General features: G+C 70.8%; 152 protein-coding genes, 2 tRNA genes, 2 pseudogenes and 1 riboswitch. Of the genes and pseudogenes, 84 read left to right on the forward strand and 72 right to left on the reverse strand.

Features of this window, described 5'->3' with window-relative positions; all coding sequences use genetic code 11:
• Positions 1 to 296: 296 nt before the first annotated feature.
• A complete protein-coding gene (locus tag ACZ48Z_RS33415; RefSeq protein WP_468739644.1) occupies positions 297 to 584 on the reverse strand; it encodes a hypothetical protein in 288 nt (95 codons plus the stop codon).
• Positions 585 to 604: 20 nt separating this feature from the next.
• Positions 605 to 2302 carry a sodium:solute symporter family protein gene (locus tag ACZ48Z_RS33420; protein WP_468739775.1) on the reverse strand — a complete coding sequence of 566 codons (1698 nt, stop codon included), beginning with the start codon at positions 2300 to 2302 and terminating at the stop codon, positions 605 to 607.
• Between the two features lie 111 nt (positions 2303 to 2413).
• Between ACZ48Z_RS33420 and galT the strand changes: the two genes are divergently transcribed.
• The 4 genes from galT (at position 2414) to ACZ48Z_RS33440 (ending at position 6485) form a co-directional block, all read left to right on the forward strand.
• A complete protein-coding gene (galT, locus tag ACZ48Z_RS33425; protein ID WP_468739645.1) occupies positions 2414 to 3475 on the forward strand; it encodes a galactose-1-phosphate uridylyltransferase in 1062 nt (353 codons plus the stop codon).
• On the forward strand, positions 3472 to 4449 hold the full coding sequence (gene galE / locus ACZ48Z_RS33430) for a UDP-glucose 4-epimerase GalE (protein WP_468739646.1): 978 nt from the start codon (positions 3472 to 3474) through the stop codon (positions 4447 to 4449). Before galT ends, galE begins: the two co-directional genes overlap by 4 nt.
• Complete coding sequence (gene galK / locus ACZ48Z_RS33435; RefSeq protein ID WP_468739647.1) at positions 4450 to 5607, forward strand: galactokinase; 1158 nt, start codon at positions 4450 to 4452, stop codon at positions 5605 to 5607.
• An 89-nt stretch (positions 5608 to 5696) separates the two neighbouring features.
• A complete protein-coding gene (locus ACZ48Z_RS33440; RefSeq protein WP_468739648.1) occupies positions 5697 to 6485 on the forward strand; it encodes a hypothetical protein in 789 nt (262 codons plus the stop codon).
• A gap of 4 nt (positions 6486 to 6489) precedes the next feature.
• Here the strand turns inward: ACZ48Z_RS33440 and ACZ48Z_RS33445 are convergent, their stop codons facing one another.
• Positions 6490 to 6945, reverse strand: coding sequence for a GNAT family N-acetyltransferase (locus ACZ48Z_RS33445; RefSeq protein WP_468739649.1), 456 nt, complete (start codon positions 6943 to 6945; stop codon positions 6490 to 6492).
• A gap of 273 nt (positions 6946 to 7218) precedes the next feature.
• Between ACZ48Z_RS33445 and ACZ48Z_RS33450 the strand changes: the two genes are divergently transcribed.
• A complete protein-coding gene (locus ACZ48Z_RS33450) occupies positions 7219 to 7986 on the forward strand; it encodes a LuxR C-terminal-related transcriptional regulator (RefSeq protein ID WP_468739650.1) in 768 nt (255 codons plus the stop codon).
• A 160-nt stretch (positions 7987 to 8146) separates the two neighbouring features.
• Here ACZ48Z_RS33450 and ACZ48Z_RS33455 read toward each other — a convergent pair whose 3' ends face one another.
• Entirely contained in the window at positions 8147 to 8644 is a 498-nt protein-coding gene (locus ACZ48Z_RS33455; protein ID WP_062044135.1) for a MarR family winged helix-turn-helix transcriptional regulator, read from the reverse strand.
• A 104-nt stretch (positions 8645 to 8748) separates the two neighbouring features.
• On the opposite strand from ACZ48Z_RS33455, the gene ACZ48Z_RS33460 reads away from it, so the two are divergent.
• The 3 genes from ACZ48Z_RS33460 to ACZ48Z_RS33470 all read left to right on the forward strand — a co-directional run bounded on the left by ACZ48Z_RS33460 (position 8749) and on the right by ACZ48Z_RS33470 (position 10140).
• Positions 8749 to 9549, forward strand: coding sequence for a trans-aconitate 2-methyltransferase (locus ACZ48Z_RS33460; RefSeq protein WP_468739651.1), 801 nt, complete (start codon positions 8749 to 8751; stop codon positions 9547 to 9549).
• Positions 9549 to 9902 carry a VOC family protein gene (locus ACZ48Z_RS33465; protein WP_468739652.1) on the forward strand — a complete coding sequence of 118 codons (354 nt, stop codon included), beginning with the start codon at positions 9549 to 9551 and terminating at the stop codon, positions 9900 to 9902. The genes ACZ48Z_RS33460 and ACZ48Z_RS33465 overlap by 1 nt, the downstream gene beginning before the upstream one ends.
• Positions 9903 to 9966: 64 nt before the next feature.
• Positions 9967 to 10140, forward strand: a complete 174-nt coding sequence (locus ACZ48Z_RS33470) for a CsbD family protein (protein WP_468739653.1) — start codon at positions 9967 to 9969, stop codon at positions 10138 to 10140.
• 51 nt (positions 10141 to 10191) lie between these two features.
• Here the strand turns inward: ACZ48Z_RS33470 and ACZ48Z_RS33475 are convergent, their stop codons facing one another.
• The gene (locus tag ACZ48Z_RS33475) at positions 10192 to 10872 is read right to left on the reverse strand and encodes a TetR family transcriptional regulator (RefSeq protein WP_389992794.1); all 681 of its coding nucleotides are present in this window, start codon (positions 10870 to 10872) and stop codon (positions 10192 to 10194) included.
• Entirely contained in the window at positions 10869 to 11879 is a 1011-nt protein-coding gene (locus ACZ48Z_RS33480) for an acyl-CoA desaturase (protein ID WP_468739654.1), read from the reverse strand. The genes ACZ48Z_RS33475 and ACZ48Z_RS33480 overlap by 4 nt, the downstream gene beginning before the upstream one ends.
• Before the next feature lie 309 nt (positions 11880 to 12188).
• On the opposite strand from ACZ48Z_RS33480, the gene ppc reads away from it, so the two are divergent.
• Positions 12189 to 14930 (forward strand): phosphoenolpyruvate carboxylase, encoded by a 2742-nt coding sequence (ppc, locus tag ACZ48Z_RS33485; protein WP_468739655.1) that lies wholly within the window; start codon positions 12189 to 12191, stop codon positions 14928 to 14930.
• A gap of 66 nt (positions 14931 to 14996) precedes the next feature.
• Here the strand turns inward: ppc and ACZ48Z_RS33490 are convergent, their stop codons facing one another.
• The 8 genes from ACZ48Z_RS33490 to ACZ48Z_RS33525 form a co-directional block, all read right to left on the reverse strand.
• The gene (locus ACZ48Z_RS33490) at positions 14997 to 15716 is read right to left on the reverse strand and encodes an LPXTG cell wall anchor domain-containing protein (protein ID WP_468739656.1); all 720 of its coding nucleotides are present in this window, start codon (positions 15714 to 15716) and stop codon (positions 14997 to 14999) included.
• 135 nt (positions 15717 to 15851) lie between these two features.
• Complete coding sequence (locus ACZ48Z_RS33495) at positions 15852 to 16367, reverse strand: hypothetical protein (RefSeq protein ID WP_468739657.1); 516 nt, start codon at positions 16365 to 16367, stop codon at positions 15852 to 15854.
• A 53-nt stretch (positions 16368 to 16420) separates the two neighbouring features.
• Positions 16421 to 17023: an aminoacyl-tRNA hydrolase gene (gene pth / locus ACZ48Z_RS33500; protein WP_468739658.1), complete on the reverse strand. Its 603-nt coding sequence runs from the start codon at positions 17021 to 17023 to the stop codon at positions 16421 to 16423.
• 73 nt (positions 17024 to 17096) lie between these two features.
• Complete coding sequence (locus ACZ48Z_RS33505; RefSeq protein WP_468739659.1) at positions 17097 to 17687, reverse strand: 50S ribosomal protein L25/general stress protein Ctc; 591 nt, start codon at positions 17685 to 17687, stop codon at positions 17097 to 17099.
• A 199-nt stretch (positions 17688 to 17886) separates the two neighbouring features.
• Complete coding sequence (locus tag ACZ48Z_RS33510) at positions 17887 to 18867, reverse strand: ribose-phosphate diphosphokinase (protein WP_389110004.1); 981 nt, start codon at positions 18865 to 18867, stop codon at positions 17887 to 17889.
• A gap of 133 nt (positions 18868 to 19000) precedes the next feature.
• Positions 19001 to 20449, reverse strand: coding sequence for a bifunctional UDP-N-acetylglucosamine diphosphorylase/glucosamine-1-phosphate N-acetyltransferase GlmU (gene glmU / locus ACZ48Z_RS33515; RefSeq protein WP_468739660.1), 1449 nt, complete (start codon positions 20447 to 20449; stop codon positions 19001 to 19003).
• A gap of 110 nt (positions 20450 to 20559) precedes the next feature.
• Positions 20560 to 20631, reverse strand: a tRNA-Gln gene (locus tag ACZ48Z_RS33520).
• Between the two features lie 8 nt (positions 20632 to 20639).
• Positions 20640 to 21521, reverse strand: a complete 882-nt coding sequence (locus ACZ48Z_RS33525; RefSeq protein ID WP_468739661.1) for a hypothetical protein — start codon at positions 21519 to 21521, stop codon at positions 20640 to 20642.
• Between the two features lie 166 nt (positions 21522 to 21687).
• On the opposite strand from ACZ48Z_RS33525, the gene ACZ48Z_RS33530 reads away from it, so the two are divergent.
• A complete protein-coding gene (locus ACZ48Z_RS33530) occupies positions 21688 to 22995 on the forward strand; it encodes a sensor histidine kinase (protein WP_468739662.1) in 1308 nt (435 codons plus the stop codon).
• 11 nt (positions 22996 to 23006) lie between these two features.
• On the opposite strand, the gene ACZ48Z_RS33535 is transcribed toward ACZ48Z_RS33530, so the two are convergent.
• Positions 23007 to 23501 carry an SUKH-3 domain-containing protein gene (locus ACZ48Z_RS33535; RefSeq protein WP_468739663.1) on the reverse strand — a complete coding sequence of 165 codons (495 nt, stop codon included), beginning with the start codon at positions 23499 to 23501 and terminating at the stop codon, positions 23007 to 23009.
• Positions 23502 to 23592: 91 nt separating this feature from the next.
• The gene (locus tag ACZ48Z_RS33540; protein WP_468739664.1) at positions 23593 to 24156 is read right to left on the reverse strand and encodes a YwqJ-related putative deaminase; all 564 of its coding nucleotides are present in this window, start codon (positions 24154 to 24156) and stop codon (positions 23593 to 23595) included.
• Between the two features lie 321 nt (positions 24157 to 24477).
• Here ACZ48Z_RS33540 and ACZ48Z_RS33545 point away from each other — a divergent pair, with 321 nt between their 5' ends.
• The 3 genes from ACZ48Z_RS33545 to ACZ48Z_RS33555 all read left to right on the forward strand — a co-directional run bounded on the left by ACZ48Z_RS33545 (position 24478) and on the right by ACZ48Z_RS33555 (position 29082).
• Entirely contained in the window at positions 24478 to 25461 is a 984-nt protein-coding gene (locus ACZ48Z_RS33545; RefSeq protein ID WP_468739776.1) for an SMI1/KNR4 family protein, read from the forward strand.
• Between the two features lie 8 nt (positions 25462 to 25469).
• Entirely contained in the window at positions 25470 to 27983 is a 2514-nt protein-coding gene (locus ACZ48Z_RS33550) for an SUKH-4 family immunity protein (RefSeq protein WP_468739665.1), read from the forward strand.
• A 208-nt stretch (positions 27984 to 28191) separates the two neighbouring features.
• Complete coding sequence (locus ACZ48Z_RS33555; RefSeq protein WP_468739666.1) at positions 28192 to 29082, forward strand: cellulose-binding protein; 891 nt, start codon at positions 28192 to 28194, stop codon at positions 29080 to 29082.
• Positions 29083 to 29264: 182 nt separating this feature from the next.
• Here the strand turns inward: ACZ48Z_RS33555 and ACZ48Z_RS33560 are convergent, their stop codons facing one another.
• The 4 genes from ACZ48Z_RS33560 to ACZ48Z_RS33575 all read right to left on the reverse strand — a co-directional run bounded on the left by ACZ48Z_RS33560 (position 29265) and on the right by ACZ48Z_RS33575 (position 33654).
• Entirely contained in the window at positions 29265 to 30872 is a 1608-nt protein-coding gene (locus ACZ48Z_RS33560) for a sodium/solute symporter (RefSeq protein WP_468739667.1), read from the reverse strand.
• On the reverse strand, positions 30869 to 31276 hold the full coding sequence (locus ACZ48Z_RS33565; protein ID WP_468739668.1) for a DUF485 domain-containing protein: 408 nt from the start codon (positions 31274 to 31276) through the stop codon (positions 30869 to 30871). The genes ACZ48Z_RS33560 and ACZ48Z_RS33565 overlap by 4 nt, the downstream gene beginning before the upstream one ends.
• Positions 31277 to 31570: 294 nt before the next feature.
• Positions 31571 to 32059 (reverse strand): GNAT family N-acetyltransferase, encoded by a 489-nt coding sequence (locus ACZ48Z_RS33570; RefSeq protein WP_468739669.1) that lies wholly within the window; start codon positions 32057 to 32059, stop codon positions 31571 to 31573.
• 92 nt (positions 32060 to 32151) lie between these two features.
• Entirely contained in the window at positions 32152 to 33654 is a 1503-nt protein-coding gene (locus ACZ48Z_RS33575; RefSeq protein ID WP_468739670.1) for an MFS transporter, read from the reverse strand.
• Positions 33655 to 34066: 412 nt separating this feature from the next.
• Here ACZ48Z_RS33575 and ACZ48Z_RS33580 point away from each other — a divergent pair, with 412 nt between their 5' ends.
• From ACZ48Z_RS33580 to mfd, 3 genes are all read left to right on the forward strand, one after another.
• A complete protein-coding gene (locus ACZ48Z_RS33580) occupies positions 34067 to 34855 on the forward strand; it encodes an ABC transporter ATP-binding protein (protein ID WP_389110037.1) in 789 nt (262 codons plus the stop codon).
• The gene (locus tag ACZ48Z_RS33585) at positions 34852 to 37431 is read left to right on the forward strand and encodes an ABC transporter permease (RefSeq protein ID WP_468739671.1); all 2580 of its coding nucleotides are present in this window, start codon (positions 34852 to 34854) and stop codon (positions 37429 to 37431) included. The genes ACZ48Z_RS33580 and ACZ48Z_RS33585 overlap by 4 nt, the downstream gene beginning before the upstream one ends.
• Positions 37432 to 37963: 532 nt before the next feature.
• Entirely contained in the window at positions 37964 to 41494 is a 3531-nt protein-coding gene (mfd, locus tag ACZ48Z_RS33590) for a transcription-repair coupling factor (RefSeq protein ID WP_468739672.1), read from the forward strand.
• A 592-nt stretch (positions 41495 to 42086) separates the two neighbouring features.
• Here the strand turns inward: mfd and ACZ48Z_RS33595 are convergent.
• Positions 42087 to 42671 (reverse strand): TetR/AcrR family transcriptional regulator, encoded by a 585-nt coding sequence (locus ACZ48Z_RS33595; protein WP_468739673.1) that lies wholly within the window; start codon positions 42669 to 42671, stop codon positions 42087 to 42089.
• Between the two features lie 107 nt (positions 42672 to 42778).
• Between ACZ48Z_RS33595 and ACZ48Z_RS33600 the strand changes: the two genes are divergently transcribed.
• Entirely contained in the window at positions 42779 to 43687 is a 909-nt protein-coding gene (locus ACZ48Z_RS33600; RefSeq protein WP_468739674.1) for an SCO6745 family protein, read from the forward strand.
• Between the two features lie 18 nt (positions 43688 to 43705).
• Positions 43706 to 44302 (forward strand): nucleotidyltransferase family protein, encoded by a 597-nt coding sequence (locus tag ACZ48Z_RS33605; RefSeq protein ID WP_468739675.1) that lies wholly within the window; start codon positions 43706 to 43708, stop codon positions 44300 to 44302.
• A gap of 211 nt (positions 44303 to 44513) precedes the next feature.
• Here the strand turns inward: ACZ48Z_RS33605 and ACZ48Z_RS33610 are convergent, their stop codons facing one another.
• Positions 44514 to 44699, reverse strand: coding sequence for an antitoxin (locus tag ACZ48Z_RS33610; protein WP_468739676.1), 186 nt, complete (start codon positions 44697 to 44699; stop codon positions 44514 to 44516).
• A 190-nt stretch (positions 44700 to 44889) separates the two neighbouring features.
• On the opposite strand from ACZ48Z_RS33610, the gene ACZ48Z_RS33615 reads away from it, so the two are divergent.
• Together ACZ48Z_RS33615 and ACZ48Z_RS33620 are read left to right on the forward strand one after the other, a co-directional pair.
• On the forward strand, positions 44890 to 45603 hold the full coding sequence (locus ACZ48Z_RS33615; RefSeq protein WP_468739777.1) for an HNH endonuclease family protein: 714 nt from the start codon (positions 44890 to 44892) through the stop codon (positions 45601 to 45603).
• Positions 45604 to 45744: 141 nt separating this feature from the next.
• On the forward strand, positions 45745 to 46488 hold the full coding sequence (locus ACZ48Z_RS33620; RefSeq protein ID WP_468739677.1) for an N-acetyltransferase: 744 nt from the start codon (positions 45745 to 45747) through the stop codon (positions 46486 to 46488).
• A gap of 49 nt (positions 46489 to 46537) precedes the next feature.
• Here the strand turns inward: ACZ48Z_RS33620 and ACZ48Z_RS33625 are convergent, their stop codons facing one another.
• Positions 46538 to 47332: a hypothetical protein gene (locus tag ACZ48Z_RS33625; protein WP_468739678.1), complete on the reverse strand. Its 795-nt coding sequence runs from the start codon at positions 47330 to 47332 to the stop codon at positions 46538 to 46540.
• Between the two features lie 315 nt (positions 47333 to 47647).
• On the opposite strand from ACZ48Z_RS33625, the gene ACZ48Z_RS33630 reads away from it, so the two are divergent.
• From ACZ48Z_RS33630 to ACZ48Z_RS33700, 15 genes are all read left to right on the forward strand, one after another.
• A complete protein-coding gene (locus ACZ48Z_RS33630) occupies positions 47648 to 49924 on the forward strand; it encodes an N-6 DNA methylase (protein WP_468739679.1) in 2277 nt (758 codons plus the stop codon).
• Positions 49925 to 50071: 147 nt separating this feature from the next.
• Positions 50072 to 50710: a hypothetical protein gene (locus ACZ48Z_RS33635; RefSeq protein WP_468739680.1), complete on the forward strand. Its 639-nt coding sequence runs from the start codon at positions 50072 to 50074 to the stop codon at positions 50708 to 50710.
• A 38-nt stretch (positions 50711 to 50748) separates the two neighbouring features.
• Positions 50749 to 52242 (forward strand): serine/threonine-protein kinase, encoded by a 1494-nt coding sequence (locus ACZ48Z_RS33640; protein ID WP_468739778.1) that lies wholly within the window; start codon positions 50749 to 50751, stop codon positions 52240 to 52242.
• A 148-nt stretch (positions 52243 to 52390) separates the two neighbouring features.
• Positions 52391 to 53218 carry a glycoside hydrolase domain-containing protein gene (locus ACZ48Z_RS33645; RefSeq protein ID WP_468739681.1) on the forward strand — a complete coding sequence of 276 codons (828 nt, stop codon included), beginning with the start codon at positions 52391 to 52393 and terminating at the stop codon, positions 53216 to 53218.
• Between the two features lie 169 nt (positions 53219 to 53387).
• Positions 53388 to 54029 carry a SurA N-terminal domain-containing protein gene (locus ACZ48Z_RS33650; RefSeq protein ID WP_468739682.1) on the forward strand — a complete coding sequence of 214 codons (642 nt, stop codon included), beginning with the start codon at positions 53388 to 53390 and terminating at the stop codon, positions 54027 to 54029.
• Between the two features lie 173 nt (positions 54030 to 54202).
• Positions 54203 to 55216, forward strand: coding sequence for a nucleoside triphosphate pyrophosphohydrolase (locus tag ACZ48Z_RS33655; RefSeq protein WP_468739683.1), 1014 nt, complete (start codon positions 54203 to 54205; stop codon positions 55214 to 55216).
• A gap of 370 nt (positions 55217 to 55586) precedes the next feature.
• Positions 55587 to 56831, forward strand: a complete 1245-nt coding sequence (locus ACZ48Z_RS33660) for a cytochrome P450 family protein (protein WP_468739684.1) — start codon at positions 55587 to 55589, stop codon at positions 56829 to 56831.
• Between the two features lie 192 nt (positions 56832 to 57023).
• Positions 57024 to 58007, forward strand: coding sequence for a transglycosylase family protein (locus tag ACZ48Z_RS33665; RefSeq protein ID WP_468739685.1), 984 nt, complete (start codon positions 57024 to 57026; stop codon positions 58005 to 58007).
• A gap of 205 nt (positions 58008 to 58212) precedes the next feature.
• Positions 58213 to 58380, forward strand: a riboswitch (cyclic di-AMP (ydaO/yuaA leader).
• Between the two features lie 3 nt (positions 58381 to 58383).
• The gene (locus ACZ48Z_RS33670) at positions 58384 to 59079 is read left to right on the forward strand and encodes a transglycosylase family protein (RefSeq protein WP_468739686.1); all 696 of its coding nucleotides are present in this window, start codon (positions 58384 to 58386) and stop codon (positions 59077 to 59079) included.
• A gap of 301 nt (positions 59080 to 59380) precedes the next feature.
• Positions 59381 to 60676 (forward strand): phosphopyruvate hydratase, encoded by a 1296-nt coding sequence (gene eno / locus ACZ48Z_RS33675; RefSeq protein ID WP_468739687.1) that lies wholly within the window; start codon positions 59381 to 59383, stop codon positions 60674 to 60676.
• Between the two features lie 109 nt (positions 60677 to 60785).
• Complete coding sequence (locus ACZ48Z_RS33680; protein WP_468739688.1) at positions 60786 to 61262, forward strand: FtsB family cell division protein; 477 nt, start codon at positions 60786 to 60788, stop codon at positions 61260 to 61262.
• 42 nt (positions 61263 to 61304) lie between these two features.
• The gene (locus tag ACZ48Z_RS33685; RefSeq protein WP_468739689.1) at positions 61305 to 61910 is read left to right on the forward strand and encodes a DUF501 domain-containing protein; all 606 of its coding nucleotides are present in this window, start codon (positions 61305 to 61307) and stop codon (positions 61908 to 61910) included.
• Positions 61907 to 62848 carry a Ppx/GppA phosphatase family protein gene (locus tag ACZ48Z_RS33690; RefSeq protein WP_468739690.1) on the forward strand — a complete coding sequence of 314 codons (942 nt, stop codon included), beginning with the start codon at positions 61907 to 61909 and terminating at the stop codon, positions 62846 to 62848. Before ACZ48Z_RS33685 ends, ACZ48Z_RS33690 begins: the two co-directional genes overlap by 4 nt.
• Positions 62849 to 63280: 432 nt before the next feature.
• On the forward strand, positions 63281 to 64657 hold the full coding sequence (locus ACZ48Z_RS33695; RefSeq protein WP_468739691.1) for an NAD(P)/FAD-dependent oxidoreductase: 1377 nt from the start codon (positions 63281 to 63283) through the stop codon (positions 64655 to 64657).
• A gap of 190 nt (positions 64658 to 64847) precedes the next feature.
• Positions 64848 to 66146, forward strand: coding sequence for a class I SAM-dependent methyltransferase (locus tag ACZ48Z_RS33700; RefSeq protein ID WP_468739692.1), 1299 nt, complete (start codon positions 64848 to 64850; stop codon positions 66144 to 66146).
• 50 nt (positions 66147 to 66196) lie between these two features.
• Here the strand turns inward: ACZ48Z_RS33700 and ACZ48Z_RS33705 are convergent, their stop codons facing one another.
• Together ACZ48Z_RS33705 and ACZ48Z_RS33710 are read right to left on the reverse strand one after the other, a co-directional pair.
• Entirely contained in the window at positions 66197 to 68725 is a 2529-nt protein-coding gene (locus ACZ48Z_RS33705) for an ABC transporter permease (RefSeq protein WP_468739693.1), read from the reverse strand.
• Positions 68725 to 69495, reverse strand: a complete 771-nt coding sequence (locus tag ACZ48Z_RS33710) for an ABC transporter ATP-binding protein (RefSeq protein ID WP_468739694.1) — start codon at positions 69493 to 69495, stop codon at positions 68725 to 68727. Before ACZ48Z_RS33710 ends, ACZ48Z_RS33705 begins: the two co-directional genes overlap by 1 nt.
• 390 nt (positions 69496 to 69885) lie before the next feature.
• Here ACZ48Z_RS33710 and ACZ48Z_RS33715 point away from each other — a divergent pair.
• A tRNA-Leu gene (locus ACZ48Z_RS33715) sits at positions 69886 to 69969 on the forward strand.
• Positions 69970 to 70007: 38 nt separating this feature from the next.
• On the opposite strand, the gene ACZ48Z_RS33720 is transcribed toward ACZ48Z_RS33715, so the two are convergent.
• Positions 70008 to 70268 (reverse strand): hypothetical protein, encoded by a 261-nt coding sequence (locus ACZ48Z_RS33720; protein ID WP_468739695.1) that lies wholly within the window; start codon positions 70266 to 70268, stop codon positions 70008 to 70010.
• A 593-nt stretch (positions 70269 to 70861) separates the two neighbouring features.
• Positions 70862 to 71266 (reverse strand): helix-turn-helix domain-containing protein, encoded by a 405-nt coding sequence (locus ACZ48Z_RS33725; RefSeq protein WP_468739696.1) that lies wholly within the window; start codon positions 71264 to 71266, stop codon positions 70862 to 70864.
• Between the two features lie 232 nt (positions 71267 to 71498).
• Here ACZ48Z_RS33725 and ACZ48Z_RS33730 point away from each other — a divergent pair, with 232 nt between their 5' ends.
• The 6 genes from ACZ48Z_RS33730 to ACZ48Z_RS33755 all read left to right on the forward strand — a co-directional run bounded on the left by ACZ48Z_RS33730 (position 71499) and on the right by ACZ48Z_RS33755 (position 77789).
• Positions 71499 to 71714 carry a hypothetical protein gene (locus tag ACZ48Z_RS33730; protein WP_468739697.1) on the forward strand — a complete coding sequence of 72 codons (216 nt, stop codon included), beginning with the start codon at positions 71499 to 71501 and terminating at the stop codon, positions 71712 to 71714.
• A 52-nt stretch (positions 71715 to 71766) separates the two neighbouring features.
• Positions 71767 to 71985 (forward strand): hypothetical protein, encoded by a 219-nt coding sequence (locus ACZ48Z_RS33735; protein WP_468739698.1) that lies wholly within the window; start codon positions 71767 to 71769, stop codon positions 71983 to 71985.
• 94 nt (positions 71986 to 72079) lie between these two features.
• Complete coding sequence (locus ACZ48Z_RS33740; protein WP_468739699.1) at positions 72080 to 74014, forward strand: zinc metalloprotease; 1935 nt, start codon at positions 72080 to 72082, stop codon at positions 74012 to 74014.
• A gap of 706 nt (positions 74015 to 74720) precedes the next feature.
• Complete coding sequence (locus ACZ48Z_RS33745) at positions 74721 to 75395, forward strand: hypothetical protein (RefSeq protein ID WP_468739700.1); 675 nt, start codon at positions 74721 to 74723, stop codon at positions 75393 to 75395.
• 195 nt (positions 75396 to 75590) lie between these two features.
• A complete protein-coding gene (locus ACZ48Z_RS33750; protein ID WP_468739701.1) occupies positions 75591 to 76766 on the forward strand; it encodes a 4-hydroxybenzoate 3-monooxygenase in 1176 nt (391 codons plus the stop codon).
• Between the two features lie 150 nt (positions 76767 to 76916).
• The gene (locus ACZ48Z_RS33755) at positions 76917 to 77789 is read left to right on the forward strand and encodes a Bax inhibitor-1/YccA family protein (protein ID WP_468739702.1); all 873 of its coding nucleotides are present in this window, start codon (positions 76917 to 76919) and stop codon (positions 77787 to 77789) included.
• Positions 77790 to 77851: 62 nt separating this feature from the next.
• Here ACZ48Z_RS33755 and ACZ48Z_RS33760 read toward each other — a convergent pair whose 3' ends face one another.
• Positions 77852 to 78082 (reverse strand): DUF4287 domain-containing protein, encoded by a 231-nt coding sequence (locus ACZ48Z_RS33760; RefSeq protein ID WP_389110140.1) that lies wholly within the window; start codon positions 78080 to 78082, stop codon positions 77852 to 77854.
• A gap of 132 nt (positions 78083 to 78214) precedes the next feature.
• Between ACZ48Z_RS33760 and ACZ48Z_RS33765 the strand changes: the two genes are divergently transcribed.
• The gene (locus tag ACZ48Z_RS33765; protein ID WP_468739779.1) at positions 78215 to 78499 is read left to right on the forward strand and encodes a hypothetical protein; all 285 of its coding nucleotides are present in this window, start codon (positions 78215 to 78217) and stop codon (positions 78497 to 78499) included.
• Positions 78500 to 78529: 30 nt separating this feature from the next.
• Here the strand turns inward: ACZ48Z_RS33765 and ACZ48Z_RS33770 are convergent, their stop codons facing one another.
• From ACZ48Z_RS33770 to ACZ48Z_RS33780, 3 genes are all read right to left on the reverse strand, one after another.
• On the reverse strand, positions 78530 to 79321 hold the full coding sequence (locus tag ACZ48Z_RS33770; RefSeq protein WP_468739703.1) for a hypothetical protein: 792 nt from the start codon (positions 79319 to 79321) through the stop codon (positions 78530 to 78532).
• A 289-nt stretch (positions 79322 to 79610) separates the two neighbouring features.
• The gene (locus tag ACZ48Z_RS33775; protein WP_468739704.1) at positions 79611 to 80831 is read right to left on the reverse strand and encodes an acetyl-CoA C-acetyltransferase; all 1221 of its coding nucleotides are present in this window, start codon (positions 80829 to 80831) and stop codon (positions 79611 to 79613) included.
• A 418-nt stretch (positions 80832 to 81249) separates the two neighbouring features.
• On the reverse strand, positions 81250 to 82278 hold the full coding sequence (locus ACZ48Z_RS33780) for an SGNH/GDSL hydrolase family protein (RefSeq protein ID WP_468739705.1): 1029 nt from the start codon (positions 82276 to 82278) through the stop codon (positions 81250 to 81252).
• A 159-nt stretch (positions 82279 to 82437) separates the two neighbouring features.
• On the opposite strand from ACZ48Z_RS33780, the gene ACZ48Z_RS33785 reads away from it, so the two are divergent.
• Positions 82438 to 83826, forward strand: coding sequence for a cystathionine beta-synthase (locus tag ACZ48Z_RS33785; protein ID WP_468739706.1), 1389 nt, complete (start codon positions 82438 to 82440; stop codon positions 83824 to 83826).
• 364 nt (positions 83827 to 84190) lie between these two features.
• Here the strand turns inward: ACZ48Z_RS33785 and ACZ48Z_RS33790 are convergent, their stop codons facing one another.
• Positions 84191 to 85015: a helix-turn-helix transcriptional regulator gene (locus ACZ48Z_RS33790; RefSeq protein WP_468739707.1), complete on the reverse strand. Its 825-nt coding sequence runs from the start codon at positions 85013 to 85015 to the stop codon at positions 84191 to 84193.
• Positions 85016 to 85196: 181 nt separating this feature from the next.
• Between ACZ48Z_RS33790 and ACZ48Z_RS33795 the strand changes: the two genes are divergently transcribed.
• Positions 85197 to 85958, forward strand: coding sequence for an SDR family oxidoreductase (locus ACZ48Z_RS33795; protein ID WP_468739708.1), 762 nt, complete (start codon positions 85197 to 85199; stop codon positions 85956 to 85958).
• 14 nt (positions 85959 to 85972) lie between these two features.
• On the opposite strand, the gene ACZ48Z_RS33800 is transcribed toward ACZ48Z_RS33795, so the two are convergent.
• The 5 genes from ACZ48Z_RS33800 to ACZ48Z_RS33820 all read right to left on the reverse strand — a co-directional run bounded on the left by ACZ48Z_RS33800 (position 85973) and on the right by ACZ48Z_RS33820 (position 89760).
• The gene (locus tag ACZ48Z_RS33800; protein WP_468739780.1) at positions 85973 to 86401 is read right to left on the reverse strand and encodes a hypothetical protein; all 429 of its coding nucleotides are present in this window, start codon (positions 86399 to 86401) and stop codon (positions 85973 to 85975) included.
• A 76-nt stretch (positions 86402 to 86477) separates the two neighbouring features.
• A complete protein-coding gene (locus ACZ48Z_RS33805; protein ID WP_468739709.1) occupies positions 86478 to 87413 on the reverse strand; it encodes an ABC transporter substrate-binding protein in 936 nt (311 codons plus the stop codon).
• 10 nt (positions 87414 to 87423) lie between these two features.
• A complete protein-coding gene (locus tag ACZ48Z_RS33810; RefSeq protein ID WP_468739710.1) occupies positions 87424 to 88086 on the reverse strand; it encodes an ABC transporter permease in 663 nt (220 codons plus the stop codon).
• A 1-nt stretch (position 88087) separates the two neighbouring features.
• Complete coding sequence (locus tag ACZ48Z_RS33815) at positions 88088 to 88729, reverse strand: ABC transporter permease (RefSeq protein WP_468739711.1); 642 nt, start codon at positions 88727 to 88729, stop codon at positions 88088 to 88090.
• Positions 88726 to 89760: an ABC transporter ATP-binding protein gene (locus tag ACZ48Z_RS33820; protein ID WP_468739712.1), complete on the reverse strand. Its 1035-nt coding sequence runs from the start codon at positions 89758 to 89760 to the stop codon at positions 88726 to 88728. The genes ACZ48Z_RS33815 and ACZ48Z_RS33820 overlap by 4 nt, the downstream gene beginning before the upstream one ends.
• Positions 89761 to 89902: 142 nt before the next feature.
• On the opposite strand from ACZ48Z_RS33820, the gene ACZ48Z_RS33825 reads away from it, so the two are divergent.
• From ACZ48Z_RS33825 to ACZ48Z_RS33835, 3 genes are all read left to right on the forward strand, one after another.
• Positions 89903 to 91516: an aromatic amino acid ammonia-lyase gene (locus ACZ48Z_RS33825; RefSeq protein WP_468739713.1), complete on the forward strand. Its 1614-nt coding sequence runs from the start codon at positions 89903 to 89905 to the stop codon at positions 91514 to 91516.
• Between the two features lie 5 nt (positions 91517 to 91521).
• Positions 91522 to 92373, forward strand: a complete 852-nt coding sequence (locus ACZ48Z_RS33830; protein WP_468739781.1) for a MurR/RpiR family transcriptional regulator — start codon at positions 91522 to 91524, stop codon at positions 92371 to 92373.
• An 84-nt stretch (positions 92374 to 92457) separates the two neighbouring features.
• On the forward strand, positions 92458 to 93051 hold the full coding sequence (locus ACZ48Z_RS33835; RefSeq protein WP_468739714.1) for a hypothetical protein: 594 nt from the start codon (positions 92458 to 92460) through the stop codon (positions 93049 to 93051).
• Between the two features lie 7 nt (positions 93052 to 93058).
• Here ACZ48Z_RS33835 and ACZ48Z_RS33840 read toward each other — a convergent pair whose 3' ends face one another.
• The 5 genes from ACZ48Z_RS33840 to ACZ48Z_RS33860 form a co-directional block, all read right to left on the reverse strand.
• Positions 93059 to 93433 carry a hypothetical protein gene (locus ACZ48Z_RS33840; RefSeq protein ID WP_468739715.1) on the reverse strand — a complete coding sequence of 125 codons (375 nt, stop codon included), beginning with the start codon at positions 93431 to 93433 and terminating at the stop codon, positions 93059 to 93061.
• A 21-nt stretch (positions 93434 to 93454) separates the two neighbouring features.
• Positions 93455 to 94015 carry a roadblock/LC7 domain-containing protein gene (locus ACZ48Z_RS33845; RefSeq protein WP_468739716.1) on the reverse strand — a complete coding sequence of 187 codons (561 nt, stop codon included), beginning with the start codon at positions 94013 to 94015 and terminating at the stop codon, positions 93455 to 93457.
• A gap of 34 nt (positions 94016 to 94049) precedes the next feature.
• A complete protein-coding gene (locus ACZ48Z_RS33850) occupies positions 94050 to 95201 on the reverse strand; it encodes a hypothetical protein (protein WP_468739717.1) in 1152 nt (383 codons plus the stop codon).
• On the reverse strand, positions 95198 to 95611 hold the full coding sequence (locus ACZ48Z_RS33855) for a hypothetical protein (protein WP_468739718.1): 414 nt from the start codon (positions 95609 to 95611) through the stop codon (positions 95198 to 95200). Before ACZ48Z_RS33855 ends, ACZ48Z_RS33850 begins: the two co-directional genes overlap by 4 nt.
• A 170-nt stretch (positions 95612 to 95781) precedes the next feature.
• Positions 95782 to 97152 carry a type III PLP-dependent enzyme domain-containing protein gene (locus ACZ48Z_RS33860; RefSeq protein WP_468739782.1) on the reverse strand — a complete coding sequence of 457 codons (1371 nt, stop codon included), beginning with the start codon at positions 97150 to 97152 and terminating at the stop codon, positions 95782 to 95784.
• Positions 97153 to 97321: 169 nt separating this feature from the next.
• On the opposite strand from ACZ48Z_RS33860, the gene hutU reads away from it, so the two are divergent.
• From hutU to hutI, 4 genes are all read left to right on the forward strand, one after another.
• Positions 97322 to 98986 carry a urocanate hydratase gene (hutU, locus tag ACZ48Z_RS33865; protein WP_468739719.1) on the forward strand — a complete coding sequence of 555 codons (1665 nt, stop codon included), beginning with the start codon at positions 97322 to 97324 and terminating at the stop codon, positions 98984 to 98986.
• A gap of 95 nt (positions 98987 to 99081) precedes the next feature.
• The gene (locus ACZ48Z_RS33870) at positions 99082 to 100284 is read left to right on the forward strand and encodes an allantoate amidohydrolase (protein ID WP_468739783.1); all 1203 of its coding nucleotides are present in this window, start codon (positions 99082 to 99084) and stop codon (positions 100282 to 100284) included.
• Complete coding sequence (locus ACZ48Z_RS33875; RefSeq protein WP_468739720.1) at positions 100281 to 101624, forward strand: formimidoylglutamate deiminase; 1344 nt, start codon at positions 100281 to 100283, stop codon at positions 101622 to 101624. Before ACZ48Z_RS33870 ends, ACZ48Z_RS33875 begins: the two co-directional genes overlap by 4 nt.
• A gap of 5 nt (positions 101625 to 101629) precedes the next feature.
• The gene (hutI, locus tag ACZ48Z_RS33880; protein WP_468739721.1) at positions 101630 to 102904 is read left to right on the forward strand and encodes an imidazolonepropionase; all 1275 of its coding nucleotides are present in this window, start codon (positions 101630 to 101632) and stop codon (positions 102902 to 102904) included.
• 21 nt (positions 102905 to 102925) lie between these two features.
• Here hutI and ACZ48Z_RS33885 read toward each other — a convergent pair whose 3' ends face one another.
• Together ACZ48Z_RS33885 and ACZ48Z_RS33890 are read right to left on the reverse strand one after the other, a co-directional pair.
• Positions 102926 to 104467: a ricin-type beta-trefoil lectin domain protein gene (locus ACZ48Z_RS33885; protein WP_468739722.1), complete on the reverse strand. Its 1542-nt coding sequence runs from the start codon at positions 104465 to 104467 to the stop codon at positions 102926 to 102928.
• A 166-nt stretch (positions 104468 to 104633) separates the two neighbouring features.
• The gene (locus ACZ48Z_RS33890; protein WP_468739723.1) at positions 104634 to 105548 is read right to left on the reverse strand and encodes an RNA polymerase sigma factor SigF; all 915 of its coding nucleotides are present in this window, start codon (positions 105546 to 105548) and stop codon (positions 104634 to 104636) included.
• Positions 105549 to 105783: 235 nt separating this feature from the next.
• Between ACZ48Z_RS33890 and ACZ48Z_RS33895 the strand changes: the two genes are divergently transcribed.
• From ACZ48Z_RS33895 to ACZ48Z_RS33915, 5 genes are all read left to right on the forward strand, one after another.
• Positions 105784 to 106164, forward strand: a complete 381-nt coding sequence (locus ACZ48Z_RS33895) for an STAS domain-containing protein (protein ID WP_468739724.1) — start codon at positions 105784 to 105786, stop codon at positions 106162 to 106164.
• Between the two features lie 226 nt (positions 106165 to 106390).
• Positions 106391 to 106885 carry an ATP-binding protein gene (locus ACZ48Z_RS33900; RefSeq protein WP_468739725.1) on the forward strand — a complete coding sequence of 165 codons (495 nt, stop codon included), beginning with the start codon at positions 106391 to 106393 and terminating at the stop codon, positions 106883 to 106885.
• Positions 106886 to 107027: 142 nt separating this feature from the next.
• Positions 107028 to 107723, forward strand: a complete 696-nt coding sequence (locus tag ACZ48Z_RS33905) for an LPXTG cell wall anchor domain-containing protein (protein WP_468739726.1) — start codon at positions 107028 to 107030, stop codon at positions 107721 to 107723.
• Positions 107724 to 107962: 239 nt separating this feature from the next.
• Positions 107963 to 109054 carry a hypothetical protein gene (locus ACZ48Z_RS33910; RefSeq protein WP_468739727.1) on the forward strand — a complete coding sequence of 364 codons (1092 nt, stop codon included), beginning with the start codon at positions 107963 to 107965 and terminating at the stop codon, positions 109052 to 109054.
• Positions 109051 to 110361, forward strand: a complete 1311-nt coding sequence (locus ACZ48Z_RS33915) for a hypothetical protein (protein ID WP_468739728.1) — start codon at positions 109051 to 109053, stop codon at positions 110359 to 110361. The genes ACZ48Z_RS33910 and ACZ48Z_RS33915 overlap by 4 nt, the downstream gene beginning before the upstream one ends.
• A gap of 100 nt (positions 110362 to 110461) precedes the next feature.
• On the opposite strand, the gene ACZ48Z_RS33920 is transcribed toward ACZ48Z_RS33915, so the two are convergent.
• Positions 110462 to 112006 carry a peptide MFS transporter gene (locus tag ACZ48Z_RS33920; RefSeq protein ID WP_468739729.1) on the reverse strand — a complete coding sequence of 515 codons (1545 nt, stop codon included), beginning with the start codon at positions 112004 to 112006 and terminating at the stop codon, positions 110462 to 110464.
• 295 nt (positions 112007 to 112301) lie between these two features.
• Between ACZ48Z_RS33920 and ACZ48Z_RS33925 the strand changes: the two genes are divergently transcribed.
• Positions 112302 to 112979 carry a response regulator transcription factor gene (locus ACZ48Z_RS33925; RefSeq protein WP_007382513.1) on the forward strand — a complete coding sequence of 226 codons (678 nt, stop codon included), beginning with the start codon at positions 112302 to 112304 and terminating at the stop codon, positions 112977 to 112979.
• A 91-nt stretch (positions 112980 to 113070) separates the two neighbouring features.
• Entirely contained in the window at positions 113071 to 114342 is a 1272-nt protein-coding gene (locus tag ACZ48Z_RS33930) for an ATP-binding protein (protein ID WP_468739730.1), read from the forward strand.
• 30 nt (positions 114343 to 114372) lie between these two features.
• Here the strand turns inward: ACZ48Z_RS33930 and ACZ48Z_RS33935 are convergent, their stop codons facing one another.
• Positions 114373 to 114888 (reverse strand): GtrA family protein, encoded by a 516-nt coding sequence (locus ACZ48Z_RS33935; RefSeq protein WP_468739731.1) that lies wholly within the window; start codon positions 114886 to 114888, stop codon positions 114373 to 114375.
• Positions 114889 to 115064: 176 nt separating this feature from the next.
• On the opposite strand from ACZ48Z_RS33935, the gene ACZ48Z_RS33940 reads away from it, so the two are divergent.
• Positions 115065 to 116204 (forward strand): 5-(carboxyamino)imidazole ribonucleotide synthase, encoded by a 1140-nt coding sequence (locus ACZ48Z_RS33940; protein WP_468739732.1) that lies wholly within the window; start codon positions 115065 to 115067, stop codon positions 116202 to 116204.
• 30 nt (positions 116205 to 116234) lie between these two features.
• On the opposite strand, the pseudogene ACZ48Z_RS33945 reads toward ACZ48Z_RS33940, so the two are convergent.
• Positions 116235 to 117432 (reverse strand): annotated as a pseudogene (locus ACZ48Z_RS33945) (RNA-guided endonuclease InsQ/TnpB family protein).
• A gap of 151 nt (positions 117433 to 117583) precedes the next feature.
• Between ACZ48Z_RS33945 and purE the strand changes: the two are divergent.
• Positions 117584 to 118108 carry a 5-(carboxyamino)imidazole ribonucleotide mutase gene (gene purE, locus ACZ48Z_RS33950; RefSeq protein ID WP_468739733.1) on the forward strand — a complete coding sequence of 175 codons (525 nt, stop codon included), beginning with the start codon at positions 117584 to 117586 and terminating at the stop codon, positions 118106 to 118108.
• 34 nt (positions 118109 to 118142) lie between these two features.
• Here the strand turns inward: purE and ACZ48Z_RS33955 are convergent, their stop codons facing one another.
• The gene (locus ACZ48Z_RS33955) at positions 118143 to 119345 is read right to left on the reverse strand and encodes an RNA-guided endonuclease InsQ/TnpB family protein (RefSeq protein WP_468739734.1); all 1203 of its coding nucleotides are present in this window, start codon (positions 119343 to 119345) and stop codon (positions 118143 to 118145) included.
• 209 nt (positions 119346 to 119554) lie between these two features.
• Between ACZ48Z_RS33955 and ACZ48Z_RS33960 the strand changes: the two genes are divergently transcribed.
• Entirely contained in the window at positions 119555 to 120733 is a 1179-nt protein-coding gene (locus ACZ48Z_RS33960; protein WP_468739784.1) for a dipeptidase, read from the forward strand.
• Between the two features lie 202 nt (positions 120734 to 120935).
• Positions 120936 to 122048, forward strand: coding sequence for a dipeptidase (locus ACZ48Z_RS33965; RefSeq protein ID WP_468739735.1), 1113 nt, complete (start codon positions 120936 to 120938; stop codon positions 122046 to 122048).
• A 10-nt stretch (positions 122049 to 122058) separates the two neighbouring features.
• On the opposite strand, the gene ACZ48Z_RS33970 is transcribed toward ACZ48Z_RS33965, so the two are convergent.
• Both ACZ48Z_RS33970 and ACZ48Z_RS33975 read right to left on the reverse strand, forming a co-directional pair.
• Positions 122059 to 122451 carry a VOC family protein gene (locus ACZ48Z_RS33970; protein WP_468739736.1) on the reverse strand — a complete coding sequence of 131 codons (393 nt, stop codon included), beginning with the start codon at positions 122449 to 122451 and terminating at the stop codon, positions 122059 to 122061.
• 15 nt (positions 122452 to 122466) lie between these two features.
• The gene (locus tag ACZ48Z_RS33975; RefSeq protein ID WP_468739737.1) at positions 122467 to 122826 is read right to left on the reverse strand and encodes a VOC family protein; all 360 of its coding nucleotides are present in this window, start codon (positions 122824 to 122826) and stop codon (positions 122467 to 122469) included.
• A 125-nt stretch (positions 122827 to 122951) separates the two neighbouring features.
• On the opposite strand from ACZ48Z_RS33975, the gene ACZ48Z_RS33980 reads away from it, so the two are divergent.
• Positions 122952 to 123455 (forward strand): CGNR zinc finger domain-containing protein, encoded by a 504-nt coding sequence (locus ACZ48Z_RS33980; protein ID WP_468739738.1) that lies wholly within the window; start codon positions 122952 to 122954, stop codon positions 123453 to 123455.
• Positions 123456 to 123487: 32 nt separating this feature from the next.
• Here ACZ48Z_RS33980 and ACZ48Z_RS33985 read toward each other — a convergent pair whose 3' ends face one another.
• The 7 genes from ACZ48Z_RS33985 to ACZ48Z_RS34015 form a co-directional block, all read right to left on the reverse strand.
• Complete coding sequence (locus ACZ48Z_RS33985; RefSeq protein ID WP_468739739.1) at positions 123488 to 124174, reverse strand: cupredoxin domain-containing protein; 687 nt, start codon at positions 124172 to 124174, stop codon at positions 123488 to 123490.
• Positions 124171 to 124629: a hypothetical protein gene (locus ACZ48Z_RS33990; RefSeq protein ID WP_468739740.1), complete on the reverse strand. Its 459-nt coding sequence runs from the start codon at positions 124627 to 124629 to the stop codon at positions 124171 to 124173. The genes ACZ48Z_RS33985 and ACZ48Z_RS33990 overlap by 4 nt, the downstream gene beginning before the upstream one ends.
• Positions 124630 to 124738: 109 nt before the next feature.
• Complete coding sequence (locus ACZ48Z_RS33995) at positions 124739 to 125755, reverse strand: cupredoxin domain-containing protein (RefSeq protein ID WP_468739741.1); 1017 nt, start codon at positions 125753 to 125755, stop codon at positions 124739 to 124741.
• Between the two features lie 49 nt (positions 125756 to 125804).
• On the reverse strand, positions 125805 to 127115 hold the full coding sequence (locus tag ACZ48Z_RS34000) for a copper resistance CopC/CopD family protein (protein ID WP_468739742.1): 1311 nt from the start codon (positions 127113 to 127115) through the stop codon (positions 125805 to 125807).
• A complete protein-coding gene (locus ACZ48Z_RS34005) occupies positions 127112 to 127762 on the reverse strand; it encodes a hypothetical protein (protein WP_468739743.1) in 651 nt (216 codons plus the stop codon). Before ACZ48Z_RS34005 ends, ACZ48Z_RS34000 begins: the two co-directional genes overlap by 4 nt.
• Before the next feature lie 240 nt (positions 127763 to 128002).
• The gene (locus ACZ48Z_RS34010) at positions 128003 to 128326 is read right to left on the reverse strand and encodes a TopoII/MutL transducer domain-containing protein (protein WP_468739744.1); all 324 of its coding nucleotides are present in this window, start codon (positions 128324 to 128326) and stop codon (positions 128003 to 128005) included.
• Positions 128327 to 128407: 81 nt separating this feature from the next.
• Positions 128408 to 129751: a UDP-glucose dehydrogenase family protein gene (locus tag ACZ48Z_RS34015; RefSeq protein WP_468739745.1), complete on the reverse strand. Its 1344-nt coding sequence runs from the start codon at positions 129749 to 129751 to the stop codon at positions 128408 to 128410.
• 187 nt (positions 129752 to 129938) lie between these two features.
• Between ACZ48Z_RS34015 and ACZ48Z_RS34020 the strand changes: the two genes are divergently transcribed.
• The 3 genes from ACZ48Z_RS34020 to ACZ48Z_RS34030 all read left to right on the forward strand — a co-directional run bounded on the left by ACZ48Z_RS34020 (position 129939) and on the right by ACZ48Z_RS34030 (position 132632).
• A complete protein-coding gene (locus ACZ48Z_RS34020; protein ID WP_468739746.1) occupies positions 129939 to 131096 on the forward strand; it encodes an acyl-CoA dehydrogenase family protein in 1158 nt (385 codons plus the stop codon).
• Positions 131097 to 131274: 178 nt separating this feature from the next.
• Positions 131275 to 131637, forward strand: coding sequence for a four-helix bundle copper-binding protein (locus ACZ48Z_RS34025; RefSeq protein ID WP_468739747.1), 363 nt, complete (start codon positions 131275 to 131277; stop codon positions 131635 to 131637).
• A gap of 221 nt (positions 131638 to 131858) precedes the next feature.
• Positions 131859 to 132632: a class I SAM-dependent methyltransferase gene (locus tag ACZ48Z_RS34030; protein WP_468739785.1), complete on the forward strand. Its 774-nt coding sequence runs from the start codon at positions 131859 to 131861 to the stop codon at positions 132630 to 132632.
• A gap of 15 nt (positions 132633 to 132647) precedes the next feature.
• On the opposite strand, the gene ACZ48Z_RS34035 is transcribed toward ACZ48Z_RS34030, so the two are convergent.
• The gene (locus tag ACZ48Z_RS34035) at positions 132648 to 133961 is read right to left on the reverse strand and encodes an LCP family protein (protein WP_468739748.1); all 1314 of its coding nucleotides are present in this window, start codon (positions 133959 to 133961) and stop codon (positions 132648 to 132650) included.
• Between the two features lie 119 nt (positions 133962 to 134080).
• On the opposite strand from ACZ48Z_RS34035, the gene ACZ48Z_RS34040 reads away from it, so the two are divergent.
• Positions 134081 to 134641: an acyl-CoA thioesterase gene (locus tag ACZ48Z_RS34040; protein WP_468739749.1), complete on the forward strand. Its 561-nt coding sequence runs from the start codon at positions 134081 to 134083 to the stop codon at positions 134639 to 134641.
• Between the two features lie 100 nt (positions 134642 to 134741).
• Here the strand turns inward: ACZ48Z_RS34040 and ACZ48Z_RS34045 are convergent, their stop codons facing one another.
• Positions 134742 to 136202 (reverse strand): LCP family protein, encoded by a 1461-nt coding sequence (locus ACZ48Z_RS34045; protein ID WP_468739750.1) that lies wholly within the window; start codon positions 136200 to 136202, stop codon positions 134742 to 134744.
• A 130-nt stretch (positions 136203 to 136332) separates the two neighbouring features.
• On the opposite strand from ACZ48Z_RS34045, the gene ACZ48Z_RS34050 reads away from it, so the two are divergent.
• Complete coding sequence (locus tag ACZ48Z_RS34050; RefSeq protein ID WP_468739751.1) at positions 136333 to 137361, forward strand: glycosyltransferase family 2 protein; 1029 nt, start codon at positions 136333 to 136335, stop codon at positions 137359 to 137361.
• Between the two features lie 55 nt (positions 137362 to 137416).
• Here the strand turns inward: ACZ48Z_RS34050 and ACZ48Z_RS34055 are convergent, their stop codons facing one another.
• The 6 genes from ACZ48Z_RS34055 to ACZ48Z_RS34080 all read right to left on the reverse strand — a co-directional run bounded on the left by ACZ48Z_RS34055 (position 137417) and on the right by ACZ48Z_RS34080 (position 146793).
• Positions 137417 to 138961, reverse strand: coding sequence for an LCP family protein (locus ACZ48Z_RS34055; protein WP_468739786.1), 1545 nt, complete (start codon positions 138959 to 138961; stop codon positions 137417 to 137419).
• Positions 138962 to 139145: 184 nt separating this feature from the next.
• Positions 139146 to 140879, reverse strand: coding sequence for an LCP family protein (locus ACZ48Z_RS34060; RefSeq protein WP_468739752.1), 1734 nt, complete (start codon positions 140877 to 140879; stop codon positions 139146 to 139148).
• Positions 140880 to 141036: 157 nt separating this feature from the next.
• Positions 141037 to 142686 carry an LCP family protein gene (locus tag ACZ48Z_RS34065; RefSeq protein WP_468739753.1) on the reverse strand — a complete coding sequence of 550 codons (1650 nt, stop codon included), beginning with the start codon at positions 142684 to 142686 and terminating at the stop codon, positions 141037 to 141039.
• Positions 142687 to 142783: 97 nt separating this feature from the next.
• Positions 142784 to 144529 (reverse strand): LCP family protein, encoded by a 1746-nt coding sequence (locus tag ACZ48Z_RS34070; protein ID WP_468739754.1) that lies wholly within the window; start codon positions 144527 to 144529, stop codon positions 142784 to 142786.
• Positions 144530 to 144682: 153 nt separating this feature from the next.
• Complete coding sequence (locus ACZ48Z_RS34075; RefSeq protein ID WP_468739755.1) at positions 144683 to 145867, reverse strand: LCP family protein; 1185 nt, start codon at positions 145865 to 145867, stop codon at positions 144683 to 144685.
• 191 nt (positions 145868 to 146058) lie between these two features.
• Entirely contained in the window at positions 146059 to 146793 is a 735-nt protein-coding gene (locus ACZ48Z_RS34080; protein WP_468739756.1) for a TIGR03089 family protein, read from the reverse strand.
• A gap of 129 nt (positions 146794 to 146922) precedes the next feature.
• Here ACZ48Z_RS34080 and ACZ48Z_RS34085 point away from each other — a divergent pair, with 129 nt between their 5' ends.
• Both ACZ48Z_RS34085 and manB read left to right on the forward strand, forming a co-directional pair.
• On the forward strand, positions 146923 to 148350 hold the full coding sequence (locus ACZ48Z_RS34085) for a peptidoglycan recognition protein family protein (protein WP_468739757.1): 1428 nt from the start codon (positions 146923 to 146925) through the stop codon (positions 148348 to 148350).
• 154 nt (positions 148351 to 148504) lie between these two features.
• Positions 148505 to 149587, forward strand: coding sequence for a mannose-1-phosphate guanylyltransferase (gene manB / locus ACZ48Z_RS34090; RefSeq protein ID WP_468739758.1), 1083 nt, complete (start codon positions 148505 to 148507; stop codon positions 149585 to 149587).
• A gap of 160 nt (positions 149588 to 149747) precedes the next feature.
• On the opposite strand, the gene ACZ48Z_RS34095 is transcribed toward manB, so the two are convergent.
• From ACZ48Z_RS34095 to ACZ48Z_RS34110, 4 genes are all read right to left on the reverse strand, one after another.
• The gene (locus ACZ48Z_RS34095; RefSeq protein WP_468739759.1) at positions 149748 to 150755 is read right to left on the reverse strand and encodes a DNA-3-methyladenine glycosylase family protein; all 1008 of its coding nucleotides are present in this window, start codon (positions 150753 to 150755) and stop codon (positions 149748 to 149750) included.
• A gap of 88 nt (positions 150756 to 150843) precedes the next feature.
• On the reverse strand, positions 150844 to 152205 hold the full coding sequence (locus ACZ48Z_RS34100; RefSeq protein ID WP_468739760.1) for a coenzyme F420-0:L-glutamate ligase: 1362 nt from the start codon (positions 152203 to 152205) through the stop codon (positions 150844 to 150846).
• Entirely contained in the window at positions 152202 to 153161 is a 960-nt protein-coding gene (gene cofD / locus ACZ48Z_RS34105; RefSeq protein WP_468739761.1) for a 2-phospho-L-lactate transferase, read from the reverse strand. The genes ACZ48Z_RS34100 and cofD overlap by 4 nt, the downstream gene beginning before the upstream one ends.
• A gap of 34 nt (positions 153162 to 153195) precedes the next feature.
• A complete protein-coding gene (locus ACZ48Z_RS34110; protein ID WP_468739762.1) occupies positions 153196 to 153741 on the reverse strand; it encodes a cysteine dioxygenase in 546 nt (181 codons plus the stop codon).
• Between the two features lie 704 nt (positions 153742 to 154445).
• On the opposite strand from ACZ48Z_RS34110, the gene ACZ48Z_RS34115 reads away from it, so the two are divergent.
• The 3 genes from ACZ48Z_RS34115 (at position 154446) to ACZ48Z_RS34125 (ending at position 160042) form a co-directional block, all read left to right on the forward strand.
• Positions 154446 to 154709 carry a WhiB family transcriptional regulator gene (locus ACZ48Z_RS34115; protein ID WP_020137941.1) on the forward strand — a complete coding sequence of 88 codons (264 nt, stop codon included), beginning with the start codon at positions 154446 to 154448 and terminating at the stop codon, positions 154707 to 154709.
• A 195-nt stretch (positions 154710 to 154904) separates the two neighbouring features.
• The gene (locus tag ACZ48Z_RS34120; protein WP_468739763.1) at positions 154905 to 158564 is read left to right on the forward strand and encodes a glycosyltransferase family 2 protein; all 3660 of its coding nucleotides are present in this window, start codon (positions 154905 to 154907) and stop codon (positions 158562 to 158564) included.
• Complete coding sequence (locus ACZ48Z_RS34125) at positions 158561 to 160042, forward strand: DUF5719 family protein (RefSeq protein WP_468739764.1); 1482 nt, start codon at positions 158561 to 158563, stop codon at positions 160040 to 160042. Before ACZ48Z_RS34120 ends, ACZ48Z_RS34125 begins: the two co-directional genes overlap by 4 nt.
• Before the next feature lie 21 nt (positions 160043 to 160063).
• Here ACZ48Z_RS34125 and ACZ48Z_RS34130 read toward each other — a convergent pair whose 3' ends face one another.
• Positions 160064 to 160513: a metallopeptidase family protein gene (locus tag ACZ48Z_RS34130; RefSeq protein ID WP_468739787.1), complete on the reverse strand. Its 450-nt coding sequence runs from the start codon at positions 160511 to 160513 to the stop codon at positions 160064 to 160066.
• Between the two features lie 305 nt (positions 160514 to 160818).
• On the opposite strand from ACZ48Z_RS34130, the gene ACZ48Z_RS34135 reads away from it, so the two are divergent.
• From ACZ48Z_RS34135 to ACZ48Z_RS34165, 7 genes and pseudogenes are all read left to right on the forward strand, one after another.
• Positions 160819 to 161241: a DUF3499 domain-containing protein gene (locus tag ACZ48Z_RS34135; protein WP_468739788.1), complete on the forward strand. Its 423-nt coding sequence runs from the start codon at positions 160819 to 160821 to the stop codon at positions 161239 to 161241.
• Positions 161242 to 161374: 133 nt separating this feature from the next.
• Positions 161375 to 162680, forward strand: a pseudogene (locus ACZ48Z_RS34140) (L-lactate permease).
• Between the two features lie 113 nt (positions 162681 to 162793).
• On the forward strand, positions 162794 to 164161 hold the full coding sequence (locus ACZ48Z_RS34145) for a phosphomannomutase/phosphoglucomutase (protein WP_468739765.1): 1368 nt from the start codon (positions 162794 to 162796) through the stop codon (positions 164159 to 164161).
• A gap of 326 nt (positions 164162 to 164487) precedes the next feature.
• Positions 164488 to 164658, forward strand: a complete 171-nt coding sequence (locus tag ACZ48Z_RS34150) for a Trm112 family protein (RefSeq protein WP_468739766.1) — start codon at positions 164488 to 164490, stop codon at positions 164656 to 164658.
• A gap of 208 nt (positions 164659 to 164866) precedes the next feature.
• Positions 164867 to 165994, forward strand: coding sequence for an SIS domain-containing protein (locus tag ACZ48Z_RS34155; RefSeq protein ID WP_468739767.1), 1128 nt, complete (start codon positions 164867 to 164869; stop codon positions 165992 to 165994).
• Positions 165995 to 166063: 69 nt separating this feature from the next.
• Entirely contained in the window at positions 166064 to 167215 is a 1152-nt protein-coding gene (gene manA / locus ACZ48Z_RS34160) for a mannose-6-phosphate isomerase, class I (RefSeq protein WP_468739768.1), read from the forward strand.
• Positions 167216 to 167360: 145 nt separating this feature from the next.
• Positions 167361 to 168344, forward strand: coding sequence for a cation diffusion facilitator family transporter (locus ACZ48Z_RS34165; RefSeq protein ID WP_468739769.1), 984 nt, complete (start codon positions 167361 to 167363; stop codon positions 168342 to 168344).
• 73 nt (positions 168345 to 168417) lie between these two features.
• Here the strand turns inward: ACZ48Z_RS34165 and ACZ48Z_RS34170 are convergent, their stop codons facing one another.
• Positions 168418 to 170601 carry a fructose-specific PTS transporter subunit EIIC gene (locus tag ACZ48Z_RS34170; RefSeq protein ID WP_468739770.1) on the reverse strand — a complete coding sequence of 728 codons (2184 nt, stop codon included), beginning with the start codon at positions 170599 to 170601 and terminating at the stop codon, positions 168418 to 168420.
• Between the two features lie 491 nt (positions 170602 to 171092).
• Here ACZ48Z_RS34170 and ahcY point away from each other — a divergent pair, with 491 nt between their 5' ends.
• Entirely contained in the window at positions 171093 to 172550 is a 1458-nt protein-coding gene (ahcY, locus tag ACZ48Z_RS34175) for an adenosylhomocysteinase (protein WP_468739771.1), read from the forward strand.
• 135 nt (positions 172551 to 172685) lie between these two features.
• The gene (locus ACZ48Z_RS34180; RefSeq protein ID WP_468739772.1) at positions 172686 to 173315 is read left to right on the forward strand and encodes a hypothetical protein; all 630 of its coding nucleotides are present in this window, start codon (positions 172686 to 172688) and stop codon (positions 173313 to 173315) included.
• A 26-nt stretch (positions 173316 to 173341) separates the two neighbouring features.
• Here the strand turns inward: ACZ48Z_RS34180 and ACZ48Z_RS34185 are convergent, their stop codons facing one another.
• Positions 173342 to 174364, reverse strand: coding sequence for an RDD family protein (locus ACZ48Z_RS34185; RefSeq protein WP_468739773.1), 1023 nt, complete (start codon positions 174362 to 174364; stop codon positions 173342 to 173344).
• 128 nt (positions 174365 to 174492) lie between these two features.
• On the opposite strand from ACZ48Z_RS34185, the gene ACZ48Z_RS34190 reads away from it, so the two are divergent.
• Positions 174493 to 175500 carry a stage II sporulation protein M gene (locus ACZ48Z_RS34190; RefSeq protein WP_468739774.1) on the forward strand — a complete coding sequence of 336 codons (1008 nt, stop codon included), beginning with the start codon at positions 174493 to 174495 and terminating at the stop codon, positions 175498 to 175500.
• Positions 175501 to 175895: the final 395 nt, after the last annotated feature.

Raw genomic sequence — 175895 nt, forward strand, 5'->3', positions numbered from 1 at the left:
GGGTGTCCGTCCTCGGTCCGGCGGCTCGGCCCCTTGAGCAGTGCTCGGTTCCGGACGCCGGCCGCTGCGGGCGGACACCCCCCACCCCGCCCCCTGGACGCCGTACGCGCCCAAAGGTCCGTCCACCGTCCCCACCCGGGGGTACGGGGGCCGTGCGCGTCCAAAGGTCCGTCCACCGTCCCCACCCGGGGGTACGGGGGCCGTGCGCGTCCAAAGGTCCGTCCACCGTCCCCACCCAGGGGCGCGGGGAACTGCGCGACCGGCCACGACGGGCCCGCAGCCGCCGGACGCGCGTGCTACTCCGGTTCGGTTTCCTCGGGCGCCGGCGCCACCGGCTTCAGCTTCAGCCAGATCAGGAAGAAGATGCCGAGGGCCAGCATCCCCAGCCCGGTCCAGAGGTTGATGTTGACGCCTTCGGCCTTGTCGAGCGTGGCGTCGGACGGGTTGATGCCGGCGATCGTGACGATGACGCCGTAGAGGACGAACAGGCCGCCGATGATGCGGCGCAGGTCGAAGATGCGGGCCGCGGTGGCGGACTTGGCCTGGAGTTCGGTGACTTCCCGCTGGACGTCGTGATCGGACATGGTTTCTCAATCCTCCGGGATCAGAACGAGAACGGGATGTAGCAGGCGGCGGCCAGGACGACCGCGCCCCAGCCCAGCAGGGCCGGTCGGCGGTACCAGGCGTCGTCGCCGGCGGCGGGGGCCTCGGTCATGCCGGGTGAGGTCGTGCCGTAGACCAGGCCCTGGAGTTCCGCGGCGGGCTTGGGGGCCGTGAAGAGGGACACGGCGACCATGACGACCGCACCGGCCACGAAGCCGACGATCGCGGAGACGAAGTTGGCGCCCTGGTCGGAGGGGATGTCGATGATGCCCTGCTTGTAGATCCAGAAGTAGTTCACCATCGCCGAGACCGTGCCGGCGAGCAGGCCCCAGAAACCCGACTTCACGGACGCGCGCTTCCAGAACATGCCGACGACGAAGACGACGAACATCGGCACGTTGAAGAAGGAGAACAGGGTCTGGAGGTAGCTCATGATGTTCGAGAAGGAGGACGCCAGGAAGGCCGTCCCTACCGAGGCCGCCACGCCGATCACCGTGATCAGGCGGCCGAAGCGGACGTAGTAGGCGTCCTCGCGGCCCCGGCGTACGTACCTCCCCCAGATGTCGTTCGTGAACACCGTGTTGAACGACGAGACGTTCGCCGCCATGCCCGCCATGAAGGCCGCCAGCAGGCCGGTGACGGCGATGCCGAGGACGCCGTTGGGCAGGAGCTGTTCCATCAGGTACGGGATGGCGTCGTTGTACTGGTAGCCCGAGTCGGGGGTGCCGAAGCCGGGGATCAGGGCCGCGGCCGTCAGGCCCGGGATCATCACCAGGAAGACGATGAAGATCTTCGGGAACGCCGCGATCAGCGGGGTGCGCTGGGCCGCGCTCAGGTTCTTCGCCGAGAGCGCGCGCTGGACCTCCGCGAAGTTCGTCGTCCAGTAGCCGAAGGACAGCACGAAGCCGAGGCCGAGCACGATCGTCAGCCAGTTCGCGCCCAGCGGGTTCGCGCTGCCGATGCCCGTGCCGCCCCAGGCCGTGGTGAAGTTCGCTCCGTGCTGCGCCGTCAGTCGGTCCGTGAGGCCGCCCCAGCCGCCCACCTTCTTCAGGCCCAGGACCACCAGCGGGATGAGGGCCGCCAGGATCACGAAGAACTGGAGGACCTCGTTGTAGATGGCGGAGGACAGGCCGCCGAGGGTGATGTAGGCGAGGACGAAGGCGCCGGCGACCACGATGGCCACCCATTGCGGCCAGCCGAGGAGGGCTTCGACCACGATCGCCAGGGCGTAGAGGTTCACGCCGGCGATCAGGATGGCGGCGAAGGCGAACAGGGCCGAGCTGAGGAGGTGCGCCCACTTGTCGAAGCGCAGGAGGAGCATCTCGGGGACCGAGCGCACCTTGCTGCCGTAGTAGAAGGGCATCATCACCAGGCCGAGGAAGACCATGGCCGGGATGGCGCCGATCCAGTACCAGTGGACCGTATAGGCCCCGTACTGCGCGCTGTTGGCGGCCATGCCCAGGATCTCGGTGGCGGCCAGGTTGGCGGAGATGAAGGCGAGACCCGTGATCCAGGCCGGCAGCGAGCGGCCGGAGAGGAAGAAGTCCAGGCTCGTCTTCACCGAGCGGCGGGCCGCGAAGCCGATGCCGAGCACGACGACGAAGTAGATGCCGAGGATCATGTAGTCGAGCCAGTTGGTGGGGAGGCGTAGCTCGGCTGCCATATATGTGGTGCTTGCGGCATTTGTGGGGGATTGCATAGTCAGCAATTGAACACCTCGACTGGTGCGCTTTGTTTGATTCCGATGTTGACTTGGGTGGGCGGTTATGGTTACTTGTGTTTAGTTATGTTTGAGTGAAGGAGTCCAGCGGTGAAGAAGACCTCGACCCGGCTGGCCGACGGTCGCGAGCTCATCTACTACGACCTGCGCGACGACACCGTCCGCGACGCCGTGGACCGACGTCCGCTGGAGCGGACCGTCACCACGTCCGAGGTTCGTCGGGATCCGCTGCTCGGCGACTCCGTGGCCATCGCCTCGCACCGGCAGGGGCGCATCTACCACCCGCCCAAGGACGAGTGCCCGCTGTGCCCCTCGCGGGACGGCCGGCTGAGCGAGATCCCGGACTCGTCGTACGACGCCGTGGTCTTCGAGAACCGTTTCCCCTCGCTCGCCGGTGACTCGGGCCGCTGCGAGGTCGTCTGCTTCACCTCCGACCACAACTCCTCCTTCGCCGATCTGACCGAGGAGCAGGCGCGGCTCGTTCTCGACGCCTGGACCGACCGGACCTCGGAGCTGTCGCATCTCCCCTCCGTCGAGCAGGTCTTCTGTTTCGAGAACCGCGGCGCCGAGATCGGTGTAACCCTGGGTCACCCGCACGGCCAGATCTACGCCTACCCGTTCACCACCCCCCGCACCGCGCTGATGCTGCGCTCTCTCGCCGCCCACAAGGAGGCGACCGGAGGGGAGAACCTCTTCGACGCCGTCCTGGAGCGCGAGCTGGCCGAGGAGCGGGTCGTGCTGGAGGGCGAGCACTGGGTGGCCTTCGTGCCCTGGTCGGCGCACTGGCCGTACGAGGTGCACCTCTACCCGAAGCGCCGGGTGCCGGATCTGCTCGCCCTCGACGAGGAGGCGCGCACAGAGTTCCCCAAGGTGTATCTGGAACTCTTGAGGCGCTTCGACCGGATCTTCGGGGAAGGCGAGACTCCCACGCCGTACATCGCCGCCTGGCATCAGGCGCCGTTCGGCGCGCTGGAGGACTTCGAGGGCGTCAACCGCGACGACTTCGCGCTCCACCTGGAGCTTTTCACCATCCGCCGTACGTCCGGCAAGCTGAAGTTCCTCGCGGGTTCCGAGTCCGGCATGAACGTCTTCATCAACGACATCAGCCCGGAGGCCGCGGCACAGCGACTGCGAGAGGTAGCGAGTTCATGAGCAGCGGGAAGTACCTGGTCACGGGTGGCGCGGGGTACGTCGGCAGTGTCGTCGCCCAGCATCTGCTGGAGGCCGGCCACGAGGTCGTCGTCCTCGACAACCTCTCCACCGGCTTCCGCGAGGGAGTCCCGGCCGGGGCCGCCTTCATCGAGGGCGACATCCGTGACGCCGCCAAGTGGCTCGACTCCTCCTTCGACGGCGTGCTGCACTTCGCCGCCTCCTCGCAGGTCGGCGAGTCGGTCGTGAAGCCCGAGAAGTACTGGGACAACAACGTCGGCGGCAGCATGGCCCTGCTCGGTGCCATGCGCGAGGCCGGCGTGCGCCGACTCGTCTTCTCCTCCACGGCCGCCACGTACGGGGAGCCCGAGGAGGTGCCGATCGTCGAGTCGGCACCGACCAGGCCGACCAACCCCTACGGCGCCTCCAAGCTCTCCGTCGACTTCATGATCACCAGTGAGGCGCACGCACACGGGCTGGCCGCCGTCTCCCTGCGCTACTTCAACGTCGCCGGCGCCTACGGCAAGCAGGGCGAGCGGCACGACCCCGAGTCGCACCTCATCCCGCTGATCCTCCAGGTCGCGCAGGGCAGGCGGGAGGCGATCTCCGTCTTCGGCGAGGACTACCCCACGCCGGACGGCACCTGCGTCCGCGACTACATCCACGTCGCCGACCTGGCCGACGCGCACCTGCTGGCGCTGAAGGCCGCCCAGCCGGGCGAGCACCTCATCTGCAACCTCGGCAACGGCGAGGGCTTCTCGGTCCGCCAGGTCATCGAGACCGTTCGCAAGGTCACCGGTCACCCGATCCCCGAGGTCGTGGCCCCGCGCCGGGGCGGCGACCCGGCCACCCTGGTCGCCTCCGCCGCCACCGCCCGCGAGAAGCTGGGCTGGAACCCGTCCCGCGCGGACCTCGCGGGGATCGTCGCGGACGCGTGGGAGTTCGCTCAGACCATCAGCGCAGCAAGGGAGCAGTAAGTGTCGGCACAGCAGGTCCGGGACGGTTTCACCGAGCTCTACGGAACCGAGCCCGAGGGTGTCTGGTCGGCGCCGGGCCGCGTCAACCTCATCGGTGAGCACACCGACTACAACGACGGCTTCGTGATGCCCTTCGCGCTGCCGCACACCGCGGTCGCGGCCGTCTCCCGGCGCGAGGACGGCGTCCTGCGCCTGCACTCGGCGGACGTCGAGGGCGGCGTCGCCGAACTGCGCCTGGACGAGCTCGCCCCCGAGAGCGACCGGAACTGGACCGCCTACCCGGCCGGTGTCGTCTGGGCGCTGCGCGAGGCGGGCCACGCCGTCACCGGCGCGGACATCCACCTCGCCTCCACGGTCCCCTCCGGCGCGGGCCTGTCCTCGTCGGCGGCCCTGGAGGTCGTGGTCGCCCTCGCGCTCAACGACCTGTACGAACTCGGCCTCCAGCGCTGGCAGTTGGCCCGCCTGTGCCAGCGCGCCGAGAACGTCTACGTCGGCGCCCCCACCGGGATCATGGACCAGACCGCGTCCGCCTGCTGCGAGAGCGGCCACGCCCTGTTCCTCGACACCCGGGACCTCGCCCAGAAGCAGATCCCCTTCGACCTCGCCGCCGAGGGCATGGTCCTGCTCGTCGTCGACACCCGCGTCAAGCACTCCCACAGCGAGGGCGAGTACGGCAAGCGCCGCGAGGGCTGCGAGAAGGGCGCCGCGCTGCTCGGCGTCGACGCCCTGCGGGACATCCCCTACGGCGAGCTCGACGCGGCGCTGGCCCGGCTGGGCGACGAGGAGGAGGTCGTACGCCTGGTCCGGCACGTCGTCACCGAGGACGAGCGGGTCGAGAAGGTCGTCGCCCTGCTGGAGTCGGGCGGTGACACCCGTGCGATCGGCCCGGTGCTCGTCGAGGGGCACGCCTCGCTGCGGGACGACTTCCGCATCTCCTGCCCGGAGCTGGACCTGGTCGTCGACACCGCCCTCGCCGCGGGCGCCCTGGGCGCGCGGATGACCGGCGGCGGCTTCGGCGGCTCGGCGATCGTGCTGGCGGAGGCGGCCGACGTGCAGACCATCACCAAGGCGGTCGAAGAGGCGTTCGCCGCAGCGGAGTTCACCGCTCCGCGGGTCTTCGAGGCAGTGCCCTCGGCGGGCGCGCGACGCGTCGGCTGAGGTTCGGGCGGCCACGGTTTTGCCCGGCTTGATCCGAACTTGGGGAAAGCCGGGCCTCTCCCTGACATACGCCCCAGTAGCGTCGGAGCGTGAGTCGAGGGCACCATCGCATCCTGTCGGCGATCGGCATCGGCTGCTACGTGCTGGCCGCGATCGCCGGTCTGTTCCTGCTGGCGGACGACCACGGCACCGGCCTGCTGGTGCCCCTGTGGATCGCGCACGGCGTGCTGCTCGCCGTGCTGCTGACCAAGCTGTGCGCCGACGAGACGGGCGCACCCCTCGCCCTGTTCGTCGTCGGCGCCTCACTCGCGGCGGTGTACTTCGCCGACCTGGCCCGCGACGACCTGACCCTGGAGCGGCGGGGCGAGCGGACCACCGCCACCGTCCTACGCGAGTGGCCCGACCCGGAGCGGGGGCGGCAGACGGACACCTACGACTACGCCCTCGCCCGCCGCGACGGCACCAGGCTCCCGGGCCCCGCCCTCCAGGCCGGGCCGGGACGCTACGCCGTCGGCCAGTCCCTCACCGTGCTCGCCGACCCCGAGGGCGTCCTGCGGCCCCGGGCCCCGGGCGACGCGGACGCCACCGGCACAGTCCTGGGCGTGGGCGCGTTCGCGCTGGTCGCACTCGGCATCGTCGCGGCCACAGCCCGCCGGGGCGCGACCGTCGCACGGCGGCGTGCGGAGCGGGCCAGGCTGGAGGAACAGGAACACACGCTCCGCGAGGCCCTGCGCACCGCCCTGGCCGATGTCAACGGCTTCGTCGAGGTGCACCCCGAGCACTACCCCGACGTCTCGCACCGCCGCGCGGCCGGCATCGCCGGGGAGCTGGGCCTGGAGCCGGCCGACGACCCGGGCTCCTGGCGCTTCCGGGACTGACCGCTCACTCCAGCCGCTTGGTCAGCGTGTACTCGGTGATCCCCGGCGGATAGTCCGGGATCACGCACACCACCTCGTACCCCTGCTTCCGGTAGAACTCCGGCGCCTGGAAGTCCCACGTCTCCAGGCGTACGGCGGTGCAGCCCCGGCCGCGCCGGGCCAGGCGCTCCGCCCGCGAGAGCAACTGCGAACCCAGGCCCACGCCGCGGTGCCGCCCGTCGACCCACAGGTGGGCCACGTGCAGCCAGCTCGTCCACGTGTGGCCGACCAGTCCGCCCACCAGGGCGCCGGAGTCGTCCAACGCCCAGACGTGGAGCGGACGTTCCCGTTCACCAGGGGTTCCGCGCAGCGCGCGCAGGACGGGGGAGGCCGCCGTGTTGGTGGCCAGCAGGCGTGTACGGAGCAGATCTTGCCGGGCTTTGTCGACTTCTGTCTCCAGACGAAACATGCGGCTCACCATAAACGCACCGGACAGCCAGTTCTGCAAATAACCTTCCGCTCCTGCCCCCCGGCCGTACCCTGATGAACAGCACCGGTGGGGGCCGGTGCTGATCAGGGGGCGAGACAGCCGGGTACGGCACCCGAAGTGGGGGTAGCAGTTCCTGCACGGCGGCGGCCGTGCGGCCATCGTGCTTCGGGAGTCGTACCCGCGGCGATGTCGTCTCCCGAGTCGTCCTCAGACGAAGACGATGGGGTATCCCCTGCTCTTCGAGAGCTTGGGGAAGGGGGTTTCGTGGTTCGCATCCGAGTCCTGGTCGTCGACGACCATCGCATCTTCGCCGAGTCGCTCGCCGCCGCGCTGGCGGCCGAGCCCGACGTGGAGGTCTCCGCGGCCGGCAGCGGTCCCGCGGCGCTGCGCAGTCTGGAGCGCGCGGCCGCGGAGGGCCGCCGTTTCGACGTGCTGCTCGTCGACGCGGATCTGGGCGGCAACGTCCAGGGCATCAGGTCCGCCGTGTCCGTGCAGGACGGCAACGAGGACGGGCTGGTCGACGGCATCTCGCTGGTCGTCGGGGTCCGTGCGGGACAGCCGGCCGTACGGATCGTCGTGCTCGCCGAGAAGGACGATCCGCGGCGAGCCGCGCTCGCCCTGCAGGCCGGCGCCTCGGGCTGGGTCGCCAAGGACTGCTCGCTGTCCCGGCTGCTCACCGTCATCCGGGGGGTGCTGCGCGACGAGACCCATCTGCCGCCAGCCCTGCTCACCGGCGTGCTCAGGGAGCTCACCGCTGCCCGCAAGCACCGCACCGAGAGCGAGCAGCTCGTGGAGTCCCTCACCCCGCGCGAGCGGGAGGTGCTGCGCTGCATGGTGGCGGGCCTGGGCCGCAAGGCGGTCGCCGAACGGCTGTTCCTGTCACCGCACACCGTCCGCACCCATATGCAGAACGTCCTCGGCAAACTGGGCGTCCACTCCACCCTGGCCGCCGTCGCACTGGCGCGGCGCGCGGGTGTGGGGCCGGTCGACCTGGCCGGGGATGTCGTCGAACGGGGCGGTCAACTGGCGTAGGGGAGCAACGCCTGATCAACGCCCGTGGGCAGCAACGCCGAAGGGGCGCGGGGCTGTATCGACATGCGGCTCCGCCGCGTGGGCGCGACGAGCCACAACGCCGCCGCAGTCGACGACGACCTGGCGTGGCACTACCCGAACGGCTCTCCCGGCGGAGCGCCTAGCCGGGGATGTTGTCGAACGGGGCGGTCAACTGCCGTAGCAGCCCGGCCAGTTCCCCGCGCTGGGCGCGGGAGAGCTCGGCGAGGATCGCGCGTTCCTGTTCCAGCAGACCGGCGAGGGCCTGGTCCGCGCGGTCCTTGCCGTCCTCGGTGAGCCTGACCAGCACCCCGCGCCGGTCGCTCGGATCGGGCAGCCGCTCCACCAGGTCCTTCTTGGCCAGGCGGTCGATGCGGTTGGTCATGGTGCCCGAGGTGACCAGAGTCTGCGTCAGAAGCTGTCCCGGGGAGAGCTGATACGGCGTCCCCGCACGCCTGAGCGCGGTCAGCACGTCGAACTCCCAGGGCTCCAGGCTGTGCTCGGCGAAGGCCAGTCGGCGTGCCCGGTCCAGGTGCCTGGCCAGTCTGCTCACCCGGCTGAGGACCTCGAGCGGTTCCACGTCGAGGTCAGGGCGCTCCCGGCGCCACGCAGCGACCAGCCGATCGACCTCGTCCTCCATGACGATCAGTGTAGTGGTTGTGTCGACGTGAAGTCTCTTGAAGTGGAGTCTCTTGATGTCGAGTCTCTTGACGTCGAGATAAATGGTGCGGGAAGGTGACAGTCATGACCACTCCTGCCTGGGACCCCGCCCAGTACCTCCGCCACGCGGACCACCGCGCCCGCCCCTTCACCGATCTCCTCGCCCGCGTCCCGGACCTGCCGGCCGACCGGCCCGTCATCGCCGACCTGGGCTGCGGCCCCGGCAACGTGACCGCGCTGCTCGCCGCCCGCTGGCCCACGGCCCACATCACCGGCTACGACACCTCGGCCGACATGCTCGACAAGGCGCGGGCCGAGCACGCGGGCCCCACACCCGGCGGCGGACACCTCGACTTCGCCCACGCGGACGTCCGCACCTGGACGCCCGGACAGCCGTACGACCTCATCGTCAGCAACGCCACCCTGCAGTGGGTGCCGGGGCACGTGGAGCGGTTCGGGGAGTGGGTCGGCGGACTCGCCCCGGGCGGCACCTTCGCCTTCCAGGTCCCCGGCAACTTCGACTCCCCGAGCCACCGGCTGATGCGTGAACTCGCAGAACCGGCGGGGCTCTCGGACACGTTGCGCCACGACGACGCCGTCCTCCCGCCCCAGGCCTATCTGGCGGCTCTGGCCGACCTGGGCTGCGCGGCGGACGTGTGGGAGACGACGTACATCCATCTGCTGCAGGGGCAGGACCCGGTCCTGGACTGGGTGAAGGGGACCGGCCTGCGGCCCGTCCTGACCGCGCTCGCCGACGACCCGAAGGCCCGGGACGCCTTCCTCACCGAGTACCGGGAGGCCCTGCGCGAGGCGTATCCGGCCGGCCCGCACGGCACGGCGTTCCCGTTCCGCCGGATCTTCGCGGTGGCGCGGAAGGAGAGCTGATGCTCGTCGCCCTCGACCATGTGCAGCTCGCCGCCCCACCCGGCTCCGAGGACCTGCTGCGCGCCTACTACGCCGACGTGCTCGGCATGACCGAGATCCCCAAGCCGCCGGTGCTCGCGGCCCGCGGCGGGTGCTGGTTCCGGGCCGGAGCCGTCGAGCTGCACCTGGGAATCGAGGAGGGTTTCCGGCCGTCGGCCAAGGCCCATCCAGGGCTCAGGGTCACGGACATCGCGGCGTGCGCCGCCCGGCTGGAGGCGGCCGGGGCGACGGTCGTGTGGGACGCGGCTCTGCCGGGGCGCCCGCGGTTCCACTCCTGCGACCCCGTGGGCAACCGGCTGGAATTCCTTGTTTGACCGAGCCCGTCGGGGTCACCCGCAGTGAGGACAGCGGAGTCGCTATCACCTGGGAGTGAGAACAGTGGCTGGAGACCAGAAGGCCAAGGGCAAGACGGAACAGGCCAAGGGCAAGGTCAAGGAAACCGTGGGCCGCGCAGTCGGCAACGAGAGCCTGGAGGCCGAGGGCCGCGCCGAGCAGGCCAAGGGCGACGCCCGCCAGGCCAAGGAGAAGACGAAGGACGTCTTCAAGCACTGACGGCACCGCAGAACCGGAAACCCGGCACACGCCGACAGGGCGCCGCGAGCATCAGCTCTTGCGGCGCCCTATCAGGCGTGGCTTGGCCTCCAGTCCGTCCAGGCCGTGCCACGCCAGGTTCACCAGATGCGCCGCCACCTCCGCCTTCTTCGGGCGGCGGACGTCCAGCCACCACTGCCCGGTCAGCGCGACCATGCCGACCAGGGCCTGGGCGTACAGGGGGGCCAGCTTGGGATCGAAACCGCGCCTCTTGAACTCGCGGCCCAGAATGTCCTCGACCTGGGTCGCGATGTCCGAGATGAGCGACGCGAAGGACCCCGTGGACTGCGGGATCGGGGAGTCGCGGACCAGGATGCGGAACCCGTCCGAGTACTCCTCGATGTAGTCCAGGAGCGCGAAGGTCGCCTGCTCGCACAGCTCACGGGGGTGACCTGCGGTCAGGGAACTCGTCACCATGTCCAGCAGGCGCCGCATCTCACGGTCCACCACCACCGCGTACAGGCCCTCTTTGCCGCCGAAGTGCTCGTACACCACCGGCTTCGAGACGCCCGCCTTCGCCGCGATCTCCTCCACCGACGTGGCCTCGAAGCCCTTCGTGGCGAAGAGCGTACGACCGATCTCCAGAAGCTGGGCGCGGCGCTCGGCCCCCGTCATCCGGGTACGCCGCACGCGCCGCGGTTTCGCTTCGTCGCTCGAGGTGCTGCTGGAGTCGGTCGCCACGGCGTCCATCATGCCGCCTCGGCGGCCTCCTTCTCGCGCCCGGAGCCGTCCACGTCCGTGTTCCGGCGGGAATCGATACGCGAGCGTGACGGCCAGCGCACGTCGTAGGCCCACCCCAGCATCTCGAACCAGCGGATGAACCGTGCCGAGGAGTCCAGCTGCCCCCGCATCACCCCGTGCCGCGCCGACGTCTGGTCGGCGTGGTGCAGGTTGTGCCAGGACTCACCGCAGGACAGCACAGCCAGCCACCACACGTTGCCCGAACGGTCCCGCGACTTGAAGGGCCGCTTGCCGACCGCGTGGCAGATCGAGTTGATCGACCACGTCACGTGGTGCAGCAGGCAGACGCGGACCAGCGAGCCCCAGAAGAAGCCCGTGAACGCGCCCCACCAGGACATCGTCACCAGACCGCCGATCACGGCCGGCAGAGCCAGGGAGAGCATGGCCCAGAAGATGAACTGGCGCGAGATCGCCCGCAGCACCGGGTCCTTCACCAGGTCCGGCGCGTACTTCTCCTGCGAGGTCTGCTCCTCGTCGAACATCCAGGCGATGTGAGCCCACCACAGGCCCTTCATCAGCGCCGGCAGCGTCTCCCCGAACCGCCACGGCGAGTGGGGGTCGCCCTCGGCGTCGGAGAACTTGTGATGCCTTCGGTGGTCGGCCACCCAGCGCACCAGCGGCCCCTCGACCGCCATCGACCCCATGACCGCCAGCGCGATCCGCAGGGGCCGCTTGGCCTTGAAGGAGCCGTGCGTGAAGTAGCGGTGGAAACCGATCGTGATGCCGTGGCAGCCGAGGTAGTAGAAGAAGACCAGAAGGCCGAGATCCAGCCAGCTCACTCCCCAGCCCCACGCCAGCGGCACCGCCGCGAGCAGAGCCAGGAACGGAACGATGATGAAGAGGAGCAGCGTGATCTGTTCGAGCGAGCGTTTCTGCTCACCGCCCAGCGTCGCGGAGGGAGGTGGCGAGCCGTCGTTCGCCTCCGGGGCGTCTTCGATCACATCGGGGCTCGTGGTCATGGGCGTCCCCTGTGGGGTTTCGAGGGTTGAGAACAGGTGCCGGGCAGCGGGAATCCTTCCCGGGGTCCGTTACAGCGGAGCCTACGGTTCCGTAACCTACGGCGTCGTAAGTATGGCAGTGGGTAGCCGCCCGGCCGCAAGAGCCCGAAATTCTGCGCGTCCGCATCGACACCTATCCTTGGAGTCGGTCGGACAGCGCGGTCCGTTCTGTTACTTCCCGGATGTCCGGCCCGTATGCGGCGGCTTGCCGCACGACCGCACACCGGGTTCCCTCCCGGACGAGCTTCAACACTGCAAGGAGCCGCACCTGTGAGCAGTGCCGACGACCTGACCACGAGCGCCACGTCGACCAGTAGTGAGCTGCGCGCCGACATCCGCCGGCTGGGTGACCTCCTGGGCGAGACCCTCGTCCGCCAGGAGGGCCCCGAGCTGCTGGAACTCGTCGAGAAGGTGCGCCGCCTCACCCGCGAGGACGGCGAGGCCGCCGCCGAGCTGCTGCGCGGCATCGAACTGGAGACCGCAGCCAAGCTGGTCCGCGCCTTCTCCACCTACTTCCACCTGGCCAACGTCACCGAGCAGGTCCACCGCGGCCGCGAGCTGCGGGCCAAGCGCGCCGCCGAGGGCGGCCTCCTCGCCCGGACGGCCGACCGCCTCAAGGACGCCGACCCCGAGCACCTGCGCCAGACCGTCGCCAACCTCAACGTCCGCCCGGTCTTCACCGCCCACCCGACGGAGGCCGCCCGCCGCTCGGTCCTGAACAAGCTCCGCCGCATCGCCGCCCTCCTGGAGACGCCGGTCATCGAAGCGGACCGCCGCCGCTACGACACCCGTCTGGCCGAGAACATCGACCTGGTCTGGCAGACCGACGAGCTGCGTGTCGTACGCCCCGAGCCCGCCGACGAGGCCCGCAACGCCATCTACTACCTCGACGAACTGCACGCCGGTGCCGTGGGTGACGTACTAGAGGACCTGACGGCCGAGCTGGAGCGCGTCGGAGTCCAGCTCCCCGACGCCACCCGCCCCCTCACCTTCGGCACCTGGATCGGCGGCGACCGCGACGGCAACCCCAATGTCACCCCGCAGGTCACCTGGGACGTCCTGATCCTCCAGCACGAACACGGCATCAACGACGCCCTCGAACTCATCGACGAGCTGCGCGGCTTCCTGTCGAACTCCATCCGCTACACCGGCGCCACCGAGGAACTCCTCCAGTCCCTCGACACCGACCTGGAACGGCTGCCCGAGATCAGCCCCCGCTACAAGCGCCTGAACGCCGAGGAACCGTACCGCCTCAAGGCCACCTGCATCCGGCAGAAGCTGGAGAACACCAAGCAGCGCCTGGCCAAGGGCACCCCGCACGAGGACGGCCGCGACTACCTCGGCACCGGCGAACTCCTGCAGGACCTCACCCTCATCCAGACCTCGCTGCGCGAGCACCGGGGCGGCCTGTTCGCCGACGGCCGGATGAACCGCACCATCCGCACCCTGGCCGCCTTCGGCCTCCAGCTCGCCACCATGGACGTCCGCGAGCACGCCGACGCCCACCACCACGCCCTCGGCCAGCTCTTCGACCGCCTCGGCGAGGAGTCCTGGCGGTACGCGGACATGCCCCGCGAGTACCGCGGCAAGCTGCTCGCCAAGGAACTGCGCTCCCGCCGCCCCCTCGGCCCGACCCCGGCGCCCGTCGACGCGGCCGGCGAGAAGACCCTCGGCGTCTTCCAGACCGTGAAGCGGGCCCTGGAGGTCTTCGGACCCGAGGTCGTCGAGTCGTACATCATCTCGATGTGCCAGGGCGCCGACGACGTCTTCGCGGCGGCGGTGCTGGCCCGCGAGGCCGGACTCCTGGACCTGCACGCCGGCTGGGCGAAGATCGGCATCGTGCCGCTCCTGGAGACCACCGACGAGCTCAAGGCCGCCGACACCATCCTGGAGGACATGCTCTCCGACCCGTCCTACCGGCGCCTGGTCGCGCTCCGGGGCGACGTCCAGGAGGTCATGCTCGGCTACTCCGACTCCTCCAAGTTCGGCGGCATCACCACCAGCCAGTGGGAGATCCACCGCGCCCAGCGCCGACTGCGCGACGTCGCCCACCGCTACGGCGTACGCCTGCGCCTCTTCCACGGCCGCGGCGGCACCGTCGGCCGCGGCGGCGGCCCCTCCCACGACGCGATCCTCGCCCAGCCCTGGGGCACCCTCGAAGGCGAGATCAAGGTCACCGAACAGGGCGAGGTCATCTCCGACAAGTACCTCGTGCCGTCGCTGGCCAGGGAGAACCTGGAGCTCACGGTCGCCGCCACCCTCCAGGCGTCCGCCCTGCACACCTCCCCCCGCCAGTCCGACGAGGCCCTGGCCCGCTGGGACGCCGCGATGGACGTCGTCTCCGACGCCGCGCACGCCGCGTACCGCAGGCTCGTCGAGGACCCGGACCTGCCGACGTACTTCCTCGCCTCGACGCCGGTGGACCAGCTCGCCGACCTGCACCTCGGCTCACGGCCCTCCCGACGCCCCGGCTCGGGCGTCTCCCTCGACGGCCTGCGCGCCATCCCGTGGGTGTTCGGCTGGACCCAGTCCCGGCAGATCGTGCCCGGCTGGTTCGGCGTCGGCTCCGGCCTCAAGGCCCTGCGCGAGTCGGGTCTCGACACGGTCCTGGACGAGATGCACGAACAGTGGCACTTCTTCCGCAACTTCGTCTCCAACGTGGAGATGACCCTCGCCAAGACGGACCTGCGGATCGCCGGCCACTACGTCGACACCCTCGTCCCCGACGAGCTCAAGCACGTCTTCGACACCATCAAGGCCGAGCACGAGCTCACCGTCCGCGAGGTCCTGAAGATCACCGGCGAACAGGAACTCCTCGACGCCACCCCGGTGCTGAAGCAGACCTTCTCCATCCGCGACGCCTACCTGGACCCCATCTCCTACCTCCAGGTGACCCTGCTCAAGCGCCAGCGCGACGCGGCAGCCGCCGGTGAACAGCCCGACCCGCTGCTCTCCCGCGCCCTGCTCCTGACCGTCAACGGCGTGGCCGCGGGCCTGCGCAACACCGGCTGACCCCGCTGCACACAAGGCGGTGCCCCCGAGTCACACGGCTCGGGGGCACCGCCTTTCGCAGCTGTGTCAGGCCCTGCGCCGCCTGACGACGAGGTAACCGCCCGCCGCCGTCAGCGCCGCGGCGGCACCGGCGAGCAGCCCGACCGGAGCGCTGTTACCGGTCTCGGCCAGGCCACCGGAGGAGCCCTGCGCGGAGGCAGAGGCGGAGGCGGAGGCGGCGGGAGCGGCGGACGCGGAGGCAGAGGCGCCGACGGAGGCCGAGGCGGACGCCGACGCCGAAGCCGATGCCGACGGGGTGGCCGAGGACTCGCCGCCCGGCTCCGGGGACGTGGACACGGACGCGGTGGGCGTCGCCGTACCGCTGCTGCTGCCGCCCTCCTCCTCGCAGTCCGTCCAGAACACCTTCTGCTTCGCGGCACCCTTCTCACCGTCGAAGTTCCAGAACAGCTTGTAGTGCCCGTCGGGCAGCGACAGGTCCTCCGTACGGCCGTGACCGTCGCCGTCCAGCGTGATCGCACCGGACTTCACGGTCTCGCCCTTGACGTCGGCCGTCGGGGCCCAGGCCTCGATGTGCCAGTCGACCTCCTGGACGGCGTCGAAACCGAAGGCGTCGAGATAGAAGGCGCAGACGTGCGGCTCGTTCCTGCGGAGTTCTTCGCCGGTACCGGCGTCGTGGATCTTCACGGTGCCGTTGTCGCCGGGAGCTGTGGCATGGGCGGCCGGAGCGACCAGGAAGGCCGCCGTGGCGACGGCGGACAGGACGCCGGCGCGGATGAGGGTTCGCATGGGGCAGTGATCCATCTTCGAGAGGAACGGGAAGATGTGGAGGGGGCGGCTCAGCTTCCGGCCCCGACTGACTCCTGGTCAATCACGAACAGGAAACGAACAGATCGTTCACAGAAGCGGCGCCCCGGAACCCGCTCAGATCACCACGAAAGCCGCCGTCAGCAACGCGACCCCCGACCCCGCCATCACCCACGCCACCCCGGTCCTGCGCAACCCGCCCGCCACCACCACCGACGCGAGCAGCAACGCCCCGCCCATCGGCACCCACGCATACAGCACCCCGGCGGGCCCGGACCGCACGACATCGGCACTGCCGGGCTTCACGATCACCGTGTAGGTCCGCCCCTTCCGCACCGCCACCGTCCTCTCGATGACGGCCCGGTCCCGAGCCTCGGACCCGTGCGACAACGGCGTGTACGGCCCGCTGCACACGTCCTCCGCACACCGCGCCACCTCGATCGTGCCGCGCTCACGCCCCTTGGTCAGCATCACGTACTGCGCGCTGCCCCAGGACGCCCACACCCCCGCGATCAGGATCAGCACCGCGACCGCGCCCATCGACGCGAGCCGCCCGAACCGCAACAGGACAGCCGAGGCCGGGCGGGAAGCTCTGCGGGAATGGGCGGCTGGGGCACGCATGGCCGGGATCATTGGCCATGGGCCCGCACGTGGTCAACTCCGGCCCCGCCCACCGGGCGGACAAGTCAGGAGTTGTACGTGCTTTGCGCCCGCTCCAGCCCCTCGGACACCAGAGCCTCCACCGCGTCCGCCGCCCGGTCCACGAAGAAGTCCAGCTCCTTGCGCTCAGCCGACGAGAAGTCCTTCAGCACGAAGTCCGCGACCTGCATACGCCCCGGAGGACGCCCGATCCCGAACCGCACCCGGTGGTACTCCGCACCGAACGCCTTCGTCATCGACTTCAGCCCGTTGTGGCCGTTGTCCCCGCCACCCAGCTTCAGCCGCAGCACGCCGTAGTCGATGTCCAGCTCGTCATGGATCGCCACGACGCCCGCGACCGGCACCTTGTAGAAGTCCCGGAGCGCGTTCACCGGCCCGCCGGACAGGTTCATGAACGACATCGGCTTCACCAGGACCACCCGCCGGCTCGCAGGACCCGGCGGACCGAACCGCCCCTCCACGACCTGCGCCTGTGCCTTCCCGGCCCGCTTGAACCGGCCCCCGACCCGCGCGGCCAGCAGATCGGCCACCATGAAACCCACGTTGTGCCGGTTGCCCGCGTACTCGGGCCCCGGATTACCCAGACCCACGATCAGCCACGGGGCACCTGCAGGGGTGGTCACGTCCATCTCTCCTCACGTGCAACAGCCGCCGCCCCCCGAAGGGAGCAGCGGCTGGAGCTTATACGGCGACTGCCGGGGCTCAGGCCTCGGCGGCCTCGTCGCCCTCGCCCTCGGCCGAGGCCTCCTCGGCCTGCGCGGCCAGGACCTGCAGGACGACGGTGTCCTCCTCGACGGCCAGCGTGGTGCCCTTCGGCAGGGTGATGTCCTTGGCGAGGATGGAGTCACCGGCGGTCAGGCCCGCGATGGAGACGGTGACCGACTCGGGGATGTGCGTGGCCTCGGCCTGGACCGGAAGCGCGTTCAGGACGTGCTCCAGCAGGTAGGCACCCGGGGCCAGCTCGCCCTCGGTGTGCACGTAGATCTCGACGTTGACCTGCTCGCCACGCTGCACCAGCTGAAGGTCGACGTGCTCCAGGAAGCCCTTGATCGGGTCACGCTGCACGGACTTCGGGATCGCCAGCTCGTTGGACTTGCCGTCGATGTCCAGGGCGATCAGGACGTTCGACGTACGCAGGGCGAGCTGCAGCTCGTGGCCCGGCAGGGTCAGGTGGATCGGGTCGGAACCGCGACCGTACAGAACACCGGGAACCTTGCTGTCACGGCGGATACGGCGGGCAGCACCCTTGCCGAACTCGGAACGGGTCTCGGCGGAGATCTTGACCTCGGACATGTGGATCACTCCTCGTAGATACAGCGACAGACGTGGTCACCCGGCCACGAACGGCCTGCTACGAAGAGCGCGTCGATAACGGACCGCCGTATCCCTTCTTGCGAAGCGGTACGGCCTCCCTCGCCGAGCAACTGGAGCAGTCTACTCGGAGAGGGAGGCCGTACCCAAAAGGATCTTCAGCAGAACCCTTACTGCGCTTCTACTGCTCGTCGAAGAGGCTCGTCACCGAACCGTCCTCGAACACCTCACGCACCGCACTCGCGATCGTCGGCGCGATCGACAGAACCGTGATCTTGTCCAGATCCCGGCCCAGCTCACCCGGCGTCGGCAGGGTGTTCGTGAACACGAACTCACTCACCCGCGAGTTCTTCAACCGGTCCGCGGCTGGACCGGAGAGCACACCGTGCGTGGCCGTGACGATGACGTCCTCGGCGCCGTGCGCGAACAGGGCGTCCGCCGCCGCACAGATCGTGCCACCCGTGTCGATCATGTCGTCCACCAGGACACACACACGACCCTTGACCTCACCCACGACCTCGTGGACGGTCACCTGGTTCGCTACGTCCTTGTCACGCCGCTTGTGCACGATCGCCAGCGGCGCACCCAGCCGGTCGCACCAGCGGTCCGCGACCCGCACCCGGCCCGCGTCCGGAGACACGACCGTCAGCTTGCTCCTGTCGAGCTTCCCCTTCACGTAGTCCGCCAGCAGCGGAAGCGCGAAGAGATGATCCACAGGACCGTCGAAGAAGCCCTGGATCTGGTCCGTGTGCAGATCCACGGTCAGGATCCGGTCCGCACCCGCCGTCTTCATCAGGTCAGCGATCAGCCGCGCCGAGATCGGCTCACGGCCACGGTGCTTCTTGTCCTGCCGCGCATAACCGTAGAACGGCACGATCACGGTGATCGAGCGGGCCGACGCCCGCTTCAGCGCGTCGATCATGATCAACTGCTCCATGATCCACTGATTGATCGGAGCCGTGTGGCTCTGGATCACAAAGCAGTCCGCACCGCGCGCCGACTCCTGATAGCGGACGTAGATCTCACCGTTCGCGAAGTCGAAGGCCTTCGTCGGGACAACCCCGACACCCAACTGCTGGGCGACCTCCTCGGCAAGCTCGGGGTGGGCGCGGCCGGAGAAGAACATCATCTTCTTCTCGCCGGTCGTCTTGAACCCGGTCACAGCACTGTCTCCTCAGAGGTGTCTCAGCCGACTCTCGACAGACCGCGCCGCTGGGCGCGACGGGCCATCTCAGCTGGTGGGGTGCGGGTGTGCACTTATCACGGTACGACGACTTCGGCGCACCTGTTTCCGGTCAGTCCTCACTCACGCCCTCCCGGGAAGCCGCCTCGGCCGCCTTCGCCGCCGCACTCCCCGGACGCTTCCGGGCCACCCAACCCTCGATATTCCGCTGCTGGCCACGGGCCACGGCCAACGAACCGGGCGGCACATCCTTCGTGATCACCGACCCCGCCGCGGTGTACGCACCATCCCCGACCGTGACAGGAGCCACAAACATATTGTCCGAACCGGTCCGGCAATGCGACCCGACCGTCGTGTGGTGCTTGTCCTGCCCGTCGTAATTCACGAACACGCTCGCGGCACCGATGTTCGTGAACTCACCGATCGTCGCATCCCCGACATACGACAGATGCGGGACCTTCGTCCCCTCCCCGATCGTCGCGTTCTTCGTCTCGACGTACGTCCCGATCTTCCCCTTCGCACCCAACCGGGTACCCGGACGCAGATACGCGAACGGCCCCACCGTCGCCGCCTCACCGATGTGAGAGCTCTCGGCGACCGTGTTGTCCACCCGCGCACCCGCCCCCACCTGCGTGTCCCTCAGCCGACTGTTGGGACCCACCTCCGCACCCGCACCGACATGCGTCGAACCGTGCAACTGCGTACCCGGATGCACGACCGCGTCCTGACCGAACGTGACCGTCACATCCACCCACGTCGTCGCCGGATCGATCACCGTGACACCCGAGAGCATCGCGCGGGTCAGCAGCCGGTCGTTGAGGATCCGCCGCGCCTCCGAAAGCTGCACACGGTTGTTGATCCCCGCGATCTCACGATGATCACCAGCGACGCAGGCACCCACCCGATGACCAGCCTCGCGAAGAATGCCGAGAACGTCCGTCAAGTACTCCTCGCCCTGCGAGTTGTCCGTCCGCACCTTGCCCAGCGCATCGGCCAGCAACTGCCCGTCGAACGCGAACACCCCGGAGTTGATCTCCCGGATCGCCCGCTGTTCGGCACTCGCATCCTTGTGCTCGACGATCCCCGTCACCGCACCGGAGACACCGTCCCGCACGATCCGCCCGTAACCCGTCGCATCCGGCACCTCGGCCGTCAACACGGTGACCGCGTTCCCGTCCGACGAGTGCGTCGCGGCAAGCGAGTTGAGCGTCTCACCCGTCAGCAGGGGGGTGTCCCCGCACACCACCACCACGGTCCCCCCGACGCGACCACCGAGCTCCTCCAACGCCATCCGCACGGCGTGCCCGGTGCCGTTCTGCTGCGCCTGCACGGCGGTTCGTACGTCGGCGTCCGTGCCGGCGAGGTGCGCGGTGACCTTCTCCCGGGCGTGCCCGACCACGACGACGAGATTCTCGGGGTCCAACTCACGGGCCGCGGCGAGTACATGGCCCACCAGGGGGCGGCCACAGATCTCGTGCAGGACCTTGGGTGTGGCCGACTTCATACGGGTGCCCTCACCCGCTGCGAGAACGACGACGGCTGCCGGGCGAATGGCGCTCACGGGATGCCCTTCGGCTGTGGAGGGGGTGGGTGACCTCCGCAGGATACCGGGGCGTTTCCTGGGGGACATGAGAGCGGGCCCTGACAGTGCTGTCAGGGCCCGGTCAGCAGCTCCGCCGGCTGGATTCGAACCAGCGTCTCAAGGCTCCAAAGGCCTGCGGGATGCCGCTACCCCACGGCGGATTGCTGCCTCAAACCTTACCGGAGGAGGGGAGGGCATGATCCCGCCTGGCGGAGTCCACCATTCCCTTCCACCACCCTTCGATCTGGCGGTAGAGCTCGGCTGCCTGGGACACCCGGATCACCAGGCAGCCTCGGTAGTTCTCGCCCACGTTCTTGCGGAGGGTCTTGGGGTTGTGCTTCTTGATCGTTGTCTTCTGGAAAGTCGAGACGTCGACGCCGACGAGGTCCGCCCAGTAGCAGTTTGCGTCCTCTACGTCGGCGGTGATGTGGATCATCACGCGGTAGGCCAGGCGCTCGGGCCCGACGCCCAGCAGGTTGAGCCAGGCCAAATAAAGCTGGATCACGTGGGGGTCGCTGTTGACGAAGATGACGGTCTCGCGGCGGTCGTAGGGCTTGTCCTTGGACCCCTCTGCCCAGTAGAGGGCTACCCCCGCCATGAAGAGATCCCGGTCGGACAGTTCGCCGATCTGCGCTGTCGCGGCCACCTTGGTCTTCCGCCGTTGCTCGTCCCGCACCGCCAACTCGTGCTCCCACCGCATTCGGCTGGCCAGCTTCGCCTGCTCCGCGGAGTCCCGTCGCTCTGGCTTGGGCAGATCCCGAACCCACAGTGAGATCGAGCTCTTCGAGCAACCCAGTTCCACCTGGATCTGGTCGTACGTCCAGCCCTGGAGTCGGAGCTCCCTCGCTCTGTCCCGCAGATCGTCCTTCGCGTTCGGGCGCTTGGTCCATTCCGGGGGCGGCTCGCCCTCCAGGAGGCGGTTGAGGATGTCGTTGTTGTCGACGTGCAGTCGGTCGCGGATCTGGCGTCGGCTGAGCCCCTCCTGTCGCAGGGCGACCGCCTGTCCCCGCAGTGCCTCGAAGTCCGCGTACTTGCCAGCTGGATGTGCCATACGCATACCGTCCGGCGGAATTCGATCTTCCGGCCTCGAACGGTGAGCGATTCAGCAGTTCGAGGGATACCGGGTCGTTTCGTGGTCGATCGGTCACTCGATGTGGTGTAGGCCAGTCGTCGAAAGTCACCGGAAATCCGGCGGGCGCCGAACGTAGGCTGGAGGCATGACCACGACGGGGGAAGACACCGCGACGGCTCAGACGGGGCCGTGGTGGTGGGCATGGTGGCGTAGTGCGGCGTTGGACGTGGCGCTGGCGGCGGCGTCCGCGGTGGAGTGTGCGTTCGAGGGGATCCGGTTCGCGCAGGACGCGGGGATCCCGACGGCGGCGGGGATCGTGTTCGGTGTGCTGGCCGGTTCTGTTCTGGTCGTGCGGCGGAAGTGGCCGATCGCTGTCGTGCTGGTCTCGATCGCGATCACGCCCGCCCAGATGGGCTACCTGATGGGCATCGTGGGCCTGTACACGCTCGCCGCGTCCGAGTTGCCGCGCCGGATCATCGGCTCGCTGGCGGGGATGTCGCTGGTCGGGATGCTGATCGTGATGTTCGTGCGGGTGCGGCAGGATCCGGGGCGGCCGAATCTGGATCTGGGGGACTGGTTCGTACCGTTCGTGTCGATCACGACCGCGATCGGGATGACGGCGCCGCCGTTGCTGCTCGGTTTGTACGTGGGGGCCCGGCGCCGGCTCATGGAGAGTCTGCGGGAGCGGGCCGACAGTCTTGAGCGGGAGCTTCAGCTGCTGGCCGAGCGGGCGGAGGAGCGGGCGGAGTGGGCGCGGAACGAGGAGCGGACCCGTATCGCGCGTGAGATGCATGACGTCGTCGCGCACCGGGTGAGTCTGATGGTGGTGCATGCGGCGGCGCTTCAGGCGGTGGCCCGGAAGGATCCGGAGAAGGCGGTGAAGAACGCCGCTCTTGTGGGGGACATGGGGCGGCAGGCGCTGACCGAGTTGCGGGAGATGCTCGGGGTGTTGCGCAGTGGGGACGGGTTCGGGCGCCGGGAGCGGGCGGCGGTGCCGTTGGTGGCGGTGGGGGTGGCGGCTGCCGCGGCGGCGTCGCGGGTGGTGGAGGAGGCCGAGGGGCCTTGTCTGGATGATCTGGATGTGTTGATCGGGCAGTCGGCCGCGGCGGGGATGGCGGTGGATCTGTCGGTGGAGGGTGATGTGCGGTCGTATGCCGCGCAGATCGAGCAGACGGCGTTCCGGGTGGTGCAGGAGGCGTTGACGAACGCGCACAAGCACGCTGCGGGGGCGAAGACGCATGTGCGGCTCGCGCACCGGGTGTCGGAGATCGCGATGCAGGTGGAGAACGAGCCGCCGCCGGATGTGCCGTCGCCGGCGTCGGCGCGGTTGCCGTCGGGGGGCAACGGTCTGGTGGGGATGAAGGAGCGGGTTTCCGCGCTGGGCGGGGTGTTCGTGTCGGGGCCGACGGATGCGGGGGGTTTCCGGGTGTCGGCGGTGATTCCGGCGGCGTAGGGCCTCGGGGTTCAGCCGGCGGTGAGGCGGGCGGGTTCGATGCCGGAGACGAGGCCGGTGAGGGCCTGGTCGATGTCGGGGCCGAGGTACCAGTCGCCGGTGTGGTCGAGGACGTAGACGCGGCCTTCGGTGTCGATGGCGATGAGGGCCTGGGTGTCGGTCTCGGCGCCGAGGGGGCAGACCTCGGTGTCGAGGGCGCGGCCGAGGTCGCCGAGGGTGCGGGCCATGTGGAGTCCGTGCAGGGGGTCGAGGTGGAGGTGGGCGGGGGCGACCTGGCGGCCGGGGCCGGTGGGGGTGAGGTGCAGTCCGCCGAACTCGGCCCAGGCTTCGACGGCGGCGGGGAACACGGCGTGCCGGTGTCCGGCGGGTGAGGTGTGTTCTCGCAGGGTGTCGGCCCAGATCTCGGCCTGTTTTATGTCCCAGCGTCCGGGTTGCCAGCCTGCTGCGCGCAGGGTGGCGTCCACGGGGGCGGGGAAGCGGGTGCTGTTGGTGCGGTCGGGGTGCATCTGCCCTTCGCGTTCGTCGAGGTCATGGGTGGGCGCGGTGGTGCTCGGGGCGCCGTCGTGCGGGTGGTGCCGGTGTGTGGGGGTGGGGGTGTCAGCCGCCGGTGGCCGTCGGGTCGACGATGTGTACGCCGAAGTGGGCGCTGAGGGCGGTGCAGGCGCGGCAGGGTGGGGCGAAGCTGCCGTGGAGGGGGTCGCCGTCCTCGCGGATGCGGCGGGCGGTGAGTTTGGCCTGCTTGAGGGCGCGGCGGGCCTCGCCGTTGGTCATCGGTCTGCGGGCGGCGCGCTTGCTGCGGTCGGCGTCGGCGGCGGTGATGTGCCGGGATATGAGCATGGCTTCGGCGCAGCGGCCGGTGAAGCGGTCGCGTCGGTCGCTGCCGAGGGTGTCGAGGAAGTCCTGGACGAGGGGGTGCAGGGGTGGGGTGAGGTCGCCGCGGGCGGCGGTGGAGGTGAGGGTGGCGCCGCGGACCGAGAGGGCGGCTGCGACGGTGGGCAGTATGCCGTCCCGGCGGTGCCGCAGGGCGGGTGCGTGGGGTCTTTCCGCGCTGCTCCAGCCGATGCGGGGGTCGCCGCCCGGGCCGGTGTGCGGGGTGGCGTCGGTGCCGCTCGGTGTCCCGTTGTGCGGTCCTTGGCGCGGTCCCGTCTGCGTCGTGTTCACGTTGGTCGTCCCCTCCCGTGCATCCCCCGGAGGTCACAGACTGCCAAACGGCGTGGCTGGTGCGGAAGCTGGGGCGGTGCGACACGCCCGGGTTTGGGCTGGCTGTCACGGCAGGGTGACGGCTGGTCACGGAAGCGGAGGGGGGCTGGCCGGTGCCCGGTGACCGGTGTCGTCGTACCGCATAGGCTGTCGGCACCGCGATCCACGTGGTTGCCGCGGTGCGCGCGGTTGACGCGTGGGGACGGACGAGACAGTCGATACGGTGTGCGGCAGCCGAGGGGTGCTGCGGGCCGTACCAGAGTGCCGCAGGGGGCTTCAGCCATGACGACAGGTCGGCTCGGGCAGCAGGCCGCGCCGCCGAACGCGGCCTATGCCGGGCAGGTCGTGCATTTCCCGGATCCGGTCCGGGCCGCGCGTCATCCCAGAGGGGTGCGGGTGGATGAGCATGGCTACCCCGATTTCTCGCCGTACGCGCGTGCCGCCGCGGAGATCGCGGAGCCGCCGGAGGGGTTCGGGGTCGACGAGCTGCGGTTGACGGACTACGTGTCGGCGAACGCGGCGTTGTCGGCGACCGGTCATGCCCTGTGGGACACGGTGCCTGCGGTGGCGACGCCGCACGGCTGGACGTGGCATCACGTGGTGGGGTCGCGGCGGCTGGAGTTGGTTCCGGTCGAGGTGAAGGCGTTGTTGCGGCATCACGGCGGGATCTCGACGACGCGTGTCGATCAGACGAAGCGGGGGACGCGGCCGCTCCAGGAGACGCGGCCGGCGCATTTCGGGTTGCCGAAGTCGTCGGTGGCGGTGACGGAGTCGCAGGTGCTGGGGGTCGAGGAGGATCTCGGGTACCGGCTGCCGGGTGCGTACCGGTCGTTCCTGAAGGCGGCGGGTGGGTCGGCGCCGGTGGGGGCGGCTCTGGACGCGGAGTTGGGGCTGCTGGTGGATCAGCCGTTCTTCACGGTGCGGGACGAGGCGGCGGTCAACGATCTCGTGTACGCCAACAAGTGTCTGCGTGACCATCTGACCAAGGACTACCTGTGTGTCGGGTTCGTCCAGGGTGGTCTGCTGGCGGTGAAGGTGAAGGGCGAGGGGATCGGTTCGGTGTGGTTCTGCGCGTACGACGATGTGCGCGATGTCGATCCTTCGCTGGCGCCGGCCGAGCGGGTGCGGCGGTTGTTGCTGCCGTGCGGTGCGGACTTCGACGTGTTCCTGTCCCGACTGGCCGGTAATCCGCCGGAGTTGGAGACGGTGGCGAACCTGATGGTGGACGGCGGGTTCGCGCGGTCCGTTCCGGTTGCTGGGGAGTGAACTGACCGATGGTGACGTTCGCGCAGGCGCAGGAGCGCGCGGAGGAGTGGATCAACGGGGATGTGCCCGCGTATCAGCATCGTGAGGTGCGGGTGCGGGAGTTCGGCCTGGGGTTCGTGGTGTGGGGCGAGGACCGTGCGGAGGGGCCGCGGTCGGACGGGGGTGCGCAGCGGCTGGTGATCGCCCGGGACAGCGGGGAGGCCACGTTGTGGCCCTCGTTGCCGGTGGGTGAGGTGGTCCGCCGCTACGAGGAGGAGTACGGGCGTGAGGACGGGCCCGAGGACGCGGGGCCGGGGGGTGCGGCGGCTGCCCGTGTCGACCTGAACCAGACGTCGTTTCTGCTGTCGCCGCCGGAGTGGTTGCAGGACGCGGCGGACAAGCTGGGGATCGGCGGTGCGGGGCCGGAGGGCTCTGCCGGTGCCGGCGGTGAGGCGGCCGCGGGTGGCGGGGTGCCGGCCGCGAGGCCGTGGACGGGGACCGACACCAACGGGGGTGAGGACCTCTCCGTGGCGTTGCCGGAGACGGTGTTCTCGGCGCCGCTGAACGAGACGAGCGGTGTGGGGGAGGGTGTGGGCGCTTCGACGGGTTCGGAGGTCTCCGACTCCGGTACCGCACAGGTCTCGGGGGACCGGAGCGACGGGGCTGGGAGCAACGGGGCCGGGGTGCCCGGTGCTGTGTCGGCGCCTGCGGCCGGTGGGTCGTCGTACGGGTTTCCGCAGGGGCCGGGTGTGTCGGGTGGGCCTTCTTCGGGTGGGCCGGGGGTCGGGGCTGCGGCGGGTGGGTCGTCGTACGGGTATCCGCAGGGTGGCGGGGTGTCGGGTGCGGCTTCTTCGGATGGGCCGGGGGCTGGTGCCGTGCCGCCTTCTCCGGCTGCGCCGGGGGCGTCGTCGTACGGGTATCCGCACAGGGTCGGTGGTGGGCCGGGAGTTCCCGGGGGGCACGGCGTTCCGGGGCCGCCGCCCGCGCCGAGCGCCGGGGACATCGCCGATGTCGCGACCAGCAGGCTGGCGCCTCCATCGCGGGGCGGGCAGGCCGGGGGCTCGACCCCGCCGCCCCCGCCCGAGGCCCCGGGGGCGCCCGGGGCGTGGCTGGGGAGCGGCCCGACTCCGCCGCCCGGCGGGGGTGGTTACGTGCCCACGCAGTTCGTGTCGGCGCCGGGAGCCGAGGGGACCGCGAGTCCCGGGGCACCGCGCAATCCGCCGGCTCCGGGGGCCGCGGCTCCCACTCCGCCGCCGCCCGGCGCGCCGCGTCCGCCCGGTCCGCCGGGGTTTCCGGGTGCGCAGGGCGGGTCCGGTGGGCCGCAGTCGTCCGGCGTGGCGGGTGCGCCGCAGGGTGCCGTGCACCACGCGGAGACCATGCTGTCCGCGCCCTCGGTGGGCGGGGCCGGTGTGCCTGCGCCGCCGCAGGCTCCCGGCGCCGCACAGTCGATGCCGCCCGGTGCGATGCCGCCCCCGCCTCCCGGTGCCGTAGCGGCTCCGGGGCCGGTGCCGCCGCCCGGGCAGACGGTGCCCGGGCCGCCCCCGGCCTACGGGTATCCGCCGCAGTCGCAGCCCACCGTCGGTCCCGGCTACCAGGCCGTCCTTCGCTACCGTGCGCAGGACGGGTCGGAGCAGCAGCTGATCCGGCGGTCGGCGCCGGGCACCCCGCACCCGGAGTGGCAGATCTTCCACGAGCTGCGGGGCATGAACGTGCCGCCTGACCAGGTGCTGGAGCTGCACACCGAGTTGGAGTCGTGCGAGCTGCCGGGCGCTTACTGCGCGCGGATGATCCGGGAGCAGTGGCCGCAGGCGCGGCTCGCGAGTATCGCGCCGTACGGGACGGATCACGCGAGCCGGCAGCAGGGCATGCGTCAACTGCTGGTGCATCAGGGCGAGTTGCATCAGGTGGCGGACGGTCCGGCCCGGCCTGCACCGGTGCGGGCGCCGTTGCCGCCGGTGCAGGCGGCGCCGCCGATTCCGCCGGAGGGTGTGGCGCAGGAGCTGGCGGGGGCGTTCGGGCCGGGGATCTTCCGGTTCGAGCAGGCGGCGGTGTCCCGGCAGGGCGTGCCGCCGGTCGTGGCGCACTCGCTGGTGGTGGCGGGGCTGCCGTTGGACATGGGGCCGTTCTTCTGGGCGCAGGCCCAGCCGGGGCGGCCGGTGCCGACGCTGGCGGAGCTGGCGGCCGAGCGCGGGGTGCGGCCGGCGTCGGACGCGGGCTCGTACCTCGTGATGGGCAGCGACTTCGGCAAGGCGGTCTGCGTGCAGTACGGGACGGCGAACATCGTCGCCGTACCCGTGGAGGCGGGGCCGGGGGGTGCGCCCGTACCGCCGCAGTTCGTGAACACGGGGCTGCCCGAGTTCCAGCGCTGCCTGGCGTTGCTGGGCCGGATGTGGCGGCTTCGGTTCGGCCTGAACCAGGAGCAGGCGGGCCGTTGGACCGTCGACTTCCAGGCCCAGCTGGCCTCGCTCGACCCGGCGGCGCTGGGTTCGCCGGAGAGCTGGTGGTCGGTGCTGCTCGAACAGATGTGGGACGGGCTGCTGTGATGCCCCGCCGCTGATCCATACGCGTGTGGAGGGCCGGGCCCGGTCGTCGCGACCGGGCCCGGCCCTTTCGCGTGGTGCCCGTGACCCGTACGCGGAGTGCCGTACGCGGAGTGTCGCGTTATGAACATTTCCGTCCGATACATCAAGATGTGCGCGAAATCATCATTTCGCGTCCGTTCGTGTTGTTTCGGCGGAGAGGGATTCCAGGATGAGCAGCGCATCGGTGTCGCCCCGGGGGTTCGTGGCCGTACGGGGGCGTGGTTACCGCCCCGAACAGGTCGACGCATACGCCGCCGCCCTGTCCCGGGACCGGGACGCGGCCTGGGAACGGGCCGCCCGGCTCACGGTGCTCGCCAGGGAGATGGAGGCGGAGGCGGTCCGGCTGCGGGAGGTCGTGGCGGCGCTGGCCCCGCAGTCGTACGAGTCGCTCGGCGAGCGGGCGCGGCGGCTGTTCGAGCTGGGGCAGGAGGAGGCCGCGGCCGTCCGTGAGGGAGCCCGGCAGGAGGCGCGGCGCCTTGCGGACGAGGCGCGGGCGCACGCGGACGGCGTACGGGACGCCGCACAGGCGCACGCCGACACCGTGCGCGCCGAGGCCGACGAACGCGCCCGCCGGCGGCTGCTCGCCGCACGCGCCGAGGCCGACGAGATCCGAGTCGCCGCCCGGCGTGAGGTGAAGGAAGGGCGCGGAGAGGCCCTCGAAGGGTTGCGCGAGGTGCGGCAGCGCACCATCGGGATGCTCGCCGAACAGACCGAGAAGCACGCGGAGCGCTGGGCCGAGGTGGAGCGGGCCGAGGAGGAGCGGGCGGCCGAGATGGACGCGCGCGGCGCCGAACGGGTGACGCGGGCTCAGGCGGCGCTGGCCGAGGCCGAGCAGGACTTCGAGGAGGCGGAGGCGTCGGTGGAGCGGCGCGAGGAAGAGGCACACGCGCGTGCCGATGAGATCCTCGCTGAGGCACGGGCGCGGGCGGAGCGGATCGCGAGGGAGACGGAGCGGGTGCTGCGCGAGCACGGGGAACGCTGGGACGACGTACAGGCACAGATGGACCACGTACGCAGCAGCCTGACGGCACTGACGGGGCGGGCGGCACCGCTGGAGTAACACGGTGCCGCCGGGGAGCCGGGGCGGCCGACTCCACCCGGGGGTGCTGGGGAGCCGGGGCGGCCGAACCCACCCAGGGGCGCTGGGAAGCCGGGTGACTGAACCCACCCAGGGGCGCGGGGAACTGCGCGACCAGCCCCCACCGGCCCGCGCCCGACACCGGCCCCCGCCCCCCTCTTATGTCACCCCCGCCTCACCGCCCCCGCGAGAATCCACCCCTCCACCGCCTCGTACTGCCTGCGCTGCTCCTCCGCCTTCCGCCGCCCGGAGACCACGGTCCCCAGCCACCCGAAGGCGAACCCCGCCGGGATCGAGATCAGCCCCGTCGTAGTGAACGGCAACCAGTTGAAGTCGGCTTCGGGGAACGCGGACACCGGTGACCCGGAGACGAGGTTGGTGCCCGGCATCAGCAGCAACACCGTGAGCGTGCCGCCGATCAGCGTGCAGAGCAGTCCCGTCCGTGTGTAGCGCCGCCAGAAGAGGCTGTAGACGAGGGCGGGGGCGAGCGCCGAGGCGCCGACGCAGAAGGACAGGATCACCAGCGGCTGCAGGCTCCGGTGCTGGATCAGCGTCGCGAGGAAGATCGTGGGGACGCCGACCGCCAGCGCGGACACCCGGGCCAGCAGGATCTCGCGGCGCGGTGTCATCGACGGGGCCCGCGCCGCGAACACGTCGTGGGCGAGGGAGTTCGCGCAGGCGAGAATCATGCCGGCGACGGAGGCGAGGAGGGTGAGGAAGAGGGCCGTGGTGACCGTGGTGAACAGGAGGGTCTCCCCGGTCGACACCTGTGGCCCGAACGCCGCCCGCGACCCCAGCAGATACGCCGTGTTGCCCTGCGGATCCGCCTGCGCGATCGCCGCGCGCCCGACCAGCGCCGTCGCCCCGACCCCGACGACCGTGATGACCAGGACGAACACGGCCACCGCCGACACCGCCCAGGACATCGAACGCCGCACCTGGCGGGCGCTGGACGCGGTGTACATGCGCATGGTGACGTGCGGCAGACAGGCACCGCCGATGACGACGGCGAGCTGCGAGGTGATCATGTCGAGGCGCGGATACGGTCCGCCCGCGAACTCCAGTCCCGACGTCAGGAAGTCCTGCCCCACCCCGCTCTGCCGGGCCGCCGTGTCGAACAGTGCTCCCGGGTTCCAGGAGAACCGGTGCATGACCAGTACGGCGACCACGGCGCCCGACCCGAGCAGCATGACCATCTTCAGGATCTGGATGAGCGCGGTGCCCTTCATGCCGCCGATGGCCGCGTAGCTGATCATCAGCAGGCCGAGGCCGATGATGAAGCCCGTCTTCAGCGAGTCGCCGGAGAACCCCAGGATGAACGCCAGCAGTTGGCCGGCCCCCGCGAGCTGCACCAGCATCAGCGGCAGCAGCGCGGCGAGGGTGACCAGGCACGCGGCGATCCGCACGGCACGCCCGGGCATCCGGCGCGCGAGTGCGTCCCCCATGGTGAACCGGCCCGCGTTGCGCAGGGGTTCGGCCAGCAGGAACATCAGCAGCATCAGCGACAGGGCGGTGCTGAGGGCCAGGACGACGCCGTCGTAGCCGCAGAGCGCGATGACCCCGCCGGTGCCGAGGACGGTCGCGGCGGAGATGTAGTCGCCCGCGATGGCGAGGCCGTTGCGCACGGGGGAGAGGGAGTTGTAGCCGGTGTAGAACTCGTCGAGGTCGTCGCCGTCCGGGCCGGTCATCACGCACAGCAGGAGGGTGAGGGTGGCGACGGCGGAGAACGCCACCAGGCTCATCGCCTGCGCGGAGTCGCTGAAGCCGGTCATCGCGTTCCCGCCTCTCGCCTCGCGTCGATCTCGGACTGCTTGCGGATGCGGTCCGCGAGCGGGTCGACGTAGCGGCGCGCGGTGTGCTCGTACACGGCGATCGCCAGCCAGGTGACGGGCAGTTGGAGCAGGGCGAGGAGCAGTCCTGTGGGCAGTCCGTCGGTGCCGCCGCTTGCCATGAAGGACGGTGCGTAGGCGGACAGCACCAGGAAGAGCGTGAAGTAGCCGAGCGCGGTGAGGGTGGCGGTGCGCCGTTGCCAGCGGTAGGCGCTGCGCAGGATCCGCAGGTCGCTGTGGTGGCCGAGCGGGGAGCGGTCCCGCGAGCGGTGCGGGGCGGGTCGGGGCGGCGGTTCGGGTGGCTGCCAGGGGTAGGTGGGATACGGCTGTGACGGGTTGTGGGACATCCCGTGTTCCTTGCGTGGCTCGGGCCCGGCGCGGCGGACCGCAGGGAGTTGGGGGGTGGGTGGGGGAGCGGAGCCCCGCACGTTACCCGCCGGTTCGGAGTTGTCCACCCCTTTCACCAAACTGATCGGTCGGTATGCGCTTACTTCGCTGACCTGCGGTGTTACCCCCGTTAACTCAGACTTTTGGTCCCGTCGGAGCGTGTGCGGGCGCCTACTTCGGGTGCATGGACGGTCGGGGGCATGGGCATGGGCATGGGCTGGGCGTGGGTGGCCGGACGGACGCTTCCCGCCGTGTCAGTGACCGAGGTGCACGCGCGCGTAGTGGACGGCGGGGCGGTCGTTGAGGGTGAGCGTGCCGGTGACGGTGAAGCCGTTGCGTTCGAGGACGGTTCGGGACGCCACGTTGTCGAGCGTCGTGCGCGCGGTCATCCCGGTGAGGCCGTACGCCGTCGCGGACAGGCGGCACAGCTCCCGTACCGCGGCCGTCGCCACACCGCGCCCCGAGGCCGACTCGGCCACCCGGTAACCGAGTTCGGCGGTGCCGCCTTCCGCGTCCATCAGGTTCATCCGGCCGATCAGCTCGCCGTCCTCGTCCAGCACGACGTGGAAGTGGCAGACACCGGCGTCCTGTTCGGCGAGAAGCGCATCGAGGCGTACGGCGAACTCGGTGAAGTACGCGTCGCCGCGGTCCGGGATGGAGCGGGCGAAGTAGGCGCGGTTCGTCAGCTCGAAGGCCAGCAGGGCATCGACGTGATCGGCCCGCAGGCGCTCCAGTTCGACCATGCGGACCAGAGTAGGTGTGTCCCGGTTCCCGAACACCCGGATAAACCCCCGCCCCCGGCATGGTCTGCCGCGGCAGGTTCCCGCCCTGCGGCTCACTGTTCCTTGAGCACAGGGAAGCGCCGCGGCGCCATTACCAGCAGCACCACGAACGCCAGTGCCGCCGCGCCCGCAGCCCCCAGGTACACCGCGTGCACCGCGTCCGCGATGGCCGCGCGGGTCGCCTCAGGGGCCGTACCGGCGTCCAACGCGCGCGTGACGGAGTCGAGGTCGCCGGCGCCGCCCAGGCGGGAGGCGAGGACGCCGTTGGCCACCGCGCCGAAGACGGCCGCGCCGACCGTCTGGCCGGTCTGGCGGCAGAAGAGGACGGACGCGGTCGTGGTGCCGCGTTCCGCCCAGCCCACCGTCGACTGGACCCCGACGATCAACGGGAGCTGGAACAGGCCGAGCGCGGCGCCCAGGAGCAGCATCAGCAGGGTCGGCTGCCACGCTTCGCCCGGGTAGGGCAGGAAGGGGAAGGCGAACAGGATCAGGGCAGCCGTGCCGATGCCCAGCATCGCCGTGTTGCGGAAGCCGATGCGCCGGTACACGTGCTGGCTCAGCGCCGCCGACACCGGCCAGCTCAACGTCCATACGGACAGCACGAATCCGGCGGCGACCGGGGTGAGGCCGAGCACCGACTGGGCGTACGTCGGCAGGAAGACCGTGGGGGCGACCATGAGGAGGCCCAGGGCGCCGAGTGCGAGGTTCACCGCGGCGATCGTGCGGCGGCGCCACACCCAGCCGGGGATGATCGGCTCGGCAGCCCGGCGCTCCACCAGGACCACGACGGCCACCAGGGCGAGTCCCGCACCGAACAACGCCAGTGACGGCCCGGAGAACCAGGCCCACGCCACCCCGCCCTGCACGAGCGCCGTCAGCAGCACGCCCCCGCACGCGAACACCGCCAGCGCCCCCGCCCAGTCGACACGCGCGCGCGTGGTCGTCGCCTCGGCGCGCTGCGGCTCATGGAGGTAGCGGACGATCAGCCACAACGCCACCGCCCCGACCGGCAGATTGACCAGGAAGATCCACCGCCAGTCCGCGTACGCCGCCAGCACCCCGCCGACCTCCGGCCCCGCGACCGCCGCCACCGCCCACACCGTGGACAGCTTGGCCTGGATCTTCGGGCGCTCCTTGAGGGGGTACAGGTCGGCGGCGAGTGTCTGGACCGTGCCCTGCAGTGCCCCGCCGCCCAGGCCCTGCACGATCCGGAAGGCGATCAGCGCGCCCATGTTCCACGCCGACGCGCACAGGAGCGAGCCCAGCAGGAACAGTGCCGCCCCGGCGACCAGGACGGGCTTGCGCCCGAAGGTGTCGGACAGCTTGCCGTACAACGGCAGGGTCACCGTCACGGCCAGCAGATAGCCGGAGAACAGCCAGGAGAAGACCGAGAAGCCGCCCAGGTCGCCGACGATCTGCGGGACCGCCGTGGAGACGATGGTGGCGTCGAGGGCCGCCAGCGCCATCGCGAGCATCAGGGCGGCCACGACGGCTCCGCGCCGGTTCGTCGACAGGCGTTCCACGGACTCGCCTGTCGCCGGCTTCGTGTCGTCCACGCCGATTCCTTCCCCCTGCACCTATCTGCCGCACGACAGCTTCCCACTTGCTCCTCACGCGACGGCAGGGTGGAGCCTCGGGGGGCCGAAGGGTGGAGCCGACCCCTAGATCGCCTCCACCCGGGGGTGGACTGCCCCTAGGGGGACCTCCGTACCAGGGCTGGGGGTGGGTTCGTACTGCCGGAGGAGGAGACGGGCCCCGGTCCGTCCTTAACCTGGCTTTACGCCGCTGGGGACCGGTGGGAGGGGAAGGACCGGAGCCGCGGGGGTGGGGTTTTCCCCCGTAGAAGAGGGTGCCGAGCACCAGCGCGCCGGCCGTCCCGCGGCACCAGACTGAACGCCGTAACCAGGCAACGAACCGATCGCCCTGCTGATCGGCTGTATATCCGCTGACCGATATAGGAGACATACCGTGACATCGGCTGTGACCATCACCAGGCACGGGGGCACTGGAGGGCGTACGGCCGTTGCCGCGCGAGCGCGACAGGTCGTCAAGGCATACGGGTCCGGTGAGACCCGTGTCGTCGCCCTCGACCATGTGGACGTGGACATCGCTCGCGGTCAGTTCACCGCGATCATGGGCCCCTCGGGGTCCGGCAAGTCCACCCTCATGCACTGCCTCGCCGGGCTCGACACCGTGACGAGCGGTCAGATCCATCTCGACGACACCGAGATCACCGGCCTGAAGGACAAGAAGCTCACGCGACTGCGCCGGGACCGGGTCGGCTTCATCTTCCAGGCGTTCAACCTGCTTCCGACGCTCAACGCCCTCGAGAACATCACGCTGCCCATGGACATCGCCGGGCGCAAGCCCGACAAGCAGTGGCTCGCACGCGTGGTGGACACGGTCGGACTCTCGGACCGGCTCAAGCACCGGCCCACCCAGCTCTCCGGCGGCCAGCAGCAGCGCGTCGCCGTGGCCCGCGCCCTGGCCGCCCGGCCCGAGATCATCTTCGGCGACGAGCCGACCGGAAACCTCGACTCGCGCGCGGGTGCCGAAGTACTGGGCTTCCTGCGCCGCTCCGTCGACGAGCTCGGGCAGACCATCGTGATCGTCACGCACGACCCGGTGGCCGCCTCGTACGCGGACCGGGTGCTGTACCTCGCCGACGGCCGGATCGTCGACGAGATGTACAAGCCGACCGCCGAGGCCGTCCTGGACCGCATGAAGGACTTCGACGCCCGGGGGCGTACGTCATGACCGTCATGAAGACCTCCAGGCGCAACTTCTTCGCCCACAAGGGACGCATGGCCCTGTCGGCCGTGGCCGTCCTGCTGTCGGTGGCCTTCGTCTGCGGGACGCTGGTGTTCACGGACACCATGTCCACCACCTTCGACAAGCTCTTCGCGGCCACCTCCTCGGACGTCACGGTGAGCGCCAAGGGCGCCTCCGACAGCGGCGAGACGACCTCCGACAACGGCAAGCCGCCGGTCATGCCGGCCGCCGTGGTCGACGAGGTACGCAAGGCACAGGGCGTGAAGACGGCGGAGGGGACCGTCTTCTCGACCTCGGTGACCGTCGTGGACGCCGACAAGGACAGCCTTTCGCCGTCCGGCGGCGGCCCGACCATCGTCGGCAGCTGGAACGGCAACGACGCCCGCACCATGAAGGTGACCTCCGGTGCGGTGCCGACGAACCCCGGCCAGGTCATGGTCGACAAGGACACCGTCGACAAGCACCACCTGAAGCTCGGTGACGAGATCGGCGTGATCAGCGCGGTCGGCACGCACACCGCGAAGATCTCCGGCGTCGCCGCCTTCCAGGTCACCAACCCCGGTGCCGCGATCTTCTACCTGGACAGCAAGACGGCCCAGGAGACGCTGGTCGGCAGGACGGGCGTGTTCACGAACGTCAACGTCACGGCCGCTTCCGGGGTCACCGACGACCAGCTGAAGAAGAACGTCGCGGCCGAGATCGGTGGCGGCTACAAGGTGCAGACCGCCAAGGAGACCGCCGACGCCAACCAGAAGGACGTCGAGGGTTTCATGAACGTCATGAAGTACGCGATGCTCGGCTTCGCCGGGATCGCCTTCCTCGTCGGCATCTTCCTGATCATCAACACCTTCTCGATGCTGGTCGCACAGCGCACCCGTGAGATCGGCCTGATGCGGGCCATCGGTTCCTCGCGCAAGCAGGTCAACGGCTCCGTACTCGTCGAGGCGCTCCTGCTGGGCGTGTTCGGGTCGGTCCTCGGGGTGGGCGCCGGTGTCGGGCTCGCGGTCGGGCTGATGAAGCTCATGGGCTCCATGGGCATGCACCTGTCGACCAGTGACCTCACGATCGCCTGGACGACCCCGGTCGTCGGTCTGGTCCTCGGCGTGGTCGTCACCGTCCTGGCCGCCTGGCTGCCGGCCCGCCGCGCGGGCAAGGTCTCGCCCATGGCAGCGCTGCGGGACGCGGGCGCCCCGGCCGATGCCAGGGCCGGCCGGGTCCGCGCCCTGGTGGGGACGCTCCTGACCGGTGGCGGCGCCGCCGCGCTCTACCTGGCCGCTAACGCCGACAAGGCCAAGGAGGGCTCGCTGTGGCTCCTCCTCGGCGTGGTGTTCTCCCTGATCGGCTTCGTCGTGATCGGCCCGCTCCTCGCGGGTGTCGCGGTGCGTGTCCTGGGCGCGGTCGTCCTGCGGGTGTTCGGCCCCGTCGGCCGCATGGCCGAGCGCAACGCCCTGCGCAACCCGCGCCGGACGGGAGCCACGGGCGCCGCCCTGATGATCGGCCTCGCGCTGGTCGCCTGTCTGTCGGTCGTCGGCTCGTCGATGGTCGCCTCGGCCACGGACGAGCTCGACAAGACGGTCGGCACGGACTTCATCATCCAGTCCGACAGCGGGCAGATGGTCACACCGGCGGCCGTGAAGGCCGTGCGGGACACGCCGGGTCTTGAGAAGGTCACCGAGTACAGGACGACGGAGGCCGACTACACGGCCCCCGACGGCAAGACGCTCAAGAACACCGACATCACGGCGGCCGACCCGACGTACGCGACCGTTCTGCGGACCGAGACGGTCGCCGGGAACCTCGCCGACGCCTACAAGCCCGACTCGATGTCCGTGCACGACAAGTTCGCCAAGGCGCACGGCATCCACCTCGGGTCGAAGATCAAGATCGCGTTCAAGGACGGCGCGACCGCGAACCTGACGGTGCGGGCCATCACGAGCAGCGAGGGAATCATCGACGCGGGCTCGAAGTACATCTCCACCGCCACCCTCGCCAGGTACGTGCCGGCCGAAAAGATGCCGCTCGACCAACTGGTCTTCGCCAACGCCAAGGACGGGCAGACGGACGCCGCGTACACGGCCCTGAAGTCGGCGCTGCACGACTACCCGCAGTACACCGTGCGCGACCAGACCGACTACAAGCAGGCGTTCAAGGACCAGATCGGCCAGCTCCTGAACATGATCTACGGCCTGCTGGCCCTCGCGATCATCGTCGCGATCCTGGGTGTCGTGAACACCCTGGCGCTCTCGGTGGTGGAGCGGACCCGGGAGATCGGCCTCATGCGGGCCATCGGCCTCTCGCGGCGCCAGCTGCGGCGGATGATCCGCCTGGAGTCGGTGGTGATCGCACTCTTCGGCGCACTGCTGGGGCTGGGCCTCGGCATGGGCTGGGGCGCGACCGCCCAGAAGCTCCTCGCCCTGCAGGGTCTGAAGGTCCTGGAGATCCCCTGGCCGACGATCATCGCGGTCTTCGTCGGCTCGGCCTTCGTGGGCCTGTTCGCCGCCCTGATCCCGGCGTTCCGGGCGGGCCGGATGAACGTGCTGAACGCGATCGCGACCGAATAGCCACCCGAGCCACCCTGGAACGGGGGAACGCCCGGCGCCGAGAAGTCACGGGGGACTTCTCGGCGCCGGGTTCGTGCATGTCAGCCCGTCCGGCGATTGAGGACGAGGCCCTTCGGGCCGATGGGGGTCCGGGGGCGGTGCCCCTGGGGGCGGGGTCGAAGGGGCGGTGCCCCTGGGGACGGGTCGGGGCGGTGCCCTTGGGGATGGGCAGGGGGGAGCGCTCTTGGCACGGGCAGCGTTCTTGGGGGACGGGCCGGGGCAGAGTTCCTCGGCAGGGGCAGCGTTCTTGGGGATGGGACGGGTAGGCGCGGCAGGGGCGAGAAAACCGCGAGGCCCGCCCGCCCCCGCACCCACCCTGTGGAAAACGGACCCTGCGGATAACCGGCGTTATCCACAGCCCCCGCACCGGCCGCCACCGCGTCGTAGGCTGGAGACCCCCCGGCCGGTCACCGCGTCGGGTCCTTCGCGTTGCCCGCCCCCTGACAGCCCCCAGTCGACCCCCGGTCGGCCCCCCGGACGAAAGCCGCCCAGAATGAGCCTGCACGGTCTGCTCGACGCCGTCGTCAAGGACCCCGCCCTCGCGGAAGCGATCACGGCGGCCCAGGACGGCAACCGCATGCACGTCGACCTGGTCGGCCCCCCGGCGGCGCGCCCCTTCGCGATCGCCGCCCTCGCGCGTGAGGCGGGCCGGCCGGTGCTCGCGGTGACGGCGACAGGCCGCGAGGCCGAGGACCTGGCCGCGGCCCTGCGCTCCCTGCTCCCGCCGGAGGAGGTCGTGGAGTACCCGTCCTGGGAGACCCTCCCGCACGAGCGCCTCAGCCCCCGCAGCGACACCGTCGGCCGCCGCCTGGCCGTCCTGCGCCGCCTCGCCCACCCCCGTCCCGACGACCCCGAGACCGGCCCGGTCTCCGTGGTCGTCGCGCCCGTACGGTCCGTGCTCCAGCCGCAGGTCAAGGGCCTCGGCGACCTGGAGCCGGTCGCCCTGCGAACCGGGCAGACCGCCGACCTGAACGCGATCGTGGAGGCCCTCGCCGCCGCCGCGTACGCGCGCGTGGAGCTCGTCGAGAAGCGCGGGGAGTTCGCCGTACGAGGCGGCATCCTCGACGTCTTCCCGCCCACCGAGGAACACCCCCTGCGCGTCGAGTTCTGGGGCGACGACGTCGAGGAGATCCGCTACTTCAAGGTCGCCGACCAGCGGTCCCTGGAGGTCGCCGACCACGGACTGTGGGCCCCGCCCTGCCGCGAACTGCTCCTGACGGACGACGTACGCACACGCGCGCGTGCCCTCGCCGAGCAGCACCCCGAACTGGGCGAACTGCTCGGCAAGATCGGCGAGGGGATCGCCGTGGAGGGCATGGAGTCCCTGGCTCCCGTCCTCGTCGACGACATGGAACTCCTGGTCGACGTCCTGCCCAAGGGCGCCATGGCCGTCGTGTGCGACCCGGAGCGGGTACGCACGCGTGCGTCCGATCTCGTCGCGACCTCGCAGGAGTTCCTGCACGCCTCCTGGGCGGCCACCGCGGGCGGCGGCGAGGCGCCCATCGACGTCGGCGCGGCCTCCCTGTGGTCCATCGCGGACGTCCGGGACCGCGCGCGCGAGCTGGACATGATGTGGTGGTCGGTGTCGCCGTTCGCGGCGGACCTGGAGTTCGAGGCGGACACGCTCCAACTCGGCATGCACGCGCCCGAGACCTACCGCGGCGACACCGCCAAGGCGCTCGCCGACACCAAGGGCTGGCTGGCCGAGGGCTGGCGCACAGTCTTCGTGACCGAGGCCCACGGCCCCGCGGCCCGTACGGTCGAGGTGCTGGGCGGCGAGGGCGTCGCGGCCCGCCTGGAGGCCGACCTGGTGGCGGTCTCCCCGTCCGTCGTGCACGTGGCGTGCGGCTCGATCGAGTACGGCTTCATCGACCCGGCACTGCGGCTCGCGGTCCTGACCGAGACCGACCTGACCGGGCAGAAGGCGGCCGGCAAGGACGGCGCCCGCATGCCGGCGCGCCGCCGCAAGACCATCGACCCGCTCACCCTGGAGACGGGCGACTACATCGTCCACGAACAGCACGGCGTCGGCCGCTACATCGAGATGGTCCAGCGGACCGTGCAGGGCGCCACGCGCGAGTACCTCGTCGTCGAGTACGCCCCCGCCAAGCGCGGCCAGCCGGGCGACCGGCTGTACATCCCCACCGACCAGCTGGAACAGATCACCAAGTACGTCGGCGGCGAGGCCCCCACGCTGCACCGGCTCGGCGGCGCCGACTGGACGAAGACCAAGGCGCGCGCGAAGAAGGCCGTCAAGGAGATCGCCGCCGACCTGATCAAGCTGTACAGCGCGCGGATGGCGGCCCCCGGGCACGCGTTCGGCTCGGACACGCCCTGGCAGCGTGAACTGGAGGACGCCTTCCCGTACGCGGAGACGCCCGACCAGCTCACCACCATCTCCGAGGTCAAGGAGGACATGGAGAAGTCGATCCCCATGGACCGCCTGGTCTGCGGCGACGTCGGCTACGGCAAGACCGAGATCGCGGTCCGGGCCGCCTTCAAGGCCGTCCAGGACGGCAAGCAGGTCGCGGTGCTGGTGCCGACCACACTGCTGGTGCAGCAGCACTTCGGGACGTTCAGCGAGCGGTACTCGCAGTTCCCGGTGGTCGTGAAGGCGCTCAGCCGTTTTCAGACCGACACCGAGGCGAAGGCCACCCTGGAGGGCCTGCGCGAGGGCTCGGTGGACGTCGTCATCGGCACCCACCGCCTGTTCTCCTCGGAGACCAAGTTCAAGGACCTCGGCCTGGTCATCGTCGACGAGGAACAGCGCTTCGGCGTCGAGCACAAGGAGCAGCTGAAGAAGCTCCGCGCGAACGTCGACGTACTGACCATGTCCGCGACCCCGATCCCGCGCACCCTGGAGATGGCGGTCACCGGCATCCGCGAGATGTCGACGATCACCACGCCCCCGGAGGAGCGCCACCCGGTGCTCACCTTCGTCGGGCCGTACGAGGAGAGGCAGATCGGCGCGGCCATCCGCCGTGAACTGCTGCGCGAGGGCCAGGTCTTCTACATCCACAACCGTGTCGAGTCGATCGACCGGGCGGCCGCGCGCCTGCGCGAGATCGTCCCCGAGGCACGCATCGCGACCGCGCACGGCCAGATGTCCGAGCAGTCGCTGGAGCAGGTCGTCGTCGACTTCTGGGAGAAGAAGTTCGACGTGCTCGTGTCGACCACGATCGTCGAGTCCGGCATCGACATCTCCAACGCGAACACGCTGATCGTGGAGCGCGGCGACAACTTCGGCCTCTCCCAGCTGCACCAGCTGCGCGGCCGGGTGGGCCGTGGCCGCGAGCGGGGCTACGCGTACTTCCTGTACCCCCCGGAGAAGCCGCTCACGGAGACGGCCCACGAGCGCCTGGCGACGATCGCCCAGCACACCGAGATGGGCGCGGGCATGTACGTCGCGATGAAGGACCTGGAGATCCGCGGCGCGGGCAATCTCCTCGGCGGCGAACAGTCCGGGCACATCGCGGGCGTCGGCTTCGACCTCTACGTCCGCATGGTCGGCGAGGCCGTCGCGGACTACCGGGCCGCCCTGGAGGGCGGAGTGGAGGAGGAGCCGCCCCTGGAGGTCAAGATCGAGCTCCCGGTCGACGCGCACGTCCCGCACGACTACGCGCCGGGTGAGCGGCTCAGGCTGCAGGCGTACCGGGCGATCGCCTCGGTCAACACCGAGGAGGACGTCAAGGCCGTACGCGAGGAACTCGTCGACCGCTACGGCAAGTTGCCCGAGCCCGTCGAGAACCTGCTGCTCGTGGCGGGGCTGCGGATGCTCGCACGCGCGTGTGGCGTCGGTGACGTCGTCCTCCAGGGCACCAACATCCGCTTCGCACCGGTGGAGTTGCGCGAGTCCCAGGAACTGCGGGTCAAGCGGCTGTACCCGGGCACCGTCATCAAGCCGTCCGCGCACCAGGTGCTGGTACCGCGCCCGAAGACGGCGAAGGTGGGCGGAAAGCCGCTGATGGGGCGGGAGTTGCTCGGCTGGGTGGGCGAGTTCCTGACATCGATCCTGGGCTCATGACGGTGTGCCCTGCGGTCGGCCCCCGGGCTTGACCGGGGGTCCGGGGTGGGGCCGGGGGGCGTCGCTCGTGGTCGGGCCGCGGGTGTGGCGCTGTGCCGTGCCGCGCCGTCGGGCGATGCGCGTGACCGGGGGCCGAGGTGAGGTGGCCGCGGGCGTGAAGGTGTGGCCCGCGGCGCGGGGTTCGCGGCGGCCGCGCGGTCGGGTCCGACGGCGCGGGGTTCGCGGCGGCCGTGTGGTCGGGTCTGACGGCTCGGGGATTCCCCGCGTGGTGGGGGCGCACGGCTTCGGGTGTCCGTGTGTGGTTGGGACGGGCGGCTTCGGGTGTCCCGGTGTGGTCGGGGCATGTGGCTCGGGGCGGTGCGCACGGTCGGAGCGCGCGGCTAGGGGATGACCCGTGTGGTTGGGTCCCGCAGGTTGTGAGTGGCTCGTTCGGTCGGGTCCCGCGGCTTCGGGTGTCCGTGTGTGGTCGGGGCATGCGGCTCGGGGCGGTGCGCACCACGGTCCGGGCCTGCGGCCGGAGTCTTCGTCTGCGGGCAGGTCCCGTAGCTCGGGGTTCAATGGGGCAGGTCCCGTAGCTCGGGGTTCAGTGGGGTCAGGGCGTGCGGAACAGCGTGGTCGCCAGTGCCCGGAACATCTCCTCGGGGTCCTTGTCGCCGACCGGGCCGTCCAGGCTGTGGCTGAGGAGCAGCGTGGCGAAGCCGTGGGCGAGGGACCAGGCGGCGACCCCCGCGAGGCGGCTGTCGATGCCGAAGTCCTCCGCCTGTACGGCCGAGACCGAGGTGCGCAGGGCGTCGGCGGCCAGGGCCCGGGCCGTGGTGAGTTCGAGGTCGTCCGCGCGCAGCAGTTCCGGCGTGAACATCACCTGGAAGTGGGCGGGGTGCTCGCGGGCGAAGCGTACGTAGTGCACGCCCGCGTCCTTGAGGTCCGAGGCCTCCTTGAGGGTGGCCGCGAGCAGCCCGAAGCCCTCTGCCGCGATCGCCGTGAGGAGCCCGGTGCGGTCCCTGAAGTGATGGGCCGGGGCCGCGTGCGAGACGCCGGCGCGGCGGGCCAGATCGCGCAGGCTCAGCCCGGCGGGGCCGTCGGCGGCGATGACATCGAGCGCGGCGGTGAGGATCGCGTGGCGGAGGTCGCCGTGGTGGTAGGGGCGGTTCGGCTGCTTCGTTTCCGCGGGTGCCATGAGCAGCAGCGTACGCGGAATCTTTCCATTGACAAGTTCGGGCGGGTGAGGCAATCTAGTCAGTGTCAAGTTGCGTCAGGTTGTGGATGCGATGGAGGGGGTACGCCATGTCGGAGTACGACGATGAAGCTGTGACCGGTGCGGTCGGCGGCGCTGTGGAACCGGCCCGGGTGCGTCAGCTCTGGCACCTCCTGGAACCCCTGCACGCGGTGCTCTACTACGCGCCGGAGGTCTTCGAGGAGGCGGCGGCGCTCGGGTACGACACGAAGGAGCGCTGGCCGAGCTACTTCCCCCTGCGTGCAGCGCCGTTGGGTCCGGTGGGCGCCGAGCGAGTGGCCTCCGCCTTCTACAGCTTCAGCCCGCGCATGGTCGCCGAGCACATCGACCCGGCGTGGGCGACGGCCGACCCCGGTGCGGTACTCGCGGCGAGACTGCGAGGCATCGACCGGGCCTACCGGGCGATCCTCGGCGACCGCGTCGACGGTCCCGAGCTGGCGGAGGCCGCCGCCCTCGCCCGCAGAGCCGCCGAGTCGGTGAACACGGCGGGTCGCCCGCTCGCCGCGGCCAACGCGGAACTGGAGTGGCCCGAGGCCCCGCACCTCCAGCTGTGGCAGGCGGCGACGATCCTGCGTGAGCATCGGGGCGACGGCCACCTGGCGGCCCTGCTGGTGGCCGGTCTCGACCCAATTGAGTCGCTGGTCTCCTTCGCCGCGATCGGCGCCGCGTCCGTGCAGCGCTTCGAGAGCCGGGGCTGGAGCCCCGGCGAATGGGAGTCCGCACGGGCACGCCTGACGGCTCGTGGCCTGGTCGACGAGCAGGGCGGCGCCACGGACGCCGGCCGCGACCTCCGGCACCGAGTGGAACACCATACCGACCAACTCGCCTCCGCCCCGTGGCAGTTGCTCGGCGTGACGGCCACGGCCCGTCTCGCGGACCTGCTCGGAGACTTCTGGGTCGCGGTGCTGTCCTCAGGGTTGCTCCCGTCGGAGACGACCCTGGGCATAGGGAAGGTCTGATCGTGATACGCAGGGCGGATGCTTGGGCGACTATCTCTCGTGGAGCAGTTGGACGGGTTCCGTTCCGCACTCGGCCGGAACGAGATCCTGACCGAGGTGATCGCCGGAACGGCGACGCTTGACCTGCCCGGCTGGTACGTGACGGCGGGCTGTCTGTACCAGACCGTGTGGAACGAGATGACCGGCAGACCTCCGGCCCACGGCATCAAGGACTACGACGTCTTCTACTTCGACGACACCGATCTCTCCTGGGAGGCCGAAGATGCCGTGATCAAGGCTGGACGGGAGGTGTTCGACGGACTGCCGGCCGAGGTGGAGATCCGCAACGAGGCCCGCGTGCATCTCTGGTACGAGCAGAAGTTCGGAGTGCCCTGCCCGCCCCACGACTCCACCGAGTCCGCCATCGACCGCTTCGCCGCGACGACTTGCTGTCTGGGCGTGCGGCTTGACCCCGGCGGCGACTGGCGCGTGTACGCACCCCACGGACTGTCCGACGTGTTCAACCTCGTGGTCCGGCCCAACCCGGTGCTCGCGCCGAGAGAGGTCTACGAGGCCAAGGCCGCACGCTGGAAAGAGGTGTGGCCGGAGCTCACGGTGCTGCCGTGGCCGGCCTGACCTCGGCGGACCTCGGCGGACCTCGGCGGACCTCTGCGGACCTTTGCGGACGCAGAAGCCGCCCGCCGGAGACGGAACTCCGCGGACGGCCTCTGGGTCGGAGGAGGTTGGGGAGCCCGCTCGGGCTGTGCTCGGCGGGTCGGGTGTCCTCCGTGGGCCTTCGGGCCTCGGGCCTTCGGGTCTTGTCTTGCGGGCTCTCGGGCCTTCGGCCTTACGGCTGTTCGGGCCTGTCGCGATCCATGCCGAGCGACCCTTCGATCTTCTGCTGCGCGTCGTCGACCTGGCCCTCGTACTTGTTGCCCGTCTTGTCGTTGGCCTTTCGTTCCGCCATGTCGGACATGCCCTTGGCCTTGTCCTGCATCTGGCGGTTGCTCTTGAACCTGTCGAAGATGCCCATCCAGAGCTCCTTCCGGAGGCGACTCAGAAACGACGATACGGCCGTTATGTCCGTGATGCCCACTCGAAGGGTGTGGCCCGGACCTCCTGAATGCCGCGGTGCGCCCGCTGGCTACGGTGTGCGCGGCGCCCTTCAAGGGAAGGCGCTCCCTGCGGGGGCGGACCGGGTTGCAAGGGGAGGGGCGCACGTGATGCGTCTGAGGGGCGGGGCTGCGGCCGCCGTCGTGCTGGTGTTCGCCGTGGCCGGGTGCAAGGCGGAGACGACCGCAGGGTCCGGCGGGCCGGAGGAGGCCGGGGGCTCGGGTGCGGCCCTCACTGCCGCGGAGTCGCTCACCGTGAAGGGGCGGGCGCCCAAGACGGGGTACGACCGCGACAGGTTCGGCACCGCGTGGGCGGACACGGACTCGAACGAGTGCGACACCCGCGACGACATACTGAAACGCGACCTGGAGGACGTGAAGTTCACTCGCGGGGACTGCAAGGTGTCCTACGGCGTGCTGGAGTCGGACCCGTACTCGGGCAAGGAGGTGACCTACCGGCGCGGACGCAGCCAGGTCGACATCGACCATGTGGTCGCGCTCTCCGACGCCTGGCAGAAGGGCGCCAAGTACTGGGTCGCCAGCAAACGCATAGCCCTCGCCAACGACCCCCTCAACCTTCTCGCCGTGGACGCGAGCACCAACCGCTCCAAGGGCGACGGTGACACGGCGACGTGGCTGCCGCCCAACAAGGCGTACCGGTGCACCTACGTGGCCGCGCAGGTCGCCGTGAAGAAGAAGTACGACCTGTGGGTCACGGCCGCCGAGAAGTCCGCGATGAAGAAGGTCCTTTCGGGCTGCGCCGGCCAGAAACTGCCGACCGGCGGCAACCCGACGGCCGCACCGCCGAGGTTCCACGCGGACTGAGAGGCCTTGCGGGCCCGGGGGTTCGGGGCCCGGGAGTTGCTTCGCCCTGAGGCCGTTGCGGGCTCAGGGCCGGGCGGCCGGGTGCCGGGGCGGGCGGGAAATGCGGTTTCCCGTGCCCGGTGCCACGCCTACGGTGACCGCATGGAGCTGAAGGTGTCGACTCTGGCCGAGCGTCCCGAGATGCGGGAGCGCGTCCTCGGCATGGCGAACAGCTGGCCCGAGTTCGTGACTGAGGATCCCGTGGGCAACGCCCACTACGGACGGATCTCCGCCGAACTCCCCGAGTACGTGCTGTTCGCCGAGGACGAGCGGGGTGAGATCGTCGCGCACGCCCACAGCGTGCCCTTCGCCCTACACGCGGAAGGACGCGGTGAACTGCCCGCCCGGGGCTGGGATCAAGTGCTCGTGTGGGCGTTCGACGACCTGCGTCGCGGCGTTCGGCCCGACACGGTCAGCGCGATCTCGGTCGTCGTCGAGCCGCGTCTCCAGGGCCACGGCCTGTCCGCCCGGATGCTCTCGGCGATGCGCGACAGTGCCCGCGCCCTCGGCTTCAGCGAGGTCGTCGCCCCCGTCCGCCCCAGCGCCAAGCATCTTGAGCCCCGCACCCCCATCCAGGAGTACGCCCACCGCATACGCCCCGACGGACTGCCGCACGACCCCTGGCTGCGCGTCCACGCCCGGTCCGGAGCCGTTGTCCACGCGGTGGCACCGGCCTCCATGACGGTGTCCGGCTCACTGGAGCAGTGGCGTCGCTGGACCGGGCTGCCCTTCGACACCCGGGGCGACATCGACGTGCCCGGGGCGCTGGTGCCGGTGCGGTGCGAACCGGAGCGCGGTTACGCGGTGTACGTCGAGCCCAACGTGTGGATGCGGCACGCCCTTTGAGCGTGCCGCAGTCCGTTGCGGCGTCTTGGGGGCGGGTCGGTTCCGTGGTTCAGCCGCCCAGGGCGTCGAGGTCCAGGATCTTGCCGGCGGGCTTCTGCGTCGGGACCGGCTTGTCGAAGTCGCTGAAGAAGACGGACCCCTGGTCCGCTCCGGCCGTGCTGTCGATCCGCAGCAGGTACGGCTTGCCCTCGGTGGCGACGTACAGGGTGTAGCGGTCCTTGCCGTCCTTCTCGTGCAGCGTGATCGCCGGTGTCCCCTCGACAGCGGTCGTCTTCCCGCGGCTCGCGTCGGAGTTGGTGTCCTCGGCACCGTCGAGCACCGCGCCCAGGTCGCAGAAGCTCTCGAACTCCTTGGCGTCCGAGCCCGTCGCCTTCGTCTTGGTCCACTTGCCGGCCAGCATGGCCACGGCAGCCTCGGTGTCCGACTTGGGCTCGCCCTCGCTCTGCTCGCGCAGCAACGCCTCGTCGAACTTCATGTACACGGTGTCGCCGGTCTTGATCAGGTCCGCCTTGCCCTTGCCGCCCATGCCGATGGTGCCGGCGCACTCGCCCTTCTTGTTCAGGGTGACGTCGAGGCTGATGATGCCGCCGCTCTCGTCGTCGGGGATGTCGCCCTTCATGCGCAGCGAGGAGGCGCCGGTCGTCGCCTTCGTGGCCCGGTCGGCTATCTCGCCGCCGGTCAGCCCGGCGAACGCCTCCTTCTTCGCGGCCGGCTTGCCCGGCGTGGCGGACGCGCTGGACGTGCCCGTGCCGGTGTCCGCCGTGTCCTGGCCCGGCTGGCAGCCGGTGAGTCCTGCGGTGGCCGCGGCGGCGATGCAGAGAGCGGCAAGTGCGGTACGACGCATGGCGATTCCTCGGTGGGGTTGCGGTGAGGTGATGGCGTGAGGTGCTGAGGTGGGGCGCGTTGCGCTGCGGCCGGTCGCGCCCTGAGCGGCGGCGAGCACGCCCATGGCTGTGTCCCGCCCTCCTGACGTGGTGACCACCGTCTTCGGTAGTCACTCGTTCGCTGGGTCAATAAGAGCAGAGCCTGTGAACCGAGTCAGCCGTGTTCACGCGGAATCGCGTGTACACGCCCGTGAACGGGTAGATCTTGCGTACGTCGGTATGCTCGGCGCACAGGCGGGGCGCAGGGACGGCCCGTACGACGAGGGGAGCGTGCGGTGCAGGGCAACGCGACTGAGGTGACCGCCGCCGGGATCGCGCGGCTGGCCGGCGTCGGCCGCGCGGCCGTCAGCAACTGGCGCCGTCGGCACGCCGACTTCCCGCGACCTGTCGGCGGCACCGAGACCAGCCCGTCCTTCGCGCTGGCGGAAGTCGAGTCCTGGCTCCGCAAGCAGGGGAAACTCGCCGAAGTGCCCCTGCGGGAGCGCGTCTGGCAGCAGCTCTCGGGCCACCCCGAGGGCCCGGTCACCGCACTCACCCACGCGGGCTGTGTCCTGTTGCTGATCCACGACCGCTCGCCGGTCTGGCTGGACGTGAGCGCCGGTTCCGACGAGCGCCTCGCGGACATGCTGCCGGGGGCGCTGCGGGAGGTGCTGACGCCGCGATTCGGATCCCCGTCGGCCGTGAACACGCCTTCCGCCGGGAATGCGCCTCCCGCCGTGAACCCGTCTCGGGCTGTGAACACCCCGGCCGCCGTGAACACCCCGGGCTCGGTTCACGCATCCGACGCGGCCCGACCCGCAGCAGTGAACACCGCGAGCGCCGCGAACACCGTGAACACCATCACCTCCGCGAGCGCCGAGCACACCGCGGCCGACCCGAGGAACGGCGTGCCCACCCCGCCGACCGGCGCTCCCGTGGACACCCACCCGGCCGTCCATGCCCCCACCACCCCCGAACTCCGCCACTCCGCCCCCCTCCTGCGCGGAGTCGCCGAGCTGGCCGCTGAGTTGGGCGCCCGTCAGACGTTCGAGTTCCTGCTCGGCCGGTACCTCGACGCCAACCCGCGTCAGTACACGCTCACCCCCACCGACCTGGCCGCCCTCATGGCCGACCTCGTCGGTCCCGCCCGCACCGTCCTCGATCCGGCCTGCGGCACCGGGGCCCTCCTGCGGGCCGCCGCCACCCGCCCCGACCAGGAGTTCTACGCCCAGGACAGCGCCCCCGAACTCGCCGCGCTCACCACGCTCCGGCTCGCCCTGCACACCTGGTCCACCATCCACGGCGCCACCGGGGACACCCTGCGCGCCGACGCCCACCCCCGGCTGCACGCCGACGCCGTCCTGTGCCACCCGCCGTTCAACGAACGCAACTGGGGCCATGACGAACTCGCCTACGACCCCCGCTGGGAGTACGGCTTCCCGGCCCGCACCGAGTCCGAGCTGGCCTGGGTGCAGCACGCGCTCGCCCGCCTCAAGGACGGCGGCGCCGCCGTCCTGCTCATGCCTCCCGCCGCCGCCTCCCGCCGCTCCGGCCGCCGTATCCGCGCCGACCTGCTGCGCCGCGGTGCCCTGCGTGCCGTGATCGCCCTGCCGGTCGGGGCGGCACCGCCGTACAACATCCCGCTGCACCTGTGGGTGCTGCGCCGGCCCGAGAAGGCGCCCGCGCAGCCCGAGGTGCTGCTCGTCGACACGGGGCAGTTCGCGGGGGAGGGACGCGGCGGACCGGACTGGCGGGCCGTGCGCGAGGCCGTGCTCGACGCCTGGCAGACCTTCGGCCGGGCCGGCCGTTTCGCCGAACGGCCCGGGCTGGCCCGCGCGCTGCCCGTCATCGAACTCCTCGACGACGACGTGGACCTCGCCCCCGCCCGCCACCTGCCCCCCGCCACGATGGCCGACGGCGCCGAACAGCTCACGGCCGTGCGCGAGCGCCTGAACGAGACGCTCCGCCTGACCGTCGACCTGACCCCGCCGCGCGCCGACGCCGCGCACCCCGCACGCTGGCCGCTGACCACCATCGGCGAACTCGCGCGCGGAGGCGCCCTGTTGCTGCGCACGGGCGGAAACGGCGGCCACGCGCGTGTGCCCGTCCTCACCGACCACGACGTCCTCTCCGGGGCCGACCCCTCCGGGACGCTTCCCGAGAGCGAGGAGGAGGCCGTGCTGACCGAGCCGGGCGACGTCGTCGTACCGGTGCTCGGCGGGGGCTCGGTGGCGCGCGTGATCGACGAGGCGACCGGGGGTGCCGCCCTGGGGCGCAACCTCGTGCTGCTGCGCCCCGATCCCGCCGCGCTCGACCCCTGGTTCCTCGCCGGTTTCCTGCGCGGCACCGCGAACAACCGCCAGGCCAGCAGCTACGCCTCCACCGCGACACGCCTGGACGTGCGCCGGCTCCACCTGCCCCGGCTCCCGCTCGACGAGCAACGGCGTTACGGCGAACGCTTCCGCGCGCTGGACGAGTTCGAGCGGGCCCTTCGACGCGCGGGCCGGCTCGGGGAGCAGCTCGTACGCGGGATGTACGACGGACTGACGGACGGGACGGTCGCACCCGACTGAGGCGGAAGCCGTAACTCCGCGCGACCTGCGCGGCCGTGGGAAGTGATCAGCTCGACAACGGTTCGGTACAACCCGGGAACGCATGTCCGTGTCGGCCTATACGCTCGAACTCCGTCCCCATCGGCTTCACCCGGTCCAGGAGCAGTCATGTACGGCCACGGCGCGGTGCCGCCCGCCCGCAGCGCAGGCACCGTCATCACCCTGCGCGTGCTGTTCACCGCCGCCGGTTTCCTCTCGTGCGGTCTGTTCGCCTGCGCACCGCTGTTCCGGGTCGCCTTCCTGCGTGGACGGGGGATCGACTGGGTGCTGGCCTGGGCGAGCCTTCCGTTTTCCATCGCGTGTCTCGCGGTGGTCGGCTCGCTGCCGGAGAGCGACCCCAGGACCGACGTCGCCATGGGGCTGGTCCTGCTCCTGGGCCTGTTCAGCAGCGTGCACTTCCTGGTGATGGACATCCGGGTCCAGCAGCAGCTGCGATTCGCCGGTTACCCGCCGCCCCAGGGCCCGACCGTCCACTCCGGCTACGGCTATCCGCAGCCGGTGCCGCAGCCCGCCCCGCCGTACATCTCCAACGGCCAGCCGCATCCGCACCCGCAGCCCCAACCCCAGCCGCCGCCCGTGCCTCCGGTCCCGGGCCCGGGTGTCGTACCGGCCCCGCCCCAGCGTCCCGCGCCCGTCCGCATCGACCAGGTGCGCGCCGAACTCGACGAACTCAGCGACTACCTGCGCAAGCACGACGGCAACCACGACGGCGATCACGGCGGCACCCATGAGAGCGGCGGCTGGTGACCGTGGCGGCAGGACGTGTCGTCGCCGACCGCTATGAACTGTCCACGCTCATCGGACAGGGCGGCATGGGACAGGTGTGGACGGCGTACGACGGGCGGCTCGACCGGCGCGTGGCGGTGAAACTGCTGCGCCCCGACAAGGTGGCCGGACAGGAGGCGGACGAACTGCGCCGCCGGTTCGTGCGCGAGTGCCGGGTGACCGCACAGGTCGACCACCCAGGCCTCGTCACCGTGCACGACGCGGGCAGCGAGGGCGAGGAGCTGTTCCTCGTCATGCAGTACGTCGACGGCGCGGACCTCTCCGACCATCTCGCCGAACACGACCCGTACCCCTGGCAGTGGGCGGTCGCGGTCGCCGCGCAACTGTGCGCCGTGCTGAGCGCCGTGCACGCCGTGCCGATCATCCACCGCGACCTCAAGCCGCGCAATGTGATGGTGAAGCAGGACGGCACGATCACGGTCCTCGACCTCGGTGTCGCCTCGGTCATGGACACCGACACCACCCGCCTCACCCACACCGGCTCGCCGATCGGCTCACCCGCCTACATGGCGCCCGAGCAGGCGATGGGCGGCGCGGTCGGCCCCTACACCGACCTGTACGCACTCGGGGTCCTGCTGCACGAACTGCTCAGCGGCGACGTCCCGTTCGCCGGTTCCACGGCGCTCGGCGTGCTGCACCGGCACCTGTACGAGCCCCCGCTGCCCGTGCGCCGTACCCGCCCCGAGGTCCCCGAGGCGCTGGAGGCACTCGTCCTGCGCCTGCTCGCCAAGGACCCGCAGCACCGCCCCGCTTCCGCGCAGGACGTCTACGAGGACCTGTCACTGCTCCTGCCCGCGCGCGGGACGCCCACCGGAGCGCCCCTCGACCCCACGCGCCCCTTCCTGCGTCCGCACGCTCCCTGGCCGGACCGCGCGCGCACGCCCGCCCCCCAGCCCGCCCCGGCCACGCCCGTTCCGGGGAAGGCCGAGAAGCCCGACGTCGCGCGTGCGGTCGACGAGGTCAAGCGGCTCCTCGGCGAGGGCCGCATCACCCAGGCCGTCGACATCCTCGGCGCGATCCTGCCCGCGGCCGCCGAACAGCACGGCGTGCACTCCCCGGTCGTACGCACCCTGCGCAAGCAGTACGCCGCCACCCTCATGGACGACGGTCAGTACCGGCGCGCGCTGCCCGAACTGCGCCGTCTCGCCGACGAACGCGCCTCCGAGGCGGGCCAGGCCGACCCGCAGTCCCTGCGCTTCCGCTACGACGCCGCCCAGTGCCTGGAACAACTCGGCGAACCGGCGGCGGCACTGGCCGAATACCGTGCGCTGCTGCCGTACTACGAGAACCAGTACGTCGCCGGCGGTCCCGAACTCGCCCACGACGTCCGCCGCCGCGTCGGCCACCTCCTGCTCGCCCTCGGTGACCGCGCCGCCGCCCACGACACCCTCGCGCGACTGCTGCACGACGTGGAACGGCTCCAGGGTCCCGGACACCCGCTCGCGGTGGAGATCCGCCGGACGCTGCAATGGCTGAGCCAGGTGCGCGGCTAGATTTTCCCGCCCCCTGGGAGAAACTTGTGAACCACAGGGGCTTATGTTTCCGAAAGACATGGCCGGCGCCGGATAGCTTTACGCGTCGTTCCGGCCATGCAAGCCATGTCCAGCACAATCACCAGCACAACCAGGGGTGGGGTCGTCCATGTCCAGCCATAGGCAGTCGAAGAAGCGCAGATACGCCACGTGGGGTGTGGCCGGCGCCGCCGTCGTCGCCGGAGCGGGACTCGCCGCGCAGAGTTCGATGGCCGCGACCACCTGGCCCGCCCAGAAGACGTACACCGGCCGCGCGTTCGACACCTGCGCCGCCCCCTCCCTGTCCGCCATGAAGGCCTGGCACGGCGGCCTCTACGGCGCCGCCGCCGTCTACATCGGCGGCAAGAACCGCGGCTGCGCCCAGCCCAACCTGACCGCCTCCTGGGTCAAGTCGGTCAGCACGGTCGGCTGGAAGCTCATCCCCCTGTACGTCGGCGCGCAGCCGTCCTGCCAGACGGGCTCCAGCCCGGAGAAGCTCACCGCCTCCACCGCCGCGTCCCTGGGCGCGAAGGACGGCACGGACGCGGTCGCCAAGGCCGCCGCGCTCGGCATGAAGGTGGGCAGCCCGATCTACCTGGACATGGAGTCGTACGACATCACGAACAAGGCGTGCAACGACGCCGTGCTCACCTATGTGCGCGCGTTCGACAAGACCCTGCGTGCCAAGACGTACCGCGCGGGCTTCTACGGCTTCACCAGTTCCAGCGCCAAGGCCATCGCCAACGCGACCGACAAGACCGATCTGCCGGGCAACCTCTGGTACGCGCTGTGGGACAAGCAGAACACCACCACCGCGGACTGGCCCTTCGGCGCCAAGCAGTACACGGATCACAGCCGTGGCCACCAGTACCTGGTGAACAGCAAGGAGAGCCGCGGCGGCTACACGATCACCGTGGACCGGGACGCCTGGGACGGGCCGGTGGCGATCACCGGCTGAGAGCCGCACACGCGTGTGCGGAAGCGACGGCGCGGTGCGGGGCCGCGCGGCGGTGCCCGAAGTCCCGGTGAATCGTTGGTCGAATGGCTTGGCCCCAGCCCAGCCACTGCCTACCATCGATCACCGCAAGACCTTGTGCACCGTCGCACAATCTCCTCGGGAGGCTTCCTTGCACCGCCGTCGTCGCACCGCGCTAGTCCTCTCCGCCGCCCTCGTCGCCGCGGCACCACTTCTCACCGCCTGCGGAAGCGACGCGCATCCCGGCGCGGCGGCCGTCGTCGGCAACCAGCGGATCACCGTCGCCCAGCTGGAGAACCGGGTGACCGAGGTGCGGGACGCACAGCGGACGGTCGGCACGGACCAGACCGGGCAGACAGTCGCCGCGAAGGGCACGCTCGCCCGGGACGTCCTGCACACCATGGTCCTCGACCGGGTGCTGCACCGGGCGGCCGAGAACGCGGGCGTGACCGTGACCCGCAAGGAGGTCCAGAAGCTGAGGTCCGCCCTGGAGGAGCAGGCCGGCAGCGCCAAGGCCCTGGAGACGGCCTGGTTCGACCAGTACGGCATCCCGCCCGAGCGACTCGACGACAACCTCCACCTTCGGCTGGAGGCCCAGAAGCTCGCCACCGGGCTCGGCACCGAAACCGGCACCCCCGCCTTCTGGAGCGCCCTGAGCAAGGCCTCCAAGGAGCTCGACGTGGACCTCAACCCGCGCTACGGCACCTGGGACGCCAAGACGAGCACCCGCGTCGACGTGAAGACCCCGTGGGTACGGGACGTCACGGCGACGGGGAGCGAGCAGACCACGTAGCGGGGCCGCGGGGCCGAGCGGCCACGGGGTCGCCAGGACCGGCCACCCGTCGGGGCATGTGGTGCCGTGATGTGACGACACCTGCACAGACGGAAGATCATATGATCCCCCCGCGACCCCTGGCCTGTGGACAACCTGATCTCCCCGTCGGTGCCGTGCGTTAGCTTCGAATCGTGAACGCAACCGGCTTCGAGCCCGCCCCCGACCAGGACCCCGACACGGCGTCCGCCCACGGCCGCATCGTCCTGCTCACCACCAGCCACCGGGTCGCCCCGGGCCTGCTGTCCTGGCCCGCCTGGCAGGCGCTGCACGCCGCCGACCGTGTTCTCTGCGCGGACGGGGCCCACACCCAGCTGCCGTATCTGCGCGAGGCGGGCATACGGGTCGAGGAGACGTCCCCGACCGCCGAGGAACTGGTCGGCGCCTGCGTGGGCGGGCACATGGTGGTCGTCGTGGCCACGGGCGAGGGCGAGCCGGCCCTCACGGACGGTCTGGCCCGCCTCGCCGGTTCCGGACGCACGCAGATGCCCGAGCTGGAACTGCTCCCCGCCTCCTACGACCTGCCGGGCGCCCGGCTCCTCGACCTCGTCCAGGTCATGGACCGCATCCGCGCCGAGTGCCCCTGGTCCTCCCAGCAGACCCACAAGGGCCTGGCGAAGTACGGCATCGAGGAGGCGTACGAACTCGTCGAGGCCATCGAGGAGGGCGACCGCGACGAACTCCGCGAGGAGCTCGGGGACGTCCTGCTCCAGGTCGTCTTCCACGCTCGCATCGCCGAGGACGACCCGGACGCCCCGTTCTCCGTCGACGACGTCGCAGGCGGCATCGTCGCCAAGCTCATCCACCGTCACCCGCATGTCTTCGGCGACGAGACGGCGACGACACCGGAGGAGGTCAAGGCGCACTGGCTGCGCACCAAGGCGACGGAGAAGCAGCGCACCTCCGTGACCGACGGCGTCCCCCTCGGCCAGCCGGGCCTGGCCCTCGCCGCCAAGCTCACCTCCCGTGTCCGCACGGCCGGCCTGGAGGTCCCCCTCCCGAACACCGGCGGCATCGGCTACGAACTCCTCGCCCTGGCCGCCCGCGCCGAGACGGAGGGCATCGACCCGGAGGCCGCCCTGCGCGCGGCGGCACGGGCGTACCGGGACGCGATCCGGGAGGCAGAGGCACCACACCACACCGCATGACCCCGCCGGATAACGTCAAGGAGTGACCGACCAGCCCGCCACCACCCCCGTGACTCCGCCCCCCGCCGGCCCAGCCTCCGCGACTCCCACTCCAGTGGCCCCCGCCCCGGCGATTTCCGACTCGGCGATTGCCGCCCCCGGGGCTGCCGCTTCCGCCTCCGGGGCTGCCGCCCCTGGGGCTCCCGCCTCCGGGGCTGCCACCCCCGGGACCCCCGTCCCCGCGAGCCCTGCCCCCGGGACCCCCGTCCCCGGGGCTGCCGTCCCCGGGGCTGCCGTCCCCGGGGCTGCCGCCCCCGCGAGCCCCGCCCCCGGGGCTGCCACCCCCACGACCCCTGCCCCCGGAACCCCCGTCCCCGCGACTCCCACTCCCGTGGCCCCCGAGCTGTTCTCCTGGGAGTTCGCCACCGACCCCTATCCCGCCTATGCCTGGCTCCGTGAGCACGCGCCCGTTCATCGGACGCGTCTTCCCAGCGGGGTGGAGGCCTGGCTCGTCACCCGGTATGCCGATGCCAAGCAGGCGCTCGCCGACCAGCGGCTCAGCAAGAACCCGGCGCACCACGACGAGCCCGAGCACGCCAAGGGCAAGACCGGTATCCCGGGGGAGCGCAAGGCGGAGCTGATGACGCATCTGCTGAACATCGACCCGCCGGACCACACCCGCCTGCGACGGCTCGTCAGCAAGGCGTTCACACCCAGAAGGGTCGCCGAGTTCGAGTCGCGGGTGCAGGAGTTGACGGACCGTCTCATCGACGGGTTCGCGGAGAAGGGGTGCGCCGACCTCATCCACGAGTTCGCCTTCCCGCTCCCCATCTACGCGATCTGCGACCTGCTCGGCGTCCCCCGCGAGGACCAGGACGACTTCCGGGACTGGGCGGGCATGATGATCCGCCACGGGGGAGGCCCACGGGGCGGGGTCGCGCGGTCCGTGAAGAAGATGCGCGGCTATCTCGCCGAACTCATCCACCGCAAGCGGGAAGCGCTGCCCGCCGAACCCACCCCCGGCGAGGACCTCATCTCAGGGCTCATCCGCGCCTCCGACCACGGCGAGCACCTGACCGAGAACGAGGCCGCCGCCATGGCCTTCATCCTCCTGTTCGCAGGTTTCGAGACCACCGTGAACCTCATCGGCAACGGGGTCTACGCCCTTCTCACCCACCCCGAACAGCGAGACCGGCTTCAGGCGTCTCTGGTCGAGCAGGAGAGAGGACTCCTGGAGACGGGCGTGGAGGAGCTCCTCCGGTACGACGGCCCGGTCGAGCTGGCCACTTGGCGGTTCGCCACCCAGGCGCTGCGGATCGGCGGGCAGGACATCGCGGCCGGTGACCCCGTACTCGTCGTGCTCGCCGCTGCGGACCGGGATCCGGAGCGGTTCGCCGACCCCGACGTCCTCGACCTCTCCCGCCGTGACAATCAGCACCTCGGTTACGGCCACGGCATCCACTACTGCCTGGGCGCCCCGCTCGCCCGTCTGGAAGGACAGACCGCGCTCGCCACGCTCCTCACCCGTCTCCCCGACCTGCAACTCGCGGTGGATTCGGCTGATTTGCGCTGGCGCGGTGGGCTCATCATGCGCGGACTACGCACTTTGCCCGTGGAGTTCACGCCCGTGCGGTAATCGACCGAGACGTCCGGCCTGGCCCGGTGAAGGCCCGCTTAAACATGACACGACCTCAAGTCTGTGATCTTCACGTGATCTACGCGGCATTAACTTGTGACAAGTGATCGAACCCCTATACGTTCACGGACCAGCGCGGTGCCTCTCGTAGAGCTCCGCGCGCGTTTCTGCTCCCTCGGGAAAGGTCCCTCCATGCTCTCCGGGAACGGTCGTCACCGTCGCCCCCGTCAGGCTCCGGCTCTCCTCGTGGCGGCCGGTGTGACGGGATCCGCCATCGCGATCCCACTGCTCGGAGCGACCGGGGCGAGCGCAGCGACCGGCACCACCTGGGACCACGTCGCGGAGTGCGAGAGCGGCGGCTCCTGGAGCGCGAACGACGGCAACGGCTACTACGGCGGTCTGCAGATGTCCCAGGAGAACTGGGAGAAGTACGGCGGCCTCGCGTACGCCGAGACCGCGGACCAGGCCAGCCGCAACCAGCAGATAGCCGTGGCCGAGAAGCTCCTCGACGACCAGGGCATCGCCGCGTGGCCGACCTGCGGTCTGCTCGCCGGGCTCAGCAAGGACGCGAGCTCGGCCGGCGTGGACACGGGTGTGGGGAGCGGGACGCCCTCGGCCTCCGCGTCGGGTTCATCGGAATCGTCCGGTACATCCGGTTCGTCTGGTTCCAACTCGTCGGGCTCCGAGGAGTCTTCCGGTCTGCTCGACGCACTGGACGGATCGACCGCGACGCCCTCGTCGCCGGCCACTGCGCCCAGCGCTGACGACGATTCCGGCAAGTCGGGCAAATCAAGCCCTTCCGCATCCAAGGGATCCGCCGCGGAGAACGCGCAGCCTCCCAGCGGCTCGCCCGTTGTGAGCCCAGAAGAGGATGAAGCGGACAAGTCGTGGCAGGAGGGCAGCTCTTCGGCCCTTGTCGACGTCGGCGCGCTCGGCTCCGGCAAGCACCGCGGCGACAGCGCCGGCGAGGTCGCGACGAAGAGCGCGCCCGCCACCGCGGGCCGCCATGCCGCCCGGACCTACACCGTCCAGGAAGGCGACTCCCTCGTCTCCATCGCCGACTCCCTTGGCCTCGACGGCGGATGGCGTGCCCTCTACGCCGAGAACAAGGACCGCATCGGCACCGACCCGAGCAACATCGTCGCCGGTCAGACGCTCGACACAGGGGCTGAATAGGGCTGAAAAGCCCAGAAAAACAGCGGGAGTTACCGTCACACTTCGCACTGAATGTCCAGTTTGGTGAAAGTGTGGGATGAGTCTCAGAAGCCCTGATCGTCTTTGAAATTCCGCCGAGCGCGTGTCTACGGTCGTGACCGCTCGGCAACCCGAGCCCCGTCTGTCGCAACGCCGAATCCTGCCAGCGGCCGAACGGGAACAGTCGTCGCGTCAAGCGCCGTAGGCAGGAGCGGGGGACCCAAGGTAAGTGCCGGGCCCAGCAGTTCACGCTGGACCGGCTTGGGGTTAAGTCGTGCACCGGGAGGTGCGCGGCCGGGCAACTCAACCGGCCCGAACCCGACAGCTCACCTCGCAGGCGTCGGTGAGGGGATCCACCATGCTGTTTTCCGGACAGGGCAAGCACCGTCGTCCTTCCAAGGCCACCCGCGTCGCCGCACTCGCCGGTGTCACCGGTGTCGCCATAGCCGCCCCGCTGATGGCGGCCGGCAGCGCCTCCGCCGCCACCGCCTCCGAGTGGGACGCCGTCGCCCAGTGCGAGTCCGGCGGCAACTGGTCCATCAACACCGGCAACGGCTACTACGGCGGCCTGCAGTTCTCGGCCTCCACCTGGGCCGCGTACGGCGGCACGGCGTACGCCTCCACCGCCAACCAGGCCAGCAAGTCGCAGCAGATCGCCGTCGCCGAGAAGGTCCTCGCCTCTCAGGGCAAGGGTGCCTGGCCGAGCTGTGGTGTGGGCCTGTCCGGCGCCTCCTACAGCGGCGGCAGCAGCTCGTCCTCCTCCGGCAACTCCTCTTCGAGCTCCTCGAACACGAGCACCCGCTCGTCCGACGAGCAGAGCGCCTCGCGTTCGTCCGAGCGTCCGGCCGCCAAGAAGAAGACCGTCACCACCCCGACCGGCAAGAAGGTCAAGAAGGGTGACGGCGAGTACAAGGTCGTCAAGGGCGACACCCTCAGCTCGATCGCCGAGAAGCACAAGGTCAAGGGCGGCTGGCAGAAGGTGTTCAAGCTGAACAAGGACATCGTCACCGACGCCGACTTCATCTACCCGGGTCAGCAGCTGCACCTCAAGTAAATGAGGAGTGCTCCCAGCTGAACCACAGCGCCCTCACAACCGTGTCCTTCAGGATGAAGGCCTCGTGAGGGCCCCCCGTCCCCACGGGCTCCCCGCTCCGGTGCGTGTTCCCCCGTACGCACCGGGGCGGGGTTTTTTTCTGCCCGGTTTCCGGGAGTGTCTTTGTTCAGTTCAGAAACAATTTACTCTCGGTTCTGTCCAGGGGGCGGTCCACGCGGTGGCTGATCCCCCGGAGCCGGTTAGGCTCGGTCTCGCAGAACCCACCGCGGTCCCGGCGGACCGTGTCACATCCAAGAAGGAGATGCTCGTGCCGTCCATCGACGTCGTCGTAGCCCGGGAAATCCTCGACTCGCGAGGGAACCCCACCGTCGAGGTCGAGGTCGGCCTCGACGACGGCAGCACGGGTCGTGCCGCCGTTCCGTCCGGCGCCTCCACGGGTGCCTTCGAGGCCATCGAGCTGCGTGACGGTGACCCCAACCGCTACTTCGGCAAGGGCGTCGAGAAGGCCGTCCTCGCGGTCATCGAGCAGATCGGCCCGGAGCTCGTCGGCTACGACGCCACCGAGCAGCGCCTGATCGACCAGGCGATGTTCGACCTGGACGCCACCGACAACAAGGGCTCGCTCGGCGCCAACGCCATCCTCGGCGTCTCCCTCGCCGTCGCCCACGCCGCCTCCGAGGCCAGCGACCTTCCGCTCTTCCGCTACCTGGGCGGCCCGAACGCGCACCTGCTGCCGGTGCCGATGATGAACATCCTGAACGGCGGCTCGCACGCCGACTCCAACGTGGACATCCAGGAGTTCATGATCGCCCCGATCGGCGCGGAGTCCTTCTCCGAGGCGCTGCGCTGGGGCGCCGAGGTCTACCACACCCTCAAGAAGGTGCTGAAGACCAAGGGCCTGTCGACCGGCCTGGGCGACGAGGGCGGCTTCGCCCCGAACCTGGAGTCCAACCGCGCCGCGCTCGACCTCATCGTCGAGGCCATCAAGCAGGCCGGTTACATCCCCGGCGAGCAGATCGCGCTCGCGCTCGACGTCGCCGCGTCCGAGTTCTACAAGGACGGCAAGTACGAGTTCGAGGGCAAGTCCCGCTCGGCCGCCGAGATGACCGAGTACTACGAGGAGCTCGTCTCCGCGTACCCGCTGGTCTCCATCGAGGACCCGCTGTACGAGGACGACTGGGCCGGCTGGAACGTCATCACCCAGAAGCTGGGCGACAAGGTCCAGATCGTCGGCGACGACCTCTTCGTCACCAACCCCGAGCGTCTCGCCCGCGGCATCGAGGAGGGCTCCGCCAACGCCCTGCTCGTCAAGGTCAACCAGATCGGCTCGCTGACCGAGACCCTGGACGCCGTCGAGATGGCCCAGCGCAACGGCTTCAAGTGCATGATGTCCCACCGCTCCGGCGAGACCGAGGACGTCACCATCGCCGACCTCGCCGTCGCCGTGAACTGCGGTCAGATCAAGACCGGCGCCCCGGCCCGCTCGGACCGCGTCGCCAAGTACAACCAGCTCCTGCGCATCGAGGAGATCCTCGACGACGCGGCGGTCTACGCCGGCCGCTCCGCCTTCCCGCGGTTCCGCTCCGCGAACCAGTAGGCACCGCGAGGGCTGATCCTCGGCCCCGTAGTAGGCGTCGTACGTACGTCCCCGTACCCGGTCCCGTACCGTGTGCGGGGACGTACGCACGTAGAAGGGGAGGCGGGACATGGCCGTGAAGGACCGGGACCGGTTCTCCACCACGACCAGGATCAAGCTGCTCGGCGAACAGACGGCGGCCCGCGTCTACCGCTCCCAGACCAAACGGCAGGCCCGCCGTTCCCGGCTGACCGGCCGGGCCGCGCTGCTCGCCCTCGTGCTGTGCACGCTGGTGGTGGCGCTGGCGTACCCGATAAGGCAGTACGTCTCCCAGCGCGCCGAGATCGCCGACCTCCAGCGGGAGCAGGCGCAGGCCGCCGCGCGGGTCGAGAAGCTGCGCGACCTCAAGGCACGCTGGCAGGACGACGCGTACGCGGAGCAGCAGATCCGGCAGCGGCTGCACTATGTGATGCCGGGGGAGACGGGCTTCATCGTCGTCGACCCGGACGCGGCCAGGCAGTCCCGCACCGACCTCGGCGCGGCCGACCGCCCCTGGTACGCGAACGTCTGGGACGGCGTCGACAAGTCCGACGCCTCCGACCGGTGAACCGACAGACCCACAGCCCCACAGACCCGTAGAAAGACAGGCATGGAAACGCCCCCGCCCTCCACCCCCCGCACCGAGCCGACCGACGCGGATGTCGAGGCCTTCAAGCAGCAGCTCGGACGGCCCCCGCGCGGACTGCGGGCGATCGCGCACCGCTGCCCCTGCGGACAGCCGGACGTGGTGGAGACGGCCCCGCGCCTCCCCGACGGCACGCCCTTCCCGACGACGTACTACCTGACGTGCCCGCGCGCCGCCTCGGCGATCGGGACGCTGGAGGCGAACGGCGTCATGAAGGAGATGACGGAGCGGCTGCAGACCGACCCGGAGCTCGCGGCGGCCTACCGGGCCGCGCACGAGGACTACATCGCGCGCCGTGACGCCATCGAGGTCCTCGACGGCTTCCCCAGCGCGGGCGGCATGCCGGACCGGGTGAAGTGCCTGCACGTCCTGGTGGGCCACTCGCTGGCCGCGGGCCCGGGCGTCAACCCGCTGGGCGACGAGGCGATCGCGATGCTGCCGGAGTGGTGGCGCAAGGGCGCGTGCGTGAAGCCCTTCGGGCCCCCGACCGGTGAGGGGTGGCAGGTGGACGTCTCCGAGGACGGCAAGGGCCACTTCGCCTTCAAGCCGGCCGAGGACGGTGACCGATGACCCGCGTCGCCGCAGTCGACTGCGGTACGAACTCGATCCGGCTCCTCGTCGCGGACTGCGACCCGCAGACGGGTGAACTCGTCGACCTGGACCGGCGGATGACCATCGTGCGGCTCGGCCAGGGCGTCGACCGGACCGGGCGGCTGGCCCCCGAGGCCCTGGAGCGGACCTTCGCCGCGTGCCGGGAGTACGCGGCGGTCATCAAGGAGCTCGGGGCCGAGCGGCTGCGGTTCGTCGCCACCTCCGCCTCCCGGGACGCCGAGAACCGGGACGAGTTCGTCCGCGGGGTCATCGACATCCTCGGGGTCGAGCCCGAGGTCATCTCCGGCGACCAGGAGGCCGAGTTCTCCTTCACCGGGGCGACCAAGGAACTCACCGGCAGCGACAACCTCGCCAGGCCGTACCTCGTCGTGGACATCGGCGGCGGTTCCACGGAGTTCGTCGTGGGCGACGACCGCGTGCGCGCCGCGCGCTCCGTGGACGTGGGCTGTGTGCGGATGACCGAGCGGCACCTCGTGCAGGACGGGACGGTCAGCGACCCGCCCACCGCCGCGCAGATCACCGCCATGCGCGCCGACATCGAGGCCGCTCTCGACCTGGCCGAGGAGTCCGTCCCGCTGCGCGAGGCGCGCACGCTGGTGGGGCTCGCCGGGTCCGTCACCACCGTGGCGGCGATCGCCCTGGAGCTGCCCGCGTACGACTCGGAGGCCATCCACCACTCCCGGGTCTCCCTCGACCGCGTCCGCGAGATCACCGACCGGCTGCTGCGCTCCACGCACGCCGAGCGGGCGGCCGTCCCCTCCATGCACCCGGGCCGCGTGGACGTCATCGGCGCCGGGGCTCTCGTCCTGCTGTCGATCATGGAGCGGATCGGCGCCGAGGAGGTCGTCGTGAGCGAGCACGACATCCTCGACGGCATCGCGTGGTCGGTCGCCTGACCCTCGCCGGTGCCCTCCCCTGAGCAGGGAGAACAACGTATGAGCGCGTCCGGGGGGCCCTTCGGGGCCCCTCGTTCTCGTGCCGCCGAGAAAGTTCGTGAAGTTCTTCACAAGGAATTGGGTCCCGTCGGACGAGGAATGTGGTCCGGTTGACCCTTCCGGGGGCTCAACACCCCTGTGAACACGTTCAAAACGGTGGGATGCGGACCTCGCGCGAGGGGTGCGCGAGGGGGCTGCGAGGGTGCCTCACGGGAGGGTCTTCGGCACGGAGGGGCAGCTCACGCGGCATTGACAACGGTGATCCCTACACCGTGGTTCCCACCTCGTGCCATGACCTGGATCACGCGAGTCGCGGAGGATAACACACCCTCTGCAAGAGCTTGTGAAGGGGCGCACGAGCGACCCCCCTGGGGCGGGTGGATACTCGATGGCATGAGCACCACGGAGCGTCCCAGGATCCTCGTAGTAGGCGGTGGGTACGTAGGCCTGTACGCAGCTCGGCGCATTCTCAAGAAGATGCGCTACGGCGAGGCGACCGTCACGGTCGTCGACCCCCGGTCGTACATGACCTACCAGCCCTTCCTCCCCGAAACCGCCGCCGGCAACATCTCCCCGCGCCACGTCGTCGTCCCGTTGCGACGCGTGCTGCCCAAGGCGGAGGTCCTCACCGGCCGGGTCACCACCATCGACCAGGACCGCAAGGTCGCCACGATCGCCCCGCTGGTCGGCGAGGCGTACGAGCTGCCCTTCGACTACCTGGTGATCGCGCTCGGCGCGGTCTCCCGCACCTTCCCGATCCCCGGCCTCGCCGAGCAGGGCATCGGCATGAAGGGTGTCGAGGAGGCCATCGGCCTGCGCAACCACGTCCTCGAGCAGCTCGACAAGGCCGACTCCACGAAGGACGAGGAGATCCGCCGCAAGGCGCTCACCTTCGTCTTCGTCGGCGGTGGCTTCGCGGGCGCGGAGACCATCGGCGAGGTCGAGGACATGGCCCGCGACGCGGCCAAGTACTACACCAACGTCGCGCGTGAGGACATGCGGTTCATCCTCGTCGACGCCGCCGACAAGATCCTGCCGGAGGTCGGCCCCAAGCTTGGCCAGTACGGCAAGGAGCACCTGGAGAGCCGCGGCGTGGAGATCTACCTCTCCACCTCGATGGACTCCTGCGTCGACGGCCACGTGGTGCTCAAGAACGGCCTGGAGGTCGACTCCAGCACCATCGTGTGGACCGCCGGCGTCAAGCCGAACCCGGTCCTGTCCCGCTACGGCCTCCCGCTGGGCCCGCGCGGCCACGTGGACACCCAGGCCACGCTCCAGGTGCAGGGCACCGACTACATCTGGGCCGCCGGCGACAACGCCCAGGTCCCGGACCTCGTCGGCCGCAAGGCCGGCAACGAGAACGCCTGGTGCCCGCCGAACGCGCAGCACGCGCTGCGTCAGGCCCGCGTCCTCGGTGACAACGTGATCTCCGGTCTGCGGGGCTTCCCGCAGAAGGAGTACAGCCACGGCAACAAGGGCGCCGTCGCGGGTCTCGGCCTGCACAAGGGCGTCGCGATGATCGTCATGGGCAAGGTGAAGATCGCGCTCAAGGGCCGCCTCGCCTGGTACATGCACCGCGGCTACCACGGTCTGGCCATGCCGACCTGGAACCGCAAGGTCCGCGTCTTCGCCGACTGGACCCTCGGTATGTTCCTCAAGCGCGAGGTCGTCTCCCTCGGCGCGATGGAGCACCCGCGCGAGGAGTTCTACGAGGCCGCGAGGCCCGTACCGGCGGCCGAGCCGAAGAAGACCGAGGCGAAGGCCTCCTGACCTGCTCCGGTCACTGATCCACCCCGAAGGACCTCCCGCCATCCGTGGTGCGGGAGGTCCTTCGGCGTTCAGGAAGCCTGGCTGCTACATCCGTTTTGCCCAGCCGTGACCAGGCACCGGGACTGCACGCCGCCACATCGATGTTTACCAGGTGGACAATTCCGGGATCCTCGTCACGGAGGTGTGCGCCATGCCAGACGCCGCGCTGCGGCTCAGAGCCCTCTTCGAACAGTTGCTGGAAGTGCCGCTACCGGTGCGGATCCGCGCCTGGGACGGATCGGAGTCCGGGCCGCCGGACGCACCCGTGCTGGTCGTGCGCAACCGGCGGGCCGTGCGCCGGATGCTGTGGAAGCCGGGGGAGCTGGGGCTCGCGCGGGCGTGGGTGGCAGGGGACCTGGGCATCGAAGGGGACCTCTACACCGCCCTCGGACTGATCTCAGGACTGGTCTGGGAGCGCGACGAGGACACCCGCGGTCTCGGCCGGGCGCTGCGCGACCCCGAGGTCAGGGCCGCCGTACGCGGACTCGTGGCCCTCGCAGGACCGCCGCTGCCGCCCGCACCGCCTCCCGAGGAGATCCGCAGACCGCGCCGGCATCTGCACACCAAGCGCTCCGACAAGCGGGCCATCAGCCACCACTACGACGTCGGCAACGACTTCTACGAGCTCGTCCTCGGTCCTTCGATGGTGTACTCCTGCGCCTACTGGGAGGCCCCCGAGCCCGACGGCACCCTGGAGCGCGCCCAGCGCGACAAGCTCGACCTGGTCTGCCGCAAGCTCGGACTGAAGCCCGGACAGAGGCTCCTCGACGTCGGCTGCGGCTGGGGCTCGATGGCCGTCCACGCCGCCCGCGAGTACGGCGTGAGGGTCGTCGGCGTCACCCTCTCCCAGGAGCAGGCGGCCTACGCCCGCAAGCGCGTCGCCGAGGAAGGGCTCACCGACCGCATCGAGATCCGGGTGCAGGACTACCGGGACGTCACCGACGGGCCGTACGACGCGATCTCCTCCATCGGCATGGCCGAACACGTCGGCGCCGAACGGTACCTGGAGTACGCCGAGGACCTGCTGAAGCTGCTCCGGCCGGGCGGGCGGCTGCTCAACCACCAGATCGCCCGGCGCCCGCACCGCGACGAATCGGCGTACACCCTCGACGGGTTCATCGACGCCTACGTCTTCCCCGACGGCGAACTCGCCCCCCTCGGCACCACCGTCACCCAGCTGGAGCGCGCCGGGTTCGAGGTGCGGGACGTCGAGTCGATCCGTGAGCACTACGCCCTCACCCTGCGCCGCTGGGTCACCAACCTGGAGGGCGAGTGGACGCGTGCGGTGCGGCTCGCCGGGGCCGGCCGGGCCCGGGTCTGGCTGCTCTACATGGCCGCCTGCGCCCTCGCCTTCGAACGCAACCGCATCGGCGTCAACCAGGTCCTCGCCGTCAGGGCTCCCGAATCCGGCGCCTCCGGGCTGCCGTTGCGCACCCGCACCTGGAACTGAGCAGCAAGAAGGGGCCCGTTGCCGGGCAACGGGCCCCGACCGCCGTACGGCTACTCCGCCTTGATGGCGGCCAGCATGTTCATGCGGGCCGCCCTGCGGGCCGGCCACAGCGCGGCGAGGATGCCCACCGTCGCCGCCAGGAGGAGGAAGACCGCCATCCTGGCCCACGGCACGACGAGTTCGTACGTCGGCATCTTCGTGCCGAGGAGCTCACCGGCGGCCCAGCCGAAGAACACGCCCAGGCCGATGCCGAGCACCCCGCCGAAGAGCGAGATGACCAGGGACTCCAGGCGCACCATCCGCTTGATGCCCTTGCGGTCCAGGCCGATCGCGCGGAGCATGCCGATCTCCTGGGAGCGCTCGAAGACCGACATCGCCAGGGTGTTGACGACCCCGAGGACGGCGACGATCACCGCCATGGCGAGCAGGCCGTAGAGCATGTTCAGCATCAGCGTGAACATCTGTGCGATGGAGTCGGAGAGGTCCTTCTTGTCCTGGACCTTGATGGCCGGGTTGGAGCCGAGCGCCTTCTCCAGCTTGTCCTTCGTGGCGTCGGAGGCGCCGTCGGACGTCTTCAGCATGACCTGCATGTCGGTCACGTCGTTCAGGTGCGGGGAGACCGTCGCGGTGTCGAGCATGATGCCGCTGATCAGGTCGTTGCCCTCGTACACCCCGGAGACCGTGAGCTTCTGCGCCTTGCCGTCCTCGTAGTGCGCGGTGAAGCCCGAACCCGCCTTCCAGCCGTACGACTTGGCGGTGTCCGCGTCCACGACCACCCGGGCGCCGCCGACCTCGAACGCACCGTTGTCGACCTTCAGGTCGGTCAGCTTGCCGATGGCGGAGCCGTTCACACCGGTCAGGTACTCGGTCCGGCCGTCGATGCGGGCGACCGCGTTGCGCAGCGGGCTGACGGCGGTGACGTCGCCGACGTTCCGCAGCTTCTTCTCGACGTCCGGCGAGAGATCGTGGCCGTTCGCCATGGAGACGACGTAGTCCGCCCTGATCGCCGCCGTCGCCATCTTGTCGATCGACTTCTGGAGGCTGCCCGCCATCACCGTCATCCCGGTGATCAGGGTGAGACCGATCATCAGCGCGGAGGCGGTGGCGGCCGTACGGCGCGGGTTGCGCACCGAGTTCTGGCGGGCCAGCTTCCCCGAGATGCCGAACACGCGCATCGCCGGGGCCGCCGCCGCGATCAGCGGGCGGGAGAGGAGGGGGGTGAGGATGAAGACACCGATGATCAGCAGGACCGCGCCCATGCCCATGGGGGCCTGACCGTCGGAGCCGTCCATCGTCGTCGCCGCGAGGACGACGGCGACACCCGCGCCGCTGAACAGCGCGCCCAGCGTGTTGCGCAGCACCAGCGACTTGGTGGTCGCCTTCGCGTGCAGGCTGCTCATCGCCGCGACCGGCGGGATCTTCGCCGCCCTGCGGCCCGGCAGCCAGGCCGCCAGCATGGTGATCAGGACGCCGACGGCGAGAGCCGCGCCGACCGTGCCCGGCGTGATGACGAGCGGCCCGTCCGGGACGGTCGCGCCGAGCGAGCCCATCAGCGAGCGCAGTCCGGCCCCGATGCCGATACCGGCGATCAGACCCGTCACGGCGGCCACCAGACCGACCACGAACGCCTCGACCAGCACCGACCGCGTGACCTGCCTGCGGGACGCGCCGACCGCCCGCAGCAGCGCCAGCTCCCTGGTGCGCTGGGCGACCAGCATGGTGAAGGTGTTGGCGATGATGAAGGTGCCGACGAACAGCGCGATACCCGCGAAGACCAGCAGGCCCTGCTTCAGACCGCTCGTCTGCGAGGAGATCAACCGGGCCTGGGAGTCGGCGAGTTCCTTGCCGGTCGTGGTCTCCACCCGGTCGGCGGGCAGCACCTTCTCCAGAGCCGCCTGCAACGCGGTCTGGGAGGTGCCGGCGGCCGCCTTCACGTCGATCTCGTCGTACGTTCCCGGCTTGCCGAACAGCTTCTGGGCGGTGGCCGTGTCGAACAGCGCGAGGCTGCCGCCGGCCGTGACGTTGCCGTCGTCGGTGGTGAAGATGCCGGTGACGGTGGGCTTCAGAACCGGGCCGTCGATCGAGAGGCGCACGGTGTCGCCCACCTTGTAACCGGTCCGCTTCGCCGTCTCCGAGTCGATGGCGACCTGGTTCGCGCCGTGCGGCGCCGAGCCCTCGGCCAGCGGGTACCGGGGGTCCCTGGTGCCCGAGTAGTTGCCGCCCTGCGACTGGAAACCGCCGCCGACGAGCTTGCCGTCCTTGCCGGCGATCGCGGTGAAGCCGTTGACCACGCCGATCGCCCGGGCGGCGCCCGGCACCTCGGTGCTCCGGTCCAGCAGAGCCTGCGTCAGCTCGTGGCTCTTGCCGATCGTGTTGCCCTTGTCCTCCTCGGACTTGGCGGTGACGGCCACGTCGACCTGGTCGAAGCCCTTGGCCGAACTCTTCTGGTAGGCCTCGGAGATGGTGTTGGTGAAGACCAGCGTGCCGGACACGAACGCCACGCCGAGCATCACGGCGAGCACGGTCATCAGCAGTCTGGCCTTGTGCGCGAACACGTTGCGCAGGGCGGTGCGGAACATCAGGAGGTACGGCCCTTCGCGTCGAACCGCTTCAGGAAGTCGAGCACGTTGTCGGCGGTGGGCTTGTACATCTCGTCGACGATGCGGCCGTCCGCGAGGAAGACCACCCGGTCCGCGTAGGCCGCGGCCACCGGGTCGTGGGTCACCATGACCACGGTCTGCCCCAACTCCCGTACGGAGTTGCGCAGGAAGCCCAGGATCTCGGCACCGGCGCGCGAGTCGAGGTTCCCGGTCGGCTCGTCACCGAAGATGATCTCGGGCTTGGAGGCCAGTGCCCGGGCCACGGCGACGCGCTGCTGCTGGCCGCCGGAGAGCTGCGAGGGGCGGTGTCCGAGACGGTCCCGCAGGCCGACCATCCGGATGACCGAATCCAACCACTCCTTGTCCGGCTTGCGGCCCGCGATGTCCATCGGGAGCGTGATGTTCTCCAGGGCCGTCAACGTCGGCAGCAGGTTGAACGCCTGGAAGATGAAACCGATCTTGTCCCGCCGCAGCTTGGTCAGCTGCCTGTCCTTCAGCGAGCCCAGCTCGGTCTCGCCGATCCGGACCGAACCGGAGGAGAAGGTGTCCAGTCCGGCCACGCAGTGCATCAGCGTGGACTTGCCGGAGCCGGAGGGGCCCATGATCGCGGTGAACTCGGCCTGCCGGAACTCGAAGGTGACCCGGTCCAGGGCGACCACCTGGGTCTCGCCCTGTCCGTAGATCTTCGACAGATCCGTGGCGCGTGCGGCCACGGTGGTGGCCCGGCCGGCGACGGGTGTGGTGGTCACAGGATGGAACTCCTAGCGGGACGACATCGTGGAGGACGTCTTCCATCGTGCTGGCCGGAGCCCGCCGTGTAGTCAGCCGCAGTCCTGGTTCCGGGGGCAGACTTCGGACGGACCGCGCGGCTCGCCGTCATACCTGGGGATGACGGCGGCCCCTGATCGGGGCCCGTGCAGAGAACAGGTGGAGCGTCCTCGTTCGGACGGTGAAATTCCGTCATTCCGCATGCGCGGCCGGGGGTCCCGCGCAAGGCTATTGGCAAGTGCGGATGGCCTGTTCCATGGTCTGATGCACCCTCAGACATCAATAAAATAAGACAACATCGGTCCGCCCGCCCGCTGTTGGAAGGATGCGTCCCGATAGGCTCGGAACTTCAAACGCGGAGCCCATGACCTGCCCGGATGGTGGAATGCAGACACGGCGAGCTTAAACCTCGCTGCCCCTTCGCGGGCGTGCCGGTTCAAGTCCGGCTCCGGGCACTTTCGCGCCCACGTGGTGGTTCTCCACCCGTGGGTCGTCACCCCTCGTACACGGTCAGTACCGCACCGTCGATCTCGATCCGGCGGCCCGCGCGCAAGCCGTCGCGGCACAGTGTTCTCAGGCAGGTGTGGAAGAGGGGCAGCTCGTCCGCGTCAAGGACGGCAGCGGCCAGTTCCATGAGCTCGGTCACTGACTCGTCGGTCAGTACGTCGGGCAGTTCGCCGGAGAGCAGAACGACCGATTCACCGGCCGGTCCACGGACCACGACCGTGGCCGGACCGCCATGCACGAACAACACATTCCCCCCTGGGAGCCCGGGGTCGTGCGGCTCTCGCTCCTCGGGCAGGACGAGAGACTAGCGGGCGGCACCGGCACTTTCGGGTGCAGTCGAATTCTTTTTCCGACTTCACGGAAGAGTGAACATCCGCGATCGCGGAGCGCCGGGACCTGCTTCCGGACGGTCACTTCCTTGGCCAGGGGTGGGGTCTTGGGTGGGGGTCCCGCCGGGTGGGGGCGTGGACGTTCGTTTCTCGGCCCGGGGCGGTTGCCGGGCACGGAGTGCCGGCCGCACTCCGTGTGGAGCGGGCGGACCGCGGACGCGCATGACCGGTCCGGTCCGGGCGGGGTTGCCGGCGAGGGGGAGCAGGGTGCGGCGGGGCGCTGCGGCGCGGTCCGTCCCCCGGGCGGGGGTCCGAGCGGGGTTGTTGGCGGCGGTGGCTCGGGGTGCCCGCGGCCCGTTCCGGGGGCGGGCCCCGGTGGGGTCGTCGGCGAGGGCCGGCGGGGTGTTCCGGAGCGGTTCGTCCCCCGGGTGCGGGGTGGGGTGGCGGTGGCCCCGGTGCCCGCGGACCGGGTGTTTCGGTGGGGCCGGGTCTCCGCTCCGCGGGCCGGGTGTTACTTCTTCGGTGCCGGGGGTGTGGAGCGGTCCAGGAGGGACTCCACGAGGGCGGCGACGTGGCGGCGGTCGTCGGCCGAGAGTTGCTGGACGCTGGCGATCAGCAGGTCCACCTCGGGGTCGGCCGGGCGGGCGGCGCCCTCGGAGTCCTGGCCGGCCGGAGTGCCGTACACGTGGATGCCGCAGGCCTCGGCGGCGGAGCGGCGCACGGTGTCCAACGACAGTTCCAGCCCCTTGGACAAGCCCTCCAGGGTGGTCGACTGGGGCATGCGGACGACGCGTTCGGCGGTCGCCAGGTGGTGGACGGTGGAGCGCGGGATGCCACCGCGGCGCGCCACATCGCCGTAGGACCAGCCCTTGCGGTCCAGGCGCTCACGGATCAACTGCTGGAGTGCGTTGGCCACGGGTGGGTCACTTCCTGCTCGCCGCTCGGCGGAACCGTCCATGTCGGGGCCGATTCTACGGGCGGCCCCACCCCGCACCGAAAGAGTGATTCCCCGAACGGGTTGCGCGACGGCCCCGCGAGGCCCTAGTGTCCAATCTCGTTGGACAGCACGTCCGACCAAGTTGGACAGAGTGCGGGGGGAACCTGACTCGGTCCGACCGGAAATGCCCATCCCTGAGGGGGACCTGATCATGATGGACGCACACGAGCTCGAGGCCGAGTCCGCGGAGCTGCTGCCGGGCCGTGAGGCCCTGGGCAAGCTGAAGTTCAGCTTCAACCGGACGACCAACGTGACCAAGCACGTCGCGAACGTGGAGGCGCACAACTCGTCCCTGGCCCTCAACGACCACTCCGTGTCGTCCGTGGCCAGCTCCGGCGCCTCGCAGACCATCAGCATCAACCAGTAGCTCCCGCGCACCACCTCCACAGCCGTCGTCACCACCTGAAAGGACATCCATCATGAGCATGGACATGCACGAGCTCGACACCGAGTCCGCGGAGCTGCTGCCGGGCCGTGAGGCCCTGGGCAAGCTGAAGTTCAGCTTCAACCGGACGACCAACGTCACCAAGCACATCGCCAACGTCCAGGCCGACAACCAGTCCGCGGCCGTCAACGACCACTCCGCGTGGTCGGCCGCCGAGTCGCAGGCCTCGCAGTCGATCTCCGTCAAGCAGTGACCCTGCGCTGACGACGTCCGCCGGGGCGGACCGCGCACAGGTGCGGTCCGCCCCGGCGGTCATGAGGGGGGCAGGACATGGGGGGAGACCACGTATGACAGTGCTCGGAGGCGGGACCCCGACGCTGTACGACTCCGGGCCGGTGCCCGGGCCCGGCGGCTGGCCGGTGACCTACGAGCAGGTGGCGACGGGCAGCCTGCCGGTCGTCGAACAGCGGTTGGTGCCCCGGCTGAGCGCGGGACTGCGGCTGCACGGCGAGTACCAGGGGTCGGGATTCACCGAGCCCAAGTACATCGCCCGTCGGGGGGACGGGCAGGTCGTGCAGCTGTCGCGGCTGCTGCACCTCGTGGCGTCGTCGGTCGACGGCCTGCGCGACATCGAGTCGATCGCCCACCGCGTGAGCGCGCGATTCGGCCGAGAGGTCAGCTCCGACAACATCCGCTACCTGGTGGAGAAGAAACTCGAACCGCTCGGGGTGACCGTCCCCGAGGGCCAGGAGAGCGACGAGGTCGACGCACCCCGCTCCGACCTGCTGCTCGCGCTCAAGGGGCACCGGGTCATCTTCAACGAGCGGCGCACGGACCGGATCGCGCGGACGCTCGGCTGGCTGCACAGGCCGGCCGTGGTCGCGGCGATGCTGCTCGCGGCCGTGTCCATGGATGTGTGGCTGTTCGGCTTCTTCGGGGCGATCGAGCCCGTCCTGGAGGTCCTCGACCAGCCGGTGCTGATCCTGCTCGTCTTCGGACTGACCGTGGCCTCGCTCGTCTTCCACGAGTTCGGCCACGCCTCCGCGTGCAGATACGGCGGCGCCCGGCCCGGCTGCATCGGGTGCGGGATCTTCCTCATCTGGCCGTCGATGTACACCGACGTCACCGACGTCTACCGGATCGGACGCGGCGGTCGGATCAGGACCGACCTGGGCGGGGTCTACTTCAACGTCGTCTTCATGCTGGGCATGGCCGGGCTGTACTTCGCCACGGGGGAGCAGTTCTTCCTGGCGGCGGTCTACCTCGGGCACTTCGAGATCCTCGAACAGCTGATGCCGGCCGTGCGGCTGGACGGCTACTACATCCTGGGTGACCTCGCCGGCGTCCCCGATCTCTACGGCAAGATCAGGCCGATCCTGCTCAGTCTGGTGCCGGGGCGGAAGGGACGTGCCGCGCGCAAGGAGGTCGCCGGGCTGAAGAAGTCGGCGCGGACCATCGTGGCCGTGTGGGTGCTGACCATGGTGCCGCTGATCATCGGCGAGATGGGCTACGCGCTGTGGAACCTGCCCAGGATCCTCGCCACGATGACCCGGTCCACGGTCGAGCAGTTCTCCGGCACCGGGGCGGCCCTCGCGGACGGCAAGGTCGTCGACGGGCTCGTCGGGGTGCTGGGCTGTCTGATGCTGCTGATCCCGATGGGCGGGGTCGTCTACCTCTCCGTGAAGATCGGCGGACGGATCCTCCGTGCGGCGAAGCGGTCCACGGCGGAGCGGCCCCTGTTGAGGGTGACGCTGTGCGCGGTGATCCTCGCCGGGCTGACGGGTCTCAGCTACGCCTGGACGTCGGGTCTGACACCCCAGCCGCTCCCGAAGAAACCCCCGATCGCGCCGATCCTCCAGCCCGGGGTCTCGACGGAGGAACCGGAGCCCCGGCAGGCCGCGACTCCCGACGGCGACGCCTCGACTTCGGGCGGCAACGCCGTGGACGACCCGGCGGGCACCGGTTCCGGCGCGGCCGCACCGTCGGCGGCGGGCCGTCCCCCGGGCTCCGACGCCCCGTCACCCGGTGGCTCCGCCGCCGCATCGGCGTCCGCCTCACCGGCGGCGTCGGCGTCGGCACCGGGCGCGTCGACGGGGGGTACCTCCCGCGGTCCGGCGTCCCCGGCCCAGGGCACCTCGACGGCCCCGGAACCGTCGTCACCGGGCACGGGCGAGGGCCCGTCCAGCCCCGCCGCGTCACCGGTCCCGTCGGAAAGCGCCCAGCCCTCACCCGCCGACTCCCCGTCCTCCCCACCGTCCGGCGGACCACCGGGGACACCCTGAACGACCCGACTCCGGGGCGGGGCGCGGCCGGTCCGGAACCGGGTCGGGACCGGCCCTGGGACGAGGGCGCGGCCGGTCCCAAGCCGGAGCTGCGGCCGGGCAGGCTCCCAGCCGGTCTGCACCGGGGCTGTGACTGGTCCCGATTCAGGACCGGCCGGTGTCTCGGCCCGGTCCGTGACCGGTCCGACGCCAGGGTTGTGCCCCGTCCCGATCCAGGGGCGCGGCATCCCGGGCAGGGGTCGTACCCGGTCCCAAGCCGGGGCGCAACAGGCCTCGGCCTCGGAGCCGGGTCGTGACTGGCCCCCGATTCGAGACCGGCCGGTCTCGATCCGGGGGCGCGGCCAAGCCCGGGACGGGGCCGCGACCGGTCCCGACGCGGGGCGCTGCCGACCCCGCGGCCAGGGCATGGCCGGTCCACGTCGGGGGCTGTGGCAGGCCCCCGGCTGGGGTTGCCGCCGGTCCCCGAGCCAGGGGAGTGGCCACCCCGAAGGCGGGGCGTGGCCGCACCCCACCCGGGACCGTGGCAGAACCCCGAGCCGGGGCCCTCGCAGGTCCGAACCGGGGCCCTCGCAGGGGGTCCGGACGGGGCATCGCAGGTCCGTCCGGATCAGGGCCGTCGTGAGCCTCCGGCCGGAACCGAGGTCGGTCCCGAGTCGGGGTCGGCGCCCCCCACATCCGCACTGATCCATGAACCTGAGGAGATCCCTTGAGCAGTCATCGAAAACCCCGTTCCGCCTCTCCGCTCACCCGGCGTGCCGTCCGCGTGGGGCTGTTCGCCGCCGGGGTCGCCGGGGTGGCGAGTGCCGTGCCGGCGCAGGCCGCCACCGGGGGGCCGTCGCGGCCCGCCGTCGCGTCGGACCATGTCTTCAGTCACGCCGACCGGCTGGACCACACGGAGACGAAGGACTCGTTCACCATCCGGCAGTACGGGAAGGTGAACGCCGCCGCCGTGCGCAACCAGGCCAACGCGGTCTCGGCGGGCTGCTCCGCCGACGACGCCTGCCGTTCGGTCGCGCTGTCCTTCCAGATCGTCACGTTCGCCGGCGACCAGACCCGTCTGAACGCCGTGAACCTCAGCGACGCCGCCAACAAGAACTGCACCGGCTGCCAGACCCTGGCCGGCGCCTACCAGTTCGTGGTGTCCACGCCCACCCCGCTCACCCTCGACCCCGCCCACCGCCGCCAACTCGCCGACATCCACCGCCGACTGGACGCGCTGACCCGTTCCAGGGTCCCCGCGGCCGATCTGCGTACCCAGGCCGACGGCCTCGCCGCCGAGGTCAACGCCGTCCTCAAGGACGCCGTGGCCGACGCCCCGAAGGGTGACGCACAGGACGACGTCACCATGCACCGCCACCTGGACGGCTGGCCCGGCCGCTGACCTGTCGGCCATCCGGCCCGCGGCAGCCTTCCGCGGGCCGGACGGCCGTGCAGACCGTTGACATCGGCAGACCCTGAGCGCAAACTCGGGACACTCAAGTGAAATAAACTTCACCTCGCGAACAGTGTGAACAGCGCGAGCAATGAAACAGCCACTGGCGTCAGCCGAGAACCAAGGTCTCCGAAGGGAACCCCGATGCGCACCACCGTCGGCATCATCGGAGCCGGCCCCGCCGGTCTCCTCCTCGCCCGGCTCCTGCACGGCGCCGGCATCGACTCGGTCGTCCTGGAGAGCCGGGACCGCGCCTACGTCGAGCACCGCCAGCGCGCCGGGATCCTGGAACAGGGCACGGTCGACGTGCTGCGCGAGGCGGGCGCCGGTGAGCGCATGGACCGCGAGGGGCTCCCGCACGACGGCATCGAGCTGCGCTTCGACAGGAAGCGCCACCGCGTCGACTTCCCCGCCCTCACCGGCGGCCGGTCCGTGATGGTCTACGCACAGACGGAGGTCTGCAAGGACCTCATCGCCCTCCAGCTCAAGGACGGCGGCCCGCTGCTGTTCGAGGCGGAGGCCCTGGCCGTCGAGGGGGCGGACGGGGACAGCCCACGGATCCGCTTCCGGCACGAGGGCCGCGAGGACGTCCTGGAGTGCGAGTACGTCGTCGGCTGCGACGGCTTCTGGGGCGTGGCGAGGAAGGCGATCCCCGCCGAACTGACCCAGGTGTTCGAGCGGACGTACCCCTTCGCCTGGCTCGGCATCCTCGCCGACGTCCCGCCCTCCCACGACGAACTCGTCTACGCCCGCCACGACCGCGGCTTCGCCCTCCTGTCCATGCGCTCCCCGTCCGTGTCCCGCCTCTACCTCCAGGTCCCGGAGGGCACGGACGCCGAGAGCTGGGGCGACGAGGAGATCTGGGACGAACTGGAGCGCCGCTTCGAGACCGACGACGACTGGACGCTCGACCGGGGACCCATCACCCAGAAGTCCGTCACCCCGATGCGCTCCTACGTCCACGAGCCCATGCGGCACGGCCGTCTCTTCCTCGCCGGCGACGCGGCGCACATCGTGCCGCCCACCGGCGCCAAGGGCCTGAACCTCGCAGTAGGGGACGTCGTGACCTTCGCGAGGGCGCTGGCGTACAAGAAGGAGACCGGTTCGACGGAACGCCTCGACGCCTACTCCGAGACCTGCCTGCGCCGGGTGTGGCAGGCCGAACGGTTCTCGTACGACATGACGGGCCTCCTGCACCGGTCGCCCGACGCCACCGCCTTCGAGGACCGGATGCAGCGGGCCCGGCTTGAGCGGATCGCCGGGTCGAGGGCGGCCGAGACCGACCTCGCCGAGGGCTACACCGGCTTCCCCTTCGAGTGAGCGGCCCCTCCGGTCCCGGGAATCACGCGTACGCGTAGCGTGTTGGCCAGCACATCGAGGGAAGATCCTCCTCAAGCACTAGGGTCATTCCTTTGCCTACCTATTACTCTTGAGGGCAAGGCCCACACACGGTGGCCACGGAGGAGTGAAATGAGGAGCAGCAACCCGGTCTTCTCGCGACGGGGCTTCAGCCGCGACAACGGCTACGCGGGCTTCAACACCGCGCCGCAGGCCGGGGGCGCAGCCGTAGGCGCGCAGGGCACCAACCCGTACGCGAGCAACCCCTACGCCCAGCAGGACCTTCAGCAGGGGGCGCCGCCGCAGGCCCCGGTGACCACCGGCCGGATGACGATGGACGACGTCGTCATGCGCACCGGCACCACGCTCGGCATCCTGATCGTCACGGCAGCGCTCGCCTGGGTGCTGCTGCCGGTCGACGACGCCAACATCGGCCGCTCGTACGGCATCGGTATCGGCGCCGCGCTGATCGGCATGGTCCTGGCGCTCGTCCAGTCCTTCAAGCGCAAGGCCTCGCCCGCGCTGATCGTGTCGTACGCCGCGTTCGAGGGCGTGTTCCTCGGCGTCGTCTCCAGCGTCGTCGACAACCGCATCGCGTCCGGTGCGGCCATGCAGGCCGTGATCGGCACCCTGGCGGTCTTCACCGCCGTGCTGGTGGCGTACCGGGCCGGCTGGATCCGCGTCAACCGGCGGTTCTACGGCTTCGTCATGGCGGCCGCGCTCGGCTTCGTCCTGCTGATGACGGTCAACATGCTGTTCGCCGTCTTCGGCGGCGGTGACGGCCTCGGCTTCCGCAGCGGCGGCCTCGGCATCATGTTCGGCATCATCGGCGTCCTGCTCGGCGCGTGCTTCCTGGCGCTGGACTTCAAGCAGGTCGAGGACGGCATCGCCTACGGTGCGCCGAAGGAGGAGGCCTGGCTGGCGGCGTTCGGTCTGACGCTGACGCTGGTGTGGATCTACATGGAGTTCCTGCGGCTCATCGCGATCCTCAACAGCAGCGACTAGTACACACGCGGCATGTGAAAGGGCCCCGGGTTCCCACCCGGGGCCCTTTCCCGTGTGCGCGGCTAGGAGTACCTGCGCGCGGCCCTCCTCAGGTCGTACTCGTGGATGAGAGCTTTCGCGTGGCCGTACGCGAGGTTGTGTTCGTGGCGGAGCCAGCTGACCTTCTCCTCGAAGCGGAAGAGAGCCGGGCCGTCGTCGACGGTGCGGAGCCAGTCGGATACTTCACGACCGGTGCAGTGAGGGATGCGGGCGAGCATGTTGCGGTGGGTCTCCTCGGAGAAAACTTGGGACATCGGCGCCTCCGTGCGCATGGGCTGTAAGCCGGTCCTTCAGGTCACCGTGCCTGAGCGTTCGCGTGTTGGCAACAGTCCCGGTGGGACGCGTACGGTTGCCGGGTGGCTGATACCGAGCGTCTGACCCAGGCCGTGGACCACTTCGCCGACCGGTTGCGCGCCGCGCCGCAGTCCCGCTTGCAGCGGGGCGCCGCCGCTGAGGCGCTGGGGCTGGCCCGGGAGTTCGCCCGTCGGGCGCAGCTTCTGGAGGAGCCGGGTACGTCGTCGCTTCGCGAGATGCCGGATGCGGGGATGTTCGCCGCGGCCGACCAAATCACCGTCGCCGTGCATGACTTGGCCCTCGTGCTCGACGACGAGGGCCAGGTTTCCGAGGCTGTGCGGTTGGTGGAGGAAGCCCAGAAGCGGGCCGGGGTCTGAGGTTCGGCGGGGGCGACCAGCCCCGCGCCGTCAAAGGCTCGCTATGACCCGGTCCGCCAGGATGTAGACGTTCTCCTCGCCGCACGCGAACGTCAGCGTGTACGCGCCCGAGATGCCCGAACCGCCCAGCAGGACCGGGGTCTGGCCCGCGCGCAGCGCCGCCGAGAGGCGTTCCGCCGTCTCCCGGTGGCCCGGGGTCATGCAGAGGGTCGTGCCGTCGGCGAAGACGTAGACGTCGAGGGTGCCGAGCGGGCCCGGGCGGACGTCGGCCAGTTCGGTGCCGGAGGCGGCCAGTTCCTCCAGGGTCGCCACCGTGCGTTCGTGGTCGCCCACGGCGGGTGAACCGACCGGCACGAAGTCCGGGTGGGAGGGGTGGCGGCGGCGGGCGGCGGCCAGTTCGGGGCTGTCCCCGGCGAACTCGTCCGCGTCCGTGGTCGGCTCCGTCACCGACTCCAGCGGCTCCAGGCCCACGAAGTCGGCCTGCCGGGGCAGGAACAGCTCGCTGTCGGGCAGGCCGAGCAGCGAGGGCGCCTCGGAGGCGTCACGGGACTCCTGGGCGGCCCAGAAGGCACGCGCCTCGGCGAGTTCGCGCTCGCGTTCCTCGGCGAGGGCCTCGGCCACGGCGGCGCGTATCTCGTCGACGTCAGCGGCCGGGCGGGCGGCCGGTACGAGACCCCGCAGCGGCACGGTGTTGTTCTTGGCGATCTCGGTGTGCAGGGCGGCGACCTGTCGGCGCAGCACCATGAGGGTGCGCAGGACGGCGACGCCCACGGCGCCGGTGGCGGCCGTGGTGACCAGCAATGCGATCGGCATGGCGCTCACTGACGTACTCCCGGTTCAAAGTCGACCCCCGACTTCCTACATCAGCTTGAAGGGCGGACTATCCAGCTGTCAGTGCGTAACGTCACGAAACGGACAGGACTTTGGGCCCGGGGTTTGGGGGTGAAACTGCTCTGACCTGCGTAAATCCCTTACGGAAGGGAGATAGGTCACATCCTGGGGGAGATTGGATCACAAATGGGCCCAGAACCCAGGAGTTTCCCGGGTTCTGGGCCAAAGGGTGGCGCTGTGTTCCCGCGCGGCTACTTTCCGTACGGATATGGGGTGTTGGTCAGCTCAGGCGCTCGATGACCATCGCCATGCCCTGGCCGCCGCCCACGCACATGGTCTCCAGACCGAACTGCTTGTCGTGGAACTGGAGGGAGTTGATGAGCGTGCCCGTGATGCGGGCGCCGGTCATGCCGAAGGGGTGGCCGACGGCGATCGCGCCGCCGTTGACGTTCAGCTTCTCCAGCGGGATGCCCAGGTCGCGGTAGGAGGGGATCACCTGGGCGGCGAACGCCTCGTTGATCTCGACCAGGTCGATGTCGTCGATGGTGAGGCCGGCCCGGCGCAGGGCCTGGTTGCTGGCGTCCACCGGGCCGAGGCCCATGATCTCGGGGGAGAGGCCGGAGACACCGGTCGACACGATGCGGGCGAGCGGGGTGAGGCCGAGCTCGCGGGCCTTGGTGTCGGACATGATCACGACCGCGGCGGCACCGTCGTTGAGGGGGCAGCAGTTGGCCGCCGTGACGAGGCCGTCGGGGCGGAAGACCGGCTTCAGGCCCTGGACGCCGTCGAGGGTGACGCCGGCGCGCGGGCCGTCGTCCTTGGAGACGACCGTGCCGTCGGGAAGCGTGACCGGGGTGATCTCGCGCTCCCAGAAACCGTTCTTGATGGCTTCCTCGGCGAGGTTCTGCGAGCGGACGCCGAACTCGTCCATGTCCTGGCGGGTGACGCCCTTGGTGCGGGCCAGGTTCTCCGCGGTCTGTCCCATCGCGATGTACGGGTCGGGGAGCAGGCCGTCCTCGCGCGGGTCGTGCCAGCTCGTGCCCTCCTGGGTGGCGGTGGCGGCGGTGCGGGCCTGGGCCTCGGCGAAGAGCGGGTTGGTGGTGTCCGGGAGGCCGTCGGAGCTGCCCTTGGCGTAGCGGGAGACCATCTCGACACCGGCCGAGATGAAGACGTCGCCCTCGCCTGCCTTGATGGCGTGCAGGGCCATGCGGCTCGTCTGCAGCGAGGAGGAACAGTAACGGGTGATCGTGCAGCCCGGCAGGTGGTCCATGCCCATCTGTACGGCGACGATCCGGCCCAGGTTGTAGCCCTGCTCGCCGCCGGGGAGGCCGCAGCCGAGCATCAGGTCGTCGATGTCGTGCGGGTCCAGCTCGGGGACCTTGGCGAGGGCGGCCTGGATGATCGTGGCGGTGAGGTCGTCGGGGCGCAGGTCCTTGAGCGAGCCCTTGACGGCGCGGCCGATGGGGGAGCGGGCGGTCGAGACGATCACGGCTTCGGGCATCACGGCTCCATTGGCATGCGGGGGTGGTCTTCCGGGCGTGGCTGATTGCGAAGTTACCCGGACGTATGGCTCAGGTCACGGGAGTGGCGGTGTGACCTATGTCTAAGCGCTTGCTTTTCGCCCCCGCCGCCCCTACCCGTCCCGTCCTTCAGGGGGCTCCGCCCCCTGAACCCCCGCTCCTCAAACGCCGGAGGGGCTGAAAACAGACATGGCGCCGGAGGAGCCGAAGGACAGATCGGACGCCGGGAAGGGGTGAAGGAGAGACATGGCGCCGGGAGGCGCCGAAGTGCAGACATGGCGCCGGGAGGCGCCGAAGTGCAGACATGGCGTCGGGAGGCGCCGAAGAGCAGGCATTGCGTCGGGAGGCGCCGAAGAGCAGGCATTGCGTCGGAGGGGCTGAGGCTGAGTGGGGCCGGGGTCAGACGCCGGTTGGGCTGGTGGGGGATGGTTCCGTTGCGCGGACGCGCCGCCTGCGCCTGCGCTTGAGCAGTACCCAGGGCCCCTTCGGGCCCGTCGGCATCGCCGCCACGACCTCCGTGCCGGGCTCGGACACGGCCTCCGCCGCCGCCCTCGCCACCGGCAGGAAACCCTCACGGCGCGAGACGTCCGGACGGTCCTCGTCCGCCGGCCAGAGGCCCAGCGCGGCGCACACCGTCGGCAGCACCGCCATCGCCGCCGTCGCGTAACCCTCCGCGGAGGGGTGGTAGTTGTCCGGGCCGAACAGCTCCCGCGGGTTCGCCGCGAACTCCGGGCCCAGCAGGTCACCCAGGGACACCGTGCGGCCGCCCTGTTCGACCGCGCCGATCGTCTGGGCGGCCGCCAGCTGGCGGGAGGCTCTGCGGGCCAGCCAGCGCAGGGGCTGCTGGACCGGCTCGATCGTGCCCAGGTCGGGACAGGTGCCGACGACGACCTCGGCACCTGCCGTGCGCAGCCGCCGTACCGCCGAGGACAGATGACGCACGGAGCGCGTCGCCGGCATCCGGTGTGTCACGTCGTTCGCGCCGATCATGATCACGCAGACGTCGGGGACCCGGCCGGGATCCGCCAGCGTCAGCGCGACCTGGCGGTCCAGATCGTCGGACGTGGCCCCCGGAAGGGCGACGTTGCGGAACTCCACCGGCCGTTCCGCCACCGCTGCCAGGCCCGAGGCCAGCAGCGCGCCCGGCGTCTGGCCCGCCCGGTGCACACCCTGGCCCGCGGCCGTGGAGTCGCCCAGCATCACCAGCCGCAGGGCGGGTTCACCGGGCGTGGCGTAGACATGGCCGTACCGGCCCTCGGCCTGCGGGACGTGCGGCGTCACGCCGTTGCCCACCTGCCGTCGCGCCAGCCGTGCCTCCGCCAGCAACAGCCCCATGGCCGCGGCGCCGACCAGACCGATCCCGCCGCCGCCGTACGCCGCGCCCGCCGCGATCCGCCGGGCCACCCTCGCCCTCGACATGCTCGTCATACGTCGCGCCACCTCCGTCGTACCCGCTACACACACTCCTTGCCCCGCACGGACCGTGGCCCAATCCCAACAGGGAGTGAACGGCCGTCATGGCGCCCGATCAGGCCATAGGCTGGCGGAACCATTTCGACCACTTCCTTGCAGCATCCGGAGACAACGGTGCAATTCCACGACTCGATGATCAGCCTCGTCGGCAACACCCCGCTGGTGAAGCTCAACAGCGTGACCAAGGGCATCCGGGCGACCGTCCTGGCCAAGGTCGAGTACTTCAACCCCGGCGGTTCCGTGAAGGACCGCATCGCGCTGCGCATGATCGAGGCGGCGGAGGAGAGCGGGGCACTGAAGCCCGGGGGCACCATCGTCGAGCCGACCAGCGGAAACACCGGGGTCGGGCTCGCCATCGTCGCGCAGCAGAAGGGGTACCACTGCATCTTCGTGTGCCCCGACAAGGTGTCCACGGACAAGATCAACGTGCTGCGGGCCTACGGCGCCGAGGTCGTGGTGTGCCCCACCGCCGTCGACCCCGAGCACCCGGACTCCTACTACAACGTCTCCGACCGGCTGGTCCGTGAGACGCCGGGGGCCTGGAAGCCGGACCAGTACTCCAACGCCAACAACCCCCTCTCCCACTACCACTCCACCGGCCCTGAGCTGTGGGAGCAGACGGAGGGGCGGATCACCCACTTCGTGGCGGGCGTCGGCACCGGCGGCACGATCTCCGGGACCGGGCGGTACCTGAAGGACGCCAGCGACGGCAGGGTCCAGGTCGTCGGCGCCGACCCCGAGGGGTCCGTGTACTCGGGCGGCTCCGGGCGGCCGTACCTCGTCGAGGGTGTCGGCGAGGACTTCTGGCCGACCGCCTACGACCGGACCGTGGCCGACGAGATCGTCGCCGTGTCCGACAAGGACTCCTTCCAGATGACCCGCCGCCTCGCCAAGGAGGAGGGCCTGCTGGTGGGCGGCTCCTGCGGCATGGCCGTCGTCGCGGCGCTGCGGGTCGCCGAGCGGCTCGGCCCGGACGACGTCGTGGTGGTCCTGCTCCCCGACAGCGGACGCGGCTACCTCTCGAAGATCTTCAACGACGAGTGGATGGCCGACTACGGCTTCCTGGAGGACGAGGGCCCCAGCGCCCGTGTTGCCGACGTCCTCAACGACAAGGTGCACGGCGCCATCCCCTCCCTCGTCCACATGCACCCGGACGAGACCGTCGGCCAGGCGATCGAGGTGCTGCGGGAGTACGGCGTCTCGCAGATGCCGATCGTCAAGCCGGGCGCCGGTCACCCGGACGTGATGGCCGCGGAGGTCGTCGGGTCGGTCGTGGAGCGGGAGCTGCTGGACGCGCTGTTCACCCAGCGGGCCTCCCTCGGCGACCCGCTGGAGAAGCACATGTCGTCCCCGCTGCCCCAGGTCGGCTCCGGTGAACCGGTCGGCGACCTGATGCAGGTGCTGGGTTCGGCGGACGCGGCGATCGTCCTCGTCGAGGGCAAGCCCACCGGAGTGATCAGCCGGCAGGACCTGCTGGCTTTTCTCGCCAAGGGCGGGAAGTAAGCGCATCCTGCGGGAAAACGTCCGGTGAACAGGGCGTGGACGCGATGAACTTCCGGTTTCCCACCGAAAAGGTGGACTTCGCGGAACTGGTACGAGGGCGTCACGTCCACGCAGCACACGCTTAACACGAGTCCGGCACATTAGTGGATGTCGGCAGGGCGGGAGCGGCTCCCCGCCCCAGCCGACACCGAACGTCCAAGGACCTCCGGAGCGGCTCCCGGACCTCCAAGGACGCTGGACGTCAGACCAGGCCTGACCCGGTCGACGTCTCTCGCGGGGACCGCCGTCGTCCCGCCCCCCGGCAACGGGGGTGCGGCGGTCCCCGCGCATATACTTTTCTGCGGGTTCCCGGATTCCCTCCGGTTCAGTGGGCTGTCGCCCAACTCCCCAGCAGCTGCAGTCGTTCCGCCGTCTCCGAACCCGGCTCCGGCGTGTAGACCACCATCGTCTGCCCCGGCGTCTCCGGGAGCGTCAGCGACTCGTACGGGAAGGTCAGCCGGCCCGCGACCGGGTGCCGGAGACTCTTCACGCCGTGCATGCACGCCCTTACCTGGTGGTCGGCCCACAGCCGGCGGAAGTCCTCGCTCTTGAGGGAGAGTTCGCCGACGAGTTCGCGCACACCGCGGTCCTCGGCGTGGGCGCCCGCGCTCAGCCGCAGGGTGGCGACGCACTGGGCGGCGACCGCGGCCCACTCGGGATAGAGGTCGCGGCCGTCGGGCTCCAGGAAGAGATGGCGGACGATGTTGCGCCGGGCGGGTTCCAGGCGGCTGAAGCCGTGCAGGGCGTCCGCGAGGGTGTTCCAGGCCAGGACCTGCATGGCGGGTCCGACGACGAAGGCCGGGGTGCGCTCCATGCTGTCGAGCAGCAGCTGGACGCCGGGGCGGACGCCCGGCACGCTCCGGTGGCGCCCGTCCTTCCGGGACGGCCGGGCCACCGTGAGCAGATAGGCGTGCTCGGTCTCGTCCATGCGCAGCACCCGGGCGACGGAGTCCAGAACGGCGTCCGAGATGTTCGGCCCGCGGCCCTGCTCAAGGCGGATGTAGTAGTCGACGCTCACCCCGGCCAGCTGAGCCACCTCCTCGCGGCGCAGCCCGGGCACCCGGCGCCGGCCGTACGAGGGCAGCCCCACCTCCTCGGGCCTGATGCGGGCGCGCCGCGAGCGCAGGAAGTCTCCGAGATCGCCGTCCATGCGTTCGATCGTAGGGGAGAGGCGGGCGCGGAACCTGGTACTGGCAGACCCAGGAAAAGCTCATCCCTGGGTACGGCGGCGCGGACGACGCAGAGTCGGGGACGAGGCCGGGGAGCCGTCACGACGGACTCCCCTCCGGCCTTGCGACCCACGATCTTCCGATCTTCCGAGGAGCACTTCCATGTCGTACGAGAACCTGGCCGGCCGTACCGCCGTCGTCACCGGGGCCGCGAGCGGGATCGGCGAGGCGATCGCCGTGACGCTGGCCGCGCAGGGGGCGAGGGTCGCGCTGCTGGCGCGGCGCGCGCAGCGGCTCGACACCGTCGTCGAGAAGATCCGGGGCGACGGCGGGCAGGCGCTGGCCGTGGTCGCCGACGTCACCGACGACGCGTCCGTCGCGGCCGCCGCGGACCGGATCCACGAGGCGTACGGAACCGCCGACCTGGTCGTCAACAACGCCGGGGTCATGCTGGCGAACCCGATCGAGGACGCGCGCGTCGACGAGTGGCAGTCGATGATCGACACCAACGTCACCGGGGTCCTGCGCGTCACCGGCGCCTTCGCCGAGGACCTGGGGGAGGCGGCCGCGCAGGGCCGCAGCGCTGACCTGGTGAACGTCTCGTCCGTCGCCGCGCACCTGACCGGCTTCCCCGGTTTCGCCGTGTACGGGGCGACGAAGGCCGCGGTCACCCATCTCTCGGCGCTGCTGCGCACCGAGTTCGGCCCGCGGGACGTCCGGGTCACCAACATCGAGCCGGGCGTGACCGAGAGCGAGATCGCCACCCACCTCGACGACCGCGGGCGGGAGCAGATCGACGGGCTGGCCGACACGTTCGGCGCGCTGGCGCCCGGAGAGCTCGCCGACGTCGTCGCCTACGTCACCAGCCGCCCCCGGCACGTCAACCTGCGCCAGGTCATGGTGCTGCCGACCCGGCAGGCGTGAGGCCGAGCGCCTTCTCAGCCCTCCCAGTCGCTGTCCTGGGCCTTCCGGTGGCGGCGGCCGCGGAAGATCTCCGGGTTGGACTTCGCGGCCTGGAAGGCGTTCACGCCGACGATGCCCGCCCAGGCCACCAGGAGCCCGGGAAGGTGGGCGAGGCCGCCGCCGATCGCGGAGAGCGGGATCGCCAGCACCAGGGAGACGATGCCGAAGCCGAAGCGCTCGCCGAAGGAGTCGGTGGACTTGGGCGAACGGGCGCCCCGGGCCGACACCATCTGCTGCTCGGCGAGCTGCCGGCGCACCCGGCGGTCCACGACGCCGTCGATCCGCTGGTCGACCTTCTCCAGGAACGAGTCGACCAGCGCGGACTCGTACTCCTCGCCCAGTTCCCTGCGCGCATGCAGGGTGGCGTTGAGTTCCTTCGTGAGTTCGGGGTCCCGCGCGTCCATTCCGGTCATGGGTTCAGAGTAGGAAGCGGGCGGGTGCGCCGCACTGGGGATAGCCCCCCTGTCCGGGGTCGGGATGTCAGGACGTCGCCAGCCCGTGCTGCTTCGCGTACGCGTTCGCCACGTCCTCCGGGTCCTTCTTGTCGTTGTCGACCTGGCTGTTGAGCTGGGTGAGCTGCTCGGTGGTGAGGACGTTGCCGAGCCGGGCGAGGGCCTTGCGGACCGTGTCGTCGGCCTTGCGGTCGGCGATGAGGGGGACGATGTGCTGGCTGGGGATCAGGTTCTTCGGGTCGCTCAGCACCACCCAGTCGTTGGCCGCGATGTCGGTGTCGGTGGTGAAGAGGTTCGCCACGTCCACGTCGCCCTTCTTCAGGGCGCCCTTGACCAGCGGGCCGTCCGAGTCGAGCGACTTGAACTCCTTGAACTCGACGCCGTACACGTCCTTCAGTCCGACCGCGCCCACCTGGCGCTTCTTGACCTCGGGCGCGGCGCCGATGACCAGCTCGCCGTTCTGCTTGGCGAGGTCGGCGAGGGAGGCCAGGCCGTACTTCCGTGCGGTGGCCCGGGTGACGACGAAGCAGTCGGAGTCGGCCGCCCTGCCGTACGGCAGCACCTGGAGGCCGGCGGGCAGGGCCAGGGTGAGCGCGTTCTGCATGGTGCCCGGCTCCGCGGAGGTGTCCTTGGGGGCCAGGTAGTTGAGGAGGGCGCCCTGGTACTCGGGCAGCAGGTCGATGTCGCCCGCCTTGAGCGCGGGGATCACGATCTCGCGGGTGCCGAGGTTCGGGCGGACCTTCACCTTCACGCCGGCCTGCTGGAGCACCGCCGCGTAGAGGTAGCCCAGCACCTGGTTCTCGGTGAAGTTGGCGGTGCCGATGGTGAGCCCGCCCTTGCTGGAGCCGCTGCCGCCGGCCGAACTCCCCTGACCGTCGAGGGAGGTGACACCGCCGGCGCAGGAGGAGAGGACGGGGACGGAGGCCGCTGCGAAGAGGCCGCCGAGGAGCGTACGTCGGTTCATCTGGGGGTCCCTAGGCGGTGCGGTGACGGAAGAGGAGGCGCTGGAGGGTGTTCAACAGCAGATCGAGCACGACGGCCACGGCCGCGACCAGCACCGCGCCGCCGAGCACCTGTACGAGGTCGCGCTGGGCGAGGCCGTCGAAGACGTAGCGGCCGAGGCCGCCGAAGGAGACGTAGGCCGCGATGGTCGCTGTGGCGACGACCTGGATCAGTGCCAGGCGCAGGCCGGTCATGATCAGGGGGAGTGCGAGGGGCAGTTCGACCTGGAGGAGGACCTGGTGGCCGCGCATGCCCTGGCCGCGGGCGGCGTCCTTGACGTCCGGGTCCACGGCCGACATGCCGGCGTAGGTGTTGGTGACGATCGCCGGGACCGCGAGGGCGACCAGGGCGACGTAGACCGGGAGCATGGACAGGCCGCCGGCCAGGAAGACCAGCACCACCAGGCCGACGGTGGGCAGGGCGCGGCCGAAGGACGCGAGGTTGATCGCGACGAAGGCGCCCTTGCCGGTGTGGCCGATCAGCAGGCCGAGGGGCAGGCCGATCGCGGCCGCGACGAGGGTGGCCAGCAGCGAGTACTGCAGGTGCTCGGCGAGGCGGTGGGCGATGCCGTCGGTACCGGACCAGCTCGCGCCGCTGGTCAGCCAGTCGCCGAGGTTCTTGAGGAGTTCGTACATGTCAGGCTCGCCTCCGCCGCCACGGGGTCAGGACGTACTGGAGGGCCACCAGCAGGGCGTCCGCGACCACGGCGAGCAGGAGCGTGAGGACCACGCCCACGATCACCGGGGTCGGGAAGTCGCGCTGGAAGCCGTCGGTGAAGAGCTGGCCGAGGCCGCCGTCGCCGATGTAGGTGGCGACGGAGACGAGGGAGATCGACATGACGGTCGCGATCCGCACGCCCGCCATGATCACGGGGAGCGCGAGGGGGAGTTCGACGGTGAGGAGCGTGCGCAGCGGGCGGGTGCCCATCGCCTTCGCGGCCTCCTTCGTCTTCGCGGGGACCGAGTCGAGACCCTCGACGGTGTTCCGGAGCAGCACGACCAGCGTGTAGACGGTCAGGCCGATCACGGTCGTGGTGCGGGTCAGACCGCTGACCGGCAGCAGGAGCACGAAGATCGCGATCGACGGGATCGTGAACAGGACGTTCGAGAGCCCGAGCAGGAAACCGCGCAGCGGGCGGACCCGGTGGGCGAGCACGGCGAGGGGCAGGCTGATCAGCAGGCCGAAGAAGACGGCGCTCAGGGCTGCCTGGAGGTGGGAGACCGTGAGGGTGGTGAGGTCGTCGGTGTGGCCGGATATCCACGACCAGTCGATGGTCATACGGCCACCCGGGCTTCCGAGTGCGCCCGGCCGGCGTGCCGGTGGATGTCGTCGCGGGACGTGACGCCGGTGAGCACACCGTCGGCGTCGACGCGGGCGACCAGGCCGGTGGGGGAGGCGACGGACTCGTCGAGGGCCGCGAGCAGGGAGTCGCCGTCCCGCAGCGGCCGTACGGGGATCTCGGCGCCCTTCGAGGCCCAGTGCAGGGGCCGGTCGCCGGCGTCGAGCATGAGGGTCCAGTCGCTGTCGTGCGGTGCCGGGCCCTGGGGGACCTCGGCCAGGGTCTTCAGCGAGAGCAGCTTCAGGCCGCGCTCGGCGCCGAGGAAGTCGGCCACGAAGTCGTCGGCCGGACGGGCGAGGAGTTCGGTGGGCGGGGCGCACTGGACGAGGTGACCGCCGGTGCGGAAGATCGCGATGCGGTCGCCGAGCCTGACCGCCTCGTCGATGTCGTGCGTGACGAAGACGATGGTCTTGTTCAACTCCTTCTGGAGCCGAAGCAGTTCGTCCTGGAGCTGGGTGCGCACGACCGGGTCGACCGCGCCGAAGGGCTCGTCCATGAGCAGCACCGGCGGGTCGGCGGCCAGCGCACGGGCGACGCCGACGCGCTGCTGCTGGCCGCCGGAGAGCTGGTGCGGGTAGCGCTTGCCGGCGTCGGCGCTCAGACCGACGGTTTCCAGCAGTTCCGCCGCTCGCGCCCGGGCCCTGCGGCGGCCGTGGCCCAGCAGGAGCGGGACCGTGGCGATGTTGTCCAGCACCGTGCGGTGCGGGAAGAGGCCCGACTGCTGGATGACGTACCCGATGGAGCGCCGCAGTTCGGCCGCGTCCTGCCGGGTGACATCCTTGCCCCCGACCTTGATGGTGCCGGAGGTCGGTTCGACCATCCGGTTGATCATCCTGAGGGTGGTCGTCTTGCCGCAACCGGAGGAACCGACGAGGACGGTCACGCCGCCTTCCGGCATGTCGAGGGTGAGGTCGTGCACTGCTGTCGTGCCGTTGGGGAAGCGTTTGTGGACCGCGTCGAACTGGATCATGAGGTTGTCCCTTGCCCGGCTGTATAACGTCATGCAGAGTTCTCTGTAGCTGAATGGATTGTCAACGGCTCGGTGTTAATCCGTGGTTACGGATGACCGAAGAGCAAGATCGATTGCCCGGTTTGAGAGGAGTTGCTGTTTTATGTCGTCTCGAATCGTGGACACTTCGTATGTCGTGCCGGTCGGGCACACCGGTCTCGTCGTCCTCGACGGCATCGGGCTGGCCGTCGCGGACGTCGTCCGCCTCGCCGACGGGACCGCGCGACCGGTGCCCGGGACCGAGGCGATGAAGCGGGTGACCGAGTCCTGGGACGCCGCCCGGCAGATCGCCGCGACCGGGCGCGTCTACGGCCGCTCGACCGGCGTCGGCGCCAACCGGAACGAGGACGTGCCCACCGAGACGGCCGCCGAGCACGGCCTGCGCCTGCTGCGCAGCCACGCCGGTGCCATCGGCGAGGAACTCCCCGCCCGGCAGGTCCGCGCGATGCTCGCGGTACGGGCCAACCAGCTGCTCGCGGGAGGTGCGGGACTGCGGCCGACCGTGGTGACGGCCCTGTGCGAGGCGCTGGAGAGCGGGGCGTACCCGGTCGTCAACGAGTTCGGTTCGGTCGGCACCGGGGACATCGCGGCGCTGGCCCAGGCGGGGCTGGCGCTGGTGGGGGAGCATCCCTGGCGGAACGCCGGGGGTCCCGGGGGCGCAGAGGTCGCGCTCGGTGCGGATGCGGGCGCGCACGGTGGCCGGGGAGCCGGCGCTTCCGGCGGGGATCGTGGGGTGACCGGCGCCCCCGAGCCCCAGTCGCTCGACAACAACGACGCCCTCGCCTTCATCAGCAGCAACGCCCTCACCCTCGGCCAGGCAGCCCTCGCCCTGCACGAACTGCGCGGGCTCATCGAGGCCACCCAGGTCGTCGGAGCGCTGTCACTGCTGGCCGTGGACGGGTCGCACGAGGCGTACGCCGCCCCCGTGCACGCCGCCCGGCCGCACCGCGGCTCCACCGAAGTGGCCCGGAAGATGCGGGAGTTGATCGGGGCGGAGGACCGGCCCACCCCGCCGCTCGGCCGTATCCAGGACCCGTACGGCTTCCGCTGCCTGCCCCAGATCCACGGGCCGGCACACGACGCCGCCGACGTCCTGGAGGAGGTCCTCGCCATCGAGATCAACGCCGCCGCCGAGAACCCCCTCATCTGCCCCGAGGACATGGCCGCCTACCACCACGGCGGCTTCTATCAGGCCCAACTCGCCCTCGCCCTGGACCACTTCAGGCTGGCTCTCACCCAGGTCGCCCGGCTCTCCACCTCTCGGCTCTCCACGCTCAACGAGCCCGCCTTCACCCGCCTGCGGCCCTTCCTCGCCGACCCGGAGCCCGCATCCTCCGGCGTGATGATCCTGGAGTACGCCGCCGGCGCCGCCCTCGGAGACCTGCGGGCCTTCTCCGCGCCCGCCTCGCTCGGCCACGCTGTACTCTCCCGGGGCGTCGAGGAACAGGCCAGCTTCGCCTCGCTCGCCGCCCGTCAGACACTGCGCGCGTGCGGCGCGTACCGTCTCGTCGTCGGCTGCGAACTCGTCGCCGCCGTACGGGCGCTGCGCCAGCGCGGCCTGCGGCCCGACCCGGACCTTCCGGTGGGCCGCGCGCTGGAGCTCGCCGAGGCGGTGCTCGAAGAGGACCCGGCCGACCGGCCGCTCACGGGCGACGTGACGGCGGCGGTCGCACTGCTCGACCGGTTCACGCAGATCTGGAGGGGGAGCGAGGCATGAGCGACATGGCCGGTGCGGGTGTGGCGGACACTCCCGCGGGACGTCTTCAGGCGCTGTTCGAGGGGCACCGGCTCACGCCGACCCAGCGGCGCATCGCGCACAGCATGGTGCGGCGCGCCGCCGACGTGCCGTTCCTGTCCAGCGTGGAGCTGGCCGAACTCGCCGGGGTCAGCCAGCCCTCCGTCACCCGCTTCGCCGTCGCCCTCGGCTTCGACGGCTACCCCGCCCTGCGCCGGCACCTGCGCGAGGTCTCGCCCGGCGAACAGACGGCGGCCTCGGCGTCGTACAACGAGTACCAGCAGGCCGTCGAGGCCGAGATCGAGAACCTGAGGCACCTGGCGGAGATCCTCGCCGACCCGCGGCCGGTGCAGCGGGCCGGGCAACTGCTGGCCGCCTCCCGCCCGCTGCCGGTCCTCGGGCTGCGGGCCGCCGCCTCCCAGGCGTACGGCTTCGCGTACTTCGCCGCCAAGGTCCACCCGGACGTACGGCTGCTCAACGAGGGCGGCACGATGATCCACGACCGCATCGACGCCGCCGTCCGCGCGGGCGCCTCGACGCTGCTGTGCTTCGCCCTGCCCCGGCATCCCCGCGAGGTCGTGGACACCCTCGCCTACGCCAAGGAGGCCGGCCTGACCGTCGTCACGGTCGCCGACTCCGCCTTCGCCCCGGTCGCCAAGGTGTCCGACCTCCTCCTGCCCGCCGCCGTCGGCACCGGCCTCGCCTTCGACACCGCCTGCGCCCCGATGCTGCTGGGCCGGGTGCTGCTGGAGGCGATGTGCGACGACCTGCCGGACGCACAGGCCCGGCTGGAGGAGTTCGACGCCGGGGCCGCGGCGCGAGGACTGTTCGTGGAATAGAGGGCCTTTCTCAGCCTTGTCTCACGTTCGCCCGTTAATCTCCCCGCCCATCAGGACTGTGCCGGGACGACGAGGAGGCAGGACGTGGCACGCGGAGATCGCAGGGCTCAGGGGCTGGCCCGGGTGGCTGTCGTCGTGCGCGCCGGGGCGGCGCCGCTGTGGTGGCTCGGGGTGTGCGCGGCGGGGGTCGGGCTGCTGATACCCGGGCTGACCGGACGCCGGATCGGCGTGATGGCGGGAGCGGCGCTGTTCATCGTCGCCGCCGCCGTGGTGTCGTACAGCCGCCGCAAGCGGTACACGACGCTCGGGCGGGCGGCCGCCAGGGCCGGGAAGCACGACGTGCTGCAGGACCGTGCGGTCAGTGTGCGCAACTGGCGCCGCGGACACCGCTGGTGGCTGTTGGCGGCCTGGCTGGTGGCACTGCTGAGTTCGTTCGCCGTGCCCGTCGCGGGCGGCATGCTGCTCGCCGGGTGCGGCACGGGACTCATGCTCAAGGCCGCCTGGCTCGGACGGCAGGAGCGGGCCGGGGACGCGCTGCTGTGGGTGCGGGTCGACTGGCTCGACGCGCGCGGTGGGCGCCCGGCCGGCACCTCGGTGAAGGCGTACCGCGGCACGGGTATCGCGGCGGGCGACGCGGCCCCGGGCGGGGCGCGCCGCCGCACCGCGGCACTGGTCTAGCGCTCGGTCACACCTCCAGGTCCGTCTCGATCGCCTTCAGCTGGTGGCGGGCCATCGCCAGGTTGGACCTCTTGGCGTCGAGGACCAGGTAGAGGAACAGCCCGTTGCCGCCGCGTCCGGCGATCAGGCGGATCAGGTGGTACTGGTCGGACAGGGTGATCAGGATGTCCTCGATCTGGCCCTTGAGCCCGAGGTGCTCCATCGTGCGCATCTTCGCGCGGACCACGTCGGTGTTGCCGGCGGCGGCCACGTTCAGGTCGAAGCCCTTGCTGCCGCCCATCGTGCCGAGCGCCATGCCGCTGGTGTAGTCGACGAGCGCGACGCCGGTCGCGCCCTCGATGGAGGCGAGGGCCTCCTTCAGTGCGGTTTCGGTGTTGGCCATGACTGTGTCTCCTCGGTTCTCTCAACTTTCGGTGGTGGTGCGGGCCACCGTCGGAGCGGTGGCCGTGGCGCGGGTGTCCGTGGGCTTGGCCCGGGACGTGCGGGCCGCTCTGGCACGTGCCGGAGCGGGCTTCGCGGGCGCCTTCGTGGTGGTCTCGGTGGGTCCGGTCCGTTCGGACTGTCCGGTGGTGTCCCCGGTGGGTCCGGTGGCGGCGCAGTCGACGAGCTCCCCGATCCGGGCGCCCGCCCGGCGGCCTTCCAGATGGAGGCGGCCGACGTTGACGCGGTCCTGGGCGAGCAGCGTGACGACGGCCCCGGCGCCCGCCGCATAGGTGGCGACATAGCCGTACACGCCCCGCACCAGGAGTTCGCGCAGGTCCCCCTGGCCGGTCTCGTCGGTCAGCTGCGCGGCGAGCGCCCGGGTGGCCCCGGCGAGCGCGGCCACGGCCTCCGGCTCGACACCCGGGGTGTCCTGGGCCAGGACGAGACCGTCGACATCGGCCGCGAGGGCGCCCGTGAGCTGCGGTACACGGGCTCTGAGCCGACGCAGTTCCTCCAGGATCCCGTCCTGCGCTGCTGCCATCAGGTCTCTCCTCTCGGCACGGAACCGCTGCCGTTCAAAGGGCCTCCAGCGCATCCCTGAGCCTCTTCAGCAACGTGATGTGGGGATCGACGGGCGCGACGCTGCCGACGAGATCGACGGGAGGACGGGTGACTTCGGGGCCGGTCAGCTGACCCGGCATCGGTCCGGGCAGCGCGCCGGGCAGCGATCCCGTCATCGGTCCCGGCATCGGCTGGGGCGGTGCCCCGGACCACGGTCCGGCCATCGCCTCGGACAGCGGGCCGGGCAGCGGGCACGGCGAGACGGCCCCGGCCGCCACCAGCCGCCGTATGTCCACCAGGGTGTGGAACGCCGGGCGGCCCAGCGCGCGGGCGATGTCCGACGCCGTGCGGACGCCGTCCACGAGGGCCAGTACGGCCTGCCGCCGGGCCGGGATCAGCGGGGTCGCGGGGCGGTGCTCACGGGTCAGCGGCACCTCGTCCGGCAGCGCGTGCGGCCAGATGCGGTGCAGCAGGTCACGTCGCCGCAGTGTCTCGCGCTCCAGGTCGGCGACCGGCACGGGACGCGGGATGCCGGGGCCGGTGAGGAGGTCGCCGGTTCCGCCGTCCCCCGCGCTGCCGGGTTCGCCGGCGAGTTCGCCGCCGGGGGTGCCGGGTCCGTCCTCGGTGCCGTAGCGGAAGCGGCCCGGGGTGCTGCTCGGGGCGAGCGCGAAGTACGCCGCGTCGAACAGCGCGGTCAGCCGGCACATCTCCAGGGCGCCCGGAGTGAGCAGCCCGTCCTCGACCAGCCGGCGGCCCGCGCGGTGCACGACGTCCGCGCCGGTGAGGCGATGGGCCCCGGTTCCGACGATCCCGGCGTCTCCCGCGATCCCGGCGCTCCCGGGGCTTGAGGCACCCACGCCCACGGCACCCGCCGCGCTCGCCGTGCTCTCGGCCAGGGCCCGGCGCCAGACCTCGGCGTCGAGGGTGCCGTGGGCGGCGAGGAGGATGTGGGCGCCGGGGGCGGCCGGGCTCTCGGCGTGCACCACCTTGCCGTCGGCGAGGTGCAGCGTGCCGCGCTCGCGCACCAGGACACCGGTGGCGCGCTCGGCGGCCAGCCGGGTCAGCATCGGCGAGGCACCGCCCCAGCCGCGGCCCAGGGCCGCCGCCTTGTCGCGGACCGGCAGCCGGGGCGGCGGGGTGGCGGGAGTGGTCCGCACCGTCGTCATCCGAGCTCCAGCCGTCCGGCCATCTCACCGAGCCGGATCCGGGCCAGCGCGAGGTTGCCCTCCGCGCGGGCCAGCCACAGGTGCAGGAACACGCTGCTGTCGAAGGACGTCGGCACGAACCGCAGGACGTGGTAGCTGTCCCGGTTGCTGAGGATCAGATCCTCGACCGGAGGATCCGGCTCCTCTCCCGCGGCCCCCGCCTCGGCGGCGGAGCTCCCGGAGGAGAAGGCGCGCTGCTCGGCGGCCAGCCGGGCGAGCTCCGCGGCCTCAGCGGCGGCCGCCTCCTGGTCGCCGCCCGGGGATTCCCCCACGACGCCCAGCGCCAGCCCGCTCGTCCAGTCGACCAGCGCGGCGCCCCGCGCACCTGGCAGTCGCATGGCTTCCAGCAAGCACTCGTCGATTCCCTGCACCGTGGCTCCCCTCCCGCCTGGGGTTCGGCTGAGTGACGCCGAAACTACGCAACGTGTGCGCTACGGGTGAGGGATCTGGCATTTTCCGGTGGAACATGCTCGGGGTGGCTAGAGTGGGTCAACTTGCCTTGATTTACAGACAATGTGATCAGTGGTGCCCCGGGTGTACGTCAACGGTTCCCGGGTGTGCGAAGGGTGGTGAGCGCGTCGGCGTGCGCCCCTCCCGACTCGGCCACGATCTCGGCGAGCGTCTGCGGTTCCCGCACGGTCGCGAACGCGACGCGTCCCGCCGGGCCGGGTGCGAAGCCGTGGATGCCCGGCCGGGCGAGCGAGTTGTACGCGTAGTGGTGCGCGAAGTAGTACGCGCCCGTGTCCAGCGCCGCCGCGTAGTCCCCCTGGTCCAGGAGCGGCAGCGCGCGCCCCTCGGCCAGCAGGTCGCCCGCGAAGCAGGCGGGACCTGCCACGTCCTGCACCACCCCCGGCCCGTTCTTGGGCCGCCCCTTGCCGTCGTACGCGGCGATCCTGAGCGGCCACGACCCCGGCGCGTACACGGTCCGCGTCGCCACCTGCACGCCCGCGTGCGTCACCGCGACCGGTCGGCCGCCCGCGCTCTTGGTGTACTCCACCCGCGCCACGATCGTGCCGTGCTCGGCGAGCAGCGACCGCCCGAACTCGGTCACCAGCCCGTACCGCCCGTCGAACAGCCCGGGCACCGCCGTTTTGAGCGCCCGCGCGTACTGGGCGTACGTCGGAGTCGTCACCTCGGAGGCGAAGTTCACCGGCAGCCCGCCGCCGATGTCGATCGTGTCGATCTGCGGCCGCCCGATACGCCGGTTGATCTCCTCGGCGAGCGTGTACGTCTCCTCGACGCCCCGGACCATCAGGTCGAGCGGCACGCCCTGCGAGCCGGTGTGCGCGTGCAGCCGGCTGAGCCAGGGCCGCTCGGCGTAGGCGCGCACGACCCACTCCCGCGCACCCTCGTCCCGCAGTGCCACCCCGAACTTCGAGGTCGCCGTCGCCGTGGAGGTCGCCCCGATGGAGCCGCCGCCGACCTGCGGGTTGACGCGGATCCCCAGTGGGGAGCGGCTGACGGCCGACCGTACGAGGCCGTCGATGCGGTGCAGCTCCTGCGGGTTGTCGGCGTTGACGGCGATCCCCAGCGCCAGCGCCTCCCGGAGCTCGGCCGGTGTCTTGGCGGGCGAGTCGAGGACGGTCCGAGCCGGCGGCAGTCCCGCCGCCCGCGCCAGGGCCAGCTCGCCCGGGCTCGCCACCTCCGCGCCGATGCCCTCCTCCCGCAGCAGCCGCAGCACCGGCACCAGCGGGGTCGCCTTCACCGCGAACGCGTGCAGCACCGGGGTGCCGGGCGCGGTGACCTCGTCGAAGGCCGCGCGGAGCTCCGCGGCCGACTCCCGGATGCCGGTGACGTCGAGAAGCCCGACGATGGGGGAGTCCGGCCCCAGCAGTCCCTGTTCCACGGCCGCGCGCACCGCCTCGTCCCGGCGGGCGGCCCGTCCCTCGCCGGTGTTGCCGTACTCGTCCACCACGTCTCCTGCCTGTTGTCGCCCGCTCCCGGACGCCGTCGGGGGTCCGACGGGACATCCCTGCCCCACCCACGCTGACGCGGGAACGTATTGACTAGTTCTATTCAGGAAGTCAGGATGTGAATATCGACAACCACGGGCTGTGGCCCAAGCCCCCAGGAGGCAGACCATGTCAGGACCCCGCCCCGTACGAGCGTCGCGCGGTACGGAACTGAGCACCCTGGGATGGCAGCAGGAAGCCGCCCTGCGGATGCTCCAGAACAACCTCGACCCCGAGGTCGCCGAGCACCCCGACAAGCTCGTCGTCTACGGCGGCACCGGCAAGGCGGCCCGTGACTGGCGCTCCTTCGACGCCATGGTCCGCACCCTGCGCACCCTCAAGCAGGACGAGACCATGCTCGTGCAGTCCGGCCGCCCGGTCGGCGTCATGCAGACCCACGAGTGGGCCCCGCGCGTCCTGATCGCCAACTCCAACCTCGTCGGCGACTGGGCCAACTGGGAGGAGTTCCGCCGCCTGGAGGCCCTCGGCCTCACCATGTACGGCCAGATGACCGCCGGCTCCTGGATCTACATCGGCACCCAGGGCATCCTCCAGGGCACCTACGAGACCTTCGCCGCCGTCGCCGCGAAGAAGTTCGGCGGCACCCTGGCGGGCACGATCACGCTCACCGCCGGCCTCGGCGGCATGGGCGGCGCCCAGCCGCTCGCCGTCACCATGAACGACGGTGTCGCGATCTGCGTCGACTGCGACCCGCGGGCCATCGAGCGGCGCATCGAGCACCGCTACCTGGACGTGAAGGCCGACTCCCTCGACCACGCCCTCCAGCTGGCCGTCGAGGCCCGCGACGCCCGCCGCCCGCTGTCCATCGGCGTTCTGGGCAACGCGGCCGAGCTGGTGCCGCAGCTCCTGGAGTCGGGCGCGCCCATCGACATCGTGACGGACCAGACCTCCGCGCACGACCCGCTGGCATACCTCCCGGTGGGCATCGACTTCGAGGACATGGCCGACGCCGCCGCCAAGGACCCGGCGGGCTTCACCACCCGCGCCCGTGAGTCGATGGCCCGGCACGTGGAGGCCATGGTCGGCTTCATGGACGCCGGCGCCGAGGTCTTCGACTACGGCAACTCGATCCGCGGCGAGGCCCAACTCGCCGGATACGACCGGGCGTTCGCCTTCCCCGGTTTCGTCCCCGCCTACATCCGGCCGCTGTTCTGCGAGGGCAAGGGCCCCTTCCGCTGGGCCGCCCTGTCCGGTGAGGCGTCCGACATCGCCAAGACCGACAAGGCGCTCCTGGAGCTGTTCCCCGAGAACGAGTCCCTCGCCCGCTGGATCAGGCTGGCCGGTGAGCGGGTCCACTTCCAGGGCCTGCCCGCCCGCATCTGCTGGCTGGGCTACGGCGAGCGGGACAAGGCAGGCGAGCGGTTCAACGACATGGTGGCGAGCGGGGAGCTGGCGGCGCCGCTGGCGATCGGACGCGACCACCTGGACGCCGGGTCCGTCGCCTCGCCCTACCGGGAGACCGAGGCCATGCTCGACGGGTCCGACGCGATCGCCGACTGGCCGTTGCTGAACGCCATGGTCAACGTGGCCTCGGGGGCGTCCTGGGTGTCCATCCACCACGGCGGCGGCGTGGGCATGGGTCGCTCCCTGCACGCCGGACAGGTGACGGTGGCCGACGGCACGAAGCTGGGCGGCGAGAAGGTCCGGCGGGTACTGACGAACGACCCGGGCATGGGCGTCATCCGGCACGTGGACGCGGGCTACGACATCGCGGAGTCGGTCGCCGACGAGCGGGGCGTGCGAGTGCCCATGCGCGAGGGTGACGACGCGTGACGGTGAGCGGCAACTCCTCGGTGGGGGCGGGGGTCCCGTCGCCGGACGCGGATCCGGCTGCCCCCGCCCTGCCGGGCGGCAGTTCGTTCCACTCCATGTGGCGCGAGCTGCTCCCCGTCGGACGGCACGCCGACAGCCGCGGCTACCGGCGCTTCGCCTGGACCGGTGCGGACGTCGACTGCCGGGCCTGGTTCAGGGAGCAGGCCGAGACCCGGGGACTGGCCTACGAAGTCGACCGGAACGGCAACCAGTGGGCCTGGCTCGGTGACCCCGCCCAAGGGGACGCCGTCGTCACCGGGTCGCATCTCGACTCCGTGCCCGACGGCGGGGCCTTCGACGGGCCCCTCGGGGTCGTGTCCTCCTTCGCCGCGCTCGACGAACTCCGGGCGCGGCGAGCGGAGTTCGGCAAGCCCCTCGCGATCGTCAACTTCGGCGACGAGGAGGGGGCCCGGTTCGGGCTCGCCTGTGTCGGGTCCCGGCTCACCGCCGGGCAGCTCACCGTCGAGCAGGCGCACCGGCTGACCGACGGCGAGGGCGTCACGCTCCCGCAGGCCATGGAGGCCGCCGGACACGACCCCGACGGCATCGGAGCCGATCCCGAACGGCTCGCCCGCATCGGGGCCTTCGTCGAACTGCACGTCGAGCAGGGCCGGGCGCTGGACCTGTCCGGCGACCGGGTCGGCATCGCCAGCGCCATCTGGCCGCACGGCCGGTGGCGGTTCGACTTCCGGGGCGAGGCCAACCACGCAGGCACCACCCGCCTCGTGGACCGGCGCGACCCCATGCTGTCGTACGCCGAGACCGTGCTCGCCGCCCGTCGCGAGGCCGAACTCGCCGGTGCCGTCGCCACCTTCGGCAAGATCTCCGTGGAACCGAACGGCGTCAACGCCATCCCCTCCCTGGTGCGCGGCTGGCTCGACTCCCGCGCCGCCGACCAGGAGAGTCTGGACCAGGTGGTCGGCGGGGTCGAGAAGGCGGCCAGGGAGTACGCCGACGCCCACGGCATCGCCCTCGACATCGTCCGGGAGTCCTTCACCCCCGTCGTCGAGTTCGACCACGCCCTGCGGGACGAACTCGCCCGCGTCCTGGGCGCCGACGCCGACCTCAAGGTGCCCGTCCTCGGCACCGGCGCCGGACACGACGCCGGAATCCTCTCCGGGAGCATTCCGACCGCCATGCTGTTCGTGCGCAACCCCACGGGCGTCTCGCACTCCCCGGCGGAGTTCGCCGCCGAGGACGACTGCGTGGCCGGGGTCCTCGCGCTCGCCGACGTACTCGAAGGGCTGGCCTGCCGGTGACACCGAAGACCTACTGGCTGGAGCACGCCTGGCTCGACACCCACGTCGAGCCGGGCGTGGCCCTGGACGTACAGGACGGCCGTGTCACCGCCGTCCGCACGGGCACCGACACCCCGCCGCCCGGCGCCGAGATCCTGCGCGGACTGACGCTCCCGGGACTGGCGAACGCCCACTCGCACGCCTTCCACCGGGCCCTGCGTGGCACCGTCCAGGTCGGCTCCGGGACCTTCTGGACCTGGCGCGAGGTCATGTACTCGTTCGCCGACAAGCTGACGCCGGAGACCTACCACGCGCTGGCCCGCGCGGTGTACGCCGAGATGGCGCTGGCGGGCGTGACGGCGGTCGGCGAGTTCCACTACGTGCACCACGCCCACGGCGGCACCCGTTACGCCGACCCCAACGCGATGGGCGAGGCCCTGATCGCGGCCGCCGCGGACGCCGGTGTCCGGATCACCCTCCTCGACACCGCCTACCTCTCCTCCGGCTTCGGACAGCCCCCGAACACCCACCAGTTGCGCTTCTCCGACGGGACGGCTCAGGACTGGGCCGAACGCTGTTCAGTTCTCAAGGACCGGGATCACGCGAGGATCGGTGCGGCGATCCACTCCGTACGGGCCGTGCCCGCCGACCAGTTGGCGACCGTGGCGCGGTGGGCCGAGGAGCGGCGGGCCCCGCTCCATGTGCACCTGTCCGAGCAGACCGCCGAGAACGACGCCTGCCGTGAGGCCCACGGGTGCACGCCGACCCGGCTGCTCGCCGAGCACGGAGTCCTGGGCCCCCGCACCACCGGCGTCCACAACACCCACCTCACCGACGAGGACATCGCCCTGATCGGCGGCAGCGGCACCGGCACCTGCATGTGCCCGACGACGGAACGGGACCTGGCGGACGGCATCGGACCGGCCGTCGCCCTCCAGAAGGCCGGCTCCCCGCTCTCCCTCGGCTCCGACAGCCACGCCGTCATCGACCTGCTCGAAGAGGCACGCGCGATGGAGCTCGACGAGCGCCTGCGCACCCGCAGGCGAGGTCACTGGACGGCGGCGGCCCTGCTGCGGGCGGCCTCGGCCGACGGCCACGCGGCCCTCGGCTGGGACGGCGCGGGCACCCTGGAGCCCGGCGCGCTCGCCGACTTCACCACCATCGCCCTCGACTCGGTCAGGACGGCAGGGCCGCTTCCGCGGCTCGGGGCCGAGACGGCCGTATTCGCTGCGTCGGCAGCAGACGTGTCGCACACGGTGGTGGGAGGTCGGCACGTCGTACGGGACGGGGTCCACGCCCTGGTACCGGATGTGCCGAGAGCCCTCGCGGACGCCGTCGCGGCCTTGCGCGGCCGAAGCTGAAGCGGATGCCGCCCGCCCCACTGCCCGAACCCGCCCCCACCGCCGACCAGGCCACCAAGGACGCCATGAGCAACGCGACGACCGTCAGCCCCGCCCACTCCGCGAGCACCGCCAGCACGCTCATCACCAACATCGCGACCCTGGTCACCAACAACCCCTCCCTCGACGAGGGATCCCCCCTCGGACTGATCCAGGACGCGGCCGTCGTCATCGAAGGCGACCGCGTCGTGTGGACCGGTGATCAAAGCAAAGCACCCGCCACTGACAACCGGGTCGACGCAGCAGGCAGGGCCGTACTCCCCGGTTTCGTCGACTCCCACAGCCATCTCGTGTTCGCGGGCGACCGCACCCAGGAGTTCAACGCCCGCATGTCGGGCCGGCCCTACAGCGCGGGCGGCATCCGCACGACGGTCGCGGCGACGCGGGCGGCGAGCGACGAAGAACTCGAACGCAATCTCACCCGCTACCTCGACGAGGCCCTCCGTCAGGGCACGACGACCTTCGAGACGAAGTCCGGCTACGGCCTGACGGTCGAGGACGAGTCGAGGGCCCTGCGCATCGCTGCCGCCCACACCGACGAGGTCACCTACCTCGGCGCCCACATCGTGTCCCCGGACCACGCCGACGACCCGGCGGCCTACGTCTCCCTGGTCACCGGCGAGATGCTCGACGCCTGCGCCCCGTACGCCCGTTGGATCGACGTCTTCTGCGAGAAGGGCGCCTTCGACGGAGACCAGGCCCGCGCGATCCTCACAGCCGGCAAGGCGAAGGGCCTGCACCCGCGCATCCACGCCAACCAGCTCTCCCACGGCCCCGGCGTACAGCTCGCGGTCGAACTCGACGCGGCCAGCGCCGACCACTGCACCCACCTCACCGACGCGGACGTCGACGCCCTGGCCAACAGCGCGACGGTGGCCACCCTGCTGCCCGGCGCCGAGTTCTCCACGCGAGCCGAGTGGCCGGACGCCCGCCGCCTGCTGGACGCGGGGGTCACGGTCGCCCTCTCCACGGACTGCAACCCCGGCTCGTCCTTCACCTCCTCCGTCCCCTTCTGCGTGGCCCTCGCGGTGCGGGACATGGGGATGACCCCGGACGAGGCGGTCTGGTCGGCCACGGCGGGCGGCGCGGCGGCCCTGCGGCGCGAGGACGTCGGCCGCATCACCCCCGGCGCCTACGCCGACCTGATCCTCCTGGACGCCCCGAGCCATGTGCACCTGGCGTACCGGCCGGGGGTGCCGCTGGTCAGCGGGGTGTGGCGGCGCGGCACACGCGTGGTCTGACGGCAGCAGGCCCGGCCACTACTACGACGATCCAGCCCGCCACCGCTGCCCCGGACCGCCGGTCAGCGGTTCCAGTGAGAGTCCGTCGCCGCCCTGAGGCGTCACCGCCGTCGCGATGGCGATCGCCGGACGGATCACCCCGTCGGAGTCCACGGTGAAGCGCAGGTTGTCGCCGTGGTCGCCCTCGACGGAGTCGCAGGACCAGATGCCGAGGCCCTTGTCGACGTCACCGCGGCTGTCGAGGCAGAAGCCGGGGTCGGCGGAGGACTGGAGGACGCCGCGGGCGCTGTCGACGCGCCAGCGCTGGGAGCGGGCCGAGGTGCAGGGGGCCGTGACGACGTCCGTGCCGTCGGCGAAGTCGCCGGAGACGTCCAGGCAGCGGGCCGTGGAGACGTTGACCACCTGGGTGTAGGAGCCACCCGGCGGGCGGAACGGGGGACTGCTCTTCCGGGGCGGTGCCGAACTCCTCGTCGGGGAAGGGGAAGGGGAGGAAGAAGGGGACGACGGCCTGCTCGTGGACGACGTGGACGGGGAAGCCGAGGGCGACACCGTCACGGTCACCTGCGTTGGGCCCGGCAGCGCCCCGCCGCTCGCTGAAGCCGAGGCCGACGCCGACGCGCCCGTCGATGACCCGTCTCCCTGTGACACCAGGAACAGCAGCAGCGGCGCCAGAGCCACCCCCAGCGCCGCCGACGCCAGGACGAGCCGACGCGGGCGCGGCCACGTCCCGGAGGGCGTACGGGAGCGTGCCCGCGGGCGGGTCTCCGGCTCGGCCGCGCTCCACCCCGCGTACGCCGTCCCGCCCCACGGCAGCAGCCCCTCCGCCAGTGCGGTCCTCGGGGTGTCCCGCACCGCGCACAGTTCCTCGTGCGCCGCCGCGCAGTGCGGGCAGTGCGCCATGTGGGTGTGCAGGTCGGTGCTGACCCGGGGGCTGTCCGGGCGTACGGACTCCTCGATGAGGCGGTGGAAGTCCGCGCAGTTCGGGTCGTCGGAGGCGGCGAGGCGGAACTTCAGACAGGTCCGGGCCAGGGACTGCAGGGCCCCTTCCGTGCCGTAGACCACGTCTTCGCGGGTGAGGCCCAGGTGGTCGGCGGTGCGGTGTTCCGGCTCGGCCTCCACCAGGCCGTACCAGACGAGGCCCTGGGTGCGGGCCGGCAGGGACTCGAAGGCGGCGAGCATGGGCGGCACCGGGCTTCCCGGCGCCGCCGTGTTCAGGAGCAGGAGGACGTTCGGGTCCAGGCCGGCCGCCCGCTGGTCCCCGGCCCAGGCCGCCGCCGACCGGGCCGTCAGCAGCAGGAGCCGGTGGCGCCACGGGACGCCGGGGTCGACACCGCGGGCCGTCTCCCGGGCCGCGAGCGTGAAGGTCTGCGCGGCCAGTTGCCGGGCGCCGCTCTCGCCGGCCGTGCAGAGGCGGGCGTAGGCCAGGACGGCGGGCTGGTGGCGGCCGCGGAGTTCCAGCAGGGCCGTGTACGCCGTGGTGGTGTCGGTGCGCAGCAGTTCGGTGAGCCGGGCGTCCGACGCTCCGGTGTGCACACCGTCTCCGGCCCCGTCGGCCCGACCCATGCGCACCCTCCTCCTGACGTACCGGCCAGTCTGTGAGGGACCATAGTGAGGGAAGCGAACCCTTGGGGAAAGGGTTTCTCCAAGTAACCGCGAGGTGCTCCGGACGCACGGTGCCCGGTGTCCCACCGGACACCGGGCACACGCGCAGGTCAGTGGCGCCGACGCGTCACTCCTCGACGGTCAGGCCCTTCCGCAGCCGCACCAGAGTGCGCGACAGCAGCCGCGAGACATGCATCTGCGAGATGCCGAGTTCGTCGCCGATCTCCGACTGGGTCATGCCCGCGACGAAGCGCAGCGAGAGGATCTGACGGTCCCGGGACGGGAGTTCGGCGATCAACGGCTTCAGGGACTCGACGTACTCGATGCCTTCGATGCCGTGGTCCTCGTAGCCGATCCGGTCGGCCAGCGCGCCCTCGGAGTCGTCCTCCTCGGGCTGGGCGTCCAGCGAGGAGGCGGTGTAGGCGTTGGAGGCGGCCATGCCCTCGACGACCTCGTCCTTGGACAGCCCCAGACGCTCGGCGAGTTCGCCCACCGTCGGGGCGCGGTCGAGCTTCTGGGCCAGTTCGTCGCCGGCCTTCGCCAGGTCGAGCCGGAGCTCCTGGAGGCGGCGCGGCACCCGCACCGACCACGAGGTGTCGCGGAAGAAGCGCTTGATCTCACCCACGATGGTTGGCATCGCGAACGTGGGGAACTCCACTCCGCGGCTGAGTTCGAAGCGGTCGATCGCCTTGATCAGGCCGATGGTGCCGACCTGGATGATGTCCTCCATCGGCTCACTGCGGGAGCGGAAGCGGGAGGCTGCGAACTTGACCAGGGCGAGATTCAGTTCGACGAGCGTGTTGCGGACGTACGAGTACTCGCGCGTGCCCTCCTCCAGCGACTCCAGCCGCGCGAAGAGGGTCTTGGAGAGGGCCCGTGCATCCACGGCCCCGACCTCTTCGAAGGGTGGGATGTCCGGAAGTCCGGCGAGCACATCGCCTTCGCTGTCCTGCTCGATGGGATTCAGATGTTCCGGGGGGGATGTCGACGTCGCCTGCTGGGTACGCGATGCGTCGAGCCGGGGTGACATGATGTCCTCCATCGTTCTCGGCATAGGCTGCCGAAGCCACTTCGTGCACTGCGGTGTGCGGCGCCTCCAAAGCCGGCCGTGTCGAGTTCGTGTCTGTACTAGCCCTATCCGGTTTCCCGAGCCGACCGCAAGTGTGTTCTGTGTGGTTATGTCTGTTTGTGGGTGATTGTTCGGGTGTCGGAGGGTGTGGAGAAGGCGTAGTGTTCGAGGACGTCAACAGCAGCCACGATGTCGGGAGAGAGACGGCATGGACCGCGGGACGGTCGGCAGTACACAGTCTGGCCGGCTTCTGGTTGAGGTGCGGCAAGAGGGCTCCAGTGCCGTCGTGACTCCAGCAGGTGAGTTGGATCACCACACGGCCGATTTGTTGCGTGAGCCACTCGAGGCCTGCCTCGCCAAGGGAACGAGCCGACTCGTCGTCGACTGCACACGGCTGGAGTTCTGTGACTCCACCGGTCTGAACGTGCTGTTGGGGGCGCGGCTGAAAGCCGAGGCGGCGGGGGGTGGCGTACATCTTGCGGGCATGCTGCCCGTCGTGGCACGGGTCTTCGAGATCACGGGAGCCGATGCGGTCTTCACCGTGCACGACACCCTGGACGAGGCCCTGGCGGACGGGGCCGGAGGCTGAGGCGGTGAGCCGGGCGGCGGCCCGGGCGCGCCCACTGGTGCCCCGCTCGTCTCCTCCGACCGGCACTCACCGGGTGTCACATTCCTTCTGGCGGACATACGTCCCGAATGGAGGGGTGTTACACCGGTCCACTCGGGCAGGAGACATCCGTACTGACTGTTCGGTGAGCGACCTTGCAGTGACGTTCTGACATCGTGAACCGGTGAATCGGTGAGGTGAAGCGCTGATGAGCACCACCCGGCCCTGCACGCCGGGCGACCGTGACCCGGAGCCCAGCGTGGAGCCAGGCGGCGAGGCCGACGTGCCGACGGGACAGCAGGTCCGCCGCCTGAGCTTCGAGGGGGAGAGCGGGGTCGTTCCGCTCGCCCGCGACTTCACCCGGCAGGCCTTGTACGCGTGGGACTGGCTGCCCGCGGCGTCCGCGGACCGGCGGGCCGCGGCGGAGGACGTGCTCCTCGTCGTCTCCGAGCTGGTGACGAACGCCTGCCTGCACGCCGAGGGCCCCGACCGGTTGTCGATCTCCTGCGACAACAAGGTGATCCGGGTCGAGGTCTCGGACAGAGGCGCCGGCGAGCCCTCGCCGCGGACTCCGCACCAGGCGGGACGGCCCGGCGGGCACGGAATGTTCATCGTGCAGCGGCTCTGCCTGGACTGGGGTGTCGTACGGACCCCCGGGACGGCCGGCAAGACCGTCTGGGCGGAACTGGGAACACCCGCCTGACACCGGGCGGGCGGCCTACGGCTCCCGCCCGGCGGTGCCCCCACAGTTCCGACACTTACTTTCTCTTCCTTCCTCTCGTGCCCCGGCGTACCTTGACGGCCGATCTGATGTGCCGTCAGGAACGAGTAAGGGGAGCGGAAACGTGTCGTACCCGAAACGAACCGCCGCGCTCGCGTCCGTCGCGGCCCTGGCCGGCTCGGCGGTGCTGCTGACCGCCCCCGCCGCCCACGCCGAGGTCGTGAACGTCAACTACCAGTGCAAGACGCCGATCGGGGACAAGAGCGCCGTCTCGCCCATCGACATCAAGGGCGTCAAGAGCGGCAGCGGCTACAGGATGACCATGTCCTGGCAGAAGGGCGTCTCGTCCAGCCCGGTCGATCTCGGCAAGGGCGCGATGAACCCGAGCGCCACCATCAAACTGGGCGGCGCGGACAGCGGGACGGTCAATGTGACGGGCCCGGCCAACCAGGCGACCGTCCCCGCCAACACCCCCATCAAGATCAACGACCTGACCGGCACGTACACCCCGAAGAAGTCCGGCAAGGTCACCTTCACCCCGGGCGTCCTCACCATCAAGGCGCTCGGTACGACGACCACCTGCACGCCGACCAACAGCCCCGGCGCCGCGCTGACCCTGGACGTCACCGCCGCCTCGGGCTCCTCCGGCGGCACGCAGAGCGACAGCGGCGGTGACGACTCGGGCGCCGCGCTGCCGCAGACCGGCCCCGAGGACTCGGCGATCGCCCTCGGCACGCTCGGTGGCACGGTGCTGCTGGCGGGCGCGGCCGGCACGCTGTGGCTGACCCGGCGCAACCAGGCGGCCCGCGCGCGCCGCTGACGCCCGGACCGGTCCCGTACGCCCGCCCGCGCTGCGCGTCACCCCTCCTGTCGGAGCCCGCTGGAGCCGCCCATGCCGTCCGCCGCCCGCGTCCTGTCCCCGGCCCTCCCACGTCCCCTGCCGGGGCCCGCCCCCGACGCCGGGGGACGGCCGGCCAGGACGCGGCGCCGACGGTGTCGTACGGCCGAACCCGTGCCCGAATCCCCGTGTGCGGAAGCCGAGTTGACGGGAGCCACGACGTGAGCCCGAGCGGCAAGGCGCGGTTGGCGGTGTGGGCGGCGGTGCTCGCGCTGCTGCTCGCACCCCTGGCGGGAACGGCGGCCGCGGCGGACGGCCCGAGCGTGAAGCTGTCCAAGTCCCAGGCGGGCACCGGGGGTTCGATCACCGTCAGCGGCGACGGCTGGCGGAAGCGGGCGCTGCTGATGATCCTCGTCTGCGGACAGGCCGTGCCCTCGCGCGGGGTTCCCGGCGGCACCAACTCCTGTGCCAATGCCGACGGCCGGGCCGTCACCACCGACTCGGCCGGCCGCTTCAGCAAGAAGCTGCCGGTCGCCGAGCCGCCCGTGCCCTGCCCCTGCGTGGTGCACGTGGCCACCGTGACCGGCGCGAAGGCCGACGCCGACGCGATCTTCCAGGTGGCCGGACACGCAGTGGAACCGCTCCCGGCGGACACCTCCGGCGGCCGGCTGTCCGTCCTCACCGACACCCGCCTCGACGGCTCCGGGGGCCTGCTGACCTGGTTCGGGGCGCCCCCCGCCCGCACCCTCGTCTTCACCGTCGGCAACATCGGCACCTCCGACGTCAAGAACCCCGTCTTCCAGGTCGGCACCGCACACGGGGTGTTCGCCCCGCAGTGGGACGAACAGCAGTGGCGCGGCACGATCCACCCGGGCGGGAAAGCCCGGATCGAGCTGCCCGTCGAGCTCTCGGGCGGCGCGCACGGCGACTACACGGTGTCGTTGAAGTACGGCGGCAAGGTGCTCGCCGAGCAGCCCTGGGGCGTGAGCCGGCCCTGGGGCGTGACCCTGTTCTGGATCCTGGTGTGCCTGGTCGTGCCGGCGGCGCTGTTCCGCATCGGCATGGCCGTCGTGGACCGCCTCCGCCCGAGGCCCACCCGGAGCGCCCGGCGCCGCGGCCGGCGACTGCCCGAACTCGCCCTGCGCCTGCCGGGATTCAAGCCCTCCACGGCCGCGCACGCGGCCCCCCCGACGCCCACCCTGCCGTGGTTCACCCCGGACGCGGATCCGGGCACGGCCGGTGGCCGGCTCTCCGCACCGCACGACGACACCCCGACGAGTCCGACGACTCCCACCAGAGAGGGAACCACGTGAGCATGCGAAGGAGAGTCACACCGGCCGGCGGGCCGAGACGAACGGGCGCGGCGGGCCTGGTGCTGGCGCTGACCGGGGCGGGCGTGGTCCTCGGACTGGCCGCCGGGCCCGCCCAGGCCGCGGAGGTGTCGTTCGCGACCCGGTGCGTACCGCCCGCGGGCGTCGGACTCGACCCCGTCGACGGCACCACCAAGGTCGAGATCACCGCGCCCGCCACCGCGAAGGTCGGCGACCAGATCGACGTGGTGTGGAAGTTCACCCAGGCCGCGTCCAAGAACCCGAACATCATCGACCTGCCGGCCGACTCGGTGCAGCCGACCGGCACGTTGAAGGCAGCCGGCGCGCAGAGCGCCGACATCGCGATGACCGGGCCGCGCGAGAACCCGGCCATCCCCAAGGGCGGCGCCATGGTGCTGTCCGACATGAAGGGCACGCTGAAACTGACGGCGGCCGGGGAACTCACGCTGACGCCGGGCGCGTACACGGTCAACGCCCTGGGGACGAACACGGTCTGCACGCCGACGGAGACGGTTCCCAAGGGGGCGAGCATCGACGTGGCCGCGGGGGACGGCACGCCGACACCCACACCGACACCGACGGCCACCGGGACCGAGTCGCCCGACCCGACCGACAGCGCCACACCCACCGACAGTGCGACCCCGACCCCGACCGCGTCGGACGACGGGCAGACCGACTTCACCGGCGAGCAGGTCGACATCGACTACACCTGCCAGTCGCCCATCGGGGAGAAGAAGGCCACCTCCACCATCCAGATCAACGCCAAGAAGGACGGCGGCAGTTACGGCCTCACCGTGCAGTTCAAGAACTCCCCGATGGACAGCCCCGCCGACATTCCCGCGGACTCGGTGAAGCCCTCCATGGACGTCGTCCTGGGCGGCGCCGACACAGGCTCGGTCCACGTCGAGGGCCCCACCAACTCCGAGCCCATCAAGACGGGCGACCCGATGAAGATCACGGACATGACGGGCACGTACAAGCCGGGGGCGACCGGTGAGTCGACGCTGTCCCCGGGCGTCCTGACGATCAAGGCCCTGGGCACGACGACCACCTGCACACCGGACAAGACAAAGGTCTCCCTGACCCTGACCACGGAGGAGCAGGAGGGCGGCGCGTCCGGCGGTACGTCCGGCTCGGGCGGCACGAGCGGTTCGTCGACCGGCGGCGGCCTCGCGGCGACCGGCGCGGACGACCACGCGGCCCTGAAGGCGCTGGGTCTGGTGGCAGGGACGGCGGTGCTGCTGGGAGCGGCGGTCTTCACGTTCATGCCCGGAAGGCGGACGAGGTGAGGCAGTTCAGGGGCGCGGGGAACCGCGCACATCGGTGAAACACACGGGGCCGCCGCACCAGCGCAGGTGCAGCGGCCCCATCGGTTCAGCCCGTGCGGGCCTAGCGGACGTCCCCCATGAGGGACTTCACCTTGCGTCGGTACATCCACACCGCGAACCCGGCGAGCGCCGCGAGCGCCGCCTCGCCGAACACCGCAGGCGTCCCGCTGAGGTCGACCCCCGCGATCGCCGGGTTGGACAGCAGACCGGTGATCGAGTCGCCAGCGGTGACCGCGAGGAACCACACCCCCATCATCTGCGAGGCGTACTTGGCGGGAGCCATCTTCGTCGTCACCGACAGCCCGACCGGCGAGAGGCACAGCTCACCCACGGTCTGGATGAAGTAGACGCCCACCAGCCACATCGGGCTGACCGCGGTGCCGTTCGCCGCCATGGCGATCGGGACCAGGAAGAAGAAGAACGAGACACCGACCAGGACCAGGCCCATCGAGAACTTCACGATGGTGCTGGGCTCCCTGCCGCTGCGGTTCAGCCACACCCAGACCCAGGCGAAGACCGGGGCCAGCGCCATGATGAACAGCGGGTTCAGCGACTGGTACCAGGAGGTCGGGAAGTCGAAGCCGAGCAGCGAGCCGGCGACCTTCTCGTCGTTCGAGCCGAACGCCTGGACCGTGGACGCGCCCTGGTCGTAGATCATCCAGAACACGGCGGCGGCGACGAAGAACCAGATGTAGCCGGTCATCTTCGACTGTTCGGCGGCCGAGAGCTCCTTGTCGCGCTTGATGCGCAGCAGCACACCCGCCGGGACGACCAGACCGATGACGGTGAGCGGGATCATCGCCCAGTTCAGCGTGAAGTGGCCGGTGACCCCGACGACGCCGTAGAAGACGGTCGCGGCGATCACCCACAGCAGGCCCTTGCGCAGCCAGGCCGCGCGCTCCTCGGCCGCCAGCGGCTTGGGCACGAGGTTGCTCTGCGGGCTCAGGTTGCGGGTGCCGAGCAGGAACGCGGCCAGGCCGATCGCCATGCCGACCGCGGCCATGCCGAAGCCGAGGTGCCAGCTGACCTCCTGGCCGACGGTGCCGATGGCCAGCGGGGCGAAGAAGGCGCCCGCGTTGATGCCCATGTAGAAGATCGTGAAGCCGCCGTCGCGGCGCGGGTCGTCCGGGCCGTCGTACAGGTGGCCCACCATCGTGGAGATGTTGGCCTTGAGCAGACCGGAACCGGCCGCGACGAGCGCGAGACCGGCGAAGAACGGCGCCTGGCCGCCGGGCAGCGCCAGCGTGAGGTGACCGGCCATGATCGTGACGGCCGCGATGGCAACCGTCCTGCGCGGCCCCCAGACGCGGTCGCCGAGCCAGCCGCCGGGCATGGCGAGCAGATAGACCATCGCCGAGTAGACGGAGACGATCACGGTGGTGGTCGCCAGGTCCATCGCGAGGCCGCCGCCCATGCTGCCCTTGCCGGCGTCGGGGCCGCCGGAGAGCAGATAGACGGTGAGCAGGGCCTTCATCCCGTAGTAGGAGAACCTCTCCCACATCTCGGTCATGAAGAGTGTGGCCAGTCCGCGGGGGTGGCCGAAGAAGGCTTTGTCGGAACCGGGGGTGCCCGGAGTCACCGAGTCCTTCGTCAGGCTGGACGCCATGGTCGTTCCTTGCTGGTGGAGGTGTGCCGCACATGAAAGAGACCTTCGGCGCAATACATGCCAAAGGTCTCCATGGTGCTGGAGGCGTCCTATCACCATACGGCAGGACACTGCTGGAAATAGAATGACTTGAGAGATGGATCACAGGTAGCCGGGGAACCGTACACCCTGTTTCCAAGGTCTCCTCACAGTTCCTGCCCCACAGACACAGGTTCACCCGGGTAAGCCGAAAGGTAAGAATCACGGGGTTGTGATCACACCCCAGCATCTGTCAAGAGCGGTCTACCATCAGCTCATGACCCGTGTACTGCTCGCCGAGGACGATGCGTCCATTTCGGAGCCGCTGGCCCGCGCCCTGCGCCGGGAAGGCTACGAGGTCGAGGTGCGTGAGGACGGACCCACCGCACTCGACGCCGGAATGCAGGGCGGCATCGACCTGGTCGTGCTCGACCTGGGTCTGCCCGGCATGGACGGCCTGGAGGTGGCCCGCCGGCTGCGCGCCGAAGGCCACGCCGTACCGATCCTCATCCTGACCGCGCGCGCCGACGAGGTGGACACCGTCGTCGGTCTCGACGCGGGCGCCGACGACTACGTCACCAAGCCCTTCCGGCTCGCCGAACTGCTCGCCCGGGTCCGGGCCCTGCTGCGGCGCGGGGCGGCCGAGCCGGCGCAGCCGCCCGCCACCCACGGGGTGCGGATCGACGTCGAGTCGCACCGCGCGTGGATGGGCGACGAGGAACTCCAGCTCACCGCGAAGGAGTTCGACCTGCTCCGGGTGCTGGTGCGGGACGCCGGCCGCGTCGTGACCAGGGACCAGCTGATGCGCGAGGTCTGGGACACCACCTGGTGGTCCTCGACCAAGACGCTGGACATGCACATCTCCTGGCTCCGCAAGAAGCTGGGGGACGACGCGGCGAACCCGCGGTACATCGCCACGGTGCGTGGTGTCGGGTTCCGGTTCGAGAAGAGCTAGAAGAGCCAGGGGACAGGGGCCGTCGCGCGACTGACCGCCGTACGCGGTCGGTCGCGCAGCGCCTGAGCAGGTCACCCGGCCGGAGGGCTTTGTGCGTCGCCGTTTGATTCAGTCCACGCTCGCCGTCGTGCTCGTGGTCATCGCCGTGTTCGGGGTGTCCCTCGTCATCGTCGAGACGCGGACCATCAGCAACAGCGCCCAGGAGCGCGTCGACTCCGAGGCGATCCGGCTGACCGGGATCGTGGACAGCCGGTTGTTCGCCGCGGAGGACGTGACCGCGGAGATACTGCGCGACCAGGTCGCGCAGGAACGGTACGCCGTGATCCGGATCCCGGGGCAGCCGCCGATCGAGGTCGGCTCTCAGCTGTCCGGCGAGGTCATCAGCTCCACGGAGAAGGGCGAGGAGGGCGAGACGGTCACCGTGCAGGAGCCGCGCTCCTCGGTGACCCGCGAGGTCGGCCGCACGCTGCTGATCATCGGCCTGGTGGCGCTGCTCGCCGTGATCGCGGCGGTGCTCCTCGCGATCCGCCAGGCCAACAAGCTCTCCGCGCCGCTCACCGACCTCGCCGAGACCGCCGAACGCCTCGGCTCCGGCGACCCGCGGCCCCGGCACAAGCGCTACGGCGTCCCCGAGCTGGACCGGGTCGCCGACGTCCTTGACGCCTCCGCCGAGCGCATCGCCCGCATGCTCACCGCGGAACGACGCCTGGCCGCCGACGCCTCCCACCAGCTGCGCACGCCGCTGACCGCGTTGTCGATGCGCCTAGAGGAGATCACCCTCACCGACGACCCGGACACGGTGAAGGAAGAGGCGAACGTCGCACTCACCCAGGTGGAGCGGCTGACGGACGTCGTCGAACGACTGCTGACGAACTCCCGCGACCCCCGCGCCGGCAACGCCGTCACCTTCGACCTCGACGAGGTCATCCAGCAGCAGCTCGCCGAGTGGCGGCCCGCCTACCGCAGTGCCGGGCGGGCCATCGTCAGCTCCGGCAAACGGAACCTCACCGCCGTCGGCACACCGGGAGCGGTCGCCCAGGTCCTGGCCGCGCTGATCGAGAACTCCCTGATGCACGGCGGCGGCACAGTGGCCCTGCGGACGCGCGTCACCGGCAACCAGGCCGTGATCGAGGTCACCGACGAGGGCCCCGGGGTGCCCGCCGATCTCGGTGCGCGGATCTTCGAGCGGACGATCAGCGGCCGCAACTCCACGGGTATCGGACTGGCGGTCGCGCGGGACCTCGCGGAAGCGGACGGCGGCCGTCTGGAGATGCTGCAGGCTCAGCCGCCGGTCTTCGGCCTGTTCCTGTCCCGGACGCCGTTGAAGTCGTCGGTCATGGACGACGAGCCGATGGTGCGCTGACCTGAGAAAACCGGGTACCGGCGGCTCGGCTCAGCGGACCCGCTGCTTCGGCCGGGGCTTGCGGGCCGCCACCTGGTCGGCCTCCTCCAGGAAGGACTCCGCGCTGGCGACCGCCTCACGGGCGGGCAGGGCCTTGAAGACCCAGCTGCGGTAGGACCAGAAGCGGAACAGGGTCGCGATGCCGATGCCGACGAACTTGAAGACGTTGCTCTGCAGCGGGCTGTCCCAGCCGAAGCCGTACGTCGCCGCGTAGAGGATGCCGTTCTCGATGACCAGGCCGACCGCGCTGAACAGCAGGAACAGGGTCAGTTCCTTCGTACGGCCGGTCTTGTCGCGGTCGCGGTACGTGAAGTACCGGAACCCTATGTAGTTGAAGACGATCGCCACGACCGTGGCGATGACGCTCGCGCGGACCACCGGAAGCCCGGTGAGATGCCGGACGAGGTTGAAGACGAGGAGGTTGACGAGGAGCCCCGCTCCGCCCACCGCACCGAATGCGGCGACCTCGCGCACAGCCCGTCGTAGTCCTGAGGAACCATGTCCCATGGTCGTACAGGCCCCCAGTCGATTGGTTTCGTCAACCCAGCCATGCTAACCATCCCCCGTGGCGGTTGCCTGTGGATGACCTCACACTCATGGGAACAAGCTGGGAACAAGCCGGTAAGAACACCGGTAAGAGGCGCGGAATCAGGCCGCCGTGGCGTGACCGATACCCTGGGGTCGTGACGTTCCCGGTAGTCGGCATGGTCGGCGGAGGCCAGCTCGCTCGTATGACACACGAGGCAGGCATCCCGCTCGGCATCAGGTTCAAGCTCCTCAGTGACACTCCTCTGGATTCCGCGGCGCAGGTCGTCGGCGATGTCGTCATCGGCGACTACCGCGACCTCGACACGCTGCGCGAGTTCGCGCGCGGGTGCGACGTGATCACCTTCGATCACGAACACGTACCCACCGAGCACCTCAGGGCCCTGGAGGCGGACGGCATCCCCGTGCGCCCCGGCCCGGACGCGCTCGTGCACGCCCAGGACAAGGGCGTGATGCGCGCGAGACTCGACGCGATCGGCGTCCCGTGCCCACGGCACCGGATCGTCAGCGATCCCGAGGACGTCGCGGCCTTCGCGGAAGAGGGCGACGGCTTCCCCGTCGTCCTCAAGACCGTCCGCGGCGGCTACGACGGCAAGGGCGTGTGGGTCGTGGACTCCGTCGAGGAGGCCGCCGACCCCTTCCGGGCCGGCGTCCCCGTCCTCGCCGAGGAGAAGGTCGACTACGTCCGCGAGCTCGCCGCCAACGTCGTACGGTCGCCGCACGGCCAGGCCGTCGCCTACCCGGTCGTCGAGTCCCAGCAGGTGAACGGCGTCTGCGACACCGTGATCGCCCCCGCGCCCGGCCTGGACGAGTCCCTCGCGCTCAAGGCCGAGGAGCTGGCCCTCAACATCGCCAAGGAACTGGACGTCGTCGGCCACCTCGCCGTCGAGCTGTTCCAGACCCGCGACGGCCGCATCCTCGTCAACGAACTCGCGATGCGCCCGCACAACTCGGGCCACTGGTCGATGGACGGCGCGATCACCTCGCAGTTCGCCAACCACGTCCGGGCCGTCCTGGACCTCCCGCTCGGCGACCCGCGCCCGCGCGCGAAGTGGACCGTCATGGTCAACGTCCTCGGCGGCGACTTCCCCGACATGTACTCCGCGTACCTGCACTGCATGGCCCGCGACCCCAAGCTGAAGATCCACATGTACGGCAAGGACGTGAAGCCCGGCCGCAAGGTCGGCCACGTCAACACCTACGGCGACGACCTGGACGACGTTCTCGAACGCGCACGTCACGCTGCCGGCTACCTGAGAGGCACGATCACCGATTGACCTCGTCCCCTCCCGCTGGGGAGGGGACAGTCACGGCTCGCGCCATGACGCTTCCTGCTTCGCCGCCGACCGCCCGCCCGGAGGTACTCCGTTGGGGTCTTACACCGGCTCCACAGGCCGACACCGCCAGCCAGGCGGCCAGAATCGTCTTTGCGGCGTTGTGATCACGGTCATGCCGGGTGCCGCAGCTCTCACAGGTCCATTGCCGGATGTTCAGGGGCAGTCTGTCGCGGATCAGACCGCACGCGGAGCACGTCTTGGTCGACGGGAAGAAGCGGTCGATCGCGATCAGCTCGCGCCCATACCAGGCGCACTTGTACTCCAGGAGCGAGCGCAATTCCGTCCACGAGGCGTCGGAGATCGCACGTGCCAGGGTGCGGTTGCCGAGCAGGCTGCGGACGGTCAGATCCTCGATCACGATCGTTTGGTTTTCACGAACGAGCCGAGTGGTGAGTTTGTGGAGGAAGTCCCGGCGCCGATCGGCGATCCGTGCGTGGATGCGCGCGACCTCGACGCGGGCCTTTTGCCAGTTCTTCGAACCTTGCCGCTTGCGGGACAACTCCCGCTGGGCCTTGCTGAGTCGGGTGCGGTCCCCCCTCTCGAACCTCGGGTTGGTGACTTTCTCCCCGGTGGACAGTGTGACCAAGCTGGTGATGCCCGCGTCGATGCCCACCGCCGTGTTCGTGGCCGGGGCGCTGGTGACGGCGGTCTCCACGAGGAGGGAGACGAACCAGCGGCCCGCCCTGTCGCGAGACACGGTGACCGTGGACGGCTCGGCACCCGCCGGGAGGGGACGCGACCACACGATGTCCAGCGGGTCGCGCATCTTGGCCAGGACAAGTTCCTCGTCCCTGAACCGGAACGCGGAACGCGTGTACTCCGCGGAATCCTTCGACAGCTTCTTCGACTTGAAGCGAGGGTGGCGGGCGCGTTTGTCGAAGAACGCTGTGTAAGCCGTCTGCAGATGCCGCAGCGACTGCTGGAGGGGCACCGACGACACTTCCGCCAGAAAGCTGTGCTGCTCGGCTTTCTTCCACTGCGTGAGCATGGCAGAGGTTTCGACGTAGGAGACCCTGCGATGTTCCAGCGTCCAAGCCCGAGACCTGGCGTCGAGGGCCATGTTGTAGACCTTGCGCACACAACCGAAGGTTCGCGACAGCTCGGCTGCCTGCTCCTCTGTCGGATAGAAACGGTACTTGAATGCCCGCTTCACGCACTTGGTCCCCATGCTTCACACGCTAGAGCCCTCGATGTGAGACTGTCCGGCATTCTGGAATGTCACCGCGGGATGAAAGCGAGAATGATTTGTTCCCGCCACTCGAGCGGTGCATCCGCCCAATCCTCTCGGCTGAGCCGAAGAGGCATGCAAGGAGATTGAAATGAGCCCCGTTGTAGGCATCGTCATGGGTTCGGACAGCGACTGGCCCGTCATGGAGGCCGCCGCCCAGGCCCTCGACGAGTTCGAGATCGCGTACGAGGTCGATGTCGTCTCCGCGCACCGCATGCCGCGCGAGATGATCGCGTACGGCGAGCAGGCGGACGGGCGCGGCCTGAAGGTCATCATCGCGGGGGCCGGTGGCGCCGCCCACCTCCCCGGCATGCTCGCCTCCGTGACCCCGCTGCCGGTCATCGGCGTCCCGGTCCCGCTGAAGTACCTCGACGGCATGGACTCGTTGCTCTCCATCGTGCAGATGCCGGCCGGCGTCCCGGTCGCGACCGTCTCCGTCGCCGGCGCCCGCAACGCGGGTCTGCTCGCGGCCCGGATCCTCGCCACCCACGACGAGGAACTCCTCGGCCGGATGCGGGAGTTCCAGCAGGAACTGAACGACCAGGCCACCGAGAAGGGCAAGCGCCTGCGGGCCAAGGTCGAGAGCCCGGGCAACGGCTTCGGCTTCGGGAATTGAATGCTCCTCCCCGTCTTCGAGGGGGATTCCTGGCTCACGCTGCTCGGTCGCTCAGCGAACGGTCGAGTCTTATGCGATCAGCACCAGCCGGGTCCAGACCTGCCCGGACAAGCATCACACGGGCGGAGTTCTTGTCCCTGGGGGACATTGCTCCGCACGCGGTGCATGTGTAGGTACGTTCCGAAAGAGGAAGTGCGTGCTTGGTTCTCGCTCCGCACTGTGCGCAGTCCATGGTGGTGTGCGCCGGGTGCACGAGACGGACATCCCGCGCGTGCTTACGGCCCATCTCGATCAAGGCCCGCTTGGTTGCACCGATGGCGGCGTCGGCGGCCTTGCGGGCCATGGTGGTGCGGCTGAGGAACTTCGGGCGGAAGTCCTCCACCGCGATGGCGTCGTGGTCGCGCACGACCTTCTTCGCCCACTTGCGACCGGTGTCCTGCCGTTGCCGGGCGACCTTCTTGTGCTCCTTGGCCCGCAGGCGCTTCGCCTCTCGATAGCCCTTCGATGCGGCCTGCCCCGTCTTCGGTTTGCGGCGGGCCATCATCCGGTCGTACCGGTTCAGTCTCTTCTTGGCCTTGCGGCCGTGCTCGGCGTGCGGGAGGTCGTGCGAGTCGCTGGTCGTGGTCGCGGTGTCTCTCACCCCCCAGTCGATCCCGATCACCGCGCCCGTGGTGGGCAGAGGTCTCATTTCTGCCGGAACAACGAACGAGCAGTACCAGTGGCCCAGAGCGTCCTGGTACACGCGCACCGAGGATGGCTCCGCGGGAAGGCTCCGCGACCACACCACATTCAGCACGATCCCGCCCGCAAGGTGCAGACGGCCGTGCTTCAGTCGGAAACCGCGCCTGGTATAGCTCAGTGTCGGCAGTGCCGCGTGTTTCTTCTTGTACTTCGGCATCCCGGCGCGATGGTGTCCGGGCAGCCCCTGCACGATGTCCTTCACAGCCTTGGCGCGGGACTTGCCGAAGTCGCGAATGATCTGCTGCTGCGGAACCGAACACCCCGTCCGCAGCCACGCGTTGTTCGTCCTGGCCTCGGTGAGCGTGCGGTCGAGGCGGGCCGGGCCGCACGTCTCGCCGTCCCGGTGAGCCTTCACGGAACGGGCAACACACTCGTTCCAGACCCAGCGGCACCGGACCCACTCGGCCTCCAGCGCGGCAGCGGTGGCCGACGATACGCGCAGCCGGAAGGTGTAGCGAGCGTGTCCACCCTGTGGAGCCGCCTTCAGCTCCGTCACCCTCTCACCCCCTCACCAGCCTCCCGCGCAGAACGTCGCGGCACTTCCAACTCTCAGATGGAACCGTACGTACGACGGCCGCACATCCGTGCCCCGATCTCGCGAGCACCGCTCCAATGGGTGAACGTGGGCACGCGTATTCGCATCATTCCGTCTCCGTTCTTCCCTGGCGTGTCTGTCGGGGCCCTCGTAAGAAACAAGTGATGCCCATGACCGCACTGGACACAGCCCGGGAACTCCTCGCCGAGTTCCCGGTCGTCGACGGCCACAACGACCTGCCCTGGGCGCTGCGCGAACAGGTCCGCTACGACCTCGACGCCCGCGACATCGCCACCGACCAGTCGGCCCACCTGCACACCGACCTGGCGCGGCTGCGGGCCGGCGGGGTCGGCGCGCAGTACTGGTCGGTGTACGTCCGCTCGGACCTGCCGGGCGCGGTACCGGCGACGCTGGAACAGATCGACTGCGTACGGCAGTTGATCGCGCGGTACCCGTCCCGGCTGCGTGCCGCGCTCACCGCCGCGGACATGGAGGCGGCGCGCGCGGAGGGCCGTGTCGCCTCCCTCATGGGCGCCGAGGGCGGCCACTCCATCGCCAACTCCCTCGCCACGCTGCGGGCGTTGTACGCGCTAGGTGTGCGCTACATGACCCTCACCCACAACGACAACGTGGACTGGGCGGACTCGGCGACCGACGAGCCCGGCGTCGGGGGCCTGTCGGCCTTCGGCCGTGCGGTGGTGGGGGAGATGAACCGCGAGGGCATGCTCGTCGACCTCTCGCACGTGGCGGCGACGACCATGCGGGACGCGCTGGACGCCTCGCTCGCGCCGGTGATCTTCTCCCACTCCTCCGCGCGGGCGGTGTGCGACCACCCGCGCAACGTCCCGGACGACGTGCTGGAACGGCTCCCGTCCAACGGCGGCATGGCGATGGTGACCTTCGTCCCGAAGTTCGTCCTCCAGGCCGCCGTCGACTGGACCGCCGCGGCCGACGAGAACATGCGCGAGCACGGCTTCCACCACCTCGCGACCACCCCGGAGGCGATGAAGGTGCACCGCGCCTTCGAGGAGCACCACCCGCGCCCGGTCGCCACGGTCTCCACGGTCGCCGACCACCTGGACCACATGCGCGAGGTCGCCGGCGTGGACCACATCGGTATCGGCGGCGACTACGACGGAACGGCCTTCACCCCCGACGGCCTCGACGACGTCTCCGGCTACCCGAACCTGATCGCCGAACTCCTCGACCGGGGCTGGTCGAAGCCCGACCTCGCCAAGCTCACCTGGCGGAACGCGGTCCGGGTGCTGGGCGCGGCGGAGGACGTGGCACGGGACCTTCAGGCGACGAGGGGCCCGTCCAACGCGACGATCACCGACCTGGACGGCTGACGCGTCTTCAGCCCGTCCGGGGGCGCGGCCCCCGGGGGACCGGACGGGTGGAGGTGGCGGGGGGCGCGACGCCCTGACGGGCCGGCCGCACGACCGCGGCCCACGGGGACCCCCCGAACGCCCCGCCCACCGAGAAGCCCCCCGCGCTCCGTGCGACGGTGACCGTACGGCGATCAGGCGATCACGACGTACGGAGCCCGTCATGGCAGACCTCCAGGACGAACTGCACGGCACGGCCGAGGTGGGCGAGCTGCCCCAGCTCTTCGAGGCCGTGCCGGAGCTGTACACCCCCGTCCACGACCCGGACACCGGGCTCCTGGAGCAGGCCCGCGCCATCCTCGCCGCGCACCCCGTCGCCGACGGCTACAGCGGACTGCCCTGGGCCCTGCGGCACCTGCCCTGGTTCGACCTGGAACTCGGTGAGAGCGCCGTGGACACGGATGTGCCGCGGCTCCGGGAGGGACACGTCGGCGCCCTGCTGTGGTCGCTGCACCTGCCCGAAGGACTGGACGGGGACCCGGCGGTGGGCGCCACGCTGGAGCAGCTGGACCTGGTGAAGACGGTCGTACGCAACCACCCGGAGGGGCTGCGGCTCGCCTGTACCGCCGATGAGACCACCGACGCCCGCAACTGCGGCCGGGCCGCCGTCCTGCTCGGCCCCGCCGGTGCCGCCGCGCTCGGCGACTCGCTCGGCATCCTGCGCTCCCTGCACGCCCTCGGTCTGCGCGCCCTCACCCTGACCGGGGTGTGCTGGGCGAGCGAGGCGGGGCTCACCCGGTTCGGCGAGGAGGTGCTGCGCGAGATGAACCGGCTCGGTGTGCTCGCCGACCTCTCCGGCGCCTCCGACGCCACCATGCGACGCGCCCTGGCGGTCTCCAAGGCGCCCGTGCTGTTCACCCGCTCCGCCGCCCGCGCCCTGCGCCCCCACCCCGCCAACCTCCCCGACGACCTGCTGGCCGAGGTGGGCGCCGCCAAGGGACTGTGCATGGTGCCTTTGACCGCCGAGCAGACGGGTCCGACGGTCCGGGACGTCGCCGACCACCTCGACCACGTGCGCGCGGTCGCGGGCGCCGAGTGCGTCGGTCTGTCCGGCACCTACGACGCCGGCACCGCGCACCCGCAGGAACTCGGCGACGCCTCCTGCTACCCGCATCTCGTCGCCGAGCTGCTGCGCCGCGGCTGGACCGAGACCGACCTCGCGCTGTTGACCTGGGGCAACGTCCAGCGGGTGCTGCGCGGGTCGGACTTCACCGCCCGTGCGGCTCAGCAGCGGCGCGAGCCGTCGACGGCGAAGATCGCCGAGCTGGACGGTTAGGCACCCGACCTCAGAGGGGCTGCGGCGGGTCGATCCGGCACAGGCAGAACGGGTGGCCCGCCGGGTCCGCGTACACCCGGAAGTCCTCCTTGTCCTCCGCGTGCAGCAGCCGGGCCCCCAGCTCCAGCACCTTGGCCTGCGCCGCGTCGATCTCCTCCCAGGTGCTCCCGCCGTCGAAGTCCAGATGGAACTGCTGGGAGTTGCGGTCGGCGCGAGGCCACTCCGGCGGGGTGAGCCCCGGTGCGCTCTGGAAGGCCAGCCGGGGTCCGCCGGGAACGTGCAGGACGACCCAGTCGGGGTCGTCGTCCTGCGGGGCACCGCCCACGATCCCGGCGTAGAAGCGGGCGAGTGCGCGGGGATCGGGGCAGTCGATCACCACGGAACGAAAAGACGCGACAGGCACGAGAGATCCTCCTGGTCAGCAGGCACAGAGGCAGAACGGGTGCCCCGCGGGGTCGGCGTACACACGCCAGCCGCGTGAGCGGTCGTCGGCGTCGAGGGTCTTGGCGCCCAGGTCGAGGACGCTCGCCTCGGCCGCGTCCAGGTCCTGGACGGTCAGGTCGAGGTGGAACTGCTGCGAGGCGTCGGGGGCGGGCCACTTCGGCGGTACGAAACCGGGGGCGGCCTGGAAGGCCAGTGAGGGTCCGCCGGGGGTCTTGAGGTCGACCCAGTCACCCTCGCCCTCGGGGGTGCCGCCGAGGATGCCTGCGTAGAAACCGGCGAGGGCGCGGGGGTCGGGACAGTCCAGGACGACGGCGCCGAGTTCGGCGATGGCCATGGCTTCCTCCTTGAAGCACGGTTACCTGTAGAGCGCGGCAACCAGTAACGGTTACCGCATGCTCCCGCATCGGGGGTAACGTCGCAAGGGAATTCACCGAGCGTCCGGACAGGTGGCGTGCAGCCATGAGTGAGCGATCGCCCGCGCCAGGGGGCCTGGGACTGGTCCAGTCCCTGGTCAACACGCTGGACCTGGAGTCCGGTGCCGACTCGCTGGACACGGCGGAGGGCCGGGCGCGGTTCGGGCTCACAGGGAGCGGGACGGCGGGGGCCCGTGAGCTGCGCGAGTCGCTGCGGGTCGCGCTGCTGGCCCACGCGGGGCACCCGCCGCACCGCGCCGTGACGCCGCTGGGGGACCTGCTGGCGTCGGCGCCGCTGCTCCTGACGGTCACCGAGTCGGACGGCTCGGCCGCGCTCGCCCCCGCCGACGCCGGGCCCCTGGTGTCCCGGGTCGCCGCCGCCGTCGCCGAGTCCCTGGTCGCGGGTACCTGGATCCGGCTGAAGGCATGCGAGGCCGTCGATTGTCACTGGGCGTACTACGACCGCAGTCCGGCGGGGCGGGGACGGTGGTGCTCGATGCAGGTGTGCGGGGCCCGGGCGAAGATGCGGCGGTACCGGGCCAAGGACTGACGCGGCCCCGCGCCCCTGCTCGGTTCAGGGTGTCAGAGGTCCTCCGTCCGTGCCCGGGACGTGCGTGAACCCACCAGCAGGAGACACAGGACCGCCACCCCGGCCACCAGGCCGGCCAGGACCAGCAGGGGATCCAGCGGGCGGGCCGTCGCGGCGGCCGTCTGCGTCGCGGGCAGTTGCGCCGGCTGCGGTACGGCCGCCTCGGACGCCGCGGGTGACGGGGACGAGGACGGCATCGGCATCGTCATAGCCGGTGCCGAGCTGGGGGCACGGGACGGCGTCCGCGTCGGCGTCGCCGCCTCCTGGTGGGCGGAGGAGCCGGAGTGCACATGCCGGGTCGGTGCCGCGGAGGTCCTCGCGGGAGCCGGAACCGGAGCGGGGGCCGCCGCCCGGACCGTGATCCCCGCCGTCATGTCCGGATGGACCGTGCAGACATAGCCGTAGGAACCGGCCGTGGTGAACGTGAAGCTCCAGCTCTGGCCCTTGTCCAGCATCGGTGAGTGGATGGAGAGCGGGCCGGAGGTGGTCTTCACGTCGTGCGGGGCCGTGTCGTAGTTGGTCCACGTCACCGTGGAGCCGGCCGGGACGGAGAGCGTGGCCGGTGCGAAGGCGTACCCCTTCATGGCCACGGCGTAGCCCGCGGCGGACGCCCGCCCCGACGGCAGCAGCCACACGGCGAGGAGGGCGAGGGCCGCCGCGGCCCGCAGCAGCCCCCTCACGCGAACTCCCCCGCGACCAGCAGCCGCAGCCGCGTGGCCGGCAGTCGCCACGGCAGCCGGAACCCGGTGGCCCGGCGCAGCAGCCGGTACGGCAGCCGGGCCGTACCCACGACGAGCAGCCGGTCCGCTGCCCGCTCGACCACGCGCAGCCGCAGCAGGACGGGAAAGGCGAGGTCGTGGAGGACGAGGTCGGCGGTGAGCTGGAGACGGTCGCCGGGCAGGTCCTCGACCTGCTCGGAGGTGAGGACGGCCCGCAGCTCACGGTGGTCGAACTCGAAGCGGAACGCCGACCGTGCGGCGTCCTCGGACATCTCCAGGGCGGCCCCGGCGAGCGGCACCCGCCGCCGCCGTACCGGCAACGGCCCGTACCAGGCGGTGAGTTCGGCGAGCGAGCGGCCGGGGGTCACGGTGAGACGGCGGGGCGGAGGAACGGTGGGCAGGGTGACGGTTGTCATCCCGAACTCCTTGGAAAGCGGTTCCCGAAATGTGGCGGGGGTGTGGAGAATGACCGTGGACGCCGTTCCGGCCGGCTGAGCCCCGGCCGGAACGGCGTCCACCCATGTGTCAGCAGCTGGTGGTGAGGAAGTCCGTGGTCGGCGTGAGCAGGTGCTCCGCCCAGACGGTGTGCATCTTCACGTAGGCGTCGGGGTTCAGCAGATCGGTGACCTGCTGTCCGAGCGACTCCTCCAGGTGCGCCGAGTTGATGTGGGCCAGCAGCACGCTGAGCGTGCTGTCGAGCACCGTGCCCCCGTCGTTGACGGCCGGCTTGAGGATGCTCTCGATCCACACCGTGTGCATCTTGATGTACGAGTCCAGCGACAGGGCGTCCTGCACCTGCTGGCCGGGCGACTCCTCCAGGTGCGCCGCGTAGAGGTGCTGCAGGATCGGCAGGAGCTCGTTGCGGATGCTCGTGCACTGCTCGCCGGAACCGGAGCCGTCACCGCTGGTGGGCGTGGCCGTCGGAGTCGCCGTCGGCATCGGCATGCCGGTCGGTGTCGACGTGGGCGTGGTCGTCGGCGTGGCCGTGGGGCCCGCCGTCGGGGTCGCCGTGGGTGCGGTCGGGGTCGGCGTCGGCGCGGGCGTCGAACCGCCACCGCCGGACGCCGCCACGACCTTCACGGACGACACCATGTCCGGGTGCACCGCGCAGTAGTACTCGTACGTCCCCGCCTTGGTGAAGGTGTACGACCACGAGTCGCCCTTCTGCAGGGTCCCCGAGTCGAAGGCCACCGGGGCCTTGGTCGTGGTCACCGTGTGCGGCGCGCTGTCGTGGTTGGTCCACCGCACGGTCTGGCCGACCTCGACGACGAGCTGCTTGCCGTCGCCGAACTTGTAGCCCGTGATGTCGACCTGGTAGTCGGCCGCGGCCGCGGCCTTCATGTCGGCTGCTGCGGCAGCGGGCGCCTGAGCCGCGCCCGCTGCCTGCTGCGAGGCCGTCGTGGAGCCCGTGGCCGCGCTCAGCAGTCCGAGACTGAGCACCGCCGCGAGCGCCGCGCCGAGCCCCGCGACCAGCAGGGACCGGTTTGCGGTCCGCCCGGTGCCCGGCCCCCGCCGATCACTGGTGTCGTCGCTTCTTTTCACTTCAACTCCTATTGTTTCCCAGGGAGTTGTTTCCCATGGACCATGGAGGTCAGCGGCCGGGATCGGCCGTGACCAGCAGACTCGTCACGGCGAGCACGACGAGGACCAGCCCCGTCTCGGCCGCGACCGAGTAACCGAAGGGCCGCACGGTGGCGGCGTCGCCGCGCAGCAGCACGGCGAGGTCGAGACGGGTGCGCACCCACTGGCGGCTCGCGAAGGCGGCCACCAGGACACCCCCGAGGACGGCCGTCTTGACCAGCAGCAGATGCCCGTACGACGTGTGCAGCAGGGCGCCGTACGACCCCACCACCTGCCACGCGAGCACCAGCCCGGCGCCGACGATGCCGGTGACGCTCACCGCCGCGAGCCGCGAGTAACCCGGCACGATCTCGGCCAGCTCCCCGGCCCGCCGGCGTGGCAGCACCGCCAGCGCGAGCATCGCCAGCCCGCCGATCCAGAGCGAGGCCCCGAGCAGGTGGACGAAGTCGGCGACCGCACCCCAAGTGGGCTCACTGCCCTCGGAGTTGTGGCCCGTCATGCCGGTGGTGCGCAGCAGCCCGAACGTCACCGCGAGCGCGCCCACCCGCCAGCCCGGCGAACGAGCGGCACCCTGGAGCAGTGCGGCGAGCACCACGGCCGCCAGCACCCACATCAGCCCGCGCGCGGCGAGCACGATGCCGGGTCCGGTGGCCAGGACGTCGGCGTACGTGGCCGGCCGCAGCGCGTCCCGCAGGTCGCCGAGGGAGACGTACGCCCCCTGCAGTCCCACGGCCGCCACGGTCGCCAGCAGCCCGCCCGTCCAGGCGAAACCCAGCAGTGCCCGGGCCCGCGGCTCGTACGCCCCGGACGGCCACAGCAGCGCCACGAACGCGAGCCCGCCGACGAACAGGGCCAGCGCGAGGTATCCGGCCCAGCGCACGGCGACGAGACCCTTGCGCACCGAGGGGGACGGCGCGGGAGCGGCGGCCGTGACCTCGGCGCCGCCGGTCCCGGTGGCGGCCGCTCCCGCGGCGAAGGCGATCCGTCCGGAGGAGGCGTGTCCGTCCTCCGCGTCCACGACCGACCAGACGACGGCGAACCGCCCGTCCGCGGGACTGCCGAGCGCGACCCGCACGACGTTGTCCTTCGCCGTGCGGGAGACCGGCAGCCGGTCCCCGTCCGGTGTCAGGACCCGCACGTCGGCCAGGTCGACGGCCTCGTCGAAGGTGAGGGTGAGGTGGCCGGGGGCCTTCGCCGGGGTGGCACCGTCCTTGGGGGAGGAACTCACCAACTCGGTGTGCGCCAAGGCGGGTTGGGCCGCGCCCAGCAGGACGCAGAGGAGGGCGGCGAACAGCAGCAGGGCCCGGTGCACGGTCCTCATGGCGTGGCCTCCGGCTGCGGGGATGCGGAGGCGGAGGCGGACAGGATTCCGCCGAGCAGGCCGGCGGCGGGCGCGAGGCCGACGCAGGGGGACGGCGCGGGCGTCGCCGTGGGGGAGGCGCTCGCACCGCCCAGCAGGCCGAGGACGGGTTCGGTGAGCCCGACGAGCAACGGCTGCACGAGGGTGACCTCGCCGTCCTGACAGGTGCCCGAGGGGGAGGGCGTAGGGGTGGGCGAGGGCGTGGCCGTGGGGGAGTCGGAGCCCGGGGCCGGCGGGGTCGGGGACCCGGTGTGGCCACCGCCGTGCCCTCCCGCGTGGCCTCCGCTCCCGCCGACGGGGACGGTACCGGTCACGATGCCCCCACCGCCGTACCCGAGGTCCGCGCCCGCGCCGCCTCCACCGTAACCGTATGAGGGCAACTCCCCTGAACCCACCGGGACTTGTGCCGCCCCCGGGGCGGTCGTCATCGGCGCCGTCACCGTCGGCGACGCGGCCGGGGGAACCGCGGCCTCGGCCGCTCCGGCACCGGCGGGGGCGCCGATGCCCGACGCGTACCCCAGCACGATCACCACGGCTCCGACGAGCGCTCCGGCGACCAGCTCGTCGCGATGGTCGCGCGGCCACTCCCCCTTGCGGAACAAGGGCATGACTCAACTCCTGACATGCTCAAGTCAATCCGTCCGAAGAACTCGGCGATGACGAACAGTGGAGTGGAGGGCGGATTCCGCTTGACTACGCATCGGTTAACCGATCGTTGCCTACCTCTCCTTTGCAGGGGGATGGCCTGTGAGAACGGTCAATTCGCCACCGTACTCGAATGCAAATCGAACTCCTGTTGATGATTCCGGGTACGACTGCATATGCCGCCCCGACGCCCGGCGAACGCCTCAGAGCAGACGGGTGACGAGGGCGTCGCCCTGTTCCGGCCGTTCCCGGAACCACGCGCCGAGGTGTTCCCGTACGGCTTTCGCCACGCACACGTGCGCCACCCCGTTGGCCAGTCCGCCGCGCGTCGCGCCGCAGAACTCGGGCCGGTCCAGCTTTACCGACACGACCGCCGTCAGTCCCGGACCGATCCGGTCGGCGCTCGGAACGGGGGCTGTATCCGTCAGCAGACGCCGCGCGAAGGATCTAAGTGCCCGCGTGATCGCCCAGCGGAGGTGGCCCTGCGGTGGCGTGACTCCCGGGAAGAGCGGGTCCTGTGCCCGCACCCATACCCGTGGCCCGGACCCGCATGTGGACCTGCGCGCCCCGGACTTCCGAGTCCTGGGCCCTGAAGCTGTCGCCGCCGTTCAGGCGGTCGGCCGTCCCATCGCCCGGTACGTCCATCCGGCCTTGCGCCACAGCACCGGGTCCAGGGCGTTGCGGCCGTCCAGGATCACCTTCGCCGCCGTGACCTCGCCGAGGGCCGCCGGGTCCAGCTCGCGGAACTCCCGCCACTCCGTGAGGTGCAGTACGACGTCGGAGCCGCGTACCGCGTCCACGGCCGTGTCGGCATAGCCGAGGGTCGGGAAGACGCGGCGGGCGTTGGCCATGCCCTTCGGGTCGTAGACCGTGACCTGGCCGCCCTGGAGGTGGATCTGCCCGGCGACGTTCAGCGCGGGGGAGTCCCGGACGTCGTCCGAGTCGGGCTTGAAGCTGGCGCCGAGCACCGCGACCCGCTTGCCGAGGAACGGCCCGCCGCCCAGTATCTGCCGGGCCAGCTCCACCATCTGGCCGCGCTGGCGCATGTTGATCGAGTCGATCTCGCGCAGGAAGGTCAGCGCCTGGTCGGCGCCGAGCTCACCCGCACGGGCCATGAAGGCCCGGATGTCCTTCGGCAGACAGCCGCCACCGAAGCCGATCCCGGCCCGCAGGAACTTCTTCCCGATCCGGTCGTCGTGCCCGATGGCCTCGGCGAGCTTGGCGACATCGCCGCCGGAGGCCTCGCACATCTCCGCCATCGCGTTGATGAAGGAGATCTTCGTGGCCAGGAAGGAGTTCGCGGACGTCTTCACCAGCTCCGCGGTCGGGAAGTCGGTCACCACGAAGGGCGTGCCCTCGGCCAGCGGCGTGGCGTACACCTGGCGCAGCAGCTTCTCCGCGCGCTCACTGCGCACGCCGACCACGATCCGGTCCGGGTGCAGGGTGTCGTCCACGGCGAAGCCCTCGCGCAGGAACTCCGGGTTCCACGCCAGCTCGGCGTCCGCGCCCGCGGGGGAGTGGTCGGCGAGGTAGCGGGCCAGCCGGTCGGCGGAGCCCACGGGCACCGTCGACTTGCCGACGACGAGGGCCGGACCGCTCAGGTGCGGGGCCAGCGAGGCGATCGCGGAGTCCACGTACGACATGTCGCAGGCGTACTCGCCGTGCCGCTGCGGAGTGTTCACACAGACGAAGTGGACGTCACCGAAGGCGCCCGCCTCGGCGAAGTCCATGGTGAAGCGCAGCCGGCCGGTGGACCCTTCGATCCCCGCCACGTGCTTGCGGAGCAGATCCTCCAGACCGGGCTCGTACATCGGGACCTCGCCCCGCTGCAGCATCTCGATCTTCTCGGGAACGACGTCGAGCCCCAGCACCTCGAAACCGAGCTCGGCCATGGCCGCGGCATGTGTCGCGCCGAGGTAGCCGGTGCCGATCACGGTGATCTTGAGGCTCATGATGCTCCAGACGAGTCTGCAGAGGGTCTGCGGTCATGCGGTGCCCGAGCATAGTCGGGCCGTGCGACGGGCAGTTTTCCCCCTGTCGCCAAGCTCACGTATCCGTCCCGCGAGCGGGCCCCTAAAATTTGAGTTACTTAACGGTAATTAGCACAGGCATCGCAGCGTCTTGGAGCGTGAGAGAACCTTGGCCGGATCGGCTGACTTCGACCTGTACCGCCCGTCCGAGGAGCACGACATGCTCCGGGACGCCATCCGCTCGCTGGCGGAGGCGAAGATCGCGCCGTACGCCGCCGCGGTCGACGAGGAGGCCCGCTTCCCCCAGGAGGCACTGGAGGCCCTGGTCGCGAACGACCTGCACGCCGTGCACGTCCCCGAGGAGTACGGCGGCGCGGGCGCCGACGCGCTCGCCACGGTGATCGTGATCGAGGAGGTCGCGCGCGTCTGCGTGTCCTCGTCCCTGATCCCCGCGGTGAACAAGCTGGGCTCGCTCCCGGTGATCCTCTCGGGTTCCGAGGACCTGAAGAAGAAGTACCTCGGCCCCCTCGCCAAGGGCGACGGGATGTTCTCGTACGCCCTCTCCGAGCCGGACGCCGGCTCCGACGCGGCCGGCATGAAGACCAAGGCGGTCCGCGACGGCGACCACTGGATCCTCAACGGCGTGAAGCGCTGGATCACCAACGCCGGCGTCTCCGAGTACTACACGGTGATGGCGGTCACCGACCCATCGAAGCGCTCCAAGGGGATCTCCGCGTTCGTCGTCGAGAAGTCCGACGAGGGCGTCTCCTTCGGCGCCCCCGAGAAGAAGCTCGGCATCAAGGGCTCCCCGACCCGCGAGGTCTACCTCGACAACGTCCGCATCCCCGCCGACCGCATGATCGGCGCCGAGGGCACCGGCTTCGCCACGGCGATGAAGACCCTGGACCACACCCGCATCACCATCGCCGCCCAGGCGCTCGGCGTCGCGCAGGGCGCCCTCGACTACGCCAAGGGCTACGTCCAGGAGCGCAAGCAGTTCGGCAAGGCGATCGCCGAGTTCCAGGGCATCCAGTTCATGCTCGCGGACATGGCCATGAAGATCGCCGCCGCCCGCGCCCTGACCTACCAGGCGGCGGCCGCCTCCGAGCGCGGCGACAAGGACCTCACCTTCCAGGGCGCCGCCGCCAAGTGCTTCGCCTCGGACGTGGCGATGGAGGTCACCACGGACGCCGTCCAGCTCCTGGGCGGATACGGCTACACGCGGGACTACCCGGTGGAGCGGATGATGCGCGACGCGAAGATCACCCAGATATATGAGGGTACGAACCAGGTCCAGCGGATCGTGATGGCACGGAACCTGCCGTAGCCGGTCCGACCGGCGACGACTGAGCCCCCGGAGGCGTTCCGGGGGCTTTTGTCGTGGGCGAGGCGGGTGTTTCGGGGTGGATTGGTGGCGTCCGTCCGATGGCGCCCGGTCCGGGACAGGCGTAGGACGGTAGGGCACGGGGCCCGTCCCGGGTTCCCGCATCCCCTCAGGAGGAGCCATGACCCAGGCCGAGAGCATGTCCGTGATGAGCAAGGAGATGCAGGACTGCGTGGCGGCGTGCATGGAGTGCCACAGCGTGTGCGAGGAGACCATGAGCTCCTGCATGCAGGCGGGCGGCCAGGCGCAGATGCAGGTCATGCGGGCGCTCATGGACTGCGCCGACATGACCCGCATGTGCGCGGACATGATGATGCGCCGCTCGCCCATGTCGGCGGAGATGTGCGCGATGTGCGCCAAGGCGTGCGAGATGTGCGCCGAGGCGTGTATGTCCATGCCGGACGATCCCCAGATGATGCGGTGCGCGGAGGCGTGTCGTCGCTGTGCGCAGACCTGTCGCGCGATGTCGGGCATGGCGATGTGACGTCGGTGTCCCGGTGACCGGATCGAGGGCACCCGGGAGGTGCCCTCGATCGCCGGTGCGGCAGGGTGAGGTGCGTGACCACCTCCGAGAACACGACGCCCGAGAACACGACGCCGCCGTACAGGGACGCGCACGGGCAGCCCGCCGACCGGCTCTTCCGGCCGCCGCCGCTGCCCCCGGAGGCGGACGCCACCGAGGCCTTCGACGCCGCCGAGCGTGCCATGTGGCAGGGCCGCACCGAGGCCTACGCCGGGAGTTTCGCGCGGCTGTGCGCGCACCCCGTGGAGGCGCTGCTGGACGCGGCCGGGGTCCGGGCGGGGACGCGGGTCCTCGACGTCGGGACCGGGACCGGTACGGCGGCTGTGGCGGCGCGGGCGCGTGGGGCGCATGTGAGTGCCGTGGACGCCGATGCCGGGATGGTGGCGGCGGCGCGCTCCCGCGGGATCGACGCACGGACCGGTGTGCTGCCCGAACTCCCTTACCGGGACGGTGAGTTCGACGCCGTCGTCGGCAACTTCGTGCTCAACCACGTCGGCCGCCCCCGCCCCGCCCTCGCCGGACTCCTCCGTGTTCTGCGTCCCGGCGGCCGGCTCGCGCTCACGACGTGGAGTGAGCGCCGCGGTGCCGGACAGGACCTGCTCGGCCGGGCCTGCGCGGCGGGCGGGGCCGTACCCCCGGCGTACATTCCGCGGCTGGATCCGGCGGAGGACTGGACTCGTACGCCGGCGGGGTTTTCCCAACTCCTCGGGGATGCCGGGTTCTTGGGGGTGGAGGCGGCCGAACTCGCCTGGGACCACCGGGCCGGGGTCGAGGAGTGGTGGAGCGGCGCCGCGGGCGGGGTCGCCACCATCGGACTGGTCGTGACCTCGCAGGACGCGGAGACCGTCGTACGCATCCGTCGGGAGTACGAGCGTCTGTGTGCCGCATACGCGGATGCGGAAGGGCAGTTGGCCCTTCCGCATGTCGCGCTGCTCGCCTCGGGACGGCGGGCCTAGGCAGGGCCCGGGCCGTCAGTTCCCGGTGACCGTGACCTTCTCGTCGTTGTTCAGCTCCTGCACCAGCTGCTTCACCTTCGCCTTGTCCCAGACGAGGTTGCCGCCGGTGGACCCGGAGATCGGCATGTTCAGCGAGGTGCCGTCGCCGCCGTTGACGCCCTTCATCGCGAAGAACATGGAGCCCAGGTCGTACAGGCCCATGTCCTTGTCGACGATGAGCGAGTCCAGGCCCGCGCCGAGCGTCGGGTAGAGCTTGAAGGGGTTCAGGACCGTGCCGGGGGTGGCCACCTGGTGGGCGAGGGCCGCGAGGAACTTCTGCTGGTTCTTGGTGCGCTGCAGGTCGGACGCGGCGAACGCGTGCCGGGTGCGGACGAAGGCGAGCGCCTGGTCGCCGTTCAGGGTCTGCTTGCCCGCCTTGAAGTCGGCACCGGAGTACTTGTCCTTGAACCCCTTGTCGATGTTGATCTCGACCCCGCCGACCGCGTCCACGATGCTCGCGAAGCCGGCGAAGCCGATCTCGACGTAGTGGTCGATGCGCAGCCCGGTGTTGAACTCGACCGTGCGGACCAGCAGTTCGGGCCCGTCCTCGGCGTACGCGGCGTTCAGCTTCACGTGCCGGCCGGTGCCCTTGTAGGTCTTGCCGGACTCGGAGCCCACGAAGCTCGGGATCTCCACGTCCGAGTCACGCGGCAGCGAGATCAGCGTGTCGCCGTTGCTGCCGGTGTGCAGGATCATCATCGAGTCGGTGCGCTTGCCCTCGGCGGAGCCGGTGTGCAGCTGCTTCTTCTGCTCGGAGGACAGCCCGGCGCGGCTGTCGGAGCCGACGATCAGGTAGTTCGTGCCGTCGCCCTGCTCCGGCCGGTCGATGACCTTGGACAGGTCGACGTCGCGGTGGAGCTTGGAGTCGGCCCAGAAGTAGGTGCCGACGGTGGTCACGACCAGTCCGGTGATCACGACGATCGCGGTCCACTTGATGCGCTTGCGCCAGTTCGGCGCCGGGCGCGGGCCCCGGGCGCCGCCCGGATCCACGGGGCCGCCGTGGCCACCGCCGCCGGGGCTGCCGTAGACCTGGCCCGTGTTGTAGCCGTCGTACCGGTCGTAGTCGCCGCCGTGGCCCTGGCCGTCGACGTACGACGGCTGCTGGGGCACACCGCTGCCGTACGGCGGCGCGGACGGGCCTTGGGGGCCGTAGCCGCCCTGTCCGGGCGCCGCCCGACCGCGGCGGACCTGCCGCATGACGCGGGCGCTCTCGGGCTGCGGGCTCGCGCTGCCGCGTCCGTACCGGTCGGCGCGGTTGTCGCCGGACCATCCCTCGGGCCAATCGTTCATGAGGCCCAGTGTGCAGGTACCTGCTGGGCCCTATACAAGGGTCGTCGGAAAATCAGGGCATCCCTGTTGCCAAGCTGACACAAATTCCCGGATTGTCGTCACGGCATAGGGTGGAGGACATGACAGACCAGGCCACCACCGTCGCGGAACCGGGGACTCCGGAGATCCCGGGCAAGCCCACCTCGGCGTCCCGCACCACGCTCAGCCACATCATGACCCAGGCCGACACCAACCTGCTGGGCACCGTGCACGGGGGCGTGATCATGAAGCTGGTGGACGACGCGGCGGGCGCGGTGGCCGGCCGGCACAGCGGCGGGCCCGCGGTCACCGCCTCGATGGACGAGATGGCGTTCCTGGAGCCGGTCCGCGTGGGCGACCTCGTCCATGTGAAGGCCCAGGTCAACTGGACGGGCCGGACCTCGATGGAGGTCGGCGTGCGGGTTCTCGCCGAACGCTGGAACGAGTCCACCCCCGCCACCCAGGTCGGCTCCGCCTACCTCGTCTTCGCGGCCGTGGACGCCGACGGAACGCCCCGCCGGGTCCCGCCGGTGCTGCCGGAGACGGAACGGGACGAGCGCCGCTACCAGGAGGCCCAGATCCGCCGCACCCACCGCCTCGCGCGCCGCCGGGCGATCATGGAGCTGCGGGAGAAGCGGGCGGCGGAGGGACTCGACGACTGAGCGGGGGCGGGCAGCTCGGCGAGGCCCTGACGGTGTCGGAGCCGCGCACGGACTGCGGTCCGCCGGAGGCGGGTGAGTAACCGCCGCCCCCCGCTTCCGGCTACGCGCAGCCCACCTCGTCCCCCGTGACCACCCCGAACTCCCCCTGCTGCTCGTCCTCGGCCCGTACCTTGCGTACCTTCTCGAAGTCCGTGCCCGCGATCACCTTCAGTACGGGCCCCTGGCCCTTGACCGCCCGCAGTTCGCTCCCGGGCAGTGCCGCTCCCAGTGAGCGGGCCGAGCGGTCCCAGCGGGGGTCGTAGACGATGACCGTGCGCTTGACCGTGCGGTCGGCCGACGTCGTCGGGATGCCCGTCGTACGGAATCCCGTCGACGCCAGCGCCGCGTCGACCCGGCTTCCGAGGCCGCCCGTCGCCGTGCCGTTCTCGACCTGGACGCGGATCTGCTGCGGGGCCACGGGGACGAGCAGCGCCTTGCTCCTCGGCTGGTGCGCGGCGAGCGGCTTGTCCTCGCGCAGGGACTCGAAGAGGCGCCCGGACTTCACCGGGTCCCACTTGAGGGTGGAGCCGACGCCCTTCACGGCGTATCCCATCTGCCCGATGGGCACGGTCGTGAACTCCGACGACGAGGGCGAGAAGTTCCGCATCGCGCGGCCCAGGTCGAGCAGTTCGCCGGTGCCGAACTCCTTGTCGGCCCGTACGGAGCCGAGGACGGCCCGGGTCACGTCGCGGAACCTCATCGGGTTGAGGAGGATGCCGGAGGAGGTCGCGCGGTCGATCAGCGCCGCGAGGAATCTCTGCTGCCGTTTCATCCGGCCGAGGTCGGAGGATCCGTCGGCGTGCCGGGAGCGGACGTACTGCAGGGCCTGGCCGCCCATCAGCTGGTGGCGGCCGGCCGGCAGGTCGAGTCCGGTGTAGGTGTCCTTCAACGGGTCGGCGTTGCAGATCTCGACGCCGCCGAGCACGTCCACCGTCTTCATGAAGCTGGTGAAGTCGACCTCCAGGTAGTGGTCGACCTTCACATGGGTCATGTTCTCGACGGTGCGGACGGTCAGCTGGGGCCCGCCCTCCGCGTACGCCGCGTTGAGTTTGATGGGGTGTCCGTGGTGGCTTTCGCCCGTGGTCCGGTCGACGTGCTCGGGTGTCATCGCGTACGAGTCGCGCGGCAGGCTCACCACGCTCGCCCGCTCCCGGTCCTCCGAGATGTGCACGATCATGATCGTGTCGGTGCAGTGGCAGGGCGCGCCGCCCAGCCGGTACTTCTGGCGCTCGGCCTCGGTGATCTTGTCGCGGCCGTCGGTCCCGACCAGCAGGACGTTCATGCCGTGCCCGGCGCGCGGCCGGTTCTTCATGTCCTTGAAGGGGTCCACGCGCGCGATGTCCGCGTCGAGACTGGTGAGCACCGCGTGCCCGATCCCGGCGGAGGCGAGCACGACGACGGACAGTGTGGTCACCGCCCGCATGGCCCAGCGGGGCCGTTTCCGTCGTACGGGTGGCCGGGGGGGCCTGCGCTGTGGTGGGCGAGGGCGGGCGGCGGAGGGACGGGGCGGCGTGGCGGGCATGGGGGGACACCTCCGCGAGAACGGCCGAACGAGGGATCGTGAGCACCGTAGGCCCATACGATCTGCGACGACCTGCACCGCCCGGGCGGGGCGCGGCGGAGTCCCCCGTTCGCGGTAACGTGGGCCCTCTATGAACGCCAAGCCCGACGTGCAGCTCCCCGCCGTTTCTGTGATCATGCCCGTCCTCGACGAGGAACGGCATCTGCGCGGAGCCGTCCAAGCGATCCTCGCCCAGCAGTACGCCGGTGAGATGGAGGTCGTGATCGCCCTCGGTCCGTCCACGGACCGCACGGACGAGATCGCGGCCGAGCTCGTGCGCGATGACCCCCGCGTCCACACCGTCCCGAACCCCACGGGCCGTACGCCCGCCGCGCTCAACGCCGCGATCAAGGCCTCCCGCCATCCGATCGTCGTCCGCGTCGACGGGCACGGCATGCTCTCGCCGAACTACATCGCGACCGCCGTACGGCTCCTGGAGGAGACCGGCGCGCAGAACGTCGGCGGCATCATGCACGCCGAGGGCGAGAACGACTGGGAGCACGCGGTCGCCGCCGCGATGACCTCGAAGATCGGCGTCGGCAACGCGGCCTTCCACACGGGCGGTGAGGCGCAGGCCGCCGAGACCGTGTACCTCGGGGTGTTCCGGCGCGAGGCGCTGGAACAACAGGGCGGCTACAACGAGGAGTTCATCCGCGCCCAGGACTGGGAGCTCAACTTCCGGATCCGCGAGGCGGGCGGGCTCATCTGGTTCTCGCCCGAGCTGAGGGTGTCGTACCGCCCGCGGCCGAGCGTGAAGGCCCTCGCCAAGCAGTACAAGGACTACGGCCGCTGGCGGCACGTCGTCGCCCGCTACCACGAGGGCTCCATCAACCTGCGCTACCTCGCCCCGCCGGTCGCGGTGTGCGCGATCGCGGCCGGGATCGTGGTCGGTGCCGCGCTGACCCCGCTCGGTTTCGTGATCCCCGGCGGCTACCTCGCGGCGATCGTCCTCGGTTCGCTGCCCGCGGGCAGGGGGCTGCCGCTGAAGGCACGGCTCCAGATCCCTGTGGCCCTCGCCACCATGCACATGTGCTGGGGGTACGGCTTTCTGACCAGTCCCAGGTCCCTGGCGAGGAAGGTCATCGCGTCCCGCCGCCCGGCGGTGCTGAACAAGGTCTGACGGCGGTGCCGAACACGGTGTGACAGGGGCCCCTCCGCGGAGGGGCCCCTGTCCGTCACGACCAGGTGAACCCCGGGTTCACGTGCATGCAGGCCGATTCGTCCGCGCCGTTGAGGGCCTCGGCCGTCTTCGGCGTCGTGTCGTCCTCCTTGGCCGCCTTGGGTGCCTTGTACGTCGTCCCGGTCCGCCAGTCCGCTCCCACGACGAGCGTGACCCCCGAGACGTCGGTGGACTTCTTCACCGAACTCATGGGGATTCCCAGGGACTTGGCGACCGCCTGGGCGTCGCCCTCCAGTTCGGCGCTCGGATAGCGCACCAGCGTCGTCGCCTCGCTCAGGGAGCTGGACCGGTCGGCGGCCGCCTTGTCGTAGCCCTTGTCCGCGAGCAGCCCGGCCACGGTGCCCGCGCGTCCGCTCGCCGCGGCCAGGGTGTCGGTGCGGGTGCCGTTGCGCACCAGGACCCCGATCTCGTCCTTCGCCGCGGCCGGGTCGTCCGAGGCCGCCTCCGTCTTCTCGGCGGTCACCTTCTTCGCGTCCTTGCCGTCCAGCGCGATGTCCTCGCGCACCAGCCGGAAGAGCTGCTCGGCGTCCTCGGTGGGCTCCACGCGCGCACCGACGTAACGATTCGGCATGGTCGTCATGGTGATGCGCGCCGGCTCCACCTTCCGCAGCTCGTTGCTGAGGTCGTAGAGCTTCTTGACGGTGCCGAGCCCCGAGTCCACGGTGATCGCCCTCGTGGCCTGCTCGGCGAGCTTGCGCAGCTTGTTCGGGCTGCTCAGGGTGGCGTTCTCACGCAGCTGACGGACCATCGAGTTCATGTACATGTGCTGGGCCTTGGCACGGGCCAGGTCGCTGCCGTCCTCGAAGCCGTAGCGGGTGCGCAGCCACTGCAGGGCCTGCTTGCCCTTGACGGGGGTCGTGCCCTTCTTCAGCTTCAGACCGGAGCCGTGGCCCTGGCCGTCCCTCGAGAGGATGTTCGCGTCCACGCAGACCGGGACCCCGCCGATGGCGTCCGCCATGGAGACCACGCCCGAGAAGTCGACCATCATGAAGTGGTCGATGTGGATGCCGGTGAGCGCCTGCCAGGTGGCCACCGTGCAGCCGGGACCACCGTGGCCGAGGCTCTGGTTGGTCATCACCCGGCCGTCGCTCGCCGGGTACACCTTGCCGTCGTCCGGATCCGTGCACTTGGGGATCTTGAGGAGGGTGTCGCGCGGCATGCTCACGACCGAGAGGTTGCTGCGGTCGGCGGACAGGTGCAGCAGCATCTGCACGTCGGCGAGCGGCGTGGAGCCGAACGTCTCCTTGGCGCCGCCGAGCGCCTGGTTCTCCTTGCTGTCCCGCGCGTCGGACCCGATGACCAGGATGTTCAGCGGGGTCTGGCCCGCTGAGTTCGGCGTCGGCTCGGCGACCTTGTTGTCCCCGAGGTTCAGGTCGCTCTTGCGGATGTTGCCGTTCAGGTGCCGGTAGTAGAGGTAGCCGGTGCCGGCCACCCCGAGTATCAGCACCGCGAGCGTGGCCGCGGACCATCTGAGCATCCGGTGCTTGCGCGGTGCCCGCCTGCTGCCGGGCCCGCCGTCCCCCTCGACGGCCGGCCCGATTTCCTTGACCCTGTATTGCGTTGTCAACTTTCCCGTCCTCCCACCCACCCCACCGGACCCGCGGTCATGCCACGGGCCCGCCGCACGTCTTAGACATACGACGGGCCCGTGAGGTTGCCCTACAAACCTGTGCGAGACCTGGGGGGCCCGCACATGCTCCGTGACCGGCCCGCCTGAGGCTGCCTCAACTCGCGCACTGGACCTTGTCGGCGGTGGTCTTGCCTGCGACGTCCGCGGGGGCCGCCGTGGCGGAGCTGAGCTTCACGCCCGCGCCCTTGAAGTCCTTGCCGAGGGTCAGGGTCATGGTGGGCAGGCCCTGGGAGTTGGTGACGCTCTTGCCGGGCTTCAGGGCCGATCCGGACAGGCCCATGATGTCCGCGAGCCGGCGTGCCTGGTCGGCCTGGCCGGGGTCGTACTCAAGCGTGGTCTTCGCCAGTGACGCGTCGGCGTTGCCCGCGTTCTCCGACTTCAGCACGCCCTCCTCGTTCTGGAGGTACACCAGCTCGGCCTGCGCGGCGCCCCCCGCCGCACCGCCGTTGAAGATGCGCACCCGCACCTCGGACGCGGCGGACTTGGTGCCCTTGAGCCGGGCCGCGACCTCCGACTTCTCCTTCTTCTCCTGCGCCTTGACCTCGGTGAACGAGACGTCGTTCTTGATCGCGTCGAAGACCGGGGGAGCCTTCGACTTGTCGACGACCACCGTCACCGGGGTCTCCTCGGCGGGGTTGTCGACCACCGGGATCGTCATGAAGCTGATGTTCTTCGGCGGCACCTTCTTCAGCTCCAGGGCGATGTCCTTGAGCGTGCCGACCTTGCCGATCGCCTCGTCCACGGTGAGCGCGTTGGTCGCGGCCTCCGCCAGCTTCAGCAGCTTGGTGGGGCTGGTGAGGGTGTCGCCGGAGGTCATCTTGCGCATCAGCGAGCCCAGGAACTGCTGCTGCACCTTGATCCGGTCCAGGTCGCCGTGGTTGCCGAAGGCGTGCCGGGTGCGCACGAAGGCGAGGGCCTGCTCGCCCTCCACCTTCGACTCGCCCGCGGGCAGCACGAGTTTGGACTGCTTGTCGTTGACGGCCTTCTCCACACAGACGTCGACCCCGTCCACGGCCGTGGTCAGGGTCTTGACCGCGTTGAAGTCGGCCATCACGAAGTGCTGGGGCTTGATGCCGGTGGCCGCCTCGACCGTGCGCATCGTGCAGCCCGCGTCCCGGCCGCCCTGGCCCAGGCTGGTGTTGAAGCGGACGTCCTCGGTGCCCGCGACGACGTCCTTGGTGCCGTCCTCCTTGATGGTCTCGCAGTCCGGGACGTCCACGATCAGGTCGCGCGGGATGCTGAGCGCGGTCGCGTTCGTACGGTCCTTGGAGACGTGCAGCAGGATGTTGGTGTCCGCGTGCCCGACGCTGTTCTTGTCGCCGTAGCCCTCGTTGCCCTCACCGGTGCGCTTGTCGGTGCCGATGATGAGGATGTCGAAGGCCTCGTCCTTGCTGAAGCTGCTCGCGGCCGCGTCGCCCACGTCGGTCGTACCGACGTTGCCCTCAAGGTGCTTGAGGTAGAAGTAGCCCGTCGCGGCACCGGCGACCAGGACGAACGCCATCGTGCCGCCGGTCCACAGCAGGGCCTTCTTCGCCTTCGACGGCTGCTTGGCCGGCCGGCGCCCGCGCCGCCCCGGCAGCGGCTCCTCGGGCGCCCCCCGGCGCCTGCGCGGCGGCGGGACGCCGGGGCCGGGGGCCACGGGGGTCGTCGTACGGCCGCTCGGTGCGCCCGGCCTGTTCGGGACGGGCGCGGACCTGCGGGGACCGGGGACGCCTGACTGCGGTGCGGAAGGGGTCAGTCGCAGTTCGTATTCACCGGTGTTCGGATTGAGCACCCACTGGTCTGCGGGATCGACGTCGTCCGCCCGCCCACGGCCTTGTGTGTCCACGGTCCGAATCCTCCGTCAGGGCCACGTGGCGATCGATGGATCGCTCACACTATCCGCCCGGTCGGGCCTTGAGCGACGTGAGATGTTCCTGTTCCGGTTCTGTGAGTAGGTACGTACGCCCCGGCCACTCCGTTCGACATGCGGCCGACCTGTTCGATCACCAGCGGTAGACCGAGTACACGTCCATGCACTTCGTGGTGTCCGAGCCGTTGATGGCGTCCGCGTTGCCCGGCAGGTCACCGGCCCTGGCCTCGGACTGCTTCGGATACGCCGTCCCGGTACGCCAGTCGGCGCCCACGACGAGGGTGACACCGGAGACGTCGGTCGACTTCTTCACCGAACTCAGCGGAATCCCGAGGGACTTGGCGACGCGCTGGGCATCGCCCTCCAGGTCGGCGCTCGGGTAGCGCACGAGCGTCCGGTCCTCGGAGAGCCCCGCCGTCGCGTCCTTGGATGCCTGCGAGAAACCCTTCCCCACGAGCACGTCGGCGAGCGTGCCCGCACGTCCGCTCACCGGGCCGAGCGTGGAGCTCCCGGTGGCGTTCTGGACGAGCACGCCGATCTCGTCGTCCGGCCCGGAAGGGGACTTGGTCGCCTGCGCGGTCTTCTTCGCGCCCGTGGACGCCTTGCCGTTCTTGTCCAGGGCCACGTCGTCGCGGAGCATCTCCCAGAGCTTGTCGGCGTTCGCGCCGTCCGGCACGACGTGGTCGTCGTCGCGGGGGTCCGGGACGTTCGGCATCGTCACCGAGGTGATCCGGTCCGTCGGCACCGACTTGAGCTGCGTGCCCAGGTCGTACAGCTTCTTGACGGTGCCGATCTCCTCGGACACCTGGAGGGACTTCGTGGCCGCCTCGGCCAGGTCCATCAGCCGCGGGGTGTCGGTGAAGACGTTCTGCCCCTTCAGCGTGCGCATCATCGAGTTCAGGTACATGTGCTGCGCCCTGGCCCGCATCAGGTCGCTGCCCCAGGCGTGCCGGGTGCGCAGCCACTGCAGGGCCTGCTTGCCCTCGACCTTGTGGGTGCCCTTGCGCATCTTCAGGCCGGAGCCGCCGGGCACCGCGGCCGTCGGGTGGTCCCACACGTTCTGCTTCACACAGACGGAGACGCCGCCGATGGCGTCCGCCATGCGCACCACGCCCGAGAAGTCGATCGTCATCCAGTGGTCGATGTAGACCCCGGTGAGGTTCTCCCAGGTGGCGAGCGTGCAGCCGGCGCCGCCGCGGGCCAGGGATTCGTTGATGATGTCGGTGGTCTTCGGGAACGTCTTCCCGGTGTCCGGGTCCTTGCACGCGGGGATGTCGACCCGGGTGTCGCGCGGAATGCTCACCATCGCGGCGCTCTTGCGGTCCGCGGACAGGTGGATGAGCATCTGCACATCACCCCGCGGCGGGACGCCGCGATTGTCCCGGCTGCCGCCGAGCTTCACGTTCTCGTCGGAGTTACGGCTGTCCGAGCCGATCAGCAGGATGTTCAACGGCGTCTGGCCGGCCGAGTTGGCCTCGGACCGGTGCGCCTTGGAGTCGCCGCTGCTGCGCTCGCCCTTGCGGATGTTGCCGTTGAGGTGCTGGTAGTACAGGTATCCGGCGCCGGCCGTGCCGAGTATCAGTAGGGCGAGCGTGGTCGCGGACCATCTGAGCACCCGGTGCTTGCGCAGGGCCCGCCGCCGCCCGTGCCGCCCGCTGCCGGCGTCCCCTGCGCCCTCGCTCCCTGACCCGCCCTCGCCGCCGCCCCCGTCGGGTTTCCGCGGACCCCGAACGGGCCGGGAAACCGGCCGCGTCCCGTCCTCGTGCACACCGCTGCGCGCCATCCCCTGTCTCCCCACCCTCACGCCGAACGAACGAAAAGACCTGCCGTGCGTCCCGTTAGACGCACGACAGGCCCCTCAGGTCACCGCGAGACGGCTCTCACTTGGCGCACTCGACCTTGTCGGCCGTGGACTGCTGCACCCCCTCGGGTGCCTTCGTCGCCGTGGTGAAGGACACCCCGGCACCCTTGAAGTCCTTGCCCAGGGTCAGCGTCATGGCGGGCAGACCCTGGGAGTTGGTGACGCTCTTGCCGGGCTTCAGCGCCGATCCGGACAGTCCCATGATGGCCGCGAGCCTGCGCGCCTGGTCGGCCTGGCCGGGGTCGTACTCAAGGGTGGTCTTCGCCAGCGAGGCGCCCGCGTTGCCCGCGTTCTCCGACTTCAGTACGCCCTCCTCGTTCTGGAGGTACTCCAGCTCGGCCTGCGCGCTGCCCGCCGCAGCACCGCCGTTGAGGACACGCACCCGCACCTCGGACGCGGCGGACTTGGTGCCCTTGAGCCGGGCCGCCTCCTCCGCCGCCTCGGCGCTCTTGGACGCGCTCGCCTTCTTCTTGACCTCGGTGAACGACACGTCGCCCTTGATCATGTCGAAGACCGTGGGCGCCGTCGCGTCGTTGAGGACGACCGTCGCCTTCACCTTCTCCGCCGGGTTGTCGACGACCGGCACGGTGGTGAACGTCAGGTTCTTCACGTTGAGCTTGCCCAGCTCAAGACCGAGGCTCTTCAGCTTGCCGATGCTGTCGAGCTGCGAGTCGACGGTCAGCGCCTTGGTGCCCGCCTCCGCCAGCTTCAGCATCTTCGCCGGGTTGGTGAGGGTGTCGTTCGACTTCAGCTTGCGCATCAGCGCGCTCAGGAACTGCTGCTGGAGCGTGATCCGGCTCAGGTCACCACCGAAGCCGACCGAGTGCCGGGTCCGCACGAACGCGAGGGCGTCCTCACCCGAGATGGTGTGCTTGCCCCTGGACAGCTTGAGCTTGGAGTCCTTGTCGTCGATGTCCTTGGCCAGACAGACCTCGACACCGCCGACCGCCGTGGTCAGCGTCTTGACCGCGTTGAAGTCGGCCACGATGAAGTTGTCGGCCTGGATGCCGGTGAGCTCGGTGACGGTCCGCACCGTGCAGCTGGGCGTCCGTTCGTCCTGGCCCAGGCTGGTGTTGAAGCGGACGTCGTCCGTGCCCGCGATGACCTTGGTGGTGCCGTCCGGCTGCGTGGTCGGGCAGTCCGGGACGTCGACGATCAGGTCGCGCGGGATGCTCAGCGCGGTCGCGTTCGAACGGTCCTTGGAGACGTGCAGCAGGATCGTGGTGTCCGCGTGACCGACGCTGTCCTTGTCGCCGTAGCTGCCGTTGCCCGCGCCGGTGCGCTTGTCGGTGCCGATCAGCAGGATGTTGATCGCCTTGTCCGTCTGGAAGCCACCGGTGCTCGCGCCGTCGTCGGCGACGGAGGTGATGTTGCTGTTCAGGTGCCGGATGTAGAGGTAGCCGCCGCCGGCCGCCGCGACCAGCACGAACGCCATCGTGCCGCCCGTCCACAGCAGCGCCTTCTTGGCCTTCGACTTCTTCTTGACCGGCCGTCTGCCGCGTCGCCCCGGCAGCGGCTCCTCGGGCGGTGCGCCCCGGCGCCTGCGCGGCGGCGGGACCTCCCGGCCGGGCACCACGGGCGCGGTCGTACGACCGCCCGGCGCGCTCGCGCGATGCGGCGAGGGCGCGGAACCACGGGGACCGGGAACACCCGACTGCGGTGCGGAAGGGGTCAGTCGCAGTTCGTATTCACCGGTGTTCGGGTTGAGCACCCACTGGTCTGCGGGGTCGATGTCGCTCGCCCGTCCACGGCCTTGTGCGTCCACGGTTGCTGAATCCTCCGTCGGCCGGATGCACCGGAGCGCTCACACTAGCCCTCCGATTCGCCGACAGGTTACGGCGGTGACATATTCCACTCCCCTACAACCGGGCAATCCGCCCATTTGATCGGACACCGCTTCCGTGCTTTGGGAAACGCTTTACCCGCAGGTGTCCTCGGCCGCCGTGTTGCCGTGGAAGGCGGGCGTGCCACCGCCGTCCTCAGATTCTTCATAGGTTTCTTCGGCAGGGGAATGTTCTGAAACTTTCGGGACTTTCTTCACCACCGTCACCGGGGCGTCCTTGCGCAACCGTTCGAAAAGCCGCTGCGCCTCGGGTTCCACGAGTTGATCGCGATTGCCGTCGTAGACATACGACTCCCGCGGCACGGTAAGGAATTGAACACGCTCCGTGGGGATGTCCCGCAGGCCGCGCACGAGTTCGTACAATCCGCGCAGACTCGCCAGATCCGGATCGGTGGTGAGCGAGGAAGTGGCCGCGTCCAGCACGGGATAGAGCTTGACCGGATTCAGCAGGACGTCATTGCTCTGCACCTTGTTGACCAGCGCCCCGAGAAAGCGCTGCTGACGGTCCATCCGGTCGGTGTCGCTGCCGTCGCCGAGGGACTTGCGGGCGCGCACATAGCCGAGCGCCTGTTCACCGTCCAGCGTCACCCGTCCCGCCGGAAGCCGCAGCTCGGCCGCCTTGTCGTCGATCGGCTCGGCGAGACAGACCGCCACTCCGTCGATGGCGTCCACCATGTCCTTGAACCCGTGGAAGTCGACGACCATGTGATGGTCCACGCGAATGTTCGTGAGTTTCTCGACGGTCCGGATCGTGCAGGCCGAACCGCCTTTCTGGAAGGCGTAGTTGAACATCGTGAACAGGGGCTCGCTGCGGGTCCCGTCCGGCTCCCGGCAGGCCGGCACCTCCACCATCAGGTCGCGCGGCAGCGACACGGCGGTCGCGGTGTGCCGGCCGGCCGCCAGATGCAACAGGATCGTGGTGTCCGACCGCTCGGTCCCGGAGTCCCGCCCGTAGCGCGCGTTCCCGTCCCCGGAGCGCGAGTCCGACCCGATGAGCAGGATGTTCTGCGCGTCCTTCACGAGCGAGGTCGGCCGCTCGTCCTCGTACCGGGCGAGCTCGGCGGCGGCGTCGTCGTCGGGGGTGATGTTCCCGTCGAGCGCGGCGTAGAGCGCCCACCCCGTCCCGACGGTCCCGGCGACGAGGACCACGGCTCCGAGCCCGCCGTACCGGACCCGCCTGCGGCGACGCCGCCGTAGGAGCCCCTTCCCGCTCGCCGACGACCCGGCGCCGGGCCCGAGGGTGCCTGCGCTGTCGGTCACGTGCGGGTCCCCTCGTGGTCTAGGAGTCTGCTCTTACGACCATGGCGTGGACGAGGGTGGGGGAACCCCCGGTGCTGCTCTGTTCGGGTGACTGCACCCACCTATAGGGGCGCGGGGCTGTATCGACATGCGGCTCCGCCGCGTGGGCGCGACCAGCCACGACGGACCCGCACCCGGCATGAAGCCTCCACTCAGCGGCGAGTAGCCGAAACCCGCTCGCTCTCGACCCGCTTGGCAAGCGCCTCCTCACCCAACTGATCCAGATGACGGCACAACACCACCGACCCCCCGTTCGCGAGCGGCCCGTACAACCCGGCGCACACCCCGTCCCATGTGTCGTAAGACAGCCCCGACAGCACGCGGTCCGCCGTCCCCTCCGCCCGGGCCCGCTCGACGACCTCCGCCGCGCTGAACTCCCGCCCGGCGACGACCAGTGCGGGCTCATCGGGATCCACGGGAGCGAACGGCGCGAACCGGTCGCCCTGGCCCGGCACCTCCACGGCGTAGTCGACGAACCCCTCCGGCGTCTGCGGGAACCGCCCGCCCAGCGGCCGCAGCGCGAGAGCGACCCGCTCCCCGGAACACGCCCGTGCCGCTTCCAGCGTGTCCGGCCCGCTCACGACCACGTCGGCCGCCCCCGGATCCCCGCCGACGTCCGCGACCACTCCCACCGACGCGCACGCCAGCAGCCACGCCGCCGTCTGCCAGTGCGCGGGCAGCAGCAGCACCACCCGGTCACCCGGTGCGGCGGCGAGGTCGCCCTGGAGGAGGTTCGCGGTCTTGGCCACCCAATTGGCGAAGGTGGCGACGGACAATTCGACACGTTCACCCGTGGCGTCGTCGTAGAAGGTCACCAGGGGGCGGCCGGGATCCGCGGCGAGCGCGGAACGCAGCAGGTCGGCAGGGGTGCGATCGGTGGCGTTCACCCGCAGAAGCGTACGCGGGGGCCCGGCCGGACGCCCGCGCCCGGGGCCACCGGTTCGGCGCAGTGGTACCCGACGGTCCGTCAGTTCCCAGATGGACAGATTTATATGACTATGTACAAGATCGGGAGCATGCGTGGACTTCTTGCTTCCTCGATCGGCGTCACCTGCGCCGCCGCCCTCGCCCTGCCCCTCACCTCGCCCGCGGTCGCGGCCAGACCGGTGTCCCCGGCGACCGTGAGACCGGCGTCGGGCGCGGAAGCCCTCGGCGGCATCCAGTCGCTGCCCCTCACGCCCCTCGCCTCCCGTGACCGCACCCTCGCCCCGGCGGCCGGCGAACAGGGCCTGCCCCGCCGGGACGTACGGCACTTCTCCCTCGTCGGCGTGATCTGGGACGACCCGGACACCGTGCTGCACGGCCGGGTCCAGGTGCGCACCCGCGCGGCCGGCACCGACACCTGGTCGAGCTGGCAGGACCTGGAGGCCCACAACGACGACGCCGCCGACCCCGGCACGGCCGAGCGCACCTCCGGCCGCGTGCACGGAGCCACCGCACCGCTGTGGGTGGGCGACTCGGACGGCGTCGAGGCACGCGTCCGTGCGGAGACCGACCGCAGGACCGAGGACACGGCCCGCGGCTCCCGTACGGCGACGGCGAGCGCCGCCCTCCCGACGGGCCTGCGTCTGGAACTCGTGGACCCGGGGGAGAGCGCGCCGGCGCCCGACGAGCGGCAGGCCGCCCCCGCGGGCGCCCCTCACCACGACACCGCTCACCGGTCCGTCCCCGCCGACGAACCGCCGGCGGCCCGCGCCGCGGTGGACGCGTCCGCCGCCAACGCCGGTCTGACCGCGCCCGGCGCCGTCGAGATCTCGGAACTGGACCGCAAGCAGACCGAACAGGAGCTGTTCGCCCTGCGCGCGGGGGAGTTGACGCAGCAGCAGCGGGTGAAGCCGTACATCGGACCGCGTCCGCGCATCGTCACCCGGCGCGGCTGGGGCGCCGACGAGACGCTGCGCGAGCGGCAGTTCGTCTACACGAAGAAGGTCAAGGCGGCCTTCGTGCACCACACGGCGTCCGGCAACGGGTACCGCTGCAGCCAGGTCCCCTCCCTCATTCGCGGTATCTACCGCTACCACGTCCAGAGCATGGGCTGGCGCGACATCGGCTACAACTTCCTCGTCGACAAGTGCGGAAACATCTACGAGGGCCGGGCGGGCGGCGTGGCGAAGCCGGTCCTGGGCGCCCACACCCTCGGTTTCAACACCAACAGCATGGGGATCGCCGTCCTCGGCAGCTTCGGCTCGGTCAAGCCGTCCGCCGCCGCGGTGAAGGCCGTCGCACGGCTCACCGCGTGGAAGCTCGGACTCCACGGCGTCAATCCGAAGGGCAGGACATATCTGAAGTCGGGCGGTGGCAACCTCTACCGCAAAGGCACGAAGGTACGACTGAACGTGATCTCCGGCCACCGGGACGGCTTCGCCACGGAGTGCCCCGGCCGGCAGCTCTACCGCAAGCTCGGCTCCACCCGTACGACGGCGGCCCGTCTCCAGGGCCGCTGAGCATCGGGGGAGCCCGGGGGACCACCCGTTTCACCGCCGTCGGGGGGCAGGCACGTATGCCGCACGGCCGTCGAAGGCGCCGCACAACGGTCTGCATACACTGGCCGGTCGAAAGACAGTTCGGGCCGGTCCCGGCAGGAAGCGGAGACGACAGGTGACAGAAGCGATCCTCCTGGTCGGCGGCAAGGGCACCAGGCTGCGGCCCCTCACGGTCCACACGCCGAAACCCATGGTCCGTGCGGCGGGCGTCCCCTTCCTCACCCACCAGCTGGCCAGAGCGAGAGCGGCCGGCGTCGACCACATAGTCCTCGCGACGAGCTATCTCGCGGAGGTCTTCGAACCGCACTTCGGCGACGGCTCGTCCCTGGGCCTGCACCTCGAGTACGTCACCGAGGATGAACCCCTCGGCACGGGCGGCGCGATCCGCAACGTGGCCGCCCGGCTGCACTCCGCCCCCGACGACCCGGTGCTGATCTTCAACGGGGACATCCTGACGGGCCTCGACATCGGGGCGCTGGTGCGCACGCACGAGACGACGGGCGCGGACGTCTCCCTGCACCTCACGAAGGTGACGGACCCCCGGGCCTACGGCCTGGTCCCCACGGACGAGACCGGCAGGGTCCTCGCCTTCCTGGAGAAACCCCAGACCCCCGAGGAGATCGTCACCGACCAGATCAACGCGGGGGCGTACGTCTTCCGCCGCTCGGTCATCGACACGATCCCGGCGGGCCGCCCGGTCTCGGTGGAACGCGAGACCTTCCCCGAACTCCTGTCGGCCGGAGCCCACCTCCAGGGCATGGTGGACTCCACGTACTGGCTGGACCTCGGCACCCCGGCCGCCTTCGTCCGCGGCTCGGCCGACCTGGTCCTGGGCCGTGCCCCGTCCCCCGCGGTCCCCGGCCGCTGCGGCGACCGCCTGATCCTGCCCACCGCACGGGTCGCCCACGACGCGAAGCTGACGGACGGCACGGTGGTGGGCGAGGGCGCCTACGTCGCGGAAGGCGCGCGGGTATCCGGCTCCACGATCCTCCCCGGCGCAGTGATCGAACCGGGCGCGGTGATCACCGACTCCCTGATCGGCACCAGAGCCCGGGTAGGCGAACGCTCCGTCCTCACCGGCACGGTCATCGGCGACGGCGCGGTCATCGGCGCCGACAACGAACTGCGGACCGGAGTACGCGTGTGGTGCGACGCGAGAATCCCAGCGGGATCGGTCCGCTTCTCGTCGGACCAGTGAAGAACGCGGCCTCCGGCAGAAATCAGCCCCTCCGCCACACTCAGCCCCTCCGGCGTTTGAGGAGCGGGGGTCCAGGGGGCAGAGCCCCCTGAAGGACGGGACGGGCAGGGGCGGCGGGGGCGATAAAAACCCCTGTCAACCCCCGTCACCCCCGGCACCGTCACAACCGTCCGATGTCCCCCCGAGTCATCCGCGGGGCCCGCCTCGGCGGCGTACGCCCGCTCAAAAGAATCAACCGAGCCGCCCGATGCCGCTGCCCCGCATAAGGCTCCAGCAACGACAACATCACCGAGTCGTCCGCATCCCGATCCCCCGCCAGCGCGAACCCGACGATCCCCGGCAGATGCAGATCCCCCACGGTCACCGCATCCGCCGCCCCATGACTGCGCTGCACCACCTCCGCGGAGGTCCACGGCCCCACTCCCGGCACCAGCTCCAACCGGGCCTGCGCGGCCGAGGGAGACATCCCCACCCCCTCCTCCAGCCGGGAGGCAACCCGCACGGCCCGCAGAATCGTCGACGCCCGCTTGTCGTCCACGCCGGCCCGATGCCACTCCCACGACGGGATCAACGCCCACGCCCGAGGCGACGGCATCACCCACAACCGCCCACCCGCCGCGGGCCCGGGCGCAGGCTCCCCGAACTTCCGCACCAGCAGCCGCCACGCCCGGTACGCCTCGTCGGTCGTGACCTTCTGCTCCAGCACGGAAGGGATCAACGACTCCAGCACCAGCCCGGTCCGCGTCAGCCGCAGCCCGGGCCGCCGATGCCGGGTGTGCGCCACGACCCGGTGCCGGGGCACGAAAGCGGAAGGGTCGTCGGCGGCCCCCAGCAACTCCGGCAACCGCGAGAGCAGCCACTCGCTCCCCGGCCCCCACGCCTCCCCGCGCACCTCACCGCCGTACACGGAAACCCGCAGCGTCCCGGGCCCGACGGGAGTACGACTGGCCCGCCACACGGAGCCGTCGGGCATCGCCCGGAACGTCGGATCCGCGGGCCCCCGCCGGAGCGCCCCAAGCACCAGCCCGAGATCGACGGGCCACCCCGGCGCCCAGGTCCGCACCAGCCCGGCTTCCGCCCGCGGCGCCTCCCGGCGCGCGGCGGGCACGACGACCTCCCCGCCGCGCACGGTCGTACGCGTGGGCCGCGGAGCGAAACGTCCAGCCACGAGTGAAGTCCCTGAGATACGAGTGAGGCCCTACGAGATTAGGCGCAAGCGGAGACCCGCCACCGCACCTCGACGAAACCGGCGTACGTCACCGCACCTCGATGAAGCCCCCCGCGTCCCGCTCCGGCCGCGGCCGCGGCTCCTCCGCCGGATGCCCCACCGCCACGGCCCCCATCGGGTCCCAGTCCTCCGGCAGCCCCAGCGCCTCCCGCACCACGTCCCGGCAGAACATCGTGGACGACACCCACGCCGACCCCAGCCGCTCCCCGGCCAGCGCGACGAGGAAGTTCTGCACTCCGGCCCCCGTGGCGACGACGAACATCTCCCGCTCGGCCCCGTCCCGCCGCGGGTCGCCGTAGGTGTGCGACCCGTCCATCACCAGACAGGGCACGACGAGATACGGCGCCTTCCGCAGGACGTCCCCCCGCCGCACCCGCTTGGCGATGGACTCCTCGGACTTGCCGTCCCGCCGCAGATCGGCGATCCAGGCGTCCCGCATGGCGTCCAGCAGCCCGGTCCGCGCACCCTCGGATTCCAGGAGCACGAACCGCCACGGCGTCGTGTGATGCGGCGCCGGCGCGGTGACGGCCGCGGCGACGGCCCGTCGTACGGCCCCGGGGTCCACCGGTTCGTCGGTGAAGGCCCGGACCGTACGGCGCTGCGTGACCGCTTCCCGGACGGCCTCCGAGGTCCCCAGCCGGAACATGTCGTCGCGCGCGTCGCGCACCATGGCCCGTGCCCCCTCCCCGGGCTCCTCGGCCACCACATGCGCCAGCCCGCGCACGACGGCGACGGGCAGCCCGGCGGCCTTGCCCTTGACGAGATCCCCGGCGGCGGCCAGTTCGTCGGCGGTCGCCACGACGGTCGCGCCCAGCGGATTGCCGTACGCGTCGGTGCCGCCCCGCAGATCGTCCAGCACCCGCACCCCGGCGGCGCCGATCGCGACATCGGTCAGCCCCGCGCGCCAGGGCCGCCCGAAGGTGTCGGTCACCACGACGCCCACCCGGACCCCGAGGACGTCCCGCAGCCCGTCCCGGATCGCCCGCGCGGACGCGTCCGGGTCCTCGGGCAGCAACAGCACGGTCCCCGCGGGGGTGTTGGAGGCGTCCACCCCGGCGGCGGCCATCACGAGCCCCTGCCGGTTCTCGACGATCCGCAGCGCCCCGCGCCGCGCCACGACCCGCACCGTCTCGGCGTCGATCGCGGCCTCCCGGTCGCCCGCCTCGACGACCCGCCCCTCAGCCTTGGACACGATCTTCGAGGTGACGAGCAGGACATCCCCGTCCCGGAGCCCGGGTTCGGCGGCGGCGATCAGCTTGGCCAGGTCGTCGCCCCGGGCGACCTCGGGGATTCCGGAGACGGCCCACACGCGGTAGCCGTCGGCGGACTCCTTCTTCTGCGCCGCCGTCTCCCGGGACTGCGGCCCACCTGCCGTGCTCTCGCCGCTCAAGACGCCCGCACCTCCTCCGCCAGCCGCAGCGCCTCCTGGGCCATCCGCGCGGTCGCGTCGAGGTCGCTCATCATCAGCGGCACGGCACGGCAGCGGATGCCCGCCGACTCGACCCGCTCGACCGCGCCCGCGTCGACGGTGTCGACGAGCCAGCCGTCCAGCAGCCCCGAGCCGTAGTGCTCGGCGACCGCCGCGGCACTCGACTCGACGCCGACCGCCGCCAGGACCTTGTCGGCCATGCCGCGCACAGGCGAGCCCCCGACGATGGGGGACAGGCCCACCACCGGCACCCCGGCCTCGGCGATCGCCTCACGGATACCGGGCACGGCGAGGATCGTGCCGATGGACACGACCGGGTTGGACGGCGGGAACAGCACGACGTCCGCCTCCGCGATCGCCTCCAGCACCCCCGGCGCCGGCTTGGCCTGCTCCGCGCCCACCGGCACGATCGCCTCGGCCGGCACCGAGGCCCGCAGGCGCACCCAGTACTCCTGGAAGTGGACCGCCTTGCGCTCCCCGTCGACCTCGACGGCGACATGCGTCTCGATACGGTCGTCGCTCATCGGGATCAGCCGCACCCCCGGCTTCCACCGGTCGCACAGCGCCTCGGTCACCGCGCTCAGCGGATACCCGGCGCCGATCATCTGCGTCCGCACGATGTGCGTGGCGAAGTCCCGGTCCCCGAGCCCGAACCACTCGGGCCCGACGCCGTACGCCGCGAGTTCCTCCTTGAGGTGGAAGGTCTCCTCGGCCCGCCCCCAGCCCTGCTCCTCGTTGATACCGCCGCCGAGGGTGTACATCACCGTGTCGAGGTCCGGGCAGACCTTCAGCCCGAAGAGGTGGATGTCGTCCCCGGTGTTGCCGATGACCGTGATGTCCGCGTCCGGCGCGGCCTGCTTGAGACCGCGCAGGAACCGGGCACCGCCGATGCCGCCTGCCAGAACCACAATGCGCATGGGAGCAAGTCTTGCAGGCGGGTACGACAACGCGTCATGCGGTCACGACGTCCGCCTCGCCGAGGGTCTCGCGGGCGGTGCAGGCGATGGGGGATGCCCCGGTCGGACGAAGGTGGGACTCGGGGAGCATCGGCATCTCGGTCAGGCCCGGGTAGTAGACGTGCAGGCTCACCGCCGGCTCCAGCGCGTCGTTGACCACCTCGTGCATGTACCCCGGCGCGAACACGCGCTGCGCACCCGCCTCCAGCACGCGCGTGCCCCGCTCGGTGCGCTCCGTCAGCGCGCCCTCCAGGACGGTGAGGATCCCGGAGGAGCGGCCGTGGTCGTGCAGCCCGCTGCCCTGTCCCGGCACCCAGGACAGCAGCCACACCTCGTAGCCGGGGCCGGTACGCAGCCGGTGGTACCAGCGGCTCGTCGCGTCGTACCGGACGAGGTGCGCCCACTGCGAGCGGTCGTCGGCGATGGAGCGGGCCAGCCCGACGAACTCGGCGACGGTGGCCGGGTGCTCGCGCGGGGCCTGGAGGAGGTGCGGGACCTCGAGGAGGTCACCGGCGATCTGGAGGTCGTTGTCGCTGTTCATGGAGTGCGGTGGGTCCTCAGCGGAAGAGTGTGGGGATGGCTGGGTGTCGCGTGCCGTCCGCCCGGGTCACGGAAAGACAGGAATGCCCTGGTGCGGGCGGGGAACAAGCAGCCGAGTCACGGTGGACTCAGAAACAGCCGGAGCGCGTTGGGCTCAACAGCTGGAACAACAACAACAGCTACGGCGAGCGAGGACAGCACCGTGGGACCCGGCGGAGCGGATCGAGGTGAGTGCCAAGTTCGCGAGCATGCCCACAAGGACAGCGGCTCACACTCGCACTGTCAACTCGACACCCGGTATGTGGGACATGTTTCACCTCATCCGGTCCATCTCCATGGTGAAAGGTTTGTTCATGGGTCCACCGGGACACATGGCGCTCAACCGGGCGCACGGGCCGTGACTTCGCCGCGACTTCCACGCGCGCGTGACGGAACGAGATCGAACTGGTGGGCGTCCTTCCCTGTACAGGCCCGAAAGGCCTGGTGTGGCTCGGCAGCCCTCTCGGGCCGCATCTGCTTGTCAAGGTTTATGCCGATTTGAACACTTTCCGCTAGGCCTTGGTTCCGCAGAGTGAATAAGGGGCCCAATAGCAGATCTCGGCTTGACTCGCCCGGAGCAGCACACTTGTAATTTCACTCGTGTCGTTCAGCCGACATCGGTAACGGCTACATCACGGGGACGCGAAAGACAGACGAGGGGCGCACATGACCGAGACGGTGCAGCAACTGCTGGTCGACGACGCGGACGAGGAACTCGGCTGGCAGGAGCGCGCGCTGTGCGCCCAGACCGACCCCGAGTCCTTCTTCCCGGAGAAGGGCGGCTCCACCCGCGAGGCCAAGAAGGTCTGCCTCTCCTGCGAGGTCCGCTCCGAGTGCCTCGAATACGCTCTCGCCAACGACGAACGCTTCGGCATCTGGGGCGGCCTGTCCGAACGCGAACGCCGCCGGCTGAAGAAGGCCGCCGTCTGACGCGGGTCACTCTTCCCGGCACTCGGCGCAGCACTTCCCGCACGCAACCGAACGGCCCGTCGCACCTGGGTTATCCACAGGCGGCGGGCCGTCGTCGTGCCCAGCCGATAGTGTGGGCGCTCGTCCGAGACGCCTCGCCGCCCCCAGCGGACACAGGCGCCCACCGCAGTCCACCGAACCGGGGCCCGTACCTCGATGTCCGTGCACAGCCACACGGCAGCCCACGACCACGCTGCCACTCCTGAGTTCCCGCGTCATGTGGTGACCGCGGTGCTCGTCTCCCACGACGGCGCCCGCTGGCTGCCCGACGCGCTCGCCGGGCTGCTCGGCCAGGAGCGCCCCGTGCAGTTCGCCATGGCCGCCGACACCGGCAGCGCGGACGACTCCGCCCAGCTGGTCACCGACACCCTGGGCGCCGACCGGGTCCTGCACCTCGCCCGGCGCACCGGTTTCGGCCAGGCCGTCGAGGAGGCGAACCGCACCGCCCCCGTCCTCACCCCGGACGAGCTGCCGTACCTGAAGCGGCCCAGCGGCTGGGACCCCGTCACGCGCACATGGCGGGACGACGCCTACGACCTGCCGGAGCTGCCGCACGGCGAGCCGGTCCAGTGGCTGTGGCTGCTGCACGACGACTGCGCCCCCGAACCCGACGCGCTGGCCCAGCTGCTGCGCGTCGTGGAGAACGAACTGGAGCTCGGCCGGGACGACGTCGCCGTCGTCGGCCCCAAGCTCCGCGGCTGGTACGACAAGCGGCAGCTCCTTGAGGTCGGCGTCTCCATCGCCAACTCCGGCCGCCGCTGGACCGGCATCGACCGCCGTGAACAGGACCAGGGCCAGCACGACCACGTCCGGTCCGTGCTGTCGGTGTCCACCGCCGGAATGCTGATCCGCCGCGACCTCTTCGAGCAGCTCGGCGGCTTCGACCGGCGGCTGCCCCTCATGCGCGACGACGTCGACCTGTGCTGGCGCGCCCAGGCCGCCGGCCACCGTGTCCTCATCGCCCCCGAAGCCGTCGTACGCCACGCCGAGGCGGCCTCCCGAGAGCGCCGCGCCGTCGACTGCGCGGGCCGCACCACCGCGTCCCCGCACAAGGTCGACAAGGCCGGAGCCGTCTACACCCTGCTCGTCAACACGCGTACGGCCGCGCTGCCCTGGGTGCTGGTGCGGCTGATCCTCGGCACCCTGCTGCGGACCGTCGCCTACCTGGTGGGCAAGGTGCCCGGCCAGGCCGTCGACGAGATCCGGGGCCTGCTCGGCACCCTGCTGCGGCCCGAGCGGATCATCGCGGGGCGGAGCAGGCGGGGCAAGCCGGTCGTCGACAAGGAAGAGCTCAGGCAGCTGTTCCCGCCGCGCGGCGCGACCGTGCGGGCCACCGTGGAACAGGTCGCCGGCGACTTCTTCGGCGGCTCCGACGCCGAGGCCACCGCGGCCGGACGCCATGGCGGCGGCATCGAGTCCGGGCCCGGCGGCGACGACGCGGACTTCCTGGAGATCGAGCAGTTCGCCCGCCTCAAGCGCATCGCCCGCAAGCCCGGCCCCGTGCTCTTCCTCGCCCTGCTGCTCGTCGCCCTGGTCGCCTGCCGCAACCTCCTGGGCGGCGGCGCGCTCGCGGGCGGCGCCCTGCTGCCCGCCCCGGCCGACGCGAGCGACCTGTGGTCGCGCTTCGCGGATGCGTGGCACACGGTGGGCGCGGGCGGCACCTCGTCGGCGCCGCCCTACCTGGCGATCATCGCCGCGGTGTCCTCCGTCCTGTTCGGCTCGACCGGGATCGCGCTGACGGTCCTGCTGGTCTGTTCGGTGCCACTGGCCGGCGTCACCGCCTACTTCGCCTCCCGCCCCCTCGTCGAGTCCCGCCTGCTGCGCGCGTGGGCGGCCGTCGTCTACGCCTTCCTGCCCGCCGCCACCGGTGCCCTCGCCGGCGGCCGCGTCGGCACCGCCGTCCTCGCCGTCCTGCTGCCGCTCCTCGCGCGCGCGGGCGTCGCGGCCGGCGGACTGACGAACACCACGGGCGGGCGCGGCAGTTGGCGGGCCAGCTGGGCGTTCGCCCTGCTGCTCACCGTCACCACCGCGTTCACGCCGATCATCTGGCCGATCACACTGCTCCTCGGCCTCGGTCTGCTGGCCGTGCGCCGCACCGACATCACCGCCTACGGGCTGCGCTTCCTGGCCCAGTTCGGCACCCCCCTGCTGGTCCTCGCGCCCTGGTCGCTGACCCTGCTCCCGTTCGGCTTCTTCGAGCAGGCCGGCCTGGAGTACGGCTCCTCCAGCGCGTCCGCCCTCGACCTGCTCGGAGCCAGCCCCGGCGGTCCCGGCACCGTCGACGGACTGATGCTCATCGGCGTCGTGCTGGCCGCGCTCGCCGCCCTGCTGCGCACCGAGCGGCAGTTCGGCATCTGGACAGCCTGGGTGGTGGCCCTGGTGGGCCTCGTCTTCGCGGTCCTGTCCAACGACTCGGCCTGGGCGGGCCCCGCCACCCTCGTCTACGGCCTCGCCCTGCTGGCCGCCGCCGCCCTCGGCGCCGACGGGGCACGCGCGCGTGTGGCGGAGCAGAGCTTCGGCTGGCGCCAGCCGGTGGCCGCACTGATCGCCTTCGCGTCCGCCGCGGGCCCGCTGCTCCTCGCCGCGGGCTGGATGATCGGCGGCGCCGACGGACCGCTGGAGCGCCGCGACCCCGTCCAGGTGCCCGCGTTCGTCGCCGAGGAGAGCGGCACCCGCGACCAGGCCCGCACCCTCGTCCTCGACAGCGACTCCTCCGCGCACGTCGGCTACATGCTGGTGCGCGGCTCCGGCGCCCGCCTCGGCGACGCCGAACTCGCGGCGGCCGACGGCGAGAACAGCAAGCTCGACAAGGTCGTCGCCAACCTCGTCGCCGGCTCCGGCGCCGACCAGGCCGACCAGCTCGGCGGCTTCGCCGTGCGCTACGTCCTCGTCCACAAGGGTGCGCCTCGCGCGGTCACCCGTGTGCTGGACGCGACGCCCGGCCTGACCCGGCTCAGCCAGCAGGACGGCACCGGACTGTGGCGGGTCGACCAGGAGGTCGCGCGCGCGACCATCGTCGCGAAGTCCGGCTCCGGCACCGCGCAGCCCGTCGCCGCGGGCCCCGTCGACATCCGCACCACGATCCCGTCCGGCGCCGACGGCCGGATCCTGCGCCTCGCCGACACCGTGAACGAGGGCTGGACGGCCACCCTGGACGGCAGGCCGCTCACCGCCACCACCGTCGACGGCTGGGCCCAGGGCTTCGAACTCCCCGCCTCCGGCGGCACACTGGACGTCACCTTCGACGACCCCTTCACCCACACCCTCTGGCTGTGGGCACAGGGCTTCCTCGCCGTCGTCCTCGTGGTGCTGGCCCTGCCGGGCCGTCGCCGTGACGTCGACGACGACCTCCCCGAGGAGCCGGCGATCCCGGCCCAGGCCGTGGCGGGCGAGGGCCGCCGCGCCCGCCGCCTGCGCGCCCAGGCCGAGGAGACCGCACCGGGCGAGGACGTCCCTCCTCCTCAGGAGGAGGAGGCTCTGGCGGCCGTCCCGCAGCAGCAGCCCTACGGCGACTGGGACGCCCCGAACTACGCGAACGCCGAGTACAACACCTACGCGGGCGACCAGTACCAGGGCACCGCCGAGCAGTACCCGGCGGGCGGCTACGACCAGCAGTCGTACCAGGCGGACCCGTACCAGGGCGGCCAGTACGACCCGTACGCCTACGGCGGGCAGTCCCCGCAGACGTCGTACGACCAGACGTACGGCGGCCAGTACGAGCAGCAGTACGACCAGGGCTACGACCCCGCGTACGACCCGGCGCAGCAGCAACCGGGCCCCGCCGGCAGTGAGCGCCCCGACGGGAGTCAGCAGTGAACCGCACCACCCTGTCCTTCCTCGCCGGCCTCGCCGCGCTCGCCGCCGTCACCGGCTTCGCCACGCTCGGCTCACCGCAGGCCGCGGTCACCGCGGGGACGGCCACCGAGCTGCCCGTGGAGCGCACCAGCCTGCTGTGCCCGGCGCCGAGCACCTCCGACATCGCGGAGACGTCGTACACGTCGTTCACGCCTGTCACCAAGGACGCGGGCAGCAGCGGCAAGGCCGAACTCCAGGCGGCCGCCGTGGAGTCCGGCGGCAAGAGCGCGGGCAAGAAGAAGGCCGCCAAGCCGGTACTCGCACCCGGTGAGCCTGGCAAGCCCGCCACCGGGGACACCTCCGGCGGGGGTGCGTCCGCCCTCGTCGGCACCGCCGAGGGCACGTTCGCGCCGGGCTGGACCGTCCAGGAGACCACGGAGGTCGCCGCGGGCTCCGGACGCGGACTCCAGGGCGTCAACTGCTCCGCCCCCGACACGGAGTTCTGGTTCCCGGGGGTGAGCACGGCCGCCGACCGCACCGACTACGTGCACCTGACCAACCCCGACGACTCCGCCGCCGTCGTCGACATCGGGCTCTACGGCAAGGACGGCGCCCTCGACTCCACCCTGGGCGAGGGCATCACCGTCGCGCCGCACTCCAGCGACCCGATCCTGCTGTCCACGCTCACGCAGGAGAAGCAGGACAACCTCACCATCCATGTGAACGTCCGCAGCGGGCGCGTGGGCGCTGCCGTGCAGGCCCTGGACGACAAGCTCGGCGGCGACTGGCTGGCCGCGTCCACCGACCCCTCCGGCAGCCTCGTGCTGCCGGGCATCCCCAAGGACGCCACCGCCGTGCGCCTGGTCGCCTTCACACCCAGTGAGGCCGACGCCGACCTGAAGGTGCAGCTCGCCTCCCCGTCCGGCCTGATCACCCCCGCCGGGAACGAGACGCTGCACGTGAAGGGGGGCATGACGACCGCCGTCGACCTAGGCGACGTCACGCGCGGGGAGGCCGGCTCGCTGGTCCTGACCCCCACCGACACCTCCGTGCCGGTGGTCGCCGCCCTGCGGGTCGTCCGCGGCAAGGGCGACAACCAGGAGACGGCCTTCATCCCGGCCACACGTCCCGTCGGCGCACGCGCGACGGTCGCCGACAACAGGGCCAAGGGCACCACGCTCTCCCTGACCGCCCCCACCCGGGCGGCCACGGTCAAGGTCACCGCCTCCGCGGGCAGCAAGGGCGGCGAGGCCGTCTCGAAGACCTTCACCCTCAAGGCGGGCACCACCGAGAACGTCGAGGCGCCCACCCCGACCGGCCTCAAGGGCACCTACGCCCTGACGGTGGAGACCGTCTCGGGCGGCCCGGTCTACGGCGCCCGCACCCTGGCGGCGACACAGGACGGCGTTCCCGGCTTCACCGTCCAGACCCTCCCGGACGACCGGGGCATGGTGGCCGTACCGGAGGCGGACGAGGACCTGTCGGTGCTGCAGAAGTAGCGCAGGTGATCCGCGGGCGGCTCAGTCCTCGCCGTACCGCGGATCGACCGTCTCCGGGGTGAGCCCCAGCAGCTCGGCGACCTGCTCCACGACCACCTCGTGCACCAGCGCCGCCCGCTCGTCGCGTCCCTTGGTGCGGATCTCCACCGGCCGCCGGTAGACGACCACGCGCGCGGCACGGTCCTCGTGCGCGGGAATCGTCCCGCCCAGGGGTACGGCCTCGTCGTTCCAGGCCTGCCCGGGCCCGTCCAGCCGTGGCACCTCCAGGACCATGAAGTCGATGTCGGCGAGCTGCGGCCAGCGTCGCTCCAGGCGCTCCACGGAGTCCTGCACCAGATCCGCGAAGGCCTCGGCTCGACTCGCGGCGAGCGGCACCTGCGGAGGGGCGATCGGTCCGCGCATGCCTCGCCCGTGGCGATCACGGCGGCGGGGCCCGGGGCCGGTGGCGCGGGGCGGTACGGGGTTGTCCATCACTGGTGAAGCGTAATCCTCGCCGCACCTCCGCGCCCGGCCCCCACGCTGCGTTCCGGATGCCGGCCGACATGACGTACGAGGGCCCCGTGCGTCATGTCGCCAGTTGACCATTCCAGCCAAGGTTGGGCTCGATTCCGTATCTCTCCGAGACCGTCTTTATCAAGGGAATTGGCATGGTTTCCACCAAGTAGTGATTGCGCTCAAGGGTGTTCGGCCCCTCGAAAACAGGTGTCTGCGCAGGTCATCGCGGTGTGATCGGTGTGGCGTGTGGGGCGTTTCACAACACGACACGGTGGAGTGACCTGGGGGCGAGTCGTCGCGGCCCGCTCAAGAGTGCGGTACCGTCCAACGTCGTGAGCCCTGTACGTCGCTGTTCGCGCACCGCTTGCGGCCGCCCCGCCGTCGCGACGCTGACGTACGTCTACGCCGACTCGACCGCGGTCCTCGGCCCGCTCGCCACCTACGCCGAACCCCACTGCTACGACCTGTGCGCCGAGCACTCCGAGCGCCTCACCGCCCCGCGCGGCTGGGAGGTCGTCCGTCTCCTCGACAGCTCGGCCCCGGCCCGGCACAGCAGTGACGATCTGGAAGCGCTTGCCAACGCCGTGCGCGAGGCGGCTCGTCCACAGGAGCGCGCCGCCGACGCGAGCGGGGCCAGGCGGGCCGATCCGATGGAGGTCGCGCGCCGCGGCCATCTGCGAATCCTGCGCTCACCGGACAACTGAGCTGGTCCGCCCGCCTCTTGTGCTGTACGTGATGTGCCGAGTGCTGCGCAGCCATTGACGCGAGCCTGGCGCGGACCATTCCGTGGGTCGCACTGAGACAGCGCTTTCCGCACGACGGAACGGGGAGGCACCCGTGTACGTCCAGGAACTCGAACCCGTCCCGACTCGCTGGTGCTGTCTGCCCGCGTCGCGGCCCTGCCCCTGGTGATCGTCCTCGTCTTGCTCGGCGGCGTCCGCATGAGGGCGCATCTGGCGGGCCTCACGGGCCTGTTGGCGGCCGCGCCGGTCGCCTGCCTCGTCTACGGCATGCAGTGGGGGCAGACGCTCTTCTGCGGATCGTCGTCAACGCCTTGTGGGTGTACCGGACGAACGTCCGCACCCAGCACTTCGACATCTGCGCGGCTCCTTCGGGCGACTGTCCGCCGGTGGACGATCCGCGCATCCAGGCCCGTGTGGTCGCCTTCTGCGTCGGCGCGCTGCTGGAGGCACTCGCCGGGTTCGGCGCTCCGGTCGCGATCTGTTCGGTCATGCTCGTCGCCCGCGGCTTCGCCCCGGTCACCGGCCTGCCCTTGCATGACCTGGCATCCGTGGTGGGTCGTCAAACACCCTTGCTGGCCCTGATGGCGCTCCTGGTGGTGTCCCTGGCGCTGATCTTGGTGCTGGTCTTCCTGGTCGACGGGAAGCGCTGCCTGCGCGAGACCTGAGTGCCCGTGCTGGTCTACGGAATCGCCTTCGCCATCGCCCAGTTCGCGGCCTCCAACCACACCTCCGCACAACTCGCCGACGTCGGCGCCGCCTTGGCCGGCGCGGGCGCCCTTGTCGCCGTACCGCACGCGCGCGTACCGGCCGTCAAGGACCGGCCGGCGAAGACGACCAGGACATACGACTGGCACTTCCTGAACGTCTTGCATCCCGACGGGGATCCTCACGGCGGTCGTGCTCGGCGTGCACACGCGTGTGGGCGTTCGCCAATGGGCCGCGACCCTGCATGAGTTGCGGTTCGCGATCCTGACCGTGGCGTCCGTTCTGGCGCTCGCGTACGTCATGAACCTTTCCGGACAGGCGGCCACCATTGGCCACTTCGTCGCGGCGGCAGGCGCCGGACTGGCCTTACTGTCACCGGTCCTGGGCTGGTTCGGGGTGGCCGTGTCCGGCTCCGACACCTCAGCCAACGCGCTGTTCGGGACGCTCCAGGTGACCGCGGCCCGGGAGTCCGAGCTCTCCCCGGAACTGCTGGCCGCAGCCGACACTCCCGGCAGCGTCCTCGGCAAGATGATCTCCCCGCAGAACCTCACCATCGCCTGCGAGGCCGTCGGGCTGGCGGGCCGCGAGGTGGCCTGCTGCGCAAGGTTCTGCCCTGGAGCCCCGGACTGCTGCTGGCGATGTGCCTGATCGTGGACGGCCAGAGCGCGCCGGTGCCGGGCTGGATGCTGCCCTGATCCGCCCACTGCCCCCTGACCTCAGATTGCGGCCGGAGTCCACTCAGCTCCCGTACAGCGCGCTGTCAGTGCGGGCGGGTAGTTTGTGGTGACCGACAGGACTTCCAGAAGGGTTGGCCGTGGCTGATCTGTCACAGCTCGTGAAGGCGTACGACGTGCGCGGAGTCGTCCCGGACCAGTGGGACGAGACGCTGGCCGAGCTCTTCGGCGCCGCCTTCGTGCAGGTGACCGGCGCGAGCGCGATCGTGACCGGCCACGACATGCGGCCCTCCTCCCCGGGTCTGTCGCGTGCCTTCGCGCGCGGAGCGGCCGCACGCGGAGTGGACGTCACCGAGATCGGCCTGTGCTCGACCGACCAGCTGTACTACGCCTCCGGCGCGCTCGACCTGCCGGGCGCGATGTTCACGGCCTCGCACAACCCCGCCCAGTACAACGGCATCAAGATGTGCCGCGCGGGCGCGGCCCCGGTCGGCCAGGACACCGGCCTCACCGAGATCCGCGAACTGGTCGAGCGGTGGAGCGACACGGGCGCTCCGGCAGCGGCCGACGAGGCGGGCACCGTCACCCGGCGGGACACGCTGAAGGACTACGCGGCCCACCTCCGTACCCTCGTCGACCTGACGTCGGTACGCCCCCTGAAGGTCGTCGTCGACGCGGGCAACGGCATGGGCGGCCACACCGTCCCGACGGTCTTCGCGGGCCTGCCTCTGGACGTCGTCCCGATGTACTTCGAACTGGACGGCACGTTCCCGAACCACGAGGCGAACCCGCTGGACCCGGCCAACATCGTCGACCTCCAGAAGCGGGTCCGCGAGGAGGGGGCCGACCTCGGCATCGCCTTCGACGGTGACGCCGACCGCTGCTTCGTCGTCGACGAGCGGGGCGCCCCGGTCTCCCCGTCCGTCATCACCGCCCTGGTGGCCTCCAGAGAGCTCGCCAGGAACGGCGGCAAGGGCACGGTCATCCACAACCTGATCACCTCCTGGTCGGTCCCGGAGGTCGTCAAGGAGCACGGCGGCACACCGGTACGCACGCGCGTGGGCCACTCCTTCATCAAGGCCGAGATGGCGAGGACCGGTGCGATCTTCGGCGGCGAGCACTCCGCGCACTACTACTTCAAGGACTTCTGGAACGCCGACACGGGCATGCTGGCCGCCCTGCACGTCCTGGCAGCACTGGGCGGCCAGGAGACCCCCCTGTCGGCTCTCGTCGCCCAGTACGACCGCTACGTCGGCTCCGGCGAGATCAACTCCACGGTCGCCGACCAGTCCGACCGCCTGGCAGCCGTCAGGGCGGCCTACGAGGGTCAGGAGGGCGTACAGCTCGACGAACTGGACGGCCTCACCATCACCGCCACCGACTGGTGGTTCAACGTCCGCCCCTCCAACACGGAACCCCTCCTGCGCCTGAACGCGGAGGCGAGGGACGAGACGACGATGACCAAGATCCGCGACGAGGTACTGACGATCATCAGGGCCTGACGCGCAGCGCCATCCCACAATCCAGCCCTCCGGATCCCCCCAATCCAGCCCGTCAGGTCCGGTCCACCCAATCCAGCCCCTCCGGCGTTTGAGGAGCGGGGGTCCAGGGGGCGGAGCCCCCTGGGAGCGGGGCCGAAGGGGCAGCGCCCCTAAAGGACGGGACGGGTAGGGGCGGCGGGGGCGACACCCCCACGGCACCCTGCCCCCCGGCCTCACCCGCACCCCACCCCCGACCTCGCCCCAACCCCGGCGCCCCCTTCTCCCCGGCGGTACCCTGACCAGGCACATCCGCACAAGCAGCCGTACCGCCCCCGAAGGGAACCCCTATGCCGCTCGAAGCCGGCCTCCTGGAGATCCTCGCCTGCCCGGCCTGTCACGCCCCCCTCAAGGACCAGGACACCGAGCTGATCTGCACAGGCAAGGACTGCGGCCTCGCGTACCCGGTCCGCGACGGCATCCCCGTACTCCTCGTCGACGAGGCGCGCCGCCCCGCCTGAGCGCACAGCCGCCGCAGACGAGACAGCGCCCCGGCTGCGACCGATGACCGACGACCGGCGCGGACCGGCGCGCTCGCGCCCCCGCAGCCGTAAGCGACAACGACACAGCGACCACCGGCGTCCCGGCCCCGCACGACCGACGACCCGGCGAAGCGACAACCCGGTGTCCCGGTGTCCCGGAGACCCGGCGATCGGAGGCTGCCGCCCCATGCTCGACGAATCGCTGCTAGACACCCCCGAGGCCCTCTCCGAGGCAGACCGCCGAGGCCTGCTCCGAGGCGCCGCGGAGGCCGGTGCCCGCGTCCGCACGGCCGCCCGGCACGCCGCCGAGGCCGGAGTGAACGACCTCAAGCCCGACGGCCGCCCGCGCGCGGTCCTCATCGCGGGCCCCGGCGCCGCCGCCACCCACGTGGCCGACCTCCTCGGCACCCTCGCCGGCGCCGGCAGCCCCGTCACCCGCCTCGCCCCCACCGGTGTCGCCCCCGCCGCGGGCGCCCTGCGCTGGGAACTCCCCGGCTGGACCGGCTCGGTCGACCTGCTCCTGATCGCCACCCCCGACGGCACCGAACCGGGCCTGTCCCTCCTCGCCGACCAGGCCTACCGCCGCGGCTGCACCGTCGTCGCCGTGGCCCCCGCCGGCACCCCGCTCTCCGAGGCGGTCGAGGGCGCCCACGGCCTGTTCGTATCCATGGCAACAGCCCCCTACGAGCAGGACACGCCCCTCACCGCATCCGCGCCCGGCGTCCTGTGGGCCCTGCTCACGCCGCTCCTCGCGATCCTCGACCGCACCGGCCTGCTCGCCGCTCCGCCCGACGTGATCGAGAAGATCGCCGACCGCCTCGACCACATCGCCGAGCGCTGCGGCCCCGCGATCGCGACCTACAGCAACCCGGCCAAGACCCTCGCCAGCGAACTCGCCGACTCGCTCCCGGTGATCTGGACCGAGGGCACCTCCGCGGGCCCCGCGGGACGGCGTTTCGCCGCCGCGCTCGCCGAGCTCTCCGGCCGCCCCGCCGTCGTCGCCGAACTCCCCGAAGCCCTCGCCGCGCACAGCACGCTGCTCGCCGGACCGCTGGCCGCCGGCGCGGACCCCGACGACTTCTTCCGCGACCGCGTCGAAGAGGCGCCCGCGCTGCACGCACGCGTGGTGCTCCTTCGAGACCGCCCGATCGGCGGCCTCAGCGCCGCCCCGGCCGCCCGCGACCTGGCCCTCGGCCACGACACACCGATCAGCGAACTGGAACCGGAGTCCGGCGGCGAGATCGAGACCCTCGCGGAACTGATCGCCGTCACGGATTTCGCCGCCGTTTACCTGGCGCTCGCCTCGGGGGCCTGACGTTGCCCGGGACGCCCCGAGCGGCGTCCGCCAGGACCCGCTGATCGCCGTACGTACAGAAAGAGCCTGATGGACCGCCTCGACAACACCATCCGCCCCTACGCCTGGGGTTCCATCACCGCCATCCCCGGGCTGCTCGGCACCCGGCCGACCGGGGAACCGCAGGCGGAGATGTGGATGGGCGCCCACCCGGGAGCCCCCTCACGCACCGGCCGGGGCACGCTCGTCGAGGTCATCGACGCCGACCCGTCGCGCGAGCTGGGCGAGGGGACCGTCGCCAAGTTCGGTCCCCGCCTGCCCTTCCTGCTCAAGATCCTCGCCGCGGGTGCCCCGCTCTCCCTCCAGGTGCACCCGAACCTCGCGCAGGCGAAGGAGGGCTACGAGGACGAGGAACGCCGAGGCATCCCCGTGGACGCGGGCCACCGCAACTACAAGGACGCCAACCACAAGCCCGAACTGATCTGCGCACTCACCGAGTTCGACGGCCTGTGCGGCTTCCGCGAGCCCGCGCGCGCGGCCGAACTGCTCGACGCGCTCGGCGTCGACTCCCTCAAGCCGTACGTCGACCTCCTGCACGCCCGCCCGGAGGAGGCGGCCCTGCGCGAGGTCCTGACGGCCGTCCTCACCGCCGACCGGGAGGAGATGGCCCGCACGGTCACCGAGGCCACGGCCGCCTGCACCCGCCTCGGCGGCGACCACGCCCCCTATGCCGACATCGCCCATCACTACCCGGGCGACCCGGGCGTCATCGCCGCGATGCTTCTCAACCACGTCCGGCTCCAGCCCGGCGAGGCCCTGTTCCTCGGCGCCGGCATCCCGCACGCCTACCTCAACGGCCTCGGCGTCGAGATCATGGCCAACTCCGACAACGTCCTGCGCTGCGGCCTGACCCCCAAGCACGTCGACGTCCCCGAACTCCTGCGCATCGTCCGCTTCGAGGCCGCCGACCCCGGGGTGCTCCGCCCCGAGGCGTCCCCCGCGGGCGAGGAGGTCTACGACACCCCCATCGACGAGTTCCGGCTCTCCCGCTACGTCCTGGCCGAGGGCTCCGCCGACCACGACCTCACCCGTCCGACCCCGCAGATCCTGCTCTGCACGGCAGGTTCCGTCCGTACCGGGGAACACGAGCTGAGCCCCGGTCAGTCGGTCTTCGTGCCGGCGGGGGAGAAGGCCGCGGTGTCCGGGACGGGAACGCTCTTCCGGGCCACCGTCATCGTGTGACCGCGACTTTGTGATCGTATGACCGGGGCTGTGGACGCTTGAGACGTCCGTGCCGGGAGAGGCTGCAAGAATGGCCCACCGGCAAAGGGCGGGCAAAGGCCGGTACGGCGCAGAGGCACTTGAGGCGAAGGGACAACGCGAGCAGATGAGCGCGTCAGGCGGAAACAAGGCGATCGTGGCGGCACTCGGTGCCAACCTCGCGATCGCGGCATCGAAGTTCGTGGCGTTCGCGTTCAGTGGCTCGTCCTCGATGCTCGCCGAGGGCGTGCACTCGCTCGCCGACTCCGGCAACCAGTTCCTGCTCCTGCTCGGCGGCAAGAAGGCCCAGCGCGAGGCCACCCCGCAACACCCCTTCGGCTACGGCCGTGAGCGGTACATCTACGCGTTCCTGGTCTCCATCGTGCTCTTCTCGGTCGGCGGCATGTTCGCCGTCTACGAGGGCTACGAGAAGATCAAGCACCCGCACGACATCGAACACTGGTACTGGCCGGTGGGTGTCCTCGTCTTCGCGATCATCGCCGAGGGCTTCTCCTTCCGGACCGCCATCAAGGAGTCCAACCCGCTGCGCGGCGACCTCTCCTGGAAGGAGTTCGTGCGCCGCGCCAAGGCGCCCGAGCTCCCGGTCGTCCTCCTGGAGGACTTCGGTGCCCTCGTCGGTCTGATCCTCGCGCTCGGCGGCGTCGGCCTGGCCCTGCTCACCGGCGACGGCGTCTGGGACGGCGTCGGCACCCTCTGCATCGGCATCCTGCTCATCCTGATCGCGTTCGTCCTGGCCGCCGAGACCAAGTCCCTGCTGCTCGGCGAGTCCGCGGGCGTCGAGGAGGTCAAGAAGATCGAGACCGCGATCGTCGACGGCCACACCGTCACCGGCATCATCCACATGCGCACGCTCCACCTCGGCCCCGAGGAACTGCTCGTAGCCGCCAAGATCGCCGTCCAGCACGACGACTCTGCCGCCGAGGTCGCCTCCGCCATCAACGCCGCCGAGTCCCGCATCCGAGAGGCCGTCCCGATCGCCCGGGTCATCTACCTCGAACCGGACATCTACAGCGATGCCGAGGCCGCCAAGGGCGCCGACCGGGAGGCGACCCCCGGGGGACCGGCACAGCAGCCGACTCCCGGCCACTGACGGTCCGCCGCGCTACGGCGACGGGGCCGGCCGATCTCTCGGCGGGCCCCGTCTCTCCACGGCCGTCCGGCAGCTAGCGGATGTCCTCCAGCACCTCCAGCACGGCCCCCTCGTCCGGCGCCGAGATCAGCCGCTCCCGGAACCCGGGATCCATCAGCTTCCGCGACAACAGCGCGAGGATCCGCAGGTGTTCGTCGCCCGCGGCGGCCTCCGGCACCGCGATCATGAAGACCAGCCTGGCCTTCGTACCGTCCAGCGAGCCCCACTCGATGCCCTCGTCGGACCGAGCGAACCCGACGACGGGCGCGGTCACCGCATCCGTCTTGGCGTGCGGGATCGCGATCTCCTCCCCGAGCCCGGTCGTGCCCTGCTCCTCCCGCCGCAGGGCCGTGGCGACCAGCTCGTCCACGTCGGTCACCTTGCCGGTCCGGACGAGCAGCGCGGCCATCTCCCGGATGGCGGCCTCCTTGGAGCGGGCGTCGAGGGCGACCTTCACGGTCTGCCCGGTGAGGTAGCCGGAGAGGACCTTGCCTCCGACCTCGGCCTCGGTTGCGGAAGCATCTCCGCCCTTGGCCTCACCGCCGGTGCCGGTGCCGCCACCGGGGTGGGCGTCGGCGGTTGCCGCAGCTTCGGCCGACTCCGCCTTCGCAGCGGGAGCAACCGAGGCCACGACGCTCTGCGCCATCACGGCTCCGACCGCTCCTGCTCCCGCCACCCCCGTGCCCACCCCGACCAGCGCCGGTTCGAGCGGGCCGGGCTCGTACGACCCGGCCGCACCGGGCGCGGCCACCGGCGCAGCGCCCTTGCGCCTCCGCTCAGCGATGTCGACCAACGTGACTGTCGTCAGCGCCGTGACCACCGTGCCGATGACCACGGCCACGAAGAACATCGGCACCCCGCTCACCGCGCCCAGCACCGCCACGATCGGCCCACCGTGCGGCACCGCGTCCTCGACTCCGGCGACGCCCGCGACCGCACCGGCCACCGCCCCACCGACCATGTTGGCCGGAATGACCTGCGTGGGCCGCGCCGCCGCAAACGGGATGGCGCCTTCCGAGATGCCGAAACAGCCCATGAACAGCGCGGCCAGACCGGTCTCCCGCTCCTGCTCGGTGTAGAGCCGCTTCCGTATCAAGGTCGCCAGCCCCTGCCCGAGCGGCATGACCGGGATCGTGGCCGCGCACATGCCCATGACCGTCTGGTTGCCGGTCGCGATGAGCCCCGTGCCGAACAGGAACGCCGTCTTGTTGACCGGCCCGCCCATATCGAAGGCGATCATGAGCCCGAGAACCGCGCCCAGCAGGATCGCGCTCGTCCCCGTCATCCCGCTGAGCCAGCTGGTGAGGTGTTCGAACACCCAGGAGATCGGCCGGCCGATGACGTAGATGAAGAACAGCCCGAGCGCCGTGGTCGCCACGATCGGGATCACGATGATCGGCATGATCGGCTGCGCGAACTTCGGGACCCTGACCTTCTTGATCCACAGCACCAGGTACCCGGCGAGGAACCCGGTCACGATCGCCCCGATGAACCCGGCGCCCGCCTTCGAGTCGTACAGCGAACCCGTGTTGGCGATCCAGCCGCCGATCATGCCGGGCACGAGCGCGGGCCGGTCCGCGATGGCGTAGGCGATGTATCCGGACAGGATCGGGATCATCAACTGGAAGCCGATGACACCGATCTGATTGACGTCGGCCCAGAAGGTGCCTTCGGGGATCACATAGCCCTTGGCCGTCGCGTCGCCTCCGAGAGCGAGCGAGACCGCGATCAGCAGACCGCCGACCACGACGAACGGGATCATGTACGAGACGCCGTTCATCAGCGCCTTGTAGACCGTGCTCCGCTGTTTGCCGCCGTCGGCCGATGCGGCAGCCGTGGGCGCAGTGCCCGCCGTGTGCACAGGCGCCGACCGCACCCGCTCGATCAACTGCTCGGGGTGGTGGATTCCCTCCGCCACCCCCACGGTCAGGACCCTCTTGCCCACGAAACGGCTCAGGTCCACGTCCTTGTCCGCGGCGATGATCACGCCGTCCGCGGTGCTGACATCGTTGTCATCCAAGACGTTCTCGGCACCGATGGATCCCTGGGTCTCCACCTTCATGTCGATGCCGCGGCTCTCGGCGGCCTGCGCGAGCTTCTCCGCCGCCATGTACGTGTGGGCGATGCCGGTCGGGCAGGCGGTCACCGCGAGCAGCTTCAACCGCTGCTGCTCTCTGCTGCCGCCGCCCGTGGGGGGAGGTTCGGCCGGACTGGTCACGTCGATCTCCTCACGCCTTTGTCACGCGAAAACGCCGTCCCGGACGCCCCCGCGAGATCGATCAGATGTTCCGATCGCTTCGCATCCACCCTCGCCTGCCCCGACCGCCCAAGCAGCAAAAGTCCCTTGACGACCTGGTCTGTTGCCGCCTGTTCCAGGATTCATGGGTCTGAAGTCACCGTCGCCGGGGCACCCTGTCAGGACGGCCGGCGGCGCCTCGACGATGACCAGGACGGCAGCCCGCGTTCGGCCTGACGTATTCGGAGGCGGGCTGGGGTCGCCCGGCCGACCGGTGTAGCTTGGGACGAAGCCAGACGTCGCTGCTGATGGCGGTCGGGCGGTCCCACCGCGGACCGACCGAGGGAGAGAGGGCCTCCGACGGACTGCGCTGCGCGCACCGGGCATGCCTATGTCCTCTTCGGGCACCCCTGTGTCCGCCGCCGCGCAGACCAGCCGTACCCACCTCGCCCCAACCCCGAGGAGCAGCTCGCATGACGACTGTCGAAAACCGACAGGACTTCAAGGTCGCCGATCTCTCCCTGGCCGCCTTCGGCCGCAAGGAGATCACCCTCGCCGAGCACGAGATGCCCGGCCTGATGGCGATCCGCCGGGAGTTCGCCGCCACCCAGCCGCTGGCCGGCGCCCGCATCATGGGCTCCCTGCACATGACCGTGCAGACCGCCGTCCTGATCGAGACCCTGGTCGCCCTCGGCGCCGAGGTCCGCTGGGTCTCCTGCAACATCTTCTCCACCCAGGACCACGCGGCCGCCGCTGTCGCGGTAGGCCCGAACGGAACGCCCGAGAACCCCCAGGGCATCCCGGTCTTCGCCTGGAAGGGCGAGACCCTGGAGGAGTACTGGTGGTGCACGGAGCAGGCTCTGACCTGGCCGAACACCCCCACCGGCGGCCCGAACATGATCCTGGACGACGGCGGCGACGCCACCATGCTCGTCCACAAGGGCGTCGAGTACGAGAAGGCCGGCAAGGTCCCCTCGGCCGACACCGCCGAGTCCGACGAGCACCGCGTCGTCCTCGAACTCCTCGACCGCACCATCACCGAGGGTTCACAGAAGTGGACCCAGGTCGCCTCGGAGATCCGCGGCGTGACCGAGGAGACCACGACCGGCGTACACCGCCTGTACGAGATGCACCGGGACGGCACCCTCCTGTTCCCGGCGATCAACGTCAACGACGCCGTCACCAAGTCGAAGTTCGACAACAAGTACGGCTGCCGCCACTCCCTGATCGACGGCATCAACCGCGCCACCGACGTCCTCATCGGCGGCAAGACCGCGGTCGTCTGTGGCTACGGCGACGTGGGCAAGGGCTGCGCGGAGTCCCTGCGCGGCCAGGGCGCCCGCGTCATCGTCACCGAGATCGACCCGATCTGCGCGCTGCAGGCGGCGATGGACGGCTACCAGGTCACGACGCTGGACGAGGTCGTCGACAAGGCGGACATCTTCATCACCACGACGGGCAACAAGGACATCATCATGGCCGCGGACATGGCCAAGATGAAGCACCAGGCGATCGTCGGCAACATCGGCCACTTCGACAACGAGATCGACATGGCCGGCCTCGCCCAGATCCCCGGCATCGTCAAGGACGAGGTCAAGCCGCAGGTCCACACCTGGAAGTTCCCCGACGGCAAGGTGCTGATCGTCCTCTCCGAGGGCCGCCTGCTGAACCTGGGCAACGCCACCGGGCACCCGTCGTTCGTGATGTCCAACTCCTTCGCGGACCAGACCCTGGCCCAGATCGAGCTGTTCACCAAGCCCGACGAGTACCCGACCGACGTCTACGTGCTCCCCAAGCACCTCGACGAGAAGGTCGCCCGCCTCCACCTGGACGCGCTCGGCGTGAAGCTGACCGAGCTGCGCCCGGAGCAGGCGTCGTACATCGGCGTCGAGGTCGACGGCCCGTACAAGCCGGACCACTACCGCTACTGAGCCCCCAGGGCACGGCAGCAGTTCCTCCGAGGCAGGCCCCCGCACCCCCGTGCCGGGGGCCTGCCCCATTGGCCCTGTGACCCATCGCCATGTGTGACCGTCAGGCCGGACAGCCCGTCAGAACCCAGGACATCCATGCCACGCGGCCGTTATTCGCTCCACGATCCGCACGATCACACCCCTCTCGCAGACGAACACTTCCAGTGCGCCCCCGGCCCGTCCGGCTGGCGCTACGTCTCTCAACTGACCACCCCCGACGGCGGTCACAGCGGCTCGGTCGACCTGACCCTCGACGAACTCGGTCGCCCCATCCGCCTCGAACTCCATGCCGCGAGCTGGCAGGTGCGCGGTGCCGCGCTCGACGGTGTCACCTGGGTCCGCACCGACCCCACCGGGTCCCACGCCACGGAAGGCAACGTGGCCGCCCATGCCTTCACCGGCACATCCCCCGCATTCCTCGTCGCCACCACCCGTCTCCTGCGCCTCACCCCCTCCGCCTCAGCAACTCGCGTACGCCTCGTGGCCTTCACGGACCCCGTCCTCGCCCCGCGCACCGTGGACCAGTCCTGGACCTTGCTGAAAAGAGAAGCACACGCCACTGACAACGGCCCGTTGACCGTGGAGGAGTACCAGGTCACAGCCCTGGATACCGGCGAGCAGCACTCCGTGCACATCGCTGGGGACGTGGTCCTCGCAGCCCCGGGAATCGAGCTGGAAGACCTCGAATCCCCACCGTCGGCGTTCCCTGAACCACCCCTCGACTGAACCGACTTCAGTGACAGTCGCCAGGATCACGCCGGCGGGGCGAACCCGGACGCGCGCCTGCCTGCTGACGGCGCGCCGGACGGGCCACCTTCAGTGACGCCCTCGGCGTTCTCGGGCGAGGCTCCGCCTGCCGGAACATCGCCGGGAAGCCCTACGACCGGACCCGCCGCATAGCCGTGCGCCACATACGGCTGAGGGGAGGACGCGGGAGCAGGCCGCGCTCCCGGGTACGGGTAGCCACCCGCCACTCCGACGGCAGGGGCGGCCCCTGTCACGGGCGACGGACCGGCCTGCGCCATACCGTTGCCGAAAGATCGCCGGGCCTCGCGAGCCTGCCGTTCCTGCACCACGGCCGCCAGATACGCGCCCGGCGGCACACTCTGCGGAGCCGGAGCCCCCGTATGAGCCGCGAGGTCGGACGCGAGCCGCTCCGCCATGGCCCACCCGACCTGCTGATCCAGCTGGTGCATCCGTGTCAGGTACTGCCGGATGGCAAGCCAAAGGCCATCGGGGACCGCTGACAGATCGAGTTGCGAGAACCGCCCGGCCAGCCAGGGCGGGGGCGGGGGCACGAAACCGCCGGGTGCGACGGGTATCCGTTCCCGTACGACCAGCGTCCCCGCGAACACGTCACCGAGCCGACGCCCGCGCGCAGAAACCAGCGAAGCTATACAGGCGACGACTCCGAAGGTCATCAGGATCTCGACCACGCCGATGGCGCCCCGCACCAGCGCATGCCGGAACCGAATCGGTCCACCGTCGTCCCGCACCACCCGAAGCCCCACGGCGAGCTTCCCCAACGAGCGCCCATGGCTCAGCGTCTCCACCGCGATCGGCCCACCCACCAACAGGAGCAGGAACGCGGCGATCGACAGGGCAGCCTGCGCCGCGTCGTCCAACGAAGAGGAAGCGGCCACCAGCGCAATGGTCACGGCGATGTACACGACCATGACCACGATCAGATCGATCACCACGGCCAACACCCTGCTGGGCAGCCTCGCAGGGCGCAGCTCAAGTGCCACCGCCTCGCCCGTCACCAGCTCACTCACGTCCGCCGCCTTCCCCTGCCCTGCCCAGTGGATGACCAGTCTGCCAAGCTGAGAGCGCATCGTGCCGCAGTACGACAAGCTGACACCGACGACGGACCGCCGACGATCAGCCGAGGAGCAGGAAACCGATGGACCTCGACGTCTTCGTCTCCGCCCACCGAGCCGAGTGGGACCGCCTGGACGCCCTGCTCCGGCGCCAGCGCCGCCTGAACGGCACCGAGGTGGACGAACTCGTCGCCCTATACCAGCGCACCGCCACTCACCTTTCCCTGATCCAGTCCAGCGCACCCGACCCGCAGCTCACGGGCCGACTCAGCCAACTCGTGGCACGCGCGCGTAGCGCCGTGACAGGAACCCGCCGCGCCTCCTGGCGCGACGTCACCCGCTTCCTGGCATACGGCTTCCCCGCCGCTGTCTACCGGTCGCGCCACTGGTGGGTGCCCACCGCACTGCTGTCCACCGTCGTCGCCGCCCTCCTGGGCTGGTGGATCGGCACCCACCCAGAGGTGCAGTCCTCCATCGCGGCCCCCAGCGAACTGCGCGAGCTGACCCGCCCGGGCGGCCAGTACGAGACGTACTACTCAAGCCATCCCGCGGCCTCCTTCGCCGCCCAGGTGTGGACGAACAACGCCCAGGCCGCCGCCATGTGCCTGGTCCTGGGAGTCTTCCTGGGCCTGCCGGTCCTGTGGATCCTGTTCCAGAACATGCTCAACCTCGGTGTCGGGCTGGGCCTGATGTCCTCGGCCGGCCGCCTGGACACCTTCCTCGGCCTCGTCCTCCCGCACGGCCTGCTCGAACTCACCGCGGTCTTCGTAGCCGCCGGCACAGGGCTTCGTCTCGGCTGGACTCTGATCGACCCGGGCCCCCGCTCCCGACGTGCCGCACTGGCCGAGGAGGGTCGAGCTGCCGTGGGCATGGCGATCGGCCTGGCCCTGGTCCTGTTCGTCTCCGGCGCCATCGAGGGCTTCGTGACCCCTTCGGGCCTGCCCACCTGGGCCCGCATAGCCATCGGGATCATCGCCGAGCTGGCCTTCCTCGCCTATGTCTTCGTTCTGGGCGGACGAGCGGCTCGCGCCGGCGACACGGGCGATGTCGAGGAAGCAGAACGCAGCGCAGGCGTCCCCATCGCTGCTTGATGTGCAGGCGACCGTACAGAGCTGCTACTGTCTCCTTCGCCCCGCAAGAGCCGTTGACACGGACGATGCGGGGAGGTAGATTCGAACAGTTGCCTGGAGCCGGGTTCATCCCGCTCGGCAACGGTGAGTGTCTGTCTGCTTCTGGAAATCTCGATTTCGAAGAAGCCCCTTCCCGATGAAATCGGAAACAAGATGGCCGGTCAGTCCGGCCTGAAACTTCTGATAATGTTGGGACCGCCGGAAAGGGAAACGCGGAAGCGGGAACCTGGAAAGCACCGAGGAAATCGGGCCGGGAAACGGTCTGGTAGAGTCGGAAACGCAAGACCGAAGGGAAAAAGCCCGGAGGAAAGCCCGAGAGGGTGAGTACAAAGGAAGCGTCCGTTCCTTGAGAACTC

The organism is Streptomyces sp. NPDC031225 (assembly GCF_055570355.1).

Bases quoted from the DNA above. Each gene is read 5' to 3' on its own strand.
- ACZ48Z_RS33415 (WP_468739644.1), bottom strand. From the start codon at position 584: ATGTCCGATCACGACGTCCAGCGGGAAGTCACCGAACTCCAGGCCAAG.
- ACZ48Z_RS33420 (WP_468739775.1), bottom strand. From the start codon at position 2,302: ATGCAATCCCCCACAAATGCCGCAAGCACCACATATATGGCAGCCGAG.
- galE (WP_468739646.1), top strand. From the start codon at position 3,472: ATGAGCAGCGGGAAGTACCTGGTCACGGGTGGCGCGGGGTACGTCGGC.
- ACZ48Z_RS33445 (WP_468739649.1), bottom strand. From the start codon at position 6,945: ATGGTGAGCCGCATGTTTCGTCTGGAGACAGAAGTCGACAAAGCCCGG.
- ACZ48Z_RS33455 (WP_062044135.1), bottom strand. From the start codon at position 8,644: ATGGAGGACGAGGTCGATCGGCTGGTCGCTGCGTGGCGCCGGGAGCGC.
- ACZ48Z_RS33460 (WP_468739651.1), top strand. From the start codon at position 8,749: ATGACCACTCCTGCCTGGGACCCCGCCCAGTACCTCCGCCACGCGGAC.
- ACZ48Z_RS33465 (WP_468739652.1), top strand. From the start codon at position 9,549: ATGCTCGTCGCCCTCGACCATGTGCAGCTCGCCGCCCCACCCGGCTCC.
- ACZ48Z_RS33475 (WP_389992794.1), bottom strand. From the start codon at position 10,872: ATGATGGACGCCGTGGCGACCGACTCCAGCAGCACCTCGAGCGACGAA.
- ACZ48Z_RS33480 (WP_468739654.1), bottom strand. From the start codon at position 11,879: ATGACCACGAGCCCCGATGTGATCGAAGACGCCCCGGAGGCGAACGAC.
- ACZ48Z_RS33490 (WP_468739656.1), bottom strand. From the start codon at position 15,716: ATGCGAACCCTCATCCGCGCCGGCGTCCTGTCCGCCGTCGCCACGGCG.
- ACZ48Z_RS33495 (WP_468739657.1), bottom strand. From the start codon at position 16,367: ATGATCCCGGCCATGCGTGCCCCAGCCGCCCATTCCCGCAGAGCTTCC.
- pth (WP_468739658.1), bottom strand. From the start codon at position 17,023: ATGGACGTGACCACCCCTGCAGGTGCCCCGTGGCTGATCGTGGGTCTG.
- ACZ48Z_RS33505 (WP_468739659.1), bottom strand. From the start codon at position 17,687: ATGTCCGAGGTCAAGATCTCCGCCGAGACCCGTTCCGAGTTCGGCAAG.
- ACZ48Z_RS33525 (WP_468739661.1), bottom strand. From the start codon at position 21,521: ATGGCACATCCAGCTGGCAAGTACGCGGACTTCGAGGCACTGCGGGGA.
- ACZ48Z_RS33530 (WP_468739662.1), top strand. From the start codon at position 21,688: ATGACCACGACGGGGGAAGACACCGCGACGGCTCAGACGGGGCCGTGG.
- ACZ48Z_RS33535 (WP_468739663.1), bottom strand. From the start codon at position 23,501: ATGCACCCCGACCGCACCAACAGCACCCGCTTCCCCGCCCCCGTGGAC.
- ACZ48Z_RS33545 (WP_468739776.1), top strand. From the start codon at position 24,478: ATGACGACAGGTCGGCTCGGGCAGCAGGCCGCGCCGCCGAACGCGGCC.
- ACZ48Z_RS33550 (WP_468739665.1), top strand. From the start codon at position 25,470: ATGGTGACGTTCGCGCAGGCGCAGGAGCGCGCGGAGGAGTGGATCAAC.
- ACZ48Z_RS33555 (WP_468739666.1), top strand. From the start codon at position 28,192: ATGAGCAGCGCATCGGTGTCGCCCCGGGGGTTCGTGGCCGTACGGGGG.
- ACZ48Z_RS33560 (WP_468739667.1), bottom strand. From the start codon at position 30,872: ATGACCGGCTTCAGCGACTCCGCGCAGGCGATGAGCCTGGTGGCGTTC.
- ACZ48Z_RS33565 (WP_468739668.1), bottom strand. From the start codon at position 31,276: ATGTCCCACAACCCGTCACAGCCGTATCCCACCTACCCCTGGCAGCCA.
- ACZ48Z_RS33570 (WP_468739669.1), bottom strand. From the start codon at position 32,059: ATGGTCGAACTGGAGCGCCTGCGGGCCGATCACGTCGATGCCCTGCTG.
- ACZ48Z_RS33585 (WP_468739671.1), top strand. From the start codon at position 34,852: ATGACCGTCATGAAGACCTCCAGGCGCAACTTCTTCGCCCACAAGGGA.
- mfd (WP_468739672.1), top strand. From the start codon at position 37,964: ATGAGCCTGCACGGTCTGCTCGACGCCGTCGTCAAGGACCCCGCCCTC.
- ACZ48Z_RS33595 (WP_468739673.1), bottom strand. From the start codon at position 42,671: ATGGCACCCGCGGAAACGAAGCAGCCGAACCGCCCCTACCACCACGGC.
- ACZ48Z_RS33600 (WP_468739674.1), top strand. From the start codon at position 42,779: ATGTCGGAGTACGACGATGAAGCTGTGACCGGTGCGGTCGGCGGCGCT.
- ACZ48Z_RS33605 (WP_468739675.1), top strand. From the start codon at position 43,706: ATGCTTGGGCGACTATCTCTCGTGGAGCAGTTGGACGGGTTCCGTTCC.
- ACZ48Z_RS33610 (WP_468739676.1), bottom strand. From the start codon at position 44,699: ATGGGCATCTTCGACAGGTTCAAGAGCAACCGCCAGATGCAGGACAAG.
- ACZ48Z_RS33615 (WP_468739777.1), top strand. From the start codon at position 44,890: ATGCGTCTGAGGGGCGGGGCTGCGGCCGCCGTCGTGCTGGTGTTCGCC.
- ACZ48Z_RS33620 (WP_468739677.1), top strand. From the start codon at position 45,745: ATGGAGCTGAAGGTGTCGACTCTGGCCGAGCGTCCCGAGATGCGGGAG.
- ACZ48Z_RS33625 (WP_468739678.1), bottom strand. From the start codon at position 47,332: ATGCGTCGTACCGCACTTGCCGCTCTCTGCATCGCCGCCGCGGCCACC.
- ACZ48Z_RS33635 (WP_468739680.1), top strand. From the start codon at position 50,072: ATGTACGGCCACGGCGCGGTGCCGCCCGCCCGCAGCGCAGGCACCGTC.
- ACZ48Z_RS33645 (WP_468739681.1), top strand. From the start codon at position 52,391: ATGTCCAGCCATAGGCAGTCGAAGAAGCGCAGATACGCCACGTGGGGT.
- ACZ48Z_RS33665 (WP_468739685.1), top strand. From the start codon at position 57,024: ATGCTCTCCGGGAACGGTCGTCACCGTCGCCCCCGTCAGGCTCCGGCT.
- ACZ48Z_RS33670 (WP_468739686.1), top strand. From the start codon at position 58,384: ATGCTGTTTTCCGGACAGGGCAAGCACCGTCGTCCTTCCAAGGCCACC.
- eno (WP_468739687.1), top strand. From the start codon at position 59,381: ATGCTCGTGCCGTCCATCGACGTCGTCGTAGCCCGGGAAATCCTCGAC.
- ACZ48Z_RS33680 (WP_468739688.1), top strand. From the start codon at position 60,786: ATGGCCGTGAAGGACCGGGACCGGTTCTCCACCACGACCAGGATCAAG.
- ACZ48Z_RS33685 (WP_468739689.1), top strand. From the start codon at position 61,305: ATGGAAACGCCCCCGCCCTCCACCCCCCGCACCGAGCCGACCGACGCG.
- ACZ48Z_RS33690 (WP_468739690.1), top strand. From the start codon at position 61,907: ATGACCCGCGTCGCCGCAGTCGACTGCGGTACGAACTCGATCCGGCTC.
- ACZ48Z_RS33695 (WP_468739691.1), top strand. From the start codon at position 63,281: ATGAGCACCACGGAGCGTCCCAGGATCCTCGTAGTAGGCGGTGGGTAC.
- ACZ48Z_RS33700 (WP_468739692.1), top strand. From the start codon at position 64,848: ATGCCAGACGCCGCGCTGCGGCTCAGAGCCCTCTTCGAACAGTTGCTG.
- ACZ48Z_RS33705 (WP_468739693.1), bottom strand. From the start codon at position 68,725: ATGTTCCGCACCGCCCTGCGCAACGTGTTCGCGCACAAGGCCAGACTG.
- ACZ48Z_RS33730 (WP_468739697.1), top strand. From the start codon at position 71,499: ATGATGGACGCACACGAGCTCGAGGCCGAGTCCGCGGAGCTGCTGCCG.
- ACZ48Z_RS33735 (WP_468739698.1), top strand. From the start codon at position 71,767: ATGAGCATGGACATGCACGAGCTCGACACCGAGTCCGCGGAGCTGCTG.
- ACZ48Z_RS33740 (WP_468739699.1), top strand. From the start codon at position 72,080: ATGACAGTGCTCGGAGGCGGGACCCCGACGCTGTACGACTCCGGGCCG.
- ACZ48Z_RS33750 (WP_468739701.1), top strand. From the start codon at position 75,591: ATGCGCACCACCGTCGGCATCATCGGAGCCGGCCCCGCCGGTCTCCTC.
- ACZ48Z_RS33755 (WP_468739702.1), top strand. From the start codon at position 76,917: ATGAGGAGCAGCAACCCGGTCTTCTCGCGACGGGGCTTCAGCCGCGAC.
- ACZ48Z_RS33760 (WP_389110140.1), bottom strand. From the start codon at position 78,082: ATGTCCCAAGTTTTCTCCGAGGAGACCCACCGCAACATGCTCGCCCGC.
- ACZ48Z_RS33775 (WP_468739704.1), bottom strand. From the start codon at position 80,831: ATGCCCGAAGCCGTGATCGTCTCGACCGCCCGCTCCCCCATCGGCCGC.
- ACZ48Z_RS33780 (WP_468739705.1), bottom strand. From the start codon at position 82,278: ATGACGAGCATGTCGAGGGCGAGGGTGGCCCGGCGGATCGCGGCGGGC.
- ACZ48Z_RS33790 (WP_468739707.1), bottom strand. From the start codon at position 85,015: ATGGACGGCGATCTCGGAGACTTCCTGCGCTCGCGGCGCGCCCGCATC.
- ACZ48Z_RS33795 (WP_468739708.1), top strand. From the start codon at position 85,197: ATGTCGTACGAGAACCTGGCCGGCCGTACCGCCGTCGTCACCGGGGCC.
- ACZ48Z_RS33800 (WP_468739780.1), bottom strand. From the start codon at position 86,401: ATGGACGCGCGGGACCCCGAACTCACGAAGGAACTCAACGCCACCCTG.
- ACZ48Z_RS33805 (WP_468739709.1), bottom strand. From the start codon at position 87,413: ATGAACCGACGTACGCTCCTCGGCGGCCTCTTCGCAGCGGCCTCCGTC.
- ACZ48Z_RS33810 (WP_468739710.1), bottom strand. From the start codon at position 88,086: ATGTACGAACTCCTCAAGAACCTCGGCGACTGGCTGACCAGCGGCGCG.
- ACZ48Z_RS33815 (WP_468739711.1), bottom strand. From the start codon at position 88,729: ATGACCATCGACTGGTCGTGGATATCCGGCCACACCGACGACCTCACC.
- ACZ48Z_RS33820 (WP_468739712.1), bottom strand. From the start codon at position 89,760: ATGATCCAGTTCGACGCGGTCCACAAACGCTTCCCCAACGGCACGACA.
- ACZ48Z_RS33825 (WP_468739713.1), top strand. From the start codon at position 89,903: ATGTCGTCTCGAATCGTGGACACTTCGTATGTCGTGCCGGTCGGGCAC.
- ACZ48Z_RS33830 (WP_468739781.1), top strand. From the start codon at position 91,522: ATGGCCGGTGCGGGTGTGGCGGACACTCCCGCGGGACGTCTTCAGGCG.
- ACZ48Z_RS33840 (WP_468739715.1), bottom strand. From the start codon at position 93,433: ATGGCCAACACCGAAACCGCACTGAAGGAGGCCCTCGCCTCCATCGAG.
- ACZ48Z_RS33845 (WP_468739716.1), bottom strand. From the start codon at position 94,015: ATGGCAGCAGCGCAGGACGGGATCCTGGAGGAACTGCGTCGGCTCAGA.
- ACZ48Z_RS33850 (WP_468739717.1), bottom strand. From the start codon at position 95,201: ATGACGACGGTGCGGACCACTCCCGCCACCCCGCCGCCCCGGCTGCCG.
- hutU (WP_468739719.1), top strand. From the start codon at position 97,322: ATGTCAGGACCCCGCCCCGTACGAGCGTCGCGCGGTACGGAACTGAGC.
- ACZ48Z_RS33870 (WP_468739783.1), top strand. From the start codon at position 99,082: ATGTGGCGCGAGCTGCTCCCCGTCGGACGGCACGCCGACAGCCGCGGC.
- hutI (WP_468739721.1), top strand. From the start codon at position 101,630: ATGCCGCCCGCCCCACTGCCCGAACCCGCCCCCACCGCCGACCAGGCC.
- ACZ48Z_RS33885 (WP_468739722.1), bottom strand. From the start codon at position 104,467: ATGGGTCGGGCCGACGGGGCCGGAGACGGTGTGCACACCGGAGCGTCG.
- ACZ48Z_RS33890 (WP_468739723.1), bottom strand. From the start codon at position 105,548: ATGGAGGACATCATGTCACCCCGGCTCGACGCATCGCGTACCCAGCAG.
- ACZ48Z_RS33895 (WP_468739724.1), top strand. From the start codon at position 105,784: ATGGACCGCGGGACGGTCGGCAGTACACAGTCTGGCCGGCTTCTGGTT.
- ACZ48Z_RS33900 (WP_468739725.1), top strand. From the start codon at position 106,391: ATGAGCACCACCCGGCCCTGCACGCCGGGCGACCGTGACCCGGAGCCC.
- ACZ48Z_RS33920 (WP_468739729.1), bottom strand. From the start codon at position 112,006: ATGGCGTCCAGCCTGACGAAGGACTCGGTGACTCCGGGCACCCCCGGT.
- ACZ48Z_RS33925 (WP_007382513.1), top strand. From the start codon at position 112,302: ATGACCCGTGTACTGCTCGCCGAGGACGATGCGTCCATTTCGGAGCCG.
- ACZ48Z_RS33935 (WP_468739731.1), bottom strand. From the start codon at position 114,888: ATGGGACATGGTTCCTCAGGACTACGACGGGCTGTGCGCGAGGTCGCC.
- purE (WP_468739733.1), top strand. From the start codon at position 117,584: ATGAGCCCCGTTGTAGGCATCGTCATGGGTTCGGACAGCGACTGGCCC.
- ACZ48Z_RS33960 (WP_468739784.1), top strand. From the start codon at position 119,555: ATGACCGCACTGGACACAGCCCGGGAACTCCTCGCCGAGTTCCCGGTC.
- ACZ48Z_RS33965 (WP_468739735.1), top strand. From the start codon at position 120,936: ATGGCAGACCTCCAGGACGAACTGCACGGCACGGCCGAGGTGGGCGAG.
- ACZ48Z_RS33975 (WP_468739737.1), bottom strand. From the start codon at position 122,826: ATGGCCATCGCCGAACTCGGCGCCGTCGTCCTGGACTGTCCCGACCCC.
- ACZ48Z_RS33980 (WP_468739738.1), top strand. From the start codon at position 122,952: ATGAGTGAGCGATCGCCCGCGCCAGGGGGCCTGGGACTGGTCCAGTCC.
- ACZ48Z_RS33990 (WP_468739740.1), bottom strand. From the start codon at position 124,629: ATGACAACCGTCACCCTGCCCACCGTTCCTCCGCCCCGCCGTCTCACC.
- ACZ48Z_RS34000 (WP_468739742.1), bottom strand. From the start codon at position 127,115: ATGAGGACCGTGCACCGGGCCCTGCTGCTGTTCGCCGCCCTCCTCTGC.
- ACZ48Z_RS34005 (WP_468739743.1), bottom strand. From the start codon at position 127,762: ATGCCCTTGTTCCGCAAGGGGGAGTGGCCGCGCGACCATCGCGACGAG.
- ACZ48Z_RS34015 (WP_468739745.1), bottom strand. From the start codon at position 129,751: ATGAGCCTCAAGATCACCGTGATCGGCACCGGCTACCTCGGCGCGACA.
- ACZ48Z_RS34025 (WP_468739747.1), top strand. From the start codon at position 131,275: ATGACCCAGGCCGAGAGCATGTCCGTGATGAGCAAGGAGATGCAGGAC.
- ACZ48Z_RS34030 (WP_468739785.1), top strand. From the start codon at position 131,859: ATGTGGCAGGGCCGCACCGAGGCCTACGCCGGGAGTTTCGCGCGGCTG.
- ACZ48Z_RS34035 (WP_468739748.1), bottom strand. From the start codon at position 133,961: ATGAACGATTGGCCCGAGGGATGGTCCGGCGACAACCGCGCCGACCGG.
- ACZ48Z_RS34040 (WP_468739749.1), top strand. From the start codon at position 134,081: ATGACAGACCAGGCCACCACCGTCGCGGAACCGGGGACTCCGGAGATC.
- ACZ48Z_RS34045 (WP_468739750.1), bottom strand. From the start codon at position 136,202: ATGCCCGCCACGCCGCCCCGTCCCTCCGCCGCCCGCCCTCGCCCACCA.
- ACZ48Z_RS34050 (WP_468739751.1), top strand. From the start codon at position 136,333: ATGAACGCCAAGCCCGACGTGCAGCTCCCCGCCGTTTCTGTGATCATG.
- ACZ48Z_RS34065 (WP_468739753.1), bottom strand. From the start codon at position 142,686: ATGGCGCGCAGCGGTGTGCACGAGGACGGGACGCGGCCGGTTTCCCGG.
- ACZ48Z_RS34085 (WP_468739757.1), top strand. From the start codon at position 146,923: ATGCGTGGACTTCTTGCTTCCTCGATCGGCGTCACCTGCGCCGCCGCC.
- cofD (WP_468739761.1), bottom strand. From the start codon at position 153,161: ATGCGCATTGTGGTTCTGGCAGGCGGCATCGGCGGTGCCCGGTTCCTG.
- ACZ48Z_RS34110 (WP_468739762.1), bottom strand. From the start codon at position 153,741: ATGAACAGCGACAACGACCTCCAGATCGCCGGTGACCTCCTCGAGGTC.
- ACZ48Z_RS34115 (WP_020137941.1), top strand. From the start codon at position 154,446: ATGACCGAGACGGTGCAGCAACTGCTGGTCGACGACGCGGACGAGGAA.
- ACZ48Z_RS34120 (WP_468739763.1), top strand. From the start codon at position 154,905: ATGTCCGTGCACAGCCACACGGCAGCCCACGACCACGCTGCCACTCCT.
- ACZ48Z_RS34130 (WP_468739787.1), bottom strand. From the start codon at position 160,513: ATGGACAACCCCGTACCGCCCCGCGCCACCGGCCCCGGGCCCCGCCGC.
- ACZ48Z_RS34150 (WP_468739766.1), top strand. From the start codon at position 164,488: ATGCCGCTCGAAGCCGGCCTCCTGGAGATCCTCGCCTGCCCGGCCTGT.
- ACZ48Z_RS34155 (WP_468739767.1), top strand. From the start codon at position 164,867: ATGCTCGACGAATCGCTGCTAGACACCCCCGAGGCCCTCTCCGAGGCA.
- manA (WP_468739768.1), top strand. From the start codon at position 166,064: ATGGACCGCCTCGACAACACCATCCGCCCCTACGCCTGGGGTTCCATC.
- ACZ48Z_RS34165 (WP_468739769.1), top strand. From the start codon at position 167,361: ATGAGCGCGTCAGGCGGAAACAAGGCGATCGTGGCGGCACTCGGTGCC.
- ahcY (WP_468739771.1), top strand. From the start codon at position 171,093: ATGACGACTGTCGAAAACCGACAGGACTTCAAGGTCGCCGATCTCTCC.
- ACZ48Z_RS34180 (WP_468739772.1), top strand. From the start codon at position 172,686: ATGCCACGCGGCCGTTATTCGCTCCACGATCCGCACGATCACACCCCT.
- ACZ48Z_RS34190 (WP_468739774.1), top strand. From the start codon at position 174,493: ATGGACCTCGACGTCTTCGTCTCCGCCCACCGAGCCGAGTGGGACCGC.